This is a genomic window from Lactococcus sp. LG1074 (assembly GCF_017309525.1).
In the GTDB taxonomy this organism is placed as follows: Bacteria; Bacillota; Bacilli; order Lactobacillales; family Streptococcaceae; genus Lactococcus; species Lactococcus petauri.
Genome location: NZ_CP071293.1, coordinates 57,672 through 288,357 on the forward strand (window position 1 = coordinate 57,672; position 230,686 = coordinate 288,357).

Here is a 230,686-nt window from a genome sequence, read left to right on the forward strand (position 1 = left end):
TAAAAAACATCTGGACGAAGTACTTGAAAAATTAAGTTATCGGGACAGTGAAGCCCTGTTTGCTGCAGTTGGTTTTGGTGAAATATCAGCAACCTCTGTATTCAATCGTTTGACAGAAAGTGAGCGCCGTAAAGTTGAGAAAGAAAAGCTGAAAGCTGAATCTGAACAACTAATGAAGGGTGAAGTCAAACGCGAAAACAAAAATAAAAATGTCATGAAAATTCGCCATGATGGTGGTGTGAGTGTTTCTGGCGTTGATAGCATGTTGGTGCATATCAGTAAATGTTGTAACCCTGTGCCAGGGGATAAGATTGTCGGATATATCACTAAAGGTCGAGGAGTTTCCATCCACCGCGCAGACTGTAAAAATGTTCGCAGTCAAGAAGATTATGAAAAGCGTCTGATTGATGTAGAATGGGATGATTCACAACACCTTACTAAAGAATACGTGGCCAATATCCATGTGTATGCGTTTAATCGTCCGAATCTGCTTAATGATATCGTTCAAGTGTTGTCTAATACAACAAAAAGTTTGATCTCAATTAATGCTCATCCAACAAAGGATAAAAAAATGGCCAATATCCATCTTTCTATTGGAATAAAAAATCTATCTGATTTGACTTTGATTGTTGATAAGATTAAGATGACACCAGATGTCTATAGTGTTAAACGGACCAATGGTTAACAGAAAATAGCAAAAAACTGTCCTTTTGGATAGTTTTTTTGTTAAAATGAAATTATGAAAATAGTAATCCAAAGAGTTAAAGAAGCTTCAGTAAAAATTGAAAATAAAATCAGAAATCAAATCACATCTGGCCTATTACTTCTCGTTGCAGTAGAAGATGCAGATACAGATTTTGACTTAGATTATGCCGTACGCAAGATCAGTAAAATGCGTATTTTTTCAGATGAAAATGGCAAGATGAACTTATCTGTACAAGATATCTCTGGCGAAGTACTTTCTATCTCACAGTTTACACTCTATGCGGATATTCGCAAAGGAACACGCCCAAGCTTTTCGCAAGCCGGGAATCCAGCATATGCAGAAGCGATGTATCTTAAATTTAATGAAAAGCTTAACCAGATTGTTCCGACTAAAGCAGGAGAATTCGGTGCAGATATGGAAATCAGTTTAATTAATGATGGGCCAGTAACAATAATTATTGATACAAAAAGTGCACGAAAATAGAAAGCAGAGGACAATCGATGACAGTTAAAAATATCATTTTTGATCTCGGCGGTGTGATTCTTGATCTAGATTTTGAAAGAATGATACAGCAATTCCACAAATTAGGTATTTCAGATTTCGAAGATTATTTCACCTTGAAAAAACAGGCGGATTTTTTCGAAGCTTTGGAGTTGGGACTCATCACACCAGAAGGATTTTGTGACCGCCTTCGAGAAGAAGCAAAAGTCGATGTGGATAATGAGGCGATAGAAGAAGCTTGGAATCTTATTTTGAAAGATTTCAGTTCAGAGCGGATGAATTATCTGGAAAAAATTTCTGAAAAATATAACATTTTTCTCTTTTCAAACACTAACAGTATTCATGCAAAATGTTTTGAAAAAAGATGCTCAGAACAAACGGGAAGAACTTTGGAGACTTACTTTAAACAGGTGTTTTATTCACATAGTTTACACCTGAGAAAACCAGATATGGCTGCGTTTAAAGAGGTTTTAGAATGCTCTGGTTTACAGGCGGCGGAAACTTTGTTTATAGATGATAATTTAGCTAATATAGTGGGAGCACAGAAGGTGGGGCTCCAAACAATTCATCTCCAAAAGCCTCAGACCATTCTCGACTTAGAAATTGATTAGCGTCAAGTCAATTGATAAATAAAAACTCCAGAAGGAGTTTTTTTGCTTTTCTGACTAGCCAAATTGAAGTAAATAGTATAAAATTTATAAAGCTAAATATTTTTAGGAGTATTCTACAGTTATGTTTTATATATTTTTACGCGGTTTAGTTCGCTTTTTACTTTTCATATTTAATGGTAAGGCTACATACCATCATACGGAACGCATTCCAGACAAGTCTGAGAATTATATTTTGGTAGCGCCACACCGCATGATTCTTGATCCTGTTTACATGGCTTTTGCGACACGTCCAAAACAGTTTATCTTTATGGCCAAGAAAGAGCTTTTTAAAAATCCTTTCTTTGCGTGGTGGATTAAAAAATGTGGGGCTTTCCCAGTCGATCGTGAAAATCCTGGACGTGAAGTCATTCAGTATCCAGTAAAGATGCTAAAAAAATCAGATAAATCTCTCATCATGTTTCCAACAGGTTCACGGCACTCCAACGAACTCAAAGGCGGTGTTACGATTATCGCTAAAATGGCAAAAGTTCGGATTGTTCCTGCTGTTTATCAGGGTCCTTTATCAATGAAGGGTATTTTTAAGCGTGAAAAAGTACAATTGAATTTTGGGGAACCTATTGATATTTCAGATATTAAAAAAGCAAATGCTGAAGGTATCGAAGAAGTGAATCGCCGTTTGGAAGCTGCATTTGCTCAACTCGATAAGGAAATCGATCCAAATTACAAATACGTTGCTAAATAATACAGCTGTATTTATATTTTTGAGGTAACTATTGGAAAAAACCTTTAAAAATGCTAAAATTAAGGAAATATCCCTTATTGGATAGTAAACGGAGAATACATGGCAAATATTATTAAAAAATTAGTAGAAAACGACAAAAAAGAGCTTAAAAGATTACATAAAATGGCTCAAAAAGTCGAATCATACGAAGAAGAAATGGCTGCCCTTGCAGATGAGCAACTGCAGGCCAAAACAGAAGAATTTAGAGAACGTGCAGCTGCCGGTGAGAGTCTTGACGATATGCTGTATGAAGTTTTTGCTGTCTGCCGTGAAGCAGCAAAACGTGTCCTTGGTCTTTTTCCTTTCCACGTGCAAATTATGGGGGGGATTGTCCTCCACAATGGTGACGTTCCGGAGATGCGTACTGGTGAAGGTAAAACTTTGACAGCTACCATGCCAGTTTATTTAAATGCGATTTCTGGCAAAGGTGTACACGTAGTAACAGTCAACGAGTATTTGACAACACGTGATGCAACCGAAATGGGTGAATTATACAACTGGCTCGGTTTGACTGTTGGACTTAACCTTAACTCTAAGTCACCAGAAGAAAAACGTGAAGCATATAACTGTGATATCACTTATTCGACATCATCTGAGCTTGGTTTCGACTACTTGCGTGACAACATGGTCACTCGTTTTGAAGATATGGTACAGCGTCCGCTCAACTATGCTCTTGTCGATGAGGTTGACTCCATCTTGATTGATGAGGCGCGCACACCATTGATTATTTCAGGTCAAGCAGAGGGCTCTTCTGCGCTTTATTACCGTGCAGATCAGTTTGCTAAGACTTTGGTTGGTCGTGAAGATTATGAAGAGGGCGATGATTATAAGATTGACTTACAATCTAAAACTATCTCACTCACAGATGAGGGGATAGATAAAGCAGAACGTTTCTTTGATATTGAAAACCTTTATGACATGGAAAATGTTGCCTTGACTCACTTTGTGGACAATGCACTCCGTGCCAACTATATCATGCTTCATGATATTGATTACATGGTTGATGACCAACAAGAAGTCTTGATTATTGACCAGTTTACAGGTCGGACAATGCCTGGGCGTCGTTATTCTGATGGTTTACACCAAGCGATTGAAGCTAAAGAAGGTGTGCCGATTCAAGATGAATCTAAAACCATGGCTTCAATTACGATTCAAAACTACTTCCGTATGTACAAAAAATTGTCAGGGATGACTGGTACAGCGAAAACGGAAGAAGAAGAGTTCCGTGAAATCTATAATATTCAAATTATTCCGATTCCAACGAACCGCCCAATCCGTCGTGTGGACCATCCAGACTTGCTTTACCCAACCCTTGAAGCAAAACTAAATGCTGTCTTGGATGACGTGAAGAAACGTCATGCTGAGGGGCAACCTATTTTGATTGGTACTGTGGCTGTTGAAACTTCTGAGATTATTTCGAAAAAATTGGTCGAAGCTAAAATCCCGCATGAAGTTTTGAATGCGAAAAACCACTTCCGTGAAGCACAAATCATTATGAATGCCGGTCAACAAGGAGCGGTAACCATTGCGACCAATATGGCTGGTCGTGGTACAGACATCAAGCTTGGCCCTGGTGTTAAAGAACATCCAAATCCAGAATATCAAGGTCTTGCGGTAATCGGTACTGAACGTCATGAAAGTCGTCGTATCGATAATCAGCTCCGTGGACGTTCTGGTCGTCAAGGGGATGCTGGTGTCTCTCAATTTTATCTTTCACTTGAAGATGATTTAATGAAACGTTTTGGTTCCGAACGCGTTTCTGCCTTCCTTGATCGTATGCGTATCAGTGGTGATGATGCCGTCATCAAATCTGGCTTAATCACACGACAAATCGAAGGTTCACAGAAACGTGTCGAAGGAAATAACTACGATTCACGTAAACAAGTCTTGCAATATGATGATGTGATTCGTGAACAACGTGAAGTTATTTATGCACAACGCCATGAAGTGATTGTGGCGACTGAAGATATGACACCTGCTCTGTATGGTATGTTTAAGCGTACAATCGATCGCCAAGTTGATGGCCATGCAGCAACAGGGGATCTTCAAGAAGAAGCAAATCTGCTCAATCTTTATGAAACTGTTGAAAATACAATGCTTTCAGCGGATGTCTTTAGCATTGAAGATCTTCGTGGTAAAAGCCCACAAGAAATTAAAGATTTTCTTTTTGAAAAAGTTAAAGAACATTATGCAACACAAATGGAACGCTTGGGCGATAAAGAGCGTCAGATTGACTTCCAACGTGCTGTTATCCTTCGTGTAGTAGACAACAATTGGTCTGAGCATATCGATCATTTGGATCAAATGCGTCAGTCTGTAGGCTTACGTGGTTATGCACAAAACAACCCGATTGTTGAATATCAAGAAGAATCACACAAAATGTTTAATAACATGATTGGAGCTATTGAGTTTGAAGTAACTCGTTTGATGATGAAAGCTCAAATTCATCCGCAAACCGCTGTTCAAGAACAAGCACCGCGTGTAACTGTAACGGCTTCACAAGAAAACTTGACAAATGTGGGACAATCCTCTGCAGAAGGTATTGATTTCAGTAAAGTTGGCCGTAATGACATGTGTCCATGTGGTTCAGGTAAAAAATATAAGAACTGTCATGGTCGCGTTCACACAGCTTAGATAAAAAAGTGATAAAATAGACGAAACACCCTAACTTAGGGTGTTTCATTTTTCTAAGTTGATAAATACAAAAGATATCAATAAATTGAAAGGAGAAAGATGTCTTTCAAAATAATAAGCCCAGAGATAAATGTTGATGCAGTCAAAATGCTGGGCCACCTTGATAGCGAACAACATCAGCGAAAAGAAGCAAGAGACAGAGAATTAGAAGCAATTATCAAAGGTGAGGATTCCCGGCTTTTATTAATTATTGGTCCTTGTTCCTCGGACAATGAAGCAGCTGTTCTGGAGTACGCACATCGTTTGGCTAAACTCCAAGAAAAAGTAAAAGACAAGATTTTCATGGTAATGCGTGTTTATACAGCGAAACCGCGAACAAACGGGGAAGGTTATAAAGGAATCATTCATCAACCAGATGCAGCAGGTGAAACTGATCTTATCAATGGTATTCGTATGGTACGTGATCTTCACTATAAAGTTATTACACAAACTGGACTGACCACTGCTGATGAAATGTTGTACCCAGAGAACTTGCCTTTAGTAGATGATTTAGTTTCTTATTATGCAGTTGGCGCCCGCTCAGTGGAAGATCAGCAACATCGCTTCGTGGCTTCCGGTATTGATGCGCCAACGGGGATGAAAAATCCAACTTCTGGTAATATCAAAGTCATGCTAAATGGCATTTACGCAGCACAGCAAGAGCAAGACTTTCTCTTTGGCCGTGCAGAAGTTCAAACTGCAGGGAACCCTTTGGCACATGCCATTTTACGTGGGGGGCAGGACGAGCATGGCAAAAATCTTCCCAATTACTATACGGATAATTTGCAGGAAGTCATTGCAAATTACGAAAAAATGGGATTAAAGAATCCCTTTATCATTGTGGATACCAATCATGATAACTCTGGGAAGAAATATATGGAGCAAATTCGAATTGTACGACAAACGTTAGTCAATCGTGATTGGGATGAAAAAATACGCCGTTATGTACGAGGCTTTATGATTGAGTCGTATTTAGAAGATGGACGTCAAGACCGACCGGAAGTGTTTGGAAAATCAATCACGGATGCTTGTCTTGGTTGGGAGAAAACAGAGGCCTTGATTCAGGAGATTTATCAAGCGGAAATATAATAATTTCAGAGGATAAATAAAAAAGCCGAAATGATGAAGATAATTTAATGAAAAAATGATTGCAAACCTTTTCACTTTGTAGTATAATGTTAAAGTATAGATATGCTGAACAAAAAGGCATTATCGAATAAAAATTGAAATAAGGAGATTCCAAAAATGGCATCTAAAGAATTCCACATCGTTGCAGAAACTGGTATCCACGCACGTCCAGCTACATTGCTCGTTCAAACAGCTTCTAAATTCACTTCAGAAATTAACCTTGAATACAAAGGTAAATCTGTAAACCTTAAATCAATCATGGGTGTTATGTCACTCGGTGTTGGTCAAGGCGCTGATGTAACTATCACTGCTGAAGGTGCTGATGCTGATGACGCATTGAGCACAATCGCTGAAACAATGGTTAAGGAAGGTCTTGCTGAATAATGACATCTATGCTTAAAGGTATCGCTGCATCATCAGGTGTAGCCGTAGCGAAGGCATACTTGCTTGTTCAACCTGATTTGTCATTTGAGACAGTGACTGTTGAGAATATCGAAAATGAAGAAGCTCGTCTTGATGCAGCTCTTGCTGCCGCTCAAAGCGAGCTTCAAATCATTAAAGATAAAGCAGTAGATAGCCTCGGAGAAGAAGCCGCAGCCGTATTTGACGCACACATGATGGTTCTTGCAGACCCAGATATGACCGCTCAAATCAAAGCTACTATTGAATCTAAAAAAGTTAATGCTGAAGCAGCCCTTAAAGAAATCACTGACATGTTCATTGCTATCTTTGAAGGTATGGAAGACAATGCTTACATGCAAGAGCGCGCTGCCGATATTAAAGACGTTACAAAACGTGTAATGGCAAACCTTCTTGGTGTTAAATTGCCAAGCCCAGCTTTGATTAACGAAGAAGTGATCATTGTTGCTGAAGACTTGACACCATCAGATACTGCACAGCTTGATAAGAAGTACGTTAAGGCCTTTGTTACAAACATTGGTGGACGTACATCTCACTCAGCAATCATGGCACGTACGCTTGAAATTCCTGCTGTATTGGGTACAAACAATATCACTGAACTTGTTTCTGAAGGTCAACTTATGGCTGTATCAGGTTTAACAGGTGAAGTTGTTCTTGATCCAACTCCAGAGCAACAAAGCGAATTCCATGCAGCTGGTGAAGCGTATGCGGCACAAAAAGCTGAATGGGCTGCTCTTAAAGATGCTGAAACAGTAACAGCTGATGGTAAACACTTTGAGTTAGCTGCAAACATTGGTACGCCTAAAGATGTTGAAGGTGTTAACGACAATGGTGCGGAAGCTGTTGGTCTTTACCGTACAGAGTTCCTCTATATGGATGCTCAAGACTTCCCAACGGAAGAAGATCAATACGAAGCTTACAAAGCAGTACTTGAAGGCATGAAGGGTAAACCAGTCGTTGTTCGTACAATGGACATCGGTGGTGACAAAACATTGCCATACTTCGACTTGCCAGAAGAAATGAATCCATTCTTGGGTTGGCGTGCTTTACGTATCTCACTTTCTAATAGTGGTGATGCAATGTTCCGCACACAACTTCGTGCACTTCTCCGTGCATCAGTTCACGGTACACTCCGTATCATGTTCCCAATGGTTGCATTGGTTACAGAATTCCGTGCTGCTAAGAAAATCTACGACGAAGAAAAAGCTAAATTGATCGCCGAAGGTGTTCCAGTAGCTGAAGGTATCGAAGTAGGTATCATGATCGAAATCCCAGCAGCAGCAATGTTGGCTGACCAATTTGCGAAGGAAGTTGATTTCTTCTCAATTGGTACTAACGATTTGATCCAATACACAATGGCTGCAGACCGTATGAATGAACAAGTTTCATACCTTTACCAACCTTACAACCCATCTATCCTTCGCCTTATCAACAATGTTGTTAAAGCTGCGCATGCAGAAGGCAAATGGGCTGGTATGTGTGGTGAAATGGCCGGTGATCAAACTGCTGTTCCACTTCTCATGGGTATCGGACTTGATGAATTCTCAATGTCAGCAACATCTGTTCTCCAAACACGTTCATTGATGAAACGTTTGGACTCAACTAAGATGGAAGAACTTTCAAACAAAGCTCTTACTGAATGTGCAACAATGGAAGAAGTTGTCGCACTCGTTGAAGAATATACAAAATAAGAAAAACGCGAAGAAATTCGCGCTTTTTTTGTATTTTAAGAATGATCAAAGTCCTTATTTTCGAATTTATTATTCTAATTAATAAGAAGAATAAAATAAAAAAGCCTTCAGAGGCTATTTTATTAGAAGGGGAGTCCTTTAGAGAACTTACCGAGTTTTTGTTCAGTAGTTTTTTCGATTTGAGTGAGAGCATCATTTACAGCATCTGCAACCAAATCTTGCAATGTTTCAGGATCTTCAGGGTCAATCACATCACTCTTGATTGTCAAGTTTGTTAATTTACGATCACCAGAAAATTCAGCGATTACTAAATCTTGTGCTGCTTTACCAAAAAAAGTAGTGTTGGCAATTTCTTCTTGTGAAGCTTGCATTTGTTTTTGCAATTTTTGTGCTTGCTTCATCATGTTTTGCATATTCATCATCGTGGTTTATTATCTCCTTGTTTCAAGACTTAAGTGCCTTGAGTATTGCAAATATATAGTTTCTTGATGTCATTATTATACCATTTTTGTGAATGATTTTGAAGCAGATGAGAAAACAAAAAAACGTCTAATTACTAGACGTTTAAATAATATGCGGAAGGCGGGACTTGAACCCGCACAGCCAAGATAGGCCACAGGATCCTTAATCCTGCGCGTCTGCCAATTCCGCCACTTCCGCGAATTGGTACTTTAATATAATACCATTTTAGGAAGGGGAATGCAAGAATAAACTGTAATAGGGTGTTTAGCACTGTAAAATAATCAATCGTTATAGTTTTTCAGAAATTTTTCAACAGATTGACGGTAAAGTTGAGGATTTGTCTCAAAGGCCTTGGCATGTGCAGCACCTTTAATCAAAAGCATTTCCTTTGGTGTTCCTGTCTTGACTGCTTGGTAGTTTTCCTTAAGCATTGACGTAGGCACATAAGTGTCTGAATCGCCGTGGATAAGGAGGATAGGGCGATTGTTTTGAGAGAGTGCTTGTGTCGCACTTGCTTCTTTTAAAAACCAACCTTGGCGCACTTTATTCATAGCGGATAAACTATAGACAAGGGGAAATGGCGGAATATTGTAGGTCGATTTGGCTTGATAGGTAATTTCCGACCAAACATCAGTATAGCCACAATCTTCGATAATACTGTTGACAGAGCTAGGTAATTCTGTCTCACTTGATGCCATCATAACAGTTGCAGCTCCCATAGAAAGTCCAAATAAAGTAATACGACTTTCAGGGTTTTCTTGTGTTAATTTTTTTGACCAGGCGATCACGTCTTTTTTATCGTAGTAACCATAAGTAATGAGCTGACCTTCTGAGGATCCAGCAGCACGATTGTCAGGCATAAGCACATTATAGCCTAAATCATGGAAGAGTTGTCCATATTGGCGCATCGCTTCTTTATTTTGGCGAAAACCGTGGACAACAATAACTGTTTTATTTGTCTTATGTTCCGCTGGGATGTACCAAGCATTGAGCTTTAAGCCACCATTTTCCATAGTAAGTGTTTTTTTATTCAGCTTATCAAATTGTGTGACAAGAGGATAATTTTTACTTGATGCTTGAACTTGGCCCACGGGAGCATCATTGCGGACATAGGCAACGGAGTAGAAATAATAAGTAATCCCCAAATCAACGAGCAGCAGTAGGCTTATGATACTAATTGTCCATAAAGCGAAAATTTTCTTTTTACGTTTTTTCATCGCATTATTATACCAAATTTTTTAAGGAAAATAGGAATAATATTACCTAAGAGACATAACGTTCATACCAATAAATATGATTTCGTATGAAAAAACCTTCCCACAAGAGCCAACAAATGTGTGGGAAGGAAAAGGAGTAGTCGGGAATCAAAGGGGATTGATTCTTTGAGCCATTATGTTTAGGGAAGCGAAATGAAGATCACTTTATTGGCTCTTGGCTACATCTATCTTTTATTTACCTTTATTCTAACATGGTTTTGAGCTTATAAGTAATGATATGCAACAAAAATTAAAGCTAAAAAAGCGCTTTCTTGGAAAAAAGTGACTTTTCCTCTACTTTGTGTTAAAATAATGGAGATAATTTTTAGTATGGGAGAGAGTGGCTTGGCTATAAAAAAGACCTATCGTGTAAAACGCTCGAAAGACTTTGAACAAATATTTTTAGCGAAAAATAGCTTTGCCAATAAGAAATTTGTTGTATATAAACTCGATACTGAGCAACAGCATTTTCGTACAGGGATTTCAGTAAGTAAAAAGATTGGAAATGCGGTCACACGGAATCGTGTGAAGCGACTCATTAGACATGCAGTAGCAGAGTTTTCTTCTCATTTAGAAGACGAAGATTTTGTGATTATTGCACGTCCAGGAGTCGAAAAACTCAGTTTTGATGAAGTAAGAAAAAATCTCAAGCATGTATTGAAATTGTCTAAAATTTATAAAGATGGAGAAAAGAATTGAAAAAGAAAATAACTTTGCTTTCGATGGCAAGTGCTTCTTTACTCTTATTGGCTGCCTGTGGACGTTCTGAGGTCACACAACATTCAACAAACTTTTGGGAACAGATAGTTTATGGATTTGCTCAGGTTATCCGTTTCTTGTCATTTGGTGGTATGACAGCTGTTGGTATTATTTTATTTACCTTGATTATTCGTGCGGCACTTTTGCCTTTGATGAATATTCAAATCAAGTCTAGCCAAAAAATGCAGGAAATTCAGCCTGAAATTAAAAAAATACAAGCGCAATATCCAGGTAAAGACGTGGATTCGCGTCGTAAAGTTCAAGAAGAAACACAAGAACTTTACGCTAAAAACAAGGTAAATCCTTATGCAGGATGTTTACCACTCTTAGTGCAAATGCCAATATTATGGGCGTTGTACCAAGCTTTGACACGTGTAGATTTCTTAAAGCACGGAACTTTCCTCTGGTTTAATATCGGAGATAAAGATCCAACATTTATCTTGCCAATTTTGGCAGCACTCTTTACATTTGCTAGCTCATGGTTGACAATGAAATCAGCCCCTGAGAAAAATGCAATGACAAGTACGATGACATTTGCTATGCCAGTGATGATTTTTGTTTTTGCGATCAATGTCGCAAGCGGTGTTGCTCTTTACTGGGTAGTATCAAATGGTTTCCAAGTCTTACAAACTTTGCTTATTGCCAATCCCTTCAAAATAATCGCAGCGCGTGAAGCTAAAGCCCAAGCGGAAAAGGATAAAGTAAAAGCACGTGAGAAGGCATTAAAGAAGGCTTTGAAAAATAAAAAGTAAATCAGGAGATAGGAGTTTTAAATCATGACTATTTTTACTGGGAGAACAGTTGAAGAAGCAATAGAACGCGGCTTATATCGTTTAGGTGTAAAGCGTGAGAATGTGCATATTCATGTAAAACAAAAAGAAAAACGTGGTTTTTTAGGATTTGGTAAAAAACGAGCCCTCGTAGATATAGAAGAAATCAAAGAAGAAACCATTCGTAAAGCGGATCGATTAGCAGAACGTGGTGTGGAAGATATCAACCTTGGTGTGCCTAAAGCACAGTCTGCTATGGAAGCAACTCTTGAGTTAAGCCAAATTGTTAAAGCTGTACGTGCAGCTGAAAAAGAACAAGAAGGTGAATTAACTCCAGAAGAACGTGAAGTTATAATTGAAGAAGTTAAAGCAGACATTGCTCAAAGCAAAGATCCGCTTCCAGAAGTTGAGGTTCCTGAGAAAGTAAAAGAAAAAGCTAAGGCTGTACCGATGGAATTAACTGCTGAGGAAACAGAGTTTGCGGATAAAATTTCGACTTACTTAACAAATATTACCTCTGAAATGGGTATTGCGATCACTGTAAATGTAGCAAAAGAAGGAACTCTGATTGTTTTTAACTTAAATTCGAATCAAGATGCTTTACTCATTGGTAAACATGGGAAGATTTTGCAAAGTTTACAAACCTTGGCTAAAGCTTATGCTAACAGTATTTTAAGTACCCGTATAAATATTGCTGTCAATGTTGGCGATTATCATGAAAAGCGTAAAGCATATATTACCAGCTTGGCGCATCGTGCAGCAGAACGTGCTCGTTCTGGTGAAACTGTCTATATTAATGATTTACAGTCGAATGAACGCAAGATTGTGCATACAATTATTTCGAAAGAAGAAGGTGTTTCTAGCCATTCTGAAGGTAATGAATACAATCGTTATATCACCGTTACAAAAGAAATTTGACATTTGCGATGATTTGGTGTAGAATATTTTAGTATGCTTTAAGCACAGAAATGAAAGAAAGGAACACCGCAAGAACGGTGGAGCTACTTTCCCAAGTGAAGTAGCCCAGGGATTTAACAAATGAAACGTACTTACCAACCACATAAAAAACCTCGTAAGACTACTCACGGATTCCGTGCACGCATGGCAACTAAAAACGGACGTCGTGTACTTGCAGCTCGTCGTCGTAAAGGACGTGCTTCACTTACAGTTTAATTGTAAAAAAGGATTCTCACCCTCGGGTGGGTTTTTTCTTTTGGAAACATGATTCATAAAAAGGAACAAAAATAACTCTTGGAAAAGTAAAGCGTTTACTTTTATTGTGATATAATGAATTTATTGTAAAAAAAGAGGAGTTTTTGTTAATGAAAAAAATTCAAATTGCCGATATGCAAGCTTCACAAATTATCTTAGGCTGTATGCGTATCATAGAACCAGGAAAGAACCCTGTCAAAGTTATTGAAACAGCTTATGAAAATGGTATTAACTTTTTTGATCACGCGGATATTTATGGTGCTGGACAGTGTGAAACGGTTTTTGCCGAGGCTTTGGCGCAAACCTCTATTCGACGGGAAGACATTTATCTCCAATCGAAATGCGCTATCCGCCCAGGGGTTGCCTTTGATTTTTCAAAAGAACATATTATCAAGTCGGTAGAAGGCTCTTTACAACGGCTACAGACGGATTATCTCGACACCATGCTCTTGCACCGCCCCGATACGCTAATGGAGCCAGAAGAGGTCGCAGAGGCCTTCTACGAGCTCGAGAAATCTGGAAAGGTTCGCTATTTTGGAGTTTCCAATCAAAATCCGATGCAAGTGGAGTTACTTAAAACAGCAGTGAAGCAGCCGTTACTTTTTAATCAGCTTCAATTTGGCTTGAAGCACACTGAAATGGTTGATGCAGGTCTCAATGTGAATATTCCTAATCAAGCCAGTCATATGCAAGATGGTTCAGTACTAGAGTATTCCCGTATAAATAAGATGACGATTCAAGCTTGGTCTCCTTTCCAACATGGATATTTTGATGGTCCTTTTGTTGGTAATGATAAATTCCCAGAATTAAACAAAAAGCTTGAAGAATATGCTGAAAAATATAATCTTACCCCTTCAGGGATAGCTATAGCATGGATTAACCGCCATCCAGCGCGTATGCAGACAATAATTGGTACGATGACGGAACGACGGATAGAGGAAGTAACAAATGCCAGTGATCTGGTTCTCAGCCGTGAGGAGTGGTATGACTTGTATATGGCAGCTGGAAATATTCTCCCTTAAGCCGGTAAATTTATAGTTTAGCATTAAGTGATAAAAGGGTCTAGTAGAGTCGTCTAGAGGGCCATTTATTCTAGCTACTAGACGAAATAGATTGAATTAGTGTCAGAAATGATGTATAATTAAAGAGCATTATTAGAAAAAATTAATTAAAAGGATTTTTAAGCAGTTTGCTTGAACCTACCCCAAAGGAGGTACATATTATGAGTTTTACAGATGAAACAGTCCGCTTTGAATTTGATGATTCAAGTAAAAAAGAAATCGGCGAAACACTTGTAAATGTTTATCGTGCACTTGATGCTAAAGGTTACAATCCTATCAACCAAATGGTAGGTTATGTTTTGTCAGGAGATCCAGCTTATATTCCACGTCACGACGATGCACGTAACAAAATCCGTCGTTTTGACCGTGATGATATTGTTGAAGAACTGATTAAAGAATACTTAAAAGCACATGGTGTACAGCTTTAATGTACAGTAGAATTTTAGGTTTGGATGTCGGTACGAAAACTGTTGGTGTAGCTGTGAGTGATTTATTGGGAATGACGGCTCAGCCTGTTGAAACAATAAAGATTGACAGTGAAGCTGGTGAATTTGGTTTTGAGCGCTTAGCAGAACTAATAACAGAATATAAACCTTCAAAAATTGTACTCGGTTTACCCAAACATATGAATAATGATGAAGGTATTCGTGCAGAGGCTTCAAGAAACTATGGTGAAAAAATTACTGAAACGTTTGATGTCGCTGTAGAATACCAAGATGAACGCTTGACGACAATGCAAGCAGAAAAAGTATTAATTGATGGTGGCGTCCGACGCAAGGACCGTAAAAAATCAATTGATAAACTCGCCGCTGTCTTGATATTACAAAATTATCTTGATGCGCACAAATTATTTTAGAAGTAGGAAGTATTATGTCAGAACATACACATGACCATGACCACGAAGACCGTTTTATCACTCTGATTGATGATAACGGTAATGAAAGCCTTTTTGAAATCTTGATCACTATTGATGGCCAAGAAGAATTTGGTAAAAATTACGTCCTCGTTATGCCTGTTGACGGTGCAGAAGATGATAATGGTGAAGTTGAAATCCAAGCTTATTCATTTACTCAAAATGAAGATGGCACTGAAGGTGATTTACAACCTATCGCTGAAGATTCAGATGCTGAATGGGATATGATTGAAGAAGTTTTTAATAACTTTATGGAAAATCAAGACGACGAAGTTTATTGATAAATCAAGAGGCAAAGCCTCTTTTTTTATTGCATTAATATTGAAATATTATAAATTATTACATAAAATTTTTAGCAAAAATTGAGTACTTCGAAGAAATTTGTTATAATTTAGTGATTACTCTTTGAAGGAAAATTAAATGAAAAAAAGATATGGTTCACGTTCACTTAGGCATGAACATAAAAAACAATTAGAACAATCAGAAGAAATCGAGGAGCTTGAGGTCAATGAAGACCTTGAAATTCCTGCGGAAGAGACTGGGTTTTATTCGCGTCGTCATAAATCAGAAGCGAGTTTTGTACCAACTCGAGAAAAATCACCACGGCTTATGCCAGCTGACTGGTTATTTATTGGGCTCGTGTCCTTGGTGCTTAGTCTAAGCTTCTATGCTTTCCCTATCTTCAATCTTCAACCTACAGGTGTACAGTCGCAATACCTCTATTCGGGAATGGCAATGCAGGCAGGATTGGTCCCTTACAATGATTTTTGGGGTGCTGGCGGAATTGTCTTTTATCTGATCAACTGGCTCGGTCATTTTGGTCAAACAACTTGGCTCCTTTACCTTTTCCAAATGCTAGCTTTATTTATGAGCGGTGTGCAAGTTTATCGTTTAATTTCACAACGTACTCGTAGCCGTTTGGCAGCGCGAATTACCACAGGTTTTACCTTGGTTTCGATTGCAGGATTGGCTCAAGGTGGTACAGCGCCAACCTTAATCGCCTTGCCTTTTGCATTATGGGCATTACAGTTCTTGGATCGTTATCTACGTCAAGATGCACGTGACGAAGCTTTTATCTTCTTTGGTATGAGCGGAGCTTTTGTGTTTGTCATATCACCAATCATGACCATTTTGTGGCTTCTTTCTTGTCTCGCTTTGCTTGTCTTTAATATTCAGAATAAAAGAATTGGGCGTGGTATTTATCAACTTTTAGCAATTTTATTTGGTTTATTGTTGGTAGGTTATACTGTTGCTTTTTACTCCTTAAATGCTCAAGTACTGTATACATCCATCGAACAATCCATTATCATTCCGCTTACGACATTAGGCTTTACAGATAATTTCTGGATGTCACTTCTGAAAGCTCTCGTTTTTCTTTTGGTGTTTGGTCTTGCGGCCAATTTCGTACATGGCGTACGTAATATTAAAAGTTCGGGTCAAACATTTATCTGGCAACTTTTACTCTTATTGGGTTCAATTCTTGTGTTAGGATTTGTTGTTTTTTCTCAAGTATTCGAAAGTTCAAACTTGCTTGCCATCTTGCCGTTACTTTTATTATTCGTCAGCGATACTATACAAGATGCGGTGGATCAACGTCAGAATATCCTACAAGATTATATGAAGGCCAAGCTTTTTGCGCCAATTTTAGCTCTGCTCTTTGTGATAGGAGCTCCGATCGTTACCCAAACGATGCATCAACAAGTTTTCTCAGAAGAACAACAAGTTGCACAGTTTGTGAAAGCCGATACAACAAAAGAGGATAAAGTACTGGCTATAGCATCGGATAAAAACATTAACTTGCGATCACAGCGTGTGGGTGGCATAGATGACTTCCCTCGCCATTATCCAGTGAGATTCCATCAGAACTTTGATTTGCTCTTTGCTAATGCAGGCAACAAGTATGTCGTAGTGCAAAGTGGACAGGATCTTTCAGATTCAGTAAAAGAAACACTTAAAGATTCTTACAAAAAAGTGGAAGTTGGTAATGTTAGTCAATTTTCTGTATATAAAAAGAAATAAGATATACATAATTGTATATCTTGTTTTATTATAATGAAAAAAGCGAATTTTCTGACTATTCCTGTTGTTTTTTGAATTTTTTTGTGTTATAATTCATTAAGAGTTTATTTAGAAAATAATATAATAGGAGAAAACCGTGGCTACTTTACTAGAAAAAACCCGCAAAATTACATCAGTTCTGCAAGATGGAGTAACTGATTTAAAGCAGGAGTTACCCTATGATAACATGACAGAGCGTTTAGCCAACGTTATTGACTGTAATGCTTGTATCATTGATACAAAAGGGAAACTTTTGGGCTATTCACTGCCATACGAAATTAACAACGATCGTGTTAATGAACTTTTCCATGTACAAAAACAATTGCCAGAAGATTATGCACGTGCGGCTATCCGTATCTACGACACTTTAGCAAATATCACAATTAACGAGCCTTTGTCAGTATTTCCTGCAGAACTTTTAGGTGAGTATCCTAATGGTTTGACAACATGTGCACCAATCTATGGTAGTGGTATGCGCTTGGGAACCTTCATCTTATGGCGTACAGACGGAAAATTCAGTGATGATGATCTTGTGCTTGCAGAGCTTGCAACAACAGTTATCGGTGTTCAACTTTCAAATCTTAAGCTTGAACAAATGGAAGAAAATATCCGTAAAGACACGATGGCTAACATGGCAGTCAATACACTTTCGTATTCAGAAATGAAGGCTGTGAAAGCAATTCTTGAAGAACTTGATGGTGAAGAAGGACATGTTATTGCTTCAGTCATTGCCGACAAGATTGGAATTACACGTTCAGTAATCGTTAATGCACTACGTAAGCTTGAATCTGCTGGTGTTATTGAAAGCCGTTCGTTGGGAATGAAAGGGACTTACCTAAAAGTTCTTAACCAAGGTTTATTTACAAAGCTTGAAGGTCGTAACTTCTAACCTTAAAAGTAATAAAAAAACTTCTCTTAGTGAGAGGTTTTTTACTTGTGGTAAAGGCAGTAGGCAGTAAAGCCTAGCTGTATCAGTTTTTAAAGATTTTTGCTATAATTGAGAATGAAAATCTTTAATAGTTAGGGAAAATAACATGAGCAAGATTACAAAAGAACAAGTGGAGCATGTGGCAACTTTGTCAAAGCTTAAATTTGAGAAAAATGAACTTGATGCTGTGACGGATAAACTCGATAAAATTATCGAAATGGTGGAGCAGTTAGGGGAAGTCAATACGGAAAATGTAGAATTTACGATGAGTGTTGCGGATAACTTAAACCGCATGCGTGAAGATATTGCTGTACCGGGTGATGACCGTGATGAATTAATGCGTAATGTACCAACGAAGCAAGATGGCTTTATTAAGGTTCCCGCAATGTTGGCTGATGGAGGAGATGCATAATGTCATTGAATAATAAAACAATTAAAGAGTTGCATGACCTCTTGGTGAAAAAGGAAATCTCTGCTGTTGACTTGACACAGGCGACATTGGATGATGTGCATGCACGTGAAGCAGCAATGGGCAGTTTTATTTCTGTATTAGATGAAGAAGCATTAGCGCAAGCAGCTGCTATTGATGCGCGTGGAATTTATGCAACAAAACTTACAGACGGTATTCCCTTAGCAGTTAAAGACAATATTGTTACTAAAAATATTGAAACAACTGCAGCAAGTAAAATTCTTTCTGGTTTTATCCCACCTTATGATGCGACTGTCGTTGAAAAGCTTTATGACAATGGCATGGTTATTATTGGTAAAGCCAATATGGACGAATTCGCAATGGGGGGCTCAGGGGAAACTTCTTCTGTTAAGCCAACATACAATGCGTGGGATCAAACAAAAGTACCTGGTGGATCATCTTCAGGTTCAGCTAGTGCTGTTGCGAGTGGACAAGTACGCTTGTCATTAGGATCCGATACAGGTGGTTCGATTCGTCAACCAGCTTCGTTCAGTGGTATTGTGGGTCTGAAACCAACTTACGGACGTGTTTCTCGTTATGGTTTAATTGCTTTTTCTAGTTCACTTGATCAAATTGGTCCCTTTTCAGCTACTGTTGAAGAAAATGCACAACTTTTAAATGTTATCTCAGGTAGTGATGCTAAAGATGCTACAAGTTCAGAAGTAGCTGTGCCAGATTTTGGTTCAAAAATAGGTCAAGATATTAAAGGAATGAAGATTGCTTTGCCTAAAGAATACTTTGGTGAAGGTATTGATCCAGCAGTCAAAGAGCAAATTATGGCGGCGGCGAAACACTTAGAATCTTTAGGTGCTATTGTTGAAGAAGTGAGCTTGCCACATAGCAAGTATGGGGTAGCTGTTTACTACATCATCGCTTCTTCAGAAGCGAGCTCAAATCTCCAACGCTTCGATGGTATTCGTTATGGTTATCGTGCACAGGATATCGAAAACCTTGAAGATGTCTATGTGAAATCACGTTCAGAAGGCTTTGGCGATGAGGTCAAACGTCGTATTATGCTAGGTACATTTAGTCTTTCTGCAGGTGCCTACGATAAGCACTTTAAAAAGGCTGGTCAAGTGCGTACAATGATTATCGAAGACTTTAATAAAGTATTTGCGGATTATGATTTGATTCTTGGCCCAACAGCCCCAACGGTTGCTTTTGGCTTTGATGAAAAATCAAAAGATCCTGTTCAAATGTATCTTTCAGATATCTTAACAATTCCAGTCAACCTCGCGGGATTACCAGGAATTTCGATTCCGGCGGGTTATGTTGAAGGTCTACCTGTTGGGATGCAATTGATTGGTAAACGCTATGATGAGGAAACAATTTATCAAGTCGCAGCAGCGTTTGAAGCAACAACGGATCATCATAAGAAAAAACCAATTATCTTTACAGAAGGAGGGGCAAAATAAGATGAACTTTGAAACAGTCATTGGACTTGAAGTCCATGTTGAGTTAAATACAAACTCAAAAATTTACAGCCCAACTCCAGCTGAATTTGGCTCTGAACCAAATGTCAATACGAATGTTATTGACTGGGGAATGCCAGGTGTTTTGCCAACATTGAACAAAGGTGTTGTCGTTGCTGGGATGAAAGCTTCTCTTGCCATGAATATGTCGATTCAAAAGAGTATGCATTTTGATCGTAAAAATTATTTTTACCCTGATAATCCTAAAGCTTACCAAATTTCGCAGGCAGATGAACCTATTGGTTACAATGGTTCTATTGAAATTGAACTTGAAGATGGTACAAAATCCACTGTTCGTATTGAGCGTGCACATATTGAAGAAGATGCTGGTAAAAATACGCACGGAACAGATGGCTATTCTTATGTTGACTTGAACCGTCAAGGGGTACCATTGATTGAGATTGTTTCTGAGCCAGATATGCGAAGCGCTGATGAAGCTTATGCGTATTTGACCGCCTTACGTGAATTGATTCTCTATACAGGTATTTCTGATGTGAAGATGGAAGAAGGTTCCATGCGCTGTGATGCCAATATTTCATTGCGTCCTTATGGCCAAGAAGAGTTTGGTGTTAAAACAGAAGTGAAAAACATGAACTCTTTCAGTAATGTGAAGAAAGCCCTAGCCTTTGAAATTGATCGCCAAGCGAAAATTCTTCGTGCTGGTGGTGAAATTCGTCAAGAAACACGTCGTTTTGATGATAAAACAGGTGAAACAATCTTGATGCGTGTTAAAGAAGGTGCGTCTGATTATCGTTATTTCCCAGAACCAGATTTGCCACGTATTGAAATTTCCGAAGCTTGGATTAACGAAGTTCGTGCGGAACTTCCTGAGTTTGCAGCAGCACGCCGTGTACGTTATGTAGAGGAAATGGGCCTCAGTGAATACGATGCGCGCCAGTTGACAAGCTCAAAAGATGTCTCTGATTTCTTTGAAGCAGCTGTTAAATCAGGTGGTGATGCCAAATTGGTATCCAACTGGCTTCAAGGTGAAGTTGCTCAGTACTTGAACACAGCACATCTGGAACTTAAAGATATTCACTTAACTCCAGAAAATCTCACAGAAATGTTGCGTTTGATTGCAGATGGGACTATTTCATCGAAAATTGCGAAGAAAGTCTTCCTCGAATTAGCTAAAAACGGTGGTTCAGCAGAAGCTTTCGTTAAAAAGGCCGGCTTGGTTCAAATCTCTGACCCAGCTGTACTCTTGCCTATCATTCATGAAGTATTTGCTAAAAATGAACAATCTGTTGCTGACTATCGTGGCGGTAAGGAAAATGCAGCTAAGGCATTAGTTGGTCAGCTCATGAAAGCTACAAAAGGACAAGCCAATCCAACAGTAGCGCAAAAATTGCTCTATCAAGAATTGGATAAAGACTAATATAAAAAAATCGTTCAATTTAGAACGATTTTTTCTTGTACATTTTCGCGGTTAAAACGGCGCACCATTCGGATGGTTGTGGGGATCAGAATAGCGGTTGACGCCAACCAAGCAGCTGGATTGGATGAAATAATCACGGTGTAATTTAAGAGGTTAACTCCGATGATGGCCACTGCAGCACGCATGACCAGTTCTGCCACACCACAAATTGTTGGAATGCGCGCATTGCCTAAACCCTGTAATGTTGAGCGGGTAACGAAGAGGATAGCAAGTAGCCAGTAGAAACCACCATTCACAATATAGTAATGTCTAGCCATATCAATAACAGCTGTTTGGCTTGGTGAGATAAAAGCCGTCGTGAAGTAATAGTTCAAGCTTACCAAAAGAATGGCAAAGCCAATCGCCCAGGAAACAGCTATGAGGAGAGATTGGAAAAGCCCTTGATTTATTCGGCGGTATTGTTTTGCACCATAGTTTTGGGCTCCAAAGGTAGCCATAGCAAGTCCGATCGACATCATTGGCAACATCGCGATTTGGTCAATCTTAGATACAATAGCTTGAGTGGCGACAGCGTTTGTTCCCATAGTGTTAAGTGCTACTTGAAGCGTAATAGAACCAATAGCGATAATACTAGATTGAAATCCCATGGGAATACTCAGTCGTGCATGTGTACGTATTTCTTGGGTATCGTAAACAAGGAGTTTTCGATTAAGGTGTAACTCAGGCACTTTGCGTTTAATATGTAAAACCAGATAAAGCACAGAGATACATTGGGCCAAAATGGTGGCTGCACTTGCTCCCGCTAAGCCTAAATGGAGAACGAGGATTGCGAAATACTCAAAGCCGATATTTAAAATACTGGCGACGATAAGTGCATAGAGCGGTGTCTTGGAATCACCTAAGGCGCGGAGCGCGTTCGAATAATAAGCATATAGTGTGGTCGCTGTAAGTCCACCTAACATAATACTTAAAAAAGTGTGTGCACCTTCGTAAATCTCAGCTGGAGTCTGCATAAGTTGTAGTAATTGACCCACAAATAGGACAGACAAGACACTGAGCAAGAGGGAGATAGCTATCGTAAAATACAGCCCTGTCACAAAGGACTTTTTGACAGCATGTGCATCTTTGGCACCAAAGCGTTGCGCAGTAATAATCGTGAGCCCTGCGGTCATTCCCTGAGCAAAACCAACGATTAAAAAGTTGATGGATCCCGTAGCCCCCACTGATGCAAGTGCATTTTTTCCTAGCGTTTGACCAACAATCAGTGTGTCTGCAGTATTATAGAGCACTTGAAAAAAGTTTCCCAAGAGCAGGGGAAGTGTGAAGGTAATTAAACCTTTGAGAATGTTTCCTTTTGTTAAATCTTTCATAATATTCCTAAATTCTTTGCTTTATACATTGTAAACTTTTTATATCTATAAAACAATAGCATAACTGCTTTTATTGTGGTGTTTAAACAAAAAGAAAAAGCACCGTAAAGGTGCTTTAATTACCAATTATTTAGTAACGTTGATTGCTTGAGGTCCACGTGGGCCTTCTTCAAGATCAAAGCTAACTTTTTGGCCTTCATCAAGAGTTTTGAAGCCATCAGTTTGAATAGCTGAGAAGTGTACGAATACATCGTTGCCTTCTTCAGTTGTAATGAAGCCAAAACCTTTAGTAGCGTTAAACCATTTTACAGTTCCTTGTGCCATTTGAATACATCCTTTCTTTAGTTTGGTAAATCTTATCTTCGGAAAGCGTGTAACAAAAAGCATAAACGTTAACTTGAAAAAAACTTACAGCTTTATGATACCATATAAAGTATGGAAAAGAAAGCGCTAATTCGAAAAGAAATGATAAATTTACTGAAAAGTTTTGATTTTGCTGACAAAAGCCGTCAAAGTCAGAAAATTATTGCAGAGCTGCTTGCCTCAGAACAATGGAAAAAAGCTAAAACCGTGGCGCTCTATATGCCGCAAGAATTTGAATTTGATTTGCAACCCCTTTTTGAGCAGGCAGATAAACAAATAGTTATACCAAAAACCTTGGCTGATCGCCACATGATTTTTGTAAAATACGACAAAAATGACTTAGAACGTACAAAATTTGGTATACTAGAACCTAAGTCGAAAAACGAAGTTGTGCCTGATTTGATTTTGGTCCCCGGCTTGGCTTGGAATAAAGAAGGTTATCGGATTGGTTTTGGCGCGGGATATTATGACCGTTATCTGGCAAGCTTTTCTGGACAGACAGTTAGTCTATGTTATGATTTTCAGCACAGAAATTTTCATCCAGAACCTCATGATATAAGCATAGGAGAAATATTTACTTATGAACATTGATATGATAAAAAAAGACTTTATGAAGCATAAAGCGACTTATATTTTATCACTTTTAACAACGATGGTTTGGCTTTATCAATTTTTACGTTATGGTTTAGCTGCAACCTCGGCAATTAACCTTTTTAATACTGGTGCATTATTTCCACCAGCCATTTTAGCTGATCCAACTCAATTGTGGCGCCTTGTGACACCAATTTTTATTCATATTGGATGGACTCACTTCCTTATGAATACTCTGACGCTCTTTTTTATTGGACGTCAGGTTGAAGCTGTATTTGGTAGCCTTAATTTCAGTTTAATCTACATTCTTTCAGGAATTTTTGGTAATGCAGCAACCTTTATCTTTTCACCCAATTCCTTATCTGCAGGAGCATCAACTTCGATTTTTGGTCTTTTTGCAGCTATTGCAGGAATTGGCTTCTTTACAGGCCATCCGATGCTAAAACAGATTGGTAAGACATTTACCATCTTGATTGCGATTAATCTTTTCTTCAATATGTTTAATCTTAGCTCGGTCAATATTTGGTCACATGTTGGAGGAGCAGTGGGCGGACTTCTTTTAGCTCCTGTTTTTCCACCTAAATATTTCAAGAATTCTGTACCAATGCAAAATCGGATTTTATCAGGAGTAACGGTTGTTGTCTTATTTATCGTTTTTCTGATTTTGCCCTTTATAAAATAAATAGATTAAAAATAACCAATAAGGAGTAATTATGAAAACACGTGGATTTGAAATAGTAAGTAAATACCAAAATGAAAACCTAGAATTACCAATACGTGCGACCAAGCATGCGGCAGGCTATGACTTATCAGTGGCTGAAAACATTACCATTAAACCTGGTGAAATTAAACTGATCTCAACAGGCCTTAAGGCATATATGCAAGCAGGAGAAGTTCTGTATCTGTTTGATCGCTCGTCAAATCCGCGTAAAAAAGGTTTAGTGATGATTAACTCGGTAGGTGTCATTGACGGTGACTATTACAATAACCCAGGGAATGAGGGCGAGATATTTGCTCAAATGCAAAATATTACGGAATCAGAAGTGGTCTTGGAAAAAGGTGAGAGGATTGTCCAAGCGGTCTTTATGCCTTTCTTGGTTGCTGATGGGGATGCTGAAGTGACTAAATCTACACGAACTGGCGGCTTCGGATCAACAGGAAAATAGGAATGAAGCCTTGCTTTTGATTTGCAGGCGTAAGTATAAAAGTACAAAAACTACCGCTTTAGCGGTCTTTTTTGTGCTATAATGGTAAAATGAATTCATTGCGCATTATTCACTTGAACGATTTGCACTCGCATTTGGAAAGATTTCCAGTGATTGAGCGTTTTTTTGCGGAAAAATCAGTTGGACTTCCAGATGTCTTGCGATTTGACTTAGGGGATAATGTTGACCGGGTACATCCTTTAACTGAGGCAACAGAAGGACAGATTAATGTTGCTCTGATGAATAAGCTGGACTTGACAGGAGCGACCCTCGGTAACAATGAAGGTTTAGGATTAACTCATGATATGCTAAGCCATTTATACAATCAAGCCGAATTTGATATATTGCTTTCAAATATCAGTAATATGCCTTTTGCTCAAGGTCCTAAATTTATAGAGAGCAGTTGGGGGATGCGTATTGGAATCATTGGCTTAACAGCTCCTTATCTAGCCTATTTACAAGCAGGTTGGGATATTGTTGATCCTTTAGTTTGCTTGGATCAGCTCTTGCCACTGGACTGTGATTTTACGATTCTTTTGAGTCATTTGGGTAAAACCGTTGATGAGAAAATCGCTAAAAATTACGATATTGATTTAATTATTGGAAGCCATACGCATCATCTTTTTGAACACGGAGTGGAATTACATGACACCTTACTTGCGGCTGCAGGAAGATACGGGGAGCATATCGGCGAAATCAATCTTACTTTTGATCAAAATAACAAAGTAATTGCTTCGGAAATTTCCACAATTGCTACCAACACGCTCAAAAAAGTAAAAAGTGATGCTTTACACATCAACTCGTGGGAGTTGAAAGGACGTAAAATGTTGCAAGGCAAGACTGTCGGAGAACTTCCCTATAGCCTGACCAATGTTTATCCTGATTATAATGCAAGTCATTTTATTGCAGAGTTACTTGTTCGATATGGCAAGGTGGGAGCCTGTGCTTTCAATACTGGGCTCTTGGTTACAGAAGCATTGCCAAATCAACTTACTTTAGATGATTTACACCAATTTTTGCCCCATTCCATGCGTTTAGTGCGGCTTACGATGACTGGTAAGGTACTGAAAGAAGTTTTACGTGAAATGCTTGATGTATCTGCAATGCTGTCTGGGCAAAATATTCGAGGTATGGGTTTTCGAGGGAAGCAATTTGGTCGGCTTATTTTTCAGGGAATAAATTTCAACAGAGGGAAATTTTATTATAGAAATACGGATGTGGTCGATGCTGAGTCTTATAGCATAGTCGTTCCTGATCAGTATCTCTTTGCTTGGTATTTTCCTTTATTGAAAAAACAAGAGAAAGCCGAAATACTTTTTCCGTATTTTCTACGAGAAATAGTAGCAAATGAATTAAAAAATGAGAAAATGAACAAAAAGAGAAAGGGAGAGGAAAGTGCCAAAAGAAGTTGACGAATCAAAATTAAATTATAATCGTTTCCCTGGTGAGCGGGTAACTGCTACAGATGACATTGTAAAAGTAGGTGGTAAGACCTTTCATCTGGTTTACAATTATCGTGAAGGGTTTGATGCTGAAAAGCTGGAGCAGCGATTTAGCGATATTTTCGATAAGTATGATTACATCGTGGGAGATTGGGGCTTTGAACAGCTCCGTTTAAAAGGCTTTTTTTCAGTAAGTAGAAAAAAAATGCAATCTGAAAATAAGATTGACCGATTAGAAGATTATATCAATGAATATTGCAATTATGGCTGTGCCTACTTTGTTTTACGTCGTGTACGCTCACAAGATGAATCTTACACATCCGAACGTGTTTTTGAAGACAAGCCACGTCAACCTAAATTTGAAAAAGCACGACGTCGAAATAATCGCAATAAAAATCGAAGCTCTCAAGAAAAGCAAAAGAAAAATGAGAAAAAATCATTTGAAATTCGCGAGAAATCAGGTAAGAAGCCTGCTAAAATAAAACAAAATGAGAAAAATGAGAAAAATACAACCTCTAAATCTAATTTTGTAATACGCGAACGTGCAAAAAAATAAAATAGACAAATGTTAAAAATATGTCTAAAAAGTTATTGAATAATATACAAAAAAGTTCCCTCAAAAATTTTTTGGGGGAAAAATATCGGAGATATAATGGAAAAACAAACAATTTACGGCTTAACACGTGATCAACTTATTGATTGGGCGATTGAAAATGGTGAAAAAAAATTTCGGGCAACCCAAGTGTGGGATTGGCTTTACCGAAAACGTGTCCAAACTTTTGAAGAAATGACAAATCTCTCCAAGGATTTTATTGCAAAGTTGAACGCGCATTTTATTATGAATCCTCTGGAGCAAGTCGTCGTACAAGAGTCGGAAGATGGAACAGTTAAATATCTTTTTATGTTACCAGATAAAATGATGATTGAAACTGTATTGATGCGCCAATCTTATGGCTTATCTGTATGTGTGACTACTCAGGTAGGATGTAACATGGGCTGTACTTTTTGTGCCTCTGGTATTCTAAAAAAAGAGCGTGATGTGACAGCAGGAGAGATAGTCGCTCAGATTATGTTGGTCCAAAAATACTTCGATGAAAAAGGCCAAGATGAGCGTGTTTCTCACGTTGTAGTTATGGGTATCGGTGAACCATTTGACAACTATGTAAACTTGATGAACTTTTTACGCACAATTAATGACGATAATGGCCTTGCTATTGGGGCACGTCATATTACCGTGTCAACCTGTGGTTTCATGCCAGCAAAAATCAAAGAATTTGCAAATGAAAACTTGCAAGTGAACTTGGCTATTTCTTTACATGCACCAAACAATGAATTACGTACAAGTCTGATGCGTATCACACGTAGCGCACCACTTGAAAAACTTTTTGATGCGATAGATTATTATACTGAAACAACAAATCGTCGTGTAACCTATGAGTATATTATGCTTTCTGGAGAAAATGATACTCCGGAAATTGCACAAGAATTAGCTGATTTAATAAAACCCCGAAATAAACTTTCGTATGTCAATCTGATTCCCTACAATCCTGTCGCTGAGCATATCAAATATGAACGTTCAACACGAAATGATACTGCGAAATTTTACGATGTACTCAAGAAAAATGGTATCAACTGTGTTGTGCGCCAAGAGCATGGTACAGACATTGATGCCGCTTGCGGACAACTTAGAAGTAAACAAATTAGAAAAAACAAAGAAAAGTAATAAAAAAATAAAAGAAACCATCACAAAGGCTCAACCTTGGTATTGCTGGTTTCTTTTTGTATATTTATTATTTTTTATGAAATGAAAGCGCATTATTATAATGACGTTCAATTTGCATTCAAAAAAAGATTAGACTATAATAAAAGGTGTTGAAAGCGCTTTTACAATTTTAATATATAGTTTTATATAAAAGAAAGGATGCTTATCTCATGGAAAAAGCAATCAATGTCAATTCAGAAATCGGAAAACTTAAATCAGTTCTCCTTCATCGTCCAGGTGCTGAAGTCGAAAACATCACACCAGACACAATGCATCAACTCTTGTTTGATGATATCCCTTACTTGAAAATTGCTCAGAAGGAACACGATTTCTTTGCTCAAACATTGCGTGATAACGGAGCAGAAACTGTCTATATAGAAGATCTTGCCGCAGATGTTTTTCAAACTGAAAGTGTTAAAAAAGATTTCTTGGCTCGACTCTTGCATGAAGCAGGCTACCGTCCAGGACGTACACTTGAAGGTTTGACTGAGTACTTGACAAGCATGGATACAAAAGCAATGGTTGACAAGATTTATGCAGGTGTTCGTAAAAATGAATTGGACCTAAAACGTACAGTTCTTAGCGACATGGCCGGTTCTGATGCCGAAAACCATTTCTACCTTAATCCATTGCCAAATGCTTACTTCACTCGTGACCCACAAGCATCTATGGGTGTAGGGATGACTATTAACAAAATGACTTTCCCAGCACGTCAACCTGAATCATTGATTACAGAATATGTAATGGCAAATCACCCACGTTTTAAAGACACTCCAATTTGGCGTGATCGTAACCATACAACACGTATCGAAGGTGGTGATGAACTCGTATTAAACAAACACACTGTAGCTATTGGTGTTTCTGAACGTACTTCATCTAAAACAATTCAAGCTTTAGCAAAAGAATTGTTTGCAAACCCATTGTCAACCTTTGACACTGTACTTGCTGTTGAAATTCCGCATAATCACGCAATGATGCACTTGGATACTGTATTTACAATGATTAATCATGATCAGTTTACAGTCTTCCCAGGAATCTTTGATGGTTCTGGAAATATCAATGCATTCATCTTACGTCCAGGTAAAGATGGAGATGTGGAAATTGAACATTTGACAGACCTTAAAGTTGCTCTTAAGAAAGTGTTGGAACTCTCAGAACTTGATTTGATTGAATGTGGTAATGGAGATCCAATCGTTGCACCGCGTGAGCAATGGAATGATGGTTCAAACACATTGGCTATCGCTCCAGGTGAAATTGTTACTTATGACCGTAACTATGTCACAATCGAATTACTTAAAGAACATGGTATCAAAGTACATGAGATTCTTTCAAGCGAGTTGGCACGTGGTCGTGGTGGAGCACGTTGTATGTCTCAACCATTGTGGCGTGAAGATATTTAATCAAAGATCCACCCTCTATTTGCTTGGTTTACAGCTCTGTCAACCTCGTTGACACTCTATTGCTTATAGCACAAGCAAATGTCCTTATTTCAAAAAATAAAAAAATTATGTTTAGGAGAAAATTAAATGCAAACACCAAAAATTAACTCAGTTTTCCAAGGCCGTTCATTTTTAGCAGAAAAAGATTTTACACCTGCAGAAATTCAATATCTTGTTGACTTTGCTATTCACTTAAAAGCATTGAAGAAAAATAACATCCCTCACCATTATCTTGAAGGAAAAAATATCGCCTTACTTTTTGCTAAAACTTCTACACGTACGCGTGCTGCATTTACAACAGCAGCTATCGACCTTGGTGCTCACCCGGAATATCTTGGTAAAGATGATATTCAACTTGGTATCAAAGAATCTACTGAAGATACAGCACGTGTTCTTGGCTCAATGTTTGATGCGATTGAACGTCGTGGTTTCTCACAAAAAGAAGTTGAAGATTTGGCAAAATACTCAGGAGTTCCTGTATGGAATGGTTTGACTGACGATTGGCATCCAACTCAAATGATTGCAGACTACATGACAATCAAAGAAGAATTTGGTTACCTTAAAGGTCTTAAACTTGCTTATGTCGGTGATGGTCGTAACAACATGGCTAACTCTCTTATCGTAACAGGTGCGATGCTTGGAGTGAGCGTAACTATCGTAGCGCCTGAATCACTTCAACCTTCTGAAGAAGTTATGGAAATTGCGCGTAAATTTGCAGCTGAGTCAGGTGCAAAACCAGAAACAACTGCAGATATTGAAGCAGGGGTTAAAGGTGCAAACATTATCTACTCAGACGTATGGGTATCAATGGGTGAATCAAACTGGGAAGAACGTGTGGAACTTCTCACTCCATACCGTATTACAATGGATATGATGAAATTGACTGGTACTCCAGATGAAGAACTTATCTTCATGCATTGCTTGCCAGCCTTCCACGATACTGAAACTGAATATGGTAAAGAAATTAAAGAAGAGTATGGCTTGACTGAAATGGAAGTTACTGACGAAGTATTCCGTTCTAAATATGCACGTCAATTTGAAGAAGCTGAAAACCGTATGCACTCAATTAAAGCAATTATGGCAGCAACTTTGGGTAACCTCTTCATTCCAGATGTACCAAGTATCAAATAATAAATTTTGAATTTGATTTTTTCCGGATTTGACAGACTTTCCACTTCCTAATACCGGTGGGAAGTTTGCACAAATCTGGAAAAAATATTTTTGGTTCCCTCTATAACTCTTGTTTTGAAAAGGTCAGACCTCGTATATTTTCATAATTGGAGACTTTTTTAAAGCATATGACTTTATGAAAAAAATAGGAAGTAATATGGAAGTAGAAAATAAAAAAGGAATAGGGCTCATGGCCCTCGTAGCAATTATCGTATCCGGAGCTATTGGTGGTGGGGTATTTAACCTCTCGAACGACTTGGCAAATGGAGCTACACCAGGTGGTGTGGTCATTTCATGGCTCTTTATTGGTTTTGGTATTCTTATGCTCGTTTTGAGCTTAAATCACCTTGTTGTTAATAAACCAGAACTCTCCGGTGTTTCAGATTATGCCCGCGCAGGATTTGGTGATTTTGCCGGATTCTTATCAGGCTGGGGTTACTGGTTGTCTGCTTGGGCAGGTAACGTGGCTTTCGCTGTCTTGATGATGACATCTGTCAACTATTTCTTTCCTGGTGTTTTTGCTAATGAAGACGGTTCTTTGACCTTTTTATCAGTCATCGTTGTCTCAGTCGTTTCTTGGTCATTAACCGCACTTGTTATTCGTGGTGTTGAAGGGGCAGCAGTAATTAATGCTATTGTACTCATTGCTAAATTAATTCCAATCGCAATTTTTGCCGTTGTTGCTATTGTTATGTTCAGAGCAGGAGTCTTTACAGAACATTTTTGGCAAAATGTCGTCATTAATGCAGATGGATCAGCAGCATTTACTCAGATGACAGCCTCAGGATTAATCGGACAGATTCAAAGTTCCTTGATGGTTATGATTTGGGTCTTCGTTGGTATTGAAGGTGCGGCAATGATGGGCGACCGTGCTAAGAAAAAATCAGATGCTGGTAAAGCTTCAATTATTGGATTATTCACTTTGCTGGTGATTTATATCTTGCTCTCGCTCTTACCTTATGGATATTTGGACCAAGCACAGCTTGCAAGTATGCCACAACCAGGTATGGTTGGTATCTTACGTGAGATGGTTGGCCCTTGGGGTGGTAATTTGATGGCTATCGGGTTGATTATTTCACTTCTCGGTGCTTGGTTATCGTGGACGATGCTTCCAGTTGAGTCAACTTCTCAATTGGCTTCACAAAAGCTCTTGCCTGCTTGGTTTGGAAAAGAAAATAAAGCTGGTGCACCTGTTAATTCATTGCTTTTGACTCAAGGTTTTGTACAACTCTTTATCATTATTACTTACTTTGCCTCAGATGCTTATAATGTCTTTGTTTATCTCTGTACTGCAGTAATTATGGTTTGCTACGCTCTCGTCGGTGCATATCTATTAAAAGTTGGTTTAGTCGAAAAATCAACTAAAAATATTTTAATCGGCTTCTTTGCCATGGCATTCCAAATTATTGCCCTTTACCTGAGTGGTTGGCAGTTTGTCTGGATGGCTTCCATTCTGTATGTAGTTGGTTTTGTCCTCTATATCCGTGCAAAACGTGAAAACAACAGAACTATTTCAACAGGCGAATGGTTTGCTATCATTATCTTTACTCTTGCCGCTTTGCTCGCTCTTTATGGCTTGCTTGCTAATCAGTTTGGTTTGAGAGAGTTACTTGGTATTTAAAAAGAAAATTTAGAGTAAAATTTTTGAGCAATCAAAAGTTTTATTCTTTCAAGCGCAAAGTAAGCGCTTTAATAACGTAAAATAGGAGAAAATAATTATGGTTAGACGTATTGTAGTTGCTCTTGGCGGTAACGCTATTTTGACAGATGATCCAACAGCTCAAGCACAACAAGAAGCGCTTGAAGTTACAGCGAGTCAATTGATCCCGCTCATTAAGGATAACGATGTAGAAATAGTTGTTACGCATGGTAACGGCCCTCAAGTTGGTAATTTACTTTTACAACAACTAGGATCAGACAGTGCCAAAAATCCTGCGATGCCTTTAGATACCGCAGTGGCTATGACTCAAGGACAAATTGGATACTGGATGACTCAAGCCTTTACTAAAGCTTTAATCAAAGAAGGCTTGGAACGAATTCCTGTAGCTTCTGTTGTCACACGTGTCGTGGTAGACAGTAACGATCCTGCATTTGAAAACCCAACAAAACCGATTGGCCCATTCTATGACGAAGCACAAATGAACAAAATGTTGGAACAATATCCAGATTGGAAATTTGTCGAAGATTCAGGTCGTGGGTATCGTCGTGTTGTTGCCAGTCCAAAACCAGAACGTATTGTAGAAGCAGAAGCCATCAAACCACTGTTAGATGCTGCAGTTTTAACTACTGTATCAGGCGGCGGCGGCATCCCTGTAGTTGAGCATGAAGACGGTACATACACAGGAGTGGAAGCTGTAATAGACAAGGACTTTTCAGCAGCTAAACTTGCAGAACTTGTGGATGGTGACGAGTTAGTTATTTTGACAGGTGTGGACAATGTTTTTGTCAATTACAACAAACCAGATCAAAAGAAATTGGAAAAAGTTACTTTGTCTGAAATTGGTGCCTACTTGGAAGACGGTCAATTTGCTGTAGGCTCTATGAAACCAAAAGTTGAAGCAGCTATGGCTTTTGTAGAACGTACTGGTCGTGCGGCAACAATTACTTCCCTTGAAAATCTTGAAGATTTCTTGGCAAATGGTTCAGGAACAACAATTGTTGCTGATTAAAATGTAAGAGGCCGTGTTTTGCGCGGCCTTTTTCTTATATGAGGAGGCTGAATGAGAGACTTTAAAGAAGTAGAGAAGTTAATGGCTCAGCTCGAAATTCCCTATAAAATTGTCGAGCATCCGGCCAGTCATTCTACAGAAGAATCTGACCATTATATTGAAGGACATGAAGGTTGTAGGTCGAAGACTTTAGTTTTGGCTAATAAAAAATCCACCCAATTCTATATGGTTATTATGGATGATAGTAAGCGCGTTGAGATGAACAAACTGGGGGAGGTACTTGGAGTAAATCGACTTCATTTTGTATCAGAAGAACGTTTGGAAAGCATGTTGGGACTGCAGTCTGGGATTGTTTCTATTTATGGTCTGGTTGATAATAAAATGGATAATATGCATGTTTATTTTGACCGAGATATGCTTGAGGAGCATGACATTATGACGTTACACCCTAATGACAATACAAAGACAATCTTTTTTCCAATGGAAGATTGCTTTAAAATACTGGATGCACAATGCTATACTTATACTATAATTGATATTTAGGAGGGCACATATGAAGATAGATGGTTTTGGAGTAGAAGAATGGCTCAATGTATGGGAAAAAGAAGCAGTTTATGACATTGCTCAATCAACGATTTCATCCATGACGTTGCAAGAAATATTAAATCTGGAAGAAGACAAGGGCCAAAGCTTTATGTCTCACTTAATGCAGGAAAAATTTAACTACGGATGGATTGAAGGCTCTCCTGAATTTAAGCAAGAAGTAGCCAAGCTTTATACGAAAGTTCCTGCAGAAAATATTTTGGCGACAAATGGCGCAACGGGTGCCAATCATTTGGTCTTGTATGGCTTGATCGAGCCGGGAGATCATGTGATTGCAGAGTACCCAAGCTACCAGCAGCTCTATGATATTCCACGATCTTTAGGAGCCGAAATTGAGTTTTGGCAAATTTATGAATCTGAAAACTGGTATCCACGCTTGGATGAACTCCGTCAGATGATTCGTCCAAACACAAAGATGATTTGTTTGAACAATGCCAATAATCCGACAGGTACAACCTTAAACCGTGCCTTTTTAGAAGAGGTCATTCAACTGGCTCGAACAGTTGATGCTTATGTCTTGGTCGATGAGGTTTACTTGCCTCTTGATGATGCGGAAGATTATGCGCCAATTGTTGACTTATATGAAAAAGGTATCTCGACGAACTCGCTTTCTAAAACATATTCTGTACCTGGTGTACGTTTAGGTTGGGTGGCGACTCAAGATGAAAAACTAGCAGATGAGTTTCGCAAATACCGCGATTATACAATGATTTGTTGTGGAGTCTTTGATGATGCCTTAGGAACTCTAGTCTTAAAACACCGTGATAAAGTACTGGCGCGGAATAAAGAAATCGTCACTAATAATTTGCAGATACTTCGGGAGTGGGTGGAAAATGAGCCACTTGTATCAATGATATTTCCTAAAGCAGTATCGACAAGCTTTGTGAAATTTGAAACGCTCGATCCGGCCCAAACAGAAGAATTTTGCGTGGCCCTGCTTAAAAACAAAGGCGTTCTTTTAGTACCGGGAAATAGGTTTGATTTGCCAGGCTATGCACGTTTAGGCTATTGTACGGATGAAAAGACATTACGCGAGGGTTTGTCTGCTTTGTCTCAATTTTTGCGAGAATATAACAAATAGGATAATAGAGGGGATTTACCCCTTTTTTATATACTAAAAATATGCAAATTTGGTACAATAATGAGAGGAGGATATTCATGGATTTTGTAAAAATTAATAAAGAACGCCACGCTGTAAAAACATTTGACGGTAAAAAAATACCAACAGTAGATGTGAAACAGATTATCTCTGCTGCAAGTTTAGCACCTTCTGCACATAACATCCAACCTTGGCACTTTGTCATTGTTGAGAGTGAACAAAAACGTCAAGAACTTCTATCCGTTGTTCATGGAAAAAATGGTCAACAAGTGAAAGAAGCTGGAGCGGTCATTGCTATCTTTAGTGATACTAATCTTTCTGAACGCTCAAGTGAAATTGCACGTACTGGGGCTGGAGAAATGGATAGTGAACAACTGCAACGTTTCAATAGTCGCTATCCCCAAATGTTTGAAAATATGGACGAGATGATGGAAGCAAGCTATTTATCATTGAATATTGGTTTTGTGACGATGAATCTCATGTATGTCATCAAAAATAGAGGCTATGAAGGCAATATTATTCTTGGCTTTGAACGTACTGAGCGCGTGAATGAAATTCTCGAAGTCGATAAACGTTACCGTCCAGAGCTCTTGGTTGTATTGGGCTCATCAGAAGTAAAAGGTCAAGCAAGTTACCGCTTGCCACAACAAAATATTATTGAAATTCGATAATAAGTAATAAGAGAAAAAAGTGAGTCGTTTATATCGAAATTTAAGGTGGATTTTGCTAGAATAAGAGAGATATAAAAACGATAGATATAGGTAGTAAGGGGAAAAAGTGCTAGATTTTTGGCAGGACTATCCTGAAATTAAGGAAAAACTTATCGCAGTACAAACTATGATGACAGAACGTTTAGCGGTAAATAATACAGATATACGTGACGCATTACAAAAGTTTACGACGCGCGGAGGTAAAATGGTTCGGCCAGCGCTTTTTTTTCTATTTTCTGGCTTAGTTGACGAGGAGATAGAAGACGAAGAACGTTTGGTTAAAATAGCAGCCAGTTTGGAGTTGTTACACTCGGCAACATTGATTCATGATGATGTTATTGATGATTCCCCTTTACGTCGAGGCTTGCCGAGTGTTGAAGCACAATTTGGCAAGGATGTTGCAGTATACACGGGTGATTTTATTTATACGGTTTACTTCGAGTTGCTTTGTGAAACAATGGCTGCGACACCATTTTTGCCGCGTAATGCAAGATCGATGAAAAAGATTCTTCAAGGTGAACTTACACAGATGCAATCAGCTTTTAATGCAGACAACAGTATTAGACGCTATCTTAAAGCTATCAGTGGTAAAACTGCAGAGCTATTGAGTTTAGCTTGTTTAGAAGGTGTGTATTTCTCTGGTGGTGATAAGCAGATGCAACGGTCTGCACGAAAGATTGGTTTAGCGATTGGTCTTGCTTTTCAGATTTATGATGATGTACTTAATTTCACAGTCGGTTTGGAAGAAGCTGATAAGCCAATATTGACGGATTTTCGTCAAGGGATTTATACCTTACCCTTGTTGCTGGCAAAAGAAGAAGCGCCTGAGAAAGTCATGCCCTATCTGGAAGCGCCAGAAGGACTGAGTCGTCAAGAATGTATCGAATTTTCCGAATTGGTCACTGATCTAGGAGGCATTACAGGAAGTCTTTTCTTAGCAAAACATCTAACCAATCAAGCGTTACTTGAAATAGAAAAATTCCCAGAATCTCGTAACCGCGAAATTTTGATGGAAGTTACCCAAACCTTATTACAAAGAAATTATTAAAAAATGAACTTTAAAATATTTGCTGAGCTTATTGAGCTGAAAGCTAAAACAGCGAGCGTTTTTCCTTTTATACTGGGAGTTGCTTATTCACTTTATCATTATCAAATAGCCAATTTTGGCCCATTAATCATCTACTTTGTGGCTATGTTCTGCTTTAACTGTTTTGTAGATATTTGGGACAACTACAATGATTACCATAAGGCTGTGGATACGGAAGATTACAAGAAAAATACCAATATCATTGGTCGGGAAAATCTATCACTTTCGCTGATAAAGGGCTTGTTACTCTTCTTCTTCTCTCTTTCCTTGATTTTAGGATTAATTGTAGCAGGACTTGTGGGCTGGCCGGTGTTTTGGTTAGGACTTTTTTGCTATTTCATTGGTATCTTTTACTCAGCTGGACCAAAACCCTTATCAAGTTTACCTGTAGGTGAGTTGGCCAGTGGTTTAACAATGGGCTACTTAATTTTTCTGATCTGTGTGTATATCAATACGAGTGCTGTTTTTGTTTGGGATTTTGCAACTTTGGCATCAACCTTCCTTGTTGCTTTACCAAGTACCTTGTTAATTTCTAACTTGATGCTGGCGAATAACACTTGTGATTTGGAAGAGGATGAAGGTAATCATCGATATACTATCGTGCATTACATCGGGAGAAAGAATGCTTTGCGCTGGTGGACATTAGCCATTATATTGGCCTATATCTCAATCGTTGGGGCAGTAGTTCTGGGACTAATCTCTCCACTCATGTTGCTCATGTTTATACTTTTGCCTTTCATTATCAAACAAGCGCGTCCTTACCTCCAAAGACAAGTAAAAAGTGAAACTTTTATTGCTTCAGTAAAAATATTAATGGTCTTCTCGCTATTGCAAGCGGGTCTCATGCTGCTTGCTTTAGTTCTCTGAGAATAAGAAAAACCTTCTCTTAAGGAAGGTTTTTCTTATTCACAACAGTCTTTTTTCGATGGGATTTCTAAGGCAGAGACCCCCTTAACAGGACAGGTCGTAGTTGTACAGTCATCGCAAGCTCCTTTGCTCCGCACTGTTTTGCGCAGTGAAAAGAAGGCTGCTATTAAAATAAGGGATAAAAGAACGATGCTAGCTAAGTTCAAGAGAAAGTTCCTCCTTGTTTGATGTGTATTTTGGTCGACGGAAGATAAGATAAAGGCTAAAAACCAAGAGAAGTACTGCAAGTAATGTACTAATGCTAAAGGATTGTGTAAGAAAGGCAGAGCCTAACTGATAAATGATAAAGCTCATGCTGTAAGCCACAGCGGTTTGAAAGCCCACAGCGCGTAAAGTCCATTTAACTTCACCCATTTCCTTATAAATTGTCGAAATAGCAGCAATACAGGGTGCACATAACAGGTTGAAGACAAGTAAAGAATAAGCGGCCAGTGGTGTGTAGCTATTTTGTAGAGCCGTCCAAATGGCTCGACCGTTATTTTCTACCTCTGCACCTTGGGCGTACAATTGGCTCATAGTTCCGACAATAGTTTCTTTGGCAATTAGTCCAGTCAAGGTAGCTACCGTGGCTTTCCACTCTCCAAAGCCTAGAGGAGCAAAAACAATACTCAGGTATCCTCCGAGCGTTGCTAATATTGATTGGCCGGGTTCAACTTGGTGCAAAGTGAAGCTATAGTTTGACAAGAACCAGAGTGCGACATTGAGCGCAAAAATGATTGTCCCAGCGCGCTTAATAAAACTCAAACCTCGATCAAACGCATATTTAAAGACTGTAGGAAAGTGAGGTATATGGTAAGTAGGCAATTCTAAGATGAAAGCAGAAGTATCTCCCGCGAACATTCTCGTTTTTTTCAAAATAATTCCTGAGAGGATAATCATGGCCATGCCTAAGAAGTATGCGCTAGGTGCAACCCAACTGGTGGAGTGAAAAAAGGCACCTGAAACTAAAGCAATAATCGGCAACTTTGCTGAACAGGGCATGAAGGTGGTCACCATGATGGTAATTTTTCTGTCCCTTTCTTGTTCAATTGTACGGGTAGCCATAATTCCCGGTACACCACAGCCAGAAGAAATCAACATGGGAATAAAGGATTTACCAGATAAGCCAAATCTTCTAAAGATACGATCCATCACAAATGCGACACGAGCCATATAGCCTGAATCTTCAAGAAAGCCTAACAGGAGGAATAGAACGAAGATTTGTGGAACAAAGCCTAGGATAGCCCCAATTCCAGCGAGGACACCATCAAGGAGTAGGGATTGGACCCAAGGAACAATCGCCAAGCTATCCATTACTTGGTGTAAAATATCTGGCAGAAAACTACCAAAAAAGTTATCATTGAGCCAATCGCTAGCGGGTGTACCAATGACCTGTATCGCTAAAAAGTAAACGAGCCACATGATAAGGATAAAAATAGGAAGGCCCAACCATTTATGGGTAACGATGCGGTCGATTTTATCTGTTAGATTAAGTTGTCCTTTATGTGTGCTTGTAACAACCAAACGAACAATTTGACCAATTAAATCATAGCGCTCGTTAACGATGATGGATGCACGATCGTCGCCCATAATTTTTTCGGTGATTGCTACGATTTCATCTAATTCTTGCTCTTGTGAGGCAGTGAGGGTGTTCGAGGCTAAACTGTCCCCTTCAAAAAGTTTAATTTGTTCAAAACGATTCTTTGCTTGGGGACAAATCGTTTGAATTTCTGCTAAGGCACTTTCAAGACGGTGATCATAATCTAAAGGAGTCACTTCAAGAGGTTGGCAAGCTTTTCGAATAGCTTCGTCTAGGCCTTTCTTCTTTAAAGCACTAGTAAGTACGACAGGTAGCCCTAAACTGTAAGACAGTTTTTCGATATCAATCTGTTTACCTTGATATTCTAGCAAGTCGCTCATATTTAGAGCGATGACGATAGGAATATTAAACTCCATCAGTTGTAATGTGAGGTACAGTGAGCGTTCGAGATTTGTTGCATCAATAATATTGAGAAGGACATCTGGTGGTGTCTCTCTGAGATAATTTCGTGTGACTTGTTCTTCTAAAGTATAAGGTGAGAGAGAATAAGTTCCCGGTAAATCTTGAATAGCGATATTCTTGTCTTTTTTATAACGTCCTGTTTTACATTCAACTGTTACACCTGGCCAATTTCCTACCTGCTGATTACTGCCAGTTAATATATTGAAAATACTTGTTTTCCCACTATTTGGGTTTCCTAGCAAAGCGATTTTAGTCATCTTTATTTCCTTTTAATCTTGGACAACAATTTTTATTTTTTCAGCATCTTTCTTTCTTAAAGAAAGTGAGTAACCCCGCAGATGAAGCTCCATAGGATCTCCTAGTGGTGCAAGTTTATGCACCGCAATACTTGTTCCCCTCGTAATCCCCATATCCATAAGCCGGCGTTTTATTTCACTTTCTCCCTCGAGTAATCGGACCACGCCACTTTGACCGATATTCAAAGACGAGAGAGGTATAAGTTCCTCATTTGATTGTTCATCTTTAATCAAAATCGTGTTGAGGTAGAAACTGCTTAGCGCTAAACGTGTCTGACCAATCTTTAAAAGCGCATTTTCCCCGTCCATAGAAATTAAAACAACTTCCGTATCAGGGGCAAAACCAAGCTCTCGAAGTTTTCCAGCATGCTCGGATTTTAATATTTTATTTACATAATATATTTGGCCGATACGGGCAGTATTCAGTGTTTTCATGCATGCTCCTTCAATGGGATGTAAAAAGTATTTGACATTACAATAAGTATAACACGAATTACTTGTAATTTCGAGGAAATTTGTGTATGGGACGAAGTGAATAAAAAAAGAATGTTTCACGTGAAAACAAATACACAAAAAAACTAGCTTTGAGAGGCCAGTTTTTTGTGTTTTATTCTACAGAGAAAATGTATGGATAAACAGGTTGCTTACCGTCATGAATCTCTACTTCGAGTTCAGGGTAACGTTTTTCTAGTTCTTTGGCAATACGTTCGGCATTTGATTTTTTACCATCTTCACCAATATAAATTGCTGCAATTTCGCTGTCTTCATCAATCATTTTTTCAAAAGCAGCAAAGATAGCATCGTTCATTTTTTTGGTTGATGCGACAATTTTATTATTGACCATGCCAAGTGTATCTTTTTTATGGATATCAATACCATCAATATTGGTGTCACGAATAGCTTGTGTCACTGAACCAGATTGTACGTCTGCTAATGAAGCAGTCATATTTTCTTTGTTTTCTTCAATTGATTTTGTTGGGTCAAAGCTGAGCAAGGCAGTAAAACCTTGAGGAACAGTTGCTGTTTCAATCACTTCAACAGGGATATCTGAAACTTCAGCGGCAGATTTGGCAGCCATGAAGATATTTTTATTATTTGGAAGAATAATAACTTTTTCGGCATTGACAGCTTCAATAGCTTTGAGGATATCTTCTGTTGATGGGTTCATTGTTTGACCACCAGAAACCACATGCTGTACACCCATTTCACGGAAAATATCAGCAAGACCATCACCAGCAGCGATGGCAATCAAGCCCCAGTCAGATTTAGAAGTAGAAGTGCTGATGTTGTTTGTTTTTTCTTTTTCAGCAACGCCTTCGTTTTGGAGGCGCATGTTGTCAACTTTAACCTTAACCAGACGACCATATTTAAGCCCTTCTTGCATGACAAGACCAGGATCTTCAGTATGGACATGGACTTTAACGATTTCTTCGTCATCAACAACTAAAAGTGAATTACCGATACCTGCCAAGTAAGCTTGGAAATTATCGTGATCATAACTCTCACGGGCTGTTGGACCTTGGCCTAACTCGACCATAATCTCTGTACAGTAGCCGTATTTAATATCGCTTGTAGAAGCACCCGCAACACTTGTTTCAGACTCGTGTTCAAGGTTAATCATACGGTCCATGGCACCTAAACCTTGCTCAGGATTTTCAGGGACGAATTCACCGTTGAGAGCCATCAAGAAGCCTTCGTAGATATAAACCAAACCTTGACCACCTGAATCGACAACGCCAACTTCTTTAAGGACTGGCAACATGTCTGGTGTTTTCGCTAAGGCGATTTTAGCTCCTTCAAGAGCAGCTTCCATAATAGCTGTTGCATCGTCAGTCTCATTAGTTTTACGATTTGCAAGTTCTGCAGCACCGCGTGAAACAGTTAAGATTGTACCTTCAACAGGTTTCATAACCGCTTTATAAGCGACTTCAACACCATTTTGCAAAGCGTTAGCTAAATGAATACCATCAAGTTCATCGTAGTCTTTGGCATATTGTCCAAAACCGCGGAAGATTTGACTAAGGATAACACCAGAGTTACCACGAGCGCCCATGAGCAAACCTTTGGAAAGAATTTGAGCAACTTGTCCAACAGTTTCGGCTGGCTTTTCAGCGACATCTTTGGCACCATTTGTGATTGTCATCCCCATGTTTGTTCCTGTATCTCCGTCTGGGACAGGAAAGACATTCAGAGAATTGACATATTCAGCTTGTTCGTTAAGGCGACTTGCTGCCGCCTGAATCATTTCTTGAAATTTACTTGCGTTAATATTTGACACTAGTCTTCGACCACCTTCACATTTTGTACATATACATTGACTTTAGCTGCTACAATGCCAAGTTGATTTTCCAGATTGAAACGGATACGTTCTTGGATGTTTTTGGCAACTTCGCTAATTTTAACACCATAGCTGACAACAACATAAACACCAATGATTGTTTGGTTATCGGTTGTCGTAACGACAACACCTTTAGAATAGTTTTCTTGTCCGAGGATATTACGGAAATTGTCTTTTACAGCATTTTTGCTTGTCATGCCGACAACGCCGAAAATTTCAGTAGTGCTTGCACCTACAACAGTAGCGATAACATCTGTTGCAATGTCAACATTACCATGTTGAGTATTAATAGTAACGGTCATTTTCATATGCGTGCTGTTGAATCATACAGCACTTTCCTCCATAATAATTTATGTATCACTTCATTTTATCATAATTTTGTAAAATAGAACAGTTGTTTTATTGGTTTTTTGTTCAATTTAGCCTTGTAAGTGCTTTAGGGGAGGGAGTCCTAAGTCGAAAGAGTTTTAGAAGATAAAAAACCAAAGATCAATCGTTAATTATGACCTTTGGTTTTTAATGTGTTGGAGAAAGAGAAGAAAATAAAAAAGACCAGTAAATAAGATTCACTAGCTTTCTTTATTTTATCCAATTATACACGCTCAACGCCTGCAGGCAATTTTTTCAATGCTTTAGCTGAAGCCCATACAGTTTTGAGTTCACCGTTTTCAAGAATTTGAACTTTTTGAAGATTAGGTTTAACTACACGTTTAGTTTGGTTCATAGCGTGTGAACGGTTATTACTTGATACAGTCTTACGACCAGTAAAATAACATTCTTTTGACATGGTTTGGTTCCTCCTTAAAAATTTTATGCTTTTTTTAAAGAGCATCTCTAAAAATTCAGATCTGAAACACAATTCTTACAGAAACCCTCAAAATAACATACCAAATTAGTATAACATTTTTTTATTAAAAAAATCAAGTTTTATTTCCAAATTTCACCAAAATTTTTATATAATAGGAGATATGGAAAATCTAATCGAGCAACTCACTGCCAAAAATAGCGAATATGTACATAACGTAACAAAGCAATTGATGCTTTTAGGAAAATCAGACGAGGAAATCAAAGCAATACTCGCTGAAATCTTGCCGAAAATCATTGAAGGACAAAAGGAAGGTATTCTGGCCCGCAAATTATTGGGGGCACCAATGGAATTTGCGACACAGTATAAACCTGAGGAAGATAAGGTAAAACGTCAGGAAACAGCGAAAAATGAATCACCCTTCTTGATGTGGCTAGATAGTGCTTTACTTTTCTTTGGTGTGATTTCAGTGGTTATGGGACTGATGGGTCTCTTCCAGCCACAAGCAAGTGTTTACGGTCTATTGACAACGCTGGCTTCTTCTGCTCTCGCTGGTTTGGTGATGTACTGGATGTATAAATATTTTTACAGTGCACAACGCCCACAGAAAAAAGGCAAAGGTTTTGCGATGTTGGCTGTTGCGATGTTGGCATGGGCAGGCGTTTCTGTCTTGGTCGCTCTCTTACCAAAATCCATCAATATTGTACTTGCTCCGTACATTACAATTATTCTCGGGGCAGCCGTGATGGGAATTCGCTTTCTTATTCAACGTAAATTCAATGTGCAGTCTTCGATGGCACGTCAAACAAAGTAAACTAATTAACCCCGTCCTCATTGTGACGGGGTTTTATTTCGAAAATGTAAGGTATTTGCTTCTCTAATAATGTTAGGATAGAATAAGAGTTAGGAGAGAGCTTATGTCATTTAAATATGAAGGTTTATCACAAAAAGAAGTTAAAAATCGTTTAAAATCAGGTCAGGTCAATATCGCAAAGAATGAGAGCAGTAAAACATACGGCCAAATTTTTGCGAGTAATTTGCTGACTTTTTTTAACTTAATCAATATTTTCCTTTTTATTTTAGTGCTTTCAGTGGGCTCGCATCGAAATGCGCTTTTCATTATTGTTGTTGCAGTGAATGCAGGAATTGGTTTATATCAGGAAATTAAAGCACGTCGCTTGCTCGACAAGCTCTCTTTATTGAATACAAGTAAGGTCAAGACTTTTCGTCAAGGGAAACAGATTGAATTAAAACAAGAAGAGCTTGTGCTTGATGACATTATTCTTCTGGGACTTGGAGATCAAATTCCATGTGACTGCCAAATCATTGAAGGGCAAGTGGAAGTAAATGAAGCTTTGCTTACCGGAGAGGCTGACGCGCTGACTAAAAAAGAAGATGCAGAACTTTTTTCGGGTAGTTTTGTCACAAGCGGGACAGCTGTTGCGCGGGTTGTTCATGTAGGAAAAGACAATTATATTCATCAATTAGCCCATGAAGCTCAAAAAATAAAGAAACAGAAACGAATGTTGCGTGACAGTTTAGCAAAAGTTGTACGTATCGTAAGTTTCATTATGATACCCTTGGGAATTTTGCTTTACCTCAAGTTGTTTTATGTCATTGATACGGGCCACAAACAAGCCGTTCTAGGAACGGTTGCTGCCTTAGAGGGTATGTTCCCACAGGGGTTGATTTTATTGACTAGTATGGCTTTAACGTTGGGAGTTATCAACTTAGTGAAGCAAAAAGTTTTGGTTCAAGAGCTGCATACGATTGATGCGCTTGCACGAGTGGATGTACTGTGCTTGGATAAAACAGGGACCATTACGACGGGTGAAATGAAAGTGGAAAAGATTGAGAGTCTGACTGAACATTCTGAGCCGCACATTGTCCATATTATGGGAAATCTTCTAGAAAACCTCCCAGATCAAAACGTCACTGCACAAGCCTTAAGGGAGTATTTTGCTTCATTAAAGGATTACAAAGTTTCTCAAGTGTTGCCATTTTCTTCTGAGAGAAAATACAGCGCAGTTGAGTTTACAGAAGGGGCCTTTTATTTAGGTGCTTGGCAGTTTTTGTTTCCAAAGGGAAATGCCGTGTTAGAACAGCACGCACAAAAGTATGCAGAAAAGGGTTATCGTGTGTTAGTCTTGGCCCGCTCAAAACAAGCACTTGATAGAGACCGACTTCCTGAAGACCTAACTGCAGAAGCGCTCATTGTTATTTCTGATGTTTTACGTGACGATGCTAAACAGACTCTGGCCTATTTTAAAAAGCAGGGTGTACGTTGTAAAATCATCTCAGGAGATGATCCTGTAACAGTATCGGCAATTGCGAAGGCTGTTTCCTTACCGGATGCCGAGCAGTATGTTGATGCCAGTCAACTAAAAACAGAGGCAGAACTGGAGTTTGCAGTAGAAAATTTTCAAATTTTTGGTCGTGTCTCCCCACAACAGAAAAAAATGATGGTGCAAATCCTGAAGAAGCAGGGGCACACAGTAGCGATGACTGGAGATGGTGTCAATGATATTTTGGCCTTTAAGGAAGCCGATTGTTCGATTGCCATGCGCGAAGGTAGTGAAGCAGCGAAACAAACCGCCAATCTTATTTTGATGGATAATAACTTCTCGGCGATGCCGTATATTGTTAATGAGGGGCGACGCGTAATTAATAACTTAACCCGTACAGGATCTTTATTAATGGTGCGGATGATGTTTTCGATAGCTTTAACTGTGTTGACTTTATTTGCGGGGAGTGTCTATCCTTTTGAGCCAATCCAGCTTACTGTTTTGACCGCGTTTTTTGTCGGGATTCCCTCTTTTTTCTTGAGTTTTGAATCAGACTTTTCAAAAGTTGAAGGCCGTTTTTTGCGGACGCTGTTTGAGCGTGCGTTTCCTGTGGGTTTTAGTATTGCTGTCGGTGCAATACTTATCGTTACAATAGGCGGAGTCTTCGGCATTACACATACTGAACTTGCGATGATGACGGTTCTCTTTTCTGCATGGAACTACGTTTTAATGCAGCGCAAGATATTTTGGCCTATTAAACGCTACCGCTTATGGATTTTCACAATCACACAGCTTTCTTTTTTTGTAGCTTTAATTGTGGGTACGGATTTTCTTAATTTAGCATGGCCGAGTCCGCTTCACTTTACATTACTTATCCCATTTCTTATTGTTGCACCTCTTGCACAATATTTACTGACAAAGGGAGCCTTATTCATGTTTAAAAAATTATAATTGAAACATACTAAACAAAAGGTGCTAGAGCGTTGCTTCTAGTCCTTTTTGCTCCTACCTCAGGCAGAATTAGAATGAAATAAAAGTAAAAATATGCTATAATTATGCTGATTAACTATAATAAAATAGAAGAAATAAAGTGAGGTACCTCATGAAAGGGATTATTTTAGCAGGTGGATCAGGAACGCGTTTGTATCCACTGACTCGTGCAGCAAGTAAACAATTGATGCCCGTCTATGATAAACCAATGATTTATTATCCATTATCTACACTGATGTTGGCTGGGATCAAAGATATTTTGATCATCTCAACACCAGAAGATACACCGCGTTTCCAAGAACTCTTGCAAGATGGTTCTGAATTCGGTCTAAACTTGCAGTATGCTGTTCAACCAAGTCCAGATGGTTTGGCTCAAGCTTTCATCATCGGCGAAGACTTTATTGGTGATGATTCAGTTGCTCTTATCTTGGGTGATAACATTTATCATGGCCCAGGGATGTCTAAGTTACTTCAAACTGCTGCAGCCAAAGAAAAAGGCGCAACTGTGTTCGGTTACCAAGTGCCAGACCCAGAGCGTTTTGGTGTTGTTGAGTTTGACGAAGATATGAACGCTGTTTCAATTGAAGAAAAACCTGAGGTACCAAAATCTGACTACGCAGTAACAGGGCTTTATTTCTACGATAATGATGTTGTAGAGATTGCTAAAAACATCAAACCTTCACCACGTGGAGAGTTGGAAATCACAGATGTGAATAAGGCCTATCTTGAACGTGGTGATCTCTCTGTCGAACTTATGGGGCGTGGCTTTGCATGGCTCGATACAGGAACACATGAAAGCTTGCTCGAGGCAGCGCAATATATTGAAACAGTTCAACGTATGCAAAACGTTATGGTTGCTAACCTTGAAGAAATTGCATGGCGTATGGGCTATATTTCTGAAGAAGCCGTACGTGAACTTGCACAACCGCTTAAGAAAAACGCATACGGTAAATATTTACTTAAATTGGTAGGTGATAAATAAATGACGGATAACTTTTTTGGAAAAGAACTTGCAGCTCGCAAAATTGAAGCTATTCCAGGTATGTTAGAATTTGATATTCCGGTTCATGGTGATAATCGCGGCTGGTTTAAAGAAAACTTTCAAAAAGAAAAGATGCTTCCACTCGGTTTCCCAGAAAAATTCTTCGCAGAAGGAAAATTACAAAATAACGTTTCTTTCTCACGTAAAAATGTTTTGCGCGGTTTACACGCTGAACCATGGGACAAATATATTTCTGTAGCAGATGGTGGACGTGTTTTGGGCTCATGGGTAGATCTTCGTGAAGGCGAGAGCTTTGGTCATGTTTACCAAACAGTGATTGATGCCAGCAAGGGTATTTTTGTACCACGTGGCGTTGCCAATGGTTTCCAAGTTTTAAGTGATACTGTTTCTTACTCTTACTTAGTAAATGACTATTGGGCTTTGGAACTTAAACCAAAATACGCTTTCGTCAATTATGCAGATCCAACTTTAGGTATTGAGTGGGAAGATCTTGCACATGCTGAAGTGAGTGAAGCAGACAAAAATCACCCACTGCTTGCAGATGTAAAACCCCTAACCGCAGATTTACTCGGCTAAAATGAAGGCCAAACATCTACAAAGTAAAAGAATACTAGAGTTTTGGCAAGTGAATAAGGAAAATGAACAACCTGTGTGGGTAAAGAAGGTCTTTGCTTCAGGTGGATTTTCTTGGTTAAATGATAAAACATTACGTATTGTTAATACTGGTGGTTTGATCAAGATTAACGCTGCTCAAGATGAATTTCTGGTGTTTAATGGCAAATATTTAAAAATTGTGTCAGCGCAGAAATTCAAACAAGACTGTCGCTTGCAATAAAAAATATACTAGAGGAAAAACAATGACTGAATTTAAAAATATCGTAGTCACTGGTGGTGCTGGATTCATCGGTTCAAATTTCGTACACTACGTTTATAATAATCATCCAGATGTACATATTACCGTTTTAGATAAATTAACGTATGCGGGAAATCGTGCCAATATTGACATGATTCTTGGAGATCGTGTAGAGCTTGTCGTTGGTGATATTGCAGATCCAGAGATTGTGGATCAGGTTGCTTCCAAGGCAGATGCGATTGTGCACTATGCGGCAGAAAGCCACAACGACAACTCACTTAAATCACAAGATGAGTTTATCCAAACGAACTTTATTGGGACATATACGTTGATTCAAGCGGCACGAAAATATGATTTACGCTTCCATCATGTATCGACAGATGAAGTTTATGGTGATTTGCCTTACCGCGAAGATTTACCAGGACATGGCGAAGGCGAAGGTGAGAAATTCACTGATAAAACACCTTACAATCCATCAAGTCCTTACTCTTCGACTAAAGCAGCATCGGACTTAATTGTCCGTGCTTGGGTACGTTCATTTGGCTTGAAAGCGACAATTTCAAACTGTTCAAATAACTATGGACCTTACCAACACATCGAAAAATTTATCCCACGTCAAATTACAAACATTTTATCAGGGATTAAACCAAAACTTTATGGCGATGGTAAAAATGTGCGTGACTGGATCCATACAGAAGACCATTCTTCTGGCGTTTGGACAATTTTGACCAAAGGCCGTATGGGTGAAACTTATCTTATCGGAGCCGATGGCGAAAAAAATAATAAAGAAGTTTTAGAAGAAATCTTAACGGAGATGGGACAAGCACCTGACGCTTATGATCGTGTAACTGATCGTGCTGGCCATGATTTGCGCTATGCTATCGACAATACAAAACTTCGTACAGAACTTGGCTGGGAGCCTAAACACACAGACTTTGAGTCAGGCTTGAAGGCAACAATTGATTGGTATACTGAAAATCAAGACTGGTGGAAGGCAGAAAAAGCTGCTGTTGAAGCAAAATATGCTGAAAGCCAAAAAGTTCTCTAAGATAAAGGAATAAATATGATTTTAATTACTGGTGGAAATGGCCAACTTGGTACTGAGTTACGCCATCTTCTTGATGAACGGGATGTAAAATACTTTGCAGCAGATGTTAATGAACTTGATATTACGGACAAAACTGCTGTTGATGCTTTCTTTGACAAAAATAAACCAGAATTGGTTTATCACTGCGCTGCCTACACTGCTGTAGATAAAGCAGAAGATGAAGGTAAAGCTCTTAACGAAAAAATTAATGTTGATGGCACACGTCATGTAGCTGAGGCAGCTGCTCGTGTTGGAGCAACACTTGTTTATATTTCAACGGACTATGTTTTCAATGGTGATTTACCTGTTGGTCAAGAATGGGAAGTTGATGCGCCAAAAGGCCCTGTTTCAGAATATGGACGTACAAAATTACTCGGGGAGCAAGCAGTTGAAGCATCTGGTGTGAAATTTTATACGATTCGTACAGCATGGGTATTTGGTAGCTACGGACCAAATTTTGTTTTTACAATGCAAAATCTCGCCACTCGTTTTCCAGAAATCACCGTTGTTAATGATCAACACGGTCGTCCTACTTGGACCCGTACATTAGCAGAGTTTATGGTCTACTTGGTTGATCAACAAGCAGAAGCAGGTTATTATCACCTGACAAACGATGCTGCACCTGGAGAAGATGTAACATGGTTTGATTTTGCTAAAGAAATTTTGAAAGATACAGATACAGTTGTAAAACCTGTAGATTCAAGTAATTTCCCATCTGCCGCGAAACGACCATTTAATTCAACGATGAGTCTTGCTAAAGCGAAAGCTACAGGATTTAATATTCCAACATGGCAAGAAGCTCTTGCACAATTGTTGACTATTGGTGACTTAAGAGAAAATAAAGACAAAGTCAAAGGCGAAACAGCAAAATAAATATGGCATCGACAAGTTTTGGAGATGATAAAAAACAGCGAAATTCTGTCTTTAAGGCAGAATTCTCGCTTTGAGAGGTTAAAAGTTTGCGCTTGCAAACGTAGAAAAACATGAAAAAACACATTTTTATTATTGGTAGTCGTGGATTGCCAGCAAAGTATGGAGGGTTTGAGACTTTTGTAGAAGAGTTGGTTAAACACCAAAGTAATCAAAATATTAAATATCATGTGGCTTGTCAAAGCGAGAATTCAGATATAGAAGTTGTGGATGGTCATTTTGATTATCGAGGGGCTGATTGCTTTGTTATTAATGTGCCAAACATTGGACCAGCGCGTGTAATTGCATATGATGCTCTGGCAATTAATGCAGCCCTTAAGCAAATTAAAGAGGAACAAATTATTGAACCAGTCTTCTATATATTAGGAAATACAATAGGTGGCATTATTGGTCACTATGCTCATAAAATTCACAAGGTCGGCGGAAAGCTGCTTGTCAATCCAGATGGGCTTGAGTGGAAACGTACCAAGTGGCCGAAACCTGTGCGCCGCTATCTTAAGCATGCGGAGAAAAAAATGGTCCGTAGTGCGGATATGATTATTAGTGACAATCAAGGTATTCTTGATTATTTACGTGCAGAATATGGTCAGGTCAAGAGTGAAGTGATTGCTTACGGTACAGAGAAGTTCAATTCAAATTTGACAGAATCAGAAACTCTGGTAAAATATAAAACTAGTGATTATTATTTGATTGTAGGGCGATTTGTGCCTGAAAACAATTATGAATTACTCATTCGTCACTTTATGAAAAGTAAAACGAAGAGGGATTTAGTGATTATTACAAATCACGAAGGAAATCCTTATTATGAAGAACTCCGAGCTCAGACAAATTTTGACAGGGATCCTCGGATCAAATTTGTGGGCACAGTTTATGATCAAAATGAATTGCGTTTTATCCGCGAGCAGGCTTTTGCTTACCTGCATGGTCATGAGGTGGGCGGAACCAACCCAGGTCTTCTTGAAGCCATGTGGTCGACTCCAGTCAATGTCGTCCTTGGTGTGAATTTTAATCGGATGACTGCGGGAGATTCTGTCATTTATTTCGATAAGGAAAACCTTTCAAACGTGCTTTCAGAAGTTGAAAAAATAACAACTGATGCACGTCAAAATTTACAAAACAAAGCAAGACTAATTATTGAAGAAAAATACACATGGGAACACATTTGTGCCCAGTATGAAACCTTATTTACAAAAATAAGCGACTGAAACCGAAAGAGGCCTCTCAACATGCCCAAAGTTAATATTTTAATGTCGACTTACAACGGTGAAAAGTTTGTTGCTGAGCAAATTGAAAGCATTCAGAAACAAACATTTCAAGATTGGAACTTGATTATTCGAGATGATGGGTCCAAGGACGAAACCGTTAAAATAATCGAGCATTTTGCCAGTAAAGATCATCGAATTAAAGTAATCAAAGCCAAAAACGTTGGTGTAATTCAATCTTTTTATCAATTGGTAAAAGCTGATATTGCTGATTTTTATTTTTTTGCTGATCAGGATGATTACTGGCTACCAGAAAAATTGGAAATTATTCTGGTAGAAGCAGAAAAGCATGATAGTAATATCCCCACCATGTACTACACGGACCTTAAGATTGTTGATAAACAACTCAATATCTTATCGGAAAGTATGATTCGCAGTCAGTCCGATCATGCCAATACGGAACTGGTTCAAGAACTCACAGAAAACACTGTTACTGGTGGTGCGAGCATGATTAATCATGCTTTAGCACAAGAGTGGCAAACCACTGAGGATATTATCATGCATGACTGGTATTTAGCACTTCTAGCTACCGCAATAGGGAAATTGGTTTACATAGATCAACCAACGCACCTCTATCGCCAGCACGATGCGAATGTTCTGGGGGCAAGAACGTGGACGAAGCGGATGAAAAAATGGTTACGCCCCCATCTTTGGTTTGAAAAGTATTGGTGGCTTATCGAATCTAGTCAAAAGCAAGCACAAAAACTGCTGACAGAGAAACTGGATAAGTTATCATTGTCGAACAAGGTGCTTATCCAAGACTATGTTGATTTGCTCAACATGCCAAAGGAAAAGCGCCGCCAAACACTCAATCAGTACAAGTTACGAAAGAATAAAAGTTTTCATACTAAAATCTTCCGTACTCTGATTCTTACAAAATTTGCATATAAAGGAAAAAATAAATGAATTTCTTCAGCCGTAGAAATCAAATTCTACTTAAAGAACTGATTAAAACAGACTTCAAACTTAGATATCAAGGGAGTGCTATTGGTTATTTATGGTCAATCCTCAAGCCCGTAATGCTCTTCTTGATTATGTATCTCGTATTTGTACGTTTCATGCGTTTTGGTGAAGGAACACCTCACTTTGCTGTAGCACTGCTCTTAGGGATAACCATCTGGAATTTCTTCGGCGAGACAACAGGAATGGGAATGCTCTCGGTCGTAAGTCGAGGGGATATGCTTCGAAAAGTGAACTTTTCAAAATCAGTTATCGTTTTTTCAGTTGCTGTCAACGCTTTTATTAATTTGATGATTTCACTTGCAGTGGTGACTGTCTTTGCCTTCATCAATGGCGTTCAGATGTCATGGACAGTTATTTTTGTCGTTCCACTCTTATTAGAGCTTATTCTTTTTACTACAGGGATTTCCTTTATGCTCGCGACATTTTTTGTCTATTTTAGAGATTTGGGGCCTATTTGGGAAGTTGTCATGCAAGCTGGGTTTTATGGTACGCCGATTATTTATCCAATTACTCAGATTTCAACCAATCATCTTACCGTAGCAAAATTTCAAATGTTGAACCCAATGGCACAAATTATTCAAGATATGCGTTACGTGTTAACCTTTAGTAATAATACGAATCCGACCTTATGGCAACTTTGGGATAATTCATTCGTAATTGCTATCCCTTATGTTCTTTCCGTCCTTGTTTTTGGTTTAGGATTGTGGGTATTCAATAAAAATTCGAATAAATTTGCGGAAATTGTTTAAGGAGGAAAGAATGTCAGAAGTAGCAGTAAAAATAGATCATGTAAGTAAATACTTCCGCCTCCCAACTGAAGCAAGTACGAGTCTACGTACAACTTTGGTCAATCGCATGCGAGGCATTAAAGGATATAAGGAACAACATGTTCTCAAAGATATTGACTTTACCGTTGAAAAAGGTGACTTTTTTGGAATTGTTGGTCGTAACGGTTCAGGAAAATCAACACTTTTAAAGATTATCTCTCAAATATATACACCAGAAAAAGGAACAGTTACCGTTAATGGAAAACTGGTCAGTTTTATTGAGCTTGGCGTCGGCTTTAACCCAGAACTTACAGGTAAAGAAAATGTTTATCTTAATGGCGCAATGCTTGGCTTTTCTACCGAAGAGATCGATCAGATGTATGATGATATCGTGGAATTTTCTGAACTCCATGAATTTATGAATCAAAAGTTAAAGAACTACTCAAGTGGAATGCAAGTGAGATTGGCCTTTTCAGTCGCAATCAAGGCTAAAGGTGATGTACTTGTTCTTGACGAAGTACTTGCTGTGGGAGATGAAGCCTTTCAACGTAAATGTAACGATTATTTCTTAGAACGCAAAGCTTCAGGTAAAACAACGATTTTAGTTACTCACGATATGAATGCCGTGCAAAAATATTGTAATAAAGCTGTTTATATTAAAGAGGGCATTGTTGAAAAAGGTAATATTCAGGATATCACCAATAAATATTCTGAAGATAATCTTGCAAGAAATAACACTTCCGTTGGAGAAGAAGAAACTGTTGCCGCAAAGATTGCAATTGAACCAGTATCTCCTCTTTCGCTTTCAAAACCAGAAGATAAGTTTGTTGGAAAATTAAATGTACAACTTTTTGATGAAACATTGGATAAATCAGATTTATTTATTTCTTACAGCCTTCACGATGTAAAACGTGGTGGAATAATCTACGATAGTGGTTCAATGCCAATACACACAGTAGACACTATTGAAATCCCGATGGAGAATTTTCACAATACCGAATTCGGCTTAGTTGCAACAATCCGGATGAAACGGCGTGTAGCAGAGGATGGGTTCATTGAAACTGAGCTTCTGACTGCCTCGCCGTTACTTAGCTTTGTTTATCGTGATTCTTCAGACAAACGCACTTATGGACTTTTAAAAGAAATCAAATGATCCCAAAAAAGAAAATCAAACTGTATTCATGGAAAGCACCTGGAGGCAGGCCTAACTTTGGGGATGAACTTGGCCCGGAAATTATCCAAAACCTATTCTCTTACCTTGAAGTGGTTTATGAACCAGATATCAGAAAAGCAGATCTGCTCTCTGTTGGGAGCCTTTTACATATTTTACTTGATTTAGAGTATAATCGCCCAACGAAAAAGGTACATATTTGGGGCACTGGTACAATCTATCCACTTCAGGCAGAAGTGGGGTCAATCAAGGAAACATATCCTTTGCACAACTTTTCAGAGCTTAATTTTTCGAAACTAAAATTTCATGCAGTACGTGGAAAGCTTACGCAAGAAGATTTGAAGCTCCCACCCCTTCCACTAGGTGATCCAGGACTTCTTGTTAATAAAGTTTACCAAGAAAGCCCCAATAAAGAAGATAAAATAGGAATCATTCCTCATTTTGAGGAAGCAGACTACCCTTTTATTCAAAAATTGGCTGCAGATCCAAGATTTAAAATTATTGATGTATTGCGTGCACCGCAAGCAGTAATCACTGACATCACCTCTTGTAAACTTGTTTTTTCTTCCTCACTTCATGGATTAATCGTTGCTGACAGTTTCAAGATTCCTAATCTACATATGAATCTCTCAGACCGTCTGGTTGGGGGAGATTTCAAATTTGAAGATTATTATTCAGCAATAGGAAAAGAGCATAAGTTGGCAGACTTGGACTTGATGTTGAATCAAGATTACCAAGAACAACAAATTGCAGCATACTTCCCTATTCAAGGCCTTGAAGAAAAACAGCAAGCCTTATTAAAAGCCTTCCCCTATAGAAGAACAAACTATATTTATTCATTATTAGCTAAACTAAAAATCATTTCATAAGGAGAAAAAAATGAACACGACGGACAATAGAAAATTAAAACTCCCTGCAGAGAAATTCTTTATCATCGTTGTGCTCATTTTTGGTGCATTCTCAACATTTCTCACACCTCCGATGACGACTGGTGATGAAGGCTATCATCTTAGTTATGCTTATAATCAATTCTCGGCTAATCATCCAAAGGTTATGGCAACGCCGAACCTTCGAATTATAGAGAATGAGGCGATTGGTGGTTCTACAGGTAGTACAGCAAATATCAGTATTAAGGATACTATTTTCAAAAAAGTGGATTTAGAGAATGATGGTATTCGCTTCAATTTCACGAATAATGGAAATAGTTTTGTCCCCATTAATTTTATGCATCTCCCAGCGTCCATAGGTGTGTTAATCGCCCGTCTTATCTATCCAAGCATTGGTGTGATGGACTATGGTGGTAGACTTGCTAATCTCCTGTTTTTCGCTCTTTGCTTTTACTTTATTATCAAGAAAAGTAATCAGGGTAAGTGGTTGCTCGTGATGCTCTTTACTGTTCCTTACCTTATGAAGATTGCAAGTCCAAGTTACGATATCTTTAGTTTTATTGTCTTTGCAATGTTTACGCTCAACTTTTTAGAGTTAACACAAATCAAGAATTTTAAAGAGTTGAGTAAAAAGCAAAAAATTTATAGTTTAGCGACTATCTTGTTGCTCTTTTTAGCGAAGAAAAATTATGTTTTCTCTCTCTTTGCCCTTATTGGACTACCAATGGTCTATAAACCTGTTGTTACCACGATTAAGAAAATGAAGAAACACACAATAATTGTGTTATCTACATTAATTGTTGCCTTGGTTATCGCAGGACTTGTTCTTTTCAACGAAAAACTTGGCTTAATTCATTTTGGAAAAGTATTTTTTAATAACTATTTAAATTTTGCAACTATGGGCCCTAACGCACGAAGAATGTGGATGATTACTCCAATGAATCTTCCAGACTTTTTCAATATCATATGGATTTTATTATTCTGCTGGGTTGCTATGGGGGAGTTCAGACGTGTGTATCCTAAATGGACAGTATGGAGCTCAGGAATGACTTATTTTATTAACTGGATTGGTATTTTCGCAGGCTTCTATATTGGTCAGAGAGCGCTCTCGACCTTCGATGAACTCTCTGGTCGCTATCTCCAGCCCCTGATTATTTTCTTCCTTCCAGCATTACAAAACTTGGGCGCAAAGTATAATATCCAACTTTCAGAACGAACAGTCGCAAATATTGCAAAAGTCTCTACAATTACGATAATGGTTCTTTATTTATTTATCGTTTTCTATCGAGGATTTATTCTAAGAGTAAAACCGACAGGAGTTGTTTAAAAAGGAGTAAAAACCCCCATGAATGATAAGGTTTCTGTTGTAGTCACTTGCTACAATCATGAAAAATATATTGCAAAATGTATCAAAAGTATCTTTGAACAAACGTATCAAAATATTGAGCTTATTGTCTTTAACGATGGTTCTACAGATCGTTCGGGAGAGATTATCTCTTCGTTACTTCTAGAATCTCCTTTTAAAGAAACAAAATACTTTTCAGGCGCGAATCAAGGTGTAGTAAAAGTTAGAAATGCGGCCCTAGAACAAATAACAGGTGAGTACTTGTTGTTTGTGGATAGTGATAATTTTTTGAGCAAGGATTATGTTGAGATCCTGCTCAAAGAAGCCAAAAAACATGGCGATGCTGATATTGCTTACTGCCAGCTTTGGGATTTTGAAAAGAAGCGTAATATTTTACACGACAATCTCGACTTTATTTTAGAAGATGAGCTGGTACAAAATGTTATCGATATGTCTTCTTTGGTTAAAACAACAGCTATAAAAAGCGCAAAATTTGATGAAAATTTAAAAAGCTTAGAAGATTATGATTTTTGGCTTAATTTAATTCTTAAGAACGGAGCGAAAGCTTTTTTTGTAAGAGAAACGAAGTTAAACTACAGAGTTTTAGATGCTTCTCGAAGTCAAAGAGATGATCTCAATCGCTATTTCGAAGATTATCTTTATATTTTGAAGAAGTATAAGCCACTACTAGGAGACAAGTATGAACAGGCGATTAAGCAAAGTCTCATCTCAACTTCTCATAATTTTAGAGAGATGAATAGATTGGCAGAAGAGCGTCTTCTTTTAATACGTGATTTAGAGAAAGTATTGCATTATAATGAGCAACAACTTCAAGTTAAAGAGGAACAACTCCAAAATCTTATCCAGTCAAGAAGCTATAAATTAGGGAATCTTATTATACACAATACGAAGCGTACGCTCTTTGTCTTAAAAAGACCTAAGCTATTATTAAAAGCTCCTCGAAAAATTTACCGCAAATTATCTTTAAATTTTCATCCGCTTCTCGAAATGAGGAAAGCTCTGCTTCGTCCTTTACGCAATAAAGCGCGTGCGAAAAACAACTACCACAATCCGAAACGTGCACTTGTTTACGTAGTGTATGCAGATGGTAAAAAACTTCAAGAATACAAAATCATCTTCTTGGAAGCACTTGCTAAACTGTCCCACGAGATTATTATTGTGGTCAATGGTTCTCTCATTCCAGAAGATAAGACGATTTTGGAAACTTATGGTCGCGTAGACATTCGTCCCAACAAAGGCTACGACACAGCAGCGTTTAGACATGGTATTCTTGCTTTCGCAAATGAATCACTTTCACATTTTGATGAGCTGTTACTCGTCAATGATACCAATGTGGGTCCTTTTATTGATTTAGAAAAAATCTTTGAAAAAATGGCTTCACAAAAACTGGATTTTTGGGGAATGTCATATGGTGAACCTCAACCAGATATTACCGGTTATAATAAATATAAAACCATTCCGATTCATCTTCAGTCTTATTTCCTCGTCATTGAGAAAAGTATGTTCACTTACTCTGGCTTTATAAAGTACTGGGAAAATATGAATGACACGGATTCTAGAGATAAAGCTATTGGTAAACATGAAACAGTATTCACAAAGCATTTTGAATATTTAGGGTTTAAACACGGTGCAGTGAGCAACAATAATAGTGACAGTGCAATGTATATTCATCCATTGACGATGTTAAAAGATTTTGATGTTCCTCTTGTAAAATATACAGCATTTTCAAATTATAGTGATGATAAGTTTTTATGGCAAGGCATTTCCAGAAAAACACAAGTTCCAGAATTGATTGAATACATTAAAACCAATACAACTTACCCTGCCCATGTTATTGATAAGATGATGGAGGATATCAAAACTAGTGCGCCTAAGGAGCATATTTTAATTATTGATGGTGTGGAAAATGCTATCCCGCAATGTACACGCTATCGGGTTGAAAATAAAGCGGCACAGTTAAGGGAGCTTGGCTATGATGTGTTGACAGTCAATGCTTCGGCTTTTAAAATGAGTGATGCAGAGAATGCGAGCCATATTGTCATCTATCGTACCGGTTACTCGGAAGTACTCGAACAACTCTGTCATCTTGCAAAAAAACACAATAAGCCAGTCTATTATGACATTGATGATCTTGTTATTGATACCAAATATACTGATTTATTGGCTTATACGCAAGGACTTTCAGAGGTCGATAAGTATAATTATGACAGTAGTGTAAAATCTTATGGGAAAATGATGGCCTTATGCGACATTGTCGTTACAACCACACAAACCTTAAAAGAAGAGCTTGAAAATTATAGTTCTGAGGTGATAATTAACAGAAATCTTGCTAGTGAAGAATTGGTAAGATTAAGTCAAGAAACGCTCAAGGATTATACACAAGTTTCTTCGAAAATTAAGATAGGATATTTTTCTGGCTCAATCACACACAATGAAAATTTTGAGATGATTAAACCTGCAATCATGCAAATTCTAGAAAAATACCCACATGTAGAACTGCATTTGGTCGGCTATATTGACCTTCCACAGGACTTGAAAAAATACACAGAGCAAATCATAATGAATGACTATGTGGATTGGAAAGAGCTCCCTAGATTAATTAGCCAAATGGATATCAACTTAGCACCTTTGGTTGATAGTGTTTTCAATCGTGCAAAATCAGAGATTAAATGGCTCGAAGCAGCGCTTGTGAAAGTACCTACTGTAGCTAGTTATTTGGGATCATTTGAAGAAATGGTAAAAAATGATGAAACAGGAATCTTGGCCCAACCCGACGAATGGTATGAAAAACTGGAAACACTTATTGAAAATCCAAGCAAACGACAAATGATTGCAGAAAATGCCTATCATTTTGTTTTGGAGAATTGTACAATTAAAGAGCACACGGATGAATTTACAAAGAGCATAAGTATCTAAAAAATTTGTAGATATGACTTTAGGGAAGAATCATACTTTTCTAATTTGTCTTTTTTGACAGTGTGTCTTTGCTTATTGGCGAACAACAAGTATCACACTTTAAAGGATAAGGAAACAATAATGAAAAAATTTTTATTTGTCTCTCCGACAGGGACTCTTGACAATGGAGCTGAAATTTCAATTTTTTATCTGATGATGATGCTTGTACAACGCGGGAACACAGTGATTAATGTTGTGCCAGATTATCCAGGAGTAGATAAGACAGCCTATAAACATAAATTTGATAGCTCGGGTATCGAGACATATTTTCTTCCCGCAGGAAAATGGTGGTGGGAGGATGCTCCAGGTGGCCTTCCGGAAGATGAGAAGGTTCGTGCTTTCTATTATCGGGAAAATATCGCCCAAATTAGAAAACTCATTCAAGAAAATAATATTGATCTCGTGGTTACCAATACAGTCAATATGTTTCAAGGGGCTGTTGCCGCAGCCTGTGAATCAATACCACATTTCTGGTTAATTCACGAATTTCCCGAAAATGAATTTGCCTATTACAGAGATAAGATAGATTTTATTGAAGAGTATTCAGATGAAATTTATAGTGTAACTGGTCTTCTGAACCAGAATCTGAATACTCTATTTCAGAACAAAGAAATCAAAAATTTTATTCCTTACAGCGAAGTGGATATCTCACCTTTGAAAAAAGGAGAAAAAATCCGTTTTGTCTCTGTCGGTCGCTTGACAGAGCGCAAAAACCAAATGGAGCTTTTACAAGCTTATCATAAGTCTGGAAAGACAGATGTGGAGCTTCTTTTGGTTGGCGCTCAAGATGAGGATTATAAAACTAAGTGCTTGAGTTACATCAAGAAGCATAACCTGAAGAATGTGAAGTTAACTGGCCACCTTGAACAGCCTTGGGAAGTACTCACAGACAAAGATATCTTTGTGAGCTCCTCAGCTCTAGAAACCTTTGGTTTGGTCTATATCGAGGCTTTACTCAAAGGCTTGCCCGTAATAATCTCGGATAATCCAGGCTATGAATCTGCATATAACATCTTCCAAGAAGGTGAAAAATATCATCTCGGAAATATTGAAGAATTATCTGAAATATTATCAAGAAGTTTAACGGATTTTGAGGCAAAAAAGGAACACAGTATCAATAAAATTCCGGAAGTTCGGGAAAAATATTCTTTAGAATTTGTTTACAAAGAGTTTATTGAAAGTGGAGAGATGGTACAAGGTAATAGCAAAAAAACTCTACGACATATAGAAAATTTGGTCACTTTGAATACGGAACGTTCAAATCCACCGAGCTCGAAAATAAAAAGAATCGTTAAAAAGGTTCTTTTGAAAATTAAGAAATGATAACGATGAATATAACTATTTCTTTAGTAGCTTATGCACAAAAATTCACAGAAACTGAATCTTTCGAGTCACTCCTTAGGATGAGTGACATTATCAAAAACAAGCTTAATATCATTGTTTTTGATAATGGAAGTACGGACTATTCCGATGTCGCTCTACCTTCTGGTTTTCATTCACTCACCTATATCTATAATAAGGACAATGTGGAGCGTGGGACACGCATAGCATACGAGACTTCTCTCACTCACTCTAATGATGAATGGCTGATGCTACTCGATGATGATACCTCCCTTACAGAAGACTATCTGAGTCTTTTGCTTGCTGAATTAGGAAGTAAGATCAGAGACACAGAGATTGTTGCCTACTGTGCAAAAATATACGATGGTGTAACACAGATTTCCCCAACGGCAAGTGAAACGTTGGATATGCTCTTATTTCCAAAGGAAGCAGGAGTCTACAAACAAGATATATCAGGCATTTCTAGTACTTTAACGCTGAGAAAAGCTTTTATCGAAGATATAGGGGGCTTTTCTAAAGAGTTTCCCCTCGATTATTTAGATCACTGGCTGTTTTCTCAGATTATCTTTAACCAAAAAAAGGTGGAAGTCTTAAACTGTCAATTAAATCATCAACTCTCAGTGCAAGACTTGTCGAGTTTGTCAGAGGAGAGATTTTATAGCATTTTTAGCAGTGAATACAGGTTCTATAAAGCCTATAAGCCGGAGTTGTTCTGTCAACTTAATAAAAAATATGTTAAAATGGTTCTAAAAGGTTTTTTGAAAAGAGATTCTGGAATCAGATGGAAGAGCTTGATTAAAGTGATGTTAAAAGTAAAAACCAACAAACCCGAGGGTAAGAGAGGACTTGAATAAAGTTGATTAATGAAGCAAAAATTCTTCTAATCATTCCTGCGTATAACGAGGGAGAAGGCATTGCAGAGAACATACGAAAAGTAGAGCAGTATAGAGCAAGCTCTCCTTATAATTTAGATTATGTGGTCATTAATGATGGCTCTACAGATAATGAAGAAGAGGTTTTAAGAGAGAACAATATTAATCATGTTGAGCTTATTCAAAATCTAGGTATTGGTGGTGCTGTGCAAACAGGCTATATGTATGCAGATGAAAATGGTTATGACATTGCAGTGCAGTTTGATGGAGATGGGCAACATGATATTGAATCGCTTCCTCAACTTGTCGATCCAATTATAAATAACGAAGCAGATTTTACTGTTGGTTCTAGGTTCCTTGATGATAGTAATTCAGAATTCAAATCTTCAAGAACACGGCAAATTGGGATTAAAGTTCTTTCAGCTTTGATTCGTTTGACTTCAAATATTCGTATAATGGATGTTACTAGTGGCTACCGTGCAGGTAATCGTAAAGTTATCGAACAATTTGTGAAGAGATATCCACGTCAATATCCCGAGCCAGAAAGTTATATGCATCTTTTTGCGAAAAATATTCGGGTGAAAGAAGTTGGCGTGAGAATGTTTGAACGTACCACAGGAACATCCAGTATAAATCTTTTAAAAGGTGTGAACTATATGATTAGCGTTTCGCTCGCTGTCCTTGTATCATCGATGATTGGGAAGGAGAAAAATTAATGCCCATTCAATTACGCGTCTTAGCAATTATTTTCTCAATTATCTTTTTTATTTATGTTATTCAACTTATAAAAAAAGATAAAGCTGAGATACGCCATATGCTCAAATGGTTCATACTTGCAATAATTATTTTATTTGGTGCGCTTTTCCCTGAATTAGGAAGTAGCATTGCCCATTTTATGGGGATACAGACTTTAACATCTTTGGCTTTATTTATATTAGTGAGTTTGTTGCTTTTTATATCTTTGAAGTATCAAATGTCACTTATCTCCGCGGAAAAGCAGATTAAAAATTTAGTTCAAGAAACGTCGTTACTGAAGAAGAAAGTGGAAGAAGTAGAAAATAAGAATGATTCAAAACAATAATATCTTAATAACGGGAGGAGCAGGTTTTATTGGTTCCTCTCTAGCAAATAAGCTTATTCCCAATAACAAAGTTATGGTCATTGATGATCTCTCGATGGGAAGTTTCTCTAACCTAGATAATTCGATTAATTTAACAAAAATCGAGGGATCTGTAACGGATAAATCTTTGCTTGAAAACATTCTTGGGGAAAATGATTTTGATTATATTTTCCATTTAGCAGCAGTAGCATCTGTAGCAGATTCTGTCGCTCGTCCCTATGAAACTCATCAAGTTAACTTTGATAGTACGATGACGATTTTAGAAATACTTCGAAGAAATAAAAAGTCATTGAAACGTCTAATTTTTTCTTCAAGTGCTGCGGTCTATGGGGATGAACCAACTCTACCTAAACAAGAAGAAAGTGTGATTCGCCCTTTAACACCTTATGCAGTGGATAAGTTTGCTTCAGAGAAAATGGCGATGGTTTATAATAATTTATATAAAATTCCAGTCAGTGCGACACGATTTTTTAATGTTTATGGCCCAAACCAAAATCCTAGTTCCCCTTATTCGGGCTTTATTTCGATTTTAGTTGATCGTTTAAAAAGAAGAGCTCCCTTGACAATTTTTGGTGACGGTGAGCAGGCGCGCGACTTTGTTTATATTGATGATGTTCTTCAAGCGCTGATTCTGATTGCGACATCAGATAAGTCTTTAGGGGAAGTTTATAATGTTGGAACTGGGACAAAAACTACTCTGAATGATTTAATTCTCTTGGCTCAAAGAAATTTAAACAAAAAATTAGATGTGGAGTATGTAGAGCCCAGAGAAGGTGATATCAAGCTTTCGATTAGTAGTATTCAAAAGTTAAAAAAAATAGGATACAGTCCAAAATATAATCTCGAAAGTGGCATGAAGAAGTACTTAGATTATGAATTTCATAATTAAAAAGTGATTTTAAATCGGAGACACCCTAGTAGTTTAAAATCTTTTTGTTTCTTTTTTGCTCAAATTCTTAATAGATATTAATAATATCTATTATCTTTTTGGAACTATAATTATTTAATAAATCAAGAAAAAAGTAGAAAGATGAAGAAGTTTAAGAAATGTTCATATATATTATACTATTTGAAGTTTTTTCTTATTTAGGTAGATAGTATATTACCTGTATATTGAGCATTCCGATTCTATAATTTTTAGTTTTAATGATAGTTGGCAGATTCATTACTTAGGTATTTCGAAGTATTAAACGGTTCTAATTTTACGATAAAAATATATGTAAGTTTAATTTTGGGTTTTTGTGATTGAAAGAGACGTGATTAAGTACTTAAATTACGAATATTTTTATACATCAGAAAATTTGTTTTTTTAACAATAAAAGGAAAGGTTAGGCCTATTTTTTATGCCAAACACACAATTTGCACATACTTTTGTTATTTGTGCATATCAAGATTCACCATACTTAGAGAAATGTATTAAGTCATTATTATCACAGTCTTCGGTGAGAGAACAAAAATCAAAAATTATTCTCTACACCTCAACTCCCACGAGTTTAATGATTAAGACGGCTGAAAATTATAGTATTGAATATTTTGTAGGAACAGGTGGAAGTATTGGTGCCGATTGGAATGGTGCCTTATCTTTTGTACAGACAAAATATGCGACCATCGCTCACCAAGATGATACTTATGAGCCGGAGTATGGAACCAAGATTATTCAAGCTTTCCAAAAACAAGAAGATTTAAATATTGTTTTCTCTGATTACTATGAGATTGATGAAAATGATAATCTCAGAAAACGAAATATTAATTTAAAAATTAAAACTTTTGGCCTACGTCTACTTTCTCTATTTAAGAATAAGTCATATCAACGTAGAGTTTATTCTTTTGGCAACTTTATTTGCTGTCCTGCTGTCTCCTATAATATGGAACGTCTGAGTGATTTTAAGTTCAATGAAGAACTTCGAATGGCTTTAGATTGGGATGCTTGGGAGCGAATTATGCGTCGACCAGGTTATATCAAATATTTGCCAGAAAGGTTAATGGCTCATCGTATTCACAGTGATTCAGAAACAAGTGCAAATACTATTGACAAAAATAGAGAAAAAGAAGAGTATGATATGTTTCGTCGATACTGGGGTGAGAATATGACTCAGCTTCTTATGAAAATTTATGTGAATAATCAAAAAGGAAATATTTAGAAATGAAGAAAATAACTTTTGCTGTTGGAGATTTACGCATGGGTGGCTCTATGCGAGTACAAAGCGTAATTGCTAATAATTTGAATAGAAAAAAATTCGATATTACTTTTTTTTCTATGAGAAAAGTTGAAAGCTATTTTCATGTAGAACCAGAAATTATTTTTGCAAAAAATGCCATGACTCACAGCCAATTTCGAAGCATACTTATTAAAACTGGTATTCAAAAATATATTTTGAGGCAGCCTGTTGATATGACAGTCATACCAAATCCTAGTATGGTTAAGGATTTGGTGGACTATGTTAAAGAAAATAATATAGAAACGGTGGTTTTAGTTGAGCAGTGGGCTGTAGTAGCGCAAGAATTAAAAGAGCAACTACCAGATGTTAAATTGATTTCGTGGTTACATTTCAATGTTACAATGTATAAAACTTTTTTGTATGGGAAAAGTTATAGTAGATTAGTGAATAGTTATAAGTATTCTGATTTGATATGTGTCTTAACTGAGGAAGATAGATTAACTTTAAATGGTATGGGCCTTGAAAAAGTAAGGGTAATGCATAATCCATTAACAATTGAATCTCATACAGAGAAAGCTAATTTAAAAAGTAATAAAATTAGTTTTGTGGGAAGGATTGATTATCATACTAAAGGTTTGGACTATTTGCTAGATATTGCTGAAGAACTGGATGATAATTGGAGCATTCAAGTTGCAGGGAAAGGTCTGTTTTTTGAAGAAAAACGCTTTGCTTATGAAATAAAAAAGAGAAAGCTAAATAAAAAAATTCAATGGCATGGTGCTAAAAGTGGAAATGATTTAAAAAAACATTTTCAAGATAGTTCCATATTTATTAGTACAAGCCGCTTTGAAGGATTCCCACTGGTTTTTGCTGAGGCAATGAGTTTTGGCTTACCAGTTATAGCCATGAAAAATTCAGGTTCAGCTGAAGTTTTGAATAAAGGTGAGTATGGAGTTTTGGTGAAGCAAGGAGACGTTGCAGAGTTTGTAGTTAAGTTGAAACAATTTCAAAATTCACCAGATTTAAAAACCAAGTATGGGAAACTTTCGAAGGAAAGATCAGATATGTTTAGTGTAGAAAAGATTATATCTATTTGGGAAGAAATTCTTCAATAGTTAAATGTGTTCGGAAAAGGTCATGTTTTCGTTTAAATAGAATATAGAAGTTTAAGTGAAATTGTAAGAGAACACCTTATGATGAATAAATAAGTAGATATGTTTCATAATTGATTTTCTGAATTTTTAAAGTTAATATACAGAGAGTATGGCAGAAGATTAAGTTAGAAAAATAGTTAAGAGAGTAATAGGAGTTGAAGATGGCTGATAAGATAGATTTTGTGATTACTTATTTAGATGGAGCAGATCCAGAATGGATAAAAGAGAGAAATTATTATCGTGAAAAAATTCAAGGAGTTGTAACACAAGAAAATGGCGATAGCAGGTATAGAAATATGGACAACTTTCACTTTCTTTTACGCTCTATTGAGAAATTCGCTCCTTGGGTGAATAAGATTCATATTGTGACTTGGGGACATATTCCAGAATGGTTGAATACAGAAAATCCCAAAATTAATATTGTTAATCACCGAGATTTTATACCAGAAGAATACCTCCCAACTTTTAATACAAATCCAATTGAGTTGAATTTTGATAGAATTCCAGGTCTTGCGGAGCAATTTGTTAATTTTAACGATGATATGTTTTTGAATGCACCAACTCAACCTACTGATTTTTTTGAAAATGGTCTTCCAAAATTACAAATTATGCATGCTCCTTTTATGCCAACTCTGGCGCTGTTTGCCAATAATATTTTAGCTGTAAATAAGGTTGCTGATACAAAATGGTTGATAAATCCTAAGATGTTTTCATTGAAGAATGGGCTATTTGCTGCATTATCAAATCTGTATTTGTTACCAATTTTAAAATTTTACGGAAAATTTCTAGGTTTTAGAGCGGACCATCTTACTCTTCCACTGACAAAAACGATATATCGTGAATTTAGAGAGGCATTACCAGAATACTTTGATTTTGTGAGTAAGGGGAAATTTAGAAATTCACAAGATGTGAGAGGAATTTCTAACTGGGCGATTGCAGATTATGCACGTGCAACAAATCAATTCGAACCAATGAATTCTTTTAAATTTGGGAGCCTAGTTAATTTAGGAAAAGATGTTGATTTTGAAAAATTATTTAAATCAAAATATAAAGTACTTTGTCTAGAAGACGGAGATTTTGTAGCTGAAGAAGATTTTGATGATATTGTAAACAAAATGAATACTGCTTTTACAAATAAGTTACCTAATAAGAGTGGTTTTGAGAAATAAATATTAGATAGGATGGTACGTTGTAGTGTTTTTTATAAACATTTTCAACTAATAAAGAGATGAAATTTGTTAAGAATATGCTGTATAGTACAGTCTATCAAATGTTAAGCATAATTGTCCCCCTGATTACAACTCCTTATGTTTCTAGGGTTCTTGGAGCCACAGGGATAGGGATAAATGCTTATACTTACTCTATTGTGATGTATTTCGTGTTAGCGGGCGGGTTAGGTATTCAGTTGTATGGGAATCGAGAGATTGCCTATAATCAAAGAAATATTGAAGAAAAAAGTAAGGTCTTTTATGAATTGGTTATTTTAAAGTTTATAGCCATATTCATTGCTTCTATACCTTATTTGATTTTTTCAATGTATCAAGGAGACTTGAAGATTTATTTCATGCTTCAAGGTCTTGCATTATTAGGTTCAGCATTAGATATTTCTTGGTATTTCATGGGTGTAGAGAATTTTCGGATACTAGTTGTAAGAAATACGATTGCTCGTTTACTCCTCCTTATCTTAACATTTGTACTAGTTAAAACAGCAGATGATTTATGGATATATATTCTCTTAACCATGTTAGCTCCCCTGTTAGGTAATCTTACTGTTTGGCCGTTTTTAAAAAAAGAATTTGTTCCTGTAAAATTTAGAGAACTTAATATCCTAAGGCACTTAAAACCTACCCTACTACTCTTTTTACCACAAATAACGATGATGATTTATCTGTCCTTAAATAAAACAATGCTAGGAATTATGGATGGTGTTGTGAGTGCTGGCTATTATAGCCAGTCGGATATGATTATTCGTACAGCTTTTACTTTAGTTTCTAGCTTTGCTTCGGCTTTCTTGCCCCGCTTATCGAGTCTTTTTTCGGAAAAAAGACATTCTGAGATTAAAAGTTTAACTTTAAAGTCCTTTAATTTAAGTGCAACATTATCTATTTTAATCATGGCAGGGATTATGGGGGTTTCACAAACATTTGCGGTATTTTTCTTTGGGAAAGATTTTGAAGAAGTTGGCTCTTTGATGTTTGTTCAAAGTATAATGATCCTCTTTGTCGGGATAGCTGTAGTTGCTGGTAATCAATATTTATTAGCTTCAAATCGAACAAAAGAATACACGGTATCTGTTTCTATTGGCCTAGTGGTTAACGTTATTTTTAATTTTATTATGATTCCTCTTTTTGGAGTGATGGGCGCAGTAATAACAACCGTGTTAACTGAATTAGCTGTGGTTCTCTATCAGTTATGGTCAATACGCGATGTTTTTTCTTTGAGGGAAATACTGCATGGCTTTTGGAAGTATCTTCTTGCGGGCTTAGCGACCTTTTTTGTTGTATTTAATTTAGGCCAGTTGATGAATGTAAGTGTGATAAACTATATTATTCAAACGGTGCTCGGAACAAGTATGTATGCTCTAATTGTGTGGCTACTAAAAGCTCCAATTATTGCTGACATCAAGAGTATCATTCGTCTAAGAAAGAAAAATTAGAAATTTAAAATTAGTATTACTGAAGTAAATCACTAAATAGATATAGGATGAAAAGTATAGATGGAATATGTATCTAAAAATTTAAGGAAGTTATCGAAACAAAATTTGCCTGTTCATAAAATTTATATCGTGCTGGCATTGTTGTTTGGTATTATTTTTTCGATAGCTATGCCTATTTTTCATGAGCAAGATGGACAATATCATTTTGCAGCTTCGAGTGCTATGGTTGATCTTCCTGTAAACCTTTCCAATTATGGTGAATATGTTGTGGGATCAGGTATGGATAATCAAAAGCAATTTTATCAGAACGGGACTCACTTTCAACAATTCTATTTGCAAAAAGTTCAAATTATTCCACAAGAGGATGTTCCTCGAAAAATAAATGCTCTTAGTAGTAAATTTAACTATGATTATATGGGACACATTATTCCTGCATTGGGGGTTTGGGTAGGGTATCATATTTATCCCTCTCTTGGAGTAATGACAGTTGTTGCTCGCTTATTTAATCTTATAGTATGTGCTACGATGATGTTTTTCATTATTAAATGGGTAAAAAAAGGTAAACTTCTTTTTGCTTGTGTAATGTTGAGTCCGGTAGCAATTATTTCTTTTGCTAGCTTGTCTTATGATGCTATTAATTTTGTTTGGGTTGCATTTCTCATAGCTTATATGATAAATATGTCACTTAGATCTAAGTTAGTATTGAGGAAAGAGCTACCCATACTTGCAGTTTTAGGTGTGACCAGCGTTTTGTGGTTTAAAACAAATTTTCTTTTGTTGTTTGCCATGCCAGCCATTATCCTTGTTAATTATTTAATCTCTAATTATTATGGAGATGATGCTGTGCGTCAGAAGAGTAAATATAGAGTGATAGCAGTTGTTTCTTTTCTGACTTTTATAGTTGGAAGTGGTGCTTTCTATTATTGGACACATAGTAATGGAGGTGTGCGCTATGTTGTTTCAAGACTTTGGGCATCATTTGGTATTCTTAGTACTCCGACATCGAGTCAAGTTAGCCAAACACTCTTAGCCCAGACTAACAGAATGACAAATGGTATACCTTTTTGGATAGCAGGGGTTTGGTTCGCTTTATTAATATGTATTCTATTAGTTGAAGATAAGTATGTGAAATCAAAAGTGATTTCATTTGGAGCATTGGGAGTGTTTGGCATTTCTATTTTAGTTGTATATATGGCTTTTATTTCTTACAATAATGCGATATCAGGCCAAATTTATGGTGTACAAGGGAGGTACTTTACTCCTGTACTATTACTTCTTTCTCTTTTTATGGGAAATGAGGCATTTAAATTAAAAATAAAGCCGAAGAGAATAGTGGTTGTTCTTATGATAATTATTGTTATTATTTCAAATACACTGATTGTTACCAATACGTTGTCAAACATGCATGGATTATTTATTGATATGAGAGGATAAACAGATGACATTTTATAAAAATAAAAATTACATCAAAGTATTTTCTCTTTTGTTTGTAATGCTAATCAGCGTTTATTCAGGAAAGAGCACTTATGCCACAGAGGCAGATAATGGAGAGGTAACTTTCAATATCTCAGCCACCCAGCAAGGAGAACCAGCTGCATCTTCAAGTATTGCATATGAAAATATTCAAACAGCTTATGAAAATATAATGAAGGGGAATATTCCTAATGAACTAGAAAAAAGTGTTATTTGGAATACATCTTTGACCAATAAGGAAAATTTTATTAACTTAGGCGATGGATTAAGAGTGGGACAGGGAATAACGCATTCTTCTGAAGAAGCAAAAAAAATAATACAAATATTATTTCAGTCTAACTTTGATATTTTTCAATTTCTTAATGGTTCCTCCCATAAAACTATGAGTGATATAAAATCCCTCATAACTGATGAGAATGGAAAAGGTTCTGCACAAGCTGAAAGGGGACTTCTTGCGGTTATCAGTAATGCTATGATTATTAGTTTTGTAGACTTAGCTTCTAATAATCAAAATATATCTGTTGATTTGGATGGTACTAGCAGCGGTATCTCGTTAGAGTTTACAGGGATACCTGAAAATTCTCAGAACGCCTCTGGAGCTTACATTTTAGAGAACAATCAAAAGATTGGCTATAAAATAACAATCTCAAAAGATTTGCTTAAGGAAAGCGAGCAAGTATTTAGTATCCAAACTCCACCAAACGTAGTTATTGATAGCTCCTCAGTTCCACTGCAAAAAAAATCTTTATTACCTTCAGTGATACCAGAGGCTTATTATCAAGGGCTAACTGTGACTAGTGATAATTATGAGCTGCTCCAACAACAAGTATTTTCTATGACTTCTGAGAAGTTGAAGAGTACTTATACTAACGAAAATTACTATACATTACCTCGAAGTGATGAAGATATTACGATTACAGGGACACTATCAGTATCACCAAATGTACCAGAAGAAGTAAACTTCTTGTTTAATACATTACCACTTACTGCTCAGTTGAATTTACATAATTTTAACATGCAAGACGGTTCAAATGTTAAACAACCTTCAAGTTTTCAAATTACTGTTCAAGTAGGAGAAGGAGTTGGTGCGGCAAGTATAATATCTGCTCCTCTGAGTTCTGCAGGTATAAACTTCGTTATGATTGATGGTGAAAAAAATAAACTTATCAGTGGTGCTCAATATGTGTTGGGTAAAAAAGAAGCTGATAAATATTATATTTCCTCTGATAAAGGCTGGAAGGAAGTTGAACAAAGCAACCTTTCGCATCTTAATCTTGATGATTATATTCTACTGAGTGGTGGCAATATTTATAACTTAGATGATAATCAAGCGATACCAATGGCTGTTAATTCACAAAATTGGGATAGAGATTTTCAAGCAATCCAGTCTAGAAATCAATCACTTTTAGGTATAAGAGGTTTGGGACAAGGCAAACAATATTTTGTTATGCAAGTTAAAGCACCAGAGGGATATAGTAAAGTAGATCAACCTCATTATTTTACAGTACATAATAATAAAAATAACTTACAGTCACCTAGAAATTCCGATTCAATCGGCTTTGCTACAGAACAAGCTATGAAGCTTAATGGACAGATTCCTGGCTATATTGCCGGTACAAATGAGTTTAATGCCTTATCTGTTACTTCTGATATAGGTAATTTAAGTATAAATATAAAAAGTATCATTATTCCAATAATGTTGATTATATTATTTATTATCTTTATTGGAGTACTTCTTGTTTGGAAACTTTAATAAAAATAATGATTGATATGGAAGGCGGACCTTTATTAAGAGCTGCCTTTTTATTCCACTTATACTTATATTTTAAAAATGATGATATATTTTACAACAAAAACTCTGCGTGATTCACGCAGAGTTTTATTATTATTTAAAAGTGTTGTAGAAACGATTAAGGAATGCGGCCATCTCTCCACGTGTAACTGGAGCATCAGGTCGGAAAGTAGTTGGTGTGTAACCAGTGGTGATTCCTTTTGTTTTTAACCAATTGATATCATTTTTGAACATATTGTTGCTGATATCTGTAAATGGCGAAGTGTATGTTCCTGAGGCAGGGGCTTTCCCCATGGCTTTTGCAGTACGATGTAAGAAAGCAGCCATTTGTCCTCGTGTTACATTGCCGTTAGGATTATAGTGTGGCGCAGTACCATTTGAAATGTTTGCGGCAGTTAACCAAAGAATTTGATTTTTGTATTGGTTAACGTCAGTGTAAACATTGAATGGCGGGGTATAAGCTGGCGATCCAGCTAAACGGTGAAGAAATACGGCCATCTCACCACGAGTAACATAATAATCGGGTTTATAAGTAGTTGGTGTGTAACCAGTGGTGATTCCTACCTTATAATTCCAGTTGATATAGTTTTTATAAATAGATTGAGAGATATCCTTAAATGGGGAAGGATTTGGATTTTTCACGGGGAGATTAACAAACTTCACTGAGATTCTTGGTAAATCTCCACTGAAAATATTTGCATAGTCAATGCTTACATCCAATGGGCTACGTCTGCTGAAGTTTGTAAAGTATATTTGACTTGTATACTGCCATGAACCAAACTGAGTATTTTGAAGATTAGAAGCACTTGGTTTTCCATACAGATACTGAGCGATCCACATGTTTTTTGCCCCCAACTTACTTGGTTCCATTTGTCCAACACCATCCACTGCCCAAGCTTTTGAAGCATAGTGACGTGTACTTACAAAGCCTTGCTTTTTAAGTTGTTCCGCAAAGTTTTGTGAGGCAACCGTCCAGTCCCAGTAAGGCATGGTTCCCACGCTATCTTTTGGAACATATTCGGCATCGTTAATCATGACAGTACTTGTTGAAAGACCGTACTGTTTAGCAACATTTGCAAAGAAATTAGCTTCTGCTCGTGCGGTATTGTTAACAGTCGCTTGAGCCGTTTTTCCTGATTCTGAGAAATGTGAAAAGTGGTAAACAGCAACAGTTAGTCCGGCATTTTTAGCCATTTGAATTTGGGCTTTAGCTGCTGGGTTAATGTAGGTTGTGCTCTCCGTCAGTTTAACAATCACTGTCTTAACACCTTGTGCTTTAAGTTGATTGAAATCACTTTGTGTCATCCAATCTTGCCACGAAGCAATGTCGACAGCATCTTTTCGTGGTAGACTTGTATCATTGGATACCAGGTCAGAGGGGGCATTTCTTAAACTGGCTTGGGCTGTCTCCGCATCGTCAGCAATAGCGCGACGAACCCTGCTGGAAACTTTTGGAGTCTCAGTATCCTCTTGGATTTCCTCCTTTACTGTTTGCCCATCTTCATCGACGGGCGCTAAGTTTCCTTGAGCATCAATAGGAGCGGTCATTGGATTTTCTTCGGTTTGTACTTCAGCGTAATACCCCATTGGGTGATTGTCCACAGGTACTTCAGCAGTATCTGCTTGTGCTGCATGAGCAGCAAGCGCGATGAAACATAAACCGGTAAATACGGCTGCTTTTCTTAAATTGATCATTATTTCCTCATTATTATTTCTTTATTTACACATCTTTTATTTTAACAAAAACCTTAACTCAATTAAAGCCTTTTGCGAAAAAATATTGACAAATATGGTGAAAAATCATTGAAATCCCTAAAAGATAGTGATAGAATAGTAAAAATATATATTTGGAGGATAGATTTAATGTCAAATTGGGAAACAAAGTTTTTGAAGAAGGGTTACACTTTTGATGATGTGTTATTGATTCCAGCGGAATCACATGTACTGCCAAACGAGGTAGACATGAGTACCAAACTAGCGAAGAACTTGACATTGAATATTCCGATGATATCTGCTGCAATGGATACTGTAACAGATAGTAAAATGGCTATTTCAATGGCACGTCAAGGTGGACTTGGTGTTATCCACAAAAATATGAGCATTGCTGAACAGGCTGAAGAAGTGCACAAAGTAAAACGCTCAGAATCTGGTGTTATTACTGATCCATTCTTCTTGACACCTGAGCATAAGATTGAAGAAGCGGAAAACTTGATGGCGACTTACCGTATTTCGGGTGTACCCATTGTTGAAACTTTGGAAAATCGCAAGCTTGTGGGTATCTTGACTAACCGTGACCTTCGTTTTGTTTCAAACTACAATCAAGAAATCAAGAATGTAATGACTTCTGAAAACTTGATTACAGCACCTGTGGGAACTTCATTGCGTGAAGCTGAAGAAGCACTTCAAAAACACAAGATTGAAAAATTGCCATTGGTTGACGAGAGCGGTAAGCTTGCAGGTTTGATTACAATCAAAGATATTGAACGTGTGATTGAATTCCCTAACGCCGCAAAAGATAGTCAAGGTCGTCTTTTAGTAGCTGCGGCTGTTGGTGTAACCTCTGATACTTTTGATCGTGCTGAAGCTCTCTTTGCAGCTGGTGCCGATGCTATTGTCATTGACACTGCACATGGTCATTCGGCAGGTGTATTACGTAAAATCAAAGAAATTCGTGAACATTTCCCAGAACGTACATTGATTGCAGGGAATATTGCCACTGGTGAAGGTGCACGCGCACTCTTTGAAGCTGGTGTTGATGTTGTTAAAGTCGGAATTGGTCCAGGTTCAATCTGTACTACACGTGTTGTCGCAGGTGTAGGCGTGCCACAAATCACAGCTATTTATGATGCGGCAGCAGTTGCGCGTGAATACGGTAAAACAATCATCGCCGATGGAGGAATCAAATACTCTGGCGATATCGTTAAAGCTTTGGCAGCAGGAGGAGATGCAGTAATGCTTGGCTCAATGCTTGCCGGTACAGACGAATCACCAGGTGAATTCGAAATCTTCCAAGGGCGTAAATTTAAAACATACCGTGGTATGGGTTCACTTGCAGCAATGAAGAAAGGTTCAAGCGACCGTTACTTCCAAGGCTCTGTCAATGAAGCAAATAAATTGGTTCCTGAAGGTATCGAAGGTCGGGTTGCCTATAAAGGTACAGCGACCGATATCGTTTTCCAAATGGTTGGTGGCTTGAAGTCAGGTATGGGCTACACTGGAGCAGCTGATATCCTTGCTTTACATGAGTCAGCACAATTTATCGAAATGTCAGGTGCTGGTTTGAAAGAATCTCACCCACACGATGTTCAAATTACAAAAGAAGCTCCAAACTACTCCGTACAATAAGCGAAAAGGCAGAGACAATCTGCTTTTTTTATTTTATACATCTAGTTGACAAATATACAGCCTTTTGATAGAATGTTAGGAGTGCTCTTTAAGAGTAAATACGAAAATGAAATGGGGTGAAATCAATGTCAAAAACTATCGTTCGTAAAAATGAATCGCTTGACGACGCTCTCCGCCGTTTCAAACGTTCAGTAACAAAAGCTGGAACTCTTCAAGAGCTCCGCAAACGTGAACACTACGAAAAACCTTCTGTAAAAGCTAAACGTAAATCAGAAGCTGCACGTAAACGTAAAAAATTCTAATTGAAAATTTTGAACCTGCCTTTGGGCAGGTTTTTTTATTACTCTTGCCTCTATTATGCATTGAGAAAGGGTATCAAGTAAGCAACAAAGCTTATTATAAATTATCTGCTCATTTTTTCAAAAAAATTGTGATAACTTGCTAACTTTATCGTGTTAATAAGTAAGCTTAGCTAAGGAGGTCAATCATGATACAGGTTTTGGCAAAAAACCTTTTACAAAAAGCAGTAGATCAGATGGTGCACGATCTTTATTTAGTAGCATTAGAAGGAAAGTATTCTCTCTATTTTCGTACAACAACAGAAAGGAGGTTTGAAGGAGAACTCACCCTTGAGCAAGGGCAAGCACTGATTGCTCATATGAAATTTTTATCTGGTATGAATCTAGGAGAAAGTAGACGAGTACAGTTGGGGGCTTGCACTTATATCTTAGATAAAGGTGAGCAGCGCTTACGTTTATCTACTGTCGGTGATTTTCATGGTCAAGAAAGCTTGGTTATTCGACTCTTGCATCATCAACAAAACCAACTTCATTTTTGGAATTCAGAGATCTTTAATACTATTATTGGGGGAAGAGGCCTTTACCTTTTTTCAGGTCCTGTAGGTTCAGGTAAGACCAGTCTTATGTACAAATTTGCAAGGGAGCATTTTAAAAATCAACAAGTTATTTGTATAGAAGATCCTGTGGAGTTAGTAGAAAATGAATTTTTGCAACTTCAAGTCAATAAAGTAATAGGGAATGATTATGATTCCTTGATTAAGCTTTCGCTGCGACATAGACCTGATTTACTTATTGTTGGTGAAATTAGGGATAGTCAAACGGCAAAAGCTGTTCTTCGTGCAAGTTTGACTGGGTATACAGTATTCTCTACTGTTCATGCACGCTCAATATCAGGTGTAATTGCACGCTTAAAAGAACTTGGATTAAGTGATTGGGAGCTACAATCCAGTCTTCAGCGGGTGATTTATCAACGATTAATTGCAGGAAAGGGATTGCTTGTTTGTGAAAAGGAAAAGTTTGAAGAATGGAAACCAGACGAATGGAATGACCAGATTGATCAGTTGGTTGCAGATGGATTTATCTCAGCTGTTGCAGCTGCGCGCGAAAAAATTGAGTTTAGCAAAGCAGATTAAGCTCATTCAACTCATGAATAATCTTTTCAAAAGTGGCTTTCACCTCTCTGAAATTATTGATTTCCTTGAACGATCGGGTCTTGCGGAAGCATACTTTATTTCCAAAATGCGTGAAGGTTTACTTAATGGGAAAAGTTTCTCTGGTATTTTGGCGAAGCTAAATTTTTATGAGGATGTTGTGACTCAGCTCTCTTTGGCTGAGTCTCATGGGAATGTTGAGTATACTTTAGGATTGATTGAAGAAAAACTGATACGTGTTTTGAACATCCGCAAAAAGCTTGTCCAAGTTGCCACTTATCCGATTGTTCTTCTGGCATTTCTAATCTTTATTATGCTTGGATTGAAAAATTATTTACTGCCCCAACTGGAAGAAAACAAAGGATTAGCAACTTATGCCATACAGAATCTTCCGACCCTCTTTTTAGGGTGGCTCTTCAGTTTGTTCGTTTTCTTTTATCTGTGCAGATACTATTGGAAGAAAAAAACTGCTTTAGAAGCGCTGAGGCTAATGGTCAAAATACCTTTTGTTGGCCGTTTTGTCCAGCTTTATTTGACAGCTTATTTTGCAAGAGAATGGGGAAACTTAATTGCTCAAGCTGTCGATTTACGTCAGATTTGTTTTATTATGCAAGAACAAAAAAGTCGAATTTTCAAAGAATTCGGTTTTGAGCTTCTTCAAATATTAGATAGTGGTCAGAAGTTTGAAGATGCTCTTCGATTTTACCCCATATTTACCAAGGAGCTCTCATTAATTGTGGAATATGGTGAACTAAAGTCCAAGCTAGGGAAAGAGTTAATGATTTTTTCTGAAGAAAACTGGTCGCTCTTTTTTGAAAGGATGGAAAGAGCAATGCAACTTATCCAGCCTATCGTTTTCTTGCTCGTGGCGCTGTTGATTATTTTAATTTATGCGGCAATGCTACTTCCTATATATAGCAATATGGGAAACTTGATTTGAAAGAACATGGAGGAATGAATGAAAAAAAAGAGACTCAAAGCTTTTACTTTGATTGAAATGCTTGTCGTCTTACTTATTATCAGTGTGTTACTTTTATTGTTTGTCCCAAATTTGGCTAAAGAAAAGAAGAATATCCAAAATACGGGTCAAACAGCGGTTGTTAAGGTTGTCGAAGGTCAAGCCGAACTTTATCAACTTGATAAACAGGATAGTCCTAACTTAGGGAAGCTTGTCTCCGACGGTTTAATTACGCAAAAACAAGCCGATAGCTACAATGATTATTATACCAAGAACCCTAATGCAAAATGTAATGTATCGAATTAAAGCTTTGACCTTACTAGAGAGTTTACTAGTCCTTTTCCTTTGCTCTTCTGTTCTTTTTCTCTTTTCAGGTTCGGCCAAACAAAGTGTCAGGATAGCACGCGCAGAGATTTTTATTTTACAATTTGAGCGACTTTATAAGGATACCCAGCGTATGGCAGGATTAAAGGGACAGCAACAGACATTGAGTGCGAGTAATGGCACACTATACAGCCAAGAGGAAGTGCTGAAAGTTCCAGAGGAGGTTGAAATAAATGATTTTTCTATTACTTTTGATCAAAAATCAGGCAACTCGAGCCTACAAAAAATTACAATATTTCTTCCTTATCAGAAAAAAAACATCTCTTATCAATTGGAAATTGGAAGCGGGAAATATAAGAAAAAAATCACTTGAAGCATATCTTCTATTAGAGAGCTTAATTGCTATGAGTTTGCTTGTCTTTTTCGTCACGGTTATTTTAGAACAAGTTATTCAGGTTAAGAAACAAACGGAGATGGAAAATAAGGATATCGAAGCCTTAAATGTCGCTCATATGGCAATAGATACGGGGAAAAAGCATTTGAAATTAAATGGTGTGGAGATTTCGATTGAGGAAACTACTTCGCAAATGACTATCCGTGAGTCGGGAAAGGTATTGATTGTTCTTGAAAAAAATTAAAGTTACAGCCTTTACTCTCCTGGAATCACTCCTTGCTTTACTCGTGTTAGTAGGTACTTTTTCCCTTTTTCTAGATATTACTAAAATTTTTCATGAAGAAGTAAAACGAGCAACAATAGATCACACCCAAGATTGGCAACTTTTTTGCAGTCTACTGAGAAGCGAACTTGAGGGAGCAAGCTTAGATAAGGTAGAAAATAACTATCTTTATGTACGCAAACATGTTAATCTAAGATTTGGGCTTTCCTCTAAAGGCGATTTTCGGAAAACTAATGCTAATGGGCGAGGTTATCAACCCATGATCCATCATATAAAAAATGCTAAAATTAGCCAGGAGGGAGGGCAGGTAAAAATTATATTGTCTTTTGAAAAAGGAGGAGACCGCATATTTCTTTACAAGTTCTCAGAAAAAGAAAGTTAAGAGCCAGTATTTTACTCTATACACTAGTCATCTCCCTTCTTTTCAGCTTGCTTTTACAGTATTATTTGCAAGGAGCTATTAATGCTAGAAAACAACGCTTATTGCAACGGAATCAACTCCAACTGCAGTTAAGAGAAAAGATCATACAGCGTGAAAAACATGACAAATGAAAAATAGTTAACTGGTAGTTAACCGGTTGACTTTGTTTTAAATTTGTATTATACTAGCTTTATGAAAAAATATACCCTTCTATTCCTTATCCCAGTCTTGCTATTATTGACAGCTTGTCAAAAAACAGCAAGTGAGAAACCACAAATTGTGACAACATTTGAGCCAATGTATGAGTTTACGAAAGCTGTCGTTGGTGATAAAGTTGACATTATTAATATCGTTCCTGCTAATCAAGAAGCACATGATTTTGAGCCAAGTGCAAAAGACATGACTACTTTGACAAATGCAGATGCTATTATTTATAATTCAAAATACCTTGAAAAATGGGCCCCTTCTGTAAAAAATAAAGGTGTTAAAATAGAAGCAAGTACACCCGTAGAAAAAATTGGTGATGATCCGCATACATGGGTAAGCCCTAAAGCAGCCTTACTTGAAGTCCGCTATATCGCAGATGAATTATCAAAAAAATTCCCTGAATATAAGGAAGATTTCACTAAAAATGCTGATGAGTATATTGGAAAGTTGAAAAAAATAGATCAAGACTTTGATCAATTGAAAAATGCTAAAAATAAAACGTTTATCACACAGCATGAAGCTTTTGGCTACCTGGGCCGTGATTATGGATTGACAACAATTGCCATTACAGGCCTTGATCCTGAAGCAGAACCTTCAAGTGCAACATTGATTAAACTGAAAAATGAGATGCAAAAAGCAAATTTAAATACTGTTTATTTTGAAGATAACTCTAGCAGTAAGCTAGCGGAGACTTTAGCCAAGGAAGCAGGAGCCAAGTTGTTGGTGATTAACCCTGTTGAGGGATTGACCGATGAACAAAAAAAATCAGGTGAAAGTTACCTGACAATTATGGAAGAAAACCTAAAATCACTGAAAGAAACAATTAAATAAGACTTAAGCTTATTTTAAGAAGCTTTCACTATAATAAAGACCTTCCTAAAAAAATCTTTTCATAAAACTCCTAAGGTCTACTTTTCGAAAGTAGGCTTTTTTTGCCTTGTTGAAAAGTCTGGCTAGATGCTTTAATTTCTATTAATTCCTCTGTGAAAGGATGAAAGAAATATATTTTTTCTGCGTGAAGCATCAAGCGCTGATTTTTTAACGCTAAATTATAGAGGGGATCACCGACGATAGGATGCCTTTCACTGGAAAGGTGAACTCGTATTTGGTGCGTACGGCCGGTATCAAGAGTACATCTTACAAGGGAGTGCCTGTGTTCTTTTTCGAGTACAGTCACATGCGTAATGGCTCTTTTTCCATTTTTACTGGTGACATATTTTTTTCGGTCGTGCCGATCTCTTCCAATATTTTTATTAAGAGTTAAGCTTTTTTCGTTAAAATAACCTTGTACAACTGCCAAATAAGAGCGATGGATTTTATTTTCCTCAAACATTTTACCCAGAATGGGCAGAATCAATTGGTTTTTGGCAAAGAGGACTGCTCCAGAGGTCTCCTTGTCCAAGCGATGAACGACATGTACGGGGCTCTTCAGGCGAGCTGTCACGTGATTTTGTAGGGCGATTTCCTCAGCAGTGTTGCCATGAGTTTTCATGCCTTCGGGTTTATTTACAATCACAAGGTGTTCATCTTCATACAGGATATCGGCAAGATGAGGGTTGCCTACGGGAACCTCCAGCTGCCTGAAATCGTCGTCATCAAAAATAAGAGTAACTTCGTCTTGGGGCTTTATGGAATCCTCCCAGTCTGCCAATGTGCCGTTAAGGAAGACATGTTTTTTGGTTCTTAAAAGGTGTCTTTGTTTGCGTGGAACGAGCCAAGTGTGCTCCAGTAAATGCGAAACACTTTGCTTTTTAATTTTTTTTGGTAAAATTAAACTAAATTTCATATAGAATATTGTAACACAAAGGCTTTTTTGTTAGAATAGGCAAAATATAGAATACAAAAGGATTTTTAAAAAATCATGTCAGAAAAAGATCAAAATTTTAGTCGTCGTGCTAAAAACAAGAAATCATCTAAAAAAATAGAAAATAATAATGAAGAAGAAAAAGAGCTGAAAGAAGCGGAAATTCCGCTTGAAGACCTTAAAGGCATAAAAAAATATTTAAGAATGATGGCGCCTTATACAGAAAAAATAAGGCAATTTTTACGTCCAGTAAAACGTTTCTGGAAAAAGTATAATTTAACTAAAATTACTATTATTGCTATTTTGGTTATGATTCTTGCTGTTGGTTCTTATTTGTTCTATTTGGCAAAAACGGCCAATGTATCCATCTTGCAAAAATCCATTGATGCGCAAACGCAAATTGTGGACAAAAATGGTGATGAAGCAGGATTACTTTATGGAAGTAAAGGAACAACAGTTAAGTTTGATGCCATAAGTGACAATATTAAAAATGCCGTAGTCGCCACCGAGGACCGTACTTTTTATAAGAACCATGGGGTTAATCTGAGTCGCTTTAGCTTAGCAGTTGTTACTTTGGGGCGTTTTGGTGGTGGATCTACCATCACGCAGCAGTTGGCCAAAAATGCCTACCTTACTCAGAAACAAACGATTGACCGTAAAGCCCGGGAATTTTTCCTCGCTTTAGAAATCAATAAACATTACAGTAAACAAGACATTCTTACAATGTATCTGAATAACGCTTATTTTGGGAATGGTGTTTGGGGGATTGAAGATGCCAGTAAAAAATACTTTGGAGTCTCAGCAAATGCAGTTACCGTAGATGAGGCCGCTACGCTTGCGGGGATGTTGAAGGGTCCAGAAATTTATAACCCACTTTACCAGGACGGAAAATATGCGACACCGCGACGAGATACGGTACTGCAGAACATGGTCAGTGCAGGATACCTCACGCAGTCAGAAGCAGACAGTTATGCATCGGTCGATCTGGCCTCTCGGGTAAAAGATACTTATGTTTCTCAGTCAGAAGCTTACAAGTATCCAAGCTATTTCAATGCTGTGATTGCGGAAGCTGAACGCAAATATGGCCTTAGCTTGCAGGACATTATGAATGACGGTTATAAGATTTATACAACTTTGGATCAAAACAAGCAGGCAGGGATGCAGGTCACTTATGACAATGCCGCACTTTTCCCACAAGCTGCAGATGGCACGCACGCACAGTCAGGTTCGGTGGCAATCAATCCGAAAACTGGTGGCGTCGAGGCTCTTGTTGGCAATGTCACATCAGAAGACCATAACAGTTTCCTTGACTTTAACTATGCCACACAATCGAAACGTTCGACAGGTTCAGTTATCAAACCGTTAATCGCCTATCTGCCCGCAGTCCAAGCAGGTTGGCCAATCGATAAAGTATTGGAAGATAAACCAACCACTTATCCAGGTAATTGGACACCGCAAAATTACAGTGGAGAGTACCTGGGTACTGTACCAATGTATCAAGCTTTAGCTAACTCCTACAATATTCCTGCTATTAATACTTATCGTGATATCACTCCAGAAAAAGGGAATGCTGTTGGGCGTGAATTTGGTTTGAATCTCAATAAAAAAGATGAAAACAACACTTTATCAACCGTTCTTGGTTCTGGTGTCGAAACAAATCCTTGGGAAATGGCTCAAGCTTTTGCAACTTTCGCGAATGAGGGTGTAATGAACAGCGCGCATTTGATTACTAAAATTGAAAATGCAGCTGGGGATACAATCGCAACAGCCAACGTGACACAAAAACGGATCATGACCAAAGAAGTAGCAGAGAAGATGAATTCCATGATGTTGGGTACATTTACCAACGGTTCAGCTTGGAATGCTGCACCGGCAAGCTATGCAATGGCAGGTAAAACAGGGACAAATAATACGACTGACCAATGGGTGGTTGGTTATACACCTGATATTGCGATTGCACTATGGATTGGTTTCCCGAATGAGACAAATGAGCAGCAACAACTAGAAGGTTCTTCTGAGGGGCAACCTTCAGTCATCTTCCGGAATATAGCCAGCTATTTGCTTCCTTATACAGATGGAACCGCCTTTACAGCTGAAAATGCCTATGCCATGCATAATATTGCACCAATAACTCCAGCTTGGACAGCTCTGCGTGATCAACAAGATGCAATTGTTTATCAAGAGCAAAGTGCACAAAACAGTTCAGGAAATATGCCACAAACAGAAGATTCTAGCAGTGATTCTTCTGAAAAAGGCAGCGGATTTGATTTCCAAAAAACAGTAGATGATGCTAAAAATGCTACCAAAGATGTTTGGGATAAAATTACTGGTTTTTTCGGTAGGTAAATTGTTCTAAAAAAGCATGAAAAGTGATAAAATAAGGGTAGTGCATAGATGAGAAAAAGAGTCATGGCACGGCTCTTTTTCTTGCAAATATATGAAAAAAATTATTGAAATAAAAATATAAAAAGAGAATAATAAAAGTGAATCTTACTTTTTAGAAGGAGGACAGTTTTGGAAGCAAAAAAACGCTACGTAACAGGTTTTAATGGCTTACGTACCCTTGGGGTTCTTGCTGTCATTTTGTATCATCTTTATCCACAGAAAATCCAAGGGGGATTTTTAGGCGTTGTTCTCTTCTTTGTGTTGTCCGGCTACTTAGTCACGGATTCACTACTAAGAGAATATACTAAAACTAAAAAGATAAGACCACTTAAGTTTTGGGGGAAAAGAGCCAAGCGTATTTACCCCATGCTCTTGGCTGTTTTCTTGATTGTTTCGCCTTATTTGTTCTTCTTCCAACAAAATCAGATGAAGGGCCTCAGGTCAAACTTTCTCTCAAGTATTTTTATGGTGCAAAACTGGTGGCAAATTCAGCAGGGATCATCCTACTTTGCTGATGCTGCAGGAGAATCACCTTTTAAGCATATATATTATCTGGCGATTGAAGGACAATTCTTTATTTTCTGGCCGCTCATTATGATCTTTTTAGTGAAGGTCATTCGGAGTAAGAAGCACAGTTTCCTTCTGACAAACTTTTTAGCCATTCTCTCATTGATTCTGATGATTGCTCAGTATAAGGTGGGGCAAGATCCAACGCGTGTGTATTATGGCACAGATACCCGTATTTTTAGTCTCCTGATGGGGGCAAGTATGGCTTTCATTTGGCCAATGAACAAAATGCCTGCCAAGTTGAATAAAAAAGGACAAGCTTTTGGACGTAACCTTTTATGGGGCGTGCTTGCACTGACTTTAATCTTATATGTTTTTATGCCAGCGCAAAGTCCAGTGACTTACTATGGCGGCCTTTGGTTTGTCAGTCTCTTAACAATGTTATTAATCCTTTTGGTTGTTCATCCGGGCTTGAAAGCAAATAAAATATTTTCAAATAAACTTTTTGATTATATTGGTTCACGTTCGTATGGGATTTATCTCTGGCAATTACCAGTCTTTGCTTTAGTTGCTGCTAAAGTCGTTAATCCGACAAGTTGGTACAACGTCATTTGGCAGTTGGTCTTGATTTTTGCCTTATCTGAGTTTTCATATCGCTTTATTGAACGTCCGCTCGTTGCTTATGATTACAGCAACTTATGGCCTTGGGTGATGACAAAAGTTGAGCAAATTAAGCAGGAAAAATGGCGCGCCTTACCCGTCCGCGTAATCCTAGTGTCCGTTTTAGTGCTTGTATCACTCGTTATGATTCTTACTTCTCCAAAATCACCACATGATCAGCAAGTGTTAGAAGCTCGAATTATGGAGCAACAAAAAGCGCTTGAAGCTGCAAACTTAAAAGCTGCTAATGCCCGTGTCAGCACGCCACTAAAGACTATCGCTGAAAAATATGGTGTTGATCCAGTGGTTGCCGAAAGAGCAAGTAAGATGCAAATTTTTGCAGTTGGTGATTCTGTGATGGTTGCAGGGTCAACCACTCTACAGGAAGCCTTCCCAAGAATGACGATAAAAGCTGTTGTTGGTGAGCAAGTAGATGGTGGAGCGACCATTTTAGCAGATAATAAAGAAGCAGTTGAAAAAGCAGATGCTGTCTTAATTGGTCTTGGAACTAATGGCACACTGACCGTTGGCAATACAAATTACGTGGAAAAAATTATGGAAGAAGTTGGTGATAAACCGGTCTTCTGGATTAATAATCAAATGCCACGCCCGTGGGAAAGCAATAACAATGAACAATTAGAAGCGATGGCTAAGAAGTATCCTAACTTGACAATCATCGATTGGCATGGCTTATCAGCAAATCAAAGTTCATGGTTCTATAGTGATGCTATCCATCCGAAGGACCAAGGGGCAATTAATTATACACGCCTTGTCTTAGAAAATATGACAAAAAAATAGAGAGATTTGTATTTTTCTCTTAGTTCTGCTAAAATAATAGCATGTTAAAAAAAGCAGGATTGGCCTGTACGGTGTGCGGTTCGAGAAACTATTCTCTTCAACTGTCCGGTACAGCAAAAGAAAAACGCATAGAAGTCAAGAAGTTTTGCTCACGTTGTGGCAAACATACTTTGCATAAGGAAACGAGATAAGTCAAATGTTTAAATTTATTGGAAGTGTTGTCAAAGAAATGAAGTTAACAACGTGGCCGACACGTAAGCAGTCTGTCATTGATTTTTTCATGGTTATTGAATATACAGTTTTCTTCCTCATCTTTTTGATGATCTTTGACTGGGTAACACAAAATGGTATCACAAGTGCTGTACAGCATCTGCTTCCATTTGTACGTAATTAGTGATATAATGAAAGAAGAGGCGAAAGCCTTTTTCTTATACAATCCGTTCAGAACATGAACTCATAAATTTGAAACTAAAAAAATAAAAAACAATAAAGAGGTACTCCAATGGACGAAAGTACATTAACAAGTTTTGACCAAGGCTGGTTTGTTATCCAAACTTATTCTGGTTACGAGAAAAAAGTAAAAGAAGATTTACTTGAACGTGCAGAACTTTATAACATGGCAGATAAAATTCTTCGTGTTGAAATTCCGACAGAAACAGTTCGCTCAGAAGTGAACGGTAAGATGAAAGATGTTGAAGAAAATCTCTTCCCAGGTTATGTTTTGGTAGAAATGAACATGACAGATGAAGCTTGGTTTATCGTTCGTAATACACCGAACGTTACAGGTTTCGTTGGGTCACACGGTAACCGTTCAAAACCAACGCCACTTTTTGAAGAAGAAATTCAAGAAATCCTTATTGGTATGGGTAAAGTTGTACGTGAAATTGATTTTGATATCTTTGTGGGTAAACGTGTACGTATCATTGATGGCGCCTTCTCAGGATTTGAAGCGCCAATCACAGAAGTCCTAGGCGACGATAAGATTAAAGTTATGGTCGATATGTTTGGTCGTGAAACACCAGTAGAGCTTGATTTACACCAAATCGAAGAAGTTGAAGGATAAAAAATAAGAGCGTATCGTTAAGGGTGCGCTCTTATTTATTAGGGATATGAAATCTACAAAAGAAATATTAAAATTTGCGCTCCCAGCCGTAGTTGAGAATTTTCTGCAGATGCTGGTGGGGATTAGTGATACCTTTTTAGTCACCCGAATTGGACTCACAGCTGTAGCAGGTGTGTCACTAGCCAATAATATTATCACCGTTTATCAGGCCGTTTTCATAGCTTTAGGGACAATTTTATCAAGCTTCCTTGCACGTGAAATGTCAAAGAAAATGGTGAACGCAGGGGTAAAGCTCACTGCATTACTGGGAGGGACTATTGGGATTCTTACGGCTCTTTTTGCACAAGCTCTCGTGCGCTTTTTTGGCGGGCGTGGGGATGTAGCGACTTTAGGTCAAGAGTACCTCCTTTTGGTTGGTGGGACAATTATTTTGCTGGCTTTAATGACCAGTTTTGGAGCCATTATCAGAGCAAATGGGGACAGCCGTACACCCATGTATGCGAGTCTCTTTGCCAATATTTTAAATATCGCTCTCTCAGCCCTTTTGATATTTGTTTTTCATATGGGAATTATGGGAGCTGCCTTAGGAGCAATCTTTTCGAGGGGCGTAGCGCTTCTGTATCTCTGGAAAAAACTCAAAGATAAGGATTTACAACCTACGAAAAACTTTTTCTCTGAAAAAATCAGTAGAGAACTGATCTTTTTAACAATTCCGGCCGCTGGTGAACGTTTGGCGATGCGTCTAGGAGATTTGGTAATCATGGTGCTGATTATTGCTCTTGGAAATCGGGTTTTTGCAGGAAATGCGATCGGCGAAAGTATTACTCAGTTTAACTATATGCCGGCATTCGGTTTAGCTACCGTAACAGTTATTTTGGTGGCTCAAGAGTTTGGACAACATAACTATGGAGCCATTCAGTCATATATTAAAAGAACCTACTGGCTAGCGACAGGGATGATGTTGAGTATTGGTTTGCTTCTTGTCTTAGTTTCTACATCATTAAGTAATCTTTTTACGACAGACACTGTCGCTATAGCTTCAAGTAACACAGTTATCCTCTTTTCTTTTTTGGCAACTTTTTTTGTCACTGGAACGACCACTTATACGGCGGCTTTTCAAGGAATAGGTAATGCAAAACTTCCTTTATATACAACAATTATCGGGATGCTTATTATACGTGTGGGTCTCGGCTATATTCTAAGTCAAACATTTACCTTGGGCTTAGAAGGCATCTGGTTTGCCGTGCTTGCAGATAATTTTTTCCGCTTTGTCTTTTTAAAATTCAATTTTGATAGGAAAGTTAGAACTTTTCTTACACACTAAAAACCTCTATTATAATAGAGGTTTTTAGTGTGTAATGTTATTTTGAAAGTTCTTTTTCTTTCAAAAGGTCACGGATTTCACGCAGAGTATCTAATTCATCGTTAGAAACAATTTCTTCTTGCTCTTCTTTCTTAGGGAAAAGCTTGTTGATGGCTTTTATGAGAATGAAGATGACAAAGGCTGTAATCAAGAAGTTTAAAACATCATTTAAGAAAGCCCCATAAGCAAAAGTTGCACCAGCAACCTTAACTGACATTTGTGTCAAAGCGCCATCTTGAACAAAAAGACCAATAAGTGGGTTGATAAGGTTATTTACCAAAGAAGTGACAATGGCCGTAAAAGCAGCACCAATGATAACCCCAACTGCCAAATCTAAGACATTACCACGTAAAATAAATTCTTTGAATTCTTTAATCATAAGTTCTCCTATATTAATTAATATGTATTTATTACTATTATATAGTATTTCTAAAGCCATGTGAATTATTCTGTCGCAAAATATTCACGTAAAGTAAGGGCTAGAAGTAAAAGAGAAGACATATGAGTGAGCTAAAAATAAATTAAATAAAAAGGTATTATGCCCTTGACAAGACAAAGTCGCTTTGGTAGAATAGATAGGTGCTGTAAAAATTACAGTATTAGCGACGAAGCGAGAGGTTGCGACACACCCGAAAGTATTGCCATACTTCAGTGTCGGTTTTCCCGCTGAGCTAGCCTATTAACAAATAGACGAAGGAGAAAAAATGGCAACTAAAAAAATCCGTATCCGCCTCAAAGCATACGAACACCGTATCCTTGACGCTGCTGCTGAAAAAATTGTAGAAACTGCAAAACGTACAAACGCAGAAGTAAGTGGTCCAATCCCACTTCCAACTGACCGTAGCGTCTACACAGTTATCCGCGCGACTCACAAATACAAAGACTCTCGCGAACAATTTGAAATGCGTACACACAAACGTTTGATCGACATCATCGAACCAACACAAAAAACTGTTGATTCATTGATGAAACTTGATCTTCCAAGTGGCGTAAACATCGAAATTAAATTATAAGAAAGGTAATTCTCATGTCAAAAGGAATCTTAGGGAAAAAAGTGGGAATGACTCAAATCTTCACAGACAACGGTGAATTAATCCCCGTAACTGTGATCGAAGCAACTCCGAACGTTGTGCTTCAAACTAAAACTGTCGATACAGACGGTTATGAAGCTGTTCAAGTTGGTTTCGATGACAAACGTGAAGTTTTGTCTAACAAACCTGCCAAAGGTCATGTAGCTAAAGCTAACACAGCTCCTAAGCGCTTCATTCGTGAATTCAAAGGAATCGAAGGCTTAGAAGTTGGATCAGAAATTAAAGTTGATACTTTCGAAGCTGGAGATGTCGTTGATGTTACCGGTACTTCTAAAGGTAAAGGTTTCCAAGGACCAATCAAACGTTGGGGTCAATCACGCGGGCCAATGGCTCACGGTTCACGTTACCACCGTCGTCCTGGTTCAATGGGTCCTGTTGCGGCTAACAAAGTTCCTAAAGGTAAACGCCTTGCGGGACGTATGGGTAACAAAAAAGTTACTGTACAAAACCTTGTTATCGCACAAGTACTTCCAGAACAAAACGTTATCCTTGTAAAAGGTAACGTACCTGGATCTAAAAAATCATTGATCGTTATTAAATCAGCGATCAAATCTAAATAATAAGGAAAGGAGATAGATTATAATGGCAAAAGTATCATTATTTAAACAAGACGGCACACAAGCTGGTGAAGTAACACTTAACGATGCAGTGTTTGGTATCGAACCAAACGAAACTGTAGTATTTGATGTCGTTCTTTCACAACGTGCTAGCCTCCGTCAAGGTACACACGCTCATAAAAACCGTTCACTCGTATCTGGTGGCGGTAAAAAACCATGGCGTCAAAAAGGAACTGGACGTGCCCGTCAAGGTTCAATCCGCTCACCACAATTCCGTGGTGGTGGTACTGTCTTCGGTCCTAACCCACGTAGCTATGCTTACAAACTTCCACAAAAAGTACGTCAGTTGGCTCTTAAATCAGCTTACTCACAAAAAGTTATCGACAACACACTCTTGGCTGTTGACGAGTTGAACTTCTCAGCACCAAAAACTAGCGAATTCGCTAAAGTTCTTGAAGCTCTTTCAATCGAACGTAAAGTGCTTGTTGTTCTTCCTAACGAAGGTAACGAATTCGCAGAACTCTCTGCTCGTAACCTTAAAAACGTGAAAGTATCAACTGCTAGCTCAGTAAGCGTACTTGATCTTGTAAACACTGACAAAGTTCTTGCTACTCAAGCAGCTCTGTCTCAAATTGAGGAGGTTCTTGCATAATGTCTCTTTATGACGTAATCCGTAAACCAATTATTACAGAAGCTTCTATGCAAGCAATGGATCAAAAGAAATACACTTTTGAAGTAGATGCTCGCGCACACAAACTCCTTATCAAACAAGCTGTTGAAGCAGCATTTGAAGGTGTTCAAGTTGCATCTGTAAACACAATCAGCGTTAAGCCTAAAGCTAAACGTGTTGGTCGTTACACAGGTTTCAAACCTGGCTACAAAAAAGCAATTATCACTTTGACTGAAGGTTCAAAATCTATTGATATCTTCGGCGAAGACGCAGAATAATAGAGGAGGAAAATCGTGGGAATTAAAGTTTACAAACCTACCACAAACGGTCGTCGTAACATGACTGGTAGCGATTTTGCAGAAATCACTACAAGTACTCCTGAAAAGAGCTTGCTTGTAAGTTTTAGCAAAAACGCTGGTCGTAACAACCTTGGCCGCATTACAGTACGTCACCACGGTGGCGGACACAAACGTAAATACCGTTTGATCGACTTCAAACGTACAACTGATAACGTAAAAGCTAAAGTTGCTACAATCGAATACGATCCAAACCGTTCAGCTAATATTGCCCTTATCGTATACGAAAATGGTATCAAATCATACATTCTTGCACCTAAAGGTCTTGAAGTTGGTATGACAGTTGTATCTGGTCCTGAATCAGATATCAAAGTTGGTAACGCATTGCCACTTGCTAACATTCCAGTTGGTACTTTGATCCACAACATCGAGATGAAACCTGGTAAAGGTGGACAACTCGTACGTTCAGCTGGTACATCTGCACAAGTACTTGGTACAGAAGGTAAATATACACTCGTTCGTCTTCAATCAGGCGAAATGCGTATGATTCTTTCATCTTGTCGTGCTACAGTTGGTACAGTTGGTAACGAACAACACAACTTGATCAACTATGGTAAAGCGGGTCGTACACGTTGGCGTGGTATCCGTCCAACAGTTCGTGGTTCTGTAATGAACCCGAATGATCACCCACACGGTGGTGGTGAAGGTAAACAACCTGTTGGTCGTAAATCACCAATGACTCCATGGGGCAAACCAGCTCTTGGTCTCAAAACACGTAATAAAAACGCACGTTCTAACAAACTTATTGTTAAACGTATCAACGATAAATAATTTTGCAGCATAAGGCAAGCTTTACTTTTGTTAAAAAGTTAAGTTTGTATCTGTGCGTAAGATATTTTATTGAGATGCCTTCTCGGCGTCTTGCTAAAATTGATAAATCTTGTCAACTTTAGTAAGATGTCGAGAAGATATCTATATAAATCATCCGCCAACCTGGCCCTAGTAGCCAGCGTGGTATCAAATTTAAAGGAGAACTCAAAAACATGAGTCGTAGTCTTAAGAAGGGGCCTTTCGCTGACGAGCATTTGATGAAAAAAGTCGAAGCTCAAGAAAACGCCGAAAAGAAATCAGTGATCAAAACTTGGTCACGCCGTTCTACAATCTACCCTAACTTTGTAGGACTTACAATTGCTGTTTACGATGGTCGCAAACACGTTCCCGTTTATGTTCAAGAAGATATGGTTGGACACAAATTAGGTGAATTTGCACCAACTCGTACATACCGTGGTCACGCTGCTGACGACAAGAAAACTAGACGTTAATAGGAGGAGAACAAAATGGCAGAAATCACTTCAGCTAAAGCAACTGCAAAAACAGTTCGCGTTTCACCTCGTAAAACTCGTCTTGTTACAGACTTGATTCGTGGTAAACGTGTTGCGGATGCAATCGCAATCTTGAAATTCACACCGACTAAAGGTGCTGCAGAAGTTCTTAAAGTAATGAACTCAGCTATCGCTAATGCAGAAAATAACTTTGGTCTTGAAAAAGCTAACTTGGTAGTTAGCGAAACTTTCGTCAACGAAGGACCAACAATGAAACGTTTCCGTCCACGTGCGAAAGGTTCAGCTTCACCAATCAACAAACGTACTAGCCACATTACAGTAGTAGTGGCTGAGAAAGAATAAGGAGGTAAAATCGTGGGTCAAAAAATTCATCCAATTGGTATGCGTGTTGGCGTTATTCGCGACTGGGATGCCAAATGGTATGCTGAGAAAGAATATGCGGATTACCTTCACGAAGATTTGGCAATTCGCCAACTCGTTCAAACAAAACTTGCTGATGCTTCAGTTTCACTTATTGAAACTGAACGTGCTGTAAACAAAGTTATCGTTACTTTGCACACTGCAAAACCAGGTATGGTTATCGGTAAATCTGGTGCTAATGTTGATGCACTTCGTGCAGACCTCAACAAACTCACTGGTAAACAAGTTCACATCAACATCGTTGAGATCAAACGTCCTGACTTGGATGCTCACTTAGTTGGTGAAGGAATTGCTAAACAACTTGAAGCACGTATCGCTTTCCGTCGTGCTCAAAAACAAGCTATCCAACGTGCTATGCGTGCAGGAGCTAAAGGTATCAAAACTCAAGTATCTGGTCGTTTGAACGGTGCGGACATCGCCCGTGCAGAAGGATACTCTGAAGGTACAGTTCCACTCCACACATTGCGTGCGGATATCGACTATGCTTGGGAAGAAGCAGACACTACTTACGGTAAACTCGGCGTTAAAGTTTGGATCTACCGTGGTGAAGTTCTCCCAACTAAAAAATCTGTGAAAGGAGAAAATTAATCCATGTTAGTACCAAAACGTGTAAAACACCGTCGTGAATTCCGCGGTAAAATGCGTGGCGAAGCTAAAGGCGGTAAAGAAATCGCATTCGGTGAATTTGGTCTTCAAGCGACTACTTCTCACTGGATCACTAACCGTCAAATCGAAGCAGCCCGTATTGCTATGACTCGTTACATGAAACGTAACGGTCAAGTTTGGATTAAAATCTTCCCTCATAAATCTTACACAGCCAAAGCTATTGGTGTGCGTATGGGTTCAGGGAAAGGTGCTCCTGAAGGTTGGGTATCACCAGTTAAACGTGGTAAAATCATGTTTGAAATTGCTGGTGTAAGTGAAGAAGTAGCACGTGAAGCTTTGCGTCTTGCATCTCACAAACTTCCAGTCAAGACTAAATTTGTAAAACGAGGTGACGCAGAATGAAATTGAACGAAACAAAATCACTTCTCAAGGATCTCCGCGCTTTGTCAATCGACGAATTGGCTACACGCGAAGCTGAATTGAAAAAAGAATTGTTTGAACTTCGTTTCCAAGCTGCAGCTGGTCGTCTCGAAAACACAGCGAAACTTGACGAAGTGAAGAAAACAATTGCACGTGTTAAAACTGTGCAACGCGAATTGACTAAATAGATCGGGAGAAATACATAAATGGAACGTAATCAACGTAAAGTTTATCAAGGCCGCGTGGTTTCAGACAAAATGGATAAAACTATCACAGTTGTCGTAGAAACTAAACGTAACCACCCAGTCTATGGTAAACGCATTAACTACTCTAAAAAATACAAAGCTCATGACGAAAACAATACTGCCAAAACTGGTGATATCGTACGTATCATGGAAACTCGTCCTCTTTCAAAAGACAAACGTTTCCGCTTGATCGAAATCGTTGAAGAAGCTGTAATTATCTAAGCTAACTAGGAGGAAAAAAGCATGATTCAAACAGAAAGCCGTTTGAAAGTTGCAGATAACTCTGGTGCCAAAGAAATCTTGACTATCCGTGTACTCGGTGGTTCAAGCCGTAAATTCGCTGGTATTGGTGATGTTATCGTAGCTACAGTAAAATCAGCTGCCCCTGGTGGAGCTGTTAAAAAAGGTGAAGTTGTTAAAGCTGTTATCGTTCGTACTAAATCTGGTGCTAAACGTCCTGATGGATCTTACATCAAATTTGACGAAAATGCAGCAGTTATTATCCGTGACGATAAAACACCTAAAGGAACACGTATCTTTGGCCCAGTAGCTCGTGAACTTCGCGAAGCTGGTTACATGAAGATTGTTTCTTTGGCACCTGAGGTTCTCTAATATTTAGAGGATGTCGAAATAGCGGGAGAGTATCCCGCTATTGATGTCAAAATCAACAAAAGGAATTTTATTCCACATTTATAAATCCACTTCTATCATAGATAGAAATAGTCCCCTACATGTAGGGTGCCCAGAGGGCGTAAGAAAGGAATATCAAATGTTTGTAAAAACTGGAGATACTGTAAAAGTTATCGCAGGTAAAGACCGCGGTACAACAGGTAAAGTGATTAAAGCTTTGCCAAAAATGAACAAAGTCATCGTTGAAGGTGTTGCTATCATGAAGAAACACCAAAAACCAGACGCTGTTAATCCAAACGGCGCTATCCTTGAAATCGAAGCACCTATCCACGTTTCTAACGTACAAGTGCTCGACAAAAACGGTGTAGCTGGTCGTGTTGGTTATAAAGAAGTTGACGGCAAAAAAGTTCGTTTCAACAAAAAATCAGGCGAAGTCCTAGACTAAGACGGGAAGGAGAAAGAATATGACTAATCGTTTAAAAGAAAAATACTCTAACGAAGTAGTACCAGCATTGACTGAAAAATTCGGTTACACTTCAATTATGGCAGTGCCAAAAGTTGAAAAAATCGTGCTTAACATGGGTGTTGGGGATGCAGTAAGCAACTCTAAAAACCTTGACAAAGCCGTTGCTGAATTGGCTTTGATCTCTGGTCAAAAACCGTTGATTACTAAAGCTAAAAAATCAATCGCGGCTTTCCGTCTTCGTGAAGGTCAAGCTATCGGTGCGAAAGTAACTCTTCGTGGCGAACGCATGTACGAATTTTTGGATAAACTCGTAACTGTTTCTCTTCCACGTGTACGTGACTTCCACGGTGTATCAAACAAAGCGTTTGATGGACGCGGAAACTACACACTTGGTGTGAAAGAACAATTGATCTTCCCAGAAATCTCATACGATGATGTTGATAAAGTACGTGGTTTGGATGTTGTTATCGTAACAACTGCGAACACTGACGAAGAATCACATGAATTGCTTGCTAAACTTGGCATGCCGTTTGCTAAATAATAGGATAGGAGAATAACTAATGGCTAAGAAATCTATGGTTGTTAAAAACCAACGCCCTGCAAAATTCTCAACGCAAGCCTACACTCGTTGCGAACGCTGCGGACGCCCACATTCAGTTTACCGCAAATTTAAACTTTGCCGTATCTGTCTTCGTGAGTTGGCTTACAAAGGTCAACTTCCAGGCGTTAAGAAAGCATCTTGGTAATTTGAAATTGATATAAAAAGGGCATTTCAGAAGCTTAGCTTATTGCCCATGCAATCTCCACGGGGGATTGTGGTTCTAACAGAAAAAAACACTTTCTCATTTGAGGAAGTGTTTTTGTTTTCAAAAACGTTTTTGTTACAATATTATTTCTTAATGAAATTAAAATAAGATATACTTAAATATAAGTGAAAAATAAATAAAAACATGAATGCAATCTGGAGATTTTGTGATGACCATCTACGACATTTTTTTCTTATTAGGCGGTTTGGGCCTTTTCTTATACGGTATGAGCTTGATGAGTGATGGTTTAAGCTTGATTGCCGGTTCTCAACTGAAAAAGATCTTACAGCGTTTGACACGTAATAAATGGTTCGGCGCTTTTTTAGGTTTTATCATCACCGCGGTCATTCAGAGTTCTACAGCGACAACAGTTATGGTTTTAGGATTTATTGATTCGTCATTGATGAATTTGAGCCAGGCTGCAGGAATTATTATGGGGGCCAATGCTGGAACGACCATAACAGGCATTTTATTTACATTTAATATTCAAGACATTGTTCCCTTTGTCATTTTTATAGGCACGATTGCCACGCTGTTTATGAAACGTAAGGCTTTCAATCACATGGGAATGATCTTGCTAGGGTTTGGACTCTTATTTTTAGGGCTAAATCTGATGAGTGTATCCATGGTTCCTTTAAGAGAAGCACCTCTCATGGCGGAACTGTTTACTCATACGCAAATGCCTCTTGTAGGTTTATTGGTTGGTTTTGCTGTTACTGCTTTAATTCAAAGTTCAACTGCTTCAGTAGGTATTTTGCTGACGATGGTTGCCGCAGGTATTGTGGTGGATTTACATCAAGCTATATTTATTCTGTATGGGTTTAATGTGGGGACTGTTGTGACCACTCTTCTTGCATCAATCCGTGGAAATAAAATAGCCAAGCAGGCTGCGATGGTCCATGTCTGGTTTAATATTATTGGAGCGCTCATCCTCACAGCTTTGACTATTTTACCTTTCGGCTTTGTCAGCCTCATTCAGAATACTTCTGAAAGTATTGCCCTGCAACTAGTTTATGCTCATATTATTTTTAATGTTGCAACACTTTTTATTTTGTTACCACTTTCGAAATTTATTATTCAGTTGGCGGAAAAGTGTGTTAAAAATGCACCAGATGATACAGCGCACCTGAAACTAAAATTTATTGATCGAAGGTTACTCCGCACACCAGAGATTGAAGTTGAGCAGATCCTTAAAGAAATTCAAAGAACATTTGAACTTGTGCAAGAGGATTTTACCGAAGGAGTGAATATTCAACGTGGAGAAAAAAATAGCACGAGTCTTATGAATGAAACTTTGATTAACTACTTGGTACAGGAGGTTAATCGGGCACTTGTCAATCTTAATACAGTTGAGTTAAAGGATAAATATGCTATTTCTGTCGGAAGGGCATATAAAACTATAAATTATTTGGCCCAGATTGAGGCATATACCAAAGATATCGTATTGACACTGAATGTTTACGATTACTCGGAGGAGGAAGAGGACAAGGAAAAAAATGAATTGGCCATTAAGCTAGTCATGGAGTCTATCGTACCATTAATAGAGAGGATGCTAGATCAAGTTTTTACATTCCTTAAAGATAAACAACATCAGGAAGAAGAAACAATACTGGATGAGATTAAAAAGTTAGAGCGAGAAATTCTTAATCTTACTCAAGTCAATAGAGATTTACTACGATCAGACTTTGAAGATATTCGAATTCTTAACAATTTACGAAAAATAAGTACAGATATCCTCCATATCGCAGAAGTATTGAATTATAAAGTGTAAAAAAAGCAGTACGAAAAGTACTGCTTTAAAATCAAGTTTTTAACAGATTGAAAAGAGAATTGTAATTGTTTTTTGTCATAAATTTTTTGAGTAAAGGGCCTCTAAGGACCAAAGAACTTTTCAAGGTGTCTTCAACATGATTGAGTGATTAACTACGGTCTTAGTATACTATAAAGTTAAGGATAGGTAAAATGAATCTTTTTGATAGTTATAATTATATATATTAATTAATTAATTGAAGTTTTGATTACATTTAATAATTCTTTGTATTAAATAGATTTATTTTACAAATTAAAAAGAAAGCTCTACAATGTTTATAGAAAAAGCACAGACATTATAAAGGAGAAAAAATGATTATATCTACTATCGCAACTCTTGTTTATCCAGTAGAAAGGCGATAAATTGGCTGAATGAACATCATATTCCTTATCGAAAATGTACGATAGATTGTGTGAGCTGTGAAGACTTGTCATATATGCTTCGACTAACTGAAAATGGTATTGATGAAATTGTGAAGTCGACGAAGCGTTGCACAGAGGATTTGCACCGAAAAATTCTTCAGATCCAACAGATGCATTTTAATGAGGCAGTCGTTTATCTCAGCGAAAATGTTGAGGTGTTACAGACACCTTTGATTGTTGATCATAATAAATTTTTAGTGGGCTATCATTCTGAAAACATTCGGCAGTTTGCTCCACGCTATTATCGGATGAGCAGTATTTTTCTACATCAGTATAAACGCCAAATTTAATTAAATAAATTAATATCTATCATTAAATTAATTCATTTTACAAATATCTAATTATGGCTTAATATAGAGATAGAGAAATAATACAGAAGGAAGTGTAAATATGCAAGTAACAAATAGAAAAGTAGTCGTTGTTGGAACAGGATTTGTCGGAACAAGCATTGCTTATTCGATGATTAATCAAGGAATTGTTAATGACCTTGTGCTGATTGATGTGAATCAGGAAAAAGCTGAGGGGGAAGCTTTGGACCTCCTTGACGGAATTGCTTGGGGTCAAGAAAATGTAAATGTCAAATCTGGTGGTTATGAAGAATGTAAAGATGCAAACGTAGTTGTCATTACAGCAGGGATTAATCAAAAACCAGGACAAACACGGTTAGAACTTGTAGATACAAATGCTAAAATAATGAAATCTATTGTGGATGAGGTAATGAAGTCTGGTTTTGATGGCGTCTTTGTTATTGCTTCTAACCCAGTAGATGTTCTGACTTACTGTGCTTGGAAAGCTTCAGGTCTACCAGCTTCTAGGGTTGTTGGAACAGGAACAACCTTAGATACGACACGTTTTCGTAAAGAACTCGCGACAAAACTTGAGATGGATCCTCGAAGTATCCACGGTTATATTATTGGTGAACATGGGGATTCAGAAGTTGCGGTATGGTCGCATACGACGGTTGGTGGTAAACCAATTCTTGAATTTATCGTGCAAAACAATCGCTTAGAAGTTGGCGATTTACAAACTTTATCAGACAAGGTAAAAAATGCCGCTTATGAAATTATTGACCGTAAAAAGGCGACTTATTATGGTATCGGAATGAGTACAGCTAGGATAGTAAAAGCTATTCTAAATAATGAACAAGCAGTTCTTCCTGTTTCATCATACCTAGAAGGTCAATATGGTGAAGAAGGTATCTTCACTGGTGTGCCATCTGTCGTAAACCAAACTGGCGTAAGAGAAATTATCGAATTAAATATTGATGCGTACGAACGTAAAGCTTTTAAAAACTCCGTTAAACAGTTGCGTGAAGTGATTCAGTCACTAGAAAGTCAAGAATGAATCTGATTATAGGAAAAAATGGTTTGTTGGGACGGGAACTTTGCTTACGGTTTGATAGAGAAAAAATTCCTTATCTGGCTACGGGGTCACACGAGCTAGATATCACCGATAAAGTTGCAGTCGATGCGTATTTTTCTCGTCATAAACCACAAATTATTTATCTTTGTGCAGGCTATACTGCAGTCGAAAAAGCAGAACAAGAAGAACGACATTTAGCCGAGCAGGTCAATGCTGTTGGTACCGAAAATATTGCACAAGCAGCTGAGAATGTGGGAGCATTATTACTTTATGTCTCTACTGATTATGTCTTCAGCGGCAACTTAGAGCTTGGGAAAGAATGGGAAGTAGACGATGTTCCACACCCACAAACCCACTATGGTTATACACAACTATTGGGTGAAAATGCTGTGCAGAAAAATACTACCAAACATTATATTATTCGTACAAGCTGGCTTTTTGGATGCTACGGTAATAATTTTGTCTCCACTATGAAAAATAAAGCCAAGAATAAAGATGATCAAGTAATTATGGTGGTCAATGATCAATTTGGTTGCCCAACTTGGACTAGAACATTAGCTGATTTTATGATTTACTTGGTGCAGCATAAACCAAAATATGGTATTTATCATCTGTCCAACGCAAAAGTTGAAGTCGAAAATATTTCTTGGTTTAAATTTGCAAAATATATTTTGCGCCAAGAAGAAGTCAAGCTTTTACCCCTTGCTACAGTAGAGCTTGCATCAAATGTGAAACGCTCTTACAATTCCACATTGAGTATAAAGAAAACAGAAGCTATTGGTTTTTCAGTGCCAACCTGGCAAGAAGCTTTAAATACTATGCAGAGGTTAGAAAATGGAGAATAGATGATGGAAATTCTTATTATTTGTATCTTATTAAGTTTCCTTGTCTTTAAAATATTTTCTTTTTCCAAAACCTCGGTTCTTCAGGAAAAAACGGAAGAGAGAGAAGAATAACTCTTTAGTCGAGATATCTTTATTAATGAGAAAACACAGCGTATATTTTAGAAGCTGTGTTTTTTATCTTTCAAAAATTAAATGGAGGAAGAAACACCCGAGCCTATTGACACGAGAGAAATAATTTGATAAACTATATAAGTTCGGTCTTTTTAAAAAGACCTCATTAATTTGAAAGTGGGATTGAACAAACCCAAACTACAAATAAGGAGAAATTACATTATGGTAATGACAGACCCAATTGCAGACTTCCTCACACGTATCCGTAACGGAAACATGCGTCGTTTCGAAGTTGTTGAAGCACCTGCTTCAAAAATCAAACGTGAAATCGCAGAAATCCTCAAAGCTGAAGGTTATGTGAAAGACGTTGAGTACGTTGAAGATAACAAACAAGGTGTTATCCGTGTATTCTTGAAATACGGAAAAAACAACGAAAAAGTTATCACTAACTTGAAACGTATCTCTAAACCAGGTCTCCGTGTTTACGTTAAATCTGACGAAGTACCACGCGTACTTAACGGACTTGGTACAGCAATCATCTCAACTTCTGAAGGCGTTGTAACTGACAAAGCTGCACGTTCTAAGAACATCGGTGGTGAAGTTCTTGCTTACATCTGGTAATCTTTTACCCGTAAGCTGAAAGTATTATAATTGTGAAAACAGGTAGTAGAAATACTCTTGATAATTTAACAGAAAAGGTAAAAAAACATGTCACGTATTGGTAATAAAGTCGTTGTTTTGCCAGCTGGTGTAACAGTTGAACAAAATGGCGCAACAGTAACAGTTAAAGGCCCTAAAGGCGAATTGACTCGTACATTTGCAGAAGCAATCACAATGGAAATCAATGGTTCTGAAGTAACATTCAAACGTCCAGATGATTCTAAAGAAATGAAAACTATCCACGGAACAACTCGTGCAAACTTCAACAACATGGTTGTTGGTGTTAGCGAAGGTTTCCGTAAAGAACTCGAAATGATCGGGGTTGGTTACCGTGCACAACTTCAAGGTTCAAAACTTGTATTGGCTGTTGGTAAATCTCACCCAGACGAAATCGAAGCTCCAGCAGGAATCACTTTCGAAGTTCCAGATGCTACACACATCAACGTTTCAGGTTCAGATAAAGAAGTTGTTGGTCAAACAGCTGCTTACATCCGTAGCCGTCGTTCACCAGAACCTTATAAAGGTAAAGGTATTCGTTACGTTGGCGAATTCGTACGTCGTAAAGAAGGTAAAACTGGTAAATAATCTCTTTGAGATTATGATCCGTCATTTGGTGAATGTAAGTTTGCCAAAATTCTGTACAGACAGAAACTTCCCGCTTGCATTTTTTGCAAGAAAATCGATGGCAGAAACTATCGAAATATAAAATATTTAAAGAGGTAGAATTGTGATTTCTAAACCAGATAAAAACAAACTCCGTCAAAAACGCCACATTCGCGTTCGCGGAAAAATCTCAGGTACTGCTGAGACTCCACGTTTGAACGTTTTCCGTTCAAACACAAACATCTATGCACAAGTTATTGATGACGAAGCAGCTGTAACACTTGCATCTGCATCATCACTCAAATTGACTGGTACTAAAACAGAACAAGCTGCTGAAGTTGGTAAACTTGTTGCTGAAGCTGCTAAAGCTAAAGGCATCGAAGCAGTTGTATTTGACCGCGGTGGTTATCTCTATCACGGACGTATCCAAGCACTTGCAGAAGCTGCACGTGAAGCTGGATTGAAATTCTAAGGAAAGGGGTAATCATTAAAATGGCTAGAAACGAAGAAGTTAAAGAATTCGAAGAACGCGTTGTTGGAATCAACCGCGTTACTAAAGTTGTTAAAGGTGGACGTCGTCTCCGCTTTGCTGCACTTGTTGTAGTTGGTGACCGTAACGGTCGCGTAGGTTTCGGTACTGGTAAAGCTCAAGAAGTTCCAGAAGCAATCCGTAAAGCTATCGAAGCAGCTAAGAAAAACATCGTGACAGTTCCTATGGTAGGAACTACTGTACCTCACGAAGTACTTGGTGTATTCGGCGGTGGTAAAATCCTTATCAAACCAGCTGTAGAAGGTTCTGGAGTTGCCGCAGGTGGTGCCGTTCGTGCCGTCCTCGAACTCGCAGGTGTTGCTGACGTAACATCTAAATCATTAGGTTCAAACACAGCAATCAACGTTGTTCGCGCAACAGTTGAAGGTTTGCAACAATTGAAACGCGCTGAAGAAGTTGCGGAACTCCGCGGCAAATCAGTAAGCGATTTGGCATAAGGAGGATATCATGGCTCAAATCAAAATTACATTGGTAAAATCACCAATCGGCCGTATCCCTGCACAACGTAAAACTGTTGTTGCACTTGGCCTTGGTAAACTTGGTTCATCAGTTGTGAAAGAAGACAATGCAGCACTTCGCGGCATGGCTAACTCAATTTCACACTTGGTAACAATTGAAGAAGTTAAATAGTAATTAAAAAAGTTCAGATTATCTGGACTTTTTTTCTGAGGAAATTGTAAAAATTTTCAAGATGTCGAATTAAATAAGTAAAAATGTACATTAAATTTTAAGGTATAATTGTTTTTAAATGTGAAAGGAAGAGAAGAATGAACAAACGAATTTTTGCACTTGCGACAGTAGCACTTGCATCAGTAATTGTACTTGCAGGTTGCGGAGGACGCAATACAGAAAGATCGCAAGGAAAAACAGACCTTAATGCAGCCTTAGTTTTAGGTAATGATGGGGTTGATGATCGCTCATTTAACCAATCAGCTTGGGAAGGTCTTCAAGCTTGGGGTAAAGATAACGGGCTTTCAAAAGGAAAGGGAATTAACTACTTCCAATCTAACTCTCCAGCTGAATTCACTTCAAACTTTAATTCGGCCGTTTCAGGTGGTTATGATCTTGTGTTCAGCATTGGCTTTGTTTTGCACGAAGCAACTTCTCAAGCCGCACAAAACAATCCTGATACAAAATTTGCTGTTATCGATTCGGTCATCGAAGGTAAAGACAATGTGGTCTCTGCAACTTTTGCGGATCAACAGTCAGCTTACCTTGCAGGTGTAGCAGCAGCAAAAACAAGTAAAACAAATCATGTTGGTTTCATCGGTGGGATCAAGTCAGATGTTCTTGCCGCTTTTGAAACAGGCTTTACAGCGGGTGCCAAATCAGTATCACCAGATATCAAAGTTGATGTACAATATGCGCAGTCCTTCACAGATGCCGGCAAAGGTAAAACAATGGCTTCAGCAATGTACGCTAGTGGTGCAGATGTGATTTATCAAGCAGCAGGTAGTGTCGGAACAGGTTTGTTCACAGAAGCTAAGAATTTGAATGAAACAAGAAAAGAAGAAGATAAAGTATGGGTTGTTGGTGTTGACCAGGACCAAGAATATTTAGGTGGGTATACATCAAAAGATGGAAAAAAATCAAACTTTGTCCTTGTTTCAACAGTTAAAGAAGTTGGAAATGCAGTTAAAGATATTGCCAATAGAACAGAAAAAGGGAAATTCCCTGGTGGTGAAAACCTCAAGTATGATCTTTCTAACGGCGGTGTAACACTTGCTCGAGATAATGCTTCAGATGAAGCTTGGAAAGCAGTTGAAGCAGCAAAAGCTGATATTGTTTCAGGAAAAATTGAAGTTCCAGCAAAATAAACTAAAAAAGGGTATGAAAGACATACTCTTTTTTTCTGTTTTAAAAAAAGAAAAGACTATGGAATGATTTGCTTTTTCAGAGTAAATTTAGTAAAATGGAAAAGGTTTAAAAGCCAAAAATTAGAAAAGTACAGGCGAGTTGAACTCCATCCTTCCTTAGAGTGGAGCGAGGCGGCAGCATTGTACAAAATAAGGAGAAAACATGAAACTTCATGAAATGAAAGCTGCTGAAGGCAGCCGTAAAGTTCGCAACCGTGTAGGTCGTGGTACTTCATCTGGTAACGGTAAAACATCTGGTCGTGGACAAAAAGGTCAAAAATCACGTTCAGGTGGTGGCGTACGTCCTGGTTTTGAAGGTGGACAAACAGAATTGTTCCGTCGTCTTCCAAAACGCGGATTTACTAACGTAAACCGTAAAGAATACGCAATCGTAAACCTTGACACTTTGAACCGTCTTGGTGATGGTGCTGAAGTTACAGCTGAAACTCTTGTAGCTGCTAAAATCATCAAAGATGTTAAATCTGGTATCAAAGTTCTTGCTAACGGCGAATTGACAGTTAAAAACCTTAAGGTTAACGTTGCTAAAGCATCTTCTGCTGCGAAAGCTGCTATTGAAGCTGCTGGTGGTTCTGTAGAACTTCTTGAAGCAAAATAATTCAATTGGCGGTTGATTTTCAACCGCTTATTTTATAGGGTTAATATTTAAGAAAGTTTAGAGGGAAATTATGTTTTTCAAAACTCTAAAGGAAGCTTTCAAAATAAAAGATGTAAGAGCACGGATTATCTTCACCATCTTTATTCTGTTTGTCTTTCGATTAGGTGCGCATATCACAGTACCGGGGATCAATGTTGAAAACTTGAATGCCCTGAGTGATTTACCGTTCTTGAACATGATGAACTTGGTGTCTGGTAATGCCATGCAAAACTATTCATTGTTTGCTATGGGGGTGTCACCTTATATCACAGCATCAATTATCGTTCAACTTTTACAAATGGATATTTTGCCGAAGTTTGTAGAATGGTCAAAACAAGGGGAAATAGGGCGTCGTAAGCTTAATCAAGCGACACGCTATATTACTTTAGTTTTGGCTATGGCTCAATCTATCGGTATCACTGCAGGTTTCCAAGCTATGAGCTCGGCAAATATCGTACAAAATCCTAACTGGCAAACTTACCTAATGATTGGTGTCATTTTGACAACAGGATCAATGGTTGTTACATGGATGGGTGAACAAATCAATGAAAAAGGGTTTGGTTCTGGTATTTCTGTTATTATCTTTGCGGGTATCGTTTCAGGTATTCCAAGCGCCATTCACGAAGTTTATACAGAGTGGTTTGTAAATGTTCGTCCGAGTCAAATTCCAATGTCGTGGGTAATGGTCGCTATTCTGGTTGTTGCTTCAGCATTGATTATTTACTTCACAACATTTGTACAACAAGCAGAACGTAAAGTTCCGATTCAATACACTAAGTTGACACAAGGGGCGCCTACAAGTTCATACTTGCCACTTCGTGTTAACCCAGCAGGCGTTATTCCAGTAATCTTTGCAGGTTCTATCACAACTGCTCCAGCAACGATTTTACAGTTCTTACAACGCGCTCAAGGTAACAATGTTGGCTGGCTGAATAGCTTACAATCAGCCCTTTCTTATAATACATGGACTGGGATGTTACTTTATGGCTTATTGATTGTTCTCTTTACCTTCTTCTACTCATTTGTACAAGTTAATCCAGAAAAGATGGCAGAAAATCTGCAAAAACAAGGTTCATATATCCCATCTGTTCGTCCAGGTAAAGGGACTGAAAAATATGTTTCAGGCTTACTTATGCGTCTGGCAACAGTCGGGGCACTTTTCCTTGGCTTTATTTCGATTCTTCCAATCGTTGCCCAAAATATTTGGGGATTGCCAAAAATCGTTGCCTTGGGAGGAACATCGCTCTTGATCTTGATTCAGGTTGCTATTCAAGCTGTTAAACAACTTGAAGGTTATCTCTACAAGAAAAACTACAAAGGATTTATGGATAATCCAATTGAAAGCTAAAAAAATCTTGCTTCGGCAAGGTTTTTCTTTATTTATCGTAAGAAATGCGGTAAAATATTAAGGTATAATTTATATTATGTTGTCTGTAAACTCATAAGCAAGAGTTGCAGCATCTATAGTAAAACTTGTAAGAAGAAAACGGGAGAAAACAATGAACTTGTTAATCATGGGCTTGCCAGGCGCAGGTAAAGGTACACAGGCAGAATTTATCGTTAAAAATTACGGCGTGAATCACATCTCTACAGGAGATATGTTCCGTGCAGCGATGAAAAATGAAACTGAGATGGGCAAACTTGCTAAATCTTATATCGACAAAGGAGCATTGGTTCCAGATGAAGTAACAAACGGTATCGTCAAAGAACGTTTGGCACAAGATGACATCAAAGCTTCAGGATTCTTGCTTGATGGTTATCCACGTACATTTGACCAAGCAGAAGCTTTGGACAAAATGTTGGTAGAACTTGGCATTAAACTTGATGCAGTCATCAACATCGAAGTAAACCCAGATATCTTGGTCGAACGCTTAAGTGGACGTTATATCTGCCGTACATGTGGCGCAACATATCACAAACTCTTCAAACCTACAAAAGTTGAAGGAACATGTGATGTATGTGGAGGACATGACCTTTATCAACGTGCCGATGATGTTCCAGAAACAGTTAAAAATCGCCTAGAAGTAAACATCAAGGAATCAGCACCAATCTTGAAACACTATACAGAACTGGGTTTAGTTAAATCAATCGATGGCGGACAAGCTATGGAGAAAGTAACCGAAGATATTCAAGCTGTTCTTGGCTAAAATAGAACAAAAAAAACACTGAACATTATTTCAGTGTTTTTTGTTTGTCTATCTTCGGAAAAGACGTTTCAATAAAGAAACAATTAAGAAAAGTGCAACGAAGATTAAGGTAATTGCAGAACTTGCAGGCGCATTGAAGTAATAGGAGATGATCAATCCACTGTTCATACCAATAAAACCAATGATAACTGACCAGATTAATACGGTCTTGAAAGATTTTCCAATAAGCATAGATACACTAGCAGGTAAAACCATGATTGCAGAAACCAGTAGGGCGCCACAGGCAGGAATCATCAAAGCAATCGCCAAACCAGTTACAATATTAAAAATCATTGACATAGCACGGACGGGAAGACCATCTACTAAAGCTGTATCTTCATCAAAAGTCATCACATAAAGTGGACGGAGAAAGAATATAAAGCCAGCTAGAACAATCAGAGCGATGATGTAAAGCATCACGACTTGCGGAGTAGCGATAGTTACAATTGAACCAAACAGATATTGGTCAATGCTGATGCTGGTTTTACTTCCTGCCACATTAATAATAAACATGGCTAAAGCAAGTCCAGCGGACATTAAAATCGCGGTTGCGAGCTCAAGATAATTTTTATAGACGGTACGGAGAAATTCCATAAAGATAGCGGCAATAATAACGACAATTAAAGTTGTCCATGTCGGATTTAAACTAAAGAGGACTCCGAAAGCAACGCCTGCTAGAGAAACATGGGAGAGGGTGTCAGAGAGTAGAGACTGACGACGCAGAACAAGGAAAACCCCAAGAAGTGGTGCAAAAAGTGAAATGGCAGTTGTCGCTAGTAAAGCGTTGCGCATAAAGTCATAAGAGAGGATTTCAAACATTAGCTTTTACCTCCTTTTTCATTTTTGCATTAGGGTTGCCATGGACTTCAAAGCATTCAAATTTTCCGTTTTTGTCTCGGGCAAGGTGGATGTTTCGGTCCATATATTTTTTAACAGAGTCAGGATCGTGTGTAACCATGAGAACACTTTTACCATGCTCATGTGCAGCATGGGCCATGAGCTCATAAAAGGCTTCTGTGGTTACATCGTCCATCCCAACAGTTGGTTCATCCAGAACAAAGACATCAGGGTCAGAAGCAAATGTACGAGCAATGATGATACGTTGCTTTTGTCCACCGGAAAGTTCTCCAATTTTTTTATGACGAAAGTCCCACATGCCTACAGCATTAAGAGCAGCTTCTACGTGTTCTTCGTCATGTGCATTAAGCTTGCGGAACCAACCTTTACGGGGATAACGACCAGAACGAACAAATTCATGAACAGTTGAGGGGAAACCCGCATTGAAACTGGAAATTTGTTGTGGGACGTAAGCGATACGTAAACGGCGATTTTGTGTGTCATGGCGTGCAATGATAACTTTACCAGACTTAGGTTTCAAAATTCCGAGCGTTATTTTGATTAGCGTTGACTTTGCCGCACCGTTTTCTCCAGTCAATGTTACAAATTCCCCTGGGTTAACCGAGTAACTCACATCTTCTAAAACAGGATTATTGTCATAATAAAAGCTTACATTTTGAACATCAATATAAGGCATAATTTTTATTTACTTTCTAAACTACTTAAATTTTTCAGCGAGTTGATGAAGAAAGTCTTGGATTACTTTTTGTTCATCTTCTGTATATTTCTGTGTAAGTTGCTGATAACTGTCTAGCGTTGCCTCATGATGTGCAGCGTGTTCACGTGCAATGGGCAATGCTTTTTCTGTTAGATTCCATAAAACAACACGTTCATCGGTCTTACTTTTCGTGGGCGATATAAGTTCTAAATCTTGTAACTTTTTTAAAGCTTTAGTGATGGCAGCCGGAGAGACCGAAAGAGTTTCTGCCATCCGAGCATTGGTTGTTGGTTCTCCATTCAGGAGCATCAAGAGATGTTCTTGAGTAGAAGTTAATTTGATATCACTTTGACACTTTCCAAGAAGAATTTCGTGCTTGTTTTCAGCAAATTGCATGACTTGAGATAAGAATTGATCAATTTGTTTTTCTAAATTTGTATGCATGATTCCTCTCCTTTCATTTACTGGTTAATAATAACATGGCTCTCATTAAATGTCAACCGGTTAATATTAAAGCAGAAAGAAAAATAAAGGAAAAAAATAAATAGAGGGCTTGTCATTTGTCAGTCAGTGTGCTATAATATATCAGTCCGACTTTTTAGATACACTTGTATCTTTCGGGGATTTTTAAGGAGGTACTTTTGCTTGGCAAAAGATGATGTTATCGAAATTGAAGGTAAAGTAGTAGATACTATGCCGAATGCGATGTTCACTGTTGAACTTGAAAATGGTCACAAAGTTTTGGCGACGATTTCTGGAAAAATTCGTAAGAATTATATCCGTATCCTGCCTGGCGACCGCGTGCAAGTGGAAATGTCACCATATGATTTGACACGTGGACGCATTACCTACCGTTTTAAATAACCTGGACATTCATTGAGTGCGAAAGCACAGTAACCATAGAAAGGAAGACACAATGAAAGTAAGACCATCAGTTAAACCAATCTGCGAATACTGTAAAGTAATTCGTCGTAACGGTCGTGTTATGGTAATTTGCCCTGTAAATCCAAAACATAAACAACGTCAGGGATAGAAAGGAACTATTAAATTATGGCTCGTTTTGCTGGAGTTGATATTCCAAACGAAAAACGTATCGTTATTTCATTGACATACGTTTACGGTGTTGGACTTCAAACTGCTAAAAAAGTGCTTGCTGCTGCAGGTGTTTCAGAAGATGTACGTACTAAAGATCTTACATCTGATCAAGAAGACGCAATTCGTCGTGAACTTGACGGCTTGAAACTCGAAGGAGATCTTCGTCGTGAAGTAAACCTCAACATCAAACGCTTAATGGAAATTGGTAGCTACCGTGGTATGCGTCACCGTCGTGGACTTCCTACACGTGGACAAAACACAAAAAACAACGCACGTACTCGTAAGGGTCCTGCTAAAGCTATCGCTGGTAAGAAAAAATAATCTAGAAAGGAGTTAAAATGGCAAAAATTACTCGTAAACGTCGTGTGAAAAAGAATATTGAAACTGGTATCGCCCACATTCAATCAACTTTTAACAACACTATCATTATGATTACTGACGTTCATGGTAACGCTCTTGCTTGGTCATCTGCAGGTTCACTTGGTTTCAAAGGTTCTAAAAAATCTACACCATTCGCTGCACAAATGGCATCTGAAGCTGCTGCTAAAGCTGCTCAAGAACAAGGGTTGAAAACAGTATCTGTTACAGTTAAAGGTCCTGGTTCAGGTCGTGAATCTGCAATCCGTGCACTCGCGGCTGCTGGTCTTAACGTAACTTCTATTAGTGATGTGACTCCTGTACCTCACAATGGTGCACGTCCTCCAAAACGTCGTCGTGTATAATCGTTAGTGAGTTGCAAAATCACTTTACTTTTCTTTTAGAGGAGACTATACATGATTGAGTTTGAAAAACCAAAAATTATTAAATTTGACGAAACAGAATTTTACGGTAAGTTTGTAGTAGAACCACTTGAACGTGGTTACGGTACAACTTTGGGTAATTCTTTACGTCGCGTTCTCTTGTCTTCATTGCCTGGGTCTGCTGTTACTTCAATCCAAATTGAAGGTGTTCAACACGAATTCGCAACAATCCCTGGTGTACGTGAAGATGTGGTCCAAATCATCCTTGCTATTAAAGGACTTGCGATCAAATCTTACGTTGAAAATGAAAAACAAATTGAGCTTGACGTTACTGGACCTATGACAGTAACCGCAGGTGACATTTTGACAGATAGTGATATCGAAATTGTCAATAAAGACCATTATCTTTTCTCTATCGCAGAAGGTCATTCTATGCGTGCTGTGATGACAGTAAACAAAGGTTACGGATACGTTCCTGCTGACGAAAACAAAGTCGAAGGCGCACCTATCGGTACAATTGCTGTGGACTCAATTTACACACCAGTTAGCAAAGTTAACTATCAAGTAGAACCAGCTCGTGTAGGTGGTGATGCATCTTACGATAAGTTGACTTTGGAAATCACTACAAACGGCACAATCGTTGCTGATGATGCTTTGTCTCTCTCTGCGAAGATTTTGACAGATCACTTGAACTTGTTTGTTGACTTGTCAGAAACAGCTTCAGAATCTGAAACTCTCGTGGCTAAAGAAGAAGTTAAAACAGAACGTGTCCTCGATAAAATTATCGAAGAAATGGACTTCTCAGTTCGTGCTTACAATGGTTTGAAACGCGCTGGAATCAATACCGTAGCTGATATTGTGGAAATGAGTGAAGCTGACATGATTAAAGTCAAAAACCTCGGTCACAAATCAGTAGAAGAAGTCAAGGTTAAATTGACTGACTTGGGCTTGGAGCTCAAAAAACGAAAATAATACAGGAGGAAAAAAATGGGTTACCGTAAACTTGGACGCACATCTTCACAACGTAAAGCTATGCTTCGTGATTTGACAACTGATCTTATCATCAACGAAACTATCGTTACAACTGAAGCTCGTGCTAAAGAAATCCGTAAAACAGTTGAAAAGATGATCACTCTTGGTAAACGTGGTGACTTGCACGCTCGTCGTCAAGCAGCAGCTTACGTTCGTAACGAAATCGCTATTAAAGATTTCAACGAAGAAACTGAAACTTTCCCAACTGCACTTCAAAAATTGTTCGACGATATTGCTAAACGCTACGAAGGCCGTAACGGTGGTTACACTCGTATCTTGAAAGTTGAACCACGTCGTGGTGATGCTGCCCCTATGGCAATCATCGAGCTTGTTTAAGAGAGTTCGGATTTAAATATTATATAAGATTACTTATTGAGTGTTATGATGATGGCGCTGTGTTTGAGTTGACGTAAAAACGTCGAGTAGCACTGCTTAGTCTAGCTCTGTCTACCGAGATATTTATTTCGGTAGTTCACTCAATATGTTTTTTTTTTTTTGCTTTTTTATAAAAATATAGGTCTCTTTTCAATAAAGAGGCTTTTTTAAGTGTGGGGATTAAAAGAATATAAAATTCTTTCCTTTGATATGATATAATCAAATCAAGGACTACGAACTTGGGAGAGGATATAGTGTCTGTTGTAGTGTGGAATAATTTTAAAAATAACGAAGACACTTTTTTGTTAAGGACGTATGAATAGGAATTTATGAGAAAAAGGAATAGCATTTGTGGAAAAATATAAAAAATTACTCACGCTTAGCGCTCTCGTTTTATCGTCCACACAAGGAATATTGGTAAGTGCCAGTGAGCTTACAGCGACAAATGTGGACAGCAGTGTCCCAATAACGAGCAACGTGCAAGAAGAGGTCGAAGCTTCTAGTAGTTCAGAAGGAAGTTCTGAAAATAGTTCTACTGCTGATAGCTCTCTGGAAGATAGTATTTCTGAAAGTGACCATCAAAGTAATCCCCCTTCAGATAAGGAGACTGGAGAAACCGGGACAGCTCCAGGAAGCACAACTGAAAAACCAGAGAAAAATAACAGTGAGAAGGAAGTGGCCAAGGAGTCGGTTGCCCAAGAGTATTTTTCACGCAAAAATCTCCCCAGAGTTGGTGTTAGTCTTAAACAATTACCCGTAAAAAATTCAGGATCTCTTTTTAGAGATATCTCACAGTCAATGTTCAAAAATAACATCAACTGGATTTATGGTCGTGGTATTACTACAGGTTATACGCCAAGCACCTATAACCCTAATGCAAAAGTAACACGCGGAGAGATGGCTGTTTTTCTACACCGCTTAGCAGGAGCACCAACATATAAAGCACCTTTCAATGTTTATACAGACATTAGTCAGTACAAAAACCAAATCCTTTGGTTGACAGCGACCACAGTATCTAATGGTACAGCCCCTCACTATAATCCTAATGGTAAGGTAACTCGTGGACAAATGGCGGCCTTTCTGCACAGGATGGCAAAAGCATCAGGAAAAGCTTCTGCTTCTGCAAAATATAATCCAAAGTTTTGGGATGTCCAAAATCATATGTTTAAAAATGATATAGGATGGCTAAGTTCAAAAGGGATAACGACAGGATATACAGCGACATCTTTTAAACCAGATGCGGATATCACACGTGGAGAGATGGCCGCATTTCTCTATCGCTTCTATAGTGTTGTAGTAAATAATCAGAAACTTCCGGCAGCACCACAACCTCATGCTAATCAACCAATATATTATTCTCAGCTGGATGCAAGATGGAAGAATAACAGATTGAATGGCTCCAATGTAGGAGTTTCAGGGTGTGTGCCTACAAGCTTGGCTATGATTCTACGGGGAAGCTATGGACAAAATGTTGACCCAGGAATTGTTGCTAAAAAAGCGGATACGATTAGTCACGAAAGCTTTGGACTCTCAGGGAAGGATTTGATCAATACTGCTAAAGCTTATGGACGTAGTGTAGAAGTTATCAGTAATATCAACCGAGCAGAAACTTTGCTCAGAGCAGGATATCCTCTCATATTTTATATTAATGTGGGTATTGGCCATGCCGTTGTCGTTTCCGACTATGACAACACTAATGGTCGAGTAAATATTAACGATCCTTATGGAAAACTATTCTATCCTTCAGGAAAAACAACTTTGCGTGAACTATGGGGACGTCCTAGTCAAGATGCTATGGATTGGAATGCAGGCCATCCTGTATTTGCGATTAAGTAGGAGGAAACCATGAAAAAAATATCAGTAATAGCTCTACTCCTTGTCAGCTTGCTTGGTTTATCTGGATGTGGAAATCAGCAAACCAATAAACAACCGCAAAAGGATTCCAGTACAGTGGCAGGTAAAAGCAAAGAAAGTACAGTAAAATCCGATACAGCAACATCAAAAAGTGATGCAAGTGTAGAGCAGTCTAAGTCAGAAAAAAACCAAGAATCAACAAGTAAGGATAATACCAGCACAGAGGCTTCTAAAGTGTCTCCAGATCCCCAAGCTCCAGAAGCAGACCATACGGTAAGAACTGAATCAGGCAGCACCACGGACTTAGGTCAAGCACGTATTGCACTTTATGAAGCAGGTATTGATTCCCATAGTATGACGGATGATGACATTTTAACTGTCTGGGAACGTTCAAAAGACAAGGAAGAATTTGTAAAAAATGTAAAAGAATATCTCAGACAATAGTGTTGTTTAGAGCTCAAAATAGGCTTTACAGAGCGTTTTAAGAAGTACTTTACAGTAAATACAATAAAAATGGTAGTGCTATTATAACTACCATTTTTATTGTATTGAATTATCATAAGGAAGAGGATTTGAGGGATTGAAAAATTCTTTGAGGAGAAAAGAAAACAGTCAGTGAAGTCTGTCTTTTGATATGTTATAATCAAATAATGGGTAAAATAAAAAGCCTTAAGAGGCTAAAATTTATTCATGCCACTGAATGGAATCGAACCATCGACCTCCACCTTACCATGGTGTTGCTCTACCGACTGAGCTACAGCGGCTATATTTGTGCTTTCGCCCAGTCAGAGAGCAACAGATGAGGATTTGCTCTGCAAACCCTTATCCACCGATTGGAAGCAGTGCTTCCAACTCTACCGACTGATCTACAGTGGCTTATAGTTAAACCATAATTATTTTAACAAAAATACGAATAAAAGTCTATAAGAATAATAGAAATGAGGGCTTCAAAATAGCTAAAAAAAAATCAACCTTTCTTTGTCAAGAATGTGGCTATAAATCAGTAAAAAAACTCGGACGTTGTCCCAATTGTGGCGCTTGGGGCTCCTTTGTGGAAGAAGTAGAAGTCCAAGAGGTAAAAAATCAGAGAGTAAGTTTGACAGGTGAGCACTCTAAACCCATGAAGTTAGATCAGGTTGAACTTTTTGATACACCGCGCGTGGAAACCGACCTAGATGAGTTTAACCGAGTCCTTGGAGGCGGTGTCGTTCCAGGAAGTCTTGTCCTTATTGGGGGTGATCCAGGGATTGGTAAATCGACTCTACTGCTTCAAGTATCTACACAACTTGCTTCAAGAGGGCGTGTCCTTTATGTGAGTGGGGAGGAGTCAGCTCAACAAATTAAGCTACGTGCTGAGCGTTTGGGCGACATTGATACAGATTTTTATCTTTATGCTGAAACCAATATGCAAAGTATCCGAAATGAAGTGGAACGTCTACAGCCAGATTTTCTTATTGTAGATTCGATTCAAACTATCATGACGCCTGAAATTCAGAGTACCCAGGGTTCAGTTAGTCAAGTGCGTGAGGTGACAGGAGAATTAATGCAATTGGCCAAAACTAACGATATTGCGACTTTTATTGTCGGACATGTCACCAAGGAAGGGCAACTTGCAGGCCCACGTATGTTGGAACATATGGTTGATACCGTCTTGTATTTTGAAGGAGAACGCCAAAATACATTCCGAATTTTACGCGCGGTCAAAAACCGTTTTGGTTCAACAAATGAAATTGGAATTTTCGAAATGCAAGGCAGTGGTTTAGTGGAAGTAACCAACCCGAGTGAAGTCTTTCTGGAAGAACGTCTAGAGGGTTCTACCGGATCTGCTATCGTCTGTGCGTTAGAAGGTACTCGTCCGATATTGGTTGAAATTCAAGCTTTGACAACACCAACCATGTTTGGGAATGCCAAACGTACAACCTCCGGTTTAGACTTTAACCGTGTGAGTTTAATCATGGCAGTACTTGAAAAGCGTGCCGGTTTTCTTTTACAACAGCAAGATGCTTACTTGAAATCTGCAGGTGGGGTCAAGTTGGATGAACCAGCCATCGACTTGGCAGTCGCTGTGGCAATTGCTTCCAGCTATAAGGAAGAGCCAACAGATGCACGTGAATGCTTTATTGGCGAAATTGGCCTAACTGGAGAAATCCGACGTGTCACACGTATGGAGCAACGTCTCAATGAAGCAAGTAAATTAGGTTTCCAAAAAGTATATGCGCCTAAGAATAGCTTAGCAGGTGTAGATATTCCAGAAAATTTGCAAGTGATCGGCGTGACGACTTTATCTGAATGTTTGAAAAAAGTGTTTGGCTAAGAAAAAGCTTTGTGAGTCAAGATGTCATAATCGTAATAGGACAAACAAGTATCTTGTTATGATGTGTGATATAATTGACACAGAGCTTTTTAGTTATAAAAAATTGAGGCTATGTACAGAAAGGAAGTCTTATGCGTCGTTGGATAATTCATGTTCTCATGGGTATTGTGGGTGCTTCTTTAGGCATCACTACTCTCCCTTGGGTTTGGCACCTCTTTAGACAAGAGGGAAATGCTTTTAATCAGGAAATTGTAAATGGGTTAATTGGAGCAATTATTTTTGTTATTTTATCATTCTTTATGTCCAATTTGCTGATGCGAGCATTGAAAAAACTAGATCAAAAAATTACGAGAGTCAATCTTTCAAAAATGGTATTTAATTTTATTGGTGCTATTTTAGGTCTGACCGTAGGTGTGCTTTTAACGATTCCTCTCTCTTTACTCGGGGTACCAGTATTAAGCAACATTATTTCCTTTGTGCTGATCATTGGTCTGCTTTATCTTGGCTATACGGTCTTTGATAAGCGAGGAGATGAAATCTTTAAAATCGTTTTTCGTAAACGTAAAGAAGTCGCTGCAGTGGATAAGCCCGTGGTCAAAGAAGTCGTTACAGCTCAACATGCTATGATTTTGGATACAAGTTCGGTTATTGACGGACGTATTTTGGATGTATTAAAAACAGGTTTTATCAGTGATAAAGTAATTGTACCTAATTTTGTATTACTAGAGCTCCAGCTCATTTCAGATAGTGCTGATCCCTTGAAACGTGCCAAGGGTCGCCGTGGTTTGGATCTCGTAAATTCCTTAAAAGAATTTGACAATGTTGAAATTTCTAATAAAGACTATAAGGACATACGCGAGGTTGACACTAAACTGCTTCGCTATGCTAGCGAAATCGGTGCGAAGTTAGTCACAAACGATTTTAATCTCAACAAAGTAGCGGAGATCCAAGGCGTAATCGTCCTAAACATTAATGATCTTGCAAACGCCGTTAAGACACAACTGGTGGTTGGGGAGCAGATTGAAGTAACAATCATTCGTGAAGGTTCTGAACGTCAGCAAGGTGTAGCCTATCTACCAGATGGTACAATGATTGTCATTGAAGATACGGCCAAAATGATTGATAAAAAAGTGTTGGTTGAGGTTGCAAAAGTTCTGCAAACAAGTGCAGGACGTATGATTTTTGCTGAGCTTGTTCATCCAAAATAGTTAAACAAAAATAAGGAGAAACATGTACTTTAAGCGTTTTTTACAACTTTTTCTTATCTATGTACTAGCAGCACTTGTCCTTGTTGGTATTATTTCAACAAATTTTTTGCAAAATAAAAATCTGACTTTAATCCTAGCTTTACTTATCTCCTATGCAGTACTAACCTTGCCCTTGGTTCTTTTGACCGTGTTGAAAACCAATAAAAAAGCAACGAGTGTTGGTGCTCAAGGTCAAGGAGGTGAAGTACGACGTATATTGGGACTTCTTCCGGGTTACCTTGCTTTGAGTTGTTTAACAAAAGATGGGGAATCAACAACGACGATTATGAGTTTTATCCAATCAGTCCATGAAGAAAATATATTTTACATGGTAGCTGATAAGCATGCCCGTAAAGTACAAAGCATTAAGGAAAATCCTGATGTCTCTTTCACTACATGGTTTGATAGTTTAGAGAAGGGGGAGCGTTTATCCTCGAATAATGTGTATGCCGAAGTCTTAGAAGAAGCGGCAGCAAAAGAATGTGTTAAACAGGAACCTAATCTACTGAAGGTGCATGAAAATGCGGTAAATATGGCCATTATCAAACTTACGGTTAAATCCTTGGTTCATGAAAACTTTAAAGAAGGTAGCCACATAATAGAATTTAATTGAAGTCTTTTTAGACTTCTTTTTTGTTACACAGATACAAAAAATACGTATAAGTTCATAGTTGCAATAAAACTTTAGAAATGTTATTCTAATTATGAAGGCGGTTACATTTTCGCTTTTGTCGTATTATGGTTTCAAACAAAAAAGGGGAAAAGCCCCGAAGCATATATCTATATGGAGGATAATTTGATGAAAATAGGTGTTCCAACAGAGATCAAAAAACACGAATATCGTGTAGGACTTGCACCAGAATTTGCTGCAGCTTATGTTGCCGCTGGACATGATGTCTATATTCAAAAAGGGGCAGGTGAAGGCTCATCATATTCCGATGAACTTTACACAGCAGTTGGCTGTAATATCTTACCAACTGCCGAGGATATTTATGAAACAGCGGATATGATTATAAAGGTCAAAGAACCGCTTGAGCCAGAATATTCATTGATGCGTGAGGGACAAATATTTTATACCTATTTCCATTTAGCAGCAGATAAAGCATTGACAGAAGCTGTTTTAGATAAGAAAATTGTCGCGATTGCCTATGAAACCATCCGCGACCGTAACGGTGCACTGCCAGCGCTTAAACCCATGTCTGAAATTGCAGGGCGTTTATCAGTCCAAGAAGGTGCGAAATACTTGGAACGTCCTTTTGGAGGACGTGGTGTTCTTCTTGGAGGAGTGACTGGCGTTCTTCCAGCAAATGTTTTGGTACTTGGTGGTGCAGGAGTTGTTGGTCGTAATGCTGTCGCTATGGCTGTTGGGCTTCATGCTAATGTTACTGCAGTCGATGTGAATTTAGATGCCTTAACTGAGCTTGATAAGCTCTATCAAGGGCGTGTAAACACGGTTTACAGCACGGATCATACGGTAAAAGATCTGATTTCTAAAGCAGACTTAGTGATTGGAGCTGCGCTTATCCCTGGTGCAGCTACACCACAGCTTATTCGCCGTGAACATTTACCATTGATGAAAAAAGGTGCAGTTATTGTCGATGTGGCAATTGATCAAGGAGGAACTTGTGAAAGTTCTCATGTGACTTATCATGACAACCCTGTTTTTGAAGAAGAAGGTGTTATCCACTATTGTGTTGGTAATATGCCTGGTGCTGTCCCTGTAACTTCGACAGCAGCTTTAAATAACGCAACTCTCGCAAATGGTTTAGCTATAGCAAACAAAGGTTATAAAGAAGCCTTGAGAGCTAACTCAGGTCTGAAAGAGGGACTAAATGCAGACCATGGTAAGTTGACATGTAAACCTGTTGCTGATTTCTATAACATGGTTTACACAGACATTGATGAAGTTATAAGTAATTAAATAAAAAAGCGCTGCCTGAGCAGCGTTTTTTTATAGAGGAAGAACCATGTTGTACCATGTTTCTCCTGCAAGTTGTGAGTCAGAAATTCCTTTTGAAACGAATCCATAACGTTCGTAGTAAGGAATAAGGCTTTCTACACAAGTCAAGCTGATGCCTTGACGGCTTTCCTCAGCTGCAGCCTCTTTCATCAAATCCAGTAATGAAGTAGCAATACCAAGTCCTTGGTATTCACTATCTACAGCAAGGCTAACGATAATTTGAAAGCGGTCAGTCGGAAGACTTGCTTCTGTTTTTTCAAACATATCGTCTGTCAGATAACATTTATCAGAAGTTGGGCCCACAAGAATGCCGACCACTTTACCTTCTTCATTTCGAGCGACGAAAAAACGCTCAGGAATGACTTGGATACGTTCTAACATTGAAGCGCGTGAGAGTACCTCATCCGCTGGGAAAGAAGTCTCTTCAATGTGCATCACATCATCAATGTCTGTGATTTTTGCTTTGTCATATGTAATTTTAGTCATATCTCTATTCTAACATGGTCCTCCTTGTCGAGTCAATGAAGCTTGTGTTTCTTTAATTACAGTATGATTTTATAATGACTCACTGTTAGAAACATTGCTCATAATATGATAAAATAAAAAGGATCGAAACTAACAGGAGAAAACTATGTCTAATAACATTCGTGTGCGCTATGCGCCATCACCAACTGGGCTTTTACATATCGGTAATGCCCGTACTGCACTTTTTAACTATCTTTTTGCGCGTCATTATGATGGAGATTTCATCATTCGTATCGAAGATACAGACCGCGAACGTCATGTGGAAGATGGGGAACGTTCTCAACTTGAAAACTTACGTTGGTTGGGGATTGACTGGGATGAAAGTCCTGAAACACATGAAAACTATCGCCAATCTGAACGGTTGGAACTTTACCAAAAATATATTAATCAACTTTTGAGTGAAGGAAAGGCTTATTACTCTTACAAAACGCCAGAAGAGCTTGAAGCTGATCATGAAGCACAAGAAGCAGCAGGTGTTGCACCTCATTATGTCAATGAATATGCTGGGATGTCAGAGGCTGAGAAAGAAGCTTACATCGCTGAACGCAAAGCTGCAGGAATTACACCGGTTGTTCGTATTTCTGTAAATGAAACAGCCATTTATAAATGGACAGATATGGTTAAGGGCGATATCGAATTTGAAGGTGGGAACATTGGCGGTGATTGGGTTATTCAAAAACGCGATGGTTACCCAACTTACAACTTTGCTGTAGTAGTGGACGACCATGACATGCAAATTTCACACGTTATTCGTGGTGATGACCACATTGCGAATACACCAAAACAGTTAATGGTTTATGAAGCTTTGGGCTGGGAAGCTCCTGTCTTTGGGCACATGACTTTAATCATTAACTCTGAAACAGGGAAAAAGTTGTCTAAACGTGATACCAATACGCTTCAATTTATCGAAGATTACCGTAAAAAAGGTTTCATGGCAGATGCTATTTTCAACTTTATCGCACTCTTAGGTTGGAACCCAGGCGGGGAACAAGAAAAATTCAGCCCGGAAGAACTTGTGAAACTTTTTGATGAAAAACGTTTGAGTAAATCTCCGGCAGCCTTTGACCAAAAGAAACTGGAATGGATGGACAACGAGTACATCAAGCATGCAGAGTTTGAACCTGTTTTTGAATTGACAAAACCTTTCCTTGAAGAAGCTGGACGCTTTGATGCGCGTGCTGAAGAACTGGTTAAGCTCTACAAACCACAAATGAAATATGCTGAAGAAATTCTGGAGTTAACAGACCTCTTCTTTGGTGAATTCCCAGAACTCACAGACGAAGCCCGTCAAATGATGGAATTGGAAACTTCACCAGTTGCGGTAGGCACTTTCCGCGCGAAACTTGAAAACTTAGAAGATTTTACTGCTGAAAACATCTTCCCGCTTTTCAAAGAAACGCAAAAAGAAACAGGAGTTAAAGGAAAAAATCTTTGGATGCCAATTCGTATCGCTGCTTCTGGTAGCATGCACGGCCCAGAATTACCTGAAACAATCGCTCTTTTAGGCAAAGAAAAAGTCCTTGAACATATGGCACAGTTTTTATAAAAAGCCGCAAGTAATAAACGCACGAGTTATAGCTCGTGCGTTTTTTGTATGAATGAAATTAACCGTTTGTTTTTTTGCGGATATTTTAAAGACGAGATGAGCTGGTCATAAGGGGTGATTTCCACGGCTTGGTTGAGGAGTAAACGTCTATCAGCAACCAAGTTAGCCAGAGTCTGCATGATTTTTTGCCACTCTTCGGGACTGAGTTTAGCATTCCAATGCCGCAGATGAAAGATACCGATGTCAATAGGTAGTTCGGCTATTTTTCCCCAGTTGACCTGTTCGCCCGAAAGGAGCCCAAGAGCTTGAAACTTTCCACCCGATCGGACACAAGCAGCCAAATCTGTCCCATCCTGTCCACCGACACAATCAATGGCAGCATCTACTTCGAGATTAACCAAGTCTGTACGTAATTCCTGAGTACCGCGCTCCTTTAGGAGCTGGTGCTTTTTACTGTCGCGTGTAATAGCGATAAAGTCAAAACCCAGTATTTGTGAAAGTTGGGCAAAGATTTGACCAATAGAAGAACCAGCAGCATTTACAGCAAGTTTTTGACTAGGTTTTAATGCAAGAACTTCTGTACATAGAAGCCAAGCTGTCAAAGGGTTGATGTAAAGCTGACTAGCGGAAATCAAATCAAGAGTATCAAGGAACAAAAAATGCATGAGATATAGGGCATTTGACAAAAGTTTGCCAAGTCCCTTCCCCTTCCAAGGGTAAAACACGTTGACCGATAAGTTTGCGCGAAAGTGCGCAGCCAACATCTGCGACAAGACCAACCCCTTCATAGCCTGCAGTAGCAGGAAGGCTTATCCTGTGCGCATATGCACCGGTCATTGGGATTAAATCTGAAGGATTGACCGGAGCATAAAGCATTTTTACAAGAAGTTCTTGGGGCTGTAAACTTGGTTGACACTTCTCTTTAAGCCTTAAGACTTGATGAGGCAAGCCATAGCTCTCGTAACTGAATGATGAGTACATGGCTTTATTATAGCAAACTTATAAATTTTAAGACACAGCTATAATTTTCCTTCAAAAATATATCTTAGTGTAAAGTTGCGGAAAGATTACAATAAAGTTTATTTGCTTCTTTTTAGTAATCAAAGAAAAAGCTTTGACAAAAAGTAAACTTATGTTAAACTTAGTGTGTATAATGTGTCTTTTAGGTTAAAAATGTGTACAAATTATCCTATAGGCGTTGAGAAAATATTAAGAAGGAGTAAAGTTGGATGAAGAGTAAAAGACTCTACAAAGTCGTACGCTTACTTATGATCGTCTCTCTTGTGGTTCAAGCCTTGCTACCAGCATTAGCTATCGCAGAAACCATAGACAAGGAAGAAAAAAACGGTCGCACGACTTTGAACAAGGCGCAGTGGGAAGATGAAAAGAATCTTCAAACTGTTATTGTAGAAGGAAAGGTTGAAAAGGGTACTGCGGAAGATAATCAACCTGAAACCATCGTTTTGAAAGGCGCAGACTTTGAGAACGTCACAACAGAAGAAAATATCTCCGGCCTTACAGAAGGCAGCTATAAGTTGGAAGATAATAAAGTGCTTTTAAACTTAACGGAGCAGAGCGAGGGAAATTTCTCTTTGAAACTTTACGTTGTGAAAGATTCTTTAGTCAATGGAAAAGAGATTGAAGTCACTCTAGGGGATCAAGTGCTCACTCTTCCGATTAAGCTTGAAGAAACAGATAAAGAAAAACCAACAGATGATGAGAAAACATCTGATAAGGAAGCCGAAACCAAACCTGAAAAGGAAACAAAGCCTGAACAAGAAAGTTCAACTTCTAAGAAGCAAGTTGGCAATATCGCAGATAAGGAGCGTGGCTTACCTTTTGCCATGACAGAGCTTCTGCCTAATGCAGCAGGTCTTCCTTGGGACATCGCTAAAGACAGTAAGGTTTCAGACCCTGATACAGATAGCTTAGCAGACATGGGATTCTCGGATGTTCCTGGCGCTCATGATGGACGTATCTGGACAGACAAAACAGTTCGTCACGACCTCGGCAGCTTGGACGATGATCAGTTTGAAGTAACACTCTCTGCTTTGGCACAAAGTGCACCTATACGTGCCGGTTATCAAATTCCTGCGGATACTGTCTTTACCATTGACGTTTCTGGAAGTATGACTCGTGTCGATCCTGGCGCAGGACGTTCACGTATCGCTCTTCTGGTTGATGCGCTTAATGAAGCTATTGGTATCTTGCAAGATGCTAACCCGCTCAATCGTGTAGCTGTAGTAGCTTATGGTGGCCGTACAGGTGGTTTTGCCCGTGTCGAAAATGTTTTTGCTCTCGGCAGATATAACCCTAACAGTAATGGTGCTTTCTTTACCATGACAGGGAACTCCCAAGTCAATGTTGTGGCAACTGCTGTAACTGGTTCAGGTGGACAAGTTAAAGTTAATAACTTTGTTTCACAAGGTTCAACGCCAACCCAGTGGGGAATTCGTGAAGCCAGTCGTATTCTGGAAAACGTAACTGACCAACAAGTTGAGGTTCCTGTGACAAATGATGCTGGGGAAGAAGAAAATCCAGTAAGAGTAACACGTCGTCCTAATCTTATCCTAATGACCGATGGTGAACCAACCATGGGTCGTCCTGACTTTGACTTTGATGCTTTAACTCCAGTAACTGTTGGTCCAAATGGTAATCAACTCGTAGCGAGCGACGGTGATTTCTATGGAGATGGTAGTTATGGTGAGCAAGGTCTAGCTGTAATGACAGCCTTGACAGCCGCCTATCGTGGCAAAACAGTCCTTAATCACTATTTTCCAAATGGAAATGTTGCAGGCGATGCACCAACTCAACCTGCAGCAGATATCGGCTTCTTTAGTATCTCTTTAGGAAAACAAGACACAGAAGCCGGTCAAAACTTAATCAGTGCAACATTGAATCCTACGCCGGAGAATACAGACAAGGTCGGACCAAATGTTCGTCATCAGATGGGCTTGACTGGGACATCAGCAGGACCAACAGCTGCTACACCAACCTTAACAACACTCTTTAATAACTTTGCTACGAATGGTGCAACAGGAAACTTCCAAGCGCAATTTAGACAAGCCTTTGGGACATATCAATGGAATAACACTAAGAGTACAGTTAATATCAGAAATAACGCTTCTGTAGAACTTTCAACAACGGACATTGCTTATGCAGATGAGTTTTTCAAAGCGGATGACTTACAAACCTTGCGCGATGCCTTTATCTCGATTACCAACAGTATTCAAGATACAGGGAACAGCGAAATCTTAGGCGGAAATGGGAACGGCACAAACTTGGGTGCAGGTACACTGGATTTCTCTGATGTCTTGGGAAAATACATGAGCTTTGACGGTCTGACTAATATCGAGTTCCCAGCACGAAATGGTGGAACATTTACCTATAATATTTCAGAGGTTGATGCACATCGTGAAGATTTTATTAAAACATTAACACAGCAAATCCGTCTTCCTGACGGCAACTTTATTGATGCTGCAACAGCAGGAGCGATACTTGATAATCGCCCAGATAATGTCATTACTTATTTTACAAATGACCAAGGGCGCTATATCGGTCTTACTGCTGACGGAGCAGCGACGAAGGCACAGGTTTACCCTGTCTGGGGCGAAATTGAAAACCAAGTCGACTCTGCAGTAAATAATGTGAGCGGTCTCCTATTTACTGTTCATACGGCACTCATAGATCATACTTTTACCTCAGACTATGGTTCAGCAGAGCATAAGTCAGGTTATAGAGAACTCCAAGCCAAGGATCAGTTTGTGCATTGGAGCATTCCTGCGCATCTCATTCCTGAACGTACAGTTCAGCAGAACGAAGATGGAACAGTTAGTATTACAGGGAACACTTCACCTATACAGGCAAGATTCAATGTTGGTTTAGATGAAGCACGCGTAGAAGAAGCTTTACTTGCAGGAGAAGCCCTCCCAACAAACTTCTTCTCTAACTACTGGGATAATGACGCAAACAGCTCTTTTGCAACTTTTGAGTCGTCTACTGAAAATCCCTTTTATAACTTTGATGGTGCAAGAATTGTAGGAAAAACTGCCAATCCGACAAATACCAAAGCTCATGTCAGCCGACAACTGGTCGAAGCAGATCCAACAGCTCCAGCAGGACAAGATGGGCGTATTGTTACCAATCTCTTGGGAAATAACGGTACATTTGCTCTTGATTACTATGGACAAATCAGACTAGAAAAAGAATTTATTTTCCTTGATGAAAATGGTAACCGTGTCAACTCTGATGGAGCTATACCAGCTGGCGTTACACTCCGACCATTGACCTTTACAATCACAGGTCCAAATAATTTTGAGGAAACAGTGACTTTTGACCCAGATAAGTTTACACTAGAAAATGGCAAATGGCACTTTGACTTACCAGAATATCTGCCAGCAGGCGTTTACACCATCAAAGAAGCGGGCGGAGATGTTGAGCAGGCTGACCCAGGTTATACACATATGCCGGGAGAGTTTGACCAAACCGTAACCGTAATACCGGGTGGTGTAGCCACAGCAAGCTTTGTCAATGTTTATGTGCAACCCCAACTTAATACACCTTCCTTACGTATTATGAAATTCTTCCACGGCTTGCCAGCGGACACTTATCCAGAAGACTTTGAAATTCTTATCGAGTATCTTGGAGATGGAAACCCACAACCGGGCAACGGAGATGTATGGACTCTTAATACAACAACGGGGTATTATGAAACAAGAGTGAGCCGAGCAGATGCTATAGCAGGAAGATCCTTCATCGGTATCCATGAAGGGCAGTACAGAATCAGTGAGCTTAACGCGGATAATGCCAAAGATGCAGGCTATATCCTCTCCAACAGCACTTGGGCTTATCGTCAGCTTGGAGCAGGAAACCAAGATAACTTTGGCAGTGGTCAAGGATTGGAACCTGTAACGGTGACGATTGGAGCAGCAGAAGATGTGAGCTTTAGATTTGATAACTTTTACCAAAAACTAGGTTCATTGGATTTGAGTAAAACGTTTGAAAATATCCCGCTTGATCGCATTCCAGATGACTTCTATCTTACTGTGACTAACGACAATGGGGATGAAATTGGTCGCTTAACGAAAGCGCAGATTCTCAATGATGAAAAAATCATCCTTGCGGACCAACTACCACCGGGCCGTTACACCATTCAAGAACATAACTATGAGATTGAAAATTGGAGACTTGAAGCTGTAGCCTTTATCAACGGTGCAGCAGAAGTTGGAATGCCTGACCCAATCTGGCATTTCGATGTCCCGGGACTTATCGGAAATAGCGATGTTACCATTAATATCGTCAACAGATACGTGTTCACTGCGGAACCTATCGAACCACCGCTTCCTCCCGTTTATCCGCTCCAAATGACCAAGGTTGACCAATATGGCAATCATGTCGCTGGTGCAGAGTTTGATCTGGAAGTCTTCGATACCTCATTAAATGGAGGTGCAGGTGATTGGAGAATCCTTGTCAAAGGTCTTCAGTCAAATAGTGATGGTTTAGTACGTTATGTGGTCACTGAACCAGGACGCTATCGTTTCCATGAAACGCAAGCTCCTGGAGGCTACCAACTCCCAGATGATCCTTATAGCGAGGAGCGAGAAGTGGTAGATGGGAACACAGACACCATTTACTTCCCTAATATGGTCAACACACTCACCGCACGTATCCAACTTCATAAGACAGATGTGGAGGGTGAAGGCTTAGCAGGTGCTGTCTTCAAGGTTGAATATAGAGCGGCTGAAACGGATAACTGGTCAACTTATGCAGAAGGTATGACAACTGGAGCAGGTGGTTATCTCGGCCTTAATGTCGAAAAAGATGGTTATTATCGCTTCATTGAAACGCAAGCACCAGATGGTTTTGTCTTAGATAGTACACCACGTGAAGTTCATGTTAATGCAGGAGAAACTGGAGATACCATCTTTAATGTTGATGGTGTGGTTAACCGTCCGTACGCAAGTATCCAGCTACGTAAGACAGATGTGGAGGGTCAAAATCTAGCAGGAGCTGTCTTCAAGGTTGAATTCAGTGAAAACAAAAATGGCCCTTGGGAAACTGTTGCAGAAAACTTAACTTCTGGCGACGATGGTCTTGTCAAGCTTGAAGATATCGAAAAAGATGGTTATTACCGCTTTATTGAGACAGTAGCGCCAGCTGGCTTTGTCTTAGACAGCGAACCACGTCAAGTCCATGTAACCGCAGGTGTAGGGGGACAAGTCCTCTTCTCTGCTGGCGATATGGCAAACCGACCAATCGCAAGTATTCAATTGCGTAAGATTGATGCAGAGGGTCAAAACCTCGCTGACGCTGTCTTCAAGGTTGAGTTCAGTGCAGACGGCAATGAACCTTGGGAAACCATTGCGGAAGCCTTAACTTCTGGTAATAATGGTCTTGTCAAACTTGATGTTGAAAAAGACGGCTACTATCGTTTTGTTGAAACGCAAGCGCCATCCGGCTTTGTCACCGATGGTAGCCCACGCCAAGTTTATGTTAATGTTGGCGAGACAGGGGAAACAAGCTTTGATGCTGGAACGATGATTAACCATGAGAAAGAAGCACCTATTTCACGTATCCAACTGCGCAAGACAGATGAAGCCGGTCAAAACCTAGCAGGCGCTATCTTCAAGGTTGAATTTAGTGAAAACGAAAATGGACCTTGGGAAACTTACGAGGAAGGTTTATCTTCTGGAACAGACGGTCTTGTTACGACGGTTGTCGAAAAAGAAGGCTACTACCGTTTTATCGAAACACAAGCACCAAACGGCTTTATCCTTGATAGCACTCCACGTCAAGTGAAAGAAAAAGTTACGATAGGAGATACAGGCGAAGCCCTCTTTGAGGCTGAAAATATGGTCAATATACGTAATGCTCGTATCCAACTTCGTAAGACAGATGAAGCCGGTCAAAATCTAGCAGGTGCCGTCTTCAAGGTTGAATACAGTGAAAACGAGAATGGTCCATGGGAAACTTACAGAGAAGATTTGGAATCTAAAGCAGATGGTCTTGTGAGTACTGATGTAGACAAAGCAGGTTTCTACCGCTTTATCGAAACAGAAGCACCAGACGGCTTTATCTTAGATAGTGAGCCACGTCAAGTGCCACAAGAGGTAACAATGGGAGGTGAAGAGCAAGCACTCTTTGATGCTGGAACGATGGAAAATAAACCAGTCGATCCAGAAACTCCAACACCCCCAACACATCACTATGCTATCCAACTTCTGAAAGTTAATGAACAAGATAATCCACTTCAGGGTGCTGTCTTTAAGGTAGAAACCGAAGATGGAGAAATTGTAGCACAAAATGTGAAGTCAAACGCGGACGGATTGGTAACAGTTACTGTACCAGGTCCAGGTAAATACCGCTTTGTCGAAATCCAAGCGCCATCCGGCTACAAGTTAGATAAGACACCGCAATATGTCACTATTGCAGAAGAAGATGGCTCGGGTGTCTTTGATGCCGGTAAGTTGGTTAATAAACCAAAACCACGTCTTCCGATTGTCGGAGATAACTTAGGGCTATGGCTCTTGACTTCTGGTCTAATCTTCCTTCTTGGTGCAGGTTTTGTATTATACAAGAAGAAAAAAATCAAAATTTAAGAAAGTCTTTGAAGTAAGGGATTTCTTAAAATAAAAAATACTCAAGCTCTTTAAACTTGAGTATTTTTCTTTTATTTGTTACTTACAGGGAGAATAATCTTAGACGAACCAAGGTCTACTTCATAAGTCATCTCACGATTATCTCGTACGGTATGTTCGAAGTCTGTACTGTAAAGCAAGAGACGGAGCTTGTCACCTTTTTCCAGCTGATGAAGCGTCGGCTGAAGTTTAAGGTTTACGGTCAGCCACTCGTTTTCCTCGACAGGACTGATTGTAAGCAAATCCTCACGGTTTTGCAGATTGAGGAAGCCTTTAGTCATAAGTTGATAAGGGCTATCCACCAGAGGAATCTCCATCAGATTTTCCAGCATAAAATTACGGCCACGGTCCAGAGCTTTCAAGTCCAGAGTTTGTGCGTTTTCTGAGAGGCGTTTCTTGTTACCAAAGTCAAGAAGTTGCGCAGAGAGAAGGGCTTTACTGTCATTGACTTTGATTTTGAGGTTCAGCTCGACTTGACCGTTCACCATCATGTCTTCTGCTACTTCTAAGTCAACCACAGCTGTTTGAGCTTTGCCTTCATACAAATCTTTTTTGAAAGTATGGAAATCTTTGCTGTAAGCCTTAAAAATCTCTTCATCGTAATGATTGTCAAATTTTAGGATAGAAGCTGCTGTTTTGCCAAGTGGCAATTTAACCGTTTCTGCACTGCCCCAGTCGGCTACCCCTGTCCAACTTTGGGCTTTGCCATTTTCTTGTAAAACAAGAGGAGGTAAGTTCAAAGTCAACTTGCGATCTAAGAGCTTAGCGGTGAAATAACTGTTGATGGTTTCGCTAAAGTCGATGGATTGCCAATTGTTCATATAAATATGAGCACCGCGGTGTAAGAAGGCGTGTTTAACCGTTTCTTTCGGCAGAGCTTGCCAAAAATGATAGGCTTGATCTGGTGTAACATTCCAGTCTTGTAAACCATGCACAATCAGAACATCTGCCTTGGTATTTTTTGCCTGTGGCAAATAGTTTCTATCGTGCCAATATTGGTTATAATCGCCGGTGGATCGCTCAAGAGACTCAAGCATTTGAGAAAGGTGAGCTTCATATTGCGTATTATGCGCAAGGAAGTCAGCACCTTGAAGATTACGCGAATAAGTCAATGCTGCTAAAACATCTAAATCTTCACCGGGATAGCCGCCTGGTGAGCGGACCAAGCCATTTTCACGGTAATAAGAGTACCAAGAGGTAATACCGGCTTCGGCTAAAATCACTTCTAGACCATCAATGCCGGTAGTTGCTGCACCATAAGCCATTGTACCCAAGTAGGATTTACCAGTCATCGCGACTTTGCCGTTGGCCCAATCTGCAGTCACTTCTTGTGTTCTCTTGCGAGAAGTAAAAGCACGCGCCCGACCATTGAGCCAGTCAATTGCAGCAGTCATACTATAAATTTGTTGGTAATCACCTGAAGTTTGGAAACCATCTGAATCTAAAGTTCCGACACCGGCAACATAAAGTGAAGCAAAACCACGCGCTAAGAAATAATCGTTCAGTGAATAAGTCCAACCGTGCGTGAACTTTTGAGTGGGTGTTTTAGGAGTAGCTTCTAGGGCAGGTTCTTTTTCGTAGTCTGGAAGAGTAGGAAGTTGTGTTGTAACCTTGATTTTTCCAGGCGCTTTTTCTTCTAAAGATACATTCATGTCGTGCAATTGTTTGTCATTGGCGATTTCATTTATCCCCAGATGGTAAGGACTTGCGGTCATGACTGCTGGCAATTGCCCCTCGAATACGGGACGAATAATCTGTACTTTAATCAAATCATTTTTTCCAGTACGATAAGTATCGACTTTAGATTCGACCCAGACTGTTTCCCGTATCAGATTTGCAGTATCAAAAGTAGCGAGCGATTTGTCATTGAAAAAATGGTAAGTATTGCTTAAAGGAAGCAAACCTTCAGATACCCAATGTTCAACCAATGTCATCCCGTTTTTGCGACGACTACAAAGAAGGAGGTAAAGTGCGCTGATGAGGTTTTCACTGTGGAGTGCTTCCTCATCGATCATCGGTAGATTTACAGATTTTGCAAAAGCTTCTGCTTGGTCCACTTGAAACTCAAAATTAGGTACAAATCCCAACAATTGCAAACTCACCGTCCAAAAGATATTCCATGTGAGTGCTTCATCTGAAGTTAGGAATTCTTGGAAAGAGGCTGTCGGTGTCGCTTGAATGCTTTCACTGTCGACAGGTGCAACCATTAAAAAGTTTTTAAGGATTTTCTTTTCTTCCCAAAAAACAGACCAAGTAAAGCCGAGATGATCCAGCTCAATAAGCTGTTCATCAAAGGTTTTTTCAACGATGGAAAAGTGATTAAATTTCATGCAATATCTTCCTTTCGATACACTATTATAGCCATTATATCAGAAAAGAGCCTTTGCTGCTTTGGCACATATCTTACGTGAAGAAGCAAAAAAGAAAAAGGCTTTACTTGAGCAGTAGATAAAAAGAGTGCTATAATGAAGGAGTAAAGAAGAACAAAACAGAGAGGAGAATAATTATGAAATTCAAATTCAGTGGGATTTCTTCATATGAGGAAAAAGCAACACCAAACTTTATGGGGGAAGCAAATTCGCACAGTATTATAAAAGAGTTCGACAGCATGGATCAAGCCATTCAGCATGTTGTGGATAATAATGGTTTTATGGTTACAGACAATGGCAAATTTGCCTTCCATGTCCGTACAATTACCCAAGAGGACGAATAAAATGTTAAAGGCATGCTAGAGGCATGTTTTTTATTATCATTCTTTTTGCTTTAGCAAATTAGAATGATAATACGTAGGGAGCGAAGCGAGTTGTGAACAACCTTAAATTCTTTTTGCTTTAGCAAATTAGAATGATAATACGCAGGGAGCGAAGCGAGCTAGAAAAAATTCTGCCTAAGACAGAGAGTAACAAATGTTAGCGACAAAGTATGTACATTTTTTTAAAATAAGTAAGGAGAGTAGAAAAACTTTAATATAAAATTGAAGCCATTATTTTAATAAACAAGTTTAAATGGTGGTATAATAACTGTTGTATTAAAGGAGTAGATGAATAAAAAAGGAAGATGACAAAAGAATTTATAGAATATTTACTGCGATTACTGGAAGAAAAAGAAGTAAATGTTGTGACTCAAAGACGGCATAGCTACGTGATGTATCAGGGAATTGAGTCAGATTATGTGTATATACTTAAAGAAGGTGTAGCTAAAATCAGCAATATTATGAGGGATGGACGTGAGTTTAATATTGCTTATGTAACAGAACCGGATTTTGTTTCCTTGCTCGAAGAAAAGCAAGAAAATGGTATCTCAGCTCTTTTCAATGTACGGGTCGAGTCAGAGAAAGCAAGTTTTTATCGCGTGCAACGTCAAGAATTTTGGAAATGGGTAATGAGTGATCTGACCTTGTTCCGCATCGTTGATGATTTTTATCAAAGAAGATTAGCCATGAACTTAGAACTCTTGCAAAAGATGACAATCAATGGAAAAAAAGGTGCAGTTTGCGCCTGTATCAATAGCTTAATCAACGAATTTGGGATAAAGAAAAGAAACGGTATTCTGATTGATTTTCCAGTAACAAATGAAGACATTGCCGGTTTTTGTGGCATATCAACACGAAATAGCGTAAATCGTATTATCCGAGATCTTAAAACGGAAGAAATTATTGATATTATTGATAACAGGATTATGGTTTACAACTCAGAATATTTTGAGGATTATATTAGCTAAAAAGACTGGATTCAGTCTTTTTTTCTTTATAAAATATTGTTATTTTTAATTTCAAATACAAGAGCAATCGCTTACATGAAGCCGTTTCTCCCCTTTTCTCTCGTCAAACAAATTTTCTGTTCAAGAATTCACATCTTTTTAGCCAAAATAAAAAAAACGTGCTATAATGTCTATGTATAACAAAAGAGTTTAACATTAGTTAATCTCGTTTTTATTTTGTCATTAATTTTTATTACTTGGAGGAATTCATGGACTATTCATGGACAGTGAAATATCTCACTGAATTTATTGGTACTGCCCTTTTGCTTATCTTGGGTAATGGTGCCGTAGCGAACGTTGAACTTAAAGGTACAAAAGCCTTTGGTCAATCTTGGTTGATTATCGCTTGGGGTTACGGACTTGGTGTAATGTTACCAGCCGTAGCTTTAGGTAATGTCACAGCTCAAATCAACCCAGCCTTTACACTTGGACTTGCAGCATCAGGATTTTTCCCTTGGGCACAAGTGCCATTCTATATTCTTGCTCAACTTCTTGGAGCGATGTTTGGTCAGTTGATCGTCGTAATGGTTTATCGCCCTTACTATCTCAAAACAGAAAATCCAAATGCTATTTTAGGAACTTTCTCAACAATCGATAACGTTGATGATGGCACAATCACTACACATACAGGTGCCTTGGTTAATGGTTTCTTGAACGAGTTTGTTGGATCATTCGTCCTCTTCTTTGGAGCGATGGGCTTAACAAAACTTTATCGTGGTGTTGAATCAATCAACTGGATGACAAACTACGCATCGCAACAAGGTGCAGATGTAACAAGTGCAGATGTTACTGGACAAATCGCAGCATCAGTATCAGGTGCAGCTTCATCAGCAGCAATCAGCCACGTTGTCCTTGGTTTCCTCGTGCTCGTATTGGTTGCTTCACTTGGAGGACCTACAGGTCCTGGTTTGAACCCAGCACGTGACCTTGGCCCACGTATCTTGCACTCACTTTTACCAAAATCTATTTTAGGTGAAAACAAAGGGGACAGTAAATGGTGGTATTCATGGGTACCTGTTACAGCACCTATCCTTGCAGCACTTGCCGCTGTCGCTTTGTTCAAAATCATGTATCTATAATCTTAATACGCCTAGGAAAATTCCAATAGGACTTTCCGTCAAACAGTTAGGGCTTTAGCCACAAATGTTAATAGCGGATTATGACCGATTAACCCTCATCTTTGGATGAGGGTTTTATTATTTTAAAAGTGGACATTAAAAATTTGTAAAGCTAACCGAAAATAAATTTGATAGAATAAATTCATAGTCAAAAAGCAAAGAAAGCGACTAGGAGAGTAAAAGCGAAAGTTAGCACAGGGAGCTTGCAGCTAGTGAGAGCAAGACTAATGGAAACTTTGAAAATGGCCTAGAAATCGCGTAACAGTGAGTTTACTTTCTAAATAAACTGTTAACGGAGTGGTTCTCGTTATTGAACACATTATTTTTGGGGCAGTCTTGCTTGTCACCAAAGATAATTAGCAAGACGTAAGACATCCTTTTTTGGTATTTTACGTGAAATTAGAATGGTACCACGATAATTCGTTTCTATTTATAGAGGCGGATTATTTTTTTGTTTTTGACTATACTGTTATTATTATTGTTAATAAAGGGGAGACTTATTATGAAAAAGAAAACAAGAAACAAAATTATTGCTGTGGTAGCGCTCGTCGTTGTCGTACTTATCGGCTACTTCTCATTCTTCAAGAAGGATGTTGCTGAAGATAAAACCGTTAAGGTCGGTATTATGTCAGGTTCAAAAGAGAGTACTGAGATTTGGGATTCGGTAGCGAAGACGGCAAAAGATGAATACGGTATCAATCTCAAATTTGTCCGCTTCACGGACTATAACCAACCCAATACAGCCTTGGTAAATGGTGATGTGGACATTAATGCATTCCAACATTACGCTTTCCTTAAAGAATGGAATGATGCCAATAATGCTGATTTACAACCCATTGGCGATATCTTAGTTTCACCAATTCGTCTTTACTCGAAGAAACATACAGATGTGAAGGAGATTCCTAATAAAGGAACAATTGCGGTACCTAATGATACCTCTAACGAAAGTCGAGCCCTTTACGTTTTAGAAAGTGCTGGCTTGATTAAGTTAGATACAAAGGCTGGAGCTTTGGCCACAGTTAAAGATATTACTGAAAATCCAAAAGATTTGACGATCAAAGAATTGGACGGGTCGCAAACAGCTTCAGCCCTGTCTTCAGTTGATGCAGCAGTTGTAAATAATGACTTTTCAGTTCCTGCAGGTTTGACAAACAAGGAAGTTATTGCAACAGAACCTTTAAATGAAAATTCAAAACAATGGATTAACATTATTGTGGCACGAAAAGACGATAAAGACAATCAACTTTACAAAGATGTCGTTAAAGCCTATCAAACCAAAGAAACAGAAGAATTATTTGCAAAATTGTACCCTGAAAAAGGAACAATTCCTGCTTGGAATTTGAAATTGAAATAATCATAAATAGTGGAGAAGAAGATGGCAATTATTGAACTAAATAATATCAGAGTTTCCTATGAGACCAAGAAAAATAAGGTGGATGCAGTCAAAGATACAACAATCCATATCGAAAAAGGCGATATTTTTGGAATTATCGGCTACTCAGGTGCTGGCAAGTCAACGATTGTCCGTACGATTAATCTTCTGCAAAAACCAAGTGCTGGTGAGGTGAAAGTCAATGGCAAGGTTCTTTTTAAAGCGGGAGCTGATGGTAAGGATCAAGCTAAAATTAAGACGGCAGAGCTCCGTAAAGAACGTCAAAAAATCGGAATGATTTTCCAACATTTCAACCTCCTTAATGAAAAAACGGTTTTTGAAAATATCGAATTTGCGCTTTTACATAGCCCTTTATCTGATAAACAGAAGGAAGAAAAAATTCGTGACTTGCTTAATCTTGTTAGTTTGTCAGAGTTTGAAGAAAAGTACCCAGCCCAATTATCAGGTGGACAAAAGCAACGTGTAGCTATTGCGCGTGCCTTGGCGAATGATCCCGAAATTTTGATTTCTGATGAAGGAACATCTGCTTTGGATCCAAAAACAACTAATCAAATTTTGGACTTGTTGAAGGATCTCCAAAAACGTTTGGGTCTCACTATCGTTTTAATTACTCATGAAATGCATGTCGTGAAAGAAATCGCCAATAAAGTTGCAGTTATGCAGAATGGTGAAGTGATTGAGCAAAATAACCTTTTAGAAATCTTTGCCCATCCTCAAGAGCAACTGACACAACAATTCATCGATACCACATCGAATGTCTCTCGTTTTATTCATTCATTGACTGAAAATGATACATTCAGTGACTTGGCAGACGATGAAGAACTGATCTATTTGTCTTATTATGGCAATCAATCAGGAGAACCAGCTATGTCGGAAATTACCCGCAAATTTGATGTTTCAACGAATATCTTCTATGGGAATGTTGAGGTTCTACAAAATACACGTTTTGGTTCTTTAGTCGTGTCTCTAAAAGGAACAGAAGAAAATCGTTTGGCTGCTAAAGAATATTTGGCAGGCCAAAATATTGAGTTTACAGTATTGAAAGCGCAGGTGAAATAAATGACAGCATGGTTTACAGAACATTTTCCAAATGTTGTAGCCTTAGGTTTACACGGAGATACAGGTTGGGTGACTTCAATCATAGAAACACTCTTTATGGTTTTTTGGTCAGGGCTTTTTGGTGGGCTTCTTGGACTGGTATTTGGTGTCGCTCTTGTTGTGACTAACGAAGGAGGGATTACGCCTCATCGTGCACTTTACTCTTTTTTGGATAAGTTTACATCAATTTTCCGTGCAGTACCCTTTATCGTTTTACTTGCTATTATTGCTCCTGTCACTCAAAAAATTGTGGGTACACAGATTGGAACAACAGCAGCTTTGGTCCCTTTGACACTTGGTGTCTTTCCTTTTTATGCACGTCAAGTTCAAGTTGCTTTAGAAAGTGTAAATAAAGGGACGGTCGAAGCAGCACAGACTGTAGGCGCTAATTTCTGGGATATCGTCTTTACAGTTTATCTTCGTGAAGAACTTGGTAGTTTGATTCGGGTATCTACCGTTACGATTATTTCCTTGATTGGTTTAACAGCTATGGCGGGTGCGATTGGAGCAGGAGGATTAGGAAACACAGCCATCGCATATGGCTACAATCGCTTTTCTAATGATGTGACCTTCTTGGCAACCTTACTTATCCTGATTTTGGTTCTTTTGGTTCAGGTTATTGGTGATACATGGGCAAAGAGCGTGACCCATAAATGATGTAAACTGGGGGACAGTGCATGACGATTGATTTTAAAAGTGAAGTAGAAAAACGTAAAGAGGTCTTTTTGCAAGACTTAATTGCGTTACTAAAAATAAACTCTGAGCGAAATGATGAAGAGGCTAACGGAGAATTTCCTTTTGGTCCAGGACCGAGTCTTGCTATGCTGGAGTTTCTAAAGATTGCCCACAAAGATGGTTTCAAAACAGCAAATTTTGAGAATTATGTTGGAGAAGTACATTATGGTCAAGGAGAAGAAACATTGGGGATTTTTGTTCATGCTGATGTTGTTCCAGCAGGTCAAGGCTGGACAAATCCTCCTTACGAACCAACACTTAGAGAAGGACGATTGTATGCTCGCGGTGTTCTAGATAATAAAGGACCTGCACTGGCCACCTATTATGCTTTGAAAATTTTGAAAGAGGCTGGTGTACCTTTCTATAAAAAAGTAAACTTTATTATTGGAACTGATGAAGAGAGTGGATGGAAGGATATGGCTTATTACCTTCCCAAAGTACAATTGCCAGATTTTGGCTTCTCACCAGATGCACGCTTTCCGGTAGTTAATGGTGAAAAAAGTAATCTTACCGAGTATCTGCACTTTGGACATAAAAATGACGGTGACTTTATTCTCCATGATTTTAGGAGTGGCATACAAGAAAATTGTGTGCCAGAAGAGGCTAAGACTTTGATTACGAGTCCTCTCGACTTGAAAGTCGATTTTGAAAAATACCTGGAGAAGAACAGGTTGGAAGGAAGATTTGCGAAAACAGGAGCAAAAACTTCCTTACAAATTAAAGGGAAATCAGCACACAGTTCCACACCAGAAATTGGAGAAAATGCTGCAACATATTTAGCCAAGTTCCTTGCTGCATATGATTTTGGAGCAGATGCACAAAAGTTTCTAGAAGTGGCTGGTCAGAAGCTTCACCAAGATTTTGAAGGAAAGAATATTGGAATTGCTTATGAAGATGAGGACATGGGTAAACTGTCGGTCAATCCTTCTGTCTTTCACTTTGCAGAGGATGGACAGGAAAATAAGATTGCACTCAATATCCGTCACCCGAAAGGTTTGACAGAGCAAGATATCCAAGAACGACTTAGTAAGCATTTGACTGCTTTTATCCAGAAAGTAAGCATTAGTGCGCTTATTAACTACCAACCGCACTATCTTTCACCAGAAGATCCGTTAGTGCAAGTGCTTTTGAGTACTTATCGCGAACACACGGGTGATGACAGTCCACCACAAACAGTAGGTGGTGGAACATATGGGCGATTAATGAAACGCGGTGTAGCTTATGGGGCTCTTTTCCCTGATTCTGCATTTACTATGCACCAAACAGATGAGCATATAAAGCTTGAAGAACTTTATAAAGCTATTGAAATCTACACAGATGCCATTTATCGTTTGGTTTGTGTAAAAGACGAGAAAAACGCTTAGGAATCAGTGACTTTTGGGAAAAAAATATTGCAAAATGCCTCAAAAGATGATTAAATAGTAAAAGTAACACAGATTTAACAAAATCATCAGGAGGAAGCATGGAAAACAGAATTCGTGAATTTAGACAAGCTCAAAAACTTTCTCAAGAAGATTTGGCGCGCATCGCTCACGTGAGTCGACAAACCGTCAATGCTATCGAAAATGATAAATACGATCCCGAACTTCTGCTAGCTTTTAAATTAGCAGAGATTCTGGCAACTAAAGTCGACGACCTCTTTACTTTTCAGCTTAGTCATGTGAAGAAAAAAGAAGAAGATGTCTTCTGGTGTGAAAAATATCAATGTGTCCTTTGGAAACGTGCAGATGTCGAAAAAAGAGCAAACTAAGTCATAAAATAAAATAAAAAGCCTAGTCAATAGTGTATAATTGAACTATAGGCTTTTTTTAATGTTGCGGCGGGTTTCACCCTTAGTGGGAAACCGAAAAGGGAGAGTGAAAAGAGTTCCCGGAAATAGTATTTATTAATTAATGCTAAAGAAATATCAAGGAGTGCAAAAATGAACATCAAACAGCTTCGTTATGTTGTGGCTATCGCTAACAGTGGAACCTTTCGTGAGGCGAGTGAGCAGCTCTTTGTGAGTCAGCCATCTATGTCAATTGCGGTGAAGGATTTGGAGCAAGAGCTTAATTTCCAAATTTTTGAACGGACAAACACAGGAGCCAGCTTGACGATTGAAGGTGAACGTTTCTATGAGCAAGCGCAAGCGATTTTACGAGACTTTGAAGCTTTTGAGTCGAAATATGCAAAGCCGAAAGAAGCCGAACGACATTTTTCAGTTGCAAGCCAGCACTATGATTTTCTTGCTCCTGTAGGTGTTGAATTTTCAAAGAAAAATCCTGAAATCAAGAATTTTCGTGTCTTTGAATCAACGACTTATAATATTTTACAAGAAGTGGCTCAAGGGCATAGCGAGCTTGGTGTTGTGTACTTGAATAAGCATAATCGTTCTGGTATTCTCCGTATGCTGGATAAGCTGGAGCTAGATTATGAAGAGCTTTTTATTTCACAAACACATATTTATTTACGTAAAAATCATCCTTTGACACGTAAGAAAAGCATCAAAACCAGTGATTTGAAAGCTTTAGACCGTGTTCGCTTCACTCAAGAAAATGAACAATTTCTTTACTACTCGGAAGACCTTGTGGAAACTTTTGAAAATACTTTTATTTATAATGTGACCGACCGTGCAACCTTAAATGGTATCTTGGAGCGTACAGATGCTTATGCGACAGGTTTAGGATTTATTGATAAGGAAAGTGTACACAATGTCACGGTTATTCCAATGGATGGAGATAATGTAAACAGCTTGATTTTGGTTAAACAAAAAGGTCAACTTTTAACAGATGCAGCCAAGTCTTACAAGCGCAGTTTAGAAGTTTATTTTGAAAATTATAAGTTTTAGCCAGCCTAGAGTCTAGGCTAGAAAAAATATGAAAATTAGTGTAAAATAGAGCAGTATACAAATTTTGTAAAACATTTAACATAGGAGAACTCACATAATGGTAAAATTAGTTTTTGCACGTCACGGTGAATCAGAATGGAACTTGGCTAACCTTTTCACAGGTTGGGCTGACGTGGACCTTTCAGAAAACGGAACACAACAAGCAATTGATGCAGGTAAACTCATCAAAGCTGCAGGTATCGAATTTGATATCGCGTACACTTCTGTATTGAAACGTGCGATCAAAACTACAAACTATGCACTTGAATACTCTGACCAACTTTGGGTACCAGTTGTAAAAACTTGGCGCTTGAACGAACGTCACTACGGCGGTTTGACTGGCTTGAACAAAGCTGACGCTGCTGCAAAACACGGTGATGAGCAAGTTCACATCTGGCGTCGTTCATATGATGTATTGCCACCAGCAATGCCACGTGATGATGAGTACTCAGCACATGCTGACCGTCGTTATGCTAACCTTGAAGATAGCCTTATCCCTGATGCTGAAAACCTCAAAGTTACACTTGAACGTTCATTGCCATTCTGGGAAGATCAAATCGCTCCAGCATTGAAAGACGGTAAAAACGTATTCGTTGGTGCACACGGTAACTCAATCCGCGCATTGGTAAAACATATCAAACAGCTTTCAGATGATGAAATCATGGATGTTGAAATCCCTAACTTCCCACCACTCGTGTTCGAATTTGATGATAATTTGAACCTTGTTAAGGAATACTACCTTGCACCAAAACAAGCATAAATAATACGATAAGACCTGCATCAAGCAGGTTTTTTCTTTTCTTTAAAAAATGTAAGGTAAAATACAGCTTATTGTGGTAAAATGTTTAGGTATAAATATGACGAGTTAAAATTAGGATAGGGTTCCATGTCTGAGAAAAGAAAAACACGAAACGAATTAAACGGAAAAAAAGATAAAACACGTAAGTTATTAAAAAACCCAACCATGTTGGCATCTGGGCGCGTTAAGCTTCTCTTTTTTGTCATCACGGTTCTCTTTTTAGTTTTGATTGGTAAGCTGTACCACATGCAAATCATGAATCAGAGCTTTTATGAAAGTAAACAAGCAGGGGGCGCAGGCTCGCTACAAATCGTTCAAGGCGCACCTCGTGGGAATATTTATGACGCGAAAGGTGTTCCTTTAGCGACAACAGAACCTGTTGAAGCGATCGAGTATACGCGCGGGCAAAATACGACAGCAGATGATATGCGTAAAATTGCGGACCGTCTTGCTGGCATCTTAACTTTAGATAATGATTTTAAACAAATTACCGAGCGAGATAAAAAGGATTATTTTTTGGCTGATGCCAACAACTTGGAGAAAATTGCTAAAAGTCTGACCAAGGAAGAAAAAACAGATGAGAAGGGGAATTCGCTTTCAGGTTCTGAAATTTATAATGTCCAACTCAGTAAGGTAACCGAGGCGGATATTAACTTTAATGAGCAGCAAATGTTTGCAGTCAAGCTCTTTAAAGAAATGAATTCAACAACTATCTTTAATACAACGATTATTACAACAAGTAATCTTACAGCAGAACAGCAGGCTTATATTGGAGAACATGAGGGCGAACTGCAGGGGATTTCTGTAGGAACCAGCTGGAACCGCAAATATGCGGATACAGCGCTTAAGCCTATATTAGGTACGGTAACGACTCAGAAACAAGGTATCCCAGAAGATATGCTGGACGAGTACCTTAAAGAAGGTTTCCAACGCAATGACCGTGTCGGGACTGCCTTTTTAGAAAAGGGCTATGAAAAGTACTTGCAAGGGACACATACGATTAGTAACGTATTGACCGATAAGCAAGGCAATGTCACTGGAACGGAAGTGAAACAAAAAGGGAGCAAGGGAGATAATCTCAAACTTACGATCGATTTGAAATTCCAAGATGCTGTTGATAAGATTTTGGAAACCGAAATGAACAATATGATCGCGGATGGTTTTGGGACTTATTCGCAGGGCGCATATGCTGTTGTGTTGGACTCTAAGACGGGCGCGGTTTTAGCCTTGTCGGGACTTAAACGCGACGAAACAACAGGGGCAATGCAAAGTAACACTAACGGCACCTTCCAAGATGCTTTTGTTCCTGGTTCGGTAGTTAAGCCAGCAACGCTGACAGCTGGCTGGAATGCCAATGTTATTGCCGGTAATCAAATTCTCAATGATATGCCTATCCAGATAGCAGGGTCAAGTTTGATCGAATCATGGTTTACCAATGGCATCCTTCCAATTAATGCTGTCCAAGCCCTAGAATATTCTTCTAATACATATATGGTTCAAATAGCACTCAAGTTGCTAGGCCAACCTTACGTTCCTAACATGGCTGTTGATGGTACAGACCGTGTAGCTGCCTTCAAAAAGCTACGTGAAGCCTTTGCTTCCTATGGAATGGGAACAACAACAGGATTTGATATTCCTGGAGAAATACCAGGCTTCATTAGAGATGCAAATGAGATAACAGTTTCTGACTTGCTCATGGAATCTTTCGGTCAGTTTGATACCTATACACCACTTCAACTTGCAACATACGGTATGACCTTGGCAAATAATGGTGAGCGTTTAGCACCGCATATTGTGGACGGTATCTATGAAACCAACTCTGAAGGAGGAATGGGTAAACTTGTTAAAAATATCACGCCGAAAATCATGGACAAAGTAAATATCACCCCAGAAAACATGGATGTCCTACATAATGGTATGTATCAAGTCGTTCACGGGAATGACTTTGTAAATGGGCAAATCGGTGCTACAGGTTACTACATGCGCCCTTCACAAGGTGCTGAAGTTTCTATTTCTGCTAAAACAGGTACTGCCGAAGTAACATATGTGGCCCCAGATGGCACAAGTGTACCCGTAACAGTAAACAATGTTGTCGCTTATGCACCAACCGAAAACCCACAAATTTCTATCGGTGTTATGGTTCCGCAAACTACGGTTAAAGAAGGTGGTGTGACCTCGAAGATTGGTCAAAATATTACACGTGAGATTACTAACCTCTATAACTCTATGTATCATTTTAAATAAAATAAAAAACCAGCTCAATGAGAGTTGGTTTTAATTTAAGCTTTTTTGACTAAAAAGTAGCTATAACGAATCAAAACGTAAGTAACTGCGAAGAAGGCAATTACAAGTTCTATCACAGAGAGAGGAGTAAGTAAGGCTGTGAAGGCCGGATAACTTTGAGCCATAAGATGAACTGCAGTAGCAGAAATAACCAAAGGGAAGGTAAAGGCAGCGTAGCTTGGGTAAAAAGGTAGACGGAGCAAAGGAATAACGAGGACCACAGTTGCAAGATAAATCAACTGTGAAAGCAGGAATAAACCGAAAACAAAAAGATTTGACTTGCTTTCTGTCACAGTAAGGTAGGCTGCTAAACAGAGAGAACCTGGAGCTGTAAGGATGGTGATGAGTGGAAGCGTCGACTCATGCATTTTTTTGAAAATAAAGATACGATGTGTAATAATCGGGAGCAATATAAAGTAGAAGAGGAGCGCAGGCCAAAGTACGATACGGCCGATTTCTAGATTAAATACTGTTGCTGTATTGGGGATAACACCCAAGCCTACAAAGGTAATAAACCAGCTCGGATAGACATGGACCATTCCGACTTTTTGCGGCAAGATGTGAAGAGCAACAAAATAAGCCATCAAGAGAAAATGTAGGAAGATAGCAAGCAGCCAAATGAAGTAAACCAGACTTGAGTGGGGGAAAATCCTATTGAGAAAGACACAAATGACCATCCAAGCCATAGTGAAAGTTGGGGAAACTGAGCCAACGATAGGATCTTTAAGAGCTTCCAGCAGATGGCGCATCGTAAAAATAAGTTTCAACATGATCAGAAACATAAAAAAGAGACCAACAAGGTCAAAAGTATTTCCTAGAAAGGTGAATCCTTTGGAATAAAGTAGATTTCCCAAGGAGACCATACCTAAAATTAGACCGCAAATAGGGATAGGGATTTTTTTCAAAAAATTTAAAAACATTTGTTTCATCGAGAACTCCTAGTATTTACATGATTATTGAGTATGAACTTTAGTGAAACTAACAGTTCAAGCACTGCTTTAAGTATAAAACACTTGATTTAATTTGTAAAATGAATTATTGTAATTATAGTAATAGAAAAAAGTAATAAAAAAATAAAGGAGATATAATGTTTTCACTGTTTGAAACCTTCATCGCCATATATGAAACGCGGAGTTTTACCAAAGCAGGGCAGTACTTGTTTATTTCCCAACCCACAGTGACGGTCAGGATAAAGAAATTAGAAGAAGAAGTGGGCAATTCGCTTTTCATTCGCGGAAAGAACCGCGAAGTCATTCCTACAGAAGCAGCAAAATTGCTGTATAAGAAAGCAGTCCAGTATGTTCAAGACTGGGAAAACTTACAATCTGAACTCAATCAGACGACACTTGCCAAGAAACCTTTTAAAATTGGGATATCACAGAGTGCAGCCATCGGAATTATGCCTTTGCTATACCCTAAACTTGTTCCTTACTTGGATCAGATTGATTTAAAAATATCTATGTATGATTCAGAAAAAGTTTTTAATAAGGTTGAAAATCATGATTTGCATTTTGGCATTATCGAAAAACCTTTGGCAAGTGAGCAGGTAGAAGCCTTTCCACTGTTTAAAGATGAATTAGTTCTTGCCGGTAACTTAGAGAGCGAAACTTTTTTTACAAGAGAAATTGGTTCAGGTGTAGGGCATTACATCAAGAAATATCTCCAAGAAGAAAGCTTTAAACCACGTTACTTGGTAAGAATGAACAATAATGACATGATTATTGCCCATATTCAAGCTGGCTTAGGTGTGTCTTTAATTTCAAAACGCTTTATTTCAGAAGGAATGCCTTATCAAAGTTTAGGCAACAAATATCAGCGGAGCTTTACCAGCATTACTTATGCAGAAGAAAAAGACCCTCTTATGCTAGAAATTGTGCAGCATATCAGAGAATCTAGAGAATCTATTGTGGGAGATGTCGCATTAACCAATCGCCAATAGTGTGGTAGACCTCTTCATATTCTGTCTCAAAGAGAATCTCATGACGTAATTCAGGAAAAAGCTGGAGTTTGAGGTGTTTAAATCCTGCTTTTTGGAGTTTCTTATAAACTTTTTGCGGTCCTTTACCCCAGTTGCCGACCGGATCAGCCGCACCGCTGATAATTAGAATTGGCAAGTCCGCGGGCATATTATACATCCAGTTTTTTTGATTGGCCCTATGGACTAGTGAGAAAAGTGTCGCAAAACCATTACGTGTAAACGTAAAGCCAAGTAGAGGATCATTTTCATAGGAAGAGACATTACTTTGATTTTTTGAAAGCCAGTTAAAATTCCCTTTTTCAGGGAATTTTTTGCTATAGCTACCAAAAGCAAGCTTATCTATCAAAGGAGCGACAACTTTTGGTTTTTTTTGACTTATTTTCTTAATGAAGGGCAGGAAGAAATTCAAATGGAGAGGACTTGTCCCCGTTCCCATAAATATCACCCCCTGAATATCAACAGGATAATCTTGCAGAACGTTACGCAAAGCAAAAGAACCCATACTGTGTCCCATCATGAAATAAGGCAGTGTGGGGAGCTTTTTCTTTGTCCAAGTTTTGACTTTATAAATATCAGAGAGGACATTCTGGGGACCAGCGGTACCAAAGTAACCGTAAAGTGGCTCTTTCTGCTGTACAGAATGCCCATGTCCTAAATGGTCATGACCGACCACTGCGAATCCCAAACTATTGAGGTAGAGGGCAAAAGCGTGGTAGCGTTCAATGTTTTCTGCCATACCATGAATGAGTTGGATTACCGCCTTTGGATGTTCCAGCGGCCAGTAAAGCAGATGTAGTTCAGTTTGCTCATCGCTAGATTGTAGGGTGTATTGTTCAACCATATCGGAAACTCCTCTTTCAGTAAATCATTATCAGGATTGAAATTTATTATAACAAAAAAAAGGCTAAGCTGCTGCTGCTTTGAGAGTCATTGTTGCTCTTTGAAAGCACATTAGGCTTAAATGTACAGAAATTTAAGTTATGGTATAATACACAATATCTCACATTCACAGGGTAGAATAGTTCCACAGAATATGAGGATAATTCTCTGAGCGAAAGGTGTGGTATAATAGTTATGACTTTATCACACAGAAAGAAGAAAGGAACACATGGTCTATTATCCTGAACCAATCGCTAAACTTATAGAAAGCTTTAGCAAACTGCCCGGTATCGGGCAAAAAACAGCAACACGTCTAGCCTTTCACACGATTGGTATGGATGATCAAGATGTTAATGAATTTGCCCGAAACCTTATTTCGGCAAAACGTGATTTACGTTTTTGCTCGGTTTGCGGTAATCTGACAGAGAGTGATCCCTGTGCTATCTGTGAAGACCCTCTGCGTGATCGCACAACCATATTGGTTGTAGAGGAAAGTAAAGATGTCTTAGCAATGGAGAAAATCCGCGAATACAGAGGACTGTATCATGTTTTGCACGGAACGATTAGTCCAATGAATGGTATCGGACCGGATGAGATTAACGTGAAAAGTCTCTTAACTCGTCTCATGGGAGACAGTGAAGTAGAAGAAGTTATTCTCGCGACAAATGCAACATCTGATGGTGAAGCAACGGCGATGTATCTTTCACGGATGATTAAACCCGCTGGAATCAAAGTGACCCGCTTAGCGCGTGGCCTTGCAGTTGGCTCAGATATTGAGTATGCGGATGAAGTTACCCTATCCAAAGCAGTTGAAAATCGTATGGAAATTTAAGTGGAGAAAATTATGTCAAAAGAAACATTGATTTTATTATATGGTGGTCGAAGTGCAGAACGAGAAGTTTCCGTTCTTTCAGCTGAAAGCGTAATGCGTGCAGTAAACTATGACAAGTTTAGAGTGAAGACTTACTTTATCAGTCAAGCTGGTGATTTTATTAAAACACAAGAATTCACTGAAACACCCGCAGAAAATGAAAAATTAATGACCAATGAGACGGTCAAGTCAGAACAAAAAGTTGCACCATCGGATATTTATGAAAAAGGTGCAGTGGTTTTCCCTGTTTTACATGGGCCAATGGGCGAAGATGGCTCAATTCAAGGCTTCTTAGAAATTATGCGTCTAGCTTATGTTGGTCCCAATATTTTATCGGCCAGCAGTACAATGGATAAACTTTTAGCTAAGCATGTATTTAGTGCTGTAGGTGTACCGCAAGTTCCTTATGTTGCGGCATATGCTGATGAAAATCAAGAAAAAATTCATGCAGAAGTTCAAGAGAAATTGACTTTCCCTGTTTTTGTCAAACCGGCCAATATGGGTTCAAGCGTTGGCATTTCTAAAGTCAGCAGCTTAGAAGAGCTAGAAGAAGGTCTTGCAGAAGCTTATAAATATGATAATCGTGTGGTGATTGAACAAGGGGTTAATGCACGAGAAATCGAATGTGCTGTTTTAGGAAATGGGGGCAAAGTGCGTTCGACACTGCCTGGCGAAGTCGTTAAAGACGTTGATTTTTATGACTACCGTTCAAAATACATCGATAATAAAATCGAAATGGCCATTCCTGCAGATATTCCAGCAGAAGTCGCACAGAAAATGCGTAACTATGCAGAGAAAGCTTATCAAGCAATGAATGGTGGGGGACTCTCACGTTGTGACTTTTTCTATGATGAACAAGGAGATATCTATCTCAATGAAATTAATGCCATTCCAGGATTCACACAATGGTCAATGTACCCATTGCTCTGGGAAAATATGGGACTTTCATACAGTGAGTTGATTGAAGAACTTGTTTCTCTGGCTCAAGAAGCCTTCGAAATTCGTGAAAGTCATCTCTTATAAAAATAGAACAACTTCAGGCCACGAACCTGAAGTTTTTATTATCATTCTTTCAGCTTTAGCAGAATAGAATGATAATACGCAAGGAGCGAAGCGAGTGGTGAACCCTTAGCTATTCTTTCTGCTTTAGCAGATTAGAATGATAATACGCAAGAAGTGTATGGGCTAAGCACACTCTTTTTGACAAATTATGAGGCGCCCTATATAATGAGAGGAAAGAGGAGATACACATGGGAACAATTTACGACAGCAAGACCAAAAATAGATTGAAAAGAGCTGATGGTCAACTGCAAGGCGTGTTGCGCATGCTAGAAGAAGAAAAAGATTGTGATGCTGTAGTGACACAACTTAAAGCAGTACGTTCAAGTTTAGACAGTTTGATCGGTCTGATTGTAGCTGAAAATTTACAAAACTGCCTTCTACTATTAGAAGGTGACGATGAAAAAGAACGTGAGAAGAAAATAAGTCAAGCCATAAAAATGATTATTAAAAAGTAATTGTTTTTGAATAGAAGGTTATAAGGCTACCGTTGACAACCGTACGCTGTATTTTCATGGCGAATCGGTGCGTTATGAAAGGACTTTTGATATAATAAACTCATCATGAAACTAACACTACACGAAATAGCCCGCATTGTCGGCGCAACAAATAATTGGTCAGAACTGGCAGATACAGAAATTCATAATATTGAGTTTGACAGCCGCAAAATCCAAGAAGGTGATCTTTTCTTGCCACTTAAAGGTGCAAGAGATGGTCACGCATTTATTGAGACAGCCTTTGCACAAGGTGCTCTTGCGACATTCGCTGAACAAGAAGTAGCCGAGCCCCATTTACGTGTTGAGGATTGTCTAGAAGCTTTCCAAAAATTAGCCCAGTATTATCTAGAAAAAATAGCAGTAGAAGTTATCGCTGTGACGGGATCAAACGGGAAAACCACAACCAAAGATATGATTCAGGCTGTACTTTCGGAAAAATATAAAACCTATAAGACACAAGGCAATTATAATAACGAAATTGGAATGCCTTATACCATTCTTCATATGCCTGACGATACTGAAAAAATCGTATTGGAGATGGGCATGGATCGTCTGGGGGATATTGACCTTCTATCTAAAATAGCTAAGCCTAAAATTGCTCTTGTTACGCTTATTGGTGAATCACATTTGGAATTTTTCGGTACACGCGATAAAATTGCTGAAGGAAAGCTTGGAATTAAAGCGGGCTTGCGCCCAGATGGTGAACTTATTGTGCCTGCAGATAAGATTATTAATAAGTATTTACCAGCAGACACAAAAATTACCCGTTTTGGACCAGATGAGGATATTTTTGTTACACAGCTTATCGAACACAAGGATCAACTCAGTTTCACAACAAACTTCTTAGACGAAGAAATTACAATTCCGGTGCCGGGTAAATTTAATGCAACTAACGCAATGCTTGCGGCTTATGTGGGTAAGCTGCTTGACATTGATGAGACCAAAATCAAGCACGCCCTGTCTCATGTTGCCTTGACACGTAACCGTACAGAGTGGAAGAAGGCAAGTAATGGCGCAGATATTCTTAGTGATGTTTACAATGCTAACCCAACGGCCATGAAGCTTATCTTGGAAACCTTCCAAGCCATACCTAAAAATGAAAGTGGACGGAAACTCACTGTTCTTGCTGATATGCTCGAACTAGGTGATCAAGCTCCAGAACTTCACGCAGGAATTGCCGCAGCAATTGATTTCTCGAAAATGGATCACGTTTATCTCTATGGTGACTTGATGAAATATTTGCTAGCAGAATTACCAGAAGATAAAGTATCGTACTTTACCGACCTTAACCAATTGACGGAGACACTCCAAAACACGCTTCAACCTCAAGATCAACTTTTACTCAAAGGATCTAACAGCATGAAATTAGGAACAATCGTTGAAGAGTTACAAAACTAAGCACGCAAGTGCTTTTTTATTATCATTCTTTCTGCATTAGCAGAATAGAATGATAATACGCGAGGAGAATTAGCCTCGCTTTTTTCTTTTTCTAAAGAAGTATTGTGCTAAGAGCAAAATTATATTGTGAAATTGTCAGATAATGTTCGGAAATGACGTATAAAAAAATTAAATGGCAAAAATTTAGAAAAAATATGTAGAAAAGTCTTTACAATTCAGATTGAATTAAGTATAATAGAGAACATAATAAATTTTCAGACAATAATAAACAAATGCAAATTGTCGGATAAGTCAAACAGAAAGAGGATGTTACATGGATAATTGGAAAAAAGTATCATTAGGAACACTTGCCCTGGCTTCGGTCGGGCTCTTGGCAGCATGTGGAAATGGCGGAGGTGGCTCTAAGACAGCTAACCCACAACTTTCCGTTCCGACAAATATTGCTACATTGGATTCGGGCTTGGCTACAGACACTTACTCAAACCTCTTCATCGGGAATACCCAAGAAGGATTGACACGTGTAGATGACAAAGGTGTGGCGCAAAACGCGATGGCATCAGATATTAAAGTCTCTGATGATGGCTTAACATATACCATCACTTTGCGTGATGACTTGAAATGGTCAAACGGCGATGAATTGACAGCAAAAGACTTCCTTTATTCATGGCAACGTGCTGTAAACCCTGCAACAGGTTCACAATACGCTTACTTGCTTGGTAACATCAAGAACGCCAATGAAATTAACACAGGTAAGATTAAAGACCTCAATCAGTTGGGTGTAAAAGCTAATGGCGACCACGAGTTGGTGATTACTTTGACACAACCAACACCATACTTTAAATTCCTCTTGGCAAACAGCGTTTACTACCCTGTAAACAAATCAGCTGTTGAAGAATTTGGTAAACAATATGGAACTTCATCTGATAAAGTCGTTTACTCTGGACCATTCATCTTCAAAAAAGATGCTGGTTGGACAGGGACAAACAACAGTTATTCTCTTGTGAAAAACCCAGATTACTATGACAAAGACAATGTAAAATCAGACGAAATTGATTACACTGTTCAATCTAACCCGAATACAGCGGTTCAACTCTTCAAACAAGGAAAATTGGACCAAGCCAGCTTAGGTACGATGGACTTATACAATGCTAATAAAGGTTACAATGATGGTAAAGATCTTGTTGTCTTGAAAGAAGCAACTACAGCTTACCTTCAATATAACCAATCAGGCGGTGGTACAACAAGCCCAGAAGTCGCTAAAGCATTGCAAAATAAAAATATCCGTGATGCTTTGAATCTTGCGACTGACCGTAAGAGTATCGTTGATCAATTCATTCCAGCGGGTACAGTAGCACAAACATTCACACCAGCAGGTATGTCTGTCACAGCAGATGGTAAAGACTTTGCTGAATTTGCAAAACAAGATTACAACTTCGATGCTGCAAAAGCTAAAGAACTTTGGGAAAAAGGTCTGAAAGAAATTGGTGTTACATCACTGAACATTCAGTACACAACCGATGCTGATGCACCTGTATCAAAATCAGTCGCTGACTTCTTGCAAGCTTCACTTTCTAAAACATTGCCAGGCTTGACACTTACTCAAAAAATCGTACCTTTCCAACAACGTTTGAAAGATTCACAAAACCAAAACTTTGATATTGTTCTTTCACTCTGGGGTGGTGACTACGCTGAACCATCAACATTCTTGCAACTCTTTGCAGATGGCTCAGGTTATAACGATGGTAAATTTGTAAATCCTGCATATCAAGCAGCTTGGACAAAAGCATCAACATTGCCAGTAGTCTTGGATGACAAAGCACGTGATGCAGCATATAAAGATGCTGAAGCAGCACTCTTTAATGAATCAAGCATCAACCCATTGTATTACCGTGCAACACCAGCGCTCCGTAACCAACACCTTAAAGGTTTGCAATTCAACTCAACAGGTTTGTCTTACGATCTCAAAGGTGTTTACATCGAAAAATAGTAGGCACTAACATCAAACGAATAAGTAGGGCTTATGAGGCCTACTTTTCGTGTTTTTATTAAGGAATTTTTATATGTTAGCTAAATATCTTGTAAAACGTATCTTATTGATGCTCTTAACATTATTTGTGGTTATTACAGCGACTTTCTTCCTGATGCAGGTAATGCCAGGAACACCCTTTAATAACCCCAAATTAACCCCAGAGCAAATTCAACAACTAAATGTTGCATATGGTTTAGATAAACCTCTTATTGTGCAGTACTTCATTTATCTCCAAAATGCTTTCACGGGTAACTTCGGTACATCATTTACCTTTGCCAACCAACCTGTAAGCACAATGATCGCACAACGTCTTCCGGTTTCAGCACAACTTGGTTTCCAAGCCTTGATTATCGGTGTCGTTGTCGGAACATTCTTTGGTGTTGTTGCTGCCCGCTTTAAAAATACATGGGTCGATGGACTTTTGAGTATCATTTCTACAGTCTTCTTCTCAGTACCTTCCTTCATCGTAGGTACTTTACTCCTCCTTTACTTTGGTTACACTTGGGAACTTCTTCCAGTATCAGGCTGGGGAACGTTTGCGCAGACTATCTTACCGTCGCTTGCGCTCTCCTTTGCTCCAATGTCACAGGTCATGAGTTTTGTCCGTGCACAGATGATTGAGTCGCTTTCATCAGACTATATCCTCCTGGCACGTGCCAAAGGTTTATCTGATCGTGAAGTCTTATGGAAACATGCGATCCGTAACTCATTGATTCCAATGCTGACACTTATTGGCCCAATGAGTGCCGGGCTCTTGACAGGTTCTGTCCTTATCGAGTCAATTTTCTCGATTCCTGGTATCGGTCAACAGTTTGTACAGTCGATTCCTTCAAAGGACTTCCCTGTCATCATGGGTACTACAGTTGTCTATGCCGTAATGTTGATGGCGATGATTTTGATCACCGATATTATTACAGCATTTGTTGATCCACGTGTACGTTTGGACTAGAAAGGAGGGGAGAAAATGGAAAATATTAACAGCAAATTTAAACTTGTAACAAACCGTGATTTTGAAGCGAGTGAAATGATCGCAAAACCTGCCCTCACTTTTTGGCAAGATGCATGGCGACGTTTTAAGAAAAATAAAGTAGCAATGGTAGCGATGGTTGTCGTTATCTTCACTCTGTTGTTCTCTGTGGTTTCAACATTTTTTGTCCCACAATCAGCAGCCAATAACTTTGATCCGAATGCGGTTCAAACCTATAAAAACTTACCCCCTAAGCTAGGAAATGTAAATATTCCTGGTTGGAACGGTAATTTTGCAGCACCAGGAAGCACAATCGCAGAAGACCTGTACCAAGTACAAAATGTCCCAGAAGGTGAATCTTTTATCTTTGGTACAGACTCTTTAGGACGTTCGATTGCTAAACGTACAATCGTTGGTTTGCGTATTTCCTTGATTATCGCTTTTGCCTCTATCGTCTTTGACGTACTGATCGGGATTACTTATGGTTTAATCTCCGGTTGGATTGGCGGAAAAGTGGACACGGTCATGCAACGTATCATTGAGATTATCAGCTCTATTCCAAGTTTGGTTATTGTAACCATGTTTGGTCTCCTACTTGGGCAAGGTATTGTTTCAATCGTCCTTGCTATTGGTCTCTTTATCTGGACAGGTATCGCCCGGCAGGTAAGGAATATGACCCTGTCTCTTAAGGAACGTGAGTTTGTTCTTGCTGCGAAGACCTTAGGTGCCAGCCCGTTCAAAATCATGGTTAAACACCTTATTCCAAACATGTTAGGTGTTATTATCGTACAAATTATGTTTGATATTCCATCGGTAATTTTCTTTGAAGCGGTTCTTTCGGCGATTAACTTGGGGGTTAAACCACCAACAGCATCGCTAGGTTCATTGATTTCAGATGGTATTCAAAGCTTGCAATTCTATCCATTCCAAGTTGCAGTACCTGCAGTAGTCTTGTCTCTCCTGTCACTCGCCTTCTTCCTCTTTGGTTACGGCTTACGTGACGCTTTCGATCCAAAATCAGGCCAAGACTAAGAAATGAGGAAGTAAAATGACTGAAAAAGAAGAAAAAGTACTTGAAGTAAAAAATCTGCATGTTCATTTCAAAACATATGCTGGGAAGGTCAAAGCCATCCGTGATGTTTCGTTTGATTTGAAAAAAGGGGAAACCTTAGCTATCGTTGGTGAATCAGGTTCTGGTAAATCTGTCACTACGAAAACGCTTATGGGCCTCAATGCAGCAAATGCCGAAATCCCTCAAGGAGAGATTCTCTTTAAAGGGCGTAATCTCTTAGACATCAAAGAAGAAGATTGGCAAAAGATTCGCGGTAATGAAATCTCGATGATTTTCCAAGATCCGATGACTTCGCTTGATCCAACCATGCGTATTGGTAACCAAATTGCTGAGCCATTGATCAAGCACAGAGGAATGAAGAAGAAAGAAGCTTTAGTAAAAGCTTTGGAATTGATGAAGGCTGTAGGGATTCCCCAAAGTGAGCAGCACATTAATGACTATCCACACCAATGGTCGGGAGGGATGCGCCAACGTGCAGTTATTGCCATCGCGCTTGCAGCTGATCCAGAAATTCTTATCGCAGATGAACCAACGACAGCTTTGGACGTTACTATTCAAGCGCAAATCATGCAAATGATGTCAGAGCTTCAACAGCGTATCGAATCATCAATTATCTTTATCACCCATGATTTGGGTGTAGTGGCTGGTTTTGCTGATCGTGTGGCCGTGATGTATGCAGGCGAGATTGTGGAGTATGGAACAGTAGAAGAAATCTTCTATAATCCACAACATCCTTATACATGGGGACTTCTCGATTCTATGCCAACGGTGGATACTGATGCTGAACGTTTGGTTTCCATTCCAGGGACACCTCCAGACTTACTCAATCCCCCTAAAGGCGATGCTTTTGCCTTGCGTAACCAACACGCTCTCGAAATCGACTTTGAAGAAGAACCACCTTATTTTGAAGTGTCACCAACACATCAAGTAAAATCATGGCTCTTAGATGAACGCTCACCAAAAGTTCTGCCATCTGAAAATATCCAACAACGCTGGACCCGTTGGGAAAAAATGAAAATGAAGGGAAATGCTGAATAATGACTGAAGAAAGAAAAAAACTTGTCGAATTCAAAGGTGTTGACCTGGTTTTCAACAAAGGAAAAAAGAATGTTAATAAAGCCATTAATGACGTTTCCTTTCATATCTATGAGGGAGAAACCTTTGGCCTTGTAGGTGAATCTGGTTCAGGTAAAACAACAATCGGCCGTGCAATCATGAAGCTTTACGACATCAATAAAGGAGAAATCCACTTTAATGGCAATGATGTCAGCAAGATTAAAGGTGCTGAGTTGAAAAAATTCCGTGAAAAAGTACAAATGATTTTCCAAGACCCCCAAGCCTCATTGAATGGCAGAATGCGGGTCAAAGACATTATTGCTGAAGGTATTGATGTCAATGGGTTGGCTAAGAATAACGAAGACCGTACAGAAAAGGTCAAAGAACTTCTTAAACTCGTTGGTCTTAACCAAGACCACATGACACGTTATCCTCATGAGTTTTCAGGTGGTCAACGTCAACGTATCGGTATCGCCCGTGCCTTAGCGGTAAATCCTAAATTTATCGTGGCTGATGAGCCAATCTCAGCTTTGGATGTCTCTATTCAGGCACAGGTTGTTAACTTGATGCGTGATATTCAGGAAAAAGAAGGCTTGACTTATCTGTTCATCGCCCATGATTTATCTATGGTAAAATACATCTCTGACCGAATCGGAGTGATGCACTGGGGTAAAATTCTGGAAATCGGAACATCTGATCAGGTTTACAATAATGCTTTACACCCTTATACGCAATCTTTGTTGAGTGCCATTCCTGCGCCGGATCCTATCTCAGAGCGTAGCCGTGTCCCACAAGCTTATGATCCAACAACAGAGTTGGATGGTCAGCTTCGTGAATTGCGTGAGATTACGCCAGGACACTTTGTTCTTTCGACAGAAGAAGAAGCCGAAGAATACAGAAAAATTGCAATGGTATAAAAATAACTGCACCTTGAAAGGTGTAGTTTTTTTATCAACCCCAGAAAAGCATCTGGGGACTATTTTATTATTGAATTTACCTTAAATGGTATAAAATGAAGTTAAGGTAATTCACAGTATTTTTATAAATGAAAGAGGAAAGAGGAAGGATGATGAACTTTTTTACTGAAATTATAAGTAACCAAATTTTAATCACGGCCATCGTGGGATGGTTTGCTGCACAAATCATCAAAATTATTGTCGATATCTTTCGCTACCGTAAACTGGATTGGCGATTGCTTTTTGCGACAGGCGGTATGCCGAGCTCGCACAGTGCTTTAGTGGTTTCTATGACAACAGCGACAGGTCTTTCGCAAGGTTTTGACTCCGCTGTATTTGCTGTTGCTACTGTTTTTGCATTCGTCGTGATGTATGATGCGCAAGGAATAAGGCGTCAAGCAGGGACACATGCTTATATTTTAAATATCATTATCAAAACAATCGAAAACCCTAAGATAAATGCAGAAAAAGCCTTGAAAGAACTTCTAGGTCATACACCTTTTCAAGTCTTGGGTGGAGCAATTTTAGGAATTATTGTGGCCCTTTTAATGAATTAAAGAGATAACAAACCTCCTAAAAGCCGTATAGCAATTGATAAAGAACAGTTTCCCTGTTTTTTTGCTATAATAATAAGGCATATATTTTGATAAGAATAGGTTAAAAAATGAATAGAGCAGAAGAAATAAAAAAACGCCGTACCTTTGCCATCATCAGTCACCCGGATGCTGGTAAAACAACAATAACAGAACAACTCCTTAAGTTTGGTGGAGCAATCCGTGAGGCCGGAACGGTCAAAGCACGTAAAACAGGAAATTTTGCAAAATCGGACTGGATGGACATTGAAAAAGAACGTGGAATTTCCGTGACTTCATCAGTTATGCAGTTTGATTATGCTGGCAAGCGCGTGAATATCTTGGATACACCAGGGCACGAGGACTTCTCTGAGGATACCTACCGTACTTTGATGGCCGTTGATGCTGCGGTCATGGTTATTGATAGCGCCAAAGGTATCGAGGCCCAAACCAAAAAACTTTTCCAAGTTGTAAAACGCCGTGGCATTCCTGTATTTACCTTTATTAATAAATTGGACCGTGATGGTCGTGAACCGCTAGACTTACTGAGCGAATTAGAAGATATTTTGGGTATCGCTTCTGTGCCTATGAACTGGCCAATCGGTATGGGGAAAAACTTCCAAGGGCTCTATGACTTTTATAACAAACGTATCGAAGTTTATCAACCTGAAAATGGCGAGCGCTTCATTGAGTTTGGGGAAAATGGTGAAATTGATGCCAGCCATCCACTGACAAGTAATCCTTTCTATGCGCAAGCTATGGAAGATGCCGAGCTCTTACTTGATGCCGGGAATGAATTTGACGAAAAAGAAGTGCTTGCTGGTCAGTTGACACCTGTCTTCTTTGGTTCGGCCTTGACAGACTTTGGGGTCGAAACCTTCTTGGATACTTTCTTAACTTATGCGCCAGAGCCAAATGGACATAAGACTGTTGAGGATGAAATTATCGATCCATTACGTGAAGAATTCTCTGGTTTTGTCTTTAAGATTCAAGCCAACATGGATATTCGTCACCGCGACCGTATTGCCTTTGTGCGGATTGTGTCGGGTGAATTTGAGCGAGGAATGGGCGTAAAACTCCTTCGGACAGGGAAACAAGTCAAACTTTCAAATGTGACTCAGTTTATGGCAGAATCTCGTGAAAATGTCGAAAATGCGGTAGCAGGTGACATCATTGGGGTTTACGATACAGGAACTTACCAGGTTGGTGACACGCTGACCACAGGTAAACTTAAAACACCTTTTGAACCACTACCAACTTTTACACCAGAACTCTTTATGCGCGTGACTGCTAAAAATGTCATGAAGCAAAAATCATTCCAAAAAGGGATTGAGCAGTTGGTGCAAGAAGGGGCGATACAGCTCTACAAAACCTATACGACAGGGGAAATCATGCTTGGTGCGGTTGGTCAACTGCAATTTGAAGTTTTCAAACACCGGATGGAGAATGAGTACAATTCAGAAATTATCATGACACCAATGGGCAGCAAAACAGTCCGCTGGATTAAACCCGAAGATTTAGATGAAAAAATGTCGTCAAGCCGTAATATCTTAGCACGAGATCGCTTCGATCATCCACTCTTCCTTTTTGAAAATGACTTTGCCATGCGATGGTTTAAAGATAAATACCCTGATGTGGAGTTGATGGAGCAATTTTCTGTTTAATATTCTGACAAATTACTTGAAAAGTCCCTAATGGACTTTTTTTATTTTAAAGATGAGTATTTCCCAAAATTATATCAGAGGAGAAAGTTCAGTGTTAGTCTTTTTATAAGAAAAAGGCTTGTATATCAGTGGTTTTTAAGTTGTTTAATATGCTATAATGAAACTTATGCAAAAGTATAGTAATATAATAAAAAAGAACAGAATATTGCAAATAATTTCGATAATTTTCTTATTTATAGGCTTATCCAGTGTAAACTTTGCTAATGTTTTACCTGAGGAGGTAACTTACTCAACCCCAGTTACTTTTTTACTTTTAGCCTATCGTATTGTTGGATTTTTCGGTCTTGCTTATCTGGCGCTTGTTTTTGTAAAGAATAAAGATATCTGGATGATGCAAGTCACGAGACGTTCGAGGAGAAAAAACAAGCTATTGGACTGGAAAAAGATTCTTGCCGTTCCTTGTATTTTAATTGCGTATTATCTTTTTCATCTTTCGATGATTCTGGTTGAGAATATAAATAATGCAGCTTTTAGCATAGATTATATTTCCTTAAATTTGAATCTTCTTGTCGAGCGGTACTTTCCATTAGCTTTTGTGATTCTTTTAGCTATCGGACTGGTCACACATATACCTGACAGTAAGAAATTACAAAAAGTCTCCAATATTGCGGCAGATATTAAAGTCGAGCATTTTTATATGGCTTTACTGACGAGTGTGGCTTTTCTTGATAATATGACACGACGCTTAGTTTGGAACACAGGCTTCGGACCAGTAAATTCTGCAGGGAATCTACGCTTGGTTTATGTCGCAAATAATATCGTAGGACGTGATGACTTTTTACGTCTTTTCGGAAATTTTCTTTTTGCCTTTATTGGTATTTGTATTCTAAGCTATTTTATTGTTAAAGGGATTCAAGCGTTTAAAGCCAACAAAGTGAACTTTTCATTGGCTTTGACAAGCAGTTTACTTTTGGCTATGGTATTCAACTATTTTATCCAAGCATCAATGAAAGTTGAATCAGGACCTATGTTCTATGGTTACGTTGTTGCAGGGATGAGCCTCTTCCAAATCTTAGTTTTAACTTTGATTTTTATGGCTATCTATTTACTACTTAATCGTTACATGATTGCTACAGCAGTTATTATCCTTATCTTTGGAAGTTTCACTGTCGGAAATGCAATAAAATTTTCTGAACGACAAGAACCTGTCTATGTTTCAGAACTTTCATGGTTAATGAATCTTAAGTCTTTGCTCTCTTTCGTTGATTTAAAATTGGTAGCTGTAGCTGCGGCAATACTTTTAGTTCTTGCAGCTCTTGTCATTTTATTAAGCCGAAAATTTTTCAAGGGTAAGATAATGTCTTGGAAAGAAAGAGGATTGACAGCGGTTATTCTTATCGTTCTTGCTTTCCCTTTGGTTCAAAACTTCCGAAATTTTACTTCGCCAGATAAACAGATAAATGTGCCGGTATTAACACAATATATTAAAGTTTCAAATGGAGATATTTTATGGAAAGGCTCACCAAATATTGCGCGTGCCAAGTCCCTTTCCTATGTTTGGGTGAAGCAAATATTTGGTAAAGCGATGGATGAGCCAGAAGGTTACAGTCAAGCCAAAATACAAGAGATTGTTGAAAAGTATAGCGATGAAGCGGAGAAAATCAACAAAAATCGCTCCTCGCACATCACGGATCAAACGGTTATTTATCTTTTAAGTGAATCCTTATCAAATCCCAACCGTGTCCAAGGCGCAACTTTATCAGAAAATCCGTTGAAAAATATTGATGAAATTAAGGCAAATGCAACCGGTGGTTTGATGTATTCAAATGGATTTGCTGGTGGAACTGCCAATATGGAAGCACAAACTTTAAGTGGACTTCCGAAAGTTAATTTTTCAAGTAATATTTCTACGATTAATTCTGATGTTTTTCCAAGTATGCTGTTTATTCCTTCTATTTCGAATTACTTCCCAAATAAGATTGCGCTTCATCCAGAAAATGCAACCAATTATAATCGTAATTCAATCTATAGTAAACTTGGTTTCGATCATTTCTATGCGCTCTCGGGCACAGACAAAGCTGATTTATTAACTAACCAAGAAACACTCGATGGCAAGGTTTCAGATGCTCAAACTTATAGAGATGTTTTAGAGAAAATTGATCCCTCTAAATCACAATTCTTTAGTGTTTTGACCATGCAAAACCATATGCCATATACGAGCTATTCTGGCTCCTCTACTATCACAGCTTCAGGCGAAGGTTATTCCGAAGCGCAAAATAAACTTCTGGAGAATTATGTTCGTAAGATTTCTGATACAGATAATGCAACCAAAGAATTCTTGACAGAACTTGAGAAGATTGATAAAAAAATTACTCTGGTTTTCTATGGCGACCACTTGTCAAATGTCTTTCCTTCTGACTATGCTGGCTTCAAAGAGGATCCACTAAATGCTTATAAGACAGATTACTTTATCTGGACTAATAAAGGAAACACTACCAATAAACAAGTGGACTTAAGTTCAGCAACCTTTACGCCAGCTTTATTTGAAGCAACAGGCTCCAAAGTTTCACCTTACTATGCTCTCTTGTCAGATGTGATGTGGGAAGTTCCGGCAGCCTATAACTCGCCTCTATCTTCAACAGTAACCTTGACAGAAGAGCAAAGCAAACGTATGGAAGATTTGAAGTTGGTACAATATGACTTAACCTCTGGTAAACATTATTTGAAAGAAGATTCTCCTTTCTTCAAATTGGAAAAATAAAAAGTGCTTCAAGGAGTGCTTTTTTATTGGTTCTTTTGATGCTAAAAAAAATTTTAAAAAAAATAAAAAAGGTAAGCATTTACATCTTTAAAAGTATGATATAATAGTCAAGTTATATATTCAGGCGAGTTAAGACAAAGATTTTTTCGCCTGTAACTGAGCTTTCGAGCTTGGTCGTCATATTTGCCAGTGGCAAATTTAGAAAATTATAGGTGAAACAATTGAAATTCAACGAACTCGGCCTTTCAGAAGGCATTGTCGAGACGCTTACAGCTATCGGTTATGAGCAACCAACGCCAATCCAAGAGCAAACGATTCAACTCGCGCTCTCAGGACGTGACGTTCTTGGACAAGCTCAAACAGGTACTGGTAAAACAGCCGCTTTTGGCCTTCCAACAATCGAAAAAATTAATCCAGAAAATAAAGCGATTCAAGCTCTTGTAATCGCCCCAACACGTGAACTTGCAGTTCAAGGACAAGAAGAACTTTTCCGTTTTGGTAAATCTAAAGGGCTTAAAGTCCGCACTGTTTTTGGTGGTTCAAGCATCGAAAAACAAATCAAAGCTTTGCGTTCAGGTGCCCATATCGTTGTCGGCACACCGGGACGTATGGTTGACTTGCTTAAACGTAAAGCACTTGACCTTTCACACCTTGAAACATTGATTCTTGATGAAGCAGATGAAATGCTTAATATGGGTTTCCTTGATGATATTGAATTCATCATTGGTAAAACACCAGCAGAACGTCAAACTTTACTCTTCTCAGCAACTATGCCAAATGACATCAAAAAAATCGGTGTCAAATTCATGAAAAACCCAGAGCATATCAAAGTTGCAGCTAAAGAAATGACAGCTGACCGTATTGATCAATACTTTATCAAAACAAAAGAATTTGAAAAATTCGATGTTTTGACACGCTTGCTTGATGTGGAACGTCCAGAACTCGCTATTGTCTTTGGACGTACAAAACGTCGTGTGGATGAAATCACACGTGGTTTGAAATTACGTGGTTATCGTGCTGAAGGTATTCACGGTGACTTGGACCAAAACAAACGTTTACGCGTTTTACGCGATTTCAAAGGTGGCCACTTGGATATCTTGGTTGCTACTGACGTTGCAGCCCGTGGACTTGACATCTCAGGTGTAACCCACGTTTACAACTACGACATTACCCAAGACCAAGAAAGCTATGTTCACCGTATCGGTCGTACAGGTCGTGCCGGTAAGTCAGGTCGTTCTGTAACCTTTGTTAGTTACAATGAAATGGGTTATCTCCGTGCCATTGAAAAATTGACCAAGAAAGAAATGAAGGGCATGCGTCCACCAACAAAAGAAGATGCTTATCAAGCCAGTCTTTCTGTTGCCATGGATGAAATCAAACGTGACCTCCAAGACGGTAGCCTTAAAGGCAAGTTGACAAAATTTGATGCTGATGCAGAACAACTCATGGCAGAATACGATGTCAAAGAATTGGTTGCTATGCTTATCCAAAGCCGTGTGAAAGACCCTGACACAATGCCAGAAGTCCAAATCACAGCAGAACGCCCATTGCCATTTAATGGTGAAGGCAAAGGCTTCAAGGGCAAAGGTAAAGGCGGCAACAAAGGTGGCGGCCGTTATGGACGTGATCGTAACAACAACCGCGGTGGCCGTGGTGGCGATCGTGATGGCAAGGGCGGTTACCGTGGCAAAGGCGGCGACCGTGACCGCGACGACAAGAAACGCAACTGGCGTGATCGTGACGATAAAAAACGGGACTACTACAAAAAAGACCGTAAACCAAAAACACAAGGTAGCGAAAAACAAGCTGGCTTCGTAATGCGTAATCGCGGCGATAAATAAATAGAAAAAACGCTCAAAACGGCATTTGAATAGCTGTCTTGAGCGTTTTTTTTTAGAACGAATATGAAAAAAGGAAAAGTAAAGCAGTATTTGAGGATATGTCATGACAATGTTATAATAATGTCATAGCCAAGTGAGATTGATCCCTCGCTTGTCTTGTAAGTCTGTTTAACTGGAACAAATAGCGTGCCCTTCACACAATCCAAGACATGGGAGGTTAACACTATGAGGGAAAGGAAAGCATGGGATGCTTGTTATCTATGTTGCTCTTGCGATATCGATAGTTCTTAGGGCTTGGGGTCGTTTCAAAATTGACTCATCAATAGCTGATAGAATTAAAAAAACGTCTCGCAGGAGACGTTAAAGACAAGAGTTCCAAGACTTACGCTGGGAGCTACGGCAATAGCTCTCAGCTTTTATTTTAGTATATCAAAACGCGTAAATAAAGTCAATAAGAGTAGCTACAACTGTGGCAGAGAGAATATTCCCAACTCATAGGGAAGTATCCAAAAACAAAAACGCAAATTTATGAGAGCCAACAAAGGCTCTCATTTTTTTTTTTTTCATAATCCTCACATATCTTTTTTATTTTCAATATTAATTTTATATAATTGTTATGTAACTAAAATGTAACTATATAAATATTAGAAATGTTATATATATACATCTGTAACTCAAAATTTATATAAAGAGAGAAATCATACTTTGGATAGAAAGGAGGAAAGGAATGGACAAGACACCCTACCCGCTCGATACGCTGAAAAGTTGGGATCTGAGTGGTGGCGGCAAGTTTACCTTGGATGCTCTTGAATTTTCACCGGACATCCAAGACCTTCTCGATGAAGTGGAACTCATCCTCTCAGCCAGCGAAGCACGGCTGAAGGATGCCCCATCAGAATCAGCCCCATCAGAATCAGCCCCATCAGAATCAGCCCCATCAGAATCAGCCCCATCAGAATCAGCCCCATCAGAAATCTTGCGCAACAAAAGTCCAGCAGTTGTGCCCGACAGCAACGACATAGTTAAGGAGCAACCACCTACAGCTGTAGCTGTGGGAAAGGATGTGCTACATACTGATCCCCAAAAGCCTTACCATTGTTATACCGCCTTTCCTCAAGAGGCAAGGCGTTATCCGACACTGGTCGTCAGTCAGATGACGGTATCGCCGGCGGCGCGCTCGGAGTTTTATCATCGGCACAGTCCACAGCTGGCTTTTGAGGATTATGGCAGTAACCACCCAGCAAAGCCCAAATCAAAAGGCGCTAGCCTTGTGAGCAATGCTTTTTTCTACCTTATCATCATCGTGCTTTTGGTCTTTGTCGAATCACGCTTAATCTTGCAGGATGAAGCCAGTAAGCCCATCAATATAGGTGGTTTTTCGCCCATGACTGTATTGTCTAACTCTATGCGCAGCGTTTATCCACGAAATACCTTCCTCCTGACTCGACAGGTGGATGCTAATACACTGGATATCGGTGATGATATTACCTTTATCACCGAGTCCGATCGAGTGGTGACCCACCGTATCACAGGCATCGAGGAAAATCATCTGCGGACCCGTGAGCGAGGTTTCACGACTAAGAGGACGGACAACCAGCGTGAAGATGCCGATATGGTCCATGCCAGCAACATCATCGGGCAGGTTATCTTTTCCAGCTATCCGCTGGGGCGCGCCATTCACTTTATCCGAAACAATCTGATTGTTTCAGTTATCGTCATGTTAATTGCTACCTTGTTGCTCCATGAGATTATCAACTATATCCTTTTGGCATTGAAACAGCGGAAGTTGAAAAAGAAAAAAGGGGGACGGCAAACGCGCGATGTGACAGAAAGCGAGGTGCGGACATATGAAACAGCGCACGAAGTTTTTTGAGAAATGGGCTTTGCAAAAGTGCACTCTAGCTGTCAAAGCCTGCCCAAAAAGCTTGCGCTTTCTGTGGCATTACAAGAAAAGGCATATCATTTTCGTCCTTCTTCTGACAACATTAAGTCTTAGCGTGAGTGGCACCTTTGCCTTTACCAACTTCGGACAACGTGTGCTGGGTATAACTTTTCATCAAGCACCGCCCGGTGCACGCTTGCATGATGACTTTGAGGGTTTTGGTCATCTGACCAATGGGTCAGGTAGAGTAAACAAAGATATCTATGTGGAGAACTTCTCCTCAAGAAAAATCTTGGCTCGAGTGCTTCTGAGCGAGTACATGGAGCGTGGACAGGGCGCGGGCGAGCTGACAGGCAATCAAGCGAGGCCACTGGAAGGTGCAGGTTTAGAGCAAGCCCAGCTTACTGATCACAGCTCTTGGGCGGTTGTTAAACCTGAGCGCGCGAGCAACTCTACGATGGCGGACTTTGTCACGCTCTATCTGGGCGATGACAATAGTCGTCCGAAAATCTTCATGCCGACCTTTAACCAAAACAATCACAGTGCCGAGTCCAATACCACAGGAGACGGGCGTGAAGGGCAGACAGGAGGATTCAACACTGACTTAGGGATACCGATGCCCGGCACGCACGATCAGTGGAGCGAGGGACAAAAGCATACGTCTGACTTACGCACTTGGGACAAGGCAGCAGAAGTAGAGGTGGTGATACCTGATGTGACCCACGTGGCACAGGCAACGGTCCAGTCCGACTTTGGCGGCTACATGACCCTGCAGGAATGGCAGAGCACAGGTAAGCCGACTGGCAACTTCTGGGTGCATGATGATAACGGTTGGCTTTACTGGGCGACATGGTTGCCCCAGCGCACAGCGACCAGTCTTCTACTGGATGCTCTAGAGGTGGACTTTGACAACAAAGACACCTACTACGGGCTTTATGCCGAGTCCGACTTGGCAACATCCGAGGATGTGGGCGACTGGACAGGAGTTTCGCCCTCAGCGCAAACGCTCCTCGACAAAATCATCAACTAAAGAAAAAGACAACTAAAGGAGGATACTATCACACCGAAAAATACCGTCTCTATAAAGTTTCAACACTCAAAAAATAAAAAAAGAAAAGGAATTATGATTTTATGAAAGATAGAACCAAAAAACTCCTCAAGATTGGTGGCCTTGCTGCGGCGCTTGCCCTGATCGGTGGAACTTTCGCCTTTACCAACTTCGGACAGCGTGTCCTCAATATCACGGAAGACACCAACCGTCCAGAATATGGGGCGCGTGTCCATGACTACTTCCAAGATGATGAAGCGGCATCCAACAAGGACGTTTTCGTCGAGAACTTTGGTACGGAGCCTGTCTTCGTACGTGTCAAACTTACAGAGCTCTTTATGCGTAATGGTCTCCCTGTCGATGAGAATGGTAATGTAATCAATGCCGAATCAACCACAGACATTGACCCGGAAGACCCAGACACATGGCCAGTCTTCATCCCTGCTTATGACTCCTCTTTAACCCAGGGGGATACAGAGCACTTTGCGGCGCTTGGTCACCGTACTATGCAAGATAACCCGTTGCATTTTATGGATAATTATTTCCACTTGCAGCTGGGACAGTCAACACCACGTGGTGACAATCGTCCGTGGTACATGCCAACCTTTAACTTCAATCCAAATAGCGATGAAACTGCGGCTTCCGGACGTGCACAGGATTTATCTTTAACTGTTCCTGGCATCACACATCCCGGTGACGGAACAGACGGCTATTGGTCTGGAGGAGACACAGCATTTGCCCTTCCAGCAATGATAGGTGCCCCTCACAATCACTCGGAAGAAGAGCATACAGCAGCACAAGTCTTGGAGCAAGACCGCGCCCCAATTCCTTTTGACCAATGGGTTGGGCTTGAGGCGGAAGACAGAGTTGGGAACTTCTGGGTGTTTGACCGAGCTACAGGCTGGGCTTACTGGGCAGACTTCTTAGACGGAGCGACGCCGGGGAGCGCTGCCGGCGGTCAGGCGACAAGCTTTTTGGTAGACAATAAAGTGCGACAACCTGGTCTTGGAGACATCGATATGGACTGGACTTATAAACTCCATGTTATCGGAGGTTTCGCAGCCGCTACACCAGATGGGATAACAGACTTCGCTGAAGAAGACACTCAGAATAATATTTCTGTAAGTAATATGGGAACTATCTTAGAAGAGATTTATATGCATCACCATGATTAGACTAAAATTATTTTAACCCACAACATCACTAAAGAAAGGAGGACAGGTTTTGAGTAAATTCCAGCAGATTTTTCGCGGACTGGTAGCTAAACGCCCTGTCCTCTTTTCGCTACTTTGTTTGTTATTACTTGCCACAGGGATAACAGGAACCTGGGCTTGGAGCAGCGGCAGACAAAGCGCCATCAATGATGGACAGGTACAGACCGCCAAGCGTACCGTCCAGCTACTCAAGCTGGAGCGAGATACAGCAGGAAACACAACCAACATCCCTGTCCCCGGCGCCGACTTTGCCCTCTATGAAATCACTCAGCAAGACCCCGAAGTTTATGAGCAGGTGGGTACGGTTAGGACCACCGATGCAGACGGGCGGATAAGTGTTGCCTTGCCACCAGGGCGGTATTTCTTCCGTGAAGTCCGTCTGCCTTATGGCTTTGCGCCCGATAAGGATCAGCAAGGACAGGAGCTAAAGCGCTACGACTTCACAGTTGAGCCCAGCACGCCCAACGGCTCTACGGTCGTGACCGCCTACAACCGCCGGCTCTCAGGCGACCTCATCATCGAAAAGACACTGAAAAACGACGACGGGCGCGAGCTTTCCGAGCTGCAAGGCGCGCAAAAGTTTGAATTTCGCGTGACCTTCTCTGATGGGGGCACGTACAGCTACCAGATCAATGGCGAGGGCGAGGAACATCAGCTGGCTTCAGGAGAGACATTGAAGCTCCGCCACGGACAGCGTGCGGTCTTTAGCGCTCTGCCTGTCGGCCTACATTATGAGGTGGAGGAAGTTGGCTTCCAGCATGGGCAAGCCCATAATACCTCGGGTAATATCAACCATGAAGCACCGTCTGTCGTAGCTTTTACCAACTTTGGTAAGACACGCACGCTTGATATTAAGAAAGAAGTGATAAACTTTGACGGCTCTGAGGTGACCGAAGAACAAAAGCTACTGGAGTTTGAATTTACCATCCAACTTCCTGATGTGCCAGAAGATGCTAGCTTTCGCTATACCACAAACCGCTACCAAATCGACGATGATCCGGAGAATGACGACGACATTCGTGAAGGCAAGCTTGCGCATGGCGACACGATAAAGCTCCGTCATGGCGAGATTCTCATTATCCATGACTTGCCCATCGGCATATCCTATAAGGTTATTGAGTCAGTTAGGACGGACTTTGTCTCTGAGACGGAGTATATCCGTGGGGAGATAGTAGCAGATACAGCGGGGAACCGCCATCTCTTCCGCAATATCTATCAGCCCGAGGGTCAGTTGCCAAGCTTTACAGCACTTGCCTTTACCAAGTTCCTCTACTCGGATGATTCTGCCGACCTCAAAGAATACTTTGAGTTTGAGGTGATACTTGAACCTCATGAAGGGCGGACTTTCCAGTATAGGATTGTGGAAGGCGATAAAGAAGGGGACTTAATCGACTTCGTCTCAGGCGATATCATTCGCTTGCGCCACGGTCAGAAAGCCCTCTTTCAGGATTTACCACCGGGCTTGACCTACAGGTTGCGAGAAATTTCCACCGACTCTTATATCGAAGCCCTACAAGAAATCAAGGGGCACACGGTCAATGTGCCCAAGGAAGAGCAAGCCAATAAGGCGCATAAGACGGAAAAGACAGTAGAGATGGAAACTAATGATGATGCGGATGACTCTGACGACTCTGATGAAGTTCCTGCTGATAATAACGACTTGCATGTCGTGCGTTTTCCCAACTACCGTATCCCGTCCGAGCGCGCCAAGTTGATTTTGCAAAAGCTTGTCGAAGGTGTGGGTTATGACGCAGGCCATGAGTTTGTGTTTGACCTCTATATCAATGATGTGAAAGACCGGGAGATTCGCCTGCGCAGTGGTGAGAGTTCTGTACCTATCGAGCTGGAGCTGGGCGACCGTTGGCGAGTGGTCGAGCATGACAGCTTTGATGCGGGCTTCAGCCAGCAGAGCATTGAGTATGGCACAGGAAGCGTGGAGGATGAACATCGCAATCGTAATATCTATGTCCGCCAGACTAACCGCTATCTCCGCTCAAACATTTCCCTTTCAGGACAAAAGACTTGGGAAAAACCTGACAGTGTGCAAGTGCCTGAGCAAATCACAGTACAGCTCCTGCAAGATGATATGGTCGTCCGTCAGACCGATGTGACCGGTCCGGACTGGACTTACCGCTTCGAAAATTTGTCCAAGTTTGACGATGCGGGCGAGGAGATAGACTATCGTATTCGCGAAGTGCCAATCTCTGGCTGGCAAACCAAAACTAAGGCGGGGTCTATCGATCTGCATAACACATGGATACCGCCAGTTAAGGCGCAGTTAGAGATTGAAAAACGCCTGATAGGCGATCCTGCACCACAGGACGAACGCTTCAGCTTTATCATGAATCCGGGTGGGCAGACGGTGCATATCACCAATAGCGGGCGCGTTTCTTTTCCTCAGGTTTCTTTGGACCGAGCGGGAACTTTTGAGTTTACGGTACATGAAAAACGTGGAAATACTTTAGGCTGGACCTATGACAATGCAGAGTATACCTGGCATGTACAAGTGGAGCAAGCTCTAGATGGCAAGCTGAGCTCAGTCAAGCGAACGACTGGCAGGCGATTTTCCAAGATGTGCCACGCTTTGATGCAGACGGCAAGGAGATTGTCTATCAGGTTAAAGAGCTGGCTGTCAATGGCTATGAGACAAAGATAAGCGGCGATGCACGGAAGGGTTTTACCATTCGCAACACTTATGTGGGAATGAAGCAACCGCCAAGCCAAGCGCCTCCAGCAGACAAACCACGAACCACGGAGCGCTTGCCAGATGTTGGCGATACGCTGGCAGTTGGTGCGGTACTTCTAGGACTTATCTTCCTACGGGTTGCTTACCAACTCTATAAGAGGAGCAACAGCTAAAAATAAAAAATGGAGCAAGTGAGGACTTGATCCGTTTTTTAATGGTGTGCCAAATATGGCTTACTGACTGCCAAGTTTTTAGAGCGGTAAAATTCCGAGGAGAAAGGTTTTGCAGGGCTTCCCGAGGGGAATAGAAGCACAAGTGAGAAGGAGAAGCGCTCTTTTTAAGGCGCAACGTCTATGCTATAATGAAGCTGAGAGAGTTTTAAGCGGTTGGCTTAGTATAGAAAGAGGGGTCATGCCGATGATACAGGGCAATTCCCTATCAAACTAGAAAGGCTAGATTTTTTGAGTATTTCCAACAGCTTAAGCTTGATGCTCGCCTTTGCGGGCTTCATCCTGATGCTGCTCCATCTCATTATCGAGATAATAAAGAATACAAAAAAATAGACCGCTAACTTTTGGACAGTTCGGTCTATTTTTTGACTAACTAATGCCAACCGTCTTAAGCGGTCTCATTGGAGCTTGTTAGTAGCAAGCTCCTTTTCTTATTTTTATTATAGCATGAGCTATACTTAATATCAAGGCACTGAAAACTTTCTCTTTTCCCTCAAGAAAATATAGAAGAGGGAGAATATAAGACTAAAATATGGTAGAATAGCATTATGACAAATAATACTTTTAAATCAGGATTTGTAGCCATTTTAGGCCGTCCCAATGTTGGAAAATCAACATTTTTAAATCATGTGATGGGCCAAAAGATAGCGATTATGAGCGACAAGCCACAAACGACACGGAATAAAATTCAAGGGATTTATACGACAGATAAGGAACAAATTATCTTTATCGATACACCGGGTATCCATAAACCGCATAATGCCTTGGGCGATTTTATGGTGCAATCTGCCTATTCTACGCTTCGTGAGTGTGACATGGTCCTTTTCATGGTTGCTGCTGACGAGCCGCGCTCGACTGGTGAAAACATGATTATTGAACGCCTGAAAACTGCAGATGTCCCTGTTATTTTGGTTGTTAACAAGATTGATAAAGTTCACCCAGATGCACTTTTTGAAACTGTTTCAGACTATACTTCACAGATGGATTTTGCGGAAGTTGTGCCAATTTCGGCGCTACAAGGCAATAACACAGAACGTTTACTCGGAACATTGAGCAACAAGCTCGAAGAAGGCCCACAATACTTCCCAGAAGATATGGTGACAGACCATCCAGAACGCTTTTTAGTTAGTGAAATGATTCGTGAAAAAATCTTGCTTTTGACACGTGAAGAAGTGCCGCATAGCATTGCAGTAACAACAGATTCGATGAAACGTGACGAAGAAACAGGTAAAATTCATATCATGGCAACTATCATTGTTGAACGTAAGAGCCAAAAAGGAATAATCCTCGGTAAAGGCGGCGATATGATTCGTAAGATTGGGAAATTGGCCCGCCGTGATATTGAACTAATGCTGGGTGATAAAGTTTATCTTGAAACATGGGTCAAGATTAAAAATGACTGGCGCGACCGTAAGATGGATTTATCTGACTTTGGTTACAAGAAAGAAGATTATATGTAAAAGTTGGCTCGTTTGAGCTGCTTTTTTATTTTTAGGATTTATTTTCCCCTTGGAATATAGTTTTCTCGTCTTCCAGATAAGAAAGATCTTGTGATTTCATAAAAGGAATATAGATGAGTATGCAAAGGATTAACTGTATCAGCTGTGCTACAATCCCTTGCCAGCCATTTGTTAAGAAACCTCCAAAAATAATAGGAAAACCTGAGGGAAGATTGACACCGTTTTGATAAGGAAGAAATCCGATGATTGTTAATAGCCATGCGGAAAATACAGAGACAGCAGGTGTTAGCATGAGTGGAATGAGCATACGGACATTCATGATTTGGGGCAGTCCGAATTTTACTGGTTCAGATATTCCAAACATGGAGGGGATAAGCGCAAGCTTACCTACTGATTTGAGCTGTTCCGACTTACACTTGAAAATGGCGAGTAGGGCAACAGCAAAGCTTCGAGCACCGCGGTTGTTTAAAATAAAACCAGTAGTGAATAAAAAAGGAAGTGCTTGTCCGGCGCTGTAAGCTTCAAGGTTTGCCATCTGAGGTTGCTGGTAAACCATCATCAGGACAGGATACACAGCCAGTACGCCATGAATACCAAAGAACCAGATTAATTCGATAAAGGCAACGATAAACATGACTGCAAATATATTTGAGCCGAGAGAAAGAAGCGGTTTTTGCAGCAGTGTATTGATTAAATTAATCATATTACCTTGTGAGGTAAGCGAAACGAGGAGGAAGATTCCGCCCACTATAGCAGCCACCAGAACGCCAGGAACAATAGATTCAAAAGTTTTTTGAACCACTAAAGGTACGGATTCGGGCATCTTGATGGTTAATTTTTTATCAATGAAGAAAATGTAGAGTCGTGTTCCGACTAGTCCACCAATCATGGCAACGAATATTCCGGCAGAGCCAAGGTCTACAAGATTTAAAAATTGTGTCTTGTCCTCGACAGACAAGTTGCTTAGGATAAAGAAGGACATTAAGCCAACCAATGTCGCATTGAGCGGCTCGTGTTTGAGATTTGTTGCTAGTTTATAAGAAATCAATATAGCCACGTAAACAGCGACAATACTAATAGTCATAGCATTAATCTGCTCAAAAAACTTTGTCAAACCGATATTCTGGAAAAAGGGTTTGATTCCCCAAAAATCAATCGCATTGAGCAGTGAAGCAAGAGAACTAATCATCATAATGGGCATCATCCCCATCATTGCTTCAGAAATCGTCCGCATGTATAAATTAGTGGACATTTTTCCTGCGGTTGATGCAAGAACATGTTTGATTTTTTCAAATTTTTTTTGATTCATTTTCTTCATAACGTTACCCATTTTTAAAATTCCTCACGACTTTCTAAATATCTTTCTTTAAGATACTGAATTTGACTTTCTGTGATTGAAAGTTCTTTTTTTACGTAATTTTCAATGCTTTGATACTGCTCTTCGATGTAGTTTAGAGCTGTGCCAAGAAATCTTGTGTCTGCCTTTTTGAAATAACTCATCGCTTTCACCAGAGAAAGATTGCCTGTTTCTTCTCTAATTTTTTTTAGACTTTGCTGGTTTTTGTCTTTTTTATAGAGATTCGTTAAGAGGTAGTCTCTGAGAATGTCCTTTTTCTCGACACCAAGTAGACCTTGCAAAAGAGCGACACCATATCCTGTACGGTCTTTTCCCCCGCGGCAATGTTGAACGATTATTCCATTCTCAGGGCTTGTATAAATCTCTATCATGCTTTTATAAACTGCCTTACAGCAGGGATCAGTTACAAAAGTACGGTTTTGCTCAATCATTAAAAACTTAATCAAGTCAGGGGTTAATGTACTTTGGTCCTCCATATCAATTTCCCCAAATTCTGCCGAAGCTAAGGCTGCGATATCAGCGACAGGAGTAAGATAAAAAGTTTGTTTTTGTCCAAAGTCTTTATTTTCGTTGCCTTGACGTTCTTCGGAGCTCCGATAGTCGATGACCGTTTTTATATGTAGTTGTTCCAGCTTTTGTTTATCTTTTTCTGTCAAATGACTGAATTCATCTGAACGGTACAAAAGTCCTTTTTTAAGTTTCCTCCCATCTCTTGTGTCATAGCCTCCAAAGTCTCGGAAGTTATAAAGCTGCTCCAAGTGAAGATTATCCATTCCTTCTTGCCCCTTTCTCTTTATACTTACAGTATAAAAAAATTTGAACACATAATATAGAGCATTTCTTAAGGTTGACAAGTTTTCCCAAACTTTTGGGATTTGTCTTAGATTTTTTTTGGAGGAGGAGTTCCGTAAGCAGTAAAACGAATTTTTTGTTAGACTATAGTAAATGTCGAAACAGTTAAAATGGGGAAATTCAGAAATAAGCTTGATTGGAGGAAAATGATATTGGCAAGGTTAGAAGAAATTATTGGACCCTATTTGAACGATTTGTCTGACAACGAAAAGCAGACTTATCAGGCTTTGCTTGAACATCGGGCGGATATTCCTAAGCTTAGTCTAACTCAGATGGCAGAACGCATCTATACATCCAAGTCTTCTCTTTTACGCTTTATTCAAAAATTAGGGTTTAAGGGAGTATCTGATTTTAAGTATTCGCTTGATTGGTCTTTGCCTCATGAGGAAAGGGAGGAGATTGATTGTGACTTTTCCCAGACTATGGTAAGTTTGGAAACAATGCTCACAAAAAATTTACTGATAGACTTTAAAAGTTTGATAAATGCTTCTTCAACTATTTATTTATGCGCTTCTTCGGAGAGCCAGTATATTTTGATGGAACTCTTTTCTTATTTATTATTAAAAAAAGGCTACCCCTCCTCGCGAATTCGTATTTCTTATGCTTCTGAACTTACAATTACTGTTTTTGAGCGACTTTCCAGCCAATCCTTGGTAATTTTCTTCTCAGCAAATGCCAAGTCATCAGCTATTCGCAATGCCTTGCATAATTTTAAAAAACGAGAAATTCCAACAATTTTAATTACTGAGCAGTCCAATGAATGGTTAGAAAAAGAGGTGAAATTGCTTCTGGCTATGGACTTTCTCTGTCATCTCTCAGAGATTTCCCGTTTTCGTCTGGGATTAAGCAGTCTTTTTATTAATTATCTTATTGAAAAATCTTTATAAGAAAAAATTTATGTTATATCGAAAAAACCAATATAATCTATTGATTTTAATAAGGAAATAGACTATAATATTGATAGGTTCAATATTTGATGGGTGGGAAGAGCTCCGGCTTTTGCATGAGTGTGCTGTACTCTCCATTTATTAGACCCAATAATTAGGATAGGATGCTGCAAACAGATGCCAGAGTTACCAGAAGTCGAAAATGTACGCCAAGGCTTGGAAAAGCTGGTGAGAAATAAAAAAATATTGGAGATTGAAAGTTCATATCCACGAATGGTTTTAACAGGATTTGAGGAGTTAAAAAAAGAACTTGAAGGTCAAGTCATCAAAGATATCCAGCGCCGTGGCAAGTACTTGCTTTTTGATTTTGGGCAGTGGACCTTGATTTCCCATTTACGTATGGAGGGGAAATACCGGGTGGAACCGCTGGAGTTTGTCAAGCAAAAGCACGATCATCTCTTTGTCAAGTTTTCAGATGCGACACTTGTTTATGCTGATGTCCGCAAGTTTGGCACTTGGGAATTATTGAAAAGTCAGGATGTTGAACGTTATTTCCTTTCGAAAAAGATTGGCCCCGAGCCAAGCTTTGAAACCTTTGATGAGAAGATTTTTGCTGAAAAACTAAAGAAATCGAAAAAGAAGATAAAACCTTATCTTTTAGACCAGACTTTAGTTGCTGGGCTAGGAAACATCTATGTTGATGAGGTACTTTGGCGCTCACAAGTGCATCCTGAAATGCTTGCTTCAGCCTTGAGCGATGTTCAAATTCACCGCATTCATGATTATACGATTGAAGTCCTCCAAACGGCAGTTGAACGTGGGGGATCCAGCATTCGGACGTATAAAAATGCGATGGGTAAAGAAGGAAGTATGCAGGAGTTACTTATGGTTTATGGCAAGCAAGGACAGCTTTGTTCACATTGCCAGCAAGCAGTGATTGAAAAGATAAAGGTCGCAGGTCGTGGATCACATTTTTGCCCATATTGTCAAAAAGTAGAGTGAAAACTTCAATTTTTTACGTACTAAAATATGCGGTGCAATCAGTTTCAAACAAAATTAAAAATGCTATAATATAAAGAGCAAGAGATTAACGGAGAAAATAATGGCTACAAAGAAAAAGAAAAAATTAGAAGATATCACAAAAAAATATGGTGCAGAACGTGAAAAAGCCTTAAAAGATGCGCTTGATCTCATCGAAAAGGATTTTGGTAAAGGTTCTTTGATGCGTTTGGGTGAAGCAGCAAGTCAAAAAGTTCAAGTCACAAGCTCAGGAAGTTTGGCTTTGGATATTGCACTTGGTGCCGGTGGTTATCCTAAAGGTCGTATCATCGAAATCTACGGTCCAGAAAGTTCTGGTAAGACTACGGTTGCGCTACATGCGGTTGCTCAAGTGCAAGCTGAAGGTGGTATTGCTGCCTTTATCGATGCGGAGCACGCTTTGGATCCCGTCTATGCTGCAGCGATTGGTGTCGACATTGACCAACTTCTTTTGTCACAACCTGACTATGGTGAGCAAGGCTTGCAAATTGCTGAGAAATTGATTGAATCTGGTGCAGTGGACCTTGTTGTTGTCGACTCTGTTGCTGCTTTGACACCACGTGCCGAAATTGACGGTGAAATCGGAGATTCGACAGTTGGTTTGCAAGCACGTATGATGAGTCAAGCCATGCGTAAGCTTGCTGCAGGCATCAACAAAACAAAAACAACGGCGATTTTTATCAACCAATTGCGTGAAAAAGTCGGTGTTATGTTTGGTAGCCCAGAAACAACGCCTGGTGGTCGTGCTTTGAAATTCTATGCTTCTGTACGTTTAGACGTTCGTGGTAGCACAAAAATCGAAGAAGGCTCTGGTGACAACAAAACAGCCATTGGTAAGTTGACGAAGATTAAAGTTGTTAAAAACAAAGTTGCGCCACCATTTAAAGTTGCTTTAGTAGATATCATGTTTGGTGAAGGTATTTCTAAAACAGGTGAACTCTTAACAATTGCCGTTGAAGAAGGCATTGTGAAGAAAGCAGGTGCTTGGTTCTCCTATAATGACGAAAAGATCGGTCAAGGTGCGGAGAAAGCGAAAGCCTTCCTTAAAGATAATCCTGAAATTTTCAATGAAATCGACCGTAAAGTACGTCAAAATCACGGTTTGATTGAAAGTGATGAAGAAAATGAAAAAGAAGATGCTAAACCAGCAAAAGCAGATGAAAAAGTAAAGGTTGAAGCAGCTGGAGTAGAAGAAATCGAGCTTGAATTAGAATAAATAAAAAAACTTCTGTATTCAGAAGTTTTTTTTATTTATAAGTCAACTGTTTTTTCTTTACGGAGATAAGAAATAATCCCGAAGACGACGATCCAGATTGCTGAACCAATCGCTGGTATACGTGTATCTTTGAAGAAGAAGAGGGAAATAAAGATTAAGCCAAATGCGACGATAGTCACTGGAACTAATACGTTCGGCATTGGAACCTTAAAGCCGTCTTCGAGATACTCACTTGATTTTCTATATTTTGTATAAGCAATCAAGGTCATGATATAAACGATCAAGAAGAGATTAGTCGCAACACTTGTGATAAAGACAAAGCCGTTAGACACACCAGGAATAAGTGAGATAAATGGGGCTAAGAAGATTAGTGCTGCTGTGAAGAAAAGGGCATTTGTTGGGATACCATTTTTCGAAAGTTTTGTGAAGGGCTGTAATGCTTTGTCTCCGTGTAATTTTGAAAGAGAGAAAAGATTACGTGTAGTTGAGAAGAGTGCTGAATTAAGCGCTGAAGCTGCAGAAGTCAAGACGACAAAGTTAATCACTGCTGCTGCCCACTTGAAACCAATAAGGTCAAAGACCATAACGAATGGAGATTGATCTGCAGGAATATCTGTCCAATGATAGATAGACATAATCGCAGTGAGTGCTCCGATATAGAAGATTAAAATACGAATCGGAATTTGATTAATCGCTTTTTTAAGTGTTGGACGTGGATCCAAGGTTTCAGCAGCGGTCATTCCGATAAATTCCATCGCAACAAAGGCAAACATTACCATTTGGAAGCTTCCGATGAAGTTTGTAATGCCATTAGGGAAGAAGGAGAAGTCCTTCGTCACATTGCTAAGACTAACTGTTGTACCATCTGCTTGGAAGCCACTGAAGGCCATGATGATGGCAGTAACAATCAAACCAACGATAGCAACGATCTTTATCATCCCAAACCAAAACTCTGTTTCACCAAAGAATTTAGCATTGAGTGTGTTTAAAGCAGTTAAGGCCAAGAGGATAACGGTTTCGGTAAGCCAGACAGGAACACTTGGTAACCAGAACTGGATGTAGACCCCGACAGCGGTTAACTCAGCCATAGCCATAAAGATAACAACAAGCCAATAAGACCATTGAATAAAATATCCGGCCTTGTTGCCTAGATAGTGACTGACGAAGTTAAGGAAAGAGTGTTGCTCAGGATCCATATAAAGCATTTCACCGATTGCACGGAGCAAGATGAACATCAAGGCACCAATAATGATATAAATCAAAAGAATGGAAGGCCCGGTCATACTGATAGATTGACCTGCTCCTAAGAAAAGACCTGTTCCGATAGTTCCTGCTATTGCAATAAGCTGGATGTGACGATTTTTCAGACCTCTCTGGGTCTGATTGTTTTCATTATTCATAAAAACCTTTCTGTAATTTTATGTACAATTATAGACATTATCAGTTAATTATATCTTTTTTGAATTAATTTGGCAAGATGATGTGCTACATGTTTAGAACAGACTTATAAAAAATGTCATTTATGGTAAATGAAAAAACAGAGAAAGTTTACGGAAGAGGGTTGAGAAAAAGCGGTAAAGTTGGTTTTCTGGTATAATAAGGTTATGTTAATCATAAATGAACAGTTGTTTGAAATTGATGATTTAATCGATGAAGTGGTTAAAGATTTTTTGGAATTACCCGAAGTCGCTACTTATCGTGCTTTAAAAAAGGCTTTTGAAGAAGATGAAGACTTACAATCTAAGCTCCGACTTCTTACGGACAATCAGGAGTATATCGCTTTTAGGCCAGAACTGGCTCAGCTCCGAAAAGAAATCCTGCTCAATGAGAAGGTTTATCAGCTTCGCGTAGCTGAAAATGATTTGCAGGAGCTGTTATCCGAGCTAACAAAAGACATCAGTTCAGCAATTTCAGAACACATTTTTGTAGATGAAAATTTACCTTTGAAAGGAGGAAGCCGTCATGGACGCCATCATTGATAAAGAAATATTGACAAAGAAATCGGAAGATAAGACAGTTCGTCCGCTTGAAATGCAAGGGAGAATTGCGCTTTTTGTCTATTGCAACTCTTACAAAGGGAACAGACAACTTAGTCACTATGGGGATCTTGGCTATACAAGCCGCAAAGCGCATTATAGCTTGCTTTATGTGAATGAAGAAGATGTTTCCGAGACAATCAAGAAACTTAAAGCACTTAAATTTGTGAAACGAGTACGTCCAAGTCATCTGAAAGATCTCAACCAGAATTTCTCTGAAGCTTTTGCGGAGACAAATGAAGTGATCAAAGGACAACTGGAAGCTGCTTTAGGTAAATTGTAATGGAGACAAGACATTATAGACAGAGCCTTTAAGGCTGTGTCTACAAAAAAACTGCCCTTAGGCAGTTTTTTCAATGTGACGAAGATAATTTTGAATAAGGGCTTGTGAGCAATTTTCGATGTGTAAACATTCAGTATCGGTATAAATTAAAGTAGAGGGTACTTGGGTAAACTCATTTTTATAAAATTCCTGAGCATTCTTAATCATTTGTTTTTTAGCGAACTGACGATGAGTAATAAAGTCAGCGGTTGTGAGCTTTATTTCGCAGAGAATCTCATGGCGCATTTGATTGTTATAATCTAGTATGCTGAGGTTGTCCAGTCTCTCCTGTAAAGCTAAGATGAATTTTCGCCCATACTTTCGTCCGTGTAGATTTATCGTCAAGAAATCGGAAGAAATTTTTTGGAGGCGGTCAAAGCTCGCGTTGAGATTTTCAATATTTTTGGGAAGTTCACTGTTGTCACGTAATTCTTTAGCTGCAGCAAGTGTAGCTATTGGATAGAGGTACCAGCTGTGCGCATCAAATTCGGAAAATTGATTGAGAATAGGCGTGAAAAAATGATGAATATCATACATGAGAGTTATTGTTTTCCTTGTTAAAATCTTTAATATTATTGTTTATCAGTTGTGTATCCACGTTGTATAGTGTACCAAATTTTATATAGGAGACCAAATTATATGCAAAAAAGTGCTGAAACAGCACTTTTATTGTTTTTTCAGGTGGCGTAAACAGTCCAAGAAGCGTACAACTTTTGATTTTGAAAAACGAAATTCAATATGGTTTTTCTTCAAGAAAGCAAGGAAATCTTTTTTACCTTGTTCACTATCAGTCACTTCTAGCTCCAACTCATAATCAGTATGACCCAGATAGTCATTCTTATCCAGAGCAGCAAGCCCAATAGGGAGATGTTGTTCGTAGCGGATCGTAGTTAAACTCCCAATCAGAGTAATACTCTCCAAATCTACTCCACGCTCAACTAAGATGTCGCAAATTTCACTCAGGTCAGTTTTACCGCAAGTGATACTTTTTTGTGCGAGTAGATATTGTGCTTCTTCAAGTGTAAGGTCGATATTATGTTCGATATTGCCCACTTGTTGAGGGACCTTGAGTGTCATTTCTGCTGAACGATCAAAGGTACGGATACGCAGAGCTAACTTTTTCTTACGCAGTGTAAAATCTTGAGAATCAAGATAGTGATTTGTCTGTCGGACAGGAGTGACGTGTGAAAAAAGTGTTTTCAATCGGTCATACTCCGGCATAGAGAGCATCGTCTTATGCTCAATTTCTAAATTTGTTGACATTTTTATGTATAAAAAGATGCTCTGTTTAGATTACTCTTTACAAGATCTCCAAGAGAGGCATCCTCCCTTCTTATTAAAATGATGATTGATCTATTATCTAAAAGTATATCAAAAGCCTGTATCTAAGTAAAGCCAGAAAAGAAGAGGGAGCTCCTTTCTTACGGTCTACAGTGCTATTAAAACAGCATTTTGCTTCTTTTTTGTAGACGTAAATTAGTCAAGCTGTCTAGTGAATGGGGGCGATATATGGTATAATTGAGAAAGACCTGTAATAAAATACAAAGGAGAATTGACCGAGCGTCAATTTGGATAAACATATGACTGAAAGTACAACAACTGAATTTAACTGGGAAGAATTTCTTGATCCTTATGTCCAAACGGTTGGGGAACTGAAAATCAAACTTCGTGGTGTGCGTAAGCAATTTTTAAAGAAAAAACTTTACTCACCGATTGAGTTTGTCACGGGGCGCGTGAAGCGACGTGATTCGATTCGGAAGAAGGCAGCCATGCGAGGCTACACCCAAGAAACAATCCGAGAAATGGAAGATATTGCTGGTGTTCGTGTCATGGTGCAGTTTGTTGATGACGTCTGGGATGTGTTAGAGCTTTTACGAAAACGTAAAGACTTAAAAATTATCGAAGAGCGGGATTATATTCATAACCAAAAAGCAAGTGGTTATCGTTCATATCACGTGGTTATTGAGTATCCGATTGATATGATTGAGGGTGCCCAAGTTGTGCTTGCCGAAATTCAAATTCGGACCTTGGCGATGAATTTTTGGGCAACGATCGAACATTCCTTAAGTTACAAATATGGTGGTGTGATCCCCGAGGAAGTTCGAGAACGCTTGACTGCTGCGGCGCATATGGCTGCGCAGTTGGATAAAGAAATGGGTGCGATTCGCGAAGATATTCAAGAAGCCCAATTGCTTTTCGATGACCCGCAAGCAAGACTGGACTACAAGAAAGAAAACGGAGAAGACAATGAGCTCTGGTAAAAAGATCTGGTTGGTAGGGAATTCAAGTGAAAAATCACAAAAGACGCTGTTAGAATTAACAGCGCTTTTGCAGTCCAAAAATTTCAGGTTTGAAAAGGAAAACCCAGAAATTGTTATTTCAGTCGGGGGAGATGGCACGCTCCTCAAAGCTATGCACCTCTATGAGGACAAGCTGGATAAAATTCGCTTTGTCGGTGTTCATACGGGACATCTGGGCTTTTATACCGACTTTATGAATACAGATCTTGATAAGGTGGCGCTTGCCCTAGAGTCTGAAACTGCTGAGCATGCTGTTCATTATCCCCTTTTACGGATACGTGTGAAATTTCAAGATGGTTCAGAAATGCTGCACTACGCACTGAACGAATCAACGATTCGCCGAACGTCTAAGACTTTAGTTGCGGATATCAGGATTTCGGATTTTCTCTTTGAAAAATTTCGAGGCGATGGCTTATCTGTATCCACACCAACAGGTTCAACAGCTTATAATAAATCTATCGGCGGTGCTGTTTTACACCCGCGTGTCGAAGCTATGCAAATGGCTGAGATAGCCAGTCTGAATAATATTGTGTACCGGACATTAGGTGCGCCGATGGTGGTTGCAAAGAAAGACAGTATCATTATCTGTCCGGAAGATGTTGAAGATTACAGTGTTACTGTTGACCAGCTGACTTTCAACTACGAAAAAATTGAAGCTATAGAGTATAGCATGGATGGTAAAACTATCGCTTTTGCAAATTGTGCCCATACAAGCTTTTGGGAACGCGTGAAAAATGCGTTTATCGGTGAAGTCGAATAGCGCTGCTCACACTTTTCATTTATGTGTAGAGTGTTTCTTGACCTAATTATATTTACAGAGCAAGCAAATATGTTATAATAAAGTTCTGTTCTAGGCAAACTCCGACATATGTTGGAGTTTTTAGATGGAGAAAATTCAGCCATAGAGTTGGAGAACATTTCAGCAGTAAGGTACTCAATGTCAAGAGCAGGCTTAAAAGGAGAAGTTAAACAGTGGAATTTTCATTTACAAATACAATTGATGGAAGTACGGTAAAGGCCTTACTTAAACGTCATGGCGTTTCCAAACGCTTCCTTTCACATATCAAATTTGACGGTGGTGAAATTTTAGTGAATGGCATGGAGCGTAATGTTCTCTTTCCTTTACAAGTTGATGATGTTGTTACGATAATTACACCTATCGAGCAAGGTACCGATTTATTGATTCCTGAAGATATTGACCCAGAAGTTGTCTTTGAAGACGATCATTATTTGATTGTGAATAAACCTGCGGGACGGACTTCGATTACTGGACGTTTACATCCGACAGGAGCTATGTCTAATATTGTAAAGGGTTATATCGTACGAAAGAAATATGAGGACCAAACGGTACATATCATTACACGCTTGGACCGTGATACGAGTGGCTTGATGATCTTTGCTAAACATAGCTTGGCTCACTCTCTCATCGTGCATCCTAAATATAAGGACAGTGTGACCAAACGCTATTATGCCATTATCCATGCAGACGAGAACTTACCCAAAACAGGTGAAATTAATTTACCTATCGGTCGAGTGGAGACTTCAATCATTGAGCGGCGTGTGCATCCTGAAGGGAAGGAAGCCAGAACAAGTTATGAAGTTGTTGCAGAGAAAAATGGCTTGATGCAGTTAGATGTCGTTTTACATACCGGACGTACACACCAAATTCGTGTTCATTTTTCACATCTAGGGCATATTCTTGTTGGCGACGAACTTTATGGAGGTAATCATGACCTTATTGATCGCCAAGCGCTCCACTGTCATCATTTACAATTTGTCCATCCCTTTACAGACGAATTGATTGATATTGAATTAGAAATGCCTGAAGACATGCAAAAATTGATGCGTGAGTAAAAGCTATGTGCCATTATTGGCCGCACAACAATTTCAAGCTCAAAAGTACGCTATAGAGCCATTTTTCCTAAAAAAACAATAAAATAAAGCTGAATCTTGTAGGGACACAGCTTTTTCTTTTAGATTCATTTTGAGTTTGGACATGTTATAATAACGGAGTAGAAGTTAAAGGACGGTAGCCTAACTGGGAGGTGATGCTTATGACGTTTTGTAGGCTATAACCTCAAAATACAGAAAGGCGACATTTTTTGTCGGTTTATGAAGCTTTGTCACTCATGCTTGCTTTTGCAATGCTGGTGTTGACATTGAATAATAACAACAAAAAAAATAACTGTCCAACTTTAGCCGAGTAATGACAGTTACTTAAACAATAATATTTGGCTACCGTTCTTCATACGGCTACAAAGGGCTTGTTTGCGCAAGCCTTTTTACTTATTTTCATTATATCATCAACATCAGAGGATAGCAAGGCAGATGAAGTTGGGACTAGCGCTAAAAAATCTTCTGCCTACACAGAAGATTTTTTTATTTTTTAAAGTCCCAACCTTTGATAATTTTAACGCCGGTAATTTTTTCTGGATTTACAGGAGATGATTCTTCTTGTGGATTATTTGGGTTAGCTTCCACTTTGCCTGCAGCAATTTTATCAACAACATCCATGCCTGAAATCACTTGTCCAAAGACCGTATATTGTCCATCAAGGAAAGGCGAGCCACCTTTTTTATAAGCATCGATAATCTTTTGAGGATATTTGCTTGTACTTAAACCTTGCTCAGCTGCTTGTGGATTTTGGACAATAAAGAATTGCGAACTGCTTGTCTCGCCAGGACCACTGTTTGCTAAAGAAACTGCACCGCGAATATGATAAAGCTGATTAGAAATCTCAGTCGCAAATGGTTTGTTGTTATTTACTACGGATTTGCTTCCGGTTCCTTTATTACTTGGATCACCCGTTTGAATCATGAAATCATTAATCACACGGAAGAATTCATTGTTTTTATAGTAACCTTGCTTGGCCAAAGTCAAGAAGTTTTCGACAGCCATTGGTGCCAGTTTAGGGAAGAGCTTAATATTGATGTTTCCAGCTGTTGTTTGAATTTGAACTTCAGCTTCATCCTTGCCCACTTCATTCGACAACTGAGGGAGTTCAACACTTTGCAAATCATTTTTTGCATCTGTCTTGCTGTCAGAACTGTTCGCAAAGTAAAGAAGACCACCAACGATAACAACGATGAGGACTAATAATCCTCCAAAGATAATATTCGTATTTTTTTTGTTTTCCATTCCTATATTTTAACATAAAAGTTTCGAAGACTAAACGACGACAAAAAGTTTATACTTGCAAATTTTAAAATAAAGGACTATACTAAATAAAAAATATCAGGAAGGAGAATCACATATGTTTAAGTTTGACCTACAATCTCAACATCATCATGCGCATAGATAAGAGTTGTGTCATACTTTGGTATAGATGCAACTTTAGAGTACGCTCGAAAGACATCTATGCCGGTGATTCTCAGAAAGACCGGATGGCTAGGCTATACGGTCTTTTCTTTTGGGCAAAATTATGCTGTAAATGAACGAAGAAGTATTAGAGAAAGAAAAAATATGAAAAATGAAAATCAAGTAAAGCGCAATTTAAAACAAAGACACATCACCATGATTGCGCTTGGTGGCACGATAGGAACAGGCTTGTTCCTAACCTCAGGAGCGACGATTAGTCAGGCTGGTCCTTTCGGATCGGTATTGGCTTATATCTTTGTCGGGATTATGGTTTATTTTGTAATGACCTCTTTAGGAGAGATGGCCACTTATTTACCCACATCGGGCTCCTTTACAGATTATGGGGCACGTTTTGTGGATCCAGCCTTTGGCTTTGCTTTGGGCTGGAACTATTGGATAAACGGTGCGATTACGATTGCAGTTGATTTGACAACAGCAGGATTAATCACTCAATTTTGGTTCCCTCAGGTTCCTTCTTGGATATTCTCTGGTGTGGCTACAGTCCTTATTTTTGCAATTAATATCATGGCGGTACGCGCGTTTGGGGAAACAGAATATTGGCTCTCCATTATCAAGCTGATTACAATTATTGTCTTTTTGGTTGTTGGGGTGTTAACTATTATTGGAATTTTTGGAAATAATATTGATGTTGTTGGTAATCTCACAGCAGGTAACCACGGCTTTACTGGTGGAGTGACAGGATTTGTTGGTGTTTTACTTATCGCTGGCTTTTCTTTTCAAGGCACAGAACTTCTAGGAGTTACAGCAGGTGAATCAGAAAATCCTGAGAAAAGTATTCCTAAAGCGATGAATTCTATTTTTTGGCGCATTCTTCTTTTCTACATCTTTACGATTATTGTTATTGCAGCTATTATCAATTACCAAGATCCTCGCTTGCTTAACCCTGATTCGACAGCGGTTATGAGTCCTTTTACTATCGTTTTTAAGAATATTGGTTTGGCAGTAGCAGCGAGCTTAATGAATGCCGTGATTTTGACCTCGGTTATCTCGTCAGCAAACTCTGTCATGTATGCTTCAACACGTATCCTCTACTCTTTAGGTAAAAAAGAAGGCGCACCACGCCAGTTCTCCAAAATAGCCAAAAACGGTATTCCTATCAATGCTTTATTGGCAACGACAGCGGTGTGTGTGGTCGCATTTTTAACAGGAATTTTCGGCACACAAATTTATCTTTTGCTTGTGGACCTGTCAAGTTTGACTGGATTTATTGCATGGCTTGGGATATCGATTAGTCACATTCGTTTTCGTCGAGCCTTTTTGGCTCAAGGCGGTGATTTGAGCAATTTGCCTTACCAAGCAAAATGGTTCCCCTTTGGACCAATCTTGTCCCTGATCATGACGGCCATGATTGTTGTTAATTTAGACCCAGCTATGCTTTTCAGCAGTCACTGGGGCGAAGGCTTAGCCATGTATGCCGCAATACCACTTTTCTTGGCTCTATACTTTGGCTATAAATGGAAGTACAATACAAAATTAGTGCCACTCAAAGCGGTAGATTTGAGCCGAGAGAAATGATAAAATGAAAGCATGAAGAAAATCAAATTCTACCTGCTTCCCTTCCTTCTATTATTTATTTTTATGACTTTGACGGCTTGCGGAGTAAACACGAAGAAAAATACATGGCAAAAGATTGAAGAAAGCAAGACGATTACTATCGGTTATGAGGCAGACTTTGCGCCCCTAACTTCAAAGCAAGAGAGTGGAAAACCTGAAGGTTTCAATATAGCTCTAGCAGAGGCAATCTTTGCTTCTTATAATATAAAGATTGACTGGAAAGCATTGGACTGGTCAGCCAAAGAAAAAGCCTTGAAAGAAGGAGAGGTTGATCTGATTTGGGGGCCTTATACAGCAAATAAGACAAGGGAAAAAACCATTTTATTTAGTGAACCTTATCACACGGGAAATTTAGTGTTGCTTGTTCCTAAAGAAGCAGAAATTTATAATATTGGCGATATGCATAATCAAGCAGTAGGCGGGCAAAAAGCTTCAGCAGCTTATGATTTGTTTAGCGATTATCCGCAGATTTTAAAAAATATTGTCAAAGAAAATCTGATGTTTCTCTATAACCAACCGAGCGATGCAATCGCTGCCTTGCAAGCAGGAAAAATTCAAGCTGCTCTTTTAGATAGGGACTATACTAAAACTTATCTTCGTAATCATCAGCTTGAAGGCTTATACAATATGCTGGATACTCCTTACCCACAAGTTGAATATGCTGTAGCAGCACGAAAGAATGATACTGAATTAATGGATAAAGTCAACCAAGGCTTGCAAGTCCTTCAGCATTCTAGTGAATTTAGCAAGCTCTCTAAGCAGTGGTTTCTATCTTAAGGTGTTAAAATAAAAAGAGCGAAAGCTCTTTTTATTTATAGTGAAGAGGAATAAAGATGAAATTTATTGCAATAGTAGGAACCAATGCCAGCTTTTCTTACAATAGAAAGTTGCTTTGGTATATGAAGAAACATTTTATTAATGAAGCTGAGATTGAAGTTATTGAGATTGCAGGCTTACCCTTGTTTTCGGAAGACAGTATGGACTTGCCTGAGAGAGTTCGCGAAATCGCTGAAGCCATTGAAGCCGCAGATGGTTTGATTATCTCTACTCCGGAGTACGATCATGCCATCACTGCAGCCTTGAAGTCTTTGCTAGAATGGCTCTCTTGGGGAGCTTTGCAACCCATTATCAATACGCCAGTTATGATTGTAGGCGCTTCTCTAGGAAAGCAGGGTTCCGTTTTTGCACAGGAAAATCTTAGACAAATCCTCCAATCACCAGGATTGGAAGCCTTCGTCTTACCGGCTAATCAATTTTTATTGAGTCATGCTGCTGATGCTTTTGATATTTCAGGCAATCTAATAGATAGACAAACAATTTCTTGGTTGGAACATTGCTTCAGAAACTTTTGTCGTTACAGTGCGCATTTGCAACCTCTACGAACATTGATAGAAACGGATGCCGATACTGGAGCTTCAGAGTATGAGTGATTTTTTGTCTAAAAAATATCGAGGTTTAGGCACATTTATTGAGCTGAGTTTACTTGATGTGGAGAAGTCAAAAACTACAGAAAAAATTGAGCAAGGCTATAGAAAAATTGCTCATTATGAAGATTTATTTACAGTCAACAGGGCGTTCTCGGAGTTAATAGCAGTCAACCAAGCTGCGGGTGTAAAAGCAGTTGCCTTGTCGGAAGAAGTCTATGCTTTAACGAAAAAAGCTGTACAGGTCAGTCAGGAGCATTTTGGTTTTAATGCAAGTATCGGACCCTTGGTTAGGCTTTGGCATATTGGTTTTGCTGATGCCCGTGTTCCTTCTGAGCAAGAAATTCAAAAAATGCTTGCTATGGTGAGTCCTGATGATATCGTTCTGGATGACCAGCAAAAGACCATTTTTCTCCCTCGAAAAGGAATGTCCTTAGACTTAGGAGGCATCGCCAAAGGTTATATTGCCGATAAAGTTGTAGAATTTTGGAAAGAAACAGGTTTTTCCACAGGCATTGTTAACCTTGGAGGGAATATTCGGTTTCTGGGCTTGCCCCTAAAAGGTTATTGGCGTGTCGGAATTCGTAATCCACTTACGCATGGGTCATCTTTGTTACTTCAAGTGCTTACCGCATCCACATCTGTCGTGACTTCTGGAATTGATCAGCGTTATTTAGAGCGCGACGGAAAGAGTTATCATCACATTCTCAATCCTGAAACAGGTTATCCTCATGTGAACAACTTAGCCAGCGTGACAATATTTTCTGAAAAGTCATTAGATGGGGAGATTGAGGCGAAGAGGCTGTTCTTTTCGAAAGAACCTGAAAAAGTCTTTGCGAAAAGACAAAACGTGATTCAAGCTGCAGTGCTTATTACCAAAGATAAGGAAATAAAAATCCTTGGACTTAAGCCCAAGGATGTACGTTTGATGGATAAACATTTTAAGATTATAAACTGAGCATTGCTCAGTTTTTTCTTTATTCAGGTCGTGCAAAGGAGGCAATCATTTGCTCTGCGCATTTAAGCCCATCAATGGCGGCGGATACAATCCCGCCAGCAAATCCTGCTCCTTCACCAGATGGATAAATACCTTGTGTAGAAATAGATTGGAAACTTTCTTCATCACGATTGATTCGAACAGGAGAAGAAGAACGTGATTCAACACCGGTCATAATCGCATCGTTCATGGCAAAACCTTGAATTTTTTTGTCGAATCCAAGAAGAGCCTCCTTCATAGAAGAAGTAATATATTCAGGGAAGAGCTGGCTTAAGTCTGTTGGAGTGACACCCAAAGCATAAGAAGGTTTAACTTCACCAATATCAGTAGATGGACGATCTGCAAGAAAATCTCCAACTAATTGCGCAGGGGCTTGATAAGTTTTACCACCGAGGACAAATGCTTTTTCTTCAAGTTTTCGTTGGAATTCAACCCCAGCAAGAGGATGATCTTGGCCAAAATCTTCCGGGAAGACTTGGACCAGTAAACCACTATTGGCATTTTCTTCAGAACGGGCGTGCTCACTCATGCCGTTGGTTACCAAGCGACCTTCTTCCGATGCAGCAGGCACGACAAGTCCTCCAGGGCACATACAGAACGTATAAACACCTCGTCCAGAACTGGCCTTGTGTGTCAAACGATATTCTGCTGCTCCTAAACGAGGATGCTCAGCAAATTCTTTATACTGTGCTTGATTAATCAAGCTCTGAGGATGTTCGATGCGCACTCCAACAGCAAAAGGCTTGGCGGTCATGTTAATTCCCTTGTCGTACAGCTCAGCAAAGGTATCGCGTGCGCTGTGTCCGATGGCTAAAACGGCATGATTGGAGAGGATTTCTTGACCATTTTTGAGAACAATACCTTGAAGTTTATTTTTGTCGATGATAAATGAAGCGACTTGACTGTCAAAAAGAACTTCTCCGCCCAAAGCAATAATCTGCTCACGAATATTCTTGACAATATCGCGAAGTAAATCTGTTCCTACGTGCGGATGTGCTTTGTAGAGGATATCTTCAGGTGCACCGGCTTTTACAAATTCTTCTAAAACTTTGCGTCCGCGCAAGTCGCGTACACGGGAAGTAAGTTTTCCATCTGAGAAAGTACCTGCACCGCCTTCACCAAACTGGACGTTTGAAGCAGGATTGAGTTTTCCTTTCTTCCAGAAATCATCAATGGATTTCACACGTTCTTCAACTTTTTGGCCACGTTCTAAAACGATAGGACGATAACCCATTTGTGCTAAGAGCAAAGCAGAAAACATGCCAGCAGGTCCAAAACCGATGACTAAAGGACGATGTTTCATGGTTTCTGTTCCGATTTGTGGTTCTTTATATTTCAAGTCTGGTGAGGGTGAAACATTTTTTATTTTTTTCTTGAGGAGCTTGGCTTCATTTTTGACTTGGGCATCAACTGTGTAGATAAAGTTGATTTCTCCCCGATGGCGCGCATCAATTGATTCCTTATAAATACGATAGTCAATCAAGTCGGACTCTTGAATTTTTAATTTTTTCAAAAGTAAACTTTTAACTTTTTCCACAGGCTCATCAATTGAAGTTTTTATTTGAGATATTCTTAACATAGTTTGTTCTCTTATCTAGATAAAGTGTTGCAGATAAAAGATATCGCACACTTCTTGATTGTAAAAACCCAGCCCTGAGAACTGGATTTTTGCTTTTATTTCATTGTTGGGAAGAGCAAGACGTCACGGATGGAAGTTGTACCAGTGAAGAGCATGACTAAGCGGTCGATACCGATACCCAGACCACCAGTTGGTGGCATACCGTGTTCCAATGCTTCAACATAATCGTAATCTACACCAGTGGCTTCATCATCACCGAGTTCTTTCGCTTTAGCTTGGGCTTCGAAACGTTCGAGCTGATCGATTGGATCATTTAACTCTGAGAAGGCATTGGCATATTCTTTACCATTGATGAAGAGTTCGAAACGGTCAGTAAAACGTGGATCTTCAGCATTCATCTTCGCAAGAGGAGAGATTTCTTTTGGATGTCCAAAAACAAATGTTGGTTGGATCAATGTATCTTCTACGTATTTCTCAAAGAATTCATTGATGATGTGGCCAACGCTTGTGAAGTGGTTTTCCACATAAATATCATGTTCTTTCGCCAAAGAAGCAGCTTCTTCAAAATCCATTTCTTTCCAGAAATCCACGCCTGTTTGCTCTTTAATCGCATCAACCATGTGGATGCGAGCGAACTTACCGCCCACATTGATTTCTTTACCATCGTATTCAACAACATCTTTGCCAAGGACAGAGTGTGCCACGTGTTGGAAAATTCCTTCAGTCAAATCCATGATATCGTCAAAATCAGCATAAGCTTCATAAGATTCCATAGTTGTAAACTCAGGATTGTGCGTCATATCCATTCCTTCGTTACGGAAGACACGGCCAAGTTCATAAACTTTTTCCATACCACCGACGATTAAGCGTTTCAAGTGCAATTCTGTTGCAATACGAAGGGCCATGTCGATGTCTAATGAGTTATGGTGTGTATAGAATGGACGTGCTGCTGCACCACCGGCTTCGTTGTTCAAAACAGGAGTTTCAACTTCGAGATATCCGCGGCCATCCATATAACGACGGATCTCGCTAATAATTTTAGAACGTGTCACGAAACGATTGAAGCTTTCTTTGTTTGAAATCAAATCCAAGTAACGTTTACGGTAACGTGTTTCAGTATCTGTCAGGCCGTGGAATTTTTCTGGCAATGGACGAAGTGCTTTAGACAAGAAAGTCAACTTGCTTGCTTTAATAGAAAGCTCGCCCATATCTGTCTTCATGATTTGTCCTTCAACACCAAGGAAATCACCTAGGTCAGCCTGTTTGAAAATTTGATAGTTTTCTTCGCCAACTTCGTCTTTACGCACGTAAATCTGAATTTGTCCTTCGCGGTCTTGGATGTGCGCAAAACCAACTTTACCTTTACCACGTTTTGTCATCAGACGTCCCGCGATTGTTGCATGCAAGTCTTTTTCGTGTAATTCTTCTTTAGTATTTTCATCGTATTCCGCATGTAATTCTGCAGAGTTGTGTGTACGAGTAAATTTATGTCCGAATGGATCAATGCCTGATTCACGCAGTGTTTCCATTTTTTCACGACGGACTTTCATTTGGTCATTAAGTTCTTCGATAATTTCAGCCAAAATGTTTTTCTCCTATAAAAAAGTTTATATCAACCATATTTTAGCATAATTTTACGGCTTTTGACAGCTTATAATCATGTTTTTGAAAAATCTTATGAAAGAAAAGTTGAACTTTATTTTTAGAAAAATGAAATGACATCATTTACTCTCGTGAAATATTACATTTAACACAAAAAAAGAGAAATATTGGCGAAATATGGAGCTCAGGAAAGCTTATTTTAAAAGACTTTCAAGCACTTTGTCTTTCTGTTACATTTGTTACTGAAACCAAACATAAAAATACTACTAAAATTAATAAAAAAATGCTACAATAGTTGAGTTATCTTGGAGAGGCCTCTTTATGCTAGGAAAGTCAAGCCTAGACTGAATTAAGCCGGATAAATCCAACTTAAAGATTTTATGATACAGGAGTTACGTTTTGAAAAAAGTCAAAGAGCTTTTAATTGGTAAATCTTTAAAGTCAACAGTAGGAGATTCACACCTGCTGACTAAATTACAGGCCTTAGCCATGTTATCGTCAGATGCCTTGTCATCAATTGCTTATGGACCTGAACAAATTCTTTTGGTATTGGTTGCAGTAGGTGCGGGCGCTTCATGGTATTCGATACCTATTGCCTTAATTATTTTGGTTTTACTGTTTGCGCTGATTGGAAGTTATACACAGGTTATTCATGCCTATCCATCAGGAGGCGGAGCTTATCTGGTTTCAACAGAAAATCTCGGTACAATTCCAGGATTAATATCCGGTGGATCGCTTTTGGTCGACTATATGTTGACGGTTGCTGTATCTACAGCTTCAGGAGCTGATGCTATAACTTCAGCTTTACCTGAACTTCATCAGTACAATTTAGAAATCGCAGTTGCTCTTGCTTTACTGCTTATGCTGATGAATCTCCGAGGTTTGCGAGAATCAGCAGCCTTCCTCATGATTCCTGTCTATACATTTATTGTGACGACAGTTGCCCTCTTAGGTGTCGGGGTATTCCGTATTGTATCTGGAAGTTTACCCTACCAAGCGCCAGCTCATATCGGTACAACCGTAGGAGGAGTTTCACTTATCCTCTTGCTCAAAGCCTTTTCAACAGGTTCATCATCTCTGACAGGGGTAGAAGCCATTTCGAATGCTGTACCATTCTTTAAACAGCCGAAAGAAAAAAATGCAGCTAAGACTTTGGTAATGATGGGGATTATTTTAGCAGTGTTCTTCAGTGGTGTTATCTTCTTTGCTTATTGGCTTGGGTTAACACCACGCGGTGATGTGACCATTATCGCCCAAATGGCGCAACAGATTTTTGGAGACAGTGTCTTTGGGCACGCATTCTTCTTTATCTTCCAAATTGCTACAGCTCTCATTTTGGCAGTAGCAGCTAATACAGGTTATTCCGCCTTTCCAATGCTTGCTTTTAATATGGCGAAGAAGAAATACATGCCTCACTTGTTTACTGCTCGTGGGACACGTTTGAGTTATTCGAATGGGATTATCAGTTTGGCTATTGGTGCGGTCATTCTCTTGTTTATCTTTGATGGACAAACAGATCGCCTTATCCCCCTCTATGCTATTGGTGTCTTTACACCATTTACGTTGGCTCAAATCGGTATGGTTGTCCATTGGCGCAAGAAGCTGGGCAGTAAGTTCCTCTTACGTTCTATCCCTAATATTATTGGGGCAATCATTTCTTTTGTCGTGGTGATGATTTTGCTCATTTTCCGCACAGCTGAAATTTGGCCATTCTTTATTGTTTTACCTATTTTGATTTTCTGCTTTATCCGTATCCACAGTCATTATATGAATGTGGCGGAACAATTGCGCTTGCGCAAAGAAACTGCAGAGCATAAGTTTGATGGTAATACAGTTATCGTCTTGGTCGGAAATGTAACAAATGTCGATGTTGGGGCGATTAACTATGCCCGGTCTGTAGGAGACTATCTTATTGCACTTCACGTGTCTACAAAAGAAGATACGGAAAAAGAAGCCGAAATCGAACGTGATTTCAATGAAACCTTCCCAGATATTAAGTTGACCGTTGTACATACCAGCTATCGTAGTATCATCACGCCAGCTGTTCGCTTTATTAATCTCGCTGCAAAACAAGCAAAAGCGCACAACTATACAACTACTGTTTTGATTCCGACTTTCATTCCGTCGAAACCATGGCAAAATATCTTCCACAATCAGACCGGTTTACGCCTCCGTTATTACCTGAACGCTCATGAAGATATCATCCTTTCAAGCTACAACTATCATTTGAAAAAATAAATAATATAAAGTGTTCACCCTAGTAACTTTTGGCTAGTCGGAGCACTTTTTTCTTTGGAGTCAAGAGAATACTTAAAGAAACAGAGCAAGAAGAGAAGACCAAGGCAGACTGATGCTATATAACCATAATCATAGAAAAGCCAGAAAAATTCACTAAATCCTCGAAGTTGATGGGGCTGAACATGATTGTCAATGGCCATAACTAGGGGGAAGTATATAATGAAGTAACAAGCATATAAGATGAGACAAGCTAGAACTATGAAATGTGTCCCTCTTTCTTTTTTAAAGGAGAGAAAGAAAGCGAGGGATAGAAGTAGAAGGAGGGCAAGACCTACAGCCATTTCTTGATGAAAGAGCAGGTAAAAGAAATTTTCATATACTTGTTCCAAGCTTAAAGTTTCAGAAAACTTTACTCTGTTGAGTGTGCTTGGTAAAAACATGGAAGCAAACCAAGCGAGGAACAAGAAGATGAGGTGTCCAGGCTTTATTTTAATATTATTCATGGTTTATTCTCACTTTTTGGATTAATAGGCGCTGTTGATTGTAGAAAAGCTCCATGTTGAGTTTCCACGCCGTAAAGTTGCACTATAAGTTGCTCGGATTTGAGTGGAGCTAGACAAAATTTTCACATAAGAATAGTTTCGATTGACAGCCCAAGAACGGCTTGAACCAAGATTAGTCGTATTTATCTGTTGTATGAATCCACCTGTAGCTGCTCCTCTCGGCCCATTATTTGCAGTCATGACGCTAGAACGAGTGACTAAGGTTCTATTATCATAATTTGTATAACCGCCTGTAACTCGTGTAAGTCGAACATTCCCCCCTGAAACTACCCAAGTTATTGTCACATGAAATCTTACAGCCGCAGTTCGATCCCACATCACTCTATTTTGACTAGCGGCAGAGACTTTTTTGCCAAAAATATTTGGTAAAGTAGAGGTAAAGGAGAAGTTGTCTATTGACTGGCTTGTATCTTGTTCAGCTTTATTTAACTCTGAGGTATAAGTAGTGGTTCCTTCTGTGACCTCCTCATCATCATTAGTAATTTCAGATTCAACAACAACAGGTACAGTAAAAGTCTCTGCTTGATTTGTCTCTGCGCTTAGAGTAGCCCCTTTTTTAACTTCATATTTAACTTTATCACTTTCATTAGTGAATACTTTATCTGCATCCTTTGGAATAAAAAGATGAACATCACCATCTTTATCTAACTTTATATCTGGGGCGATAGTATTCTCTGCTTTAGTCCTCACGCCACAGCCAAGCAAGACTGAAAAGAATAAAATTATAATCATAAATTTAATGTTTTTCATTAGCAAAGCCTCTTTTCTCTATTTGTTTACTGATAATATTGGCTACTTTCTATGCAAGCCAATATTTAAAAGTGTGAAGGGAAACTATATAACTCCTTTCTTGTATATTTATAACTCTCTTAATTATAAAAGCCATAAGACGTTTAAGTCAAAATTTATGCTACACTATGTGTACTTTTGTTAAGGTTGAAACCATAATTAGAAAAATGTAGAAAGCTAATTTTTCCTTGTATAGACTACATAGATGGCTATTTTAAAAATAGATTATAAGTGTGCCAAATATGCCCAGCTCTCTTTTAGATGCAAATGAATACACAAATTAATTTTTGTTTTTTGTTATAATAGTTGTCATGCTAAATAAGAAGATCATGCCAGGTTTAGGGCTCAGTTTTGTAGTTGCCGTAGTCAGTTACTTTTTAAATCTCTATGTTTTTAAAGGGATGGGTGCAGCCACGATTGCTATTTTATTGGGAATTATTTTGGGGAATGTTTACTTTAAACAACCAGTCCTCTTTGCAGGTACGGCTTGGTCAGAAAAGAAACTTCTTGAATTTTCAGTAATGTTTTTAGGAGCGACAGTTACCTTTCAAACGATACAAAAGCTAGGCTGGAGTGGTATAAGTTTTATTCTTCTACAAATGGTGCTTACAATTGTTTTTGTCATGTTTATTGGAAAGAAACTTGGATTTTCCTCGAAAGTTAATGCGCTAATGGCGTCAGGAAACGCCGTTTGTGGTTCTTCCGCCATTGCGGCAGTTGAGCCAGTCATTGGAGCAGAAGACAAAGACAAGCGAACAGCGATAACTATGGTTAACCTGATGGGGACTGTGTTAATGCTTCTATTACCCATTTTAGGTACATGGTTCTTTGGAGCAAATGATTTCCTACGTGGTGCTTTGATTGGGGGAACCATTCAGTCTGTGGGACAGGTTGTCGCTTCAGCAACAATGGTGAATGCTGAAACAACAACAATGGCTACCTTGTTTAAAATCATGCGTATCATCATGCTTGTTTTTGTTGTCCTTTATTTTTCTTTCCAAACACGTCGCATAGAGAAAGCACCGACAGGGCAGGAAGGTCAGCTCAAGATCAAGCGCCAATCCTTTCTTCCTTGGTATGTATTAGGATTTATTATTCTGTGTAGTCTGGATACAGTCTTTCAATTTCCAAAAGTAATTACTGAAACGGCACGTTTTATCAGTAGTTGGTGCGAAATTATCGCTTTAGCCGCTATCGGTTTACGTCTTAATCTAGTAGAATTTGTCCGCGCGGGAAGAAAGTTAGCAATCTATGGCTTAGCTGTACTTGTTTTCCAAGTGGGGATTGCATTGGTTTTGATTCGTCTATTATTAACCTAGAAAAATAGCTAATGTGGTATAATAACCTGTACTGAAATTCTCTCAGGAATAAAAAGATAACCTTATATTAAGTAACAAAGGAAAATAAAATGACTATCGTATACGATGAAATTATGGTTCGCTATGGTGAACTTTCAACAAAAGGAAAAAATCGTGGCTTTTTTATCAATCGTTTGGCCAACAACATCAAAGAAGTTCTCGCTGATTTGACAGACTTGAAGATTACAGCGCAACGAGATCGCGCGCATATCCAGTTAAATGGTGCAGACTACGAAGAGGTTTCTCAACGTTTAACTAAAGTTTTTGGGATTCAAAATTTTTCAGCATCCATCAAAGTTGAAAAATCCATCGAAGGTCTAAAAGTAGCAGTTGTTGACTTGATGAAAGAAATTTACCATGAAGGAATGACTTTTAAAATTGCAACACGTCGGGCGGACCATAGCTTTGAACAAGATTCCACAGAGTTAAACATGACTTTAGGTGATGTTGTCTTTGACAATTTTGACTATGCCAAAGTACAAATGAAAAAGCCAGATATCACTCTCCGTGTTGAAATTCGTCTTGAAGGTGCTTATCTTAGTTTCGAAACACTTAAAGGTGCAGGAGGAATGCCTGTAGGAACAGCAGGCCGCGGTCACTTGATGCTTTCAGGTGGGATTGATTCTCCAGTTGCAGGTTACTTGGCTCTTAAACGAGGTGTAGAAATTGAGGCAGTTCACTTTGCTTCACCACCTTATACAAGCCCTGGTGCTTTGAAAAAAGCAAAAGATTTAACAGCAAAATTAACAGCGTTTGGCGGAACAATCACTTTTATTGAAGTTCCGTTTACTGAGATTCAAGAAGAAATCAAAGCCAAAGCGCCACAATCTTATTTGATGACTTTAACTCGCCGTTTTATGATGCGTGTAGTTGACCGCATTCGTGAAGATCGTGGGGGTAAAGTGATTATTAACGGTGAAAGTTTAGGGCAAGTCGCTTCGCAAACATTAGGTTCAATGTCTGTGATTAATGAAGTCACAAACACTCCTGTTATTCGCCCCGTAGTCACAATGGATAAGATCGAAATTATCGATATCGCCGAAAAGATTGATACCTTTAATCTTTCAATTCTACCATTTGAAGATTGCTGTACTGTATTTGCCCCTCCATCACCAAAAACAAATCCTAAACTAGAAAATGTTTTAGCCTATGAAAAACGTTTGGACGTTGAAGGTATGGTTGATCGTGCCGTTGAAGGTATTATGATTAGCCGCATCACGGGCGAAAACTGGGACAAAGCAGAAACCAATGAATTTGACGATTTACTTTGATTTTTGAAAACTGTATCATTAGATGCAGTTTTTAGTCTCTTTGTAGGTAAATAGAAAGTAAATAAATGAAAAATAGAACAAAAGTGCTGCTCACCATTGGTTTATTTACACTCATGTCAACTTTAGACGGCTCGATTGTAAATATTGCCTTACCAACAATGGCGCGTGAGCTAAATGTGTCAACTTCACAGATTACGTGGGTGGTCACAATTTATTTGATCGTTATCAGTGCAATCATCCTTATTTTTGGACGACTTGCGGATTTGATTGGGAAAACAACCGTAACAAGATGGGGCTGGACGATTTTTATTGTCGGTTCGTTATTGGCTGGGCTAAACATCGGCTTAGGCTTACCATTCCTACTCTTTGCACGTGTCGTACAAGCTATCGGAGCTTCCATGTTTATGGCAACAAGTTTTGGGATTGTGGCGCAGGTTTTTCCTGTTGAAAGTCGAGCGCGTGCGATGTCTATCACTTCCATGTTTGTATCTGTCGGCTCGATCGCAGGACCAGCTTTGGGCGGCTTAATTTTACAAGTTGCCTCTTGGAATTATATCTTTTGGATTAATGTTCCGATAGGGATATTGGCCTGGATTTTTGGAAGTCGGGCTTTACCAGAAGATGAAGGGCAAGGCTCTATAAAAGAAGTTGACTTGTCAGGTGGTTTACAAATGACTGCTGTGATCGTTCTTTTATTCATGGCTTTGAATTTTGGCCAAACTTTAGGATGGAATAATCCGCTCTTACTTCTCGGCGTGGCTCTTGGCTTTATACTTTTTGTTAGCTTTATTTTTACGGAGCGCCGAAAGGAAAAACCTTTACTTGACTTGGGGATTTTTAAAAACAGACTCTTTTCTTTGAGTCTGCTGATGTCACTTTTAAACTTCACTGTTGCGATGTTTGCTAGCATCTTGCTTCCTTTCTATCTGCAAGATTATCGTGATTATGCGCCTGGTGCGGCTGGCTTTATCATGATGGCCTATCCAGCTGCCATGCTTATTGTGAGCCCAATAGCAGGTGCACTCGCAGATAAAATAGATAAGGAAGTAATTACCTTTGTGGGGATTTCAGGGATTGTTCTTTCTCAGATTGGTTATCTTTTGATTCGAGCAGATTCGCCACAATGGTGGGTGATTGCGATTCTCTTACTCCAAGGTGCCTCAATGGGGGCTTTCCAAAGTCCTAATAATGCTTTAATCATGGAGACAGTAGAACGTAAGTATTTAGGAATAGCAGGCTCTGTGAATTCTTTGATTCGGAACATGGCTTTTGTTTTAGGAACTTCTGTAGCAACCATTATTTTGTTCCTTTCCATGTCCAGTCAACTTGGTTATACGGTAAGGACTTATTTGCCAGAACATCCAGATACCTTTTTACAGGGAATGCATATGGCTTTCGTATGCTCACTTGTCCTGACAAGTATTTCTTGGATCTTGGCGGGCGTTCGTCTTTTAGGGCGTAAAAAAATAAAAGAACACCTGAGCGAAGGATAAAGCTCGGTGTTTTTTATTTTCATTTATTTGTTGAAAGTTCATTGTTTGTTGTCTTTTGAACTTTTTTACGTCTCTTTTCAATAAAGTCGTAGAGTAAGGTATGATGATTACTTGCAAGGGAATAATCCTCTAAAGTATTTACATTTTGACGTAAGACTTTTGCCTCGCCGATCGTTAACTCACCACGGGATTCATACTCAAAGATGGTTTTGCGTTCAAGATAGTAAGCACGCATCATCTCTTTCAGATTATTAGGCTGCGCACGATGTAAAATACCAGTAATATAGCCACCGCGGGCAACAAACTCTGCAGAGCGTAAACGTTCTGCTTGTAGGTAATGGATTAAACGCTCATCGTAAACTGATTCCAGATTGTCCAAAGCTTGAAGGACTAACTCCGTATTAGAAAAGTAAAGCTCGGTAATTTCACGATGTGCTGTAGCATTATCTGGTCGTGTTTTACGGAAACTGAAATCTAGACGGATAATTCTTGAGAAGAAAAAATGAAGCACACGGATGGAAATGGCCGAAGCGAACTGGATACTTGAAACCAAATTATGCGCAACGGATTGTTCCATCGAATGAAGGTATCGCTGATAAGTCCGATAGGTGTACATGGAAATCTCATTTTGTCTCAAGGCATTTTCCAGTCCCTCAGCTTCAAGACGGACGATAAGCAATTGCAATTCATTAAAGTCAATCGAAGTATTTGAACTTTCTTGCTCGATGATGAGTTTTTGAATGCGGTCTTGATAGCTGTCGATAGCAATATTATAACCAAGGCGCGCTTTTTCTTTTGTAACTTGTTTTAGATCATTTTCCAATTCTCGAACGACATCGGCTAAGATAGAAATTTTTACCATGTTGTCAACTTTGACAACTTTTTTGGCAGCGATTAAAGGTAAAACAAATAGTCCAGTTAAAAAACTGAGCGCGGTAACTGCCGCACAGAGAAAGATGATTAAGCTATGCGGGATATCTACTGTCCGTGGCAACAAAAGGACAGTGGCAATGCTGACGGTACCTTTGGAGCCAGCAAAAGTCAGTAACAAGATATCGTTCCAGTAAGCAGAAAAGCTTTGATTGCGACGCAGAGATACATAACGATAATAAACAGCCAACAAGGAAAAGCGAAGGGCAAAAAGACCAATGGTTAAAAGTAAAACCATGAATAAAAGAGAAGTCGTAGAGTAAAGTGGATCAGCAATGAGCGGAAAAACAAGCTGATGTAACTCTATCCCGAGGAAAAGGAAGACTGTTGAATTTAAAACAAAGGTCAGCAAATTCCAGATAGTATTTTTCACTTTTGTGACTTGGGCATCAAAAAGCGTGGTCCTTTTAAGGCCGTTGGCTTGCATGACTCCAGCGACAACGACAGCGATGATTCCAGAAACTTCAAGCATATCAGCAATTAAAAATGCAGATAAAGGAAGCATAAGCTCCAAAATAAGGTAACCTGTAACATCTCGGGCATCGACATCCTCAAGAATTCTGAGAATAAAGGACTTCATCCAAACTAGAATGAAACCGACCAGTGCGCCCCCGATTGCAGAGACTACAAGGTCAGCAGAAGCATGAGTTAGGGAAAATTCGCCAGTGACCAGCGCAAGAACCGCAATCTGGAAGGAAATGATACCAGAAGCATCATTCAGCAGGCCTTCACCCGTAAGGATACTCATGACCCGCTTGGGGAAACTAAAGCGTTCAGATAAGGCAGCAACAGCGATTGCATCTGTTGGTGCTAATGAAGCCCCTAAGGCAAAACAAGCAGCCAAAGGTACAGATAAATAAAAGAAATGCGTTAAGTAGCCTAAACCAATAGTTGTAATGAAAACTAAGGGAAAGATAAGCATTAATATCGTTCGAGTATGTTTAAAGATATGTTTGACATCTGCCTCTTCACTCTCACGGAAAAGCAAAGGAGCAATGATGAAGCCCAAGAAGAATTCTGGGTCAACCTGCAAAAGTTTTGACGCACCTAAAAAGCCCAAACATAGCCCAATCACGACTTGAATCAGTGGGAGAGCCAACTTTGGGAAAACTTTATTGATGATATTTGAAATAACTAGAGCAAGAAGAAAAATGATGACATAAAAAATAGTATGGAGCACAAATTTTCCTTTCTTTTGTCTATTTTAGAGCAAGAAGCTGCATTAAAAGTACAGCATATTGGTTATAAGGCTAAAAGGTTACTTTATCTTTTTGAAAAGGTCCTTTTTTTGATTAATCTTCTGATCGATTTTGGCACAGCTCTTTTTACTTAAGAGAGCGCGACAGCGTTTGATCTCAAGCTCTGTTAATTGACGTTTAAGCTTCTCTTTTTTAGTGAAGTCTGATTCACCGCAGTCGATATATTCAAGCCTTTGCTGAAGAAGAGATTGTTTATACTTGATAGCCTCAATTTGATGTTTCAGCTTTGATATTTGTTCATAACTAGCATCTTGCTGATGGAAATCCTTAAGTTTTTGAGACAAGAAAAGTTTCTTCTCTTCGAGAAGATGAAGTGATTCAAGTATTTTGTGTCTTTTTTCCTCTTGTGAAACTGGAGTATAAATCTCACTTTTTTCAGAATCAGAGGTTTCTTCTGTAATTTCTTCTTTTTCTAAATACTGTTCACGTAAATCTCTCAGCATTTGTTCAAAATCTTTATCAGGCATGCTATTATCCTTATAATCTTGTTCTTAAACTCTATTATATCATGATTCAATTAGAAAAATAATGCGTTTGGATTAAAAAAGCAACAGAGAATTCCCTGTTGCTACTTAAATATTAGACTTTAACTTAATAAGTCAAGATGAAATTTTTCTTTTTACCACGGCGAACAACAGTAAGTTGATTGTCGATTTTATCTCCATCAGAGAAGGTGTAATCCAAATCTTGGATACGTTCACCATTGATGTAAATCGCACCGTTTGTTACATCTTCACGTGCTTGACGTTTTGAATTTTCGATTCCGGCAGAAATCAAGAGTTCAATAATATTGAGATTATCGTCTGCTTTCACTTGATATGTTGGTACATCTTTTAAGCCAGAAAGGATTGACTTGGCATCAAGATCTTTCAAATCACCGCCACCAAATAAAGTTTCCGTGATTTTTACAGCTTGCTCGTAAGCGGCTTGTCCATGAACAAGAGTTACAACTTCGCGTGCAAGTACTTTTTGTGCTAAGCGTTCGTGACGTGCAGCCTCAAATTTCTCACCGATTTCAGCAATTTCTTCAAGAGATAAGAAAGTGAAAATTTTGAGCATTTTTACAGCATCATCATCGTTAACATTCAGCCAAAATTGATACATTTCAAACGGAGACGTTTTATCTGCATCGAGCCAAATGGCATTTCCTTCAGATTTACCAAATTTTTTACCTGTTGAGTCTGTAATCAATGGAATAGTGATGACATGTCCAGTTTTTCCAGCCTTACGACGGAGCAGTTCTGTGCCGGCAGTCATATTGCCCCATTGGTCAGAACCACCGAGTTGTAATGTAATACCATGACGTTGGTTGAGCTCGTAGAAATCGTAACCTTGCATAATTTGGTAAGCAAACTCGGTGTAAGAGATACCTGATTCGATACGACTCTTCACTGAATCTTTACTCATCATGTAGTTAATCGTGTAATATTTACCGACATCACGAAGGAAATCAATAAAAGATAAATTTTCGAACCAATTGTAGTTGTTTTCCATCTGAGCTTTATTTTCGCCATTTTCAAAGTCAAGGAAACGTTCCAACTGAGCACGAATTTTATCAGCCCAAGCTACAACAGTATCTTTCGTTTGTAAGCCACGTTCGGCATCTTTAAAAGATGGATCGCCAACAAGTCCAGTAGCGCCCCCAACCAATGGATAAGGTTTGTGCCCAGCCATTTGTAGACGCTTCATTGTAAGAATTAAGACCAGATTACCAAGGTGTAAACTATCAGCAGTAGGATCGTAACCAACATAATAACTTACCATGCCCTCAGTTAAAGCTTCGCGAAGAGCTTTTTCATCAGTGGTTTGGAAAATCAGACCACGTTCTTTTAGTTCGTCAAAAATATTCATGTTACCTCCTAAATTTAGTTAATACTGACAGTTTTGTTATAGTTTCTCTCAGTAATTAGATTAACGTTCTCATTATATCAAAAAAAAAGGAAAAATAGGGGCGAAAAAAGAGCCTAAGTTTGGTATAATATGTATTATGAAAAAAGATCAAGAACAGTCGAAGGAACGTGCACAGGCACGTTTGCAGGCTAAAATGGAGAAAAAGCGTGCCAGCAAAACGCAGGAAAGTCGTAAAAATTCTCCGAAAAAGCCTCAAAAACCTAAAAAAGTTCAAGCAGATGTAGAAGAAGGGAAAACAACACTTCAGACTATTTTTTCAGTCGTGCGTGGAGTAGTTGTCATTTTTGGTGTGCTTTTTCTTTTAGTTGGTGTATTTGGCGCTGCGGCAGGTGTGGGATATTTTGCTCGCCTTGTTGAAAATACCAAAGTTCCAAGCAAGGAGCAACTTCTCGAGCAGGTTAATAATATTCACGGTGTTTCAGTCATGAAATACAGTAATGGTGAAAATATTTCTGATATTTCCAGTGATTTGGTAAGGATTAATGTAGCAAGCAACCAAATTTCAGAAAATGTGAAAAAAGCTCTGATTGCGACAGAAGATGAAACCTTTAAGACGAACAGTGGTGTTGTGCCCAAAGCAGTAATTCGAGGCGTTCTGGGTGCCGTAGGTGGCGGTACAAGCTCTGGTGGTTCAACGATTACGCAACAGTTGGTAAAACAGCAGTCTCTTGGAGACAGTGTCACTTTCCAACGCAAGGCCAGCGAGATTGTTTATGCACTGCAGCTTAATCAATATTTAAGTAAAGATGAAATTTTAACGGATTATCTCAATGTCTCACCATTTGGGCGAAATAATCAAGGGAAAAATATTGCGGGTGTCCAAGCCGCTGCCCAAGGGATTTTTGGTAAGTCTGCTAAAGATTTAACCGTGCCAGAAGCAGCTTTTATTGCTGGATTACCACAAAGTCCAATTGTTTACTCTCCTTATAATGTGGATGGTTCGCTCAAATCAAAAGAGCTACTCTCTTATGGCTTAGCTCGTCAACAAAATGTCCTGTTTAACATGTATCGTGCAGGATATTTGACTCAAAAAGATTACGAAAAATATAGTGCTGTGGATATCTCGCAAGCATTTCTGCCTTCACAACCACAAGATTCTGTAGCACATGGTTATCTTTATAATGTTGTGTACAGTGAAGCCCTTAATCACGTCTATGATTATCTGATTAAGAGGGACAAGGTTTCGGCAACAGAACAAGGAAATGATAGCACCAAGCAAAAATATCGTGAATTAGCCGCGCAAGCCTTACAAACTGGTGGTTACACTATCACAACAACAATTAATCGTGGTGTGTATGATGCCATGCAAAATGCTGTAGCGCAGTATGGCGGTATTTTACAGGACGGTACAGGTGAAGTTCAAGCCGGAAATGTACTCATGGATAATAAAACAGGAGCAGTACTTGGCTTTATTGGTGGTTTAGACTATGCAACCAATCAAAACAATCATGCCTTTGATACGAAGCGTAGTCCAGGTTCTTCGATTAAACCAATCTTAGCTTATGCACCAGCAATTGATTTGGGATTGATTGGGTCAGCAAGTATGCTGAGTAACTATCCAACAAGTTTCTCTGACGGTACTCCAATCTTGCACGTTGGCGAAACAGGAACCGGAATGGTAAGTCTTAATGAAGCTTTAGGCGTGTCATGGAATATCCCTGCGCATTGGACCTATCAAGCCATTCTTGATTCTGGCAATAGCGTGGAAACTTACATGAAGAAGATGGGCTATTATGTGCCAGACTACAGTGTGGAATCTCTTCCACTCGGTGGTGGTATTGAGCCAACTGTGGTGCAACATACCAATGGCTACCAAGCCTTAGCTAATGGCGGGGTTTATGAGCCACACTATGTTGTCCAAAGCATAAAAGACGACTCCGGTAAAGATATCTACGAACATAAGAGTCAAGCAGAGAGAGTCTTTTCACAAGCAACATCAACAATTACTGAGGATCTTTTACGTAATGTTTTGACCTATGATGTCAGTCGTCGTACAACAAACTTTTTACAAGATTTACAAGCCATTAATCCAACACTTGCAAGTAGCGTGGATTGGACAGGCAAGACAGGTACTTCCAATGATTATGTAGACGGTTGGCTCATGCTTTCAACGCCCAAAGTATCCCTTGGAGGTTGGATTGGTCATGATAATAATACGCCGATGGGCAGCAAGACAGCTGCGGTCAATAATGGTACATATATGGCAAACTTGGTCAATGCAATTGCAGCAGCGGATCCAAATGTGTTTGGTCCTGGTGAAAAGTTCCCAGAACCAAGTAAAGATCCAGATGTAATTCAGAGCACTGTTCTTAAGTCGACCGGTCAAAAACCAGGCACTGTAACCGGAGGGAATCTTAAAAATGTTAAAGTCTCCGGTGAAACAACCACAAGTTATTGGGCTAAAAACGGAGCACCTGTGACACAATTCAAGTTTGGAATTGGTGGTACAGAGGCGAATTATAATGACGCGTGGAACAGAATTTTAGGAACTAGAAAATAGTAAAAAAGAGAGGGTATTCGCTCTCTTTTTTTGCTCTGAGGTAGTTTCTGGGTGAGAGAACTATGTTATAATAAGGACATGAAGAAGCGCCTCTATAAAAACTATATTGACACACCTATTGGTCAAATGATAAGTATCAGTGATGCGCAGTTTCTTCATCGCTTAGGCTTTACAGAGCATAAGAATTTACAGGCGAAGATTGCAAGATTGAATGCTATTATATTGGAACATCCAACTCCGATTTCATGTCAACTTGAAGAAGAGTTGCAAGAGTATTTTGCAAGAAAAAGAAAAAGTTTTAAATTCCCTTTAGCTGTGCAAGGTACAGAGTTTCAGCAAAAAGTCTGGAAAAAAGTTGAAGATATTCCGTTTGGGCAAACAAGAACCTATAAAGAAATCGCACAAGGACTCGCGCATCCGCAAGCCAGTATTGCAGTAGGGGCAGCAAATGCAGCCAACCCCTTTGCAATCGTGATTCCATGTCATCGATTGAAAAAAAGCTCCGGGCAGCTGGCAGGTTATGCTGGAGGACTATGGCGTAAAGAATGGCTGTTGGATTTTGAGGAGAATAATACCTATGTTGAATGAGAATATTTCACTCTCTGTAGAGCGCAATGCTAAGGGGGAGATTACCCAGGTTTTTTTCGATGACCAACATGAAAAGACGACTTACGAAGCACTTAATAAGAACCAGAACTTTATATTGACCACAGGAACAGCATTTCAACGAGCTGTTTGGTTAGAACTTCCCAAAATTCCAGCGGGAACGACTATAAGTTATCAGGAAATGGCTGCGCGTGTCGGAAGTCCTAAAGCACAACAAGCTGTGGGGCAGGCATTAGCACGTAATCCTTTGCCTGTCATTTTACCATGTCATCGTGTCACGCGTAAAGATGGCAGCTTGGGCGGTTTTATGGGTCAAGAAGCAGCAGTAGATATTAAGCAAAAGATACTCAACTATGAAAAAAAGCTTGACATATAGTCAAAGCTTTTTAGCTTTAATCAGCTTTTCTCACGCTTTTAGGTATATAAGGTTGAGGTTTTTCTGAGTTTTTATAATGAAGATAAGTTGGATAAGTGAGGCAGATGACTGAAAGCCCCCAAAGTAAGCCGCCTAAAGTATCCGAAGGATAATGTACCCCAAGAAGTACACGTGAAAACATTGTTAAAAAAATTAACCCCACAGCGACAAAACCAACTAATGTTTTGCTCCATACAGAAGAGAGATAGTGTAAGAGGATAAAAAAGAGACAGCCAAAGAGTACTACAGCAAAAGTTGTATGTCCACTGGCAAAACTTTTTCCTGGCTCATCTGTAAAGGCGGCAACACGATGAATGTCAGGGCGATCACGGCCGATAACTAATTTAATCAAGGTATTTCCCCCCACAGCAATTCCGGCTACAAGAGCTAACCATATTGCTGAAACCTTATCTTTGATAAAAATAATAGCAGCAATAACAAGACCAATTATAGCGCCCATTGTGTCGCCTAGAAATTTAGCAATTACACTTGAAATTTGAACCAAAAATTCATTGTTTTGAAGATGCCAAGCAACTGTCTGTAAATGCGAATCAATGCTTGGAATAGGTGCGTGTGTATAAGAAAGTTTTACAATGGCAGTCAGTGTGATAAAACTTACCAGAGTAAGTAAACCAGTAGTATAGTATAGTTTTTTATTCATAAATTTCCCTAAAATTCATATTTGGTGCTTTATGATTTTACTTTTTCTTTCTGAAATAAAACTGAATGACTAAAAAAAGAGGCTCAGGACCCCTTTTTTTAACTTTTTTATTAGTAGTTTTTAATAGCTGCTACTTTTTCTTGGTTTAGACTCGTAACGATAGCCCGGATAAAGTTTTGCGCTTCTGTGAAATCATCCATGTTGAAGATGGTTTGGTGACTATGGATATAACGGGCACACACACCAATAGTTGTTGAAGGTACGCCTTCGTTTTGCAAGTGTGCTGCACCAGCATCAGTTCCACCTTTTGAGATATAAGCTTGTGTTTTGATACCATTAACTTCTGCTGTATTGAGGAGGAAGTCCTTCATACCAGGCAGCATGATATGACCTGGGTCGTAATAACGAAGAAGCGAGCCTTCGCCAAGACGACCATTGTCGTTTCCAAAAGTATCCGTTGCAGGAGAGCAGTCAACAGCAAAGAAAACTTCAGGTTTAAATTTAGTTGTTGAAACATGGGCACCGCGAAGGCCAACTTCTTCCTGAACATTTGCACCGATAATCAAGGTTACTGGCAATTCTTTGTCTTTAAGGTAGTCCAGAAGTTCTAAGACCATAAGACACCCGTAGCGATTATCCCAAGCTTTACTGATGACATTTTTACCATTAGCAGTTAAAATTGTTTCAGATTCAGGAACGATGACGTCACCTTGACGAATCCCAAATTCTAAAACTTCTTCTTTGCTCATAAAACCACCGTCAAAGATGATATCTTCCACTTGTGGCATAGCAGGTGCGCCCGCTGCTCCACGTAAAAGATGTGGTGGTAGGCCACCAGTCACAACAGGTATTTTTTTACCATCACGTGTGAATAGCGTAAAGCGTTGTGCACTAACAACTAAAGGATTCCAACCACCCAGAGTGACTACACGTAAAGTACCATCTGCCTTAATTGACGACACCATGAAGCCGACTTCATCCATGTGAGCTGCAACCATAACACGAGGCGCATTTTCTGTTTTACTTTCTTTAGTGACAAAGATTCCGCCCAGACCATCAGTTTCAGGTGTGTAGCCGAGGTCCACCATACGGGCACGAAGATAGTCATGCATTGGTGCTTCGTAACCACTTGTTGCTTGAATTTCAGTTATTTCTTTAATTTTGTTAAATAGAGTCATCTCGTCTCCTTTGATTTTTTATACTCCCTTATTGTAGCATTTAAAAGCCGTATATAATAGTATTGTCCTAATGCTATTTAATAACTATAATTTTTAAAGACGGATAAGTTTTAGGGGATTTATAGAAAAGCGGAACTGATCTGAGGGGAAACAGTAATTATAAGTACTAATATACTCAAATTTATGTTAAAATTTTTTATATGAAAAAATATTTGAAAGTTGGTTTAGGGCTGCTGGCTGGTGTAGCAGGTGCGCGAGTGCTCTATCAGAGTTATAAGCACGTTGAAGAAAATTTGCGGGCAGAGGTTATTCAAGCAGTACGTGAAGCTTTTGCTGACCAAGATATTCAAACAGTATGGATCTTTGAGGAGGCAGATCGCGGAGCTATTTATAAAGGTGGCGTGATTGTTGGAGCAAACCAAAACATCAATTTTGAAATTGATGGAGAAACCTTAGAAATTACAGAATTAGGAGAGGAGTATTTATGATTATTCCAAAAAATTATGAGGAACTAGCTGAAATTGTAAAATCAGAAGGTAAACATGTCTTGTTTTTCACTGCAGGATGGTGCCCAGACTGTACTTTTATCAAACCAAAAATGCCAGAATTAGAAGCTGAATTTTCAGACTTTAACTTTGTAGAAGTTGACCGTGACGAATTCATGGACTTGGCTATTGAATGGGGAATCATGGGTATTCCTAGCTTTGTGACACTTGAAAATGGTAAAGAAACAGGACGCTTAGTGAATAAGCTACGTAAAACTAAAGAAGAAGTTAGTGAATTTTTGAAGGGTGTAGATAAATAAAATGATTGCAACGTATAATAAAAATGTTGGTGATGTCCTCATGCTGATTGTGGCAAACAATGAGGGAGCAGAAGTAACTTACGAACGTAAGGCGGATGTTGCGCGTATCTTCCGTGAAGATACAGGACAAACAGTGGGCTGGAACATTTTCGATATAAAAAAAGACTGGCCAGATTTGGCTCAAGGACAGAATGATTTATCTGAGCATCAAGTAACGGAACTTAATGTAAAACTTAAGGCAGCTGGCTTTGACGAGCAGCTTACATATGATGGCCAACCTAAATTTGTAGTCGCTGAGATTTTAACGATGGAGGATCATGCAGACAGCGATCATTTACATGTGTGCCAAGTAGAAGTTGGTCTAGATGCACCAGTTCAAATCGTTTGTGGTGCTCCTAATGCCGTTGTTGGTATGAAAACAGTAGCGGCTTTACCTGGTGCAATGATGCCTTCTGGTTCTTTAATCTGGCCAGGCGCTTTGCGTGGCGTACCTTCTTATGGTATGCTGTGCTCGGCACGAGAGCTTGACTTACCAAATGCACCACAAGTTCGTGGTATTATCGAATTGAATGCAGATTTAGAAGCTGGATCAGCTTTTGATGCAACAAGCATGTGGCAAGCCTAAATATAAAATAATAAAGACCTTAGTGAAAGCTGAGGTCTTTTTTCGTACAAAAAGTAAGGAGGTGTCAAAATGAATAAAACGTTACTTGTTGGCCGACTCGTTGCAGATCCAGAACTCACTAAAACATCTAATGGGAAAAGCCTATTGAGGATAAATCTCGCTGTCAAACGACGCTATAAAAATGCTTCAGGTGAAAAAGATACAGACTTTGTCGCTTTGGTCTTTTGGGAGAAACAGGCGGAACACTGTACATCCTATGCTAAAAAAGGCGCCCTACTTGCTGTGGAAGGGGAGATACGAACCAGGAATTATGTGGACAAGCAGGAACAAAAGCGCTATGTAACAGAAGTGTTGGTAAAAACTTTTGACCTTTTGGAAAGTCGCGCGACAGTTGCCATGCGACAAGATTCTATAGAAAATAGTGCTCTTAATTTAAAAGAAGATGAATTACCGTTTTAAATTGAAAAAAGCGTTTTCTTTTGATAGGATGAGAACAGGAAAGTGAGGAGGGAAAAATGGTAAAGGCAAAAACGAAAAAAGAGTTGATTTCCTTTTCAGAAGAAAACTGGAAAAAGCTGTGTCATTTGGTTGACACACTACCTTTAGAAGCACAAACGGCAACTTTTGCCTTTGGCCAAGAGAAGGGAAAAGAGACACATTGGGGGCGAGATAAGAATATCCGTGATGTGTATGCCCATCTTTATGAGTGGCAAGTACTTTTACAAAATTTTGTAAAAAGTAATATTTCAGGAAACTTTCAAAGCTTTTTACCCACACCCTATACTTGGAAAAACTATGCGACAATGAATCAAGAAATCTGGGAAAAGCATCAAGCTACTCCTTATGAAGAAATAAAGGAAAAACTTGCTACAAGCCACCTAAGAACTATCCAGTTATTGCAACATTTTTCAGATGAAGAGCTTTATACGAAGCAATATTATCCTTGGACTGCGACAACATCCTTAGCGCAGTATTTTCAGTCATCATTGGCTTCACATTACGAGTGGGCCTTGAAGAAACTCAGGCTTCATAAGAAAACGATTTAAAAAAATAAAAAAAGAAGTTTTTTTCTTGACTAATTTTGACCTTCGCGGTAAAATAAGATATATAAATTAGCACTCCAACTTAAAGAGTGCTAAAATAACATAAAATGGAGGAATAACATGTTGAAACCCTTAGCGGATCGCGTTGTATTGCGTATAAAAGAGGAAGAAGAAAAATCTTTAGGTGGGATCGTCTTGGCCTCAGCAGCACAAGAGAAACCACAAGTTGCAGAAGTTGTGGCAGTAGGCCCAGGTAAAACAACTCCTCATGGTACAGTTATTACACCAACAGTGCAAGTTGGTGATGCAGTTCTCTTTGAAAAGTTTGCCGGTACAAATGTAAAATTTGAAGGCGAAGATTTCTTGATTATCAAAGAATCTGAAATTCTTGCGATTGTTTAAGGAAAATAAAGACAGGAGATAATAAAAAAATGGCAAAAGATATTAAATTTTCATCAGATGCTCGTTCAGCAATGGTTCGTGGTATTGATATTTTAGCAGATACAGTAAAAACAACACTTGGTCCTAAAGGTCGCAATGTTGTTCTGGAAAAATCATATGGTAGTCCACTTATCACGAATGATGGTGTAACCATCGCAAAAGAAATTGAATTAGAAGATCACTTTGAAAATATGGGGGCAAAATTAGTCAGTGAAGTGGCCTCAAAAACAAATGATGTTGCGGGTGATGGTACTACAACAGCGACTGTTTTAACACAAGCGATTGTTCGTGAAGGTTTGAAGAACGTAACTGCCGGAGCTAATCCAGTGGGCATTCGTCGTGGTATTGAGTTAGCAACTGAAACAGCAGTAAAAGCACTCAAGGAATTATCTATTCCAGTATCTGGTAAAGAAGCTATTGCACAAGTTGCCTCTGTTTCTTCTCGTTCAGAAAAGGTTGGAGAGTATATCTCAAATGCCATGGAAAAAGTTGGTAACGATGGTGTTATTACTATTGAAGAATCAAAAGGTATGCAAACTGAACTTGAAGTTGTAGAAGGTATGCAGTTTGACCGTGGTTACTTGTCACAATATATGGTGACAGACAATGAAAAAATGGTGGCCAACCTTGATAACCCATATATCTTGATCACAGATAAGAAGATTTCAAATATTCAAGAAATTTTACCATTACTTGAACAAATCTTGAAAACAAATCGTCCTTTACTTATTGTGGCAGATGATGTTGATGGTGAAGCATTACCAACCCTCGTGTTGAACAAAATCCGTGGTACTTTCAATGTTGTAGCGGTTAAGGCTCCAGGCTTTGGCGACCGCCGCAAGGCCCAACTTGAAGACTTAGCAATCCTCACAGGCGGTACAGTAATTACGGAAGAGCTTGGTTTAGAACTTAAAGATGCAAGCTTAGATGCACTTGGTCAAGCCAATAAAGTAACTGTTGATAAAGAACATACGACAATCGTTGAAGGTGCCGGTTCAGCAGATGCTATTGCTACTCGTGTAGCAACAATTAAAGCTCAAGTTGAACAAACTACTTCAGAATTTGATCGTGAAAAACTTCAAGAACGTTTAGCTAAACTTTCTGGTGGAGTCGCTGTGATTAAAGTCGGCGCCGCTACAGAAACTGAACTTAAAGCGCAAAAACTTTTGATTGAAGACGCACTTAATGCAACACGCGCAGCCGTTGAAGAAGGTATCGTTGCTGGTGGAGGTACTGCCCTTGTTACAGTTATCTCTGCCCTCGACAGTCTTGAAGAAGAAGGGGACGTGCAAACAGGTATCACAATTGTACGTCGCGCATTAGAAGAACCAGTACGTCAAATCGCGGCTAATGCAGGTTACGAAGGTTCAATCATTATTGATAAACTTAAATCAGCAGAAAAAGGTATTGGTTTCAATGCCGCAACTGGTGAATGGGTTGAAATGATTGAGACAGGTATTGTGGATCCGGCTAAAGTAACACGTTCAGCCCTCCAAAATGCGGCCTCAGTAGCAGGACTTATCTTGACGACTGAAGCAGTCGTTGCTGATAAACCAGAACCAGCTGCACCAGCAGCTCCAGCTATGGATCCATCAATGATGGGTGGCATGATGTAACAATAAAAAGACACGAATTCGTGTCTTTTTTTATTGCTATAAATACTGTCTAAATATCATAGAGTTTACTTGCATGCTCATGGCTAGTATCAATAATATGAACGTCACGTTTGGTATCAACATCATGTTGCGCTAGAAAACCGTCCATGGTCATATGTGCAAGCTCTTGAATATTGTTATTCAGGCTAAGGTGACCGAGGAAGATGCGTTTTGTTTTATTTCCTAAAACATTAAAAGCAGCTTCGGCACCATCTTCGTTAGATAAATGGCCTTGGTCGCTGAGAATACGTTGTTTTGTTTTCCAAGGGTAGCCCCCCATGCGGAGGATCTCAATATCGTGATTACTTTCCATAAGATAGCCGTCGGCATTTTCGATTGTACCCCGCATACGGTCACTTACATAACCTGTATCTGTAAGTAATACGAAGGATTTATTATCTTTCATAAAACGATAAAATTGGGGCGCGATAGCATCATGACTCACACCAAAACTTTCGACATCGATATCGCCAAAAGTTTTGGTTTTGCCCATTTCAAAGATATGTTTTTGCTCACTCGCAATTTTTCCTAGTGAGTTTTTACTTTCCAGTTCTTGCCAGGTTAATTCATTGGCGTAAAGCTGAATGCCGTGTTTTCGGGCAAGAACACCAATTCCTTTGATATGGTCGCTGTGCTCATGAGTAATCAGGAGTGTATCGACATCTTTGATGTCTCGGTCAATCTCTCCTAATAAACTCTCGATTTTTTTTCCAGATAATCCAGCATCTACCAGAATTTTCTTTTCAGGTGTTTCCAAATAAAAAGAATTTCCAGTACTTCCTGATGCTAAAATTGAATATTTAAATGCTGATTCAGTGCTCATTCAGCAAAATCCTCCCAGTCGTTATTTTCTTGATTAATTTCATCACTGTAAGGGAAAGACAGGGTGAAAGTTGAACCAGTTTTACCATCAGAAGTGACTACTATATCACCTTTGTGGAGTTTCATAATATCATAGGCAATAGATAAGCCTAAGCCTGTACCACCGATTTGGCTATTTCTTGAAGCATTATCGACACGATAAAAACGGTCAAAAACTTTGGCTAAAGCAGGTTTTGGGATTCCCATACCTTGGTCGGCAATAGAAGTAAATGCTTTGTTGCTTTCACACCAGACGCTTACGGTAATTGTTCCGCCTTTTGGAGAATACTTAAAGGCATTATTGATGATATTGTCAATAACCTGCGAAAGCTTATCGGTATCGATTTCAAGCCAAATCTCTTGTTGAGATATTTGACGAATAATTTTAAAGTTATTGTAATTTTTTTCGATAATTTGATCAAAACGATCCAGGATATAGTTGATAAAATCGACATAGTTGATAATTTCAGTATGAAGTTTAACTTTATCTTGGTCCATACGAGAGAGTTCTAAAAGCTCCCCAATCATCCGAATCATTCGGTCTGTTTCGTTAAGGGAAACATCCACGAAGTGACTAGCAACCTCGGGATCAGCTAGGGCCCCATCATTGAGCGCTTCTAAGTAAGCTTTGACAGAAGTCAAAGGGGTGCGCAACTCATGCGAGACATTGGACACAAAAAGTCGGCGATCTCTTTCTGTTTTTTCTTGTTCCGTTGTATCGTGAAGAACAGCAATAATCCCAGAAATGTACCCTAATTCGCTACGGAAGAGCATAAAGTTTACGCGGAGGATAACAGCTGCACCTTCACAATTGATGGCATTGAGTGTGAGTTCGGGCTCTTTTTGTAGTAAATCATGAAAAGAATATTTGTCGGAGATATTTAGAATATCAATCAAATCTTTACCAATGATTAACTCGTTTGACTGATCAAGAAGAGTCAGTGCTGCGTGATTAGCAAGATTAATCTTACCATGCCTATCTGTAGTGATGACACCATCGGCAAGGTAGGTTAAAATACTCTCCAGTTGGTTGCGCTGATTCTCTAAATGTTCTTGCCGATCTTCGATTTCATGTCCAAGTAATAACAATTTATTGTAAGCTACTGAGAGCTCATTATTTTCTTTAGAAATTTGGCGATTTTCATAGTTATCATGCAAAAAATTATCCACTTGATGAGATATTTTATTTGCCGTTTGCGCCAAGCGACTGAGATACCAAATAAGAAGACTTAAGGTGACCAGATAAAAGATGAAAAACTGTAAGAGTGCAGTAGTGTGTGTGAGGAAGTATGGACTATTTACTATCTCAAAAATGCCAAAAAGAAGTAGATGAATCACTACTCCTTTAAGTACTATTGAATTAAAAAATTTATTCATGAGGTTCGCTCATATAGTATCCAACGCCACGACGTGTAGATACGTATTGAGGACGGCTTGGAGTATCTTCAACTTTTTCGCGAAGGCGACGAACAGTTACGTCAACAGTACGAACATCACCGAAGTAATCGTAGCCCCAAACAGTTTCAAGCAAAGTTTCACGTGTGATAACTTCACCGAGATGTTGTGCAAGATAATAGAGTAATTCAAATTCGCGGTGTGTCAAGTCAAGCTGTGTTTCATTTTTATATGCGGCATAATGTGTTGGGTTGATACGTAAGTTACCAATTACCAATTCTTTTTTAGAATCTTTTGGTTGTTCAACAGGAACGTTTGTCATGCGGCGTAGGTTTGATTTAATACGAGCAAGTAGTTCACGGTTTGAAAATGGTTTTGTGATGTAATCATCTGCACCAAGTTCAAGGCCGATAACTTTATCAAACTCTGTATCTTTAGCAGAAACCATCAAAATAGGGACTTCAGAAGTTTTACGGATTTGACGTGTAACTTCAAGGCCATCAATTTTTGGAAGCATCAAATCAAGATAGATAAGATCGGGTTTTTCTGATTCAAAGAGTTCAAGAGCTTCTTCACCATCAAAAGCAGTGACTACTTCATACCCTTCTTTGACGAGATTAAATTTTACAATATCTGAAATTGGTTTTTCGTCGTCAACAACAAGAATTTTTTTCATGATAATCCTTTCGCTTAGATGTATATAATATTAATTGCTTTTCTCATTATACAATTATTACAGTAGTATAGCAAGGTAAAGCCTTCCATAATATAGAATTTTTACAAAAGTGAAATCATTTGTAAAATAAGAAACTTATATAGTAAACAATATTTATAAAAGAACATTTTTCCCATATTTTTTCTTTTTATTTTTGCTATAATATAAGATATGAATGGAATATTAATTAGTTTGGAAGGGCCAGATGGGGCCGGTAAAACAACCGTTTTACAAAATATTCTTCCCGAACTAGAAAAATCGTCTTATAAAGTCCTTCAGACACGTGAACCTGGAGGTGTACGTGTGGCAGAAGAGATTCGAAATATAATTTTAAGTACAGAAAATACAGAAATTGACAGTAAGACAGAGCTGATGCTGTTTGCTGCGGCACGTCGTCTACACATGCAAACCAAAATGCTTCCAGCGCTGGCTGCAGGCAAAATGGTAATTGTTGACCGTTTTATTGATTCATCGGTTGCTTATCAAGGTTACGGACGTGAACTTGGTGTTGAACCTGTAAACTGGCTTAATGAATTTGCAACAGATGGTCTTAAACCGGATTTGACATTATATTTCGATATTGATACAGATGTTGCACTTGAACGAATTATGAAAAATAGAGCAGATGAAGTCAATAGACTTGATCTCGAACGTGCTGAGATGCATCGTAAAGTCAGACAAGGTTACTTAGAAATTGTTAAGAATGAGCCTGAGCGCTTTGTCACGATTGATGCCAGTCAAGAACTTGACAAAGTTGTTGCAGACACGTTAACAGTCATCAAAAAGAAATTTTGTTTGTAATAAAATTTCAAACTAAGGAGTTTTCATGAAAATTGCAGATATTCAACCAGCACTTTTTGAACGCTTTAAGCATATCTTACGTGTGAATAAACTGAGCCATGCTTATCTCTTTAGTGGGGGTTTTGGTAGTTTGGATATGGCTATTTGGCTGAGTCAGGCTATTTTTTGTGAAAATTTACAGGACAATTTACCTTGTGAGAACTGTCGTCACTGTCGTTTAGTTGCTAGGGATGAATTTAGCGATTTACACATTATTCGTCCGGAAGGTCAAACTATAAAAACAGGACAAATTCGGGACTTGTCGGAAGTTTTTAGTCAGTCAGGATTTGAAGGCGCTCAGAAAGTGGTCATTATCACTGAAGCTGAAAAAATGCACAGCAATGCGGCAAATACTTTACTTAAGTCCATTGAAGAACCTGATAATGCAACACATGTTTTTTTGCTCACAGAAAATGATAATCTCATGTTACCCACCATTAAATCACGGACACAAGTTTTTAGTTTCCCCAAAAATAGTGCCTACATGCAAGAAACGTTGGAACAAAATGGTGTCTTAAAAACACAGGCAGAATTACTGAGTCGGGTTTGTAACTCGGTAGAAGAAGCCCAGGTTTTAAGTGGAGCCACTTGGTTTAATGATACATTGAAGAAACTCCAACAATTGCTGAAATTAGTTAAGACGGATCGACGGGAAGCTTTTATTTATCTAACAAATGTCGCAGAAAATATTGAGGATAAGGAGAAACAAACTTTAGTCTTTTCTCTGCTCTTGGAGCTTTTTAATCAAGAAAAGATGTCCGAATGGGTTCAAAAAACCTTTCAAGCAGAAAAAATGTGGAAAAGTAATGTGCGCTTTGGAGCTTGTTTGGAATATATAGTGCTGAAATAGGAAGAAGATAATATGATTTACGAAGTAGAGTTTACACATGGAGAACAAAATACCTTTGTAAGTGGTCATGAAACATTTGCACCAAGAACGCAAGTCATTATTCAAAACGAAAAAGGCAAGACTTATGGCCGGGTAATGAAGCAACTCCCACAAGATAAAAATGTTGATACATCCGGAGAAATTGTTCGTGCAGCAACAGAAGCAGATGAAGAGTTGATTTATACGACAGAGCAGCTCTCGCAACAAGCCTGCACGAAGATTCGCCAAATTGTTGCAGATTGTGGGATTGACATGAAGGTTACAAATGCAGCTTATAATTTAAACCAAAGTCAGCTTTTTGTGTCCTTTACATCGGAAAATAGAGTGGATTTTCGAGCTTTACTTAAAGAATTAGCTGCGACTTTTCGTACGCGAATTGAGCTTCGTCAGATTGGAGCGCGTGATGCTGCAAAAATGTATGGCGGTGTTGGTCCTTGTGGACGACCGCTTTGTTGTTCGGAGTTTATTTACGAATTTCCGAATGTCTCTATTAAGATGGCAAAAAATCAGTCGCTCTCTTTAAAACAAAGCAAATTGAATGGTCTTTGTGGTCGTTTAATGTGCTGTTTGTCTTATGAAGATGAGTTTTATAGGGAAGCACGTAAAAATTTTCCTGATTTTGGTGAACATATTACGACTGTAGATGGTGAGGGGAAAGTTATTGGTCTTAATATTTTGAATAACAAAATTAAGCTTCGCTTAGAGCATACAATAAAAGAGTTTGATATTTCAGAGGTAAATCTTTAAGAAGAATTGACATAGAGGTAAGTTATGGGGGAAATGATGATCGATAAAAATGAGATTTATGTGCAACTGGGGCTGTTGGAGGAAAGTTTGGCTTATACACTGGGCCAAATTTCAACGGTGCGTGATGCACTGGATGAATCCTTAAAAGAAAATGCAACGATTCGCATGGAAAATGAAAAATTACGCGAACGTTTAGCGCATATTGAGAAAAAAGAAGAAAAAGCTAGCTCAAAGTCAAAAGATGAACCTAATCCAAATCTGATTCAAATTTTTAATGAAGGCTTTCATGTGTGTCATTTACATTATGCAGAGCGTTTGCAAGATGGTGAAAATTGCTTGGACTGCTTGGAGCTTTTGTACAGATGATAAATATACAACGAAGCTTTAAAGGTGAAAAAAGCGCAGGTAAGCTTTACTTAGTGCCAACACCTATCGGCAACATGCAGGATATGACACTACGTGCTTTGGAAACCCTAAGAACCGTCGATTTGGTAGCAAGTGAAGATACACGCAACACTCAAAAATTACTTAATCATTTTGAAATCAAGGTGGCTCAAGAGTCTTTTCATGAGCATAACTCCTTTGATAAAATTCCGAAGCTTTTAGATTTTCTTATGTCAGGAAAATCGCTAGCACAAGTCTCAGATGCAGGTATGCCTTCAATTTCTGATCCAGGTCATGATTTAGTTGTGGAAGCCATTAAGCGAAATATCGATGTAGTAGCCCTACCAGGCGCTTCAGCTGGAATAACAGGTCTTATCGCTTCTGGATTAGTCCCACAGCCTCATATTTTTTACGGCTTTTTACCTCGTAAAAAAGGTGAACAGAAGAAGTTTTTGGAAACTAAAATGACCTATCCTGAAACGCAGATTTTTTATGAGTCTCCTTATCGTGTCGCAGAGACTTTAGAAAATATGGCTCAGATCTATGGGGATCGAGACGTTACCTTAATACGCGAATTAACCAAAATTTATGAAGAATATCGTCGAGGTAAAATTTCAGAAGTTTTACTTTCTTTAAAAGAGCAACCGATTAAGGGAGAATGTTTAATTATCGTTGCTGGCTTCAATGGAGAAGTTGAGGATAATTCAGAGGATGAGACTACAGCATTAGAAGCTGTTCAACTTCTGGTTGCATCGGGAATAAAACCTAACGTAGCCATCAAGCAAGTGGCGAAAGAGCGTGAGCTGGTGCGACAGGATCTTTATGCACAGTATCATGATTTATAAAATAGAAAGAGCAACTTTAGGTTGTTTTTTTATTTTATCAATGTAGCACTTATTTATAAGCGTAGATAAATGGAAATTGTTTAGTTTATGTTAAAATCAAAACGTAAGTAAAAAGGAAGTGGAGATATAATGAAAAGAAATAAAGTTATAACCTTATTGGCTTTGAGTGCAGCTGGTGTTACTCTACTAGCAGCGTGCTCGAATTCGAATAAAAGTACAACCGCCGGTCAAGAAAAAACGACCACAGTCAATGTGGCAATCTCTGGATCATCAAATCCTTACGAGTATACGAAGGATGGGCAGCTGACAGGTTATGAATATGATATTCTCAAAAAAGCAGATGAAAATTTGCCTCAATATAAATTTGACTTTAAAACATACGATGACAGTGCTATTCTTGCAGCTCTAGATGCAGGACGTGCAGATATCGGTGTGAATATTTATGGTAAAACAAAGGCGCGTGAGGAAAAGTATCTCTTTAGTTTCCCCACAACGCAAGGCATTAATGCGATTTTCTCTAATGATAAAGATAAAATCACAACCATTGAAGGGCTTGTAGGGAAGAAAACCGAGATTCCAACAGGGACCAACTATGGTGACATTATGGATCAGTGGAATAGTGCACATCCTGATAAAAAAATTACCGTAGATTATTCAAAACGCGGGTTGGCAGAACGTTTACAAGCTCTTTCTGATGGACAAATGGACTTTATCTTTGCTTCAAAATCTGCTGCGGAAAATCTTGTTAAAGAACATGCTGTAACAGGTGTATCTGATACAGTACCTACAGATCTTGAAAAATATCCTGAATTCAAGACCTATACTTACTATATCCTTGACAATAGTCAAACCCAACTTCAAAAAGATCTTAACCAAGAGATTAAAAAAATGGCTGAAGATGGATATTTGAAAGAACTTTCTCAAAAATATTTTGGGGGAGATCAGGTACCCGGAATGGAGCAATACAAATAAAAAGTGCTAGAAGCACTTTTTATTTGTATTTAACAATGTCCATCAACATTTTCATTAACCCAATGTTGCTCTTGTTCATCAAAGATTCTTAGATGAGGATTTTCATGGATAAAATCAAGTATCACTTTTCTGCTTAACCCACTATATTTAACTGCAGCATCGACAGTGACAATATCCATTTTTTCAATTGCTTTGCGTAAATTGTCCATGTTTTTATTATAACTTTTTTGACACAATACCAGAAGAGAAAGGACAGATTTATCCTATTTATCTAGATATTATGGGCAAAAAAAGAATTGCTACTTGATTTTCACTCTCAAATTTTATAAAATTGTCAAGTACCTTTGCGTACTTTAATGGAGAATTTATAGTTATGACTACAAATAAAATGGGCACAGGAACCGCTCATTCCAAATTAATTTTGATTGGAGAGCATTCGGTTGTTTATGGGCAGCCTGCAATTGCGTTACCTGTTACTATTCTGAAGACAACCGTTACAATTTCTTCTATCAAATACGGACAATATATTGAAAATAATGAATCACGGCGCAGATTGGATGTGTTAGGAGACGAATTTGAGGGGGTACGCCAACTCATCCTACGTCTTTTAGAAAAATTCCATTCCGTCAAACTTCCATTTTCTCTGGAAATTGATTCGAATATTCCTTTGGGACGGGGATTGGGAGCATCAGCAGCTCTAGCAACAGCAATCACACGTGCCTTTTATGATTTTTTTGATGCAGAGCTAACAGATGAAATGCTCTTATCTTTTGCTAACTTCTCGGAGAATATTACACATGGCCGCTCATCAGGAATTGATGTCGCAACCGTTAATTCGGAGTTACCGCTTTGGTTTATTAAAGGTCAAACTGCCGAATCTTTTGATATCAATCTATCTGGTTATCTGGTTATTGGAGATTCAGGTGTACACGGCTTTACTAGTCAAGCGATTAGCATAGTCAGGGAAAAATTATCAGAGAATAAGGCCAAAGCACAAGGCCATATTGAAAAGTTAGGTCAACTCTCAAAAGCTTCAAAAGATTTTCTCATGACAAATAAATTAAAAGATTTGGGGCAAGTGATGAACCAAGCGCATGAAAATCTTTCTTCACTTGGAGTTTCACACCCGCGCTTAGATACCTTAGTAGACACAGCGCTGAGAAATGGTGCTCTGGGAGCTAAGCTTACAGGCTCAGGTCTAGGTGGGGTAATGGTCGCTCTAGCAGCTAATGAAAAAGATGCAATCCGCATTAGTCAAAAGCTTTTGAAAAATGGCGCCAAGAATACTTGGATTTACTCTGTTTAAAAATGAAGTATAAGGAAACCTTAAGTGTATAAGCCACTTAAGGTTTTTTGTTTTACGAAGTCATCTTTGACTGCTTATTTTTAATGCATGCTGCTTTTATTTATTATTAGAAAGCATTATAATATAGGCAAAGCAAGGAAGGAGAAATCTTGATGAATTACAAAAATATTTTGGTTCCCATTGACGGTTCAGACAACTCATACAAAGCACTCCGAGAGGCAATGGAAATCGCACGTTTAAACGATATAGAACTTTCGGTCCTAACGGTCCAAGATGACGGAAAATTATATGGTCATGCCCTGCCGATTCTTAAGCACAATTATACAAAAGCTTCCGAGATGATCTTGCAAGAAGCAGTAACTATTGTAAAAGACAATGTCAAAGTTCAAACCTTTGTGGTAGTAGGTATTCCTAAGAAGCAAATTGTTGAATTTGCAACGGAACAGAAGTGTGATCTCATCGTGATGGGGGCTACAGGTTCTAATTACTTTGAGCGTATGACTTTGGGTTCTACAACAGCCTATGTTGTAAACCATGCACCTTGTAATGTTACTGTTGTGAAGTAAGTAATGTATGGAGATTCTCTTTTCCTCTTTCAGGAAATATGTATAAAAATAACCACCTTTTCAGGTGGTTTTTTGTGAGACCTTTACGATATGGAGGAGTAAAATTCAAAAACGACAAATGGCTAAATTACGCCACCTTTGTTATAATAGGAGAGATTAATCGACAAGAGGAAAAAATATAAATGAATGAATTTACTGTTAGAGCACATACGAATATTGCCTTGATTAAATATTGGGGGAAGGCGGATGTGGCGCTGAATATTCCTACGACAAGTTCCTTATCAATGACTTTGGATCAATTTTATACAACGACGTCTGTTACTTTTAATGACCAGGATCAACTGATTTTAAATGGGGTGAACACCGATGCTACTCGTGTGCATCAATTTTTAGAAATGCTTCGTGCAAAGCATGGTTCTTTTCCAGGTGTTTTAGTCACTTCTGAAAATCATGTGCCAACTGCTGCCGGACTGGCTTCCTCAGCCTCAAGCTTTGCCGCATTGACAGGTGCCATGTTTGGACTCCTCGAATTACCAGCCGATTTGACAGAAATGTCAAGAATTGCACGGCGTGGCTCTGGTTCAGCTTCGCGTTCAGTCTTTGGTAATTTTGCTGTTTGGAACAAGGGTGAAGACGACGTTTCCTCTTATGCTGAGAGCTTTTATGATGAGGATATCCACTTGTCCATGATTGTTGCTGAAATATCAAGTGCCCAAAAGAAAATGTCTTCAACACGGGGGATGCAACTTGCTCAAACTGCTCCGACCTACAGCGCTTGGGTAGAAAAGTCAGCACGTCAGCTTGAAGAAATGAAAAGTGCGATTCGTCAGGCAGATATTGAAAAGATTGGTTTACTCGCAGAAAATAATGCTTTGGGTATGCATGAACAGAATCGCCTCTGTGTGGAACCTTTTGATTACTTTACTGAAGATACTCAACGGATTATTGCCTTTACGCAAGAATGCTATAAAGCAGGACTCTTGGCTTTTGTTACCATCGATGCTGGGCCAAACGTTAAAATTATTACAGACAGAGCGACAGAGAAAGTACTTCTAACAAAACTACGGGAAAATTTTCCAAATATTATTTTTGATATTGCACATGCGGGGGGCGGACTTGAGTACTTATAAAATAGATGTGCCTGCAAAACTTTTTATTGCAGGAGAATATGCGGTTACTCGTCTAGGAGGTTTAGCTCTGGTAACGAGTCTTGAGAGTGATTTCCAAGTGGTTATTTCAGAAGTAGAGGGCCACAGTCTTTTAGAAACGAATGTGGCAATGCCTGCTCATGCCTTCTCAGTAAAGGAAATTAAACCTGAGCAGAGCGGGCCTTGGAATTTTGTCATGACGGCTATCAAGTATATGAGTAAAGAAGTTGAATTGACCCGGGAATTTCACTTGGAAATCAAGAGTGGACTGGGTTTTGGCGAAAACAAGAAGGGTTATGGCTCATCAGCTTGTGTCGTTGTCGGCGTTGTGAATGCACTCAATCTTTTTTTTCAGCTCAATCTTCCCTTGAAAAAACGCTTTGAAATTGCGGCCCAAGCACATTATGATGTGCAAGGGAGCGGTTCTCGTGGCGATGTTGCTGCAATTATGTATGGTGGCAGTATTTTCTATGAAAATCATCAGCGAGTCCTTCCGCTAACGATTCCTTGGCAGCCTTATGTTGTCCAAACTGCTCAATCTGCGAAGACAGTAGAAAAATTGAAACATCAACTTTCTGAGGCATTTTATGTTAAAAGTGATGAACTTGTTATTGAAATAAGTACAGCTATTGATATGCAGGATTTCGCTCTTTTTAAAGAGAAACTCCTCGAAAATCAACTTTTACTTATTGAGCACCAAGCAAAAGGCTATATGACTGATCAACTGGCTTTAGCTCTGAATATTGTGAATAGCCAACCCGAATTTGCTGGAAAGATTTCAGGTGCGGGGTTTGGTGAAAATATTATTCTTTTTGCAGAGCGTGAAGACAAGATAGTCGAGTTAAGGAGCGCTCTTGAAGCAGAAGGAATGAAGCTTGAGAAAATAAGAATAGGAAAACAAAATGAGTAAAGAAATCCACGGACATCGGAAGGATGAACACTTATCACTTGGCTTAAAGTACTGGCGCGAAGGCCGAAATCGCTCAGAGTTTTCTGCTGCATTACGGGTTGTTCCCAATGGCTTGCCAGAAATTTCTACACAAGAAGTTGACTTATCGGTTACTCTTTTGGAACATAAGTTTGATTTTCCTTTTTACATAGAAGCGATGACTGGGGGATCTAAAAAAGGTGATAAGGTTAATTTAGAGTTAGCGGAGATTGCGGCCCACCATCATATAGCAATGGCCGTCGGCTCGCAGTCGATTGCTTTGAAATATCCCGAATTGGCGGAAGGTTTCCGTCAATTGCGTCAACATAATCCAAAGGGTTTCATTTTTGCAAATATGGGAGCAGGACACTCTTTAGAAAATGCACAAAAGGCTGTCGAAATGCTCTCTGCTGATGCTTTAGAAATTCATATTAATACCGGACAAGAGTTAGTCATGAAGGATAGTGAAGGGGATCGTTCTTTTTACTGGCTTGAAAATATTAATCGTATCGCTGAAAATTTAGATGTTCCTGTTGTAGTCAAAGAAGTCGGCTTTGGTATGAGTCAAAAAATGTTTAAACAGCTTAGCCAAACAGCCATCGCTGGCATTAATGTTGGCGGTAAAGGTGGCACAAATTTTGCATGGATTGAGAGTGGACGCGGGCACAGCACCTTAAACTTAAATGATTTTGGTTTGACAGGACCCGAGAGCCTCATTGAAGCTCAATTGGCGCAAAATACTAAACCTCTGATTGCTACGGGAGGTATTGCATCAGCTACAGATATCTTGCACGCTCAACTTTTGGGTGCGCCTTTAGCCAGCTCGGCTGGGCATGTTTTAACCATCCTACATACCCAAGGTTCTCAAGCCTTGGATGAAATGTTTAGCCACTGGAAAGATGATTTAACAAAGCTCTATACTTTGGTTGGTGCACGGGAGTATGATGATTTAACAGGGGTTGAATTTATCTATGACCGAGATTTGAAGTATTTTCGTGAAGAGCGAAAAGATAAGCAGATAATTTTGTAAACGGTTCTTATTTCTTTATAATAATAGTATATTAAAATTTAAGGAGAATACTATGGCTTATACACTTCCAGAATTACCTTATGCATATGACGCTTTGGAACCTTTCTTTGATGAAGAAACAATGCATTTGCACCATGATAAACATCACCAAACCTATGTAAATAATCTTAATGCAGCGATTGAAAAACACCCAGAATTCTTTGATAAAACTGTTGAAGAATTAGTGGCTTATTTGGACCGTTTGCCAGAAGATATCCGCGTTGCGGTACGTAACAACGGTGGCGGACATTTGAACCACACAATGTTCTGGGAATGGCTTGCTCCAAACGCAGGTGGTGCACCAACAGGTGACATCGCTGCAGCCATCGATGAAGCTTTTGGTTCATTTGACGACTTCAAAGCTGAGTTTAAAGCAGCTGCTACAGGACGTTTTGGTTCAGGTTGGGCTTGGTTAGTTCTCGATTACGGTAAACTTAAAGTTGTTTCTACAGCCAACCAAGATAACCCAATTTCTGATGGACAAATTCCAGTACTTGGTCTTGACGTTTGGGAACATGCTTATTATTTGAAATATCGCAATGTTCGTCCAGATTACATCGAAGCTTTCTTTAGCTTGATTAACTGGGATAAAGTAAACGAACTTTACGCTAAAGCTAAATAACATAAAAAAGAGCACCTTGGAGGTGCTTTTTTTGCTTTTCTGCTTTTTTCAATAAGAATTGGAATTAAAAAGGCGAACCCTGTTTTATAAATGCACTATTCATGCTATAATAGGAGCTATGAAATTTACAGAATTTAACTTTAAGAATTATATCAATGAAACGCTTGAGGCAATCAAGTTCGTTTCGCCAACCCCCGTTCAGGAAAAACTGATTCCTGTCGTATTATCAGGCCGTGATTTGGTAGGGGAATCAAAAACAGGTTCAGGAAAGACACATACTTTCTTGCTCCCTATTTTCCAACAATTGAACACAGAGCTTGATGAAGTCCAAGCCGTAATCACTGCACCATCTCGTGAACTTGCCACACAGATTTATCATGCAGCTCAAGAATTTGTTAAATTTAATGATGCAATCCGCGTGGTCAACTATGTGGGTGGAACAGATAAAGCGCGTCAAATTAAGAAACTTGAGTCTTCACAACCTCATATCGTGATTGGTACACCAGGGCGTATCCAAGATTTACTTAAATCGGGAGCTTTGATTATTCATACGGCATCCATTTTTGTTGTAGATGAAGCGGACATGACTTTGGATATGGGCTTCTTGACAGATGTGGATAAAATTGCAGCCAGCTTTGGTAAAAAAGTACAGATGCTGGTCTTCTCTGCAACTATTCCACAAAAGTTACAGCCTTTCCTTAAAAAATATTTGAATAATCCTGTGATGGAAAAAATTGCGAATAAGACTGTGATTTCAGACACGATTGAAAACTGGCTGATCTCAACTAAAGGCGCATCACATAACCAAATTTTACTGCAACTTTCGAAGGCAACCAATCCTTATATGGCAATGATTTTTGCCAATACAAAGGGACGCGTTGATGATATTCATCATTTCTTAGTCAACAATGGTGTCAAAGCAGCAAAAATTCATGGTGATATCCCACCACGTGAACGGAAACGTATCATGGCAAGCATCAAGAACTTAGATTATCAGTTTGTTGTAGCAACGGATATTGCAGCACGTGGGATTGATATCGAAGGTGTAAGTCATGTTATCAATGATGAACTTCCTCGTGATCTTTCCTTCTTTGTACACCGTGTAGGACGCTCAGGACGTAATGGTTTGTCGGGAACGGCGATTACACTTTACAGTCCTTCTGATGATTCAGCCATTCGTGAAATTGAAAAAATGGGTGTAACATTCCAACCTAAAGCTGTGAAAAATGGTGAGATTGTTGATTCTTATGATCGTGATCGCCGTGAAAAACGTACAGCCAAGACTGGAGAGTTGTCTAACAAAATGCGTGGTCAGTTGGCTAAGAGTAAGAAAAAAGTCAAACCAGGCTATAAACGTGCCTTGAAATGGGCGATTGAAGAAGAAAATACGAAAAAACGTCGTGCAGAGCACAATAAAAATGCACGTAAGCAACGTGAAGCCCGCAAACAAAAATTCTAATGAAAAAATTCTTTCGAGTTTTAGGGTTAATCTTTGCTTTGGGAACGGCCTATGGCCTTTTCTGTTTCTTTTTGATACGGAGTGATGTCGCTTATCAAGGAGATACAGCACAAGAATTTAAGACGATACTAGTTTTAGGCAGTAAGATTGAGCCAGATGGTCAGCCTGCATCTACTACGAAGAGCCGTCTTGATACTGCTTTAACACTTGCTAAGAGCAATCCTCAAGCTAGAGTTATTGTTACAGGTTATCAAAGTTCCGCTTCTCCTGTATCTGAAGCTGAGGGAATGGCCACATATCTCAAAGCACATGGTTTAAACTCTAGCCGAATCATTGAAGAAAAGAAAGCGCGAAATACTGTCGAGAATTTCGCGCTTTCTCAAAAGTATGTGCAAGGGAAAACACTACTTGTGACGAGCGACTTTCATCTTTATCGTAGCCTTTATTTGGCTTCCAAATTAGGCTACAAAAACGTGCAAGGTTATGCAGCAGAAAGTAAGACCTCTGCTTTGCAGACTATGAGCAATTACGCTCGAGAGTGTTTAGCTCTGGGTTACTATTTGATCAAATATACACTATTTTAAGCTAGATAAAGGAGTTTTTATGTTTCAACCTGAACAAATAAGCAAGCTTAATGAGCTCGAAACCTTGGTCCTTGATTTTATCATCAAATCTCCAGATAAGGTTCAAAAAGCAACGATTCGGAGCTTAGCTAGCCAGCTTCATGTTTCTACTACAACAATCGTAAGAATGAGTACAAAGTTGGGCTTTAATGGTTGGGCAGAATTAAAATTTTTTCTAAAAAATCAAAGCAAACCTAAAACGGCGGAAGAGCAGCATTATGACAATATGCTAGAATTTGATATGTTTTTACGCCGTATGAATTCTGAAAGTTATCAAAAGCGACTGACTGAAGCTGCCAAGATGATTGCTAAAGCAGATTATACCGTTTTTATGGGAATTGGGAACTCAGGTTCTTTAGCTGATTATGCATGTAAATACTTTGTGAATGCAGGTTTACGTGCCTTTGTTATTAATGATCCTTTCCAAGCTATCCAAATCAATGGCACAGGTAATGTTATTGCATTGATTTTATCGGCCTCAGGAGAAACGATTCAAATCATTAATAAGGAGTTGGAATTCAAACAAGAAGGTGCACAAATTATTTCATTGACAAATAATGAAGACAGTACAGTTGGCCGGCTGGCTGACTTGCAACTCTTTTACAATCTCACGCCGGAATGGTCTAAACTTTATCCGCTAGGAAATTTAACGACACAACTTCCTGTTGTTGCAGTTCTTGAAGTTCTGGCTCATAAAACGCTCCATTTTTTAGAGGAATAGTGTTCGATTTGTTCCAAAATGCGAAACATGTTTTAAAAAACTTGCAATTTTTGCAAGTTTTTTTGTATTTATTGCAAAAAATTAAGCCATAAATCCTTAATTTAAGCCATTTTCTCTTTGTTTCAATACAGGAAAGGTGTTTCATATTATCGTTTGAAAGCCTTTTCAGAAAACGCTATAATATTCTTGAGCTCAAAAGAATAAGGAGAAAAAATGGCAGAAAAGGTTATTGCACTGGCATGTGCAGCAGGTATGTCAACATCATTGCTGGTAACGAAGATGCAACAAGCAGCAAAAGAAGCTGGAAAAGATTATGAAATTTTTGCTAAGTCAGTAGCAGAGATCGATAATATGTTAGCAGGCTCTGGTTCGAACAAACCAGATGTGCTCTTATTAGGTCCTCAAGTTTCCTATATGAAAGCAGAAGTTACTAAGAAAGCGAATGCCGCAGGAGTTCCTTGTGATGTGATTAAGATGCAAGACTATGGCATGATGAATGGCAAAAATGTAGTTGCAGCTGCAGATGCCCTAATGAATTAAAAATAAAATTTTTGGAGTAAAAATATGAATAAATTTATCAACGAGAAATTAATGCCTCCGATGATGAAATTTTTGAACACAAAAGCCGTTACAGCAATTAAAAACGGTATGTTGTATCCAATACCTTTCATTATTATTGGAGCAATCTTCCTCATCTTAGCAAACTTCCCTCAACAAAATGTTGCGGACTGGATTGCACAAATTGGTTGGGCCCCTATTTTTAATCAAGCCTATGCTGCTTCATTTGGTATTATGGCCCTCTTTGCAGCTTTTGGTATTGCTTATTCTTGGGTGAAGAGCGAAGGATATGAAGGCGCCTCTGCTGGTTTGACTTCTATTATTGTCATGGTTATGCTTCAACCAAGTACTATTTCAACGGTGACTAAAATTGCTGATGGTTCTGCTGTCGTGGGAGAGTATCAAGTAAGTGGTGTTATTGATGCAGCTTGGCTTGGCGGTAAAGGAATGATTCTCGCCATGCTTGCTGGTTTATTGGTCGGTTGGTCTTACTCATGGTTCATGAAAAAAGATATCCGTATCAAACTTCCTGAACAAGTGCCTGCAAATGTATCAGATTCCTTTGGTGCTCTAGTGCCAGCTTTCGTTATTACTTTTGTAGCAATGCTTATCTATGCCCTATCTGTATTGACAACGGATCAAACACCGATTGAATGGATTTATACTTTAATTCAAACACCTTTGCAACATGCTACAGACGGCCCACTTGGTGTCTTCTTAATTGCATTCTTACCTGTATTTATCTGGTGGTTTGGGGTACATGGTGCCACAGTTATTGGCGGTATCATGACACCGTTGCTCTTGGCTAACAATGCCGATAACCTCAAATTGTTCCAAGAGGGTAACTTATCACTTGATCATGGGGCACATATTGTTACGCAAGCCTTTATGGATCAGTTTATTACGGTTACAGGTTCAGGAATGACTTTCGGTTTCGTTA

Annotated in this window: 232 protein-coding genes, 2 tRNA genes and 1 pseudogene (2 of these 235 only partly in view); 194 read left to right on the forward strand and 41 right to left on the reverse strand. The window is 39.0% G+C overall.

The genetic code is table 11. The annotated features are described in order from the left end of the window. From J0J36_RS00270 to ptsP, 8 genes are all read left to right on the forward strand, one after another. A protein-coding gene (locus tag J0J36_RS00270; RefSeq protein WP_019291930.1) for a bifunctional (p)ppGpp synthetase/guanosine-3',5'-bis(diphosphate) 3'-pyrophosphohydrolase crosses the window boundary here: on the forward strand, positions 1-685 show its 3' end. 1,541 nt of this gene lie to the left of the window's left edge; only the last 685 of its 2,226 coding nucleotides appear in the window; its start codon lies beyond the left edge, outside the window; the stop codon is at positions 683-685. A gap of 54 nt (positions 686-739) precedes the next feature. After that, positions 740-1,189: a D-aminoacyl-tRNA deacylase gene (gene dtd / locus J0J36_RS00275; protein WP_019291929.1), complete on the forward strand. Its 450-nt coding sequence runs from the start codon at positions 740-742 to the stop codon at positions 1,187-1,189. A gap of 17 nt (positions 1,190-1,206) precedes the next feature. Further along, on the forward strand, positions 1,207-1,818 hold the full coding sequence (locus J0J36_RS00280) for an HAD family phosphatase (RefSeq protein WP_153924309.1): 612 nt from the start codon (positions 1,207-1,209) through the stop codon (positions 1,816-1,818). 121 nt (positions 1,819-1,939) lie between these two features. Next, positions 1,940-2,560 (forward strand): 1-acyl-sn-glycerol-3-phosphate acyltransferase, encoded by a 621-nt coding sequence (locus tag J0J36_RS00285; protein WP_019291927.1) that lies wholly within the window; start codon positions 1,940-1,942, stop codon positions 2,558-2,560. A gap of 99 nt (positions 2,561-2,659) precedes the next feature. After that, entirely contained in the window at positions 2,660-5,233 is a 2,574-nt protein-coding gene (secA, locus tag J0J36_RS00290; protein ID WP_019291926.1) for a preprotein translocase subunit SecA, read from the forward strand. A gap of 99 nt (positions 5,234-5,332) precedes the next feature. Beyond that, positions 5,333-6,361 (forward strand): 3-deoxy-7-phosphoheptulonate synthase, encoded by a 1,029-nt coding sequence (locus tag J0J36_RS00295; RefSeq protein WP_019291925.1) that lies wholly within the window; start codon positions 5,333-5,335, stop codon positions 6,359-6,361. 156 nt (positions 6,362-6,517) lie between these two features. Next, entirely contained in the window at positions 6,518-6,784 is a 267-nt protein-coding gene (locus J0J36_RS00300) for a phosphocarrier protein HPr (RefSeq protein ID WP_003133620.1), read from the forward strand. Beyond that, positions 6,784-8,511 carry a phosphoenolpyruvate--protein phosphotransferase gene (ptsP, locus tag J0J36_RS00305; RefSeq protein WP_019291924.1) on the forward strand — a complete coding sequence of 576 codons (1,728 nt, stop codon included), beginning with the start codon at positions 6,784-6,786 and terminating at the stop codon, positions 8,509-8,511. Before J0J36_RS00300 ends, ptsP begins: the two co-directional genes overlap by 1 nt. Before the next feature lie 122 nt (positions 8,512-8,633). Here the strand turns inward: ptsP and J0J36_RS00310 are convergent, their stop codons facing one another. The 3 genes from J0J36_RS00310 to J0J36_RS00320 form a co-directional block, all read right to left on the reverse strand. Next, on the reverse strand, positions 8,634-8,933 hold the full coding sequence (locus J0J36_RS00310) for a YbaB/EbfC family nucleoid-associated protein (RefSeq protein ID WP_019291923.1): 300 nt from the start codon (positions 8,931-8,933) through the stop codon (positions 8,634-8,636). A 152-nt stretch (positions 8,934-9,085) separates the two neighbouring features. Continuing rightward, a tRNA-Leu gene (locus J0J36_RS00315) sits at positions 9,086-9,171 on the reverse strand. 83 nt (positions 9,172-9,254) lie between these two features. Continuing rightward, entirely contained in the window at positions 9,255-10,190 is a 936-nt protein-coding gene (locus J0J36_RS00320; protein WP_019291922.1) for an alpha/beta hydrolase, read from the reverse strand. A 369-nt stretch (positions 10,191-10,559) separates the two neighbouring features. Here J0J36_RS00320 and rnpA point away from each other — a divergent pair, with 369 nt between their 5' ends. The 13 genes from rnpA (at position 10,560) to gatB (ending at position 21,249) form a co-directional block, all read left to right on the forward strand. After that, positions 10,560-10,928: a ribonuclease P protein component gene (gene rnpA, locus J0J36_RS00325; RefSeq protein ID WP_019291921.1), complete on the forward strand. Its 369-nt coding sequence runs from the start codon at positions 10,560-10,562 to the stop codon at positions 10,926-10,928. Next, the gene (locus tag J0J36_RS00330) at positions 10,925-11,740 is read left to right on the forward strand and encodes a YidC/Oxa1 family membrane protein insertase (protein WP_003133626.1); all 816 of its coding nucleotides are present in this window, start codon (positions 10,925-10,927) and stop codon (positions 11,738-11,740) included. Before rnpA ends, J0J36_RS00330 begins: the two co-directional genes overlap by 4 nt. A gap of 24 nt (positions 11,741-11,764) precedes the next feature. After that, positions 11,765-12,676 (forward strand): RNA-binding cell elongation regulator Jag/EloR, encoded by a 912-nt coding sequence (jag, locus tag J0J36_RS00335; protein WP_019291920.1) that lies wholly within the window; start codon positions 11,765-11,767, stop codon positions 12,674-12,676. A gap of 120 nt (positions 12,677-12,796) precedes the next feature. Beyond that, positions 12,797-12,931 carry a 50S ribosomal protein L34 gene (gene rpmH, locus J0J36_RS00340; protein ID WP_003135255.1) on the forward strand — a complete coding sequence of 45 codons (135 nt, stop codon included), beginning with the start codon at positions 12,797-12,799 and terminating at the stop codon, positions 12,929-12,931. Positions 12,932-13,080: 149 nt separating this feature from the next. Next, positions 13,081-13,992, forward strand: a complete 912-nt coding sequence (locus J0J36_RS00345) for an aldo/keto reductase family oxidoreductase (protein WP_019291919.1) — start codon at positions 13,081-13,083, stop codon at positions 13,990-13,992. 200 nt (positions 13,993-14,192) lie between these two features. After that, complete coding sequence (locus J0J36_RS00350) at positions 14,193-14,459, forward strand: IreB family regulatory phosphoprotein (RefSeq protein WP_003133629.1); 267 nt, start codon at positions 14,193-14,195, stop codon at positions 14,457-14,459. Beyond that, positions 14,459-14,887, forward strand: coding sequence for a Holliday junction resolvase RuvX (gene ruvX, locus J0J36_RS00355; protein WP_003133630.1), 429 nt, complete (start codon positions 14,459-14,461; stop codon positions 14,885-14,887). The genes J0J36_RS00350 and ruvX overlap by 1 nt, the downstream gene beginning before the upstream one ends. A gap of 14 nt (positions 14,888-14,901) precedes the next feature. Next, positions 14,902-15,225 carry a DUF1292 domain-containing protein gene (locus tag J0J36_RS00360; RefSeq protein WP_003133632.1) on the forward strand — a complete coding sequence of 108 codons (324 nt, stop codon included), beginning with the start codon at positions 14,902-14,904 and terminating at the stop codon, positions 15,223-15,225. 139 nt (positions 15,226-15,364) lie between these two features. Then, positions 15,365-16,963, forward strand: coding sequence for a glycosyltransferase (locus J0J36_RS00365; RefSeq protein WP_153924312.1), 1,599 nt, complete (start codon positions 15,365-15,367; stop codon positions 16,961-16,963). A gap of 136 nt (positions 16,964-17,099) precedes the next feature. Then, complete coding sequence (gene codY / locus J0J36_RS00370) at positions 17,100-17,891, forward strand: GTP-sensing pleiotropic transcriptional regulator CodY (protein ID WP_003133634.1); 792 nt, start codon at positions 17,100-17,102, stop codon at positions 17,889-17,891. Positions 17,892-18,036: 145 nt separating this feature from the next. Continuing rightward, positions 18,037-18,342 (forward strand): Asp-tRNA(Asn)/Glu-tRNA(Gln) amidotransferase subunit GatC, encoded by a 306-nt coding sequence (gatC, locus tag J0J36_RS00375; protein ID WP_019291917.1) that lies wholly within the window; start codon positions 18,037-18,039, stop codon positions 18,340-18,342. Then, positions 18,342-19,814, forward strand: a complete 1,473-nt coding sequence (gene gatA, locus J0J36_RS00380; protein ID WP_153924316.1) for an Asp-tRNA(Asn)/Glu-tRNA(Gln) amidotransferase subunit GatA — start codon at positions 18,342-18,344, stop codon at positions 19,812-19,814. Before gatC ends, gatA begins: the two co-directional genes overlap by 1 nt. A 1-nt stretch (position 19,815) precedes the next feature. Further along, a complete protein-coding gene (gene gatB, locus J0J36_RS00385) occupies positions 19,816-21,249 on the forward strand; it encodes an Asp-tRNA(Asn)/Glu-tRNA(Gln) amidotransferase subunit GatB (protein ID WP_019291915.1) in 1,434 nt (477 codons plus the stop codon). Between the two features lie 14 nt (positions 21,250-21,263). On the opposite strand, the gene J0J36_RS00390 is transcribed toward gatB, so the two are convergent. After that, on the reverse strand, positions 21,264-22,619 hold the full coding sequence (locus J0J36_RS00390; protein WP_153924320.1) for an MATE family efflux transporter: 1,356 nt from the start codon (positions 22,617-22,619) through the stop codon (positions 21,264-21,266). A 126-nt stretch (positions 22,620-22,745) separates the two neighbouring features. Beyond that, the gene (locus J0J36_RS00395) at positions 22,746-22,943 is read right to left on the reverse strand and encodes a cold-shock protein (RefSeq protein WP_003133641.1); all 198 of its coding nucleotides are present in this window, start codon (positions 22,941-22,943) and stop codon (positions 22,746-22,748) included. Positions 22,944-23,054: 111 nt separating this feature from the next. Between J0J36_RS00395 and J0J36_RS00400 the strand changes: the two genes are divergently transcribed. The 15 genes from J0J36_RS00400 (at position 23,055) to J0J36_RS00470 (ending at position 37,626) form a co-directional block, all read left to right on the forward strand. After that, positions 23,055-23,573 (forward strand): 5-formyltetrahydrofolate cyclo-ligase, encoded by a 519-nt coding sequence (locus tag J0J36_RS00400; protein ID WP_019291913.1) that lies wholly within the window; start codon positions 23,055-23,057, stop codon positions 23,571-23,573. Then, entirely contained in the window at positions 23,563-24,255 is a 693-nt protein-coding gene (locus J0J36_RS00405; protein WP_014024129.1) for a rhomboid family intramembrane serine protease, read from the forward strand. The genes J0J36_RS00400 and J0J36_RS00405 overlap by 11 nt, the downstream gene beginning before the upstream one ends. Before the next feature lie 31 nt (positions 24,256-24,286). After that, on the forward strand, positions 24,287-24,739 hold the full coding sequence (locus tag J0J36_RS00410) for a dUTP diphosphatase (protein WP_019291912.1): 453 nt from the start codon (positions 24,287-24,289) through the stop codon (positions 24,737-24,739). 89 nt (positions 24,740-24,828) lie between these two features. Continuing rightward, the gene (locus J0J36_RS00415) at positions 24,829-26,190 is read left to right on the forward strand and encodes a bifunctional UDP-sugar hydrolase/5'-nucleotidase (RefSeq protein ID WP_206886731.1); all 1,362 of its coding nucleotides are present in this window, start codon (positions 24,829-24,831) and stop codon (positions 26,188-26,190) included. Further along, complete coding sequence (locus tag J0J36_RS00420) at positions 26,174-26,776, forward strand: YutD family protein (protein WP_019292692.1); 603 nt, start codon at positions 26,174-26,176, stop codon at positions 26,774-26,776. The genes J0J36_RS00415 and J0J36_RS00420 overlap by 17 nt, the downstream gene beginning before the upstream one ends. 96 nt (positions 26,777-26,872) lie before the next feature. Then, entirely contained in the window at positions 26,873-27,943 is a 1,071-nt protein-coding gene (gene rlmN / locus J0J36_RS00425; RefSeq protein WP_019292691.1) for a 23S rRNA (adenine(2503)-C(2))-methyltransferase RlmN, read from the forward strand. A 209-nt stretch (positions 27,944-28,152) separates the two neighbouring features. Beyond that, positions 28,153-29,382 (forward strand): arginine deiminase, encoded by a 1,230-nt coding sequence (arcA, locus tag J0J36_RS00430; RefSeq protein WP_003133654.1) that lies wholly within the window; start codon positions 28,153-28,155, stop codon positions 29,380-29,382. Positions 29,383-29,508: 126 nt separating this feature from the next. Continuing rightward, positions 29,509-30,552: an ornithine carbamoyltransferase gene (argF, locus tag J0J36_RS00435; protein ID WP_003133656.1), complete on the forward strand. Its 1,044-nt coding sequence runs from the start codon at positions 29,509-29,511 to the stop codon at positions 30,550-30,552. A gap of 196 nt (positions 30,553-30,748) precedes the next feature. After that, the gene (locus tag J0J36_RS00440) at positions 30,749-32,212 is read left to right on the forward strand and encodes a basic amino acid/polyamine antiporter (protein ID WP_019292690.1); all 1,464 of its coding nucleotides are present in this window, start codon (positions 30,749-30,751) and stop codon (positions 32,210-32,212) included. A 97-nt stretch (positions 32,213-32,309) separates the two neighbouring features. Then, a complete protein-coding gene (gene arcC, locus J0J36_RS00445; RefSeq protein ID WP_153924327.1) occupies positions 32,310-33,260 on the forward strand; it encodes a carbamate kinase in 951 nt (316 codons plus the stop codon). 51 nt (positions 33,261-33,311) lie between these two features. Beyond that, positions 33,312-33,803, forward strand: a complete 492-nt coding sequence (locus J0J36_RS00450; protein WP_019292688.1) for a prolyl-tRNA synthetase associated domain-containing protein — start codon at positions 33,312-33,314, stop codon at positions 33,801-33,803. 10 nt (positions 33,804-33,813) lie between these two features. Next, entirely contained in the window at positions 33,814-34,944 is a 1,131-nt protein-coding gene (locus J0J36_RS00455; RefSeq protein WP_019292687.1) for an aminotransferase, read from the forward strand. Between the two features lie 77 nt (positions 34,945-35,021). Next, complete coding sequence (locus J0J36_RS00460) at positions 35,022-35,633, forward strand: nitroreductase family protein (RefSeq protein ID WP_019292686.1); 612 nt, start codon at positions 35,022-35,024, stop codon at positions 35,631-35,633. Between the two features lie 106 nt (positions 35,634-35,739). Then, the gene (locus J0J36_RS00465) at positions 35,740-36,720 is read left to right on the forward strand and encodes a polyprenyl synthetase family protein (protein ID WP_019292685.1); all 981 of its coding nucleotides are present in this window, start codon (positions 35,740-35,742) and stop codon (positions 36,718-36,720) included. A gap of 3 nt (positions 36,721-36,723) precedes the next feature. After that, positions 36,724-37,626, forward strand: coding sequence for a prenyltransferase (locus J0J36_RS00470; protein ID WP_019292684.1), 903 nt, complete (start codon positions 36,724-36,726; stop codon positions 37,624-37,626). Positions 37,627-37,818: 192 nt separating this feature from the next. On the opposite strand, the gene feoB is transcribed toward J0J36_RS00470, so the two are convergent. From feoB to rpmB, 5 genes are all read right to left on the reverse strand, one after another. Then, a complete protein-coding gene (gene feoB / locus J0J36_RS00475; protein WP_153924330.1) occupies positions 37,819-39,924 on the reverse strand; it encodes a ferrous iron transport protein B in 2,106 nt (701 codons plus the stop codon). A gap of 12 nt (positions 39,925-39,936) precedes the next feature. Then, positions 39,937-40,398 carry a ferrous iron transport protein A gene (locus J0J36_RS00480; RefSeq protein WP_019292682.1) on the reverse strand — a complete coding sequence of 154 codons (462 nt, stop codon included), beginning with the start codon at positions 40,396-40,398 and terminating at the stop codon, positions 39,937-39,939. Positions 40,399-40,570: 172 nt separating this feature from the next. Beyond that, complete coding sequence (locus J0J36_RS00485; RefSeq protein WP_019292681.1) at positions 40,571-42,241, reverse strand: DAK2 domain-containing protein; 1,671 nt, start codon at positions 42,239-42,241, stop codon at positions 40,571-40,573. Continuing rightward, the gene (locus J0J36_RS00490) at positions 42,241-42,603 is read right to left on the reverse strand and encodes an Asp23/Gls24 family envelope stress response protein (RefSeq protein ID WP_026063759.1); all 363 of its coding nucleotides are present in this window, start codon (positions 42,601-42,603) and stop codon (positions 42,241-42,243) included. The genes J0J36_RS00485 and J0J36_RS00490 overlap by 1 nt, the downstream gene beginning before the upstream one ends. 290 nt (positions 42,604-42,893) lie before the next feature. Further along, entirely contained in the window at positions 42,894-43,088 is a 195-nt protein-coding gene (gene rpmB / locus J0J36_RS00495; RefSeq protein WP_003133678.1) for a 50S ribosomal protein L28, read from the reverse strand. Between the two features lie 181 nt (positions 43,089-43,269). Between rpmB and J0J36_RS00500 the strand changes: the two genes are divergently transcribed. The 25 genes from J0J36_RS00500 (at position 43,270) to J0J36_RS00620 (ending at position 72,153) form a co-directional block, all read left to right on the forward strand. Continuing rightward, positions 43,270-43,920 (forward strand): DUF1129 domain-containing protein, encoded by a 651-nt coding sequence (locus J0J36_RS00500; protein WP_019292680.1) that lies wholly within the window; start codon positions 43,270-43,272, stop codon positions 43,918-43,920. Positions 43,921-44,023: 103 nt separating this feature from the next. After that, entirely contained in the window at positions 44,024-46,342 is a 2,319-nt protein-coding gene (locus J0J36_RS00505) for an HAD-IC family P-type ATPase (protein WP_153924337.1), read from the forward strand. 151 nt (positions 46,343-46,493) lie between these two features. Next, on the forward strand, positions 46,494-47,363 hold the full coding sequence (rfbA, locus tag J0J36_RS00510) for a glucose-1-phosphate thymidylyltransferase RfbA (RefSeq protein WP_019292678.1): 870 nt from the start codon (positions 46,494-46,496) through the stop codon (positions 47,361-47,363). Then, positions 47,364-47,960 (forward strand): dTDP-4-dehydrorhamnose 3,5-epimerase family protein, encoded by a 597-nt coding sequence (locus tag J0J36_RS00515; RefSeq protein WP_019292677.1) that lies wholly within the window; start codon positions 47,364-47,366, stop codon positions 47,958-47,960. It begins immediately after the preceding gene. A gap of 1 nt (position 47,961) precedes the next feature. Continuing rightward, positions 47,962-48,219, forward strand: coding sequence for a hypothetical protein (locus tag J0J36_RS00520; protein WP_019292676.1), 258 nt, complete (start codon positions 47,962-47,964; stop codon positions 48,217-48,219). 22 nt (positions 48,220-48,241) lie between these two features. Further along, entirely contained in the window at positions 48,242-49,285 is a 1,044-nt protein-coding gene (gene rfbB / locus J0J36_RS00525) for a dTDP-glucose 4,6-dehydratase (RefSeq protein ID WP_019293029.1), read from the forward strand. Positions 49,286-49,300: 15 nt separating this feature from the next. Next, positions 49,301-50,197, forward strand: coding sequence for a dTDP-4-dehydrorhamnose reductase (gene rfbD, locus J0J36_RS00530; protein ID WP_019291773.1), 897 nt, complete (start codon positions 49,301-49,303; stop codon positions 50,195-50,197). A 110-nt stretch (positions 50,198-50,307) separates the two neighbouring features. Beyond that, the gene (gene cps2T / locus J0J36_RS00535; RefSeq protein WP_153924341.1) at positions 50,308-51,459 is read left to right on the forward strand and encodes a beta 1-4 rhamnosyltransferase Cps2T; all 1,152 of its coding nucleotides are present in this window, start codon (positions 50,308-50,310) and stop codon (positions 51,457-51,459) included. 21 nt (positions 51,460-51,480) lie between these two features. After that, entirely contained in the window at positions 51,481-52,422 is a 942-nt protein-coding gene (locus tag J0J36_RS00540; RefSeq protein ID WP_019291775.1) for a glycosyltransferase family 2 protein, read from the forward strand. Continuing rightward, positions 52,419-53,228: an ABC transporter permease gene (locus J0J36_RS00545; protein WP_019291776.1), complete on the forward strand. Its 810-nt coding sequence runs from the start codon at positions 52,419-52,421 to the stop codon at positions 53,226-53,228. Before J0J36_RS00540 ends, J0J36_RS00545 begins: the two co-directional genes overlap by 4 nt. Positions 53,229-53,238: 10 nt before the next feature. Continuing rightward, complete coding sequence (locus J0J36_RS00550; RefSeq protein WP_019291777.1) at positions 53,239-54,399, forward strand: ABC transporter ATP-binding protein; 1,161 nt, start codon at positions 53,239-53,241, stop codon at positions 54,397-54,399. Then, entirely contained in the window at positions 54,396-55,286 is an 891-nt protein-coding gene (locus J0J36_RS00555) for a polysaccharide pyruvyl transferase family protein (protein WP_153924343.1), read from the forward strand. The genes J0J36_RS00550 and J0J36_RS00555 overlap by 4 nt, the downstream gene beginning before the upstream one ends. 10 nt (positions 55,287-55,296) lie before the next feature. After that, complete coding sequence (locus J0J36_RS00560; RefSeq protein WP_019291779.1) at positions 55,297-56,631, forward strand: DUF2142 domain-containing protein; 1,335 nt, start codon at positions 55,297-55,299, stop codon at positions 56,629-56,631. A gap of 18 nt (positions 56,632-56,649) precedes the next feature. Beyond that, complete coding sequence (locus J0J36_RS00565) at positions 56,650-59,586, forward strand: rhamnan synthesis F family protein (RefSeq protein ID WP_019291780.1); 2,937 nt, start codon at positions 56,650-56,652, stop codon at positions 59,584-59,586. Positions 59,587-59,706: 120 nt separating this feature from the next. Then, complete coding sequence (locus J0J36_RS00570; RefSeq protein WP_153924344.1) at positions 59,707-60,948, forward strand: glycosyltransferase family 4 protein; 1,242 nt, start codon at positions 59,707-59,709, stop codon at positions 60,946-60,948. A gap of 5 nt (positions 60,949-60,953) precedes the next feature. After that, the gene (locus J0J36_RS00575; RefSeq protein ID WP_019291782.1) at positions 60,954-61,820 is read left to right on the forward strand and encodes a glycosyltransferase; all 867 of its coding nucleotides are present in this window, start codon (positions 60,954-60,956) and stop codon (positions 61,818-61,820) included. Positions 61,821-61,822: 2 nt separating this feature from the next. Then, entirely contained in the window at positions 61,823-62,554 is a 732-nt protein-coding gene (locus tag J0J36_RS00580) for a glycosyltransferase family 2 protein (protein WP_019291783.1), read from the forward strand. Next, positions 62,554-62,919, forward strand: coding sequence for a DUF2304 domain-containing protein (locus tag J0J36_RS00585; RefSeq protein ID WP_019291784.1), 366 nt, complete (start codon positions 62,554-62,556; stop codon positions 62,917-62,919). The genes J0J36_RS00580 and J0J36_RS00585 overlap by 1 nt, the downstream gene beginning before the upstream one ends. Further along, positions 62,903-63,847 carry an NAD-dependent epimerase/dehydratase family protein gene (locus J0J36_RS00590; RefSeq protein ID WP_019291785.1) on the forward strand — a complete coding sequence of 315 codons (945 nt, stop codon included), beginning with the start codon at positions 62,903-62,905 and terminating at the stop codon, positions 63,845-63,847. The genes J0J36_RS00585 and J0J36_RS00590 overlap by 17 nt, the downstream gene beginning before the upstream one ends. 454 nt (positions 63,848-64,301) lie before the next feature. Then, a complete protein-coding gene (locus J0J36_RS00595) occupies positions 64,302-65,099 on the forward strand; it encodes a glycosyltransferase (RefSeq protein ID WP_019291786.1) in 798 nt (265 codons plus the stop codon). A 2-nt stretch (positions 65,100-65,101) separates the two neighbouring features. Next, positions 65,102-66,232: a glycosyltransferase gene (locus J0J36_RS00600; protein WP_153924346.1), complete on the forward strand. Its 1,131-nt coding sequence runs from the start codon at positions 65,102-65,104 to the stop codon at positions 66,230-66,232. Positions 66,233-66,432: 200 nt separating this feature from the next. After that, positions 66,433-67,440 (forward strand): stealth family protein, encoded by a 1,008-nt coding sequence (locus tag J0J36_RS00605; protein ID WP_019291788.1) that lies wholly within the window; start codon positions 66,433-66,435, stop codon positions 67,438-67,440. 59 nt (positions 67,441-67,499) lie between these two features. Further along, positions 67,500-68,927 carry a flippase gene (locus J0J36_RS00610; protein ID WP_019291789.1) on the forward strand — a complete coding sequence of 476 codons (1,428 nt, stop codon included), beginning with the start codon at positions 67,500-67,502 and terminating at the stop codon, positions 68,925-68,927. Positions 68,928-68,987: 60 nt separating this feature from the next. Next, entirely contained in the window at positions 68,988-70,361 is a 1,374-nt protein-coding gene (locus J0J36_RS00615; RefSeq protein WP_019291790.1) for a DUF2142 domain-containing protein, read from the forward strand. A 4-nt stretch (positions 70,362-70,365) separates the two neighbouring features. After that, positions 70,366-72,153, forward strand: a complete 1,788-nt coding sequence (locus J0J36_RS00620) for a hypothetical protein (RefSeq protein WP_019291791.1) — start codon at positions 70,366-70,368, stop codon at positions 72,151-72,153. 132 nt (positions 72,154-72,285) lie between these two features. Here the strand turns inward: J0J36_RS00620 and J0J36_RS00625 are convergent, their stop codons facing one another. After that, complete coding sequence (locus tag J0J36_RS00625; RefSeq protein ID WP_153924348.1) at positions 72,286-73,887, reverse strand: GH25 family lysozyme; 1,602 nt, start codon at positions 73,885-73,887, stop codon at positions 72,286-72,288. Between the two features lie 168 nt (positions 73,888-74,055). Between J0J36_RS00625 and guaB the strand changes: the two genes are divergently transcribed. From guaB to J0J36_RS00670, 9 genes are all read left to right on the forward strand, one after another. Beyond that, positions 74,056-75,537: an IMP dehydrogenase gene (gene guaB / locus J0J36_RS00630; RefSeq protein WP_003133714.1), complete on the forward strand. Its 1,482-nt coding sequence runs from the start codon at positions 74,056-74,058 to the stop codon at positions 75,535-75,537. A gap of 125 nt (positions 75,538-75,662) precedes the next feature. Further along, entirely contained in the window at positions 75,663-75,839 is a 177-nt protein-coding gene (gene rpsU, locus J0J36_RS00635; RefSeq protein ID WP_003134539.1) for a 30S ribosomal protein S21, read from the forward strand. Positions 75,840-76,024: 185 nt separating this feature from the next. Then, positions 76,025-76,969 (forward strand): competence type IV pilus ATPase ComGA, encoded by a 945-nt coding sequence (comGA, locus tag J0J36_RS00640; RefSeq protein ID WP_019291447.1) that lies wholly within the window; start codon positions 76,025-76,027, stop codon positions 76,967-76,969. Next, positions 76,908-77,927, forward strand: a complete 1,020-nt coding sequence (comGB, locus tag J0J36_RS00645) for a competence type IV pilus assembly protein ComGB (protein WP_255566838.1) — start codon at positions 76,908-76,910, stop codon at positions 77,925-77,927. The genes comGA and comGB overlap by 62 nt, the downstream gene beginning before the upstream one ends. Before the next feature lie 18 nt (positions 77,928-77,945). Further along, positions 77,946-78,251 (forward strand): competence type IV pilus major pilin ComGC, encoded by a 306-nt coding sequence (gene comGC / locus J0J36_RS00650; RefSeq protein ID WP_153924350.1) that lies wholly within the window; start codon positions 77,946-77,948, stop codon positions 78,249-78,251. Continuing rightward, on the forward strand, positions 78,226-78,642 hold the full coding sequence (gene comGD, locus J0J36_RS00655) for a competence type IV pilus minor pilin ComGD (protein ID WP_019291446.1): 417 nt from the start codon (positions 78,226-78,228) through the stop codon (positions 78,640-78,642). The genes comGC and comGD overlap by 26 nt, the downstream gene beginning before the upstream one ends. Positions 78,643-78,673: 31 nt before the next feature. Beyond that, complete coding sequence (gene comGE, locus J0J36_RS00660; protein WP_019293009.1) at positions 78,674-78,907, forward strand: competence type IV pilus minor pilin ComGE; 234 nt, start codon at positions 78,674-78,676, stop codon at positions 78,905-78,907. Beyond that, complete coding sequence (comGF, locus tag J0J36_RS00665) at positions 78,888-79,328, forward strand: competence type IV pilus minor pilin ComGF (protein WP_019291444.1); 441 nt, start codon at positions 78,888-78,890, stop codon at positions 79,326-79,328. The genes comGE and comGF overlap by 20 nt, the downstream gene beginning before the upstream one ends. Before the next feature lie 231 nt (positions 79,329-79,559). Continuing rightward, positions 79,560-80,405: a metal ABC transporter solute-binding protein, Zn/Mn family gene (locus J0J36_RS00670; protein ID WP_019291443.1), complete on the forward strand. Its 846-nt coding sequence runs from the start codon at positions 79,560-79,562 to the stop codon at positions 80,403-80,405. Positions 80,406-80,475: 70 nt separating this feature from the next. On the opposite strand, the gene J0J36_RS00675 is transcribed toward J0J36_RS00670, so the two are convergent. After that, positions 80,476-81,360 (reverse strand): RluA family pseudouridine synthase, encoded by an 885-nt coding sequence (locus J0J36_RS00675; protein ID WP_019291442.1) that lies wholly within the window; start codon positions 81,358-81,360, stop codon positions 80,476-80,478. Positions 81,361-81,435: 75 nt separating this feature from the next. On the opposite strand from J0J36_RS00675, the gene J0J36_RS00680 reads away from it, so the two are divergent. The 6 genes from J0J36_RS00680 to J0J36_RS00705 all read left to right on the forward strand — a co-directional run bounded on the left by J0J36_RS00680 (position 81,436) and on the right by J0J36_RS00705 (position 88,115). Continuing rightward, positions 81,436-83,724 carry a PBP1A family penicillin-binding protein gene (locus tag J0J36_RS00680; protein ID WP_019335999.1) on the forward strand — a complete coding sequence of 763 codons (2,289 nt, stop codon included), beginning with the start codon at positions 81,436-81,438 and terminating at the stop codon, positions 83,722-83,724. A 168-nt stretch (positions 83,725-83,892) separates the two neighbouring features. Then, positions 83,893-85,728 carry an acyltransferase family protein gene (locus J0J36_RS00685; protein ID WP_153924352.1) on the forward strand — a complete coding sequence of 612 codons (1,836 nt, stop codon included), beginning with the start codon at positions 83,893-83,895 and terminating at the stop codon, positions 85,726-85,728. Between the two features lie 41 nt (positions 85,729-85,769). Next, complete coding sequence (gene rpmG / locus J0J36_RS00690; protein ID WP_003134525.1) at positions 85,770-85,919, forward strand: 50S ribosomal protein L33; 150 nt, start codon at positions 85,770-85,772, stop codon at positions 85,917-85,919. 5 nt (positions 85,920-85,924) lie between these two features. Further along, positions 85,925-86,122 carry a preprotein translocase subunit SecE gene (gene secE / locus J0J36_RS00695; RefSeq protein ID WP_003133731.1) on the forward strand — a complete coding sequence of 66 codons (198 nt, stop codon included), beginning with the start codon at positions 85,925-85,927 and terminating at the stop codon, positions 86,120-86,122. A gap of 108 nt (positions 86,123-86,230) precedes the next feature. Further along, complete coding sequence (gene nusG / locus J0J36_RS00700) at positions 86,231-86,791, forward strand: transcription termination/antitermination protein NusG (protein WP_003133733.1); 561 nt, start codon at positions 86,231-86,233, stop codon at positions 86,789-86,791. A 46-nt stretch (positions 86,792-86,837) separates the two neighbouring features. Beyond that, positions 86,838-88,115 (forward strand): MATE family efflux transporter, encoded by a 1,278-nt coding sequence (locus tag J0J36_RS00705; protein WP_019291439.1) that lies wholly within the window; start codon positions 86,838-86,840, stop codon positions 88,113-88,115. A gap of 37 nt (positions 88,116-88,152) precedes the next feature. On the opposite strand, the gene mscL is transcribed toward J0J36_RS00705, so the two are convergent. After that, positions 88,153-88,533, reverse strand: a complete 381-nt coding sequence (mscL, locus tag J0J36_RS00710; RefSeq protein ID WP_019291438.1) for a large-conductance mechanosensitive channel protein MscL — start codon at positions 88,531-88,533, stop codon at positions 88,153-88,155. Positions 88,534-88,858: 325 nt separating this feature from the next. On the opposite strand from mscL, the gene rpsJ reads away from it, so the two are divergent. The 28 genes from rpsJ to J0J36_RS00850 all read left to right on the forward strand — a co-directional run bounded on the left by rpsJ (position 88,859) and on the right by J0J36_RS00850 (position 106,725). Then, a complete protein-coding gene (gene rpsJ / locus J0J36_RS00715; RefSeq protein ID WP_003129973.1) occupies positions 88,859-89,167 on the forward strand; it encodes a 30S ribosomal protein S10 in 309 nt (102 codons plus the stop codon). A 14-nt stretch (positions 89,168-89,181) separates the two neighbouring features. Then, positions 89,182-89,805: a 50S ribosomal protein L3 gene (gene rplC, locus J0J36_RS00720; protein WP_003133737.1), complete on the forward strand. Its 624-nt coding sequence runs from the start codon at positions 89,182-89,184 to the stop codon at positions 89,803-89,805. A 22-nt stretch (positions 89,806-89,827) separates the two neighbouring features. Beyond that, a complete protein-coding gene (gene rplD, locus J0J36_RS00725; protein ID WP_003133739.1) occupies positions 89,828-90,454 on the forward strand; it encodes a 50S ribosomal protein L4 in 627 nt (208 codons plus the stop codon). Continuing rightward, positions 90,454-90,750 (forward strand): 50S ribosomal protein L23, encoded by a 297-nt coding sequence (locus J0J36_RS00730; protein ID WP_003134519.1) that lies wholly within the window; start codon positions 90,454-90,456, stop codon positions 90,748-90,750. The genes rplD and J0J36_RS00730 overlap by 1 nt, the downstream gene beginning before the upstream one ends. A 15-nt stretch (positions 90,751-90,765) precedes the next feature. After that, positions 90,766-91,599: a 50S ribosomal protein L2 gene (gene rplB / locus J0J36_RS00735; RefSeq protein WP_153924357.1), complete on the forward strand. Its 834-nt coding sequence runs from the start codon at positions 90,766-90,768 to the stop codon at positions 91,597-91,599. Between the two features lie 212 nt (positions 91,600-91,811). Beyond that, positions 91,812-92,090, forward strand: coding sequence for a 30S ribosomal protein S19 (gene rpsS, locus J0J36_RS00740; RefSeq protein ID WP_003133742.1), 279 nt, complete (start codon positions 91,812-91,814; stop codon positions 92,088-92,090). A 15-nt stretch (positions 92,091-92,105) separates the two neighbouring features. Beyond that, a complete protein-coding gene (rplV, locus tag J0J36_RS00745) occupies positions 92,106-92,453 on the forward strand; it encodes a 50S ribosomal protein L22 (RefSeq protein ID WP_003133743.1) in 348 nt (115 codons plus the stop codon). 12 nt (positions 92,454-92,465) lie between these two features. Further along, positions 92,466-93,119, forward strand: coding sequence for a 30S ribosomal protein S3 (gene rpsC / locus J0J36_RS00750; RefSeq protein ID WP_003133744.1), 654 nt, complete (start codon positions 92,466-92,468; stop codon positions 93,117-93,119). Positions 93,120-93,122: 3 nt separating this feature from the next. After that, a complete protein-coding gene (gene rplP, locus J0J36_RS00755; protein WP_003133745.1) occupies positions 93,123-93,539 on the forward strand; it encodes a 50S ribosomal protein L16 in 417 nt (138 codons plus the stop codon). Continuing rightward, entirely contained in the window at positions 93,536-93,745 is a 210-nt protein-coding gene (gene rpmC / locus J0J36_RS00760; RefSeq protein WP_003133747.1) for a 50S ribosomal protein L29, read from the forward strand. Before rplP ends, rpmC begins: the two co-directional genes overlap by 4 nt. 18 nt (positions 93,746-93,763) lie before the next feature. Further along, on the forward strand, positions 93,764-94,024 hold the full coding sequence (rpsQ, locus tag J0J36_RS00765; protein ID WP_003133748.1) for a 30S ribosomal protein S17: 261 nt from the start codon (positions 93,764-93,766) through the stop codon (positions 94,022-94,024). A 21-nt stretch (positions 94,025-94,045) separates the two neighbouring features. After that, a complete protein-coding gene (rplN, locus tag J0J36_RS00770) occupies positions 94,046-94,414 on the forward strand; it encodes a 50S ribosomal protein L14 (RefSeq protein WP_003133749.1) in 369 nt (122 codons plus the stop codon). A 157-nt stretch (positions 94,415-94,571) separates the two neighbouring features. Continuing rightward, positions 94,572-94,877 carry a 50S ribosomal protein L24 gene (gene rplX / locus J0J36_RS00775; RefSeq protein ID WP_003133750.1) on the forward strand — a complete coding sequence of 102 codons (306 nt, stop codon included), beginning with the start codon at positions 94,572-94,574 and terminating at the stop codon, positions 94,875-94,877. A 19-nt stretch (positions 94,878-94,896) separates the two neighbouring features. Further along, entirely contained in the window at positions 94,897-95,439 is a 543-nt protein-coding gene (gene rplE / locus J0J36_RS00780; protein ID WP_003133751.1) for a 50S ribosomal protein L5, read from the forward strand. A gap of 19 nt (positions 95,440-95,458) precedes the next feature. After that, positions 95,459-95,644, forward strand: a complete 186-nt coding sequence (locus J0J36_RS00785) for a type Z 30S ribosomal protein S14 (RefSeq protein WP_003129946.1) — start codon at positions 95,459-95,461, stop codon at positions 95,642-95,644. Positions 95,645-95,873: 229 nt separating this feature from the next. After that, positions 95,874-97,475 carry a Na/Pi cotransporter family protein gene (locus tag J0J36_RS00790; RefSeq protein WP_153924360.1) on the forward strand — a complete coding sequence of 534 codons (1,602 nt, stop codon included), beginning with the start codon at positions 95,874-95,876 and terminating at the stop codon, positions 97,473-97,475. Between the two features lie 358 nt (positions 97,476-97,833). Continuing rightward, the gene (locus J0J36_RS00795; RefSeq protein ID WP_029346060.1) at positions 97,834-98,226 is read left to right on the forward strand and encodes an ArsC/Spx/MgsR family protein; all 393 of its coding nucleotides are present in this window, start codon (positions 97,834-97,836) and stop codon (positions 98,224-98,226) included. Positions 98,227-98,326: 100 nt separating this feature from the next. Then, positions 98,327-99,280, forward strand: coding sequence for an L-lactate dehydrogenase (locus J0J36_RS00800; protein ID WP_019291434.1), 954 nt, complete (start codon positions 98,327-98,329; stop codon positions 99,278-99,280). Beyond that, positions 99,277-100,143 (forward strand): dTDP-4-dehydrorhamnose reductase, encoded by an 867-nt coding sequence (gene rfbD, locus J0J36_RS00805; protein WP_153924363.1) that lies wholly within the window; start codon positions 99,277-99,279, stop codon positions 100,141-100,143. The genes J0J36_RS00800 and rfbD (J0J36_RS00805) overlap by 4 nt, the downstream gene beginning before the upstream one ends. A 333-nt stretch (positions 100,144-100,476) precedes the next feature. Continuing rightward, positions 100,477-100,875: a 30S ribosomal protein S8 gene (rpsH, locus tag J0J36_RS00810; protein WP_003133755.1), complete on the forward strand. Its 399-nt coding sequence runs from the start codon at positions 100,477-100,479 to the stop codon at positions 100,873-100,875. Positions 100,876-100,962: 87 nt separating this feature from the next. Then, positions 100,963-101,499 carry a 50S ribosomal protein L6 gene (gene rplF, locus J0J36_RS00815; RefSeq protein ID WP_019291431.1) on the forward strand — a complete coding sequence of 179 codons (537 nt, stop codon included), beginning with the start codon at positions 100,963-100,965 and terminating at the stop codon, positions 101,497-101,499. Between the two features lie 142 nt (positions 101,500-101,641). Further along, a complete protein-coding gene (rplR, locus tag J0J36_RS00820) occupies positions 101,642-101,989 on the forward strand; it encodes a 50S ribosomal protein L18 (protein WP_003133759.1) in 348 nt (115 codons plus the stop codon). A 20-nt stretch (positions 101,990-102,009) separates the two neighbouring features. Beyond that, a complete protein-coding gene (gene rpsE, locus J0J36_RS00825) occupies positions 102,010-102,504 on the forward strand; it encodes a 30S ribosomal protein S5 (protein ID WP_003133760.1) in 495 nt (164 codons plus the stop codon). Between the two features lie 10 nt (positions 102,505-102,514). Further along, positions 102,515-102,697, forward strand: coding sequence for a 50S ribosomal protein L30 (rpmD, locus tag J0J36_RS00830; RefSeq protein ID WP_003134512.1), 183 nt, complete (start codon positions 102,515-102,517; stop codon positions 102,695-102,697). A 137-nt stretch (positions 102,698-102,834) separates the two neighbouring features. Then, on the forward strand, positions 102,835-103,884 hold the full coding sequence (locus tag J0J36_RS00835; RefSeq protein ID WP_003133762.1) for a BMP family protein: 1,050 nt from the start codon (positions 102,835-102,837) through the stop codon (positions 103,882-103,884). A gap of 202 nt (positions 103,885-104,086) precedes the next feature. After that, positions 104,087-104,539: a 50S ribosomal protein L15 gene (gene rplO, locus J0J36_RS00840; protein WP_003133763.1), complete on the forward strand. Its 453-nt coding sequence runs from the start codon at positions 104,087-104,089 to the stop codon at positions 104,537-104,539. A 70-nt stretch (positions 104,540-104,609) separates the two neighbouring features. Next, positions 104,610-105,926: a preprotein translocase subunit SecY gene (gene secY / locus J0J36_RS00845; protein ID WP_019291430.1), complete on the forward strand. Its 1,317-nt coding sequence runs from the start codon at positions 104,610-104,612 to the stop codon at positions 105,924-105,926. Positions 105,927-106,077: 151 nt separating this feature from the next. Beyond that, on the forward strand, positions 106,078-106,725 hold the full coding sequence (locus J0J36_RS00850) for an adenylate kinase (RefSeq protein ID WP_003133767.1): 648 nt from the start codon (positions 106,078-106,080) through the stop codon (positions 106,723-106,725). Positions 106,726-106,773: 48 nt separating this feature from the next. Here the strand turns inward: J0J36_RS00850 and J0J36_RS00855 are convergent, their stop codons facing one another. Genes J0J36_RS00855 through J0J36_RS00865 form a run of 3 tightly spaced genes read right to left on the reverse strand, consistent with a single transcriptional unit; the run spans position 106,774 to position 108,763 of the window. Continuing rightward, positions 106,774-107,583 carry a metal ABC transporter permease gene (locus tag J0J36_RS00855; RefSeq protein ID WP_019291429.1) on the reverse strand — a complete coding sequence of 270 codons (810 nt, stop codon included), beginning with the start codon at positions 107,581-107,583 and terminating at the stop codon, positions 106,774-106,776. Then, a complete protein-coding gene (locus J0J36_RS00860) occupies positions 107,576-108,298 on the reverse strand; it encodes a metal ABC transporter ATP-binding protein (RefSeq protein ID WP_019291428.1) in 723 nt (240 codons plus the stop codon). Before J0J36_RS00860 ends, J0J36_RS00855 begins: the two co-directional genes overlap by 8 nt. Positions 108,299-108,319: 21 nt before the next feature. Next, on the reverse strand, positions 108,320-108,763 hold the full coding sequence (locus J0J36_RS00865) for a zinc-dependent MarR family transcriptional regulator (protein WP_019291427.1): 444 nt from the start codon (positions 108,761-108,763) through the stop codon (positions 108,320-108,322). A gap of 201 nt (positions 108,764-108,964) precedes the next feature. On the opposite strand from J0J36_RS00865, the gene infA reads away from it, so the two are divergent. From infA to J0J36_RS00905, 8 genes are all read left to right on the forward strand, one after another. Beyond that, positions 108,965-109,183, forward strand: coding sequence for a translation initiation factor IF-1 (gene infA / locus J0J36_RS00870; protein WP_003133772.1), 219 nt, complete (start codon positions 108,965-108,967; stop codon positions 109,181-109,183). A gap of 52 nt (positions 109,184-109,235) precedes the next feature. Next, positions 109,236-109,352: a 50S ribosomal protein L36 gene (gene rpmJ / locus J0J36_RS00875; protein ID WP_014024193.1), complete on the forward strand. Its 117-nt coding sequence runs from the start codon at positions 109,236-109,238 to the stop codon at positions 109,350-109,352. Between the two features lie 17 nt (positions 109,353-109,369). Beyond that, positions 109,370-109,735, forward strand: a complete 366-nt coding sequence (gene rpsM, locus J0J36_RS00880) for a 30S ribosomal protein S13 (RefSeq protein WP_003133773.1) — start codon at positions 109,370-109,372, stop codon at positions 109,733-109,735. Positions 109,736-109,752: 17 nt separating this feature from the next. After that, a complete protein-coding gene (gene rpsK, locus J0J36_RS00885) occupies positions 109,753-110,136 on the forward strand; it encodes a 30S ribosomal protein S11 (RefSeq protein WP_003133774.1) in 384 nt (127 codons plus the stop codon). Positions 110,137-110,187: 51 nt separating this feature from the next. Next, entirely contained in the window at positions 110,188-111,126 is a 939-nt protein-coding gene (locus J0J36_RS00890) for a DNA-directed RNA polymerase subunit alpha (RefSeq protein ID WP_003133775.1), read from the forward strand. A 15-nt stretch (positions 111,127-111,141) separates the two neighbouring features. After that, a complete protein-coding gene (gene rplQ, locus J0J36_RS00895; protein WP_003133776.1) occupies positions 111,142-111,522 on the forward strand; it encodes a 50S ribosomal protein L17 in 381 nt (126 codons plus the stop codon). Positions 111,523-111,912: 390 nt separating this feature from the next. After that, entirely contained in the window at positions 111,913-113,397 is a 1,485-nt protein-coding gene (locus J0J36_RS00900; RefSeq protein ID WP_206886732.1) for an S-layer homology domain-containing protein, read from the forward strand. Between the two features lie 9 nt (positions 113,398-113,406). Next, positions 113,407-113,859 carry a hypothetical protein gene (locus J0J36_RS00905; protein ID WP_019291424.1) on the forward strand — a complete coding sequence of 151 codons (453 nt, stop codon included), beginning with the start codon at positions 113,407-113,409 and terminating at the stop codon, positions 113,857-113,859. A 247-nt stretch (positions 113,860-114,106) separates the two neighbouring features. Here the strand turns inward: J0J36_RS00905 and J0J36_RS00910 are convergent. Beyond that, positions 114,107-114,179: transfer RNA gene (locus tag J0J36_RS00910), tRNA-Thr, on the reverse strand. Between the two features lie 188 nt (positions 114,180-114,367). On the opposite strand from J0J36_RS00910, the gene radA reads away from it, so the two are divergent. From radA to ald, 4 genes are all read left to right on the forward strand, one after another. After that, positions 114,368-115,729 carry a DNA repair protein RadA gene (gene radA / locus J0J36_RS00915; RefSeq protein WP_029345652.1) on the forward strand — a complete coding sequence of 454 codons (1,362 nt, stop codon included), beginning with the start codon at positions 114,368-114,370 and terminating at the stop codon, positions 115,727-115,729. Between the two features lie 131 nt (positions 115,730-115,860). Continuing rightward, positions 115,861-116,937: a PIN/TRAM domain-containing protein gene (locus J0J36_RS00920; RefSeq protein ID WP_019291422.1), complete on the forward strand. Its 1,077-nt coding sequence runs from the start codon at positions 115,861-115,863 to the stop codon at positions 116,935-116,937. Between the two features lie 22 nt (positions 116,938-116,959). Continuing rightward, positions 116,960-117,589: a pyridoxamine 5'-phosphate oxidase family protein gene (locus J0J36_RS00925; protein ID WP_153924370.1), complete on the forward strand. Its 630-nt coding sequence runs from the start codon at positions 116,960-116,962 to the stop codon at positions 117,587-117,589. A gap of 186 nt (positions 117,590-117,775) precedes the next feature. Next, the gene (gene ald, locus J0J36_RS00930; protein WP_019291420.1) at positions 117,776-118,897 is read left to right on the forward strand and encodes an alanine dehydrogenase; all 1,122 of its coding nucleotides are present in this window, start codon (positions 117,776-117,778) and stop codon (positions 118,895-118,897) included. 30 nt (positions 118,898-118,927) lie between these two features. Here ald and J0J36_RS00935 read toward each other — a convergent pair whose 3' ends face one another. Next, positions 118,928-119,422 (reverse strand): GNAT family N-acetyltransferase, encoded by a 495-nt coding sequence (locus J0J36_RS00935; protein WP_019291419.1) that lies wholly within the window; start codon positions 119,420-119,422, stop codon positions 118,928-118,930. Positions 119,423-119,567: 145 nt separating this feature from the next. Between J0J36_RS00935 and gltX the strand changes: the two genes are divergently transcribed. Next, the gene (gene gltX / locus J0J36_RS00940; RefSeq protein ID WP_019291418.1) at positions 119,568-121,007 is read left to right on the forward strand and encodes a glutamate--tRNA ligase; all 1,440 of its coding nucleotides are present in this window, start codon (positions 119,568-119,570) and stop codon (positions 121,005-121,007) included. A gap of 26 nt (positions 121,008-121,033) precedes the next feature. Here gltX and J0J36_RS00945 read toward each other — a convergent pair. Next, positions 121,034-121,988, reverse strand: a pseudogene (locus J0J36_RS00945) (zinc-dependent alcohol dehydrogenase family protein). Positions 121,989-122,236: 248 nt separating this feature from the next. Here J0J36_RS00945 and J0J36_RS00950 point away from each other — a divergent pair. Beyond that, positions 122,237-128,605 carry a SpaA isopeptide-forming pilin-related protein gene (locus J0J36_RS00950; RefSeq protein WP_153924373.1) on the forward strand — a complete coding sequence of 2,123 codons (6,369 nt, stop codon included), beginning with the start codon at positions 122,237-122,239 and terminating at the stop codon, positions 128,603-128,605. A gap of 71 nt (positions 128,606-128,676) precedes the next feature. On the opposite strand, the gene J0J36_RS00955 is transcribed toward J0J36_RS00950, so the two are convergent. Next, positions 128,677-130,974: a Xaa-Pro dipeptidyl-peptidase gene (locus J0J36_RS00955; RefSeq protein ID WP_046400893.1), complete on the reverse strand. Its 2,298-nt coding sequence runs from the start codon at positions 130,972-130,974 to the stop codon at positions 128,677-128,679. Positions 130,975-131,150: 176 nt separating this feature from the next. On the opposite strand from J0J36_RS00955, the gene J0J36_RS00960 reads away from it, so the two are divergent. From J0J36_RS00960 to J0J36_RS01010, 11 genes are all read left to right on the forward strand, one after another. Beyond that, the gene (locus J0J36_RS00960) at positions 131,151-131,357 is read left to right on the forward strand and encodes a hypothetical protein (protein ID WP_019291414.1); all 207 of its coding nucleotides are present in this window, start codon (positions 131,151-131,153) and stop codon (positions 131,355-131,357) included. A gap of 344 nt (positions 131,358-131,701) precedes the next feature. Beyond that, positions 131,702-132,364 (forward strand): Crp/Fnr family transcriptional regulator, encoded by a 663-nt coding sequence (locus tag J0J36_RS00965; protein ID WP_019291413.1) that lies wholly within the window; start codon positions 131,702-131,704, stop codon positions 132,362-132,364. Positions 132,365-132,612: 248 nt separating this feature from the next. After that, the gene (gene gla, locus J0J36_RS00970; RefSeq protein ID WP_003133793.1) at positions 132,613-133,482 is read left to right on the forward strand and encodes an aquaglyceroporin Gla; all 870 of its coding nucleotides are present in this window, start codon (positions 132,613-132,615) and stop codon (positions 133,480-133,482) included. Between the two features lie 541 nt (positions 133,483-134,023). Further along, positions 134,024-134,875 carry a MetQ/NlpA family ABC transporter substrate-binding protein gene (locus J0J36_RS00975; RefSeq protein WP_019291412.1) on the forward strand — a complete coding sequence of 284 codons (852 nt, stop codon included), beginning with the start codon at positions 134,024-134,026 and terminating at the stop codon, positions 134,873-134,875. A gap of 21 nt (positions 134,876-134,896) precedes the next feature. After that, positions 134,897-135,973 (forward strand): methionine ABC transporter ATP-binding protein, encoded by a 1,077-nt coding sequence (locus tag J0J36_RS00980; protein WP_019291411.1) that lies wholly within the window; start codon positions 134,897-134,899, stop codon positions 135,971-135,973. Then, a complete protein-coding gene (locus J0J36_RS00985) occupies positions 135,974-136,669 on the forward strand; it encodes a methionine ABC transporter permease (protein WP_003133796.1) in 696 nt (231 codons plus the stop codon). Between the two features lie 20 nt (positions 136,670-136,689). Then, on the forward strand, positions 136,690-138,111 hold the full coding sequence (pepV, locus tag J0J36_RS00990) for a dipeptidase PepV (RefSeq protein WP_019291409.1): 1,422 nt from the start codon (positions 136,690-136,692) through the stop codon (positions 138,109-138,111). A gap of 98 nt (positions 138,112-138,209) precedes the next feature. After that, complete coding sequence (locus J0J36_RS00995; protein WP_153924376.1) at positions 138,210-138,497, forward strand: helix-turn-helix transcriptional regulator; 288 nt, start codon at positions 138,210-138,212, stop codon at positions 138,495-138,497. 171 nt (positions 138,498-138,668) lie between these two features. Further along, on the forward strand, positions 138,669-139,574 hold the full coding sequence (locus tag J0J36_RS01000) for a LysR family transcriptional regulator (protein ID WP_003133799.1): 906 nt from the start codon (positions 138,669-138,671) through the stop codon (positions 139,572-139,574). Positions 139,575-139,671: 97 nt separating this feature from the next. Beyond that, positions 139,672-140,373 (forward strand): phosphoglycerate mutase, encoded by a 702-nt coding sequence (locus J0J36_RS01005; protein ID WP_003133801.1) that lies wholly within the window; start codon positions 139,672-139,674, stop codon positions 140,371-140,373. 126 nt (positions 140,374-140,499) lie between these two features. Next, the gene (locus J0J36_RS01010) at positions 140,500-142,656 is read left to right on the forward strand and encodes a penicillin-binding transpeptidase domain-containing protein (protein ID WP_019335974.1); all 2,157 of its coding nucleotides are present in this window, start codon (positions 140,500-140,502) and stop codon (positions 142,654-142,656) included. A gap of 35 nt (positions 142,657-142,691) precedes the next feature. On the opposite strand, the gene J0J36_RS01015 is transcribed toward J0J36_RS01010, so the two are convergent. Further along, the gene (locus J0J36_RS01015) at positions 142,692-143,624 is read right to left on the reverse strand and encodes a TDT family transporter (protein ID WP_019291407.1); all 933 of its coding nucleotides are present in this window, start codon (positions 143,622-143,624) and stop codon (positions 142,692-142,694) included. 158 nt (positions 143,625-143,782) lie between these two features. Here J0J36_RS01015 and J0J36_RS01020 point away from each other — a divergent pair, with 158 nt between their 5' ends. Then, a complete protein-coding gene (locus J0J36_RS01020; protein WP_019291406.1) occupies positions 143,783-144,634 on the forward strand; it encodes a LysR family transcriptional regulator in 852 nt (283 codons plus the stop codon). Here J0J36_RS01020 and J0J36_RS01025 read toward each other — a convergent pair. Continuing rightward, a complete protein-coding gene (locus J0J36_RS01025; protein ID WP_153924379.1) occupies positions 144,597-145,514 on the reverse strand; it encodes an alpha/beta fold hydrolase in 918 nt (305 codons plus the stop codon). The two genes, J0J36_RS01020 and J0J36_RS01025, sit on opposite strands and share 38 nt — an antisense overlap. A gap of 267 nt (positions 145,515-145,781) precedes the next feature. On the opposite strand from J0J36_RS01025, the gene recR reads away from it, so the two are divergent. From recR to era, 20 genes are all read left to right on the forward strand, one after another. After that, positions 145,782-146,384, forward strand: coding sequence for a recombination mediator RecR (gene recR / locus J0J36_RS01030; protein ID WP_017368792.1), 603 nt, complete (start codon positions 145,782-145,784; stop codon positions 146,382-146,384). Positions 146,385-146,396: 12 nt separating this feature from the next. Further along, on the forward strand, positions 146,397-147,446 hold the full coding sequence (locus tag J0J36_RS01035) for a D-alanine--D-alanine ligase (protein WP_019291404.1): 1,050 nt from the start codon (positions 146,397-146,399) through the stop codon (positions 147,444-147,446). A gap of 227 nt (positions 147,447-147,673) precedes the next feature. Continuing rightward, positions 147,674-147,940 carry a metal-sensitive transcriptional regulator gene (locus J0J36_RS01040; RefSeq protein WP_003133815.1) on the forward strand — a complete coding sequence of 89 codons (267 nt, stop codon included), beginning with the start codon at positions 147,674-147,676 and terminating at the stop codon, positions 147,938-147,940. A gap of 105 nt (positions 147,941-148,045) precedes the next feature. Then, on the forward strand, positions 148,046-149,377 hold the full coding sequence (gene murF / locus J0J36_RS01045; RefSeq protein ID WP_019291403.1) for a UDP-N-acetylmuramoyl-tripeptide--D-alanyl-D-alanine ligase: 1,332 nt from the start codon (positions 148,046-148,048) through the stop codon (positions 149,375-149,377). A 313-nt stretch (positions 149,378-149,690) separates the two neighbouring features. Continuing rightward, on the forward strand, positions 149,691-151,364 hold the full coding sequence (locus tag J0J36_RS01050) for a peptide ABC transporter substrate-binding protein (protein WP_019291402.1): 1,674 nt from the start codon (positions 149,691-149,693) through the stop codon (positions 151,362-151,364). A 73-nt stretch (positions 151,365-151,437) separates the two neighbouring features. Continuing rightward, positions 151,438-152,355 (forward strand): ABC transporter permease, encoded by a 918-nt coding sequence (locus J0J36_RS01055; RefSeq protein WP_003133819.1) that lies wholly within the window; start codon positions 151,438-151,440, stop codon positions 152,353-152,355. 15 nt (positions 152,356-152,370) lie between these two features. Continuing rightward, on the forward strand, positions 152,371-153,405 hold the full coding sequence (locus tag J0J36_RS01060) for an ABC transporter permease (RefSeq protein ID WP_003133820.1): 1,035 nt from the start codon (positions 152,371-152,373) through the stop codon (positions 153,403-153,405). A gap of 16 nt (positions 153,406-153,421) precedes the next feature. Continuing rightward, positions 153,422-154,483 (forward strand): ABC transporter ATP-binding protein, encoded by a 1,062-nt coding sequence (locus J0J36_RS01065; protein WP_153924382.1) that lies wholly within the window; start codon positions 153,422-153,424, stop codon positions 154,481-154,483. Further along, complete coding sequence (locus tag J0J36_RS01070) at positions 154,483-155,418, forward strand: ABC transporter ATP-binding protein (RefSeq protein ID WP_003133824.1); 936 nt, start codon at positions 154,483-154,485, stop codon at positions 155,416-155,418. Before J0J36_RS01065 ends, J0J36_RS01070 begins: the two co-directional genes overlap by 1 nt. A 152-nt stretch (positions 155,419-155,570) precedes the next feature. Next, on the forward strand, positions 155,571-156,014 hold the full coding sequence (locus J0J36_RS01075) for a divergent PAP2 family protein (protein ID WP_003133825.1): 444 nt from the start codon (positions 155,571-155,573) through the stop codon (positions 156,012-156,014). Between the two features lie 107 nt (positions 156,015-156,121). Next, complete coding sequence (locus tag J0J36_RS01080) at positions 156,122-157,693, forward strand: peptide chain release factor 3 (RefSeq protein WP_003133826.1); 1,572 nt, start codon at positions 156,122-156,124, stop codon at positions 157,691-157,693. Positions 157,694-157,859: 166 nt separating this feature from the next. Beyond that, positions 157,860-160,454 (forward strand): LTA synthase family protein, encoded by a 2,595-nt coding sequence (locus J0J36_RS01085; RefSeq protein WP_242520625.1) that lies wholly within the window; start codon positions 157,860-157,862, stop codon positions 160,452-160,454. 221 nt (positions 160,455-160,675) lie between these two features. Further along, positions 160,676-162,295, forward strand: a complete 1,620-nt coding sequence (locus tag J0J36_RS01090; RefSeq protein ID WP_019291400.1) for a DEAD/DEAH box helicase — start codon at positions 160,676-160,678, stop codon at positions 162,293-162,295. A 727-nt stretch (positions 162,296-163,022) separates the two neighbouring features. Further along, complete coding sequence (locus J0J36_RS01095; RefSeq protein ID WP_206886733.1) at positions 163,023-164,168, forward strand: signal peptidase I; 1,146 nt, start codon at positions 163,023-163,025, stop codon at positions 164,166-164,168. Next, complete coding sequence (locus tag J0J36_RS01100; protein ID WP_019335969.1) at positions 164,143-165,207, forward strand: hypothetical protein; 1,065 nt, start codon at positions 164,143-164,145, stop codon at positions 165,205-165,207. Before J0J36_RS01095 ends, J0J36_RS01100 begins: the two co-directional genes overlap by 26 nt. A gap of 101 nt (positions 165,208-165,308) precedes the next feature. Next, on the forward strand, positions 165,309-166,400 hold the full coding sequence (locus tag J0J36_RS01105; RefSeq protein WP_019335968.1) for a hypothetical protein: 1,092 nt from the start codon (positions 165,309-165,311) through the stop codon (positions 166,398-166,400). A 49-nt stretch (positions 166,401-166,449) separates the two neighbouring features. Continuing rightward, on the forward strand, positions 166,450-169,095 hold the full coding sequence (locus J0J36_RS01110; RefSeq protein WP_242520626.1) for a Cna B-type domain-containing protein: 2,646 nt from the start codon (positions 166,450-166,452) through the stop codon (positions 169,093-169,095). Then, entirely contained in the window at positions 169,014-169,298 is a 285-nt protein-coding gene (locus J0J36_RS10455) for a Cna B-type domain-containing protein (protein ID WP_242520627.1), read from the forward strand. The genes J0J36_RS01110 and J0J36_RS10455 overlap by 82 nt, the downstream gene beginning before the upstream one ends. A 288-nt stretch (positions 169,299-169,586) precedes the next feature. Continuing rightward, on the forward strand, positions 169,587-169,688 hold the full coding sequence (locus tag J0J36_RS10700; RefSeq protein ID WP_080569884.1) for a putative holin-like toxin: 102 nt from the start codon (positions 169,587-169,589) through the stop codon (positions 169,686-169,688). A 215-nt stretch (positions 169,689-169,903) separates the two neighbouring features. After that, positions 169,904-170,815 (forward strand): GTPase Era, encoded by a 912-nt coding sequence (gene era, locus J0J36_RS01120; protein ID WP_019291394.1) that lies wholly within the window; start codon positions 169,904-169,906, stop codon positions 170,813-170,815. Between the two features lie 31 nt (positions 170,816-170,846). On the opposite strand, the gene J0J36_RS01125 is transcribed toward era, so the two are convergent. Together J0J36_RS01125 and J0J36_RS01130 are read right to left on the reverse strand one after the other, a co-directional pair. Then, positions 170,847-172,145 carry a PTS sugar transporter subunit IIC gene (locus tag J0J36_RS01125; RefSeq protein ID WP_019335966.1) on the reverse strand — a complete coding sequence of 433 codons (1,299 nt, stop codon included), beginning with the start codon at positions 172,143-172,145 and terminating at the stop codon, positions 170,847-170,849. 2 nt (positions 172,146-172,147) lie between these two features. After that, complete coding sequence (locus tag J0J36_RS01130) at positions 172,148-172,945, reverse strand: tyrosine-protein phosphatase (protein ID WP_019291392.1); 798 nt, start codon at positions 172,943-172,945, stop codon at positions 172,148-172,150. Positions 172,946-173,170: 225 nt separating this feature from the next. Between J0J36_RS01130 and J0J36_RS01135 the strand changes: the two genes are divergently transcribed. The 3 genes from J0J36_RS01135 to recA all read left to right on the forward strand — a co-directional run bounded on the left by J0J36_RS01135 (position 173,171) and on the right by recA (position 176,165). Then, positions 173,171-173,911 carry a MurR/RpiR family transcriptional regulator gene (locus J0J36_RS01135; protein ID WP_019335965.1) on the forward strand — a complete coding sequence of 247 codons (741 nt, stop codon included), beginning with the start codon at positions 173,171-173,173 and terminating at the stop codon, positions 173,909-173,911. A gap of 177 nt (positions 173,912-174,088) precedes the next feature. Further along, positions 174,089-174,913 (forward strand): DNA-formamidopyrimidine glycosylase, encoded by an 825-nt coding sequence (gene mutM / locus J0J36_RS01140; RefSeq protein WP_019291390.1) that lies wholly within the window; start codon positions 174,089-174,091, stop codon positions 174,911-174,913. A 100-nt stretch (positions 174,914-175,013) separates the two neighbouring features. After that, the gene (gene recA, locus J0J36_RS01145; RefSeq protein WP_019291389.1) at positions 175,014-176,165 is read left to right on the forward strand and encodes a recombinase RecA; all 1,152 of its coding nucleotides are present in this window, start codon (positions 175,014-175,016) and stop codon (positions 176,163-176,165) included. 35 nt (positions 176,166-176,200) lie between these two features. Here the strand turns inward: recA and J0J36_RS01150 are convergent, their stop codons facing one another. Continuing rightward, positions 176,201-177,565, reverse strand: a complete 1,365-nt coding sequence (locus tag J0J36_RS01150; protein ID WP_019291388.1) for an amino acid permease — start codon at positions 177,563-177,565, stop codon at positions 176,201-176,203. Positions 177,566-177,769: 204 nt separating this feature from the next. On the opposite strand from J0J36_RS01150, the gene J0J36_RS01155 reads away from it, so the two are divergent. Beyond that, entirely contained in the window at positions 177,770-178,144 is a 375-nt protein-coding gene (locus J0J36_RS01155; RefSeq protein ID WP_019291387.1) for a YlbF family regulator, read from the forward strand. Continuing rightward, the gene (locus J0J36_RS01160) at positions 178,128-178,484 is read left to right on the forward strand and encodes a YlbG family protein (protein ID WP_019291386.1); all 357 of its coding nucleotides are present in this window, start codon (positions 178,128-178,130) and stop codon (positions 178,482-178,484) included. The genes J0J36_RS01155 and J0J36_RS01160 overlap by 17 nt, the downstream gene beginning before the upstream one ends. 57 nt (positions 178,485-178,541) lie before the next feature. On the opposite strand, the gene J0J36_RS01165 is transcribed toward J0J36_RS01160, so the two are convergent. After that, complete coding sequence (locus J0J36_RS01165; protein WP_019291385.1) at positions 178,542-179,060, reverse strand: hypothetical protein; 519 nt, start codon at positions 179,058-179,060, stop codon at positions 178,542-178,544. Positions 179,061-179,189: 129 nt separating this feature from the next. After that, entirely contained in the window at positions 179,190-179,786 is a 597-nt protein-coding gene (locus tag J0J36_RS01170; RefSeq protein WP_003133845.1) for a CYTH domain-containing protein, read from the reverse strand. 317 nt (positions 179,787-180,103) lie between these two features. On the opposite strand from J0J36_RS01170, the gene J0J36_RS01175 reads away from it, so the two are divergent. The 4 genes from J0J36_RS01175 (at position 180,104) to J0J36_RS10460 (ending at position 183,030) form a co-directional block, all read left to right on the forward strand. Beyond that, complete coding sequence (locus tag J0J36_RS01175) at positions 180,104-180,784, forward strand: GTP pyrophosphokinase family protein (protein ID WP_019291383.1); 681 nt, start codon at positions 180,104-180,106, stop codon at positions 180,782-180,784. Continuing rightward, positions 180,771-181,583: an NAD kinase gene (locus J0J36_RS01180; protein WP_029343532.1), complete on the forward strand. Its 813-nt coding sequence runs from the start codon at positions 180,771-180,773 to the stop codon at positions 181,581-181,583. Before J0J36_RS01175 ends, J0J36_RS01180 begins: the two co-directional genes overlap by 14 nt. Positions 181,584-181,795: 212 nt before the next feature. Beyond that, positions 181,796-182,677: an RluA family pseudouridine synthase gene (locus J0J36_RS01185; RefSeq protein ID WP_019291381.1), complete on the forward strand. Its 882-nt coding sequence runs from the start codon at positions 181,796-181,798 to the stop codon at positions 182,675-182,677. Positions 182,678-182,925: 248 nt separating this feature from the next. Continuing rightward, entirely contained in the window at positions 182,926-183,030 is a 105-nt protein-coding gene (locus J0J36_RS10460) for a putative holin-like toxin (RefSeq protein ID WP_219906225.1), read from the forward strand. A 172-nt stretch (positions 183,031-183,202) separates the two neighbouring features. Here the strand turns inward: J0J36_RS10460 and J0J36_RS01190 are convergent, their stop codons facing one another. Further along, the gene (locus tag J0J36_RS01190) at positions 183,203-183,961 is read right to left on the reverse strand and encodes a peptidylprolyl isomerase (protein ID WP_019335964.1); all 759 of its coding nucleotides are present in this window, start codon (positions 183,959-183,961) and stop codon (positions 183,203-183,205) included. A 324-nt stretch (positions 183,962-184,285) separates the two neighbouring features. Between J0J36_RS01190 and J0J36_RS01195 the strand changes: the two genes are divergently transcribed. From J0J36_RS01195 to J0J36_RS01210, 4 genes are read left to right on the forward strand one after another with little or no spacing between them, the layout of a single operon-like run. Next, positions 184,286-185,716: an amino acid permease gene (locus J0J36_RS01195; protein WP_019291378.1), complete on the forward strand. Its 1,431-nt coding sequence runs from the start codon at positions 184,286-184,288 to the stop codon at positions 185,714-185,716. 12 nt (positions 185,717-185,728) lie between these two features. Then, complete coding sequence (locus J0J36_RS01200) at positions 185,729-186,532, forward strand: transporter substrate-binding domain-containing protein (RefSeq protein ID WP_019291377.1); 804 nt, start codon at positions 185,729-185,731, stop codon at positions 186,530-186,532. 56 nt (positions 186,533-186,588) lie between these two features. Then, positions 186,589-187,185, forward strand: a complete 597-nt coding sequence (locus J0J36_RS01205; protein ID WP_019291376.1) for an NADPH-dependent FMN reductase — start codon at positions 186,589-186,591, stop codon at positions 187,183-187,185. Beyond that, positions 187,154-188,137 carry an FAD:protein FMN transferase gene (locus J0J36_RS01210; RefSeq protein WP_019291375.1) on the forward strand — a complete coding sequence of 328 codons (984 nt, stop codon included), beginning with the start codon at positions 187,154-187,156 and terminating at the stop codon, positions 188,135-188,137. Before J0J36_RS01205 ends, J0J36_RS01210 begins: the two co-directional genes overlap by 32 nt. A gap of 19 nt (positions 188,138-188,156) precedes the next feature. Here J0J36_RS01210 and J0J36_RS01215 read toward each other — a convergent pair whose 3' ends face one another. Both J0J36_RS01215 and lysS read right to left on the reverse strand, forming a co-directional pair. Beyond that, complete coding sequence (locus J0J36_RS01215; protein ID WP_019291374.1) at positions 188,157-189,755, reverse strand: NAD(P)/FAD-dependent oxidoreductase; 1,599 nt, start codon at positions 189,753-189,755, stop codon at positions 188,157-188,159. Positions 189,756-189,850: 95 nt separating this feature from the next. Continuing rightward, positions 189,851-191,341 carry a lysine--tRNA ligase gene (lysS, locus tag J0J36_RS01220; protein WP_146137660.1) on the reverse strand — a complete coding sequence of 497 codons (1,491 nt, stop codon included), beginning with the start codon at positions 191,339-191,341 and terminating at the stop codon, positions 189,851-189,853. Positions 191,342-191,756: 415 nt separating this feature from the next. Between lysS and J0J36_RS01225 the strand changes: the two genes are divergently transcribed. After that, positions 191,757-193,595 (forward strand): APC family permease, encoded by a 1,839-nt coding sequence (locus J0J36_RS01225; RefSeq protein WP_019291372.1) that lies wholly within the window; start codon positions 191,757-191,759, stop codon positions 193,593-193,595. A gap of 14 nt (positions 193,596-193,609) precedes the next feature. On the opposite strand, the gene J0J36_RS01230 is transcribed toward J0J36_RS01225, so the two are convergent. Beyond that, entirely contained in the window at positions 193,610-194,098 is a 489-nt protein-coding gene (locus tag J0J36_RS01230) for a hypothetical protein (protein WP_019291371.1), read from the reverse strand. Between the two features lie 21 nt (positions 194,099-194,119). Then, entirely contained in the window at positions 194,120-194,890 is a 771-nt protein-coding gene (locus J0J36_RS01235) for a hypothetical protein (RefSeq protein ID WP_035004412.1), read from the reverse strand. A gap of 386 nt (positions 194,891-195,276) precedes the next feature. On the opposite strand from J0J36_RS01235, the gene J0J36_RS01240 reads away from it, so the two are divergent. The 3 genes from J0J36_RS01240 (at position 195,277) to J0J36_RS01250 (ending at position 199,069) form a co-directional block, all read left to right on the forward strand. Continuing rightward, positions 195,277-196,266: a YeiH family protein gene (locus tag J0J36_RS01240; RefSeq protein ID WP_019335960.1), complete on the forward strand. Its 990-nt coding sequence runs from the start codon at positions 195,277-195,279 to the stop codon at positions 196,264-196,266. A gap of 89 nt (positions 196,267-196,355) precedes the next feature. Further along, complete coding sequence (gene thiI / locus J0J36_RS01245; RefSeq protein ID WP_019291368.1) at positions 196,356-197,576, forward strand: tRNA uracil 4-sulfurtransferase ThiI; 1,221 nt, start codon at positions 196,356-196,358, stop codon at positions 197,574-197,576. Between the two features lie 65 nt (positions 197,577-197,641). Next, positions 197,642-199,069 carry an MFS transporter gene (locus J0J36_RS01250; RefSeq protein WP_019294211.1) on the forward strand — a complete coding sequence of 476 codons (1,428 nt, stop codon included), beginning with the start codon at positions 197,642-197,644 and terminating at the stop codon, positions 199,067-199,069. Positions 199,070-199,088: 19 nt separating this feature from the next. On the opposite strand, the gene J0J36_RS01255 is transcribed toward J0J36_RS01250, so the two are convergent. From J0J36_RS01255 to tyrS, 3 genes are all read right to left on the reverse strand, one after another. Beyond that, entirely contained in the window at positions 199,089-201,179 is a 2,091-nt protein-coding gene (locus J0J36_RS01255) for a sodium:proton antiporter (protein ID WP_019291366.1), read from the reverse strand. A gap of 78 nt (positions 201,180-201,257) precedes the next feature. Beyond that, a complete protein-coding gene (locus J0J36_RS01260; RefSeq protein WP_206886734.1) occupies positions 201,258-201,725 on the reverse strand; it encodes a hypothetical protein in 468 nt (155 codons plus the stop codon). Positions 201,726-201,849: 124 nt separating this feature from the next. Beyond that, complete coding sequence (gene tyrS, locus J0J36_RS01265) at positions 201,850-203,109, reverse strand: tyrosine--tRNA ligase (protein WP_019291364.1); 1,260 nt, start codon at positions 203,107-203,109, stop codon at positions 201,850-201,852. A 136-nt stretch (positions 203,110-203,245) separates the two neighbouring features. On the opposite strand from tyrS, the gene J0J36_RS01270 reads away from it, so the two are divergent. The 3 genes from J0J36_RS01270 to J0J36_RS01280 all read left to right on the forward strand — a co-directional run bounded on the left by J0J36_RS01270 (position 203,246) and on the right by J0J36_RS01280 (position 206,651). Beyond that, positions 203,246-205,669: a transglycosylase domain-containing protein gene (locus J0J36_RS01270; protein ID WP_019291363.1), complete on the forward strand. Its 2,424-nt coding sequence runs from the start codon at positions 203,246-203,248 to the stop codon at positions 205,667-205,669. A gap of 78 nt (positions 205,670-205,747) precedes the next feature. Beyond that, positions 205,748-206,257 (forward strand): methylated-DNA--[protein]-cysteine S-methyltransferase, encoded by a 510-nt coding sequence (locus tag J0J36_RS01275; protein WP_019291362.1) that lies wholly within the window; start codon positions 205,748-205,750, stop codon positions 206,255-206,257. Beyond that, a complete protein-coding gene (locus tag J0J36_RS01280; RefSeq protein ID WP_019291361.1) occupies positions 206,247-206,651 on the forward strand; it encodes a methylated-DNA--[protein]-cysteine S-methyltransferase in 405 nt (134 codons plus the stop codon). Before J0J36_RS01275 ends, J0J36_RS01280 begins: the two co-directional genes overlap by 11 nt. Positions 206,652-206,667: 16 nt before the next feature. Here the strand turns inward: J0J36_RS01280 and J0J36_RS01285 are convergent, their stop codons facing one another. Together J0J36_RS01285 and pepA are read right to left on the reverse strand one after the other, a co-directional pair. Continuing rightward, positions 206,668-207,351: a phosphatase PAP2 family protein gene (locus tag J0J36_RS01285; protein ID WP_019291360.1), complete on the reverse strand. Its 684-nt coding sequence runs from the start codon at positions 207,349-207,351 to the stop codon at positions 206,668-206,670. A gap of 110 nt (positions 207,352-207,461) precedes the next feature. Next, the gene (gene pepA / locus J0J36_RS01290; protein ID WP_153924389.1) at positions 207,462-208,529 is read right to left on the reverse strand and encodes a glutamyl aminopeptidase; all 1,068 of its coding nucleotides are present in this window, start codon (positions 208,527-208,529) and stop codon (positions 207,462-207,464) included. A 200-nt stretch (positions 208,530-208,729) separates the two neighbouring features. Here pepA and J0J36_RS01295 point away from each other — a divergent pair, with 200 nt between their 5' ends. From J0J36_RS01295 to groL, 7 genes are all read left to right on the forward strand, one after another. Further along, positions 208,730-209,017: a hypothetical protein gene (locus tag J0J36_RS01295; RefSeq protein ID WP_029343529.1), complete on the forward strand. Its 288-nt coding sequence runs from the start codon at positions 208,730-208,732 to the stop codon at positions 209,015-209,017. After that, complete coding sequence (locus J0J36_RS01300) at positions 209,014-209,334, forward strand: thioredoxin family protein (protein WP_019291357.1); 321 nt, start codon at positions 209,014-209,016, stop codon at positions 209,332-209,334. The genes J0J36_RS01295 and J0J36_RS01300 overlap by 4 nt, the downstream gene beginning before the upstream one ends. Position 209,335: 1 nt before the next feature. Continuing rightward, entirely contained in the window at positions 209,336-209,959 is a 624-nt protein-coding gene (gene ytpR / locus J0J36_RS01305) for a YtpR family tRNA-binding protein (protein ID WP_019293856.1), read from the forward strand. A gap of 69 nt (positions 209,960-210,028) precedes the next feature. Further along, on the forward strand, positions 210,029-210,418 hold the full coding sequence (locus J0J36_RS01310; protein WP_019291355.1) for a single-stranded DNA-binding protein: 390 nt from the start codon (positions 210,029-210,031) through the stop codon (positions 210,416-210,418). Between the two features lie 56 nt (positions 210,419-210,474). Next, a complete protein-coding gene (locus J0J36_RS01315) occupies positions 210,475-211,005 on the forward strand; it encodes a ClbS/DfsB family four-helix bundle protein (protein ID WP_019291354.1) in 531 nt (176 codons plus the stop codon). 117 nt (positions 211,006-211,122) lie between these two features. Continuing rightward, positions 211,123-211,404, forward strand: coding sequence for a co-chaperone GroES (gene groES, locus J0J36_RS01320; protein ID WP_019291353.1), 282 nt, complete (start codon positions 211,123-211,125; stop codon positions 211,402-211,404). Positions 211,405-211,433: 29 nt separating this feature from the next. After that, positions 211,434-213,059: a chaperonin GroEL gene (gene groL, locus J0J36_RS01325; RefSeq protein WP_003133890.1), complete on the forward strand. Its 1,626-nt coding sequence runs from the start codon at positions 211,434-211,436 to the stop codon at positions 213,057-213,059. A 49-nt stretch (positions 213,060-213,108) separates the two neighbouring features. Here groL and J0J36_RS01330 read toward each other — a convergent pair whose 3' ends face one another. The 3 genes from J0J36_RS01330 to yycF are packed head-to-tail and all read right to left on the reverse strand — an operon-like array spanning position 213,109 to position 216,030. Continuing rightward, positions 213,109-213,921, reverse strand: a complete 813-nt coding sequence (locus tag J0J36_RS01330) for an MBL fold metallo-hydrolase (protein WP_019291352.1) — start codon at positions 213,919-213,921, stop codon at positions 213,109-213,111. Then, on the reverse strand, positions 213,918-215,336 hold the full coding sequence (locus J0J36_RS01335; protein ID WP_019291351.1) for an ATP-binding protein: 1,419 nt from the start codon (positions 215,334-215,336) through the stop codon (positions 213,918-213,920). The genes J0J36_RS01330 and J0J36_RS01335 overlap by 4 nt, the downstream gene beginning before the upstream one ends. Further along, a complete protein-coding gene (gene yycF, locus J0J36_RS01340; protein ID WP_003133894.1) occupies positions 215,329-216,030 on the reverse strand; it encodes a response regulator YycF in 702 nt (233 codons plus the stop codon). Before yycF ends, J0J36_RS01335 begins: the two co-directional genes overlap by 8 nt. Before the next feature lie 210 nt (positions 216,031-216,240). On the opposite strand from yycF, the gene tmk reads away from it, so the two are divergent. The 6 genes from tmk to J0J36_RS01370 all read left to right on the forward strand — a co-directional run bounded on the left by tmk (position 216,241) and on the right by J0J36_RS01370 (position 220,746). Next, positions 216,241-216,870 (forward strand): dTMP kinase, encoded by a 630-nt coding sequence (gene tmk / locus J0J36_RS01345; protein WP_019291350.1) that lies wholly within the window; start codon positions 216,241-216,243, stop codon positions 216,868-216,870. A 25-nt stretch (positions 216,871-216,895) separates the two neighbouring features. After that, positions 216,896-217,759: a DNA polymerase III subunit delta' gene (locus J0J36_RS01350; RefSeq protein WP_153924392.1), complete on the forward strand. Its 864-nt coding sequence runs from the start codon at positions 216,896-216,898 to the stop codon at positions 217,757-217,759. A gap of 12 nt (positions 217,760-217,771) precedes the next feature. Then, the gene (ricT, locus tag J0J36_RS01355) at positions 217,772-218,545 is read left to right on the forward strand and encodes a regulatory iron-sulfur-containing complex subunit RicT (RefSeq protein WP_019335957.1); all 774 of its coding nucleotides are present in this window, start codon (positions 217,772-217,774) and stop codon (positions 218,543-218,545) included. A gap of 24 nt (positions 218,546-218,569) precedes the next feature. Further along, complete coding sequence (locus tag J0J36_RS01360; protein ID WP_016171014.1) at positions 218,570-218,911, forward strand: DNA replication initiation control protein YabA; 342 nt, start codon at positions 218,570-218,572, stop codon at positions 218,909-218,911. Continuing rightward, positions 218,908-219,774 carry a 16S rRNA (cytidine(1402)-2'-O)-methyltransferase gene (gene rsmI, locus J0J36_RS01365; protein WP_019291347.1) on the forward strand — a complete coding sequence of 289 codons (867 nt, stop codon included), beginning with the start codon at positions 218,908-218,910 and terminating at the stop codon, positions 219,772-219,774. The genes J0J36_RS01360 and rsmI overlap by 4 nt, the downstream gene beginning before the upstream one ends. A gap of 129 nt (positions 219,775-219,903) precedes the next feature. Continuing rightward, the gene (locus J0J36_RS01370; RefSeq protein ID WP_019291346.1) at positions 219,904-220,746 is read left to right on the forward strand and encodes a transporter substrate-binding domain-containing protein; all 843 of its coding nucleotides are present in this window, start codon (positions 219,904-219,906) and stop codon (positions 220,744-220,746) included. A 29-nt stretch (positions 220,747-220,775) separates the two neighbouring features. Here J0J36_RS01370 and J0J36_RS01375 read toward each other — a convergent pair whose 3' ends face one another. Beyond that, positions 220,776-220,955, reverse strand: a complete 180-nt coding sequence (locus tag J0J36_RS01375) for a hypothetical protein (RefSeq protein ID WP_029343527.1) — start codon at positions 220,953-220,955, stop codon at positions 220,776-220,778. A 164-nt stretch (positions 220,956-221,119) separates the two neighbouring features. On the opposite strand from J0J36_RS01375, the gene mvk reads away from it, so the two are divergent. From mvk to J0J36_RS01430, 11 genes are all read left to right on the forward strand, one after another. Next, positions 221,120-222,052, forward strand: a complete 933-nt coding sequence (gene mvk, locus J0J36_RS01380) for a mevalonate kinase (protein WP_019291344.1) — start codon at positions 221,120-221,122, stop codon at positions 222,050-222,052. Positions 222,053-222,204: 152 nt separating this feature from the next. Beyond that, positions 222,205-222,618 (forward strand): universal stress protein, encoded by a 414-nt coding sequence (locus tag J0J36_RS01385; protein WP_019291343.1) that lies wholly within the window; start codon positions 222,205-222,207, stop codon positions 222,616-222,618. A gap of 182 nt (positions 222,619-222,800) precedes the next feature. After that, complete coding sequence (mvaD, locus tag J0J36_RS01390) at positions 222,801-223,748, forward strand: diphosphomevalonate decarboxylase (protein WP_019291341.1); 948 nt, start codon at positions 222,801-222,803, stop codon at positions 223,746-223,748. Then, complete coding sequence (locus tag J0J36_RS01395) at positions 223,735-224,676, forward strand: mevalonate kinase (protein WP_019291340.1); 942 nt, start codon at positions 223,735-223,737, stop codon at positions 224,674-224,676. The genes mvaD and J0J36_RS01395 overlap by 14 nt, the downstream gene beginning before the upstream one ends. Then, a complete protein-coding gene (gene fni, locus J0J36_RS01400; RefSeq protein WP_019291339.1) occupies positions 224,669-225,724 on the forward strand; it encodes a type 2 isopentenyl-diphosphate Delta-isomerase in 1,056 nt (351 codons plus the stop codon). Before J0J36_RS01395 ends, fni begins: the two co-directional genes overlap by 8 nt. A gap of 52 nt (positions 225,725-225,776) precedes the next feature. Further along, a complete protein-coding gene (locus J0J36_RS01405) occupies positions 225,777-226,385 on the forward strand; it encodes a superoxide dismutase (protein WP_017369434.1) in 609 nt (202 codons plus the stop codon). Between the two features lie 118 nt (positions 226,386-226,503). Continuing rightward, entirely contained in the window at positions 226,504-227,844 is a 1,341-nt protein-coding gene (locus J0J36_RS01410; protein WP_019291337.1) for a DEAD/DEAH box helicase, read from the forward strand. Beyond that, positions 227,844-228,428, forward strand: coding sequence for a YdcF family protein (locus J0J36_RS01415; RefSeq protein ID WP_019291336.1), 585 nt, complete (start codon positions 227,844-227,846; stop codon positions 228,426-228,428). The genes J0J36_RS01410 and J0J36_RS01415 overlap by 1 nt, the downstream gene beginning before the upstream one ends. A 19-nt stretch (positions 228,429-228,447) precedes the next feature. Then, positions 228,448-229,188: a MurR/RpiR family transcriptional regulator gene (locus J0J36_RS01420; RefSeq protein ID WP_019291335.1), complete on the forward strand. Its 741-nt coding sequence runs from the start codon at positions 228,448-228,450 to the stop codon at positions 229,186-229,188. A gap of 213 nt (positions 229,189-229,401) precedes the next feature. Continuing rightward, positions 229,402-229,728 (forward strand): PTS sugar transporter subunit IIB, encoded by a 327-nt coding sequence (locus J0J36_RS01425; protein WP_019291334.1) that lies wholly within the window; start codon positions 229,402-229,404, stop codon positions 229,726-229,728. 24 nt (positions 229,729-229,752) lie between these two features. Further along, positions 229,753-230,686: the 5' portion of a PTS sugar transporter subunit IIC gene (locus J0J36_RS01430; protein ID WP_019291333.1), read on the forward strand. Its footprint extends 407 nt past the window's final position; 934 of the gene's 1,341 nt are visible here — the first part of the coding sequence; the start codon lies at positions 229,753-229,755; the stop codon falls past the right edge of the window.

Bases quoted from the DNA above. Each gene is read 5' to 3' on its own strand.
- J0J36_RS01405 (WP_017369434.1), top strand. From the start codon at position 225,777: ATGGCTTATACACTTCCAGAATTACCTTATGCATATGACGCTTTGGAA.
- J0J36_RS00515 (WP_019292677.1), top strand. From the start codon at position 47,364: ATGACGGATAACTTTTTTGGAAAAGAACTTGCAGCTCGCAAAATTGAA.
- J0J36_RS01060 (WP_003133820.1), top strand. From the start codon at position 152,371: ATGGAAAATATTAACAGCAAATTTAAACTTGTAACAAACCGTGATTTT.
- J0J36_RS01190 (WP_019335964.1), bottom strand. From the start codon at position 183,961: ATGGAAAACAAAAAAAATACGAATATTATCTTTGGAGGATTATTAGTC.
- J0J36_RS01270 (WP_019291363.1), top strand. From the start codon at position 203,246: ATGAAAAAAGATCAAGAACAGTCGAAGGAACGTGCACAGGCACGTTTG.
- J0J36_RS01300 (WP_019291357.1), top strand. From the start codon at position 209,014: ATGATTATTCCAAAAAATTATGAGGAACTAGCTGAAATTGTAAAATCA.
- J0J36_RS00785 (WP_003129946.1), top strand. From the start codon at position 95,459: ATGGCTAAGAAATCTATGGTTGTTAAAAACCAACGCCCTGCAAAATTC.
- J0J36_RS01330 (WP_019291352.1), bottom strand. From the start codon at position 213,921: ATGAGCACTGAATCAGCATTTAAATATTCAATTTTAGCATCAGGAAGT.
- J0J36_RS01385 (WP_019291343.1), top strand. From the start codon at position 222,205: ATGAATTACAAAAATATTTTGGTTCCCATTGACGGTTCAGACAACTCA.
- J0J36_RS01000 (WP_003133799.1), top strand. From the start codon at position 138,669: ATGAACATCAAACAGCTTCGTTATGTTGTGGCTATCGCTAACAGTGGA.
- cps2T (WP_153924341.1), top strand. From the start codon at position 50,308: ATGAAAAAACACATTTTTATTATTGGTAGTCGTGGATTGCCAGCAAAG.
- J0J36_RS01285 (WP_019291360.1), bottom strand. From the start codon at position 207,351: ATGAATAAAAAACTATACTATACTACTGGTTTACTTACTCTGGTAAGT.
- J0J36_RS01025 (WP_153924379.1), bottom strand. From the start codon at position 145,514: ATGGTTGAACAATACACCCTACAATCTAGCGATGAGCAAACTGAACTA.
- J0J36_RS00310 (WP_019291923.1), bottom strand. From the start codon at position 8,933: ATGATGAATATGCAAAACATGATGAAGCAAGCACAAAAATTGCAAAAA.
- J0J36_RS01215 (WP_019291374.1), bottom strand. From the start codon at position 189,755: ATGTTAAGAATATCTCAAATAAAAACTTCAATTGATGAGCCTGTGGAA.
- gatA (WP_153924316.1), top strand. From the start codon at position 18,342: ATGTCATTGAATAATAAAACAATTAAAGAGTTGCATGACCTCTTGGTG.
- rfbA (WP_019292678.1), top strand. From the start codon at position 46,494: ATGAAAGGGATTATTTTAGCAGGTGGATCAGGAACGCGTTTGTATCCA.
- J0J36_RS00955 (WP_046400893.1), bottom strand. From the start codon at position 130,974: ATGAAATTTAATCACTTTTCCATCGTTGAAAAAACCTTTGATGAACAG.
- J0J36_RS01165 (WP_019291385.1), bottom strand. From the start codon at position 179,060: ATGTATGATATTCATCATTTTTTCACGCCTATTCTCAATCAATTTTCC.
- feoB (WP_153924330.1), bottom strand. From the start codon at position 39,924: ATGACTAAAATCGCTTTGCTAGGAAACCCAAATAGTGGGAAAACAAGT.
- J0J36_RS01210 (WP_019291375.1), top strand. From the start codon at position 187,154: ATGCCGATACTGGAGCTTCAGAGTATGAGTGATTTTTTGTCTAAAAAA.
- J0J36_RS00965 (WP_019291413.1), top strand. From the start codon at position 131,702: ATGACAAAAGAATTTATAGAATATTTACTGCGATTACTGGAAGAAAAA.
- J0J36_RS00865 (WP_019291427.1), bottom strand. From the start codon at position 108,763: ATGCATACAAATTTAGAAAAACAAATTGATCAATTCTTATCTCAAGTC.
- J0J36_RS01065 (WP_153924382.1), top strand. From the start codon at position 153,422: ATGACTGAAAAAGAAGAAAAAGTACTTGAAGTAAAAAATCTGCATGTT.
- J0J36_RS00490 (WP_026063759.1), bottom strand. From the start codon at position 42,603: ATGACCGTTACTATTAATACTCAACATGGTAATGTTGACATTGCAACA.
- J0J36_RS00625 (WP_153924348.1), bottom strand. From the start codon at position 73,887: ATGATCAATTTAAGAAAAGCAGCCGTATTTACCGGTTTATGTTTCATC.
- rplQ (WP_003133776.1), top strand. From the start codon at position 111,142: ATGGGTTACCGTAAACTTGGACGCACATCTTCACAACGTAAAGCTATG.
- J0J36_RS01350 (WP_153924392.1), top strand. From the start codon at position 216,896: ATGAAAATTGCAGATATTCAACCAGCACTTTTTGAACGCTTTAAGCAT.
- arcA (WP_003133654.1), top strand. From the start codon at position 28,153: ATGGAAAAAGCAATCAATGTCAATTCAGAAATCGGAAAACTTAAATCA.
- rplF (WP_019291431.1), top strand. From the start codon at position 100,963: ATGTCACGTATTGGTAATAAAGTCGTTGTTTTGCCAGCTGGTGTAACA.
- J0J36_RS00670 (WP_019291443.1), top strand. From the start codon at position 79,560: ATGAAAAAATATACCCTTCTATTCCTTATCCCAGTCTTGCTATTATTG.
- J0J36_RS01235 (WP_035004412.1), bottom strand. From the start codon at position 194,890: ATGATTATAATTTTATTCTTTTCAGTCTTGCTTGGCTGTGGCGTGAGG.
- J0J36_RS00575 (WP_019291782.1), top strand. From the start codon at position 60,954: ATGAATATAACTATTTCTTTAGTAGCTTATGCACAAAAATTCACAGAA.
- J0J36_RS00995 (WP_153924376.1), top strand. From the start codon at position 138,210: ATGGAAAACAGAATTCGTGAATTTAGACAAGCTCAAAAACTTTCTCAA.
- comGD (WP_019291446.1), top strand. From the start codon at position 78,226: ATGCAAAATGTAATGTATCGAATTAAAGCTTTGACCTTACTAGAGAGT.
- J0J36_RS01155 (WP_019291387.1), top strand. From the start codon at position 177,770: ATGTTAATCATAAATGAACAGTTGTTTGAAATTGATGATTTAATCGAT.
- arcC (WP_153924327.1), top strand. From the start codon at position 32,310: ATGGTTAGACGTATTGTAGTTGCTCTTGGCGGTAACGCTATTTTGACA.
- secY (WP_019291430.1), top strand. From the start codon at position 104,610: ATGTTTTTCAAAACTCTAAAGGAAGCTTTCAAAATAAAAGATGTAAGA.
- J0J36_RS01260 (WP_206886734.1), bottom strand. From the start codon at position 201,725: ATGCCTGATAAAGATTTTGAACAAATGCTGAGAGATTTACGTGAACAG.
- J0J36_RS00705 (WP_019291439.1), top strand. From the start codon at position 86,838: ATGAAATCTACAAAAGAAATATTAAAATTTGCGCTCCCAGCCGTAGTT.
- J0J36_RS01020 (WP_019291406.1), top strand. From the start codon at position 143,783: ATGTTTTCACTGTTTGAAACCTTCATCGCCATATATGAAACGCGGAGT.
- rpsU (WP_003134539.1), top strand. From the start codon at position 75,663: ATGTCAAAAACTATCGTTCGTAAAAATGAATCGCTTGACGACGCTCTC.
- mutM (WP_019291390.1), top strand. From the start codon at position 174,089: ATGCCAGAGTTACCAGAAGTCGAAAATGTACGCCAAGGCTTGGAAAAG.
- J0J36_RS00360 (WP_003133632.1), top strand. From the start codon at position 14,902: ATGTCAGAACATACACATGACCATGACCACGAAGACCGTTTTATCACT.
- ptsP (WP_019291924.1), top strand. From the start codon at position 6,784: ATGACATCTATGCTTAAAGGTATCGCTGCATCATCAGGTGTAGCCGTA.
- rnpA (WP_019291921.1), top strand. From the start codon at position 10,560: ATGGGAGAGAGTGGCTTGGCTATAAAAAAGACCTATCGTGTAAAACGC.
- rsmI (WP_019291347.1), top strand. From the start codon at position 218,908: ATGATAAATATACAACGAAGCTTTAAAGGTGAAAAAAGCGCAGGTAAG.
- rfbB (WP_019293029.1), top strand. From the start codon at position 48,242: ATGACTGAATTTAAAAATATCGTAGTCACTGGTGGTGCTGGATTCATC.
- J0J36_RS00365 (WP_153924312.1), top strand. From the start codon at position 15,365: ATGAAAAAAAGATATGGTTCACGTTCACTTAGGCATGAACATAAAAAA.
- groL (WP_003133890.1), top strand. From the start codon at position 211,434: ATGGCAAAAGATATTAAATTTTCATCAGATGCTCGTTCAGCAATGGTT.
- J0J36_RS01015 (WP_019291407.1), bottom strand. From the start codon at position 143,624: ATGAAACAAATGTTTTTAAATTTTTTGAAAAAAATCCCTATCCCTATT.
- rlmN (WP_019292691.1), top strand. From the start codon at position 26,873: ATGGAAAAACAAACAATTTACGGCTTAACACGTGATCAACTTATTGAT.
- J0J36_RS01150 (WP_019291388.1), bottom strand. From the start codon at position 177,565: ATGAATAATGAAAACAATCAGACCCAGAGAGGTCTGAAAAATCGTCAC.
- mvaD (WP_019291341.1), top strand. From the start codon at position 222,801: ATGAATGAATTTACTGTTAGAGCACATACGAATATTGCCTTGATTAAA.
- ruvX (WP_003133630.1), top strand. From the start codon at position 14,459: ATGTACAGTAGAATTTTAGGTTTGGATGTCGGTACGAAAACTGTTGGT.
- gla (WP_003133793.1), top strand. From the start codon at position 132,613: ATGGACTATTCATGGACAGTGAAATATCTCACTGAATTTATTGGTACT.
- murF (WP_019291403.1), top strand. From the start codon at position 148,046: ATGAAACTAACACTACACGAAATAGCCCGCATTGTCGGCGCAACAAAT.
- J0J36_RS01200 (WP_019291377.1), top strand. From the start codon at position 185,729: ATGAAGAAAATCAAATTCTACCTGCTTCCCTTCCTTCTATTATTTATT.
- J0J36_RS01070 (WP_003133824.1), top strand. From the start codon at position 154,483: ATGACTGAAGAAAGAAAAAAACTTGTCGAATTCAAAGGTGTTGACCTG.
- rpsK (WP_003133774.1), top strand. From the start codon at position 109,753: ATGGCAAAAATTACTCGTAAACGTCGTGTGAAAAAGAATATTGAAACT.
- J0J36_RS00855 (WP_019291429.1), bottom strand. From the start codon at position 107,583: ATGTTTGAAATCCTCTCTTATGACTTTATGCGCAACGCTTTACTAGCG.
- yycF (WP_003133894.1), bottom strand. From the start codon at position 216,030: ATGAAAAAAATTCTTGTTGTTGACGACGAAAAACCAATTTCAGATATT.
- J0J36_RS00680 (WP_019335999.1), top strand. From the start codon at position 81,436: ATGTCAGAAAAAGATCAAAATTTTAGTCGTCGTGCTAAAAACAAGAAA.
- comGA (WP_019291447.1), top strand. From the start codon at position 76,025: ATGATACAGGTTTTGGCAAAAAACCTTTTACAAAAAGCAGTAGATCAG.
- J0J36_RS01035 (WP_019291404.1), top strand. From the start codon at position 146,397: ATGTCAAAAGAAACATTGATTTTATTATATGGTGGTCGAAGTGCAGAA.
- J0J36_RS01170 (WP_003133845.1), bottom strand. From the start codon at position 179,786: ATGTCAACAAATTTAGAAATTGAGCATAAGACGATGCTCTCTATGCCG.
- J0J36_RS01040 (WP_003133815.1), top strand. From the start codon at position 147,674: ATGGGAACAATTTACGACAGCAAGACCAAAAATAGATTGAAAAGAGCT.
- dtd (WP_019291929.1), top strand. From the start codon at position 740: ATGAAAATAGTAATCCAAAGAGTTAAAGAAGCTTCAGTAAAAATTGAA.
- tmk (WP_019291350.1), top strand. From the start codon at position 216,241: ATGAATGGAATATTAATTAGTTTGGAAGGGCCAGATGGGGCCGGTAAA.
- J0J36_RS00730 (WP_003134519.1), top strand. From the start codon at position 90,454: ATGTCTCTTTATGACGTAATCCGTAAACCAATTATTACAGAAGCTTCT.
- J0J36_RS01125 (WP_019335966.1), bottom strand. From the start codon at position 172,145: ATGGGTAACGTTATGAAGAAAATGAATCAAAAAAAATTTGAAAAAATC.
- J0J36_RS00605 (WP_019291788.1), top strand. From the start codon at position 66,433: ATGGCTGATAAGATAGATTTTGTGATTACTTATTTAGATGGAGCAGAT.
- J0J36_RS01425 (WP_019291334.1), top strand. From the start codon at position 229,402: ATGGCAGAAAAGGTTATTGCACTGGCATGTGCAGCAGGTATGTCAACA.
- J0J36_RS01335 (WP_019291351.1), bottom strand. From the start codon at position 215,336: ATGAATAAATTTTTTAATTCAATAGTACTTAAAGGAGTAGTGATTCAT.
- ytpR (WP_019293856.1), top strand. From the start codon at position 209,336: ATGATTGCAACGTATAATAAAAATGTTGGTGATGTCCTCATGCTGATT.
- J0J36_RS00565 (WP_019291780.1), top strand. From the start codon at position 56,650: ATGAATGATAAGGTTTCTGTTGTAGTCACTTGCTACAATCATGAAAAA.
- rplV (WP_003133743.1), top strand. From the start codon at position 92,106: ATGGCAGAAATCACTTCAGCTAAAGCAACTGCAAAAACAGTTCGCGTT.
- J0J36_RS01075 (WP_003133825.1), top strand. From the start codon at position 155,571: ATGAACTTTTTTACTGAAATTATAAGTAACCAAATTTTAATCACGGCC.
- recA (WP_019291389.1), top strand. From the start codon at position 175,014: ATGGCTACAAAGAAAAAGAAAAAATTAGAAGATATCACAAAAAAATAT.
- J0J36_RS00570 (WP_153924344.1), top strand. From the start codon at position 59,707: ATGAAAAAATTTTTATTTGTCTCTCCGACAGGGACTCTTGACAATGGA.
- J0J36_RS01275 (WP_019291362.1), top strand. From the start codon at position 205,748: ATGAAGAAGCGCCTCTATAAAAACTATATTGACACACCTATTGGTCAA.
- thiI (WP_019291368.1), top strand. From the start codon at position 196,356: ATGACTATCGTATACGATGAAATTATGGTTCGCTATGGTGAACTTTCA.
- J0J36_RS00950 (WP_153924373.1), top strand. From the start codon at position 122,237: ATGAAGAGTAAAAGACTCTACAAAGTCGTACGCTTACTTATGATCGTC.
- J0J36_RS00295 (WP_019291925.1), top strand. From the start codon at position 5,333: ATGTCTTTCAAAATAATAAGCCCAGAGATAAATGTTGATGCAGTCAAA.
- J0J36_RS00560 (WP_019291779.1), top strand. From the start codon at position 55,297: ATGAACACGACGGACAATAGAAAATTAAAACTCCCTGCAGAGAAATTC.
- J0J36_RS01055 (WP_003133819.1), top strand. From the start codon at position 151,438: ATGTTAGCTAAATATCTTGTAAAACGTATCTTATTGATGCTCTTAACA.
- J0J36_RS01080 (WP_003133826.1), top strand. From the start codon at position 156,122: ATGAATAGAGCAGAAGAAATAAAAAAACGCCGTACCTTTGCCATCATC.
- J0J36_RS01250 (WP_019294211.1), top strand. From the start codon at position 197,642: ATGAAAAATAGAACAAAAGTGCTGCTCACCATTGGTTTATTTACACTC.
- argF (WP_003133656.1), top strand. From the start codon at position 29,509: ATGCAAACACCAAAAATTAACTCAGTTTTCCAAGGCCGTTCATTTTTA.
- J0J36_RS00285 (WP_019291927.1), top strand. From the start codon at position 1,940: ATGTTTTATATATTTTTACGCGGTTTAGTTCGCTTTTTACTTTTCATA.
- J0J36_RS00450 (WP_019292688.1), top strand. From the start codon at position 33,312: ATGAGAGACTTTAAAGAAGTAGAGAAGTTAATGGCTCAGCTCGAAATT.
- J0J36_RS00280 (WP_153924309.1), top strand. From the start codon at position 1,207: ATGACAGTTAAAAATATCATTTTTGATCTCGGCGGTGTGATTCTTGAT.
- rpsE (WP_003133760.1), top strand. From the start codon at position 102,010: ATGGCTAGAAACGAAGAAGTTAAAGAATTCGAAGAACGCGTTGTTGGA.
- J0J36_RS01105 (WP_019335968.1), top strand. From the start codon at position 165,309: ATGAAAGATAGAACCAAAAAACTCCTCAAGATTGGTGGCCTTGCTGCG.
- guaB (WP_003133714.1), top strand. From the start codon at position 74,056: ATGTCAAATTGGGAAACAAAGTTTTTGAAGAAGGGTTACACTTTTGAT.
- J0J36_RS00520 (WP_019292676.1), top strand. From the start codon at position 47,962: ATGAAGGCCAAACATCTACAAAGTAAAAGAATACTAGAGTTTTGGCAA.
- ricT (WP_019335957.1), top strand. From the start codon at position 217,772: ATGATTTACGAAGTAGAGTTTACACATGGAGAACAAAATACCTTTGTA.
- J0J36_RS00860 (WP_019291428.1), bottom strand. From the start codon at position 108,298: ATGCCTTATATTGATGTTCAAAATGTAAGCTTTTATTATGACAATAAT.
- J0J36_RS01175 (WP_019291383.1), top strand. From the start codon at position 180,104: ATGACTGAAAGTACAACAACTGAATTTAACTGGGAAGAATTTCTTGAT.
- comGC (WP_153924350.1), top strand. From the start codon at position 77,946: ATGAAAAAAAAGAGACTCAAAGCTTTTACTTTGATTGAAATGCTTGTC.
- J0J36_RS00925 (WP_153924370.1), top strand. From the start codon at position 116,960: ATGTACTTTAAGCGTTTTTTACAACTTTTTCTTATCTATGTACTAGCA.
- rpsJ (WP_003129973.1), top strand. From the start codon at position 88,859: ATGGCAACTAAAAAAATCCGTATCCGCCTCAAAGCATACGAACACCGT.
- gatC (WP_019291917.1), top strand. From the start codon at position 18,037: ATGAGCAAGATTACAAAAGAACAAGTGGAGCATGTGGCAACTTTGTCA.
- J0J36_RS00980 (WP_019291411.1), top strand. From the start codon at position 134,897: ATGGCAATTATTGAACTAAATAATATCAGAGTTTCCTATGAGACCAAG.
- rpmC (WP_003133747.1), top strand. From the start codon at position 93,536: ATGAAATTGAACGAAACAAAATCACTTCTCAAGGATCTCCGCGCTTTG.
- J0J36_RS00850 (WP_003133767.1), top strand. From the start codon at position 106,078: ATGAACTTGTTAATCATGGGCTTGCCAGGCGCAGGTAAAGGTACACAG.
- rpsH (WP_003133755.1), top strand. From the start codon at position 100,477: ATGGTAATGACAGACCCAATTGCAGACTTCCTCACACGTATCCGTAAC.
- J0J36_RS00415 (WP_206886731.1), top strand. From the start codon at position 24,829: ATGAATTCATTGCGCATTATTCACTTGAACGATTTGCACTCGCATTTG.
- J0J36_RS00390 (WP_153924320.1), bottom strand. From the start codon at position 22,619: ATGAAAGATTTAACAAAAGGAAACATTCTCAAAGGTTTAATTACCTTC.
- comGE (WP_019293009.1), top strand. From the start codon at position 78,674: ATGAGTTTGCTTGTCTTTTTCGTCACGGTTATTTTAGAACAAGTTATT.
- J0J36_RS00350 (WP_003133629.1), top strand. From the start codon at position 14,193: ATGAGTTTTACAGATGAAACAGTCCGCTTTGAATTTGATGATTCAAGT.
- J0J36_RS00505 (WP_153924337.1), top strand. From the start codon at position 44,024: ATGTCATTTAAATATGAAGGTTTATCACAAAAAGAAGTTAAAAATCGT.
- mvk (WP_019291344.1), top strand. From the start codon at position 221,120: ATGACTACAAATAAAATGGGCACAGGAACCGCTCATTCCAAATTAATT.
- J0J36_RS00790 (WP_153924360.1), top strand. From the start codon at position 95,874: ATGACCATCTACGACATTTTTTTCTTATTAGGCGGTTTGGGCCTTTTC.
- J0J36_RS00620 (WP_019291791.1), top strand. From the start codon at position 70,366: ATGACATTTTATAAAAATAAAAATTACATCAAAGTATTTTCTCTTTTG.
- J0J36_RS01410 (WP_019291337.1), top strand. From the start codon at position 226,504: ATGAAATTTACAGAATTTAACTTTAAGAATTATATCAATGAAACGCTT.
- pepV (WP_019291409.1), top strand. From the start codon at position 136,690: ATGACGATTGATTTTAAAAGTGAAGTAGAAAAACGTAAAGAGGTCTTT.
- J0J36_RS01010 (WP_019335974.1), top strand. From the start codon at position 140,500: ATGTCTGAGAAAAGAAAAACACGAAACGAATTAAACGGAAAAAAAGAT.
- J0J36_RS01050 (WP_019291402.1), top strand. From the start codon at position 149,691: ATGGATAATTGGAAAAAAGTATCATTAGGAACACTTGCCCTGGCTTCG.
- J0J36_RS01160 (WP_019291386.1), top strand. From the start codon at position 178,128: ATGGACGCCATCATTGATAAAGAAATATTGACAAAGAAATCGGAAGAT.
- rpmJ (WP_014024193.1), top strand. From the start codon at position 109,236: ATGAAAGTAAGACCATCAGTTAAACCAATCTGCGAATACTGTAAAGTA.
- J0J36_RS00480 (WP_019292682.1), bottom strand. From the start codon at position 40,398: ATGAAAACACTGAATACTGCCCGTATCGGCCAAATATATTATGTAAAT.
- ald (WP_019291420.1), top strand. From the start codon at position 117,776: ATGAAAATAGGTGTTCCAACAGAGATCAAAAAACACGAATATCGTGTA.
- J0J36_RS00440 (WP_019292690.1), top strand. From the start codon at position 30,749: ATGGAAGTAGAAAATAAAAAAGGAATAGGGCTCATGGCCCTCGTAGCA.
- J0J36_RS01370 (WP_019291346.1), top strand. From the start codon at position 219,904: ATGAAAAGAAATAAAGTTATAACCTTATTGGCTTTGAGTGCAGCTGGT.
- J0J36_RS01100 (WP_019335969.1), top strand. From the start codon at position 164,143: ATGAAACAGCGCACGAAGTTTTTTGAGAAATGGGCTTTGCAAAAGTGC.
- J0J36_RS00600 (WP_153924346.1), top strand. From the start codon at position 65,102: ATGAAGAAAATAACTTTTGCTGTTGGAGATTTACGCATGGGTGGCTCT.
- rpmH (WP_003135255.1), top strand. From the start codon at position 12,797: ATGAAACGTACTTACCAACCACATAAAAAACCTCGTAAGACTACTCAC.
- J0J36_RS00545 (WP_019291776.1), top strand. From the start codon at position 52,419: ATGAATTTCTTCAGCCGTAGAAATCAAATTCTACTTAAAGAACTGATT.
- rplD (WP_003133739.1), top strand. From the start codon at position 89,828: ATGGCAAAAGTATCATTATTTAAACAAGACGGCACACAAGCTGGTGAA.
- rpmG (WP_003134525.1), top strand. From the start codon at position 85,770: ATGTTAAAAAAAGCAGGATTGGCCTGTACGGTGTGCGGTTCGAGAAAC.
- J0J36_RS00320 (WP_019291922.1), bottom strand. From the start codon at position 10,190: ATGAAAAAACGTAAAAAGAAAATTTTCGCTTTATGGACAATTAGTATC.
- J0J36_RS01095 (WP_206886733.1), top strand. From the start codon at position 163,023: ATGGACAAGACACCCTACCCGCTCGATACGCTGAAAAGTTGGGATCTG.
- J0J36_RS00470 (WP_019292684.1), top strand. From the start codon at position 36,724: ATGAACTTTAAAATATTTGCTGAGCTTATTGAGCTGAAAGCTAAAACA.
- J0J36_RS01295 (WP_029343529.1), top strand. From the start codon at position 208,730: ATGAAAAAATATTTGAAAGTTGGTTTAGGGCTGCTGGCTGGTGTAGCA.
- J0J36_RS00800 (WP_019291434.1), top strand. From the start codon at position 98,327: ATGCAAGTAACAAATAGAAAAGTAGTCGTTGTTGGAACAGGATTTGTC.
- rfbD (WP_153924363.1), top strand. From the start codon at position 99,277: ATGAATCTGATTATAGGAAAAAATGGTTTGTTGGGACGGGAACTTTGC.
- J0J36_RS00590 (WP_019291785.1), top strand. From the start codon at position 62,903: ATGATTCAAAACAATAATATCTTAATAACGGGAGGAGCAGGTTTTATT.
- J0J36_RS01205 (WP_019291376.1), top strand. From the start codon at position 186,589: ATGAAATTTATTGCAATAGTAGGAACCAATGCCAGCTTTTCTTACAAT.
- gatB (WP_019291915.1), top strand. From the start codon at position 19,816: ATGAACTTTGAAACAGTCATTGGACTTGAAGTCCATGTTGAGTTAAAT.
- secA (WP_019291926.1), top strand. From the start codon at position 2,660: ATGGCAAATATTATTAAAAAATTAGTAGAAAACGACAAAAAAGAGCTT.
- comGB (WP_255566838.1), top strand. From the start codon at position 76,908: ATGGATTTATCTCAGCTGTTGCAGCTGCGCGCGAAAAAATTGAGTTTA.
- J0J36_RS00540 (WP_019291775.1), top strand. From the start codon at position 51,481: ATGCCCAAAGTTAATATTTTAATGTCGACTTACAACGGTGAAAAGTTT.
- fni (WP_019291339.1), top strand. From the start codon at position 224,669: ATGAGTAAAGAAATCCACGGACATCGGAAGGATGAACACTTATCACTT.
- rfbD (WP_019291773.1), top strand. From the start codon at position 49,301: ATGATTTTAATTACTGGTGGAAATGGCCAACTTGGTACTGAGTTACGC.
- J0J36_RS00890 (WP_003133775.1), top strand. From the start codon at position 110,188: ATGATTGAGTTTGAAAAACCAAAAATTATTAAATTTGACGAAACAGAA.
- groES (WP_019291353.1), top strand. From the start codon at position 211,123: ATGTTGAAACCCTTAGCGGATCGCGTTGTATTGCGTATAAAAGAGGAA.
- rplN (WP_003133749.1), top strand. From the start codon at position 94,046: ATGATTCAAACAGAAAGCCGTTTGAAAGTTGCAGATAACTCTGGTGCC.
- J0J36_RS01240 (WP_019335960.1), top strand. From the start codon at position 195,277: ATGCCAGGTTTAGGGCTCAGTTTTGTAGTTGCCGTAGTCAGTTACTTT.
- gltX (WP_019291418.1), top strand. From the start codon at position 119,568: ATGTCTAATAACATTCGTGTGCGCTATGCGCCATCACCAACTGGGCTT.
- J0J36_RS00550 (WP_019291777.1), top strand. From the start codon at position 53,239: ATGTCAGAAGTAGCAGTAAAAATAGATCATGTAAGTAAATACTTCCGC.
- J0J36_RS01005 (WP_003133801.1), top strand. From the start codon at position 139,672: ATGGTAAAATTAGTTTTTGCACGTCACGGTGAATCAGAATGGAACTTG.
- rplP (WP_003133745.1), top strand. From the start codon at position 93,123: ATGTTAGTACCAAAACGTGTAAAACACCGTCGTGAATTCCGCGGTAAA.
- J0J36_RS00500 (WP_019292680.1), top strand. From the start codon at position 43,270: ATGGAAAATCTAATCGAGCAACTCACTGCCAAAAATAGCGAATATGTA.
- J0J36_RS00985 (WP_003133796.1), top strand. From the start codon at position 135,974: ATGACAGCATGGTTTACAGAACATTTTCCAAATGTTGTAGCCTTAGGT.
- jag (WP_019291920.1), top strand. From the start codon at position 11,765: ATGACTATTTTTACTGGGAGAACAGTTGAAGAAGCAATAGAACGCGGC.
- J0J36_RS00975 (WP_019291412.1), top strand. From the start codon at position 134,024: ATGAAAAAGAAAACAAGAAACAAAATTATTGCTGTGGTAGCGCTCGTC.
- rplX (WP_003133750.1), top strand. From the start codon at position 94,572: ATGTTTGTAAAAACTGGAGATACTGTAAAAGTTATCGCAGGTAAAGAC.
- J0J36_RS01280 (WP_019291361.1), top strand. From the start codon at position 206,247: ATGTTGAATGAGAATATTTCACTCTCTGTAGAGCGCAATGCTAAGGGG.
- J0J36_RS00410 (WP_019291912.1), top strand. From the start codon at position 24,287: ATGAAAACACGTGGATTTGAAATAGTAAGTAAATACCAAAATGAAAAC.
- J0J36_RS01415 (WP_019291336.1), top strand. From the start codon at position 227,844: ATGAAAAAATTCTTTCGAGTTTTAGGGTTAATCTTTGCTTTGGGAACG.
- rpsM (WP_003133773.1), top strand. From the start codon at position 109,370: ATGGCTCGTTTTGCTGGAGTTGATATTCCAAACGAAAAACGTATCGTT.
- J0J36_RS00395 (WP_003133641.1), bottom strand. From the start codon at position 22,943: ATGGCACAAGGAACTGTAAAATGGTTTAACGCTACTAAAGGTTTTGGC.
- J0J36_RS01310 (WP_019291355.1), top strand. From the start codon at position 210,029: ATGAATAAAACGTTACTTGTTGGCCGACTCGTTGCAGATCCAGAACTC.
- era (WP_019291394.1), top strand. From the start codon at position 169,904: ATGACAAATAATACTTTTAAATCAGGATTTGTAGCCATTTTAGGCCGT.
- J0J36_RS01360 (WP_016171014.1), top strand. From the start codon at position 218,570: ATGGGGGAAATGATGATCGATAAAAATGAGATTTATGTGCAACTGGGG.
- J0J36_RS00675 (WP_019291442.1), bottom strand. From the start codon at position 81,360: ATGAAATTTAGTTTAATTTTACCAAAAAAAATTAAAAAGCAAAGTGTT.
- J0J36_RS01130 (WP_019291392.1), bottom strand. From the start codon at position 172,945: ATGGATAATCTTCACTTGGAGCAGCTTTATAACTTCCGAGACTTTGGA.
- J0J36_RS01375 (WP_029343527.1), bottom strand. From the start codon at position 220,955: ATGGACAATTTACGCAAAGCAATTGAAAAAATGGATATTGTCACTGTC.
- J0J36_RS01420 (WP_019291335.1), top strand. From the start codon at position 228,448: ATGTTTCAACCTGAACAAATAAGCAAGCTTAATGAGCTCGAAACCTTG.
- mscL (WP_019291438.1), bottom strand. From the start codon at position 88,533: ATGATTAAAGAATTCAAAGAATTTATTTTACGTGGTAATGTCTTAGAT.
- secE (WP_003133731.1), top strand. From the start codon at position 85,925: ATGTTTAAATTTATTGGAAGTGTTGTCAAAGAAATGAAGTTAACAACG.
- rplE (WP_003133751.1), top strand. From the start codon at position 94,897: ATGACTAATCGTTTAAAAGAAAAATACTCTAACGAAGTAGTACCAGCA.
- pepA (WP_153924389.1), bottom strand. From the start codon at position 208,529: ATGACTCTATTTAACAAAATTAAAGAAATAACTGAAATTCAAGCAACA.
- J0J36_RS01085 (WP_242520625.1), top strand. From the start codon at position 157,860: ATGCAAAAGTATAGTAATATAATAAAAAAGAACAGAATATTGCAAATA.
- nusG (WP_003133733.1), top strand. From the start codon at position 86,231: ATGGACGAAAGTACATTAACAAGTTTTGACCAAGGCTGGTTTGTTATC.
- J0J36_RS00835 (WP_003133762.1), top strand. From the start codon at position 102,835: ATGAACAAACGAATTTTTGCACTTGCGACAGTAGCACTTGCATCAGTA.
- rpmB (WP_003133678.1), bottom strand. From the start codon at position 43,088: ATGTCAAAAGAATGTTATTTTACTGGTCGTAAGACTGTATCAAGTAAT.
- J0J36_RS01230 (WP_019291371.1), bottom strand. From the start codon at position 194,098: ATGAATAATATTAAAATAAAGCCTGGACACCTCATCTTCTTGTTCCTC.
- recR (WP_017368792.1), top strand. From the start codon at position 145,782: ATGGTCTATTATCCTGAACCAATCGCTAAACTTATAGAAAGCTTTAGC.
- J0J36_RS00345 (WP_019291919.1), top strand. From the start codon at position 13,081: ATGAAAAAAATTCAAATTGCCGATATGCAAGCTTCACAAATTATCTTA.
- J0J36_RS00555 (WP_153924343.1), top strand. From the start codon at position 54,396: ATGATCCCAAAAAAGAAAATCAAACTGTATTCATGGAAAGCACCTGGA.
- J0J36_RS00960 (WP_019291414.1), top strand. From the start codon at position 131,151: ATGAAATTCAAATTCAGTGGGATTTCTTCATATGAGGAAAAAGCAACA.
- J0J36_RS00585 (WP_019291784.1), top strand. From the start codon at position 62,554: ATGCCCATTCAATTACGCGTCTTAGCAATTATTTTCTCAATTATCTTT.
- J0J36_RS01315 (WP_019291354.1), top strand. From the start codon at position 210,475: ATGGTAAAGGCAAAAACGAAAAAAGAGTTGATTTCCTTTTCAGAAGAA.
- J0J36_RS00610 (WP_019291789.1), top strand. From the start codon at position 67,500: ATGAAATTTGTTAAGAATATGCTGTATAGTACAGTCTATCAAATGTTA.
- rpsS (WP_003133742.1), top strand. From the start codon at position 91,812: ATGAGTCGTAGTCTTAAGAAGGGGCCTTTCGCTGACGAGCATTTGATG.
- J0J36_RS01180 (WP_029343532.1), top strand. From the start codon at position 180,771: ATGAGCTCTGGTAAAAAGATCTGGTTGGTAGGGAATTCAAGTGAAAAA.
- J0J36_RS00460 (WP_019292686.1), top strand. From the start codon at position 35,022: ATGGATTTTGTAAAAATTAATAAAGAACGCCACGCTGTAAAAACATTT.
- tyrS (WP_019291364.1), bottom strand. From the start codon at position 203,109: ATGAATATTTTTGACGAACTAAAAGAACGTGGTCTGATTTTCCAAACC.
- J0J36_RS00300 (WP_003133620.1), top strand. From the start codon at position 6,518: ATGGCATCTAAAGAATTCCACATCGTTGCAGAAACTGGTATCCACGCA.
- J0J36_RS01135 (WP_019335965.1), top strand. From the start codon at position 173,171: ATGATATTGGCAAGGTTAGAAGAAATTATTGGACCCTATTTGAACGAT.
- rplO (WP_003133763.1), top strand. From the start codon at position 104,087: ATGAAACTTCATGAAATGAAAGCTGCTGAAGGCAGCCGTAAAGTTCGC.
- rpsQ (WP_003133748.1), top strand. From the start codon at position 93,764: ATGGAACGTAATCAACGTAAAGTTTATCAAGGCCGCGTGGTTTCAGAC.
- J0J36_RS00455 (WP_019292687.1), top strand. From the start codon at position 33,814: ATGAAGATAGATGGTTTTGGAGTAGAAGAATGGCTCAATGTATGGGAA.
- J0J36_RS00615 (WP_019291790.1), top strand. From the start codon at position 68,988: ATGGAATATGTATCTAAAAATTTAAGGAAGTTATCGAAACAAAATTTG.
- J0J36_RS00920 (WP_019291422.1), top strand. From the start codon at position 115,861: ATGCGTCGTTGGATAATTCATGTTCTCATGGGTATTGTGGGTGCTTCT.
- rpmD (WP_003134512.1), top strand. From the start codon at position 102,515: ATGGCTCAAATCAAAATTACATTGGTAAAATCACCAATCGGCCGTATC.
- rplC (WP_003133737.1), top strand. From the start codon at position 89,182: ATGTCAAAAGGAATCTTAGGGAAAAAAGTGGGAATGACTCAAATCTTC.
- J0J36_RS00905 (WP_019291424.1), top strand. From the start codon at position 113,407: ATGAAAAAAATATCAGTAATAGCTCTACTCCTTGTCAGCTTGCTTGGT.
- J0J36_RS00595 (WP_019291786.1), top strand. From the start codon at position 64,302: ATGCCAAACACACAATTTGCACATACTTTTGTTATTTGTGCATATCAA.
- J0J36_RS00935 (WP_019291419.1), bottom strand. From the start codon at position 119,422: ATGACTAAAATTACATATGACAAAGCAAAAATCACAGACATTGATGAT.
- J0J36_RS01195 (WP_019291378.1), top strand. From the start codon at position 184,286: ATGAAAAATGAAAATCAAGTAAAGCGCAATTTAAAACAAAGACACATC.
- J0J36_RS00405 (WP_014024129.1), top strand. From the start codon at position 23,563: ATGAACATTGATATGATAAAAAAAGACTTTATGAAGCATAAAGCGACT.
- J0J36_RS00400 (WP_019291913.1), top strand. From the start codon at position 23,055: ATGGAAAAGAAAGCGCTAATTCGAAAAGAAATGATAAATTTACTGAAA.